This is a genomic window from Streptomyces sp. NPDC001351 (genome assembly GCF_042896045.1).
In the GTDB taxonomy this organism is placed as follows: domain Bacteria; phylum Actinomycetota; class Actinomycetes; order Streptomycetales; family Streptomycetaceae; genus Streptomyces.
The window spans coordinates 57672-285379 of sequence record NZ_JBIAWS010000005.1; the positions used below are offsets into that span (position 1 = coordinate 57672).

195 protein-coding genes, 3 pseudogenes and 1 riboswitch (2 of these 199 cut by a window edge) are annotated in these 227708 nt (G+C 72.0%); of the genes and pseudogenes, 103 read left to right on the plus strand and 95 right to left on the minus strand.

What is annotated here, in order from left to right:
• A protein-coding gene (locus tag ACFY1U_RS19150) for a FadR/GntR family transcriptional regulator (RefSeq protein WP_390695284.1) crosses the window boundary here: on the plus strand, positions 1 to 30 show its 3' portion. It extends 768 nt beyond the left edge of the window; only the last 30 of its 798 coding nucleotides appear in the window; its start codon lies off the left edge, out of view; its stop codon occupies positions 28 to 30.
• Between the two features lie 210 nt (positions 31 to 240).
• Here ACFY1U_RS19150 and ACFY1U_RS19155 read toward each other — a convergent pair whose 3' ends face one another.
• Both ACFY1U_RS19155 and ACFY1U_RS19160 read right to left on the minus strand, forming a co-directional pair.
• Positions 241 to 921, minus strand: a complete 681-nt coding sequence (locus tag ACFY1U_RS19155; RefSeq protein ID WP_390695285.1) for a response regulator — start codon at positions 919 to 921, stop codon at positions 241 to 243.
• Positions 918 to 2192, minus strand: a complete 1275-nt coding sequence (locus ACFY1U_RS19160) for a sensor histidine kinase (protein WP_390695286.1) — start codon at positions 2190 to 2192, stop codon at positions 918 to 920. The genes ACFY1U_RS19155 and ACFY1U_RS19160 overlap by 4 nt, the downstream gene beginning before the upstream one ends.
• A 132-nt stretch (positions 2193 to 2324) precedes the next feature.
• Here ACFY1U_RS19160 and ACFY1U_RS19165 point away from each other — a divergent pair, with 132 nt between their 5' ends.
• Positions 2325 to 2891, plus strand: a complete 567-nt coding sequence (locus ACFY1U_RS19165) for a class I SAM-dependent methyltransferase (RefSeq protein ID WP_390695287.1) — start codon at positions 2325 to 2327, stop codon at positions 2889 to 2891.
• Positions 2892 to 3077: 186 nt separating this feature from the next.
• Here the strand turns inward: ACFY1U_RS19165 and ACFY1U_RS19170 are convergent, their stop codons facing one another.
• From ACFY1U_RS19170 to xylB, 8 genes are all read right to left on the minus strand, one after another.
• Positions 3078 to 4601: an aldehyde dehydrogenase family protein gene (locus ACFY1U_RS19170; RefSeq protein ID WP_390695288.1), complete on the minus strand. Its 1524-nt coding sequence runs from the start codon at positions 4599 to 4601 to the stop codon at positions 3078 to 3080.
• A gap of 221 nt (positions 4602 to 4822) precedes the next feature.
• The gene (locus ACFY1U_RS19175; protein WP_390695289.1) at positions 4823 to 6154 is read right to left on the minus strand and encodes a GAF domain-containing protein; all 1332 of its coding nucleotides are present in this window, start codon (positions 6152 to 6154) and stop codon (positions 4823 to 4825) included.
• A gap of 109 nt (positions 6155 to 6263) precedes the next feature.
• Positions 6264 to 6863: an N-acetylmuramoyl-L-alanine amidase gene (locus tag ACFY1U_RS19180; RefSeq protein WP_390695290.1), complete on the minus strand. Its 600-nt coding sequence runs from the start codon at positions 6861 to 6863 to the stop codon at positions 6264 to 6266.
• Positions 6864 to 6894: 31 nt separating this feature from the next.
• Entirely contained in the window at positions 6895 to 7908 is a 1014-nt protein-coding gene (locus tag ACFY1U_RS19185) for an acetamidase/formamidase family protein (RefSeq protein ID WP_390695291.1), read from the minus strand.
• A complete protein-coding gene (locus ACFY1U_RS19190) occupies positions 7905 to 9395 on the minus strand; it encodes an APC family permease (RefSeq protein WP_390695292.1) in 1491 nt (496 codons plus the stop codon). Before ACFY1U_RS19190 ends, ACFY1U_RS19185 begins: the two co-directional genes overlap by 4 nt.
• 184 nt (positions 9396 to 9579) lie before the next feature.
• A complete protein-coding gene (locus ACFY1U_RS19195; RefSeq protein WP_390695293.1) occupies positions 9580 to 10122 on the minus strand; it encodes an FABP family protein in 543 nt (180 codons plus the stop codon).
• A gap of 124 nt (positions 10123 to 10246) precedes the next feature.
• Complete coding sequence (locus tag ACFY1U_RS19200) at positions 10247 to 11455, minus strand: ROK family protein (protein ID WP_390695294.1); 1209 nt, start codon at positions 11453 to 11455, stop codon at positions 10247 to 10249.
• A gap of 10 nt (positions 11456 to 11465) precedes the next feature.
• Positions 11466 to 12908: a xylulokinase gene (xylB, locus tag ACFY1U_RS19205; protein WP_390695295.1), complete on the minus strand. Its 1443-nt coding sequence runs from the start codon at positions 12906 to 12908 to the stop codon at positions 11466 to 11468.
• Positions 12909 to 13103: 195 nt separating this feature from the next.
• On the opposite strand from xylB, the gene xylA reads away from it, so the two are divergent.
• From xylA to ACFY1U_RS19225, 4 genes are all read left to right on the plus strand, one after another.
• Positions 13104 to 14270, plus strand: a complete 1167-nt coding sequence (gene xylA / locus ACFY1U_RS19210) for a xylose isomerase (protein ID WP_390695296.1) — start codon at positions 13104 to 13106, stop codon at positions 14268 to 14270.
• A 168-nt stretch (positions 14271 to 14438) separates the two neighbouring features.
• Entirely contained in the window at positions 14439 to 14852 is a 414-nt protein-coding gene (locus ACFY1U_RS19215; RefSeq protein ID WP_390695297.1) for a hypothetical protein, read from the plus strand.
• Between the two features lie 104 nt (positions 14853 to 14956).
• The gene (locus ACFY1U_RS19220) at positions 14957 to 15277 is read left to right on the plus strand and encodes a DUF6191 domain-containing protein (protein WP_390695298.1); all 321 of its coding nucleotides are present in this window, start codon (positions 14957 to 14959) and stop codon (positions 15275 to 15277) included.
• A 314-nt stretch (positions 15278 to 15591) separates the two neighbouring features.
• Positions 15592 to 17214: a serine/threonine-protein kinase gene (locus ACFY1U_RS19225; protein WP_390695299.1), complete on the plus strand. Its 1623-nt coding sequence runs from the start codon at positions 15592 to 15594 to the stop codon at positions 17212 to 17214.
• A gap of 1002 nt (positions 17215 to 18216) precedes the next feature.
• Here the strand turns inward: ACFY1U_RS19225 and ACFY1U_RS19230 are convergent.
• On the minus strand, positions 18217 to 19185 hold the full coding sequence (locus ACFY1U_RS19230; RefSeq protein WP_390695300.1) for a hypothetical protein: 969 nt from the start codon (positions 19183 to 19185) through the stop codon (positions 18217 to 18219).
• 170 nt (positions 19186 to 19355) lie between these two features.
• On the opposite strand from ACFY1U_RS19230, the gene ACFY1U_RS19235 reads away from it, so the two are divergent.
• The 5 genes from ACFY1U_RS19235 (at position 19356) to ACFY1U_RS19255 (ending at position 26866) form a co-directional block, all read left to right on the plus strand.
• Entirely contained in the window at positions 19356 to 21095 is a 1740-nt protein-coding gene (locus tag ACFY1U_RS19235) for an FHA domain-containing protein (protein WP_390695301.1), read from the plus strand.
• Positions 21092 to 22657 (plus strand): serine/threonine-protein kinase, encoded by a 1566-nt coding sequence (locus ACFY1U_RS19240; RefSeq protein WP_390695302.1) that lies wholly within the window; start codon positions 21092 to 21094, stop codon positions 22655 to 22657. Before ACFY1U_RS19235 ends, ACFY1U_RS19240 begins: the two co-directional genes overlap by 4 nt.
• 100 nt (positions 22658 to 22757) lie before the next feature.
• Positions 22758 to 24392 carry a hypothetical protein gene (locus ACFY1U_RS19245; RefSeq protein WP_390695303.1) on the plus strand — a complete coding sequence of 545 codons (1635 nt, stop codon included), beginning with the start codon at positions 22758 to 22760 and terminating at the stop codon, positions 24390 to 24392.
• A gap of 94 nt (positions 24393 to 24486) precedes the next feature.
• Positions 24487 to 25056: a PadR family transcriptional regulator gene (locus tag ACFY1U_RS19250; RefSeq protein ID WP_390695304.1), complete on the plus strand. Its 570-nt coding sequence runs from the start codon at positions 24487 to 24489 to the stop codon at positions 25054 to 25056.
• Positions 25057 to 25141: 85 nt separating this feature from the next.
• A complete protein-coding gene (locus ACFY1U_RS19255) occupies positions 25142 to 26866 on the plus strand; it encodes an acyl-CoA dehydrogenase family protein (protein WP_390695305.1) in 1725 nt (574 codons plus the stop codon).
• A gap of 246 nt (positions 26867 to 27112) precedes the next feature.
• On the opposite strand, the pseudogene ACFY1U_RS19260 reads toward ACFY1U_RS19255, so the two are convergent.
• Positions 27113 to 28385 (minus strand): annotated as a pseudogene (locus tag ACFY1U_RS19260) (SWF or SNF family helicase).
• 550 nt (positions 28386 to 28935) lie between these two features.
• On the opposite strand from ACFY1U_RS19260, the gene ACFY1U_RS19265 reads away from it, so the two are divergent.
• Together ACFY1U_RS19265 and ACFY1U_RS19270 are read left to right on the plus strand one after the other, a co-directional pair.
• Positions 28936 to 29991, plus strand: a complete 1056-nt coding sequence (locus ACFY1U_RS19265) for an acyl-CoA desaturase (RefSeq protein WP_390695306.1) — start codon at positions 28936 to 28938, stop codon at positions 29989 to 29991.
• A gap of 131 nt (positions 29992 to 30122) precedes the next feature.
• Entirely contained in the window at positions 30123 to 30305 is a 183-nt protein-coding gene (locus ACFY1U_RS19270) for a hypothetical protein (RefSeq protein ID WP_030931554.1), read from the plus strand.
• Positions 30306 to 30309: 4 nt separating this feature from the next.
• Here ACFY1U_RS19270 and ACFY1U_RS19275 read toward each other — a convergent pair whose 3' ends face one another.
• From ACFY1U_RS19275 to ACFY1U_RS19285, 3 genes are all read right to left on the minus strand, one after another.
• Positions 30310 to 31701 carry a tannase/feruloyl esterase family alpha/beta hydrolase gene (locus tag ACFY1U_RS19275; RefSeq protein WP_390695307.1) on the minus strand — a complete coding sequence of 464 codons (1392 nt, stop codon included), beginning with the start codon at positions 31699 to 31701 and terminating at the stop codon, positions 30310 to 30312.
• A gap of 422 nt (positions 31702 to 32123) precedes the next feature.
• Positions 32124 to 32978, minus strand: coding sequence for a hypothetical protein (locus ACFY1U_RS19280; RefSeq protein WP_390695308.1), 855 nt, complete (start codon positions 32976 to 32978; stop codon positions 32124 to 32126).
• Positions 32979 to 33114: 136 nt separating this feature from the next.
• Positions 33115 to 33411, minus strand: a complete 297-nt coding sequence (locus ACFY1U_RS19285; protein WP_390695309.1) for a hypothetical protein — start codon at positions 33409 to 33411, stop codon at positions 33115 to 33117.
• Positions 33412 to 33510: 99 nt separating this feature from the next.
• Here ACFY1U_RS19285 and ACFY1U_RS19290 point away from each other — a divergent pair, with 99 nt between their 5' ends.
• Positions 33511 to 34407 carry an oxygenase MpaB family protein gene (locus ACFY1U_RS19290; RefSeq protein ID WP_390695310.1) on the plus strand — a complete coding sequence of 299 codons (897 nt, stop codon included), beginning with the start codon at positions 33511 to 33513 and terminating at the stop codon, positions 34405 to 34407.
• On the opposite strand, the gene ACFY1U_RS19295 is transcribed toward ACFY1U_RS19290, so the two are convergent.
• Positions 34393 to 34917, minus strand: coding sequence for a PadR family transcriptional regulator (locus tag ACFY1U_RS19295; protein WP_390695856.1), 525 nt, complete (start codon positions 34915 to 34917; stop codon positions 34393 to 34395). The two genes, ACFY1U_RS19290 and ACFY1U_RS19295, sit on opposite strands and share 15 nt — an antisense overlap.
• Positions 34918 to 35041: 124 nt before the next feature.
• Here ACFY1U_RS19295 and ACFY1U_RS19300 point away from each other — a divergent pair, with 124 nt between their 5' ends.
• Positions 35042 to 35797, plus strand: a complete 756-nt coding sequence (locus ACFY1U_RS19300) for an alpha/beta fold hydrolase (protein WP_390695311.1) — start codon at positions 35042 to 35044, stop codon at positions 35795 to 35797.
• Between the two features lie 3 nt (positions 35798 to 35800).
• Here the strand turns inward: ACFY1U_RS19300 and ACFY1U_RS19305 are convergent, their stop codons facing one another.
• Complete coding sequence (locus ACFY1U_RS19305; protein WP_390695312.1) at positions 35801 to 36400, minus strand: class I SAM-dependent methyltransferase; 600 nt, start codon at positions 36398 to 36400, stop codon at positions 35801 to 35803.
• Positions 36401 to 36552: 152 nt separating this feature from the next.
• On the opposite strand from ACFY1U_RS19305, the gene ACFY1U_RS19310 reads away from it, so the two are divergent.
• From ACFY1U_RS19310 to ACFY1U_RS19330, 5 genes are all read left to right on the plus strand, one after another.
• Positions 36553 to 37329 carry an MHYT domain-containing protein gene (locus ACFY1U_RS19310; protein WP_390695313.1) on the plus strand — a complete coding sequence of 259 codons (777 nt, stop codon included), beginning with the start codon at positions 36553 to 36555 and terminating at the stop codon, positions 37327 to 37329.
• A gap of 44 nt (positions 37330 to 37373) precedes the next feature.
• On the plus strand, positions 37374 to 39893 hold the full coding sequence (locus ACFY1U_RS19315; protein WP_390695314.1) for a nitrate- and nitrite sensing domain-containing protein: 2520 nt from the start codon (positions 37374 to 37376) through the stop codon (positions 39891 to 39893).
• Positions 39890 to 40327 (plus strand): roadblock/LC7 domain-containing protein, encoded by a 438-nt coding sequence (locus ACFY1U_RS19320; RefSeq protein WP_390695315.1) that lies wholly within the window; start codon positions 39890 to 39892, stop codon positions 40325 to 40327. Before ACFY1U_RS19315 ends, ACFY1U_RS19320 begins: the two co-directional genes overlap by 4 nt.
• 22 nt (positions 40328 to 40349) lie before the next feature.
• Complete coding sequence (locus ACFY1U_RS19325) at positions 40350 to 40763, plus strand: DUF742 domain-containing protein (protein ID WP_351483353.1); 414 nt, start codon at positions 40350 to 40352, stop codon at positions 40761 to 40763.
• 63 nt (positions 40764 to 40826) lie between these two features.
• Positions 40827 to 41432, plus strand: a complete 606-nt coding sequence (locus ACFY1U_RS19330) for an ATP/GTP-binding protein (protein ID WP_115914234.1) — start codon at positions 40827 to 40829, stop codon at positions 41430 to 41432.
• Positions 41433 to 41456: 24 nt separating this feature from the next.
• On the opposite strand, the gene ACFY1U_RS19335 is transcribed toward ACFY1U_RS19330, so the two are convergent.
• Positions 41457 to 41885 carry a PPOX class F420-dependent oxidoreductase gene (locus ACFY1U_RS19335; protein WP_390695316.1) on the minus strand — a complete coding sequence of 143 codons (429 nt, stop codon included), beginning with the start codon at positions 41883 to 41885 and terminating at the stop codon, positions 41457 to 41459.
• Between the two features lie 94 nt (positions 41886 to 41979).
• On the opposite strand from ACFY1U_RS19335, the gene ACFY1U_RS19340 reads away from it, so the two are divergent.
• Together ACFY1U_RS19340 and ACFY1U_RS19345 are read left to right on the plus strand one after the other, a co-directional pair.
• Entirely contained in the window at positions 41980 to 42393 is a 414-nt protein-coding gene (locus ACFY1U_RS19340) for a roadblock/LC7 domain-containing protein (protein WP_390695317.1), read from the plus strand.
• A gap of 126 nt (positions 42394 to 42519) precedes the next feature.
• Positions 42520 to 43575 (plus strand): DUF6397 family protein, encoded by a 1056-nt coding sequence (locus ACFY1U_RS19345; RefSeq protein ID WP_390695318.1) that lies wholly within the window; start codon positions 42520 to 42522, stop codon positions 43573 to 43575.
• A gap of 1 nt (position 43576) precedes the next feature.
• Here ACFY1U_RS19345 and ACFY1U_RS19350 read toward each other — a convergent pair whose 3' ends face one another.
• Both ACFY1U_RS19350 and ACFY1U_RS19355 read right to left on the minus strand, forming a co-directional pair.
• Positions 43577 to 44443, minus strand: a complete 867-nt coding sequence (locus tag ACFY1U_RS19350; protein WP_390695319.1) for an acyl-CoA thioesterase — start codon at positions 44441 to 44443, stop codon at positions 43577 to 43579.
• A gap of 31 nt (positions 44444 to 44474) precedes the next feature.
• Positions 44475 to 46988, minus strand: coding sequence for a DUF3516 domain-containing protein (locus ACFY1U_RS19355; protein WP_390695320.1), 2514 nt, complete (start codon positions 46986 to 46988; stop codon positions 44475 to 44477).
• A gap of 145 nt (positions 46989 to 47133) precedes the next feature.
• Between ACFY1U_RS19355 and ACFY1U_RS19360 the strand changes: the two genes are divergently transcribed.
• Positions 47134 to 47928, plus strand: a complete 795-nt coding sequence (locus ACFY1U_RS19360; RefSeq protein ID WP_390695321.1) for a metal-dependent hydrolase — start codon at positions 47134 to 47136, stop codon at positions 47926 to 47928.
• 62 nt (positions 47929 to 47990) lie between these two features.
• On the opposite strand, the gene ACFY1U_RS19365 is transcribed toward ACFY1U_RS19360, so the two are convergent.
• The 5 genes from ACFY1U_RS19365 to ACFY1U_RS19385 form a co-directional block, all read right to left on the minus strand.
• Positions 47991 to 48470, minus strand: a complete 480-nt coding sequence (locus tag ACFY1U_RS19365) for a carboxymuconolactone decarboxylase family protein (RefSeq protein ID WP_390695322.1) — start codon at positions 48468 to 48470, stop codon at positions 47991 to 47993.
• Between the two features lie 114 nt (positions 48471 to 48584).
• Positions 48585 to 48839: a type B 50S ribosomal protein L31 gene (locus ACFY1U_RS19370; RefSeq protein WP_115914243.1), complete on the minus strand. Its 255-nt coding sequence runs from the start codon at positions 48837 to 48839 to the stop codon at positions 48585 to 48587.
• A 29-nt stretch (positions 48840 to 48868) separates the two neighbouring features.
• On the minus strand, positions 48869 to 49339 hold the full coding sequence (locus tag ACFY1U_RS19375; protein WP_390695323.1) for a DUF5709 domain-containing protein: 471 nt from the start codon (positions 49337 to 49339) through the stop codon (positions 48869 to 48871).
• A gap of 243 nt (positions 49340 to 49582) precedes the next feature.
• Positions 49583 to 50227 carry a hypothetical protein gene (locus tag ACFY1U_RS19380; RefSeq protein WP_390695324.1) on the minus strand — a complete coding sequence of 215 codons (645 nt, stop codon included), beginning with the start codon at positions 50225 to 50227 and terminating at the stop codon, positions 49583 to 49585.
• Entirely contained in the window at positions 50214 to 50813 is a 600-nt protein-coding gene (locus ACFY1U_RS19385) for an RNA polymerase sigma factor (protein WP_390695325.1), read from the minus strand. Before ACFY1U_RS19385 ends, ACFY1U_RS19380 begins: the two co-directional genes overlap by 14 nt.
• A 120-nt stretch (positions 50814 to 50933) precedes the next feature.
• On the opposite strand from ACFY1U_RS19385, the gene ACFY1U_RS19390 reads away from it, so the two are divergent.
• The gene (locus tag ACFY1U_RS19390) at positions 50934 to 51443 is read left to right on the plus strand and encodes a hypothetical protein (RefSeq protein WP_390695326.1); all 510 of its coding nucleotides are present in this window, start codon (positions 50934 to 50936) and stop codon (positions 51441 to 51443) included.
• Between the two features lie 47 nt (positions 51444 to 51490).
• Here ACFY1U_RS19390 and ACFY1U_RS19395 read toward each other — a convergent pair whose 3' ends face one another.
• Entirely contained in the window at positions 51491 to 53272 is a 1782-nt protein-coding gene (locus tag ACFY1U_RS19395) for an ABC transporter ATP-binding protein (protein WP_390695327.1), read from the minus strand.
• The gene (locus ACFY1U_RS19400; protein ID WP_390695328.1) at positions 53269 to 55074 is read right to left on the minus strand and encodes an ABC transporter transmembrane domain-containing protein; all 1806 of its coding nucleotides are present in this window, start codon (positions 55072 to 55074) and stop codon (positions 53269 to 53271) included. The genes ACFY1U_RS19395 and ACFY1U_RS19400 overlap by 4 nt, the downstream gene beginning before the upstream one ends.
• A gap of 132 nt (positions 55075 to 55206) precedes the next feature.
• Between ACFY1U_RS19400 and ACFY1U_RS19405 the strand changes: the two genes are divergently transcribed.
• The 3 genes from ACFY1U_RS19405 (at position 55207) to ACFY1U_RS19415 (ending at position 59103) form a co-directional block, all read left to right on the plus strand.
• On the plus strand, positions 55207 to 55953 hold the full coding sequence (locus tag ACFY1U_RS19405) for a L,D-transpeptidase family protein (protein WP_390695329.1): 747 nt from the start codon (positions 55207 to 55209) through the stop codon (positions 55951 to 55953).
• Positions 55954 to 56001: 48 nt separating this feature from the next.
• Positions 56002 to 57597 carry a peptide-N4-asparagine amidase gene (locus tag ACFY1U_RS19410; protein ID WP_390695330.1) on the plus strand — a complete coding sequence of 532 codons (1596 nt, stop codon included), beginning with the start codon at positions 56002 to 56004 and terminating at the stop codon, positions 57595 to 57597.
• Between the two features lie 168 nt (positions 57598 to 57765).
• Positions 57766 to 59103 carry a cation:dicarboxylate symporter family transporter gene (locus ACFY1U_RS19415; protein WP_390695331.1) on the plus strand — a complete coding sequence of 446 codons (1338 nt, stop codon included), beginning with the start codon at positions 57766 to 57768 and terminating at the stop codon, positions 59101 to 59103.
• Between the two features lie 135 nt (positions 59104 to 59238).
• On the opposite strand, the gene ACFY1U_RS19420 is transcribed toward ACFY1U_RS19415, so the two are convergent.
• Complete coding sequence (locus tag ACFY1U_RS19420) at positions 59239 to 59691, minus strand: MarR family winged helix-turn-helix transcriptional regulator (RefSeq protein WP_390695332.1); 453 nt, start codon at positions 59689 to 59691, stop codon at positions 59239 to 59241.
• A gap of 93 nt (positions 59692 to 59784) precedes the next feature.
• On the opposite strand from ACFY1U_RS19420, the gene ACFY1U_RS19425 reads away from it, so the two are divergent.
• Both ACFY1U_RS19425 and mltG read left to right on the plus strand, forming a co-directional pair.
• Positions 59785 to 61596, plus strand: coding sequence for an ABC transporter ATP-binding protein (locus ACFY1U_RS19425; protein ID WP_390695333.1), 1812 nt, complete (start codon positions 59785 to 59787; stop codon positions 61594 to 61596).
• Between the two features lie 43 nt (positions 61597 to 61639).
• A complete protein-coding gene (mltG, locus tag ACFY1U_RS19430; protein WP_390695334.1) occupies positions 61640 to 62575 on the plus strand; it encodes an endolytic transglycosylase MltG in 936 nt (311 codons plus the stop codon).
• Between the two features lie 16 nt (positions 62576 to 62591).
• Here mltG and ACFY1U_RS19435 read toward each other — a convergent pair whose 3' ends face one another.
• From ACFY1U_RS19435 to ACFY1U_RS19455, 5 genes are all read right to left on the minus strand, one after another.
• A complete protein-coding gene (locus ACFY1U_RS19435) occupies positions 62592 to 63677 on the minus strand; it encodes an NAD(P)-binding domain-containing protein (protein WP_390695335.1) in 1086 nt (361 codons plus the stop codon).
• 73 nt (positions 63678 to 63750) lie between these two features.
• Entirely contained in the window at positions 63751 to 64773 is a 1023-nt protein-coding gene (locus ACFY1U_RS19440; protein WP_390695336.1) for an ABC transporter substrate-binding protein, read from the minus strand.
• Positions 64774 to 64814: 41 nt separating this feature from the next.
• Complete coding sequence (locus ACFY1U_RS19445; RefSeq protein ID WP_390695337.1) at positions 64815 to 65555, minus strand: ABC transporter ATP-binding protein; 741 nt, start codon at positions 65553 to 65555, stop codon at positions 64815 to 64817.
• Positions 65528 to 66430 carry an ABC transporter permease gene (locus ACFY1U_RS19450; protein ID WP_390695338.1) on the minus strand — a complete coding sequence of 301 codons (903 nt, stop codon included), beginning with the start codon at positions 66428 to 66430 and terminating at the stop codon, positions 65528 to 65530. Before ACFY1U_RS19450 ends, ACFY1U_RS19445 begins: the two co-directional genes overlap by 28 nt.
• A 125-nt stretch (positions 66431 to 66555) precedes the next feature.
• The gene (locus ACFY1U_RS19455) at positions 66556 to 66702 is read right to left on the minus strand and encodes a putative leader peptide (protein ID WP_390695339.1); all 147 of its coding nucleotides are present in this window, start codon (positions 66700 to 66702) and stop codon (positions 66556 to 66558) included.
• A gap of 58 nt (positions 66703 to 66760) precedes the next feature.
• Between ACFY1U_RS19455 and ACFY1U_RS19460 the strand changes: the two genes are divergently transcribed.
• Positions 66761 to 67183: a secondary thiamine-phosphate synthase enzyme YjbQ gene (locus ACFY1U_RS19460; RefSeq protein WP_390695340.1), complete on the plus strand. Its 423-nt coding sequence runs from the start codon at positions 66761 to 66763 to the stop codon at positions 67181 to 67183.
• A 59-nt stretch (positions 67184 to 67242) separates the two neighbouring features.
• Here the strand turns inward: ACFY1U_RS19460 and ACFY1U_RS19465 are convergent, their stop codons facing one another.
• From ACFY1U_RS19465 to ACFY1U_RS19485, 5 genes are all read right to left on the minus strand, one after another.
• Positions 67243 to 67902, minus strand: coding sequence for a response regulator transcription factor (locus ACFY1U_RS19465; protein WP_390695341.1), 660 nt, complete (start codon positions 67900 to 67902; stop codon positions 67243 to 67245).
• Entirely contained in the window at positions 67899 to 69104 is a 1206-nt protein-coding gene (locus ACFY1U_RS19470; RefSeq protein ID WP_390695342.1) for a sensor histidine kinase, read from the minus strand. Before ACFY1U_RS19470 ends, ACFY1U_RS19465 begins: the two co-directional genes overlap by 4 nt.
• A 112-nt stretch (positions 69105 to 69216) precedes the next feature.
• A complete protein-coding gene (locus tag ACFY1U_RS19475) occupies positions 69217 to 70368 on the minus strand; it encodes an ABC transporter substrate-binding protein (protein WP_390695343.1) in 1152 nt (383 codons plus the stop codon).
• A 123-nt stretch (positions 70369 to 70491) separates the two neighbouring features.
• Entirely contained in the window at positions 70492 to 70824 is a 333-nt protein-coding gene (locus ACFY1U_RS19480) for an oligopeptide/dipeptide ABC transporter ATP-binding protein (RefSeq protein ID WP_390695344.1), read from the minus strand.
• Positions 70825 to 71115: 291 nt separating this feature from the next.
• Entirely contained in the window at positions 71116 to 71688 is a 573-nt protein-coding gene (locus ACFY1U_RS19485) for a helix-turn-helix domain-containing protein (RefSeq protein ID WP_390695345.1), read from the minus strand.
• A 145-nt stretch (positions 71689 to 71833) separates the two neighbouring features.
• Between ACFY1U_RS19485 and ACFY1U_RS19490 the strand changes: the two genes are divergently transcribed.
• From ACFY1U_RS19490 to ACFY1U_RS19525, 8 genes are all read left to right on the plus strand, one after another.
• Entirely contained in the window at positions 71834 to 72652 is an 819-nt protein-coding gene (locus ACFY1U_RS19490) for an ABC transporter permease (RefSeq protein ID WP_390695346.1), read from the plus strand.
• Positions 72649 to 73377 carry an ABC transporter ATP-binding protein gene (locus ACFY1U_RS19495; protein WP_390695347.1) on the plus strand — a complete coding sequence of 243 codons (729 nt, stop codon included), beginning with the start codon at positions 72649 to 72651 and terminating at the stop codon, positions 73375 to 73377. Before ACFY1U_RS19490 ends, ACFY1U_RS19495 begins: the two co-directional genes overlap by 4 nt.
• 23 nt (positions 73378 to 73400) lie before the next feature.
• A complete protein-coding gene (locus tag ACFY1U_RS19500) occupies positions 73401 to 74399 on the plus strand; it encodes an ABC transporter substrate-binding protein (protein ID WP_390695348.1) in 999 nt (332 codons plus the stop codon).
• Between the two features lie 28 nt (positions 74400 to 74427).
• Positions 74428 to 75573: an aryl-sulfate sulfotransferase gene (locus ACFY1U_RS19505; RefSeq protein ID WP_390695349.1), complete on the plus strand. Its 1146-nt coding sequence runs from the start codon at positions 74428 to 74430 to the stop codon at positions 75571 to 75573.
• Positions 75574 to 75595: 22 nt separating this feature from the next.
• Entirely contained in the window at positions 75596 to 75877 is a 282-nt protein-coding gene (locus ACFY1U_RS19510; RefSeq protein ID WP_390695350.1) for a hypothetical protein, read from the plus strand.
• Positions 75878 to 76063: 186 nt separating this feature from the next.
• Positions 76064 to 76642 (plus strand): TetR/AcrR family transcriptional regulator, encoded by a 579-nt coding sequence (locus ACFY1U_RS19515; RefSeq protein ID WP_390695351.1) that lies wholly within the window; start codon positions 76064 to 76066, stop codon positions 76640 to 76642.
• 111 nt (positions 76643 to 76753) lie between these two features.
• A complete protein-coding gene (locus tag ACFY1U_RS19520; RefSeq protein ID WP_390695352.1) occupies positions 76754 to 78034 on the plus strand; it encodes a hypothetical protein in 1281 nt (426 codons plus the stop codon).
• 37 nt (positions 78035 to 78071) lie between these two features.
• The gene (locus ACFY1U_RS19525; protein ID WP_390695353.1) at positions 78072 to 78953 is read left to right on the plus strand and encodes an alpha/beta fold hydrolase; all 882 of its coding nucleotides are present in this window, start codon (positions 78072 to 78074) and stop codon (positions 78951 to 78953) included.
• Between the two features lie 203 nt (positions 78954 to 79156).
• On the opposite strand, the gene ACFY1U_RS19530 is transcribed toward ACFY1U_RS19525, so the two are convergent.
• The 4 genes from ACFY1U_RS19530 to ACFY1U_RS19545 form a co-directional block, all read right to left on the minus strand.
• Positions 79157 to 80242: an FAD-binding oxidoreductase gene (locus ACFY1U_RS19530; RefSeq protein ID WP_390695354.1), complete on the minus strand. Its 1086-nt coding sequence runs from the start codon at positions 80240 to 80242 to the stop codon at positions 79157 to 79159.
• Positions 80239 to 81492: an SRPBCC family protein gene (locus ACFY1U_RS19535; RefSeq protein WP_390695355.1), complete on the minus strand. Its 1254-nt coding sequence runs from the start codon at positions 81490 to 81492 to the stop codon at positions 80239 to 80241. Before ACFY1U_RS19535 ends, ACFY1U_RS19530 begins: the two co-directional genes overlap by 4 nt.
• A gap of 19 nt (positions 81493 to 81511) precedes the next feature.
• Positions 81512 to 83581, minus strand: coding sequence for an FAD-dependent oxidoreductase (locus ACFY1U_RS19540; RefSeq protein WP_390695356.1), 2070 nt, complete (start codon positions 83579 to 83581; stop codon positions 81512 to 81514).
• Positions 83582 to 83746: 165 nt separating this feature from the next.
• Positions 83747 to 84529, minus strand: coding sequence for an IclR family transcriptional regulator (locus ACFY1U_RS19545; protein WP_390695357.1), 783 nt, complete (start codon positions 84527 to 84529; stop codon positions 83747 to 83749).
• Between the two features lie 187 nt (positions 84530 to 84716).
• On the opposite strand from ACFY1U_RS19545, the gene ACFY1U_RS19550 reads away from it, so the two are divergent.
• The 11 genes from ACFY1U_RS19550 to ACFY1U_RS19600 all read left to right on the plus strand — a co-directional run bounded on the left by ACFY1U_RS19550 (position 84717) and on the right by ACFY1U_RS19600 (position 100557).
• Positions 84717 to 86276, plus strand: coding sequence for an ABC transporter substrate-binding protein (locus ACFY1U_RS19550; protein WP_390695358.1), 1560 nt, complete (start codon positions 84717 to 84719; stop codon positions 86274 to 86276).
• A 2-nt stretch (positions 86277 to 86278) separates the two neighbouring features.
• On the plus strand, positions 86279 to 87232 hold the full coding sequence (locus ACFY1U_RS19555) for an ABC transporter permease (RefSeq protein ID WP_390695359.1): 954 nt from the start codon (positions 86279 to 86281) through the stop codon (positions 87230 to 87232).
• Positions 87232 to 88122, plus strand: a complete 891-nt coding sequence (locus tag ACFY1U_RS19560; RefSeq protein ID WP_390695360.1) for an ABC transporter permease — start codon at positions 87232 to 87234, stop codon at positions 88120 to 88122. Before ACFY1U_RS19555 ends, ACFY1U_RS19560 begins: the two co-directional genes overlap by 1 nt.
• Positions 88122 to 89855, plus strand: coding sequence for a dipeptide ABC transporter ATP-binding protein (locus ACFY1U_RS19565; RefSeq protein WP_390695361.1), 1734 nt, complete (start codon positions 88122 to 88124; stop codon positions 89853 to 89855). The genes ACFY1U_RS19560 and ACFY1U_RS19565 overlap by 1 nt, the downstream gene beginning before the upstream one ends.
• On the plus strand, positions 89852 to 91861 hold the full coding sequence (locus ACFY1U_RS19570) for a CocE/NonD family hydrolase (RefSeq protein WP_390695362.1): 2010 nt from the start codon (positions 89852 to 89854) through the stop codon (positions 91859 to 91861). Before ACFY1U_RS19565 ends, ACFY1U_RS19570 begins: the two co-directional genes overlap by 4 nt.
• Entirely contained in the window at positions 91858 to 92520 is a 663-nt protein-coding gene (locus ACFY1U_RS19575; protein ID WP_390695363.1) for a TetR/AcrR family transcriptional regulator, read from the plus strand. The genes ACFY1U_RS19570 and ACFY1U_RS19575 overlap by 4 nt, the downstream gene beginning before the upstream one ends.
• A gap of 111 nt (positions 92521 to 92631) precedes the next feature.
• Positions 92632 to 93567 (plus strand): cyclase family protein, encoded by a 936-nt coding sequence (locus tag ACFY1U_RS19580; RefSeq protein WP_390695364.1) that lies wholly within the window; start codon positions 92632 to 92634, stop codon positions 93565 to 93567.
• A gap of 130 nt (positions 93568 to 93697) precedes the next feature.
• Positions 93698 to 96553, plus strand: coding sequence for a SpoIIE family protein phosphatase (locus ACFY1U_RS19585; protein ID WP_390695365.1), 2856 nt, complete (start codon positions 93698 to 93700; stop codon positions 96551 to 96553).
• A gap of 136 nt (positions 96554 to 96689) precedes the next feature.
• Positions 96690 to 98237, plus strand: coding sequence for a sugar ABC transporter ATP-binding protein (locus ACFY1U_RS19590; protein WP_390695366.1), 1548 nt, complete (start codon positions 96690 to 96692; stop codon positions 98235 to 98237).
• The gene (locus ACFY1U_RS19595) at positions 98234 to 99340 is read left to right on the plus strand and encodes an ABC transporter permease (protein ID WP_390695367.1); all 1107 of its coding nucleotides are present in this window, start codon (positions 98234 to 98236) and stop codon (positions 99338 to 99340) included. Before ACFY1U_RS19590 ends, ACFY1U_RS19595 begins: the two co-directional genes overlap by 4 nt.
• 56 nt (positions 99341 to 99396) lie before the next feature.
• On the plus strand, positions 99397 to 100557 hold the full coding sequence (locus tag ACFY1U_RS19600) for a substrate-binding domain-containing protein (RefSeq protein ID WP_390695368.1): 1161 nt from the start codon (positions 99397 to 99399) through the stop codon (positions 100555 to 100557).
• Between the two features lie 18 nt (positions 100558 to 100575).
• Here ACFY1U_RS19600 and ACFY1U_RS19605 read toward each other — a convergent pair whose 3' ends face one another.
• Complete coding sequence (locus ACFY1U_RS19605; RefSeq protein ID WP_390695369.1) at positions 100576 to 103074, minus strand: SpoIIE family protein phosphatase; 2499 nt, start codon at positions 103072 to 103074, stop codon at positions 100576 to 100578.
• A gap of 161 nt (positions 103075 to 103235) precedes the next feature.
• Here ACFY1U_RS19605 and ACFY1U_RS19610 point away from each other — a divergent pair, with 161 nt between their 5' ends.
• Positions 103236 to 103676, plus strand: coding sequence for a winged helix-turn-helix domain-containing protein (locus ACFY1U_RS19610; protein ID WP_390695370.1), 441 nt, complete (start codon positions 103236 to 103238; stop codon positions 103674 to 103676).
• 201 nt (positions 103677 to 103877) lie between these two features.
• Here ACFY1U_RS19610 and ACFY1U_RS19615 read toward each other — a convergent pair whose 3' ends face one another.
• Entirely contained in the window at positions 103878 to 104369 is a 492-nt protein-coding gene (locus ACFY1U_RS19615; RefSeq protein WP_390695857.1) for a MarR family winged helix-turn-helix transcriptional regulator, read from the minus strand.
• Positions 104370 to 104487: 118 nt separating this feature from the next.
• Here ACFY1U_RS19615 and ACFY1U_RS19620 point away from each other — a divergent pair, with 118 nt between their 5' ends.
• A complete protein-coding gene (locus ACFY1U_RS19620) occupies positions 104488 to 105852 on the plus strand; it encodes a pyridoxal phosphate-dependent decarboxylase family protein (protein ID WP_390695371.1) in 1365 nt (454 codons plus the stop codon).
• A gap of 213 nt (positions 105853 to 106065) precedes the next feature.
• Complete coding sequence (locus tag ACFY1U_RS19625; RefSeq protein ID WP_390695372.1) at positions 106066 to 106542, plus strand: DUF6098 family protein; 477 nt, start codon at positions 106066 to 106068, stop codon at positions 106540 to 106542.
• A 436-nt stretch (positions 106543 to 106978) separates the two neighbouring features.
• On the opposite strand, the gene ACFY1U_RS19630 is transcribed toward ACFY1U_RS19625, so the two are convergent.
• On the minus strand, positions 106979 to 107182 hold the full coding sequence (locus ACFY1U_RS19630) for a hypothetical protein (RefSeq protein ID WP_390695373.1): 204 nt from the start codon (positions 107180 to 107182) through the stop codon (positions 106979 to 106981).
• A gap of 192 nt (positions 107183 to 107374) precedes the next feature.
• On the opposite strand from ACFY1U_RS19630, the gene ACFY1U_RS19635 reads away from it, so the two are divergent.
• Positions 107375 to 109168, plus strand: coding sequence for an endo alpha-1,4 polygalactosaminidase (locus ACFY1U_RS19635; protein WP_390695374.1), 1794 nt, complete (start codon positions 107375 to 107377; stop codon positions 109166 to 109168).
• A gap of 128 nt (positions 109169 to 109296) precedes the next feature.
• Entirely contained in the window at positions 109297 to 110559 is a 1263-nt protein-coding gene (locus ACFY1U_RS19640) for an MFS transporter (protein ID WP_390695375.1), read from the plus strand.
• A gap of 27 nt (positions 110560 to 110586) precedes the next feature.
• On the opposite strand, the gene ACFY1U_RS19645 is transcribed toward ACFY1U_RS19640, so the two are convergent.
• From ACFY1U_RS19645 to ACFY1U_RS19655, 3 genes are all read right to left on the minus strand, one after another.
• Complete coding sequence (locus ACFY1U_RS19645) at positions 110587 to 111810, minus strand: cytochrome P450 (protein ID WP_390695376.1); 1224 nt, start codon at positions 111808 to 111810, stop codon at positions 110587 to 110589.
• Positions 111811 to 111967: 157 nt separating this feature from the next.
• Entirely contained in the window at positions 111968 to 113158 is a 1191-nt protein-coding gene (locus tag ACFY1U_RS19650; RefSeq protein WP_390695377.1) for a cytochrome P450, read from the minus strand.
• A gap of 264 nt (positions 113159 to 113422) precedes the next feature.
• Entirely contained in the window at positions 113423 to 114142 is a 720-nt protein-coding gene (locus ACFY1U_RS19655; protein WP_390695378.1) for an IclR family transcriptional regulator, read from the minus strand.
• A 276-nt stretch (positions 114143 to 114418) separates the two neighbouring features.
• On the opposite strand from ACFY1U_RS19655, the gene ACFY1U_RS19660 reads away from it, so the two are divergent.
• The 11 genes from ACFY1U_RS19660 (at position 114419) to ACFY1U_RS19710 (ending at position 126236) form a co-directional block, all read left to right on the plus strand.
• Entirely contained in the window at positions 114419 to 117328 is a 2910-nt protein-coding gene (locus ACFY1U_RS19660; RefSeq protein WP_390695858.1) for a BTAD domain-containing putative transcriptional regulator, read from the plus strand.
• A 174-nt stretch (positions 117329 to 117502) separates the two neighbouring features.
• Positions 117503 to 119209: an FAD-dependent oxidoreductase gene (locus ACFY1U_RS19665; RefSeq protein ID WP_390695379.1), complete on the plus strand. Its 1707-nt coding sequence runs from the start codon at positions 117503 to 117505 to the stop codon at positions 119207 to 119209.
• 162 nt (positions 119210 to 119371) lie between these two features.
• On the plus strand, positions 119372 to 119905 hold the full coding sequence (locus tag ACFY1U_RS19670) for a hypothetical protein (protein ID WP_390695380.1): 534 nt from the start codon (positions 119372 to 119374) through the stop codon (positions 119903 to 119905).
• 266 nt (positions 119906 to 120171) lie between these two features.
• Positions 120172 to 120855: a class F sortase gene (locus tag ACFY1U_RS19675; RefSeq protein WP_390695381.1), complete on the plus strand. Its 684-nt coding sequence runs from the start codon at positions 120172 to 120174 to the stop codon at positions 120853 to 120855.
• Positions 120856 to 120980: 125 nt separating this feature from the next.
• On the plus strand, positions 120981 to 122123 hold the full coding sequence (locus ACFY1U_RS19680; protein WP_390695382.1) for a SchA/CurD-like domain-containing protein: 1143 nt from the start codon (positions 120981 to 120983) through the stop codon (positions 122121 to 122123).
• A 67-nt stretch (positions 122124 to 122190) separates the two neighbouring features.
• The gene (locus tag ACFY1U_RS19685; RefSeq protein ID WP_344398925.1) at positions 122191 to 122601 is read left to right on the plus strand and encodes a cupin domain-containing protein; all 411 of its coding nucleotides are present in this window, start codon (positions 122191 to 122193) and stop codon (positions 122599 to 122601) included.
• The gene (locus ACFY1U_RS19690) at positions 122598 to 123866 is read left to right on the plus strand and encodes a beta-ketoacyl-[acyl-carrier-protein] synthase family protein (RefSeq protein ID WP_390695383.1); all 1269 of its coding nucleotides are present in this window, start codon (positions 122598 to 122600) and stop codon (positions 123864 to 123866) included. The genes ACFY1U_RS19685 and ACFY1U_RS19690 overlap by 4 nt, the downstream gene beginning before the upstream one ends.
• On the plus strand, positions 123863 to 125116 hold the full coding sequence (locus ACFY1U_RS19695; RefSeq protein WP_390695384.1) for a beta-ketoacyl synthase N-terminal-like domain-containing protein: 1254 nt from the start codon (positions 123863 to 123865) through the stop codon (positions 125114 to 125116). Before ACFY1U_RS19690 ends, ACFY1U_RS19695 begins: the two co-directional genes overlap by 4 nt.
• A gap of 28 nt (positions 125117 to 125144) precedes the next feature.
• Complete coding sequence (locus ACFY1U_RS19700; protein WP_390695385.1) at positions 125145 to 125399, plus strand: acyl carrier protein; 255 nt, start codon at positions 125145 to 125147, stop codon at positions 125397 to 125399.
• Between the two features lies 1 nt (position 125400).
• Positions 125401 to 125880 carry an SRPBCC family protein gene (locus ACFY1U_RS19705; protein ID WP_390695386.1) on the plus strand — a complete coding sequence of 160 codons (480 nt, stop codon included), beginning with the start codon at positions 125401 to 125403 and terminating at the stop codon, positions 125878 to 125880.
• Positions 125881 to 125903: 23 nt separating this feature from the next.
• Positions 125904 to 126236, plus strand: a complete 333-nt coding sequence (locus tag ACFY1U_RS19710) for a TcmI family type II polyketide cyclase (RefSeq protein ID WP_390695387.1) — start codon at positions 125904 to 125906, stop codon at positions 126234 to 126236.
• A 73-nt stretch (positions 126237 to 126309) separates the two neighbouring features.
• Here the strand turns inward: ACFY1U_RS19710 and ACFY1U_RS19715 are convergent, their stop codons facing one another.
• Both ACFY1U_RS19715 and ACFY1U_RS19720 read right to left on the minus strand, forming a co-directional pair.
• A complete protein-coding gene (locus ACFY1U_RS19715; RefSeq protein ID WP_390695388.1) occupies positions 126310 to 127338 on the minus strand; it encodes a methyltransferase in 1029 nt (342 codons plus the stop codon).
• Between the two features lie 45 nt (positions 127339 to 127383).
• A complete protein-coding gene (locus tag ACFY1U_RS19720; protein ID WP_390695389.1) occupies positions 127384 to 128442 on the minus strand; it encodes a nitrous oxide reductase family maturation protein NosD in 1059 nt (352 codons plus the stop codon).
• Between the two features lie 602 nt (positions 128443 to 129044).
• Between ACFY1U_RS19720 and ACFY1U_RS19725 the strand changes: the two genes are divergently transcribed.
• Positions 129045 to 130220, plus strand: coding sequence for a cytochrome P450 (locus ACFY1U_RS19725; protein ID WP_390695390.1), 1176 nt, complete (start codon positions 129045 to 129047; stop codon positions 130218 to 130220).
• Between the two features lie 50 nt (positions 130221 to 130270).
• Here ACFY1U_RS19725 and ACFY1U_RS19730 read toward each other — a convergent pair whose 3' ends face one another.
• The 9 genes from ACFY1U_RS19730 to ACFY1U_RS19770 form a co-directional block, all read right to left on the minus strand.
• A complete protein-coding gene (locus ACFY1U_RS19730; protein WP_390695391.1) occupies positions 130271 to 131818 on the minus strand; it encodes a tryptophan 7-halogenase in 1548 nt (515 codons plus the stop codon).
• The gene (locus ACFY1U_RS19735) at positions 131788 to 139791 is read right to left on the minus strand and encodes an SDR family NAD(P)-dependent oxidoreductase (protein WP_390695392.1); all 8004 of its coding nucleotides are present in this window, start codon (positions 139789 to 139791) and stop codon (positions 131788 to 131790) included. The genes ACFY1U_RS19730 and ACFY1U_RS19735 overlap by 31 nt, the downstream gene beginning before the upstream one ends.
• 154 nt (positions 139792 to 139945) lie before the next feature.
• Positions 139946 to 140080, minus strand: a complete 135-nt coding sequence (locus tag ACFY1U_RS19740; RefSeq protein WP_266963465.1) for a hypothetical protein — start codon at positions 140078 to 140080, stop codon at positions 139946 to 139948.
• Positions 140081 to 140269: 189 nt separating this feature from the next.
• The gene (locus ACFY1U_RS19745) at positions 140270 to 140959 is read right to left on the minus strand and encodes a DUF4232 domain-containing protein (protein ID WP_390695393.1); all 690 of its coding nucleotides are present in this window, start codon (positions 140957 to 140959) and stop codon (positions 140270 to 140272) included.
• A 189-nt stretch (positions 140960 to 141148) separates the two neighbouring features.
• Positions 141149 to 142750, minus strand: coding sequence for an MFS transporter (locus ACFY1U_RS19750; protein ID WP_390695394.1), 1602 nt, complete (start codon positions 142748 to 142750; stop codon positions 141149 to 141151).
• A 156-nt stretch (positions 142751 to 142906) separates the two neighbouring features.
• Entirely contained in the window at positions 142907 to 143746 is an 840-nt protein-coding gene (locus tag ACFY1U_RS19755; protein WP_390695395.1) for a PaaX family transcriptional regulator C-terminal domain-containing protein, read from the minus strand.
• 144 nt (positions 143747 to 143890) lie between these two features.
• Positions 143891 to 145126 carry a VWA-like domain-containing protein gene (locus ACFY1U_RS19760; RefSeq protein ID WP_390695396.1) on the minus strand — a complete coding sequence of 412 codons (1236 nt, stop codon included), beginning with the start codon at positions 145124 to 145126 and terminating at the stop codon, positions 143891 to 143893.
• Entirely contained in the window at positions 145123 to 146397 is a 1275-nt protein-coding gene (locus tag ACFY1U_RS19765; RefSeq protein ID WP_390695397.1) for an AAA family ATPase, read from the minus strand. Before ACFY1U_RS19765 ends, ACFY1U_RS19760 begins: the two co-directional genes overlap by 4 nt.
• Before the next feature lie 58 nt (positions 146398 to 146455).
• A complete protein-coding gene (locus ACFY1U_RS19770; protein WP_390695398.1) occupies positions 146456 to 147874 on the minus strand; it encodes a hypothetical protein in 1419 nt (472 codons plus the stop codon).
• A gap of 315 nt (positions 147875 to 148189) precedes the next feature.
• Between ACFY1U_RS19770 and ACFY1U_RS19775 the strand changes: the two genes are divergently transcribed.
• The 3 genes from ACFY1U_RS19775 (at position 148190) to ACFY1U_RS19785 (ending at position 151552) form a co-directional block, all read left to right on the plus strand.
• The gene (locus ACFY1U_RS19775; RefSeq protein WP_390695399.1) at positions 148190 to 149395 is read left to right on the plus strand and encodes a cysteine desulfurase-like protein; all 1206 of its coding nucleotides are present in this window, start codon (positions 148190 to 148192) and stop codon (positions 149393 to 149395) included.
• Positions 149396 to 149448: 53 nt separating this feature from the next.
• Positions 149449 to 150423 carry a helix-turn-helix domain-containing protein gene (locus ACFY1U_RS19780; RefSeq protein WP_390695400.1) on the plus strand — a complete coding sequence of 325 codons (975 nt, stop codon included), beginning with the start codon at positions 149449 to 149451 and terminating at the stop codon, positions 150421 to 150423.
• Between the two features lie 220 nt (positions 150424 to 150643).
• On the plus strand, positions 150644 to 151552 hold the full coding sequence (locus ACFY1U_RS19785) for a TIGR01777 family oxidoreductase (RefSeq protein ID WP_390695401.1): 909 nt from the start codon (positions 150644 to 150646) through the stop codon (positions 151550 to 151552).
• An 8-nt stretch (positions 151553 to 151560) separates the two neighbouring features.
• On the opposite strand, the gene ACFY1U_RS19790 is transcribed toward ACFY1U_RS19785, so the two are convergent.
• From ACFY1U_RS19790 to ACFY1U_RS19810, 5 genes are all read right to left on the minus strand, one after another.
• The gene (locus ACFY1U_RS19790) at positions 151561 to 152358 is read right to left on the minus strand and encodes a transglutaminase domain-containing protein (RefSeq protein WP_390695402.1); all 798 of its coding nucleotides are present in this window, start codon (positions 152356 to 152358) and stop codon (positions 151561 to 151563) included.
• A 153-nt stretch (positions 152359 to 152511) separates the two neighbouring features.
• Entirely contained in the window at positions 152512 to 153534 is a 1023-nt protein-coding gene (locus ACFY1U_RS19795) for a TolB family protein (protein WP_390695403.1), read from the minus strand.
• Positions 153531 to 154814: an MFS transporter gene (locus tag ACFY1U_RS19800; protein ID WP_390695404.1), complete on the minus strand. Its 1284-nt coding sequence runs from the start codon at positions 154812 to 154814 to the stop codon at positions 153531 to 153533. Before ACFY1U_RS19800 ends, ACFY1U_RS19795 begins: the two co-directional genes overlap by 4 nt.
• Before the next feature lie 5 nt (positions 154815 to 154819).
• The gene (locus ACFY1U_RS19805) at positions 154820 to 155710 is read right to left on the minus strand and encodes an alkaline phosphatase family protein (protein WP_390695405.1); all 891 of its coding nucleotides are present in this window, start codon (positions 155708 to 155710) and stop codon (positions 154820 to 154822) included.
• Between the two features lie 225 nt (positions 155711 to 155935).
• On the minus strand, positions 155936 to 156805 hold the full coding sequence (locus ACFY1U_RS19810; RefSeq protein ID WP_390695406.1) for a LysR family transcriptional regulator: 870 nt from the start codon (positions 156803 to 156805) through the stop codon (positions 155936 to 155938).
• Between the two features lie 64 nt (positions 156806 to 156869).
• On the opposite strand from ACFY1U_RS19810, the gene ACFY1U_RS19815 reads away from it, so the two are divergent.
• Positions 156870 to 157466: a short chain dehydrogenase gene (locus ACFY1U_RS19815; RefSeq protein ID WP_390695407.1), complete on the plus strand. Its 597-nt coding sequence runs from the start codon at positions 156870 to 156872 to the stop codon at positions 157464 to 157466.
• 61 nt (positions 157467 to 157527) lie between these two features.
• Here ACFY1U_RS19815 and ACFY1U_RS19820 read toward each other — a convergent pair whose 3' ends face one another.
• Both ACFY1U_RS19820 and ACFY1U_RS19825 read right to left on the minus strand, forming a co-directional pair.
• Positions 157528 to 158418 carry an ornithine cyclodeaminase family protein gene (locus tag ACFY1U_RS19820; RefSeq protein ID WP_390695408.1) on the minus strand — a complete coding sequence of 297 codons (891 nt, stop codon included), beginning with the start codon at positions 158416 to 158418 and terminating at the stop codon, positions 157528 to 157530.
• 217 nt (positions 158419 to 158635) lie between these two features.
• The gene (locus ACFY1U_RS19825) at positions 158636 to 159550 is read right to left on the minus strand and encodes a LysR substrate-binding domain-containing protein (RefSeq protein ID WP_390695409.1); all 915 of its coding nucleotides are present in this window, start codon (positions 159548 to 159550) and stop codon (positions 158636 to 158638) included.
• A gap of 82 nt (positions 159551 to 159632) precedes the next feature.
• On the opposite strand from ACFY1U_RS19825, the gene ACFY1U_RS19830 reads away from it, so the two are divergent.
• Together ACFY1U_RS19830 and ACFY1U_RS19835 are read left to right on the plus strand one after the other, a co-directional pair.
• Positions 159633 to 160850, plus strand: coding sequence for an NAD(P)/FAD-dependent oxidoreductase (locus ACFY1U_RS19830; RefSeq protein ID WP_390695410.1), 1218 nt, complete (start codon positions 159633 to 159635; stop codon positions 160848 to 160850).
• Between the two features lie 85 nt (positions 160851 to 160935).
• On the plus strand, positions 160936 to 162465 hold the full coding sequence (locus ACFY1U_RS19835) for an aldehyde dehydrogenase family protein (protein WP_390695411.1): 1530 nt from the start codon (positions 160936 to 160938) through the stop codon (positions 162463 to 162465).
• A gap of 100 nt (positions 162466 to 162565) precedes the next feature.
• Here ACFY1U_RS19835 and ACFY1U_RS19840 read toward each other — a convergent pair whose 3' ends face one another.
• The gene (locus ACFY1U_RS19840) at positions 162566 to 163219 is read right to left on the minus strand and encodes a TetR/AcrR family transcriptional regulator (RefSeq protein ID WP_390695412.1); all 654 of its coding nucleotides are present in this window, start codon (positions 163217 to 163219) and stop codon (positions 162566 to 162568) included.
• A gap of 57 nt (positions 163220 to 163276) precedes the next feature.
• On the opposite strand from ACFY1U_RS19840, the gene ACFY1U_RS19845 reads away from it, so the two are divergent.
• The 3 genes from ACFY1U_RS19845 (at position 163277) to ACFY1U_RS19855 (ending at position 166582) form a co-directional block, all read left to right on the plus strand.
• Entirely contained in the window at positions 163277 to 163963 is a 687-nt protein-coding gene (locus ACFY1U_RS19845; RefSeq protein ID WP_390695413.1) for a class II aldolase/adducin family protein, read from the plus strand.
• Complete coding sequence (locus ACFY1U_RS19850) at positions 163960 to 164889, plus strand: carbohydrate kinase family protein (protein ID WP_390695414.1); 930 nt, start codon at positions 163960 to 163962, stop codon at positions 164887 to 164889. Before ACFY1U_RS19845 ends, ACFY1U_RS19850 begins: the two co-directional genes overlap by 4 nt.
• A 139-nt stretch (positions 164890 to 165028) precedes the next feature.
• On the plus strand, positions 165029 to 166582 hold the full coding sequence (locus ACFY1U_RS19855) for an MFS transporter (RefSeq protein ID WP_390695415.1): 1554 nt from the start codon (positions 165029 to 165031) through the stop codon (positions 166580 to 166582).
• 6 nt (positions 166583 to 166588) lie between these two features.
• Here the strand turns inward: ACFY1U_RS19855 and ACFY1U_RS19860 are convergent, their stop codons facing one another.
• Positions 166589 to 167020, minus strand: coding sequence for a VOC family protein (locus ACFY1U_RS19860; protein ID WP_390695416.1), 432 nt, complete (start codon positions 167018 to 167020; stop codon positions 166589 to 166591).
• A 130-nt stretch (positions 167021 to 167150) separates the two neighbouring features.
• Here ACFY1U_RS19860 and ACFY1U_RS19865 point away from each other — a divergent pair, with 130 nt between their 5' ends.
• Positions 167151 to 167786, plus strand: coding sequence for a DinB family protein (locus ACFY1U_RS19865; RefSeq protein ID WP_390695859.1), 636 nt, complete (start codon positions 167151 to 167153; stop codon positions 167784 to 167786).
• A 15-nt stretch (positions 167787 to 167801) separates the two neighbouring features.
• Here ACFY1U_RS19865 and ACFY1U_RS19870 read toward each other — a convergent pair whose 3' ends face one another.
• The 3 genes from ACFY1U_RS19870 to ACFY1U_RS19880 form a co-directional block, all read right to left on the minus strand.
• Entirely contained in the window at positions 167802 to 168584 is a 783-nt protein-coding gene (locus ACFY1U_RS19870; protein ID WP_390695417.1) for a LuxR C-terminal-related transcriptional regulator, read from the minus strand.
• Positions 168585 to 169092: 508 nt separating this feature from the next.
• Positions 169093 to 170541: an NlpC/P60 family protein gene (locus ACFY1U_RS19875; protein WP_390695418.1), complete on the minus strand. Its 1449-nt coding sequence runs from the start codon at positions 170539 to 170541 to the stop codon at positions 169093 to 169095.
• 8 nt (positions 170542 to 170549) lie between these two features.
• A riboswitch (cyclic di-AMP (ydaO/yuaA leader) is annotated at positions 170550 to 170723 on the minus strand.
• 191 nt (positions 170724 to 170914) lie between these two features.
• Positions 170915 to 171319 (minus strand): DUF5997 family protein, encoded by a 405-nt coding sequence (locus ACFY1U_RS19880; protein ID WP_390695419.1) that lies wholly within the window; start codon positions 171317 to 171319, stop codon positions 170915 to 170917.
• Positions 171320 to 171378: 59 nt separating this feature from the next.
• Between ACFY1U_RS19880 and ACFY1U_RS19885 the strand changes: the two genes are divergently transcribed.
• Together ACFY1U_RS19885 and ACFY1U_RS19890 are read left to right on the plus strand one after the other, a co-directional pair.
• The gene (locus ACFY1U_RS19885) at positions 171379 to 172164 is read left to right on the plus strand and encodes a LysR family substrate-binding domain-containing protein (protein WP_390695420.1); all 786 of its coding nucleotides are present in this window, start codon (positions 171379 to 171381) and stop codon (positions 172162 to 172164) included.
• Between the two features lie 175 nt (positions 172165 to 172339).
• Positions 172340 to 173098, plus strand: coding sequence for a hypothetical protein (locus ACFY1U_RS19890; protein ID WP_390695860.1), 759 nt, complete (start codon positions 172340 to 172342; stop codon positions 173096 to 173098).
• Between the two features lie 27 nt (positions 173099 to 173125).
• Here ACFY1U_RS19890 and ACFY1U_RS19895 read toward each other — a convergent pair whose 3' ends face one another.
• Positions 173126 to 173659 (minus strand): TerD family protein, encoded by a 534-nt coding sequence (locus ACFY1U_RS19895; protein ID WP_390695421.1) that lies wholly within the window; start codon positions 173657 to 173659, stop codon positions 173126 to 173128.
• Positions 173660 to 173823: 164 nt separating this feature from the next.
• On the opposite strand from ACFY1U_RS19895, the gene ACFY1U_RS19900 reads away from it, so the two are divergent.
• Positions 173824 to 174858 carry a permease gene (locus ACFY1U_RS19900; RefSeq protein WP_390695422.1) on the plus strand — a complete coding sequence of 345 codons (1035 nt, stop codon included), beginning with the start codon at positions 173824 to 173826 and terminating at the stop codon, positions 174856 to 174858.
• A complete protein-coding gene (locus tag ACFY1U_RS19905) occupies positions 174855 to 175583 on the plus strand; it encodes a TIGR03943 family putative permease subunit (protein ID WP_390695423.1) in 729 nt (242 codons plus the stop codon). The genes ACFY1U_RS19900 and ACFY1U_RS19905 overlap by 4 nt, the downstream gene beginning before the upstream one ends.
• Here the strand turns inward: ACFY1U_RS19905 and ACFY1U_RS19910 are convergent.
• On the minus strand, positions 175570 to 175935 hold the full coding sequence (locus ACFY1U_RS19910; RefSeq protein ID WP_390695424.1) for a hypothetical protein: 366 nt from the start codon (positions 175933 to 175935) through the stop codon (positions 175570 to 175572). The genes ACFY1U_RS19905 and ACFY1U_RS19910 overlap by 14 nt on opposite strands.
• A 127-nt stretch (positions 175936 to 176062) precedes the next feature.
• On the opposite strand from ACFY1U_RS19910, the gene ACFY1U_RS19915 reads away from it, so the two are divergent.
• Together ACFY1U_RS19915 and ACFY1U_RS19920 are read left to right on the plus strand one after the other, a co-directional pair.
• Positions 176063 to 178663: an ATP-binding protein gene (locus ACFY1U_RS19915; protein WP_390695425.1), complete on the plus strand. Its 2601-nt coding sequence runs from the start codon at positions 176063 to 176065 to the stop codon at positions 178661 to 178663.
• Between the two features lie 106 nt (positions 178664 to 178769).
• Positions 178770 to 180158, plus strand: coding sequence for an FAD-binding oxidoreductase (locus ACFY1U_RS19920; protein WP_390695426.1), 1389 nt, complete (start codon positions 178770 to 178772; stop codon positions 180156 to 180158).
• A 60-nt stretch (positions 180159 to 180218) separates the two neighbouring features.
• Here the strand turns inward: ACFY1U_RS19920 and ACFY1U_RS19925 are convergent, their stop codons facing one another.
• A complete protein-coding gene (locus ACFY1U_RS19925; protein ID WP_390695427.1) occupies positions 180219 to 183320 on the minus strand; it encodes a carboxyl transferase domain-containing protein in 3102 nt (1033 codons plus the stop codon).
• A gap of 92 nt (positions 183321 to 183412) precedes the next feature.
• On the opposite strand from ACFY1U_RS19925, the gene ACFY1U_RS19930 reads away from it, so the two are divergent.
• Entirely contained in the window at positions 183413 to 184045 is a 633-nt protein-coding gene (locus tag ACFY1U_RS19930) for a TetR/AcrR family transcriptional regulator (RefSeq protein ID WP_390695428.1), read from the plus strand.
• A 7-nt stretch (positions 184046 to 184052) separates the two neighbouring features.
• A complete protein-coding gene (locus ACFY1U_RS19935; protein WP_390695429.1) occupies positions 184053 to 185687 on the plus strand; it encodes an AMP-binding protein in 1635 nt (544 codons plus the stop codon).
• Here the strand turns inward: ACFY1U_RS19935 and ACFY1U_RS19940 are convergent.
• The gene (locus ACFY1U_RS19940) at positions 185635 to 186330 is read right to left on the minus strand and encodes an HAD family hydrolase (protein ID WP_390695430.1); all 696 of its coding nucleotides are present in this window, start codon (positions 186328 to 186330) and stop codon (positions 185635 to 185637) included. The genes ACFY1U_RS19935 and ACFY1U_RS19940 overlap by 53 nt on opposite strands.
• A gap of 31 nt (positions 186331 to 186361) precedes the next feature.
• Positions 186362 to 186838: an Lrp/AsnC family transcriptional regulator gene (locus ACFY1U_RS19945; protein ID WP_390695431.1), complete on the minus strand. Its 477-nt coding sequence runs from the start codon at positions 186836 to 186838 to the stop codon at positions 186362 to 186364.
• Between the two features lie 195 nt (positions 186839 to 187033).
• Here ACFY1U_RS19945 and ACFY1U_RS19950 point away from each other — a divergent pair, with 195 nt between their 5' ends.
• Both ACFY1U_RS19950 and ACFY1U_RS19955 read left to right on the plus strand, forming a co-directional pair.
• Positions 187034 to 188530 (plus strand): FUSC family protein, encoded by a 1497-nt coding sequence (locus ACFY1U_RS19950; protein ID WP_390695861.1) that lies wholly within the window; start codon positions 187034 to 187036, stop codon positions 188528 to 188530.
• A gap of 198 nt (positions 188531 to 188728) precedes the next feature.
• The gene (locus tag ACFY1U_RS19955) at positions 188729 to 189763 is read left to right on the plus strand and encodes a lactonase family protein (RefSeq protein WP_390695432.1); all 1035 of its coding nucleotides are present in this window, start codon (positions 188729 to 188731) and stop codon (positions 189761 to 189763) included.
• A 265-nt stretch (positions 189764 to 190028) separates the two neighbouring features.
• Here the strand turns inward: ACFY1U_RS19955 and ACFY1U_RS19960 are convergent, their stop codons facing one another.
• The 4 genes from ACFY1U_RS19960 to ACFY1U_RS19975 all read right to left on the minus strand — a co-directional run bounded on the left by ACFY1U_RS19960 (position 190029) and on the right by ACFY1U_RS19975 (position 193933).
• Complete coding sequence (locus ACFY1U_RS19960) at positions 190029 to 190952, minus strand: sirohydrochlorin chelatase (RefSeq protein WP_390695433.1); 924 nt, start codon at positions 190950 to 190952, stop codon at positions 190029 to 190031.
• A gap of 119 nt (positions 190953 to 191071) precedes the next feature.
• Complete coding sequence (locus tag ACFY1U_RS19965) at positions 191072 to 192100, minus strand: N-acetylglucosamine kinase (protein ID WP_390695434.1); 1029 nt, start codon at positions 192098 to 192100, stop codon at positions 191072 to 191074.
• A complete protein-coding gene (locus ACFY1U_RS19970; RefSeq protein ID WP_390695435.1) occupies positions 192097 to 192774 on the minus strand; it encodes a uracil-DNA glycosylase in 678 nt (225 codons plus the stop codon). The genes ACFY1U_RS19965 and ACFY1U_RS19970 overlap by 4 nt, the downstream gene beginning before the upstream one ends.
• A gap of 73 nt (positions 192775 to 192847) precedes the next feature.
• Positions 192848 to 193933: a WD40/YVTN/BNR-like repeat-containing protein gene (locus ACFY1U_RS19975; protein WP_390695436.1), complete on the minus strand. Its 1086-nt coding sequence runs from the start codon at positions 193931 to 193933 to the stop codon at positions 192848 to 192850.
• Between the two features lie 279 nt (positions 193934 to 194212).
• On the opposite strand from ACFY1U_RS19975, the gene ACFY1U_RS19980 reads away from it, so the two are divergent.
• The 3 genes from ACFY1U_RS19980 to ACFY1U_RS19990 all read left to right on the plus strand — a co-directional run bounded on the left by ACFY1U_RS19980 (position 194213) and on the right by ACFY1U_RS19990 (position 197234).
• Positions 194213 to 194797, plus strand: coding sequence for a hypothetical protein (locus ACFY1U_RS19980; RefSeq protein WP_390695437.1), 585 nt, complete (start codon positions 194213 to 194215; stop codon positions 194795 to 194797).
• A gap of 217 nt (positions 194798 to 195014) precedes the next feature.
• Entirely contained in the window at positions 195015 to 195842 is an 828-nt protein-coding gene (locus tag ACFY1U_RS19985; protein WP_390695438.1) for an MIP/aquaporin family protein, read from the plus strand.
• A 168-nt stretch (positions 195843 to 196010) separates the two neighbouring features.
• Positions 196011 to 197234, plus strand: a complete 1224-nt coding sequence (locus ACFY1U_RS19990; RefSeq protein ID WP_390695439.1) for an MFS transporter — start codon at positions 196011 to 196013, stop codon at positions 197232 to 197234.
• Positions 197235 to 197289: 55 nt separating this feature from the next.
• Here ACFY1U_RS19990 and ACFY1U_RS19995 read toward each other — a convergent pair whose 3' ends face one another.
• The 5 genes from ACFY1U_RS19995 to ACFY1U_RS20015 all read right to left on the minus strand — a co-directional run bounded on the left by ACFY1U_RS19995 (position 197290) and on the right by ACFY1U_RS20015 (position 203915).
• Positions 197290 to 199173 (minus strand): phospholipase C, encoded by a 1884-nt coding sequence (locus ACFY1U_RS19995; protein ID WP_390695440.1) that lies wholly within the window; start codon positions 199171 to 199173, stop codon positions 197290 to 197292.
• A gap of 205 nt (positions 199174 to 199378) precedes the next feature.
• On the minus strand, positions 199379 to 200602 hold the full coding sequence (gene efeB, locus ACFY1U_RS20000; RefSeq protein ID WP_390695441.1) for an iron uptake transporter deferrochelatase/peroxidase subunit: 1224 nt from the start codon (positions 200600 to 200602) through the stop codon (positions 199379 to 199381).
• Positions 200599 to 200793, minus strand: a complete 195-nt coding sequence (locus ACFY1U_RS20005) for a hypothetical protein (protein ID WP_390695442.1) — start codon at positions 200791 to 200793, stop codon at positions 200599 to 200601. Before ACFY1U_RS20005 ends, efeB begins: the two co-directional genes overlap by 4 nt.
• Positions 200790 to 202019: an EfeM/EfeO family lipoprotein gene (locus ACFY1U_RS20010; protein WP_390695443.1), complete on the minus strand. Its 1230-nt coding sequence runs from the start codon at positions 202017 to 202019 to the stop codon at positions 200790 to 200792. The genes ACFY1U_RS20005 and ACFY1U_RS20010 overlap by 4 nt, the downstream gene beginning before the upstream one ends.
• A gap of 213 nt (positions 202020 to 202232) precedes the next feature.
• A complete protein-coding gene (locus ACFY1U_RS20015) occupies positions 202233 to 203915 on the minus strand; it encodes an acyl-CoA dehydrogenase family protein (RefSeq protein ID WP_390695444.1) in 1683 nt (560 codons plus the stop codon).
• A 72-nt stretch (positions 203916 to 203987) separates the two neighbouring features.
• Here ACFY1U_RS20015 and ACFY1U_RS20020 point away from each other — a divergent pair, with 72 nt between their 5' ends.
• The 4 genes and pseudogenes from ACFY1U_RS20020 to ACFY1U_RS20035 all read left to right on the plus strand — a co-directional run bounded on the left by ACFY1U_RS20020 (position 203988) and on the right by ACFY1U_RS20035 (position 210251).
• Positions 203988 to 204731, plus strand: coding sequence for a PaaX family transcriptional regulator C-terminal domain-containing protein (locus ACFY1U_RS20020; RefSeq protein ID WP_390695445.1), 744 nt, complete (start codon positions 203988 to 203990; stop codon positions 204729 to 204731).
• Between the two features lie 120 nt (positions 204732 to 204851).
• Positions 204852 to 205208, plus strand: a pseudogene (locus tag ACFY1U_RS20025) (cellulose binding domain-containing protein); the annotation flags it as partial.
• 198 nt (positions 205209 to 205406) lie between these two features.
• A complete protein-coding gene (locus ACFY1U_RS20030; protein ID WP_390695446.1) occupies positions 205407 to 205919 on the plus strand; it encodes a hypothetical protein in 513 nt (170 codons plus the stop codon).
• A gap of 9 nt (positions 205920 to 205928) precedes the next feature.
• Positions 205929 to 210251 carry an HAD-IC family P-type ATPase gene (locus tag ACFY1U_RS20035; RefSeq protein ID WP_390695447.1) on the plus strand — a complete coding sequence of 1441 codons (4323 nt, stop codon included), beginning with the start codon at positions 205929 to 205931 and terminating at the stop codon, positions 210249 to 210251.
• A gap of 8 nt (positions 210252 to 210259) precedes the next feature.
• Here the strand turns inward: ACFY1U_RS20035 and ACFY1U_RS20040 are convergent, their stop codons facing one another.
• On the minus strand, positions 210260 to 211339 hold the full coding sequence (locus ACFY1U_RS20040) for an NADH:flavin oxidoreductase/NADH oxidase (RefSeq protein WP_390695448.1): 1080 nt from the start codon (positions 211337 to 211339) through the stop codon (positions 210260 to 210262).
• A 92-nt stretch (positions 211340 to 211431) separates the two neighbouring features.
• On the opposite strand from ACFY1U_RS20040, the gene ACFY1U_RS20045 reads away from it, so the two are divergent.
• Complete coding sequence (locus ACFY1U_RS20045) at positions 211432 to 211797, plus strand: ArsR/SmtB family transcription factor (RefSeq protein WP_390695449.1); 366 nt, start codon at positions 211432 to 211434, stop codon at positions 211795 to 211797.
• On the opposite strand, the gene ACFY1U_RS20050 is transcribed toward ACFY1U_RS20045, so the two are convergent.
• Positions 211720 to 213105: a nucleobase:cation symporter-2 family protein gene (locus ACFY1U_RS20050; RefSeq protein WP_390695450.1), complete on the minus strand. Its 1386-nt coding sequence runs from the start codon at positions 213103 to 213105 to the stop codon at positions 211720 to 211722. The genes ACFY1U_RS20045 and ACFY1U_RS20050 overlap by 78 nt on opposite strands.
• A gap of 132 nt (positions 213106 to 213237) precedes the next feature.
• Complete coding sequence (locus tag ACFY1U_RS20055; protein ID WP_390695451.1) at positions 213238 to 214593, minus strand: FAD-dependent oxidoreductase; 1356 nt, start codon at positions 214591 to 214593, stop codon at positions 213238 to 213240.
• Positions 214594 to 214783: 190 nt separating this feature from the next.
• Here ACFY1U_RS20055 and ACFY1U_RS20060 point away from each other — a divergent pair, with 190 nt between their 5' ends.
• Positions 214784 to 215251, plus strand: a complete 468-nt coding sequence (locus ACFY1U_RS20060) for a DUF6214 family protein (protein WP_390695452.1) — start codon at positions 214784 to 214786, stop codon at positions 215249 to 215251.
• On the opposite strand, the gene ACFY1U_RS20065 is transcribed toward ACFY1U_RS20060, so the two are convergent.
• A complete protein-coding gene (locus ACFY1U_RS20065) occupies positions 215228 to 215920 on the minus strand; it encodes a TetR/AcrR family transcriptional regulator (protein ID WP_390695453.1) in 693 nt (230 codons plus the stop codon). The two genes, ACFY1U_RS20060 and ACFY1U_RS20065, sit on opposite strands and share 24 nt — an antisense overlap.
• A 144-nt stretch (positions 215921 to 216064) precedes the next feature.
• On the opposite strand from ACFY1U_RS20065, the gene ACFY1U_RS20070 reads away from it, so the two are divergent.
• On the plus strand, positions 216065 to 216283 hold the full coding sequence (locus ACFY1U_RS20070; RefSeq protein WP_390695454.1) for a DUF2630 family protein: 219 nt from the start codon (positions 216065 to 216067) through the stop codon (positions 216281 to 216283).
• Between the two features lie 16 nt (positions 216284 to 216299).
• Here the strand turns inward: ACFY1U_RS20070 and ACFY1U_RS20075 are convergent, their stop codons facing one another.
• The 3 genes from ACFY1U_RS20075 to ACFY1U_RS20085 are packed head-to-tail and all read right to left on the minus strand — an operon-like array spanning position 216300 to position 218269.
• Positions 216300 to 216989 carry an HAD family hydrolase gene (locus ACFY1U_RS20075; protein ID WP_390695455.1) on the minus strand — a complete coding sequence of 230 codons (690 nt, stop codon included), beginning with the start codon at positions 216987 to 216989 and terminating at the stop codon, positions 216300 to 216302.
• Complete coding sequence (locus ACFY1U_RS20080) at positions 216986 to 217660, minus strand: phosphatase PAP2 family protein (protein WP_390695456.1); 675 nt, start codon at positions 217658 to 217660, stop codon at positions 216986 to 216988. The genes ACFY1U_RS20075 and ACFY1U_RS20080 overlap by 4 nt, the downstream gene beginning before the upstream one ends.
• Before the next feature lie 60 nt (positions 217661 to 217720).
• Complete coding sequence (locus tag ACFY1U_RS20085) at positions 217721 to 218269, minus strand: DUF5134 domain-containing protein (RefSeq protein WP_390695457.1); 549 nt, start codon at positions 218267 to 218269, stop codon at positions 217721 to 217723.
• A 165-nt stretch (positions 218270 to 218434) separates the two neighbouring features.
• On the opposite strand from ACFY1U_RS20085, the gene ACFY1U_RS20090 reads away from it, so the two are divergent.
• The 4 genes from ACFY1U_RS20090 (at position 218435) to ACFY1U_RS20105 (ending at position 223705) form a co-directional block, all read left to right on the plus strand.
• Entirely contained in the window at positions 218435 to 220060 is a 1626-nt protein-coding gene (locus ACFY1U_RS20090) for an FUSC family protein (RefSeq protein ID WP_390695458.1), read from the plus strand.
• 92 nt (positions 220061 to 220152) lie between these two features.
• Positions 220153 to 220695, plus strand: a complete 543-nt coding sequence (locus ACFY1U_RS20095) for a MarR family winged helix-turn-helix transcriptional regulator (protein ID WP_390695459.1) — start codon at positions 220153 to 220155, stop codon at positions 220693 to 220695.
• Positions 220696 to 220822: 127 nt separating this feature from the next.
• Positions 220823 to 223387 carry a cellulosome protein gene (locus ACFY1U_RS20100; protein WP_390695460.1) on the plus strand — a complete coding sequence of 855 codons (2565 nt, stop codon included), beginning with the start codon at positions 220823 to 220825 and terminating at the stop codon, positions 223385 to 223387.
• Positions 223388 to 223411: 24 nt separating this feature from the next.
• Positions 223412 to 223705 (plus strand): DUF1905 domain-containing protein, encoded by a 294-nt coding sequence (locus tag ACFY1U_RS20105; protein ID WP_390695862.1) that lies wholly within the window; start codon positions 223412 to 223414, stop codon positions 223703 to 223705.
• Here ACFY1U_RS20105 and ACFY1U_RS20110 read toward each other — a convergent pair.
• Positions 223704 to 224202, minus strand: a pseudogene (locus ACFY1U_RS20110) (VOC family protein); the annotation flags it as partial. The gene ACFY1U_RS20105 and the pseudogene ACFY1U_RS20110 sit on opposite strands and share 2 nt — an antisense overlap.
• A gap of 27 nt (positions 224203 to 224229) precedes the next feature.
• Between ACFY1U_RS20110 and ACFY1U_RS20115 the strand changes: the two are divergent.
• Complete coding sequence (locus ACFY1U_RS20115) at positions 224230 to 225144, plus strand: GNAT family N-acetyltransferase (protein ID WP_390695461.1); 915 nt, start codon at positions 224230 to 224232, stop codon at positions 225142 to 225144.
• A 393-nt stretch (positions 225145 to 225537) separates the two neighbouring features.
• On the opposite strand, the gene ACFY1U_RS20120 is transcribed toward ACFY1U_RS20115, so the two are convergent.
• Positions 225538 to 225930 carry a VOC family protein gene (locus ACFY1U_RS20120; RefSeq protein ID WP_390695462.1) on the minus strand — a complete coding sequence of 131 codons (393 nt, stop codon included), beginning with the start codon at positions 225928 to 225930 and terminating at the stop codon, positions 225538 to 225540.
• Positions 225931 to 226000: 70 nt separating this feature from the next.
• Between ACFY1U_RS20120 and ACFY1U_RS20125 the strand changes: the two genes are divergently transcribed.
• Positions 226001 to 226540: a GNAT family N-acetyltransferase gene (locus ACFY1U_RS20125; protein WP_390695463.1), complete on the plus strand. Its 540-nt coding sequence runs from the start codon at positions 226001 to 226003 to the stop codon at positions 226538 to 226540.
• A gap of 3 nt (positions 226541 to 226543) precedes the next feature.
• Here ACFY1U_RS20125 and ACFY1U_RS20130 read toward each other — a convergent pair whose 3' ends face one another.
• Positions 226544 to 227227, minus strand: coding sequence for a glycerophosphodiester phosphodiesterase (locus ACFY1U_RS20130; RefSeq protein WP_390695464.1), 684 nt, complete (start codon positions 227225 to 227227; stop codon positions 226544 to 226546).
• A gap of 393 nt (positions 227228 to 227620) precedes the next feature.
• Here ACFY1U_RS20130 and ACFY1U_RS20135 point away from each other — a divergent pair, with 393 nt between their 5' ends.
• Positions 227621 to 227708: the 5' end (the start) of a DUF6421 family protein gene (locus ACFY1U_RS20135; protein ID WP_390695465.1), read on the plus strand. It continues 1310 nt past the right edge of the window; 88 of the gene's 1398 nt are visible here — the first part of the coding sequence; the start codon lies at positions 227621 to 227623; the stop codon falls past the right edge of the window.

Genomic DNA, 227708 nt, shown 5'->3' on the forward strand with positions numbered 1-227708 from the left:
CGGGAGATCCAGCGGCGCCTGTTCGGGTAACCGGCCCGCAGCCGCTGCCCACCGACGCAACTGCCGCTGGTCGTCAGGCGCGGCAATCGGCTTCCGTCCCGTCTTCGGCGAGACCATCGTCCAGCTCTGGACCAACGGCAACGCCACGCCTCCGCTCCGGCTGACGCAACCCTGGCCGAGCAGTACGCCTACGAGGCCCAGGCCGCCGTGCGGGCAGTCCGGCGCTGGGTCCGTCGCTGTTCAGTCCCCGGCCCGTATCAGCCCGCTCTCGTAGGCGAAGATCACTGCGTGGATACGGTCGCGGAGGCCGAGTTTGGTCAGGATCCGGCCGAGGTGGGTCTTGACGGTCGTCTCCCCGACGAAGAGGCGGTCGGCGATCTCGCCGTTGGCGAGTCCCCGGGCGACCAGGGCGAGGACTTCCCGTTCCCGGTCGGTGAGCGCGGCCAGGAGTTCGCGCTGGGCGGACGCGGACGTGGGGGATTGCAGGACGAAGCGTTCGACCAGGCGCCGGGTGAGTGAGGGTGCCACCATGACCTCGCCCCGCAGCACCGCGCGGACGGTCACCAGGATCTCCTCGGCGGGGGCGTCCTTGACGAGGAAGCCGTTCGCGCCGGCGCGCAGGGCCGCGTAGGCGTACTCGTCGAGGTCGAAGGTGGTGACGACGAGGATCCGGGGACCGTGGGGCTGCGCGCAGAGGTGTTCGGTCGCGGCGAGCCCGTCCATCCCGGGCATGCGTACGTCCATCAGGACGAGGTCGGGCTCCAGGGCGCCCACACCCGCGATCGCCGCGTCGCCGTCGGCGGCCTCGCCCACCACGGTGAGATCGGGCTGGCTGTCGATGACCATGCGCAGTCCCATCCGGATCAGTTCTTGGTCGTCGCAGATCAGCACCCTGGACGACGGCGGGCTCTGGCCGGTCATGGGGTCGCCCTGGTGGGGGCGGGCTCGGTGGGGCGCAGGGAGGCGGTGACCCGGTAGCCCCCGTCGGGTGTGGGTCCGGCGTCGACGCTCCCGCCGTACAGGGCGGTGCGCTCGCGCATGCCGGTGAGTCCGTGACCGCAGGAGAGCGGTCGTGCGCGGTGATCCGGGACGGCTCCCGCTCCGGCCCCGGCCGAGTTCTCCACCCGGACGCGGACCAGCCGCCCGGGCCCCTCGGTGCCGGTGTGGACCCGCACGTGGATCGTGGCGTTCGACGGCGCGTGCTTGACGACGTTGGTGAGCGCCTCCTGCACGATGCGGTACGTCTGCATGGTGAGATCCGCCGGAAGGCCGCCTGGCTCTCCGCGAAGGTCAAGCCGGGCGCGTGTGCCGTTCGTGTTGAGGCGCCCGACCAGCCGCCGCAGGTCGGCCGAGAGGGACTCGCCGGCTCCACCGTTGCCGGGTCCGGGGCCGGGGTCGCCGGATGAAGCGTCGGCGTCAGGGGTGCGCAGCACCTCCAGCAGCCGGCGCAGTTCGTCCAGGGCCTCACGTCCGGTCGCGCTGATGACACTGAGGGTGCGGTCGACGACCGTGGGGTCGGTGTGCCGCATCAACCTGCCGCCTTCGGCGTTCAGCACCATCACGCTCACGCCGTGCGCGAGGACGTCGTGGATCTCGCGGGCGATGCGGGCCCGCTCCTCGGCGACGGCGACCCGGGCCAGAGCGAGGCGCTCCGACTCGGCGAGCGCGGCCCGCCGTTCGAACTCCTCGACATAGGCGCGCCGGGCACGGACGTATTCGCCGAACACCCAGGCCCCGGCCAGCAGGAGCCCCACGGCGAGCGGGGTGAGCCAGGCACCGCGGGCGCCCGGGCCCCCGTAGTCGCGCTGCCAGGCGGGAATCCACAGAACAACGCAGCCGGCGGCACAGATCACCATCGCCGCGGCGGCCCGGCGCAGGCCGCGTACCGTGAGGGTGGCCAGGACCGCGGCCAGGGCGACGGCGCCGCGTCCCGGTTCCTGCCCCCACACATGCCCGAGATACTGCGCCCAGAACGCGGCCGTCACCAGGGCCGCGACGAGCACCGGCCGACGGCGGCGCCACAGCAGGGGCAGTACCAGGGCGCCGTACACGACCGCCTGTACCCAGACCGGCCGCCAGCCCGGCTGCGGGCGGATCACCGGGGGCACGGCCACCAGCACGACCAGGAGCAGGTCCGTCAGCCACGGATGTCCGCGCCGCAGGCGGGGCAGGGTCTCGATCAGCCGATGCACCGCCTCACGCTACGGCCGGGGCCCGCTCCCCGGCATCGTCCTGGCGGGCGTCACGGGGTCCTCCCGCAGTCGTACGGACACCGGCCGGGGATACGACGTGCGGCCACCCAGGGCGTTTCCACCATGGCCGCCATGTCGATCTCCACCGAGTTCCTCAGACGACCCCTCATGACCGGTGCCGTGGCGGCCAGTTCACGACGACTGGCGTATGAGATGACCGAGGGCATCGGTCTGGAGCAGGCCCGAGTCGTGGCCGAGCTCGGCCCGGGGACCGGCGTGTTCACCGACGCGATCCTCGCCCGGCTCGCACCCGACGCACGGCTCGTCGCCGTCGAGCTCAACCCGGCGCTCGCCGCCCGGCTGTCAGCCACCCGGCGCGACAGTCGGCTGACCGTGGTGCAGGGTTCGGCGGCCGAACTGGCCGCCGCGGTGGGCGAACCGGTCGACGCGGTGGTCTCCGGGCTGCCGTGGACCGTCATGCCGCAGAGCCGGCGCGGCTGCATCCTGGACGCCGTGACCGAAGTCCTCGCGCCCGGTGGCCGGTTCACCACCTTCGCCTACCTGCACGCGGCCTGGTCCCCGCCCGCCCGTCAGTTCACCGGCGAACTGTCCCGCCGTTTCGACCGGTTGGAACGCTCGAAGACGGTGTGGGCGAACCTGCCGCCCGCTTTCGTGCACCGGGCCGCCCAGAGGCGATGACCGCGAGCAGACCCGCGAGAGCGAGGGCCACGACCGGAAAGAGCAGCGCGGGGGGGCATCGAGGTGAGGAACAAGGCCGGGCTGCTCGGACGTGGTCCGGGACAGCTTCAGGATCGCGGAGGGTGGTGGCGCCCGGGTTGGGTTGCCTGGAGCGCAACGACGCCTCCAGGCACCCGACTTCATGCTCTAGAAGAACCCAAGCTTCCGTGGGCTGTATGAAACCAGAACGTTCTTCGTCTGCTGGTAGTGCTCCAGCATCATCTTGTGCGTCTCGCGTCCGATCCCGGACTGCTTGTAGCCGCCGAACGCCGCGTGCGCCGGGTAGGCGTGGTAGCAGTTCGTCCACACGCGGCCCGCCTGGATCGCCCGGCCCGCCCGGTACGCGGTGTTGATGTCCCGTGTCCACACACCCGCACCGAGGCCGTACAGCGTGTCGTTGGCGATCTTGATGGCGTCGTCGAAGTCGTCGAAGGACGTCACGGAGACGACCGGGCCGAAGATCTCCTCCTGGAAGATCCGCATGCGGTTGTCGCCCTCGAAGATGGTGGGCTGGACGTAGTAGCCGCCCTTCAACTCGCCGTCGTGCTCGATGCGTTCACCGCCCGTGAGGACCCGGGCGCCTTCCTGGCGCCCGATGTCGAGGTAGGAGAGAATCTTCTCCAGCTGGTCGTTGGAGGCCTGGGCGCCGATCATGGTGTCGGTGTCCAGGGGGTGCCCGGGCTTGATCAGCTCGGTGCGGGCGACCGCCGCCTCGAGGAACTCGGCGTAGTTGCCGCGCTGGACGAGCGCCCGGGACGGGCAGGTGCACACCTCGCCCTGGTTGAGCGCGAACATGGTGAAGCCCTCGAGGGCCTTGTCCCGGAAGTCGTCGTTGTGCGCCCAGACGTCGTCGAAGAAGATGTTGGGCGACTTGCCGCCGAGCTCCAGGGTGACCGGCTTGATGTTCTCCGAGGCGTACTGCATGATCAGCCGCCCCGTGGTGGTCTCACCGGTGAACGCCACCTTCGCCACCCGCGGGCTGGACGCCAGCGGTTTGCCCGCCTCCACACCGAAGCCGTTGACGATGTTCACCACGCCCGGCGGCAACAGGTCCGCGATCAGGCTCATCCAGTAGTGGATGGAGGCCGGGGTCTGCTCGGCGGGCTTGATGACGACAGCGTTGCCCGCGGCGAGGGCCGGGGCGAGCTTCCACACCGCCATCAGGATCGGGAAGTTCCAGGGGATGATCTGCGCGACCACGCCGAGCGGCTCGTGGAAGTGGTACGCCACGGTGTCGTCGTCGACCTCGCCGAGCGAGCCCTCCTGCGCACGGATCGCGCCCGCGAAATAGCGGAAGTGGTCGATGGCGAGGGGGATGTCGGCGGCCAGCGTCTCACGCACCGGCTTGCCGTTCTCCCAGCTCTCGGCGACCGCCAGCTTCTCGAGGTTCGCCTCCATCCGGTCGGCGATCTTCAGCAGGACGGTGGAGCGCTCGGTCACCGAGGTGCGGCCCCAGCCGGGGGCGGCCGCGTGCGCCGCGTCCAGCGCCCGCTCCACGTCCTCCGCCGTGCCGCGCGCCACCTCCGTGAACGGCTGCCCGTTCACCGGCGACGGGTTCTCGAAGTACTGTCCGCGGGCCGGCGGCACGTACTCGCCCCCGATGAAGTGGTCGTAGCGCGCCTGGTAGGAGACGATCGCGCCCTCGGTGCCGGGCGCCGCGTAACGGGTCATGCTGCTCTGCCTCCCTCGAAGCGCTGCCCGCCGTTGGGCAGCTCCCGTCGGGAGGCTAGGGACGGCGACGTTGCAACTACGTTGCCGCGAGCGCCCGGGCCCCGCGCGGGGGCTACGCCGGTGCGGCGGCCGATGACCCCGGGCCAGGCGGCCGTTGTGGCCGGCGTGTCCTTCAGCGCGCTCAGCCGGGTTCGGTATGGCCGGCGGGGCGTGGCGGGTGATCAGCGCCGTGTGCCGGCAGTGCTGCGTCGCCGTGGTTCCCCGGCGGCCGGTGCCGTCAACTCGCCCTCCAGTGCTGCCAGTCGGGCTCGGACCGGCGGCGTCGGGCGGAGCACGGCGAGAGCCCGCCACACGTCGAGGTCGTCCTCGCCCCAGGGCGCGTGCGCCCAGTCGGCCAGCAGGTCGGGGTCGCGGCGGGCGATCAGCGCCGTACGCAGGGCGTCGGCGAGTCGGTGCCTGAGCCGCACCACCGCCGGGGCCCGGGAGCCGGGCAGCAGCGGACCCGCGTACGCCGTCGCGGCCGCCGTGACCGCTCCGGTCTCCAGCCGCCGCTCGACGACGGCCACGTCGCACTCGACGGGCACGGTCAGCCGGTACGGCCGCGACGCCAGCAGCCCCGGGCCCAGCACCCTGCGCAGCCGGGCCAGTTCGGCGCGCAGCGTCACCGGCGTCACCGACTCGTCCTCGTACAGCGCGCACAGCAGCTCGTCGCCGGTCAGCCCCTCCGGATGACGGGCCAGCAGGACGAGGATCTCGCTGTGCCGGCGGCTGAGCCTGATCCTGCGCCCGCCGGTGAGCAGGTGCGCCTCGTCCCGGCCCAGCGTTGTCAGCTCGGGCGTGTCGGCGGCGGGCCGCTCCGGGGTGAGCAGCGCCAGCTGGGACTCGGCGGCGCGTGCGACCGCCTGCACGAAGCCCAGGCTGTGCGGATGCGCGAGACCGTCACCGCCGGTGATGTCCACGGCGCCGAGCACTCGCCCGGTGCGCGGATCGTGCACCGGAGCCGCCGCGCACGTCCAGGGCTGCACCTGACGGATGAAGTGCTCGGCCGCGAAGACCTGCACCGGCCGGTCGACGGCGACCGCGGTCCCCGGCGCGTTGGTGCCCATGGCCGTCTCCGCCCAGCGGGCACCCGGCACGAAGTTCATCCGCCCCGCATTCCGCCGCGTGGCCGCATGACCCTCGACCCACAGCAGCCTGCCGTTGGCGTCGCACACCGCGAGCAGATGCTCCCCGTCGGCCGCGAACGTCCCCATCAGCTCACGGAACAGCGGCATCACCCGCGCCAGCGGATGCTCGGCCCGGTAGGCGCCGAGGTCTCCGTCCACCAGCTCCACGCTCGCCGTGCCGTCGGGCCCCACGCCGGCCCGGGCGGACCGCCGCCACGACTCTGCCACCACCGAACGCACCGGACGCGTCACCGTGCCCGCCTCGGTGAACGTCTCGTGCGCGCGACGCAGCATCCGCGCGTGCTCGGCAGGGTCGGCCCCCGGCTCCAGGGCCACCCACGGATCGGACAACTCGGCCTCCCCGAGAGGTGATGCGGCTGAGGACATCGTCACTCCCGGTGCGCGCCCCGACAACCGTTTCGACCAGGCCACCCGAATGACGGCCGCCCACCGGGCCAACGCTCCTCCCGCCGGGGCCGGCCGTCTCCCCACGCGGTCAGCCGGCGCCGACGAGCTTCATGTAGCGCCTCCAGTCCCAGTGGGGCCCGGGATCGGTGTGGTTCGTCCCCGGCACCTCGTAGTGCCCGATGATGTGGTCCCGGTCCTTGGGGATGCCGTACTTGGTGCAGATCGCCGCGGTGAGTCTGGCCGACTGTTCGTACAGGGCGTCGGTGAAGTACGCGGGCCGGTCCACCCAGCCCTCGTGTTCGATGCCGATGCTGCGCGTGTTGTAGTCCCAGTCGCCCGCGTGCCAGGCGATGTCGGCCTCCCGCACGCACTGCGCCACATGCCCGGCCGTCGAGCGCACCAGGTAGTGCGCGGTCACCTTCTTCTCCGGGTTCTGGAAGATGGCGAGCGTCTTGGCGTACGTCTCCTGCGTGACATGGATGATCACCATGTCGAGGGGATAGGACGCGGGACGGTCCGACGCCGTGTAGTTGGACCTGCTCGCCGGCTGCCACTCCGCGCCCGGGTAGTCGACGGCCTGGTCCTGCGCCCCGGCCGGCGCGTCGGGAAGTAACGCGTACGGGACGGCGGCCAGGGCGGCGCCCTTCAGGAACCACCTTCTGGATGTGCTCGGTCCTGCCCGTTCCATGACGCCGTGCCTTTCGATCAGTGGGGGGGGCTCAGCCCCGCAAAGTCGTCGCGACCTCGCGCAGCTGAGCGTGCACGCCGCGATGAGTCTCGCGCGCGGGCAGCCACTGTTTGCGGATCTTGGCCACACAGGTGTAATTGGTGTCGCACACATTGGCCAGCGGTGACTCGACCGCCTGGGTCGCGAACTGGTAGGCGTCCAGCTCACTGAAGCCGTAGTCGCGCACCAGCCACTGCACCAGGTCGAGCTGCGATATCCGGAAGGCGTCCTCCAGCGGGCGGGCCGATCCCGTCGAGATGATGTGCGTGTCCGACTCGATGCGCGGCCAGGGCGTGGCGAGCCCCTTGAGCAGTTCCACGATCACCACGGTGTTCATCGCGCACTCCACGGCGACCCCGCAGGTCTCGCCCTCGCCCTGCCGCGCGTGCCCGTCGCCGAGGCTGAGCAGCGCGCCCTCCACATTCACCCCGAGGTAGCAGGTCACACCGGCCCGCATCTCGGGCGTGTCCATGTTGCCGCCGTGCGCGTCGGGCACCAGGGCCGAACGGACCTCGAGGTTGGCGGGGGCCACGCCCACCGTGCCGTGCATCGGGTCCATGGGCAGCTCGGCCTCGATGTCACTGTCGTGCGCCCGGAACAGCGCCGTACGCCGGGCGCGGTCGAGCTGCCAGATCCACACCGTCTCCGGCAGCGGCGGCTGGAGCGTGGCCGTGGTGTGCGTGGAGGTGAGCGCACCGAACAGCGGGACTGTGGTCGACGCGGCCCAGTCGCGGGCCGGTTCGACGGACACGAAGTGCACGGCGACGGTGTCACCCGGCTGGGCACCCTCGACGTAGAACGGCCCGGTCTGCGGATTGAGGAAGGGGAACTCGCACACCTCGGACACCAGGTCCTTCTCGGAGCGCACCCGGCCGGCGAAGCAGTCCTCGGTGTAGAGGTCGAGGACAGTGCCGGGCGCGATGCGTGCCACGGGCGGTGCGCCGCCGAACGTCCAGGCGTACTCGCCCGGCTCGGGCCGGACGGTCAGGATGCGGGGGTCGCTCATGGGCGTGCTGCTCCGTTCTGCGCAGGATCGGTGGGGGAGGAGTCGTCGAGGTGGACGCGGGCGGTCTCGGATATCCGCTCGGGATGCCGCCGCATCAGCACCAGCAGCACCACGACGCCGGCAGCCATCCACACGGCGACGATCGGCCCGGCGTAGGACACCGGCGCGGTCAGCTCGGTGACGAAGTCGAAGGCGGGCAGGCCCGCCGCGGTCAGCAGCGCGGGCACGAACGCGACGATGCCGAGCAGCGGCAGCAGCAGATGCCGTACCGGTTTGAGCAACTCACGTCTGCGGCGCAGGAAATAGCCGGCGCAGGCGAGGTTGACGACGATGTAGACGCCGATCACGACCGTGACGATCACCGTGGCGAGCAGCAGGAAGGCCGTCACCGGGTCGTAGCCGAATCCGAGCCCCAGTACGGCACCGACCGCCACCACGCTCTGCACCGCGATTCCGACGACGGGGGAGCGGTATCTGGGGTGGAGCGCGGCGAGAAGGCGGGGCAGGACGCGGATGCGCGCCAGGGCGTAGGCGGTCCGGGTCGAGACGTTGGCGCACGCGTTGGCGTTGGCGATCGTCGAGTTCACCACGGCCAGGAACACCAGCACCCAGAACAAGCCGAACGACGCCCGTGCCACACCGTCCCAGGACGCGGCGCCGGAGGCCCCGAACCTCGCGAACCGGTCCGGCCCGAAGTACACCGTCATGGCGTAGGTCGTGACCACGTAGAACAGGCCGATCCCGAGCGCCGCGCCGAGCACCGCGCGGTGCATCGTGCGGCGCGGCTCGCGGGTCTCCTCGGCGAGCGGCGCCGCGGCCTCGAACCCCGCGAAGGCCAGCACCGTGTACACCGACCCGGCGAAGACCCCGCTGACCCCTTGATAGTCCTCGGCCGTGTGTGAAGTGCCGAACACGGAAAGGGTGTTGTGCGCTCCCGCCTTGCCGATCAGCCAGACGGCGAACACCAGGAAGACCAGCACCTCGAAGACGCCCAGGACGGTGCCGAAGCGGGCCGATGCACGCACCCCGAAGTACCCCGCGGCCGCGATGATCGCCGCACCCGCGAGCGCCCAGGGCCACCACAGATCCGCGGGATACGAGGACCACTCCTGGTGCAGCGTGCCCGCCGTGGTGAAGCCGAGCTGCAGAAGCAGCAGCGGCGGCACCAGCGCCTCCACGAAAACATAGCCCCAGCCCACGAGGAAGCCGACCGCCGGATGCAGGCCCCGCGCCGCATACGTCGACACCGAGCCCGCCGCCGGGAGCTCACGCGCCAGCTCGGCCACGCAGGACGCGGTGAACAGGCACGCCACCAGCGCGATCAGCACGGCCAGCGGCAGACTCCCGCCGGCGAAGGCCGCACCCGAAGGAATGGACGCGGCGACGGCTGCGGCCGGCGCCATGGCCGTGATGCTCTGGAACAGCACCTCGCGCAGCCCGATCGCGTCGCGCCTGAGACCTGCGTCCACCGCCACATCCCCCGACATGTGAATCCCCCTCAATCCACGCCGACTTGCCCGACGCCGCCCGACCCTGCGGGAGTGCCTCGCGTGAATCACGGTACGGCGCTTGCGAGTTGGGCAGAAGGGCGCAGCGTGCTTCGGTGGACGACGGCCCGAATGTGGAAAACCCGGCCACCCGTACGGGTGAGGCCGATCGGCTGGGAGCGTTCTACCGCGTACGCCGCAGGCTTGCCGAGAGATGGTGCTGCAACGGCCGGCCGACCGCCGCCAGGTCGAAGGCGAAGGTCAGGGCGCCGTCGTCGGCGAGGGTGTAGCGGCGGCGGGTGGCGGTGACGTCCTTCGCGGTGGGGGTGAGGGCCACGTTGTGGGTGGAGAGGTCGACCGTGCCCTCGCCCACCTGGCCGACGGCGATCTCCGCGATCCCCGTGGGCTGGGTGATCAGCGCCTCCACCCGTCGCTCGGGCTGAAGCCGCCACCAGCCGCTCTCCCGGGCCGCCGGACGCAGCGGCGCGCCGTCGGCATCGAGCAGCCAGGCCCGGGCCTCGTAGCGGAGGAAGGGGCGCCCGTCATGGCTGAAGACGACCTCCTGCCCGTACGCGAAGTCCCCGTCGAGCGTCGGGTAGCCGCCCTCGCCGCGGCCCCGCCATGTGCCCAGGAGACCGAGCACGGGCGCCAGCAGCGGGTGCGGTGCGGGCGGTGCGTCCGGCCGGGGGCTGTCGGGGTACGGGTGCTCAGCTGCGGGGTCGAACACGGTTTGCGCTCCTAGGGTCGGACCGTTGCCGGGGAAAGCCTAGGACGGGTGGCGGGTGCTGATGCGGAACCACTGCGCGGGTGCCGGGATCAGGCTCGTTCGGCCACCGCTTAGGGGTCCGCGATCACGCCCGTTCGGCGACCGCCGTGGGGTCGTCCAGCACCGCCCGCACCACCGAGTGAGCCGCCCCCAGAAGCGGCCCCTCCGGGCCCAGCCGCGACACGGACACCGGACAGGCCGGGCCCGCGGTGCGCCGGTCCAACTCGGCCTCCAGCGACGGCAGCAGCCAGGGCGCGAGCCCGGCCAGCGCCCCGCCCAGCACCACGCTCTCGGGGTCCAGCAGATTGACCGCTCCGGTCAGCGCGATGCCGAGCGCCCTGCCCGCTTCGCGCAGCGCACCCCGTACGTCCTCGTCGCCCTCGGCCGCCCGGCCCGCCAGCAGTCCGACACGGTCCTCGCCCGGCTCCAGGCCGGCCGCACGCAGCACCGCCTCCTCACCGGCGTACTGCTCCAGACAGCCGCGCCCGCCGCACGGGCACGCGGGCCCCTCCGGCTGCACCGGCACATGCCCCAACTCGCCCGCGAATCCGCGCGTTCCGCGCAGCAGCCCCCCGGCCACGACGACCGCCGCGCCGATGCCGATCTCCGCCGACACGTGCAGGAAGTCGTGCGGGGTGCGCTCGCCGAGCCAGAGTTCGGCGAGCGCACCGAAGTTGGCCTCGTTGTCGACGGTCAGCGGGATGTCCGTGGGCAGCAGCGCCCCGATGTCGGTGTCGTGCCAATCCAGATTCGGGGCTCGTACGACGGTGCGGGCGTCGCGCGCCACCAGGCCCGGCACGGCGACCGCGAGCCCCGCGGGCCACAGTCCCTCGCGCTCCGCCTCGGCGACCACCCGACGTACCAGCCCGGTGAGTTCCTCGGTGACCGGTTCGGGCAGGCGGCCGCGGTTCGCGCCGTGCAGCACGGCACGCGCGCGTACCTGTCCGCGCAGGTCGACCGCGCAGACCGCGAGGTGGTCCACACCGATCTCGGCGCCGATGCCGGCGGGTCCGCGCCCGCTGACGGTGAGCGCCGAGCCGGGACGTCCCACCCGTCCGGGCCGCTCGGGGCCCAGCTCCTCGAGCAGCCCGGTGCGTATGAGTTCGTCGACGAGGGTGGACACCGCGGCCCGGGTCAGTCCGATGCGCGAGGCCACGGCGGCACGGGAGAGCGGTCCCTCGGCGCTGACGGTGTGCATCACCCGGGCCAGATTCCGGCGGCGCATGCCCTGCTGGGTGTCGGGCAGCGCCCTCCCCGGTCCGGCCGGGTGGGCCTCGTGCAGCGGTGCGGTCATGCCCCCGTCCTCAGCTGTCGATGCTCCGCTCCAGCAGCGGGGCCGCGTCGGAGAGTACCCCGGCGATCCTCGCCAGCGTCGCCTCGTCCCGCTCCACGGCCTCCAGCACCGGGCCCGCGGCGGTGTTCCAGCGCCGGGCGACCGCGGCCGGATCCTCCCCGGTCAGCAGGCCCGCCGCCTGCGCCGCGGCGCCCAGCGCGACCAGCTCCTTGGCCTGGGGCACCTGGACCGGGCGGCCCGACAGGCGGCGTACGGTCTGCTGCCAGGCCGTGCCCCGGGCGCCGCCACCGATCAGCAGCAGCGGGACGGAGCGGTCCGCGTCCGCGTCGAGGACCAGGTCGAGCGCTCCGAGCAGGGAGTGCACGGCGCCGTCGTAGGCGGCCTGCAGGAGCTGGCCGCCGGTGGTGTCGTGCCGCAGCCCGTGCAGCAGGCCGGAGGCGCCGGGAAGGTTGGGGGTGCGCTCGCCGTCCAGATAGGGCAGGAGTGTGACGGCGGTGGTCGGCTCGACGGCCTCGCGGTCCAGGCCCAGCAGCGTCGCGACGCGGTCCACGGCGAGCGTGCAGTTCAGGGTGCAGGCCAGCGGCAGCCAGTCGCCGTGGGCGTCGGCGAAGCCCGCCACCGTGCCGGTCGGGTCGGCCGGGCGCCGCTTGGAGACCGCGTACACCGTGCCCGACGTGCCCAGGCTGAGCACCGGGGTGCCGGGACGCAGCCCGAGGCCCAGTGCCGCGGCGGCGTTGTCACCCGTCCCCGGAGCGACCAGGGTGCCCTTGGAGAACGGCAGGTCGTGACTGTCGCGCACGGTGCCGGCCACCTCGCCGGGCCGGACCACCCGGGGCAGCAGCGCCGGATCGAGCCCCACGTGCGCAAGGGTCTCCTCGTCGTAGGACTCCGTCCCCGAAGCCCACCAGCCGGTGCCGGAGACATCGCCGCGGTCGGTCGTGCCCTGCCCGGTCAGCCGCTCGGTGAGGTAGTCGTGGGGCAGGCGCACCGCCCTGGTGGCGCGGACCGCCTCGGGCTCGTTCTCGGCCAGCCAGGCCCACTTGGTGACCGTGAAGGACGGGCCGGGCACGCTTCCGGTGCGCTCCGCCCAGGCCTTCGGTCCGCCCAGCTCCTCGACCAGGCGGCGGGCCTGCGGTGCCGAGCGCACGTCGTTCCACAGCAGCGCCGGGCGCACCGGCTCGCCCCGCTCGTCCAGCGTGACCAGGCCGTGCTGCTGCCCGCCGATCGAGACCGCGGCGGCCTCGTGCGCCGCGTCGCCACACTGGTCGAGCGCCTGGCACAGGGCGTCCCACCACTGGCGCGGGTCGCTCTCGTGGCCGGCCCCGGAGGAGACCGTGTGCGGTGCCTGGCCGCTCGCTACGACCTGACCGGTGGCCGCGTCGACGACGAGCGCCTTGGTGGACTGGGTGGACGTGTCCACGCCGATGACGAGCGGACCCTCGGCTGCTGACATCGTGCTCTCCCTTTTTCCGCGGCTCTGCGGGCTCTGACCTGCTGGTTCGAGGGTTCCCGGGCCACAGCGACCCGGAACCTCACCCCTTCGGGGACATCTTGTCCCTTCCCAGGGATGCGTCCGCATACTAATTTGTAAACCGCCATGACGAAATAGTCGTAAGGCAACGGTCGCAAACGAGCAAGGAGCCGCGGCATGAGTTACCAGCCCACCCCCGAGGACAGGTTCACCTTCGGCCTGTGGACCGTCGGCTGGCAGGGAAGGGACCCGTTCGGCGACGCCACGCGGCGTGCCCTCGACCCGGTCGAGACGGTGCAGCGCCTGAGCGAGCTCGGCGCCTACGGGGTCACCTTCCACGACGACGATCTGATTCCCTTCGGGTCCTCCGACAGCGAGCGCGAGTCCCACATCAAGCGCTTCCGTCAGGCCCTCGACACGACCGGCATGACCGTGCCGATGGCCACCACCAACCTCTTCACCCACCCCGTCTTCAAGGACGGCGCGTTCACCGCGAACGACCGCGAGGTGCGCCGCTACGCCCTGCGCAAGACCATCCGCAACATCGACCTCGCCGTCGAGCTGGGCGCGAAGACCTACGTCGCCTGGGGCGGCCGCGAGGGCGCCGAGTCCGGCGCCGCCAAGGACGTACGCGTCGCCCTCGACCGCATGAAGGAGGCCTTCGACCTCCTCGGCGAGTACGTCACCTCCCAGGGCTACGACCTGAAGTTCGCCATCGAGCCCAAGCCGAACGAGCCCCGCGGCGACATCCTGCTGCCCACCGTCGGCCACGCCCTCGCGTTCATCGAGCGCCTTGAGCGCCCCGAGCTCTACGGCGTCAACCCCGAGGTCGGCCACGAGCAGATGGCCGGACTGAACTTCCCGCACGGCATCGCGCAGGCCCTGTGGGCGGGCAAGCTCTTCCACATCGACCTCAACGGGCAGTCCGGCATCAAGTACGACCAGGACCTGCGCTTCGGCGCCGGCGACCTGCGCGCCGCGTTCTGGCTGGTCGATCTCCTGGAGAGGGCCGGTTACGCGGGCCCGAAGCACTTCGACTTCAAGCCGCCGCGGACCGAGGACCTCGACGGCGTGTGGGCCTCGGCCGCCGGCTGCATGCGCAACTACCTGATCCTCAAGGAGCGCGCGGCCGCCTTCCGCGCCGACCCGGAGGTCCAGGAGGCCCTGCGCGCCTCGCGCCTGGACCAGCTCGCCCAGCCGACCGCCGCCGACGGCCTCGAGGCCCTGCTCGCCGACCGCAGCGCCTTCGAGGAGTTCGACGTCGAGGCGACCGCCGCGCGCGGGATGGCCTTCGAGCACCTCGACCAGCTGGCCATGGACCATCTGCTGGGGGCTCGTGGCTGAACGGCACGCGTGCGCGTGCGCGCACGGGCTTGATCCGTATGCGCACGCGCGCGTGCCGGAGCGATCCCCGCGCGGAATGCCCCGGAACCGTCCGGTCCATGGCATGGGGCCGTACCAACTTCCGTCCGGGGGTCGCCGCCTGCCCGATGTGCGGCGACTCTGGACGGTATGGCCACACCGCCGGTACCGCCTCAACCGCCCGGACCGCCGGGTGACACCCCGCCACCGGGCGGCGGGTTCGGACCGCCTCCGACCTACGGTGACTGGCAGCCGCCCCCTCCGCCACCCAGGCGGCGGCGCAATCCGCTCTTCGTCCTCCTGGTCGCTCTCGCGGCCGTCGCCGCAGTGGTCGTCGTCGTCCTGATGGCCTCCGGCCACGACGACTCGCCCGACAAGAAGGTGCCCGACGACACCAGCGCCAGCTCCGGCCGCACCTCGTCGCCGTCCCTGGGCATCCCGACGGAACTGCCGAGCAAGCTGCCCAGCAGGCTCCCTTCGAGGCTGCCCAGCGAACTGCCGAGCGGTGTCCCGAGCGACCTGAAATCGCTGATCCCCTCCCTGGGAGGCCTCGATCTGCCGTGACATGAGGTCGAGCATGGGGAGAAGACACCACGCGCCGCCAACGGCCTAGCGAAGGCGAGTTCAGGGAGGTTACTGTCCGCAGGCTCGACCCGGATACTGGGAACATGCAACTCGTCTTCTTCATGACCTTGCCCGGGCTGGTCATCGTGCTGACCCTGCTGGCCTTCGTCGACCAGCTGCTGATGCGCGCGGGGCGGGCCGGAGCGCTGCCGTGGCGGAACAGCGCCCGTCAGGGGCAGATATCGGCGACCGGATTCGAGCAACTGCACGCGAGCCTTTCCCCGGGCAAGCAGCACGAGCTGAAGGAGCGGCAGTCGTCGCTGGTCATGCCGGACAACGAGGATGACGGGGCCCCGCCGAACAGGACCACGGTGGACCTGACCGCGGGGACGGCGGTCATACGGATGCCGCGCTCCGGCCGGTAGGAGTGCCGATCGGCGACGCGTGGGAACTGGCCGGCCCGCGCTCCCGCACTGCCTGCCGCTTCGAACCCGTCGGGTCGCGCTCGAACTGCTGCCCGCAGCCGATCGGGACATGGACGGAACCTGCCGATCGAGCACGTCCACGACCGTCCGTCACCGCTTCAGGCAGTACCGGGAGGTGATGGCCTCGAGGCCCTGCCTGCCCGGGGCGCTCGCGCAGGGACATGTGGAGATCCTGCCATCTCCTGGGACTTGGCCGACCCTCGTGGGATAGTGCTGGTATCCAACTGGGATGCCGAGGCAGCACGGGGGTGCGGATGCCCGACCGATTCAAGCCACTCACCGACGAGGACCCGAAGACGGTCGGCGGCTACGAGTTACGAGCCCGCCTCGGAGCGGGTGGCATGGGGCGCGTATATCTCGCTTTCACTCCCGGCGGCCGGGCTCTCGCGGTCAAGGTCGTGCGGCCCGACTACGCCGAGGACGACGAGTTCCGCCGCCGGTTCCGCAAGGAGATCGACGCCGCGCAACGGGTGCAAGGTCTCTATACCGCCCCCGTCGTAGACGCGGACAGCGAGGCGCCCCTGCCCTGGCTGGCCACCGCCTATGTGCCGGGGCCCTCGCTGCACCAGGCCGTCATGGAACACGGACCGCTCCCATTGCTCACCGTGTTCCGGCTCCTCGGGGGCGTCGCCGAAGGACTCACCGCGATCCATGCGTGCGAGCTGATCCATCGCGATCTCAAACCGGCCAACATCCTGCTCGCGGACGACGGCCCCCGCGTCATCGACTTCGGCATCGCCCACGCCGCGGATGCCACCACTCTCACCAGCACTCATGTGCGCGTCGGCACACCCGCCTTCATGGCGCCCGAGCAGATCCGCGGCCCCTCCTCGAGCCCTGCCACGGATGTGTTCGCCCTGGGGAATCTTGCGGTGTTCGCCGCGACGGGACGTACCGCCTTCGGCGAGGGGAATCCGGAGGCCCTGTTCTATCGGATCATCAACGAGGATCCAGAGCTGGGCGGTTGCCCCACCGAACTCCGTGTCACCGTCGAGCCGTGTCTTGCCAAGGAGCCCGGGGAGCGGCCTCCCGTCGGCGAGATCATGGAATACGCGCGCCACCGGACCCGGGGCGAGACGATGCGCCTCGCCGGGTCCTGGCTGCCCGAACCCGTGGCGACGTCGCTGGCCGGATACCGCACGGCGAGGTACGGGAAGACCGCCACGACGAACAAGGTGGATTCCACCACCACGGCGAAGCCGGCAGGGGCTGCCACCGGGGCCAAGAAGGCCGCGTCCACCACCCAGGCGAAGAAGGCCGAGGCCACCACACAGCCCAAGGCCAGGCCCGCCGAGAACAACCCGAAACCCCCTGTGAATCAAGGGAGTTCGGGCGGCACGGTGATCGGCTGGCTGGCCGGGATCGCGGTGGTCGTGGTCCTCATCATCGGGCCGCAGAAGGTGCTCGACTGGGTCAAGTCTGACGGTAAGGCATCGGCTTCGCCGGGGTATTCGGCACCGACGTACGCGCAGCCGACGGATCTCGCGACCGACACGGACACAGCCACAGCCACAGCCACGGGCACCGACACGGGTGCGCTGCCCACCGAGGAGGAGACGACCGATCCGGGCTGTGACCGGGCCAACCAGGCGATCGCGAGCGACAACGAAACCTTCGACAAGGCGTCCGCGGCCTCATTGAGCTCCCTCGCGTCGAACCTCGACGCGGCTGCGGACGTCGCGGACGACCCCGAGGTGAACTCCGCGATCCGTGCCCTCGCCAATGACAGCCGGTCCATGAGCGACAGCGCGTCCGGGGCGCAGTCCGCGATCGACCGGAACGACGCTGCTCAGGGCCAGGTCTACACGGACGCTTTCAGTGCCGGAGTGAAGCAGTGGGAGAAGGACGCAGACACCTTCAAGTCCCTTTGCGCCTGACTGGGCGCCATCGGACCAGTCGACCTTGGCGGCCTGGAACGCCACGTCCGGTGTTGCGGCGCTTCGTCGGCGCCGTCGCGGTCGGCGTGGCCCTGGCCGCAATCTCGGGATGCGCCGTTTCCCCCGAGTGCGCCCCTTTACGTGGGCAGCGGCGACGTCAACAAGCAGGTGACGGTGGGCTCATGGACCACCGACCGCCCCCTCGCACCGGGCCTCGCCACCTGGACCCTCGACTCTCCGGCCGCCGGCTGGACCACCACCGAATCACCGAGACGGTGCCTGCGGGCCTCCGCGGAGCGGGGCGATCGCTTCCGCCGGGAGACCAGGAGGACTGGCGAGGACTGGCAGGGACCGGCTCGACTGTTCGCCATTTCGTCGGCGGGCCGATGGGTCGTTGGCCATATCTGATGGGTGGGGGCGTGGCGCGGTGAGGGTGCCCGGCTCCGTCAACCGCCCTGCTCGTTGCACTTGCGCCGTCCATGCCAAGGCTCTATAACGTCTCCTGCAGGTATCGGCGGGGATGGCCGGAAATGGCAGTTGCCGCCGACCAGGGGGGATCCTCGGCTCCGTCGCCATCGGCACCAGTGCCCACAGACCGACGGAGACCGAACCATGACCAACGACGCATATCGCGCTGCCCTGACCCGTCTGGCCGTCGACCCGGCGTTCCGTGCCGAACTCGACGGCGACACCGGTGAGGTGGCGCGAAGACTCGGCCTGTCGCCCGCCCAGGTCGCCGAACTCCGCTCCCTCCGCGTCGAGTCCGCCACCGACGGGGGGCCGGCCGCTCTCGACCCACGGCTGTCCAAGTCGTCCTTGTTCTTCGGAAGCGCGGCGCACGCGCTGGCGCATCACGACATCTCGGCTGACCACGCCGTCCCGGTCGACCACCAGGCCGCGGTGACGCACGAGGCCTCCACGACCCATGCCGTCCCGTCGGAGCAGGTCTCCGGCGACCACCATGACGGTGCCCCGGCCTCCACCGAGCAGGGCTACGACCTGTCAGGTCCCGCCGAGGGCCAGGAGGGCGCCGTCGGCCTGGGCGCGGCCGCCACCGGCACCCACAGCCTGCTCGGCGGCCCCCTGCTGGACCAGTCCCCGGCCGAAGCGGCCGGCGAGCTGGGCCAGATCGGCAGCTTCGGTGACTTCGGAGGGTTCGGCGAGCATGCCGGCGGCGGCGCCGAGGGGGGCTTCGGTGATTTCGGCGCCGGGGGCGACGGCGGGTTCGGCGAGGGTGGCCTCGGCGGCGACGGCTTCGGTGACGGCGGTGCCGGTTCCGGTGGGTTCGGCGATCTCGGGGGCCATGGCGGCTTCGGCGGTGCAGGCGGGGATGGCGGGGACGCCGGTCACTTCGGCCACGATGGCATCTACGACCGTGACGGCGGCGAAGGCGGCGAAGGCGGCGGGGGCGAGGGTGGCGGTGGCGAGGGCGGTGGCGGTGAGGGCGGTGGTGACCCGGAGAACAGCAACCGTCCCAGCGGTGGTGGTGGCCACGGCGGCGGCGAGGGTGGCGGTGGCGGTGAGGGCGGTGGCGACCCCGAAAACAGCAATCGCCCCGGCGGTGGTGGTGGCCACGGTGGTGGCGAGGGTGGCGGTGGCGGTGAAGGCGGCGGCGACCCCGAAAACAGCAACCGTCCCAGCGGTGGCGGTGGCCACGGCGGCGGCGAAGGTGGCGGTGGCGGTGAGGGCGGCGGCGACCCCGAAAACAGCAATCGCCCCAGTGGCGGTGGTGGCCACGGTGGTGGCGAGGGTGGCGGTGGCGGTGAAGGCGGCGGCGACCCCGAGAACACCAACCGTCCCAGCGGTGGCGGTGGCCACGGCGGCGGTGACGGTGGGGGCGACGGAAACGGCGCAGGCAGCCAGGAGAACGTCGGTCGGCGTCCCGGCGGTGCCGGCGAGCCCGGCGGCGGGAACCGCATCATCGTCCAGGGCGGCCTGCCCGCCTCGGGCGAGAGTGACAACAGTGCCCACATCATCGTCCAGGGCGGACTGCCCGCCTCCAGCCTCGGAAACGCCGCCACGCATCTGCCGGACTCCGGCCCCGCCGCGGAAGGCGACGCAGGCTTCAACGGCGGTACGTTCCTCAGCGGTTCCGGCGCAGGCTGAGCCGGCGCATGCTCTGCCGTGCCTGTCGCGTCCACGTGCGGCGCGACTTCCCGTACTGCCTGCACTGCGGCACCCCGCGCCGGGGTGCCGCACCGACCTCGTTCGCCGCACCGCAACTGCGCGGCCTCGACGACCCCACGCTGCTCGTCGCGCTGACCGGCCCGGTCACCACGCTGGGCCGGGGCGAGGACAACGACGTGGTCCTGTCCGACACCAGCGTCTCGCGCCGCCACGCCCGCATCGTCCGCACCGCTGAGGGATTCCGGATCGAGGACCTGGACTCCTTCAACGGCACCGCCGTCCGCGGCGTCGACCTGCACGGTGGCGCGGCTGGCCTCGCCGACGGCACCGAGTTGTCCGTGGGCGACGTACGCCTGGTGTTCGAGCAGCCTCGCGACACCCGGATCGGCTCGCGCACCATGGTCGTCGGCACCCAGCTGACCGATCTGCCCACCGCCGGACAGACCGGGCAGCAGGAGGCCCCCGAGGCGAACGGCCCGCTCACCGCGCGCCCCCGCCGCCGTTCCGGCTGGGCCCTCAAGCAGATCCCCACCGAACGCGGCGCGCCCCGCTGGGTGCTCAGCAGCACCCGCACCGGCCGCTATCTGGAACTGGACGAGCGCCAGGTCTTCCTGTGGCATGCCGTCGACGGCGAGAACACCGTACGGGACCTGCTGTTCGCCTACGCCGACCGCTACGGCGAACTCGCCCTGCCCCGTATCGAGTCCGCGCTGGCCGCGTTCGCGGACGCCGGGCTGCTGCGTGGCCTGCCCGGGCGGCCGGAGGAGGAACGGCCGAAGGGGTGGCGGCGGGCGGCGCGTGCCGTCTACCGGGCGCTGATGAAGCTGGAGGTGTCCGTCCCCGGCCTCGACCGGCTGGTGACCGGGCTCTACCGGGCTTTCGGCTGGCGGCTGTTCACCCGGACCGGGGTGCTGCTCGCCTGGCTGTCGATGGCCGGCGGCCTCGTCGCGTTCTTCGCCGCGCAGGGCCGGCACCAGCTGCTGGACTTCGGCGGGGCGGGTGTGTGGGGCCCGGTCCTGCTGGCCGCCGGATACGTGAGCGCGCTGCTCGTCCACGAGCTCACGCACGCGCTGGCCGTGAAGTCGTACGGCCGCAAGGTCAGGCGCGGCGGGTTCCTGCTGATGATGGGCATGCCGTTCGCGTTCGTGGACACCAGCGACATGTGGTTCGGGTCCCGTTGGTCGCGGGTCGTGGTGGCCCTGTCCGGGCCGCTGTCCACGGCGGTGCTGGCCGGCTGGTGTGCCACGGGCGCGGCCCTGCTGCCCGCGGGGCCCGCCTCGGCCGTCCTCTATCACCTGGCCTTCGGCCTGTACCTGAACACCCTCTACAACTTCAACCCGCTGATGCCGCTGGACGGTTACCAGGCGCTGACCGATGCCCTGCGGGTGCCCCGGCTGCGCGAGGAGGCGAGCGCGTACTTCCGCACGGGCCTGTGGCGGGACCTGCGCGAGGGCAACCGGCCAGGACCCCGTCAGGCCGGCCTGGCCGCCTACGGCCTCGCGGTCGTCGTGGGCACCTACGGCTTCCTCGGTCTTGCCCTGCTGGCCTGGCGCTCCCGCATCGGCGACCTGATCGGGGACCGGCTGCCCGAACCGTGGCCCACGGTGATCGAGGCGGCCGTGGTCGCCCTGGTCGCCCTCCCCGTGTGGTCCGCGCCCGCGCGCTGGCTGCTGCGCCGGGCAAAGCGCCGGCGGGAAGCGCAGGACGTACCGCAGGGGGCCGGGATCCCCGCACCGGTGGAGAGGACCGTATGACCGAGGACACGCACCCCGAGGGCGGCTGGGCCGTACCCGGCTACGCGGCCGTCCGGACGCTCGGCGAGGGAGCCGGCGGCCGGGTCGTCCTCGCCCGGCACACCGCGACCGGCGTGCCCGTCGCCGTCAAGTACCTGAGTGAACGCCTGCGCACGGACCGGGAGTTCCTGGCCCGCTTCCGCGCCGAGGCCCGGCTGCTCGGCGAGCTCCGGCACCCGTGCGTGGTGCGGCTGTACGAGTACGTCGAGGCCCGCGCCGGTGCCGCGATCGTGATGGAGGCGGTGGACGGCGTCAGCCTGCGCCACCTGCTGCGCCGGCACGGGGCGACCGGCCCCGAGGCCGCGCTCGTCCTGCTCAAGGGCTCTCTGCTGGGGCTGGGCGCGGCCCACACGGCCGGGGTCGTGCACCGCGACTACAAACCCGAGAACGTCCTGGTCCGCGGCGACGGCACCAGCGCGCTGGCCGACTTCGGCATCGCGGTGCGCAGCGGCCGGGAGGCCGACGTCGCGGGCACGCCCGCCTATATGGCGCCTGAGCAGTGGAACGGCGAGCCGGCCGGCCCTGCGGCCGACGTCTACGCCGCGTCCGTGGTGTTCTTCGAGTGCCTGACCGGCCGACGGCCGTTCCCCGGCGACGACATGTCCGCCCTTCGCCTGCAGCACCTGCGCGCACCGGCCCCGCTGGACGACGTACCCACGCCGGTGCGTGCGCTGCTGCGCGCGGGTCTGGCGAAGGACCCGGCGGACCGGCCCGGCGTCGAGAGGTTCCTCGCCGACCTGGAACGGTCCGCCGTGGAGGGCTACGGCGCCGGCTGGGAGGAGCGCGGCCGCCGCCGGCTGGCCGAACTCGCCGCGCTGCTCGCCCTGCTGTTCCCGTTCACCACGACCGCGACGCTTGAGGGCTCGGCCAGTGCGCTGACCCTGCTGGACCGGCTGAAGCGCGGGGGATGGAAGGTGGCCACCGGTGGGGTGGCCGCGCTGGCGGTCGTCGCGGGCGGAGCCACGTACGCGACGGGCCGCCCGCACGAGACGTCGACGACGGTGGCGAGTTCGACCCCCGCACCAGTCAATTCGCCCAAAACACCTGGCACTTCACCCACCCCGTCCACTTCTGCGAGCAGCGCCCCGCCCACGGTCGACACCTCGCCCACCACCACACCCTCGAACAGCCCCTCGCCCTCGCCCACGCCGTCCACGAAGACGACCGCACCGGCCGGGACGCCGACCGCCGAGTCCTCCGGCCCGGCCACCCCCGGCACGGTCACCGTCACCATCGGTTCCTGGCAGCGTGGACAGAAACCCGGCACGCTCATCGCGGCGGTGACGGTCGAGACGACGGGCACCGGTCCGCTGACCGTCACCGCGAACTACTACGTCGACACACCGGCCGACCCGTATGGTTCGCAGTCCCAGGCGCTGTCCGGGAGCACGCGGTACGACCTGACCTTCGAGGCCGATTTCTCCAACCACCCGTGCCGGGGGACCTGGATGGTCTCGCTCAGCAGCGACCCGGCACCGGCGAACGGTCCCCAGACGGCCTCCCTGGACGCACCACCGTGCTGACCACTCTCCCGAGAGATCCGAGAGATCCGACAGATCCCAGAGACCCGGGAGATCCCAGAGACCCGGGAACCGCTCCCCGCCGCGACGAGAACGGATCGACATGACGACAGCCACCACAGTGGCCGGACGGCCCCTGTCCGGCTGGTCACGGGACACGCGCCACGGCACCTGGTACGCCCTGCTGCCCGCCCGGTCCGGCGAGCGCACCCTCGGCGCGCTGCGCATCGACCGCGCCCTGCTGGCGCCCGAGGGCACGCGCGAGCGCCTGGTTGCCGTGGTGCTCGCCACGGCGAAGCTCAGGCTGCCCGGGTTGCTGGGCACGGTCGACCTCGTGGCCGAGGCCGGTGAGGTGTGGCTGCTCACGGCCCGGCCGCCGGCGCCCACCCTGGCCGACGTCCTGTCGTCGGCCGACGGTCCTCGCCCGGACGCGGGCAGCGCCGCCAGCGTCCTCAACGAGACCGCGCAGACCCTCCTCGCCCTGCGCGCGGCAGGCCTGCCCCACGGCCCGCTCGGCCCCGACACCGTGGTGATCGCCCCGGACGGTGTCGCCCTGCTGGCCGAGGCGGAGCTGGGCGCGGTGCTGGGCGACGCGGCCGCCGTACCGGTGTCGGGTGACGCGCCGCGCGCCCACCGCGGGGCAGCAGCCTGGGCCGCCCTGGCCCGCACCCTCGGCGCCGCCTGGACGCAGCCCAAAGTCCCCGCGGCGGACCTGTTCGCCCGCTGTGCCGACACCGCCGAGTCGCAGGGGCTGGCGGCGGCCCGGGACGCGCTGGTCGCCGGACGCGCGGCGCTCCCGGCGGACTTCCTGCGCCGCACGGCGCTCCGCGCGGCGGCGGCCGCGTCGACCCCGGAGTTCGCGCCGCCGAAGGCACCGGCACCCTCCGTCGCAGTGGCCCATGCTCACCCGGCTCGGCGGACGGACCCTCACCCGGCGCCGAACGCAACCGACTCCGACCCACGCCCCACCGCCGCCGATGTCCCCGCTCCCGCACACGACCGCTCGTCCCGCCCCGCAACCACCGTCGGCCAGCCCGCCACGGCCCACGCCCACACCGCCGCACTCCCGGACCCGCGAGCCTCCCTGGCCGCCCCCGGCCTTCACCCTTCAGCCGCCGACCAGACCACCACGGTCGGCCGCGCTCACCGTTCCCATGCCGCGGACACCCAGGCGACCGTCCTCGGCAAGCGCAACCGTGTCGTCCTCCCTCCGGCGGAGGCAGGGGAGGACTCCGACGGGATCCTGCTCCGGTTCGGGCCCGGGGTCCCGGTGGAGGAGCAGGACATCCTGCGCGCCCGATGGCGGACCGAGGCAGCTGTTGCCGTCTCCCGCCGCTCGCGGCGCGGGCGACGGGGCTGGATCGTCAGCACTGCCGTCGTCGCGATCGCCGCCGTACTGCTCTGGCTGCTGCTGCGCCCGGCCCCCGCTCCCGAGGTCGTCTCCGTCCGAGTCGACGCCCCCGCAGGGGCGTTGCACTGCGGTCAGACGGCCGACCTGATCGGTGTCGTCACCACCGACGGGCGCGGCGGCCCCGTCACCTACCGGTGGCTGCGCGCGGACGGTCAGGACTCGGGCGAACTGGTCCGCACCGCCGACCGCGGTGAGCGCCGGGTCAAGGTGCACCTGCGCTGGACGGTCCGCGGTTCTGGCCGTTTTCGGGGGACCGCCCGCCTGCGGATCGCGCACCAGCCGGCCCCGATGGAGGCGAGCGCGAGCTTCACATACGTCTGTCCTTGAGGCGTGTGTCCTTGGGCATGTTGCCGGCGTGAGCCGCATCGCATCGGAGCAGGTGAGGTTGCTATGCAACGAGTTGCATAGCAGGATCGACGGCATGGCGCTCGAACACGCGATCCTGGTGTCGCTTCTGGAGAAGCCAGGCTCCGGCTACGAGCTGGCCCGGCGCTTCGAGCGGTCCATCGGCTACTTCTGGACCGCGACCCACCAACAGATCTATCGCGTGCTCAAGCGCATGGAGAACGACGGCTGGGTCGACGTCCGGGACGTCCCGCAGCAGGGCCGGCCGGACAAGAAGGAGTACTCCGTCGCCGACCTCGGCCGGGCCGCGCTGTCCTCCTGGCTGCAGGATCCGATCGAACCGGAGAGCGTCCGCCACGACCTGGCCGTGAAGATCCGCGGTGCCGCCTTCGACGACCCGGCCGCCCTGATACGCGAGGTGGAGCGGCATCGTCAGGCGCACCGGGACCGGCTGACGCACTATCTCGCAGGAGAGACCCGCGACTTCACGCCCGAAGCAGGCTCGGCCGGTCCCGATGCGCCGCCCGACGCGGAGCGGGAGCTCCAGCACGTCGTGCTGCGCGGCGGCATCGCGTACGAGCGAATGATGATCGACTGGCTGGACGACGTGCTCGCGACGCTGGCCCGGTTCCGTCCCGGCCGCTGATCGCCGCCGTTTCTTCCGATCCCCGCTCCTCCAGCCGTCCCACCTCACGTTTCCCACCCGTCCACCAGCCGAAAGGCGTCATCCCATGGCCGACCAGCTGCTGTTCAACCCGCGCATCTACGACCCCGCGCACTTCGACCCCGAGACGCGCCGCCTGCTGCGTGCCACCGTCGACTGGTTCGAGGAGCGCGGGAAGAGGCGGCTGATCGAGGACTACCGGACGCGCGCCTGGCTCGGCGATTTCCTCGCCTTCGCAGCGAAGGAGAACCTCTTCGCAACCTTCCTGACGCCGTCGTCCGCCGCAGGTGAGGGGGAACCGGACAAGCGCTGGGACACCGGCCGGATCGCCGCGCTCAACGAGATCCTGGGCTTCTACGGCCTGGACTACTGGTACGCCTGGCAGGTCACGATCCTCGGCCTCGGCCCGGTCTGGCAGAGCGACAACGCCGCCGCCCGCGCCCGCGCCGCCGAACTCCTCACCCAGGGAGAGGTGTTCGCGTTCGGCCTGTCCGAGAAGGTCCACGGCGCCGACATCTACTCCACCGACATGCTGCTCGAGCCCGACGGCAACGGCGGCTTCCGCGCCACCGGCTCCAAGTACTACATCGGCAACGGCAACGCCGCCGGACTCGTCTCGGTCTTCGGCCGCCGTACCGACGTCGAGGGCCCCGACGGCTACGTGTTCTTCGCCGCCGACAGCCGTCACCCGGCCTATCACCTGGTCAAGAACGTCGTCGACTCGTCCAAGTTCGTCAGCGAGTTCCGCCTGGAGGACTACCCCGTAGCGGCCGAGGACGTCCTGCACACCGGCCGCGCCGCCTTCGACGCCGCGCTCAACACCGTCAACGTCGGCAAGTTCAACCTGTGCACCGCCTCCATCGGCATCTGCGAGCACGCGATGTACGAGGCCGTCACCCACGCCCACAACCGCATCCTCTACGGCCGCCCCGTCACCGCCTTCCCGCATGTGCGGCGCGAGCTGACCGACGCGTACGTCAGGCTCGTCGGCATGAAGCTGTTCAGCGACCGCGCCGTCGACTACTTCCGCTGCGCCGGCCCGGACGACCGCCGCTACCTCCTCTTCAACCCGATGACGAAGATGAAGGTGACCACGGAGGGCGAGAAGGTCATCGACCTGATGTGGGACGTCATCGCGGCCAAGGGCTTCGAGAAGGACAACTACTTCGCCCAGGCGGCCGTGGAGATCCGCGGTCTTCCGAAGCTGGAGGGCACCGTCCACGTCAACCTGGCGCTGATCCTGAAGTTCCTGCGCAGCCACCTCCTCGACCCGATCGACCACCCCGACGTACCCACCCGACTCGACGCGGCCGACGACGACTTCCTGTTCCGGCAGGGACCGGCCCGCGGCCTCGGCTCGGTGCGCTTCCACGACTGGCGGCCCGCCTTCGACACCTACGCACACCTGCCGAACGTGACCCGCTTTCGCGAACAGGCCGACGCACTCTGCGAGTTCGTCGCCACGGCCGCCCCCGACGCGGAGCAGAGCCGGGACCTCGACCTCCTCCTCGCGGTCGGTCAGCTCTTCGCCCTCGTCGTGCACGGACAGCTCGTCCTGGAGCAGGCCGCCCTGACCGGCCTCGACGAGGACGTCCTCGACGAACTCCTCGCCGTCCTCGTACGGGACTTCTCCGCGCACGCCGTCGAACTGCACGGCAAGGACTCGGCAACCGAACAGCAGCAGGAGTGGGCGCTCGGTTCGATCCGGCGGCCCGTCGTCGACGAGGCACGCACGGAGCGGGTCTGGCAGCGGGTCGAGGCGCTGTCCGGCGCATACGAGATGGCCCCGTAGACGCGCCCTGCGGATCGACACCGCCGGTCGGGCCGCAGGTCGCGAGGCTGAGCTGGTGCAGCCGTACGTTCCCCTCGCCGGCCCGCACGATGCCCTCCGTGTGCAGCTCGTTCGGTTGTACGGCAGCGGCGACCTGGCGTCGTAGGAGTACGGCGCCTCGTCGCGCCCGGCCTGGTTCGGCAGCCCGTGACGGCGTTCCCGGAGGCGGTGGTGATCGGTATCGCGTCCGGTGGGCTGCAGGGCCCGTCAGGCGGGCTCCTCCCCGAGGTCCGGCTCCGTCGAGGCGAGAGCAGTCGCCGGGTCCTGGCAAGCCGCTCCGACGGGCACCCAGCGGCCCCGCTCCTTGCGGTATGGCCACCAACGCCCGTCCCGCCCCAGGCGCAGCTGGGCCGGTGCGCCGACGACCGTCCACCGGTTGCCGCTCGCCCGCAGCGACGGTCGCTCGTCCTCGTCCCAGTCCGCCTCGAGGGCGGCACGCGCGCGTGCCAGAGCCTCGCCCGAGACGGTCCACTCCTCCTCCAGCACGGACAGCGCGGCCGCCCCTCCGAGGCGCCACGCGCGCGTGGCGCGCGCCAGCGCCTGCCGGTCGCGTCCCGACCCGTCGGCCAGCCGGTCCGCCACAGCAGTCTCATCGGCTCCTGCGGCGAGGCGGACCGCATCCTGCGCGAGCGTCAACTCCGGCTCCGGGGCGGGCTGTTCGGTCCCAGGGCGGAGAGCCCCGGCGAGCAGGCGATGCGCCTCGGCGGCAGTGCGCGCGGCCAGATACTCCAGGGCGGCAGGGTCCACGCCCGGCCCGGGCGGGGCCTCGGTGTCCAGGGACGGCGGCATGCCGGGTGCCGTGGGCAGCTGCGGCGGGATGGGCAGGGGCGGCAGGATGCCGCCGGTCCGGTACGCCTCGGCGGCGTCCACACCCTCCGGTTCGGCCGACTCCTGCGCGGGCGTGGGTGCGGCGCTGCGGGCCTGGAGGTCGTCCAGCAGGGCCCGTTCGCCCCGGCCGCGGATCAGCAGCAGCACGAGGGGATCCTGGTCCAGCAGCCGCGCCACCTGGTAGCACAGCGCCGCCGTGTGCCCGCAGTGGTCCCAGGCACCGCAGTCGCACTCCGGCTCCAGATCGCCCGTGCCCGGCAGCAGTTCGATGCCCGTGGCCGCCGCGTCCTCGACCAGATGCGGCGGCATCTCGCGGTCCAGCAGCGCCGCGACGTGTCCGGCCCGCTCGACCGTCATGTCCAGGAACCGGTCCCACTGTTCGCCGTCCAGCTCCTCCAGCAGGACGTCGGCCCGGTGAGGCGTGCCACCGCGGCTCTGCACCACGGCAGTGATACGTCCCGGGTGTACGGACACCGCGCCCACACCCCCCGCGCGCCAGTCTCCGGCCCGCCTTGAGCTGCTGGGAGTCCAGCGCTGTGCCTTCCAGGGCCTTGAGCCAGGCCTGGCCCCACCAGGTGTGCGCGAACCCCCGCCCGTGCGCGGGCGGCAGCGCGGCGAACGTGCGCTCCATGTCCTGGTCGTGCCGGTTCATCGGGTGCCCCCTCGCAGTTCCCCCCGGTGTGCGTGCGCATCGGCACGCGCGCGTGAGGACCGGAAGCGCCGCCCGCACCGGCAGCAGAACGGCCGGAACCCGCACCAGCTCGACGCCGTCGCCGCCGGGCAGGACGACAGCCACATCCTCGGCGGACGCGGCCGCGTGAGGCGGAGGGACGCCGCCGTCGGGCCGCCAGAAGGCGAGCCGGCCGGTGCGGGCCGGGTCACCGGGCACGAAAACGGCGCAGCAGCGGGCCAGTTCGGAGATCTCGGACGGTGGTGCCGCAGAGATCCTCTGCACAGCGAAGCCGCATTCCTCAAATTTGACTACTGAGGTCGAGGCCGCCGAGAGTACAGCATTCGGCGAGCTACCGGGACATGGCCGGGAAGTCACCCGACCGTCTCGCTCATGGGGTGTTGTCAGCCCCCCGACGCACCACCGGCTGACCCCCGCCCGTACCCGGGTGATGGCGTCATGGTCGCACGGGGTCGTCGCTTCGTACGTTTCCTCAGGTCAGCCCGTTGCCCGAGAGAGCCGGAGACCGGACATGCCCGAGCCCACCACCGCCGTCGCCGAACCCTTTCGGGGAACGCGCGACGCACCGCCCGCCGGAAGCGAGTTCGCACCCCTCCTGCGCACGGTCCGGGGCCAGGGACTCCTGGAACGGCGCCGCACCTGGTACGCGCTCACCATCGCCACCAACGCACTCGCCCTCGCCGGCATCGTCACGGGCATCGTCCTGACCGGCGATTCCTGGTGGTCACTGCTCCTGGCACCGCTGCTCGCCGTGTTCGGCGCCCGCACGGCCTTCATCGGCCACGACGCGGGCCACTCCCAGATAACCGCATGCAAGTCGACAGCCCGGGTCATCGGCCTGATCCACGGCAACCTGCTCCTGGGCATGGGCTACGCCTGGTGGAACGACAAGCACAACCGCCACCACGCCAACCCCAACCACATCGACAAGGACCCGGACGTCGTCGCCGACGTCCTCGTCTTCACCGGCGCACAGGCCGAGCAGCGCTCGGGCTTCCGCCGCTGGCTGACCCGCAACCAGGCCTGGCTCTTCTTCCCCCTCACCCTCCTCGAAGGCGTCGCCCTGAAGATCCATGGCTTCCAGGACCTGCGCCGGCAGGCACCCCGGGAGCGCGCCGTGGAGGGCCTGCTGCTGGTGACCCACGCCGCCGCCTACGCCGCCCTGCTGCTCACCTCGCTCTCCCCGGGCAAGGCCCTCGCGTTCGCCGCCCTCCACCAGGCACTGTTCGGCCTGCACCTGGGGCTGGCCTTCGCCCCCAACCACAAGGGCATGGAGATGCCCGACCCGAACGGCGAGCGCTTGGGCCATCTGCACCGGCAGGTGCTCACCTCGCGCAACATCCGCGGCGGCGTTCTGACCGACTGGTTCCTCGGCGGCCTCAACTACCAGATCGAGCACCACCTCTTCCCCAGCATGCCCCGCCCCCATCTTCGGCTCGCCCAGCCCCTGGTGCGCGCCCACTGCCGGGAGTTGGGTATCACCTATGCGGAGACCGGGCTCGTCGACTCCTACCGGCAGGCCCTGCGTCACCTGCATGCAGTGGGGGAGCCCCTCAGGGCGGAATGACGGACAGTGTTCTCAGGGACGACTCGGGGTCGCACCTCAGGGACGTCTCAGGGTCGTGGTTCGGAACCGCGGGAGGCGCGGGCCCGTTTTCAGGACAGAGAGCGGCACAGGCCGCGAAGGAGGCGACGTACATGTCGAACAACGCGAAGATCGCCATAGGAGGTGTGGCGCTCGGGCTCTTCCTGTGGATCTGGCTGCCCTTCTGGGCGGTGGTCCTGATCGTCCTTGGAATCCCGACCGCCGCATACCTCACGCTGGACCCCTCGCAGCGGCGCAGGCTGCGCCGCATCACCCGCAAGGAGCTCGGCCGCTGAAGCACTACCGCACGGGATCGGCCCGGTCGGCCAGCGCGCAGGAGTCGACCACATCGCCGTCCGCGGGCCGTGCGACGGTATGGTCCGCGGGCGGCCGCGTGCCCCCTTCCACCCAGGAGACCAGCGCGTCGAACGCCGAGCGATAGCAGGGCAGGATCGGCCGCAGCCGGTCCGGATACGTGTCGTACAACCCGTCGACGTGCGTGCCGCCCTGGATCGTGTAGTAGCGGTGCAGAGCCCCCCGTCCGCGCGCGGCCACCATGCGCGCGTACACGTCCGAGTCGGTGGCCTTGGGCAGCAGCGCGTCCAGGTCGCCGTGCAGCGTGATCAGCGGTCGGCCGATGCGCCCCGTGAGCGCCACGCGGGCCACGGCCCGATGGACGGACGCGGGCCGCGACGCATAGTCGTACACCGCGTCGGCGGGGCAGGGTGACAGGATCTGCTCCGCGGTGCCGCCGGCGGACGGGCCGGGGCAGCCGGGGTCGTACGACGGGTCGAACTCGGCGCGGTAGATCTTCTGCGTGACGCCCCAGTACGCCTTCTCGTGATACGGCCACAGGAACTCCGAGCCACGCGCGAAGCCCACCGCGTACAGGTCCTCGTCCCGCGCCGAGCCCAGCATCCGTGCCACCGCCGTCGGCAGCGAGGTGAGCAGACTCGGGCCCTCCGCGGTCCACAGCGCGCCCTCCCAGTCCACGCCGCCGTCGTACAGCTCGGGGTGGTTCTCCAACTGCCAGCGGGTGAGATAGCCCCCGTTGGAGATGCCGGTCATGTACGTGCGGCGCGGTGCGTGCCCGTACCGCTCGGCCACCGCCCGCTTGGCGGCCCGGGTGAGCTGAGTGGTCCGCGCGTTCCACTCGGCGACCGCGTCACCGGGCCGGGAACCGTCGCGGTAGAAGTCGGCACCGCTGTTGCCCTTGTCGGTCGCCGCGTACGCGTACCCCTGGGCGATCACCTGGTCGGAGATCGCCGTGTCCGTCGCGTACTGCCTGCGCGTGCCGGGAGCGCCGGTGACGACCAGGCCGCCGTTCCAGCGGTCGGGCAGCCGGATCACGAACTGCGCGTCGTGCCGCCAGCCATGGGTGGTGTTGAACTGCGAGGAGTCCGGGAAGTAGCCGTCGATCTGCACCCCCGGCACCCCGGACGGGGTGCGGGTCGCCTTGGCCGTCAGCCCCGCCTGATCAGCCATGTCGGTGTACGGCGTGCCGGCGAGCCCGGTCGTGGTCAGGTCGGGCAGACAGGTGCTCTGCTGGAAGGCGGCGCCCGGCACGCGCACCCGCTCCTGGCGAGCACAGTGATCCCCGCCCACTGCCCTGGCCTGGGCGGGAGCCGGCCAGGTGAGGGCCGCCGCCACCAGGGCGGCGGCAGCGAGCGGAACACCGCGGGACGGACGCATGACGGACCTCCGGGGCAGGACGGCAGGGGAACGACGCCCGAAGGGGAGCGGGCGCCGAGGGCTGCCCCATCGTGCGGTCCGGCCGCCACCGCATCCATGGGCCGGGACCACATGGAACGCGCCCACCACATGGCGGCTCAGAACAGGGGGCCGCGGATGAACTGCCAGGCGAGGGAGGGAGATCGACGTATTGCGGCCCGGGAAACGCTTCACCGCGAGCGCCGACGATCGGGCCCGTGTCGTAGCAGAGTCTGCCCCGCACTGCCGCCCGCCCGCCCGCCCCGGGACTCGTCCGCTCCCCCGAGGGCCCCGGTTGTTGCCCTGCCCCGCCTGGCACGCACGCCAAAGCGCCCGTCGGCACCTGGACACAGGCACCGCGCCCCGCCGCAACAGCGGGTGCGGGGCGCGGATTCCGTGCTGTCTCAGCTGGGCCGCACGGCCATCTTGTCGAGCGCTTCCAGCAGACCCGGCAGCTCCGGTCCGCGGCCGACCGGCAGCACCTCGCCGGGCTCCGCGTCGAGCAGCACGAACGCGATGTCGTCGGTCCGGGCGACCAGCGACCAGCCCGGACCGTCGGCACGCAGGGTCCGCGCGTCGCCCGAGGCGAAGGACGACCGGACCCGGCCGAGTGGCGGCGGAGTGTCCACGTACGCGCGCGCCTCGGCGAGCACCCGCCGGACCCCGCCATGCCTCGGTTGCCCGTCCACCTGCCCGCCCGCCGCGGCCGGAGCGTCCTCCTTCTCCGCGTCCTCGGAAGCCCTGTCCGCACTCGGGAAGGCGGCGTCGTCGATCTGTTCCCGCCACACCGCCCACTGCAGCGCGATCTCGTCGGCACCCAGGCGCCGCTGAGCCGGACCCCACGTACTGGTGTCCGGCGGCGCCAGCGGCGGGCCGTCCGCGACCTCGGGGTCGGGATCGTGCGGCGCGGGCACGCCGGGAGCCGCCACCGCGACCGCCAGGGGCCACCCCGGCAGCGCGGCCACGACCGAGCGCTCGTCCGGCGACAGGTCGTACTCCATCCCGCAGTCCCAGGACGCTATCGCGACGGCGACCAGAGACACGTCGTCGACCACGACCGTCCAGCGGGCGCCCTCACCGTCCTGGCCGAGCACCAGGCCGTATCCGTCGGCGAGCGGCGCGAGGCCGAGCGCCGCGCAGGCTTCCGGATAGTCGTCGCCCAGCACGCTCGGGAACTTCGCCGGCGTCAGAAGTACCGCCGTGAGCACATAGAGCGCATCGTCCGCGGCGGCGACGGCGTCCTCGTCCGTCCCGGCCATCCCAGCCTCCCCATCGATTCATCCGATCGCGCGCACCCTAGTGCGATCGGAAGCAGCTTGTCACGACTCACAAGCGCACCCGGAGCTGCAGTTTTCCGGCTGGACGGGGCGAATCGACCGCATCTGACGCGGCTCGTCAGGCCACCGGGAGCCCCAGCAGCGCGCGGGCCACCGTCCTCGGCGACTCGTCGCGCTCCCGCGCCAGCGCAATGACAGCACGGCACGCCAGCTCGTTGACCCCGAAGGACAGCGCCTCCGGGGACACCCAGCCCGCCGTCTCCTCGATCCGGTCCTGGTCGTCCTCCGCGCACGCCGAGACATACGCGGCCGCGGCTTCGAAAAGATTGTGTGTACGTTTGTCCCGGCCCTTGTCGATGTCCGCGCGAACGGCGTTGAGGAATCTCGCACAGGACTTGCGCACCCTGCCCAACATGCTGACCACCTTCCCCCTGCGTGGTTGCCCTGGCCGATCGTTCATCTCCTGCCATTCAACGTAGAGTTGGACCCCCGGCGGCAGAAGGGGGACGCTACGGTGAAGCGGTTCCAGCGGCTCGAACAGATCCGGCGGATGGACCCCCACAAGGACGCTTCCGAGATCTACCGGCTCTGCGCGGCCTTCGAGTTCCCGTGGGACTTCACCCGCTCCCTCGAATTGGCCCTGTACCGCACTTACGCCGTCCCCAGCATCGGGCGACTGCTCGCCGAGACGGAGGAACTCACCCGGCGGAGCCAGAAGCGCTACGACGACACCACCCTGCTCCTCGACGCCGTCGTGGAGCACGGTTTCGGCAGCCCGCAGGCCGACACGGCGATCCGCCGCATCAACCAGATGCACCGCAGCTATGACATCGCCAACGACGACATGCGCTACGTGCTGTGCACCTTCGTCGTGATGCCCAAGCGGTGGATCGATGCGTACGGATGGCGCCGGCTGTCGCGCCACGAGACCGTGGCCGCCGCCGTCCACTACCGCACCCTGGGCCGGCACATGGGCATCAGGGACATTCCCGAGTCCTACGAGGAGTTCGAGGCCTGCCTCGACGCCTACGAAGAGGCCCACTTCGACTGGGACGAGGACGCGCGCCGCGTCTCGGACGCCACCCTCGCGCTGATGGTCTCCTGGTACCCCCGCCCGCTCGCTCCCCTCCTGCGCATCTCGACCCTCGCCCTGCTCGACGACCACCTCCTGAGCGCCTTCCGCTACCCGCCCCCGAACGCTGCCACCCGTGCCCTGGTACGCGGCGCGGTGCGCGCGCGTGGACGCTTCGTGCGCCTCCTGCCGCCCCGGCGCGCCCCGCACTACGCGCGGCAGAACTGGGAGGTCAAGAGCTATCCGCGCGGCTACGAGCTGAACGAACTGGGCACCCATCCGGTTCCCGGCGTGCGGGGATGTCCCGTGCGGCGCGTGAACGGATCAGCCGTCGAGTGACCCGATCGTCTCCCGCAGCCAGGTGAGTTCGGCCCGGGACGTGGCGCGCGCGATGGTCAGCAGCCCGCGGCGGAAGGGGTCGTCCAGCTCCTCGGCACGCAGCGGCCGGTCACCCTCGTAGAAGAAGCTCGCCGGTTCCTCCAGGAAGGCCAGCCTGCGCCGGAGCACGGCCGCCTGCGCCGCCGGTTCGTCGAGGTGGCGCAGGAAGGCGAGCACGGTGAACCAGCGGTTCTCGTCGGTGATGTCGCGCCTGTCGGGCTGGGCGAGCCGCCGGCGGAACTCGCTTCTGCCCTCCTCGGTGAGCGTCAGGACATGACGCGGGGCGGCCACGGCGCCGGGTTCCGTGGTGCGTGCCAGCAGGCCCGCCTTCTCCAGGCGCTTGATCGCCGGGTACAGCGTGCTCTCGGCGACGGGTTTCACATGACCCGTCAGTGCAGTGATGCGTTTGCGCAGTTCGTAGCCGTGCAGTGGGGCGTCGTACAGGAATCCGAGGATGGACAGCTCCAGCATGCCCGCATTCTCGCTCACGGGCGCTGTACATCGCCAGCTGTATATATCGGCTTCGCTATACCTCGATGGCGAGGTATCTTTTCGGGTGAGTCGAGAGTGACCGTGGCGCATCGGGGAGGACGCAATGAAGCAGGCCGAGTTCGACGGCAAAGGAAGCTGCATCCGCTGGACGGAGACGCCGGGCGAGGAACCCGCGCGCGTGTATGTGCACGGCCTGGGCGCGATGTCGGCCGTGTACCACGCGCACATCGCGGCCCGGCCCGAGCTCGTCGGCCGGCGCAGCCTGTTCGTCGATCTGCCCGGCCACGGCATCAGCGACCGCCCGGAACACTTCGGTTACACCCTCCAGGAGCACGCCGACGCACTGGCCGCCGCCCTGGACGCGGCGGGCCTGACAGGGGTCGAGCTGGTGGCGCACAGCATGGGCGGTGCCGTCGCCATCGTGCTCGCCCATCGGCGCCCGGACCTGGTCTCCCGGCTGGTCCTCACGGAGGCCAACCTCGATGCCTTCCCGCCGCCCACCGCGGGCAGCAGCGGCATCGCCGCCCATGAGGAGGACGCGTTCGTCGACGGCGCCCACGCGCGCGTACTGGCGAACGTCGGCCCCCTCTGGGCGGCGACCATGCGGCTGGCCGACCCCCGCGCACTGCACCGCTCGGCCGTCGGCCTGCGGCGCGGCTCCGAGCCCGTCATGCGCAGCATCCTCGAACAGCTGCCGATCGAGCGCGTCTACCTGCAGGGCGAGCTCAGCGGTGAACTCGCGGGCAGGCAGACCCTGGAGGCGGCGGGGGTACGGGTGGTGACGGTGGCAGGCGCGGGCCACAACGTCATGTTCGACAACCCCGACGCCTTCGCAGCGGCCGTCGCGGGCCGGTGCTGAGACTCAGCCTTCCCGCACGGCGAGCGCCAGGAAACGGGCGTCCTCGTCGACGTAGGAGGTCATGCGCCAGCCCGAACCGGCCAGCAGCTGACGGAGGTTGGGTTCCGCGCGCAGGTCGTCCGGAGTGATCTCGCGGCCTTGGCGTGCCGCCAGGGCCGCCCGGCCGATGGGGTGGAACAGCGCCAGTGTGCCGCCGGGACGAACGACGCGGGCCAACTCCTCCAGATTCTCGGACGGTTGGGGCAGATGAGCGATCAGCCCGGCGGCGAACACGGCGTCGAGCGCCTCGGACCGCAGCGGCAGCGCGGCGACGTCGGCGAGCAGCAGGTGCCCCTCATGGCCCCTTCCGGCCCTTGCGGCGGCCTGGAGCATGGCGGGGGTGAGATCGGCCCCGACGACCACTCCCGAGGGCCCCACGGCGGCGCGCAGCGGCGTCAGGGCCCGCCCGGTGCCGCACCCCGCGTCGAGCACCCGGTCGCCCTCGTGCAGTCCGAGCTCGGCGACCGCGGCGGCGTAGGCGGGAGCGTCGTCGGGGAACCGGCTGTCCCAGTCGGCGGCGCGGGCGCCGAAGAATTCCTGGACATGTGTGTGGTCGTCGCTCATCTTCCGCATGATTCCTCACCGACACGGATGACGCCGCTGTGCACACGTTCGAGCAGGGCGCGATCGTTCAGATACCTCTCTGTGTCATATTCCAACAGCTTTCGAAATGCGCGCCCTTTGTGCGCCCCGGTCAGGACTAGCGTCCCGGGGCCATGGGACATCTGGACCACGCCACCTTCGGCTGGCTTACCCCCGTGCTGTCGTATGTGATGGCCTGTATAGGCGCCGCGCTGGGACTGCGGTGCACGGTCCGCGCGCTCGGCGCCAGCGGGCGCTCGCGCCGCAACTGGCTGATCACCGCGGCCTCCGCGATCGGCACCGGCATCTGGACCATGCACTTCGTGGCCATGCTCGGCTTCGGCGTCAGCGGCACCGACATCCGCTATGACGTGCCGCTCACCATCGTGAGCCTGCTCGTCGCCATGATCGTGGTCTGGGCCGGCGTCTTCGCCGTCGGCTACAGCCGTGACCGCACCCGCGCGCTCTTCCTCGGCGGACTCACCACCGGTCTCGGCGTCGCGAGCATGCACTATCTGGGCATGGCCGCGGTGCGGCTGCACGGCAAGGTCAGCTACGACCCGGCGCTCGTCGCGCTCTCCGTCCTGATCGCCGTGGTCGCGGCGACGGCGGCCCTGTGGGCGGGGCTCAACATCAAGTCGCCCATTGCCGTCACGGTCGCCTCCCTGATCATGGGCGCCGCGGTGACCAGCATGCACTACACCGCGATGTTCGCGGTACGCGTCCATGTCACACCTTCCGGCCAGGTCCTGCCCGGGGCCACGGCGATGCAGTTCATCTTCCCCCTCGCCGTCGGCCTCGGCTCCTACCTGTTCCTGACCTCGGCCTTCGTCGCGCTGTCGCCGACGACCGGGGAGCGCGAGGCATCCGCCTCGGCCCAGCGGCCGGTCGAGAGCGCCGCCGCCCACTAGCGACGGCCCGGCCCGCCCCCGTACCACTCCCGAGCGAGGAGGCCATGCGTACACCCCGTAGGACCCCCAGCCCCAGCCTCGAGGCGCCCCCGCCTCCCGTGCGCGGCCGTCGCGCCCACGCCGGCCCGCCCGCCGACGAGGTCCCGGACGAGCCCGCGGGCGCGGCGCCGGTCGATGCACCCGCGCCCCGGAGCCGCTGGCGGATACGGCCGCGCACCGTCCGCGCCAAGATCGTGTGCTTGCTGATGGTTCCGGTCGTGTCGCTGCTCGCCCTGTGGGCGTACGCCACCGTCAGCACCGCCCAGGACGTCGCCCGGCTACGGCAGTTGCAGCGCGTCGACGCCCAGATCCGCACCCCCGTCGCCACGGCCGTCGCCGCACTGCAGGCCGAGCGTTCGGCCGCCGTGAGCGCCGCTACCGCCCGCTCGGCCGGACGGAGCGACGACTACGAGAAGCTCTCGGACCGCACCGACCAGGCCGTGGCAGGGCTGCGGCTCGGGAGCCACAACACCGTCGCCGACAGCGAGGAACTGCCCGCCGGCGTGGCCCAGCGGCTCAAGGCCTTCGTCGCCGGCGTCGAACAACTGCGCTCCCTGCGCACCGCGGTGCTCGACCGCCGCGCGAACTGGTCCATGACGTACGGGCAGTACACCAAGACCATCAACAGCGCCTTCGCGGTGGGCGGCGCGCTCACCGGCATCCAGGACGCCGATCTGGGCTCCGACGCGCGCGTGCTGCTCGAATTCTCCCGTGCCGGCGAGGCGTTGGCCCAGGAGGACTCGGTGCTCTCGGGTGCCCGTCTGACCCGTGGACTCAGCGGCGAGCGGCTGCGGCTGTTCACCGGCGCCGTCGACACCCGCCGCACGCTCACCGAGGCCGCCGTCGCCGACCTGAGCGGCCCCGAGCGCACCGCCTGGCGCACCCTCGCCGAGGGCGATGACTACGCCGCCCTGGGCCGCACGGAGGACCGGATCCTCACCGCCGCCCCGGGCGGGCGTGCGATCGCCGCCGCACCCGAAGCCACCTGGAACACCGCGCACGCGCGCGTGCAGGACGGCATGCGGACCATCGAACAGGACGCCGGGAGCAGCGTCGCGCACCGCGCCGACCCGTTCACCCGCGGCCTGCTCACGCCCGCGGGTGCCGCGGTGCTCCTCGGCCTTGCCGCGGTGGCCGCCTCGCTCGTCATCTCGGTCCGCATCGGACGCGGCCTCGTCGTCGAACTGGTCAGCCTGCGCAACAGCGCCCTGGAGATCGCCCGCCGCAACCTCCCCGAGGCCATGCGGAAGCTGCGTGCCGGCGAGGAGATCGACATCCAGGCCGAGGCCCCGCCGGGACCGCCCGCCGAGGACGAGACCGGCCAGGTCGCCGAGGCCCTCGGCACGGTCCACCGCGCCGCCCTGCGCGCCGCCGTCGAGCGCGCCGAACTCGCCAGCGGCATCTCCGGGGTCTTCGTCAACCTCGCCCGCCGCAGCCAGGTCCTCGTCCACCGCCAACTGAGCCTCCTCGACAGCATGGAGCGCCGCTCCGACGACCCGAACGAGCTCAGCGACCTCTTCCGCCTCGACCACCTCACCACCCGCATGCGGCGCCACGCCGAGAGCCTGATCATCCTCTCCGGAGCGGCGCCCGGCCGGGCCTGGCGGATGCCGGTCTCGCTGACCAACGTGGTGCGCGCGGCCGTGTCCGAAGTCGAGGACTACGCGCGCGTGGAGGTGCGCCAGCTCCCCGAAGCGGCCGTCGTCGGCTCGGCCGTCGCCGACCTCACCCACCTTCTGGCCGAGGTCGTCGAGAACGCGGCCCAGTTCTCGCCACCCCACACGCGCGTGCGCATCACCGGCGAACCCGTCGGCAATGGCTACGTGATCGAGGTCGAGGACCGAGGCCTGGGCATGGGCGTGGAGACCCTCACCGAGGCCAACCGCCGCATCGAACAGTCCGAGGCCCTGGACCTCTTCGACAGTGACCGGCTCGGCCTCTTCGTGGTCAGCAGGCTCGCGGCCCGCCACGGCATCAAGGTGCACCTGCGCACCTCCCCCTACGGTGGTACCACCGCGGTCGTCCTGCTGCCCACCGCCCTGCTGCACGGCGGCGCGGCGGAACGTTCCCCCGGCAAGGCAGCGGACCCTCAGCGGCCGACGGAACGCGAGTACGCGCGCGTGGCCGGAGGCGCCCCGCTCCAGGACTCCGTCCCGGCGACGACCGAGCGGCCCGCCCTGGTGGCCCACGCACCGGCCGCGGTGGACACGACGCCCGACACCCCACCCCCCGGAGTCACCACCTTGCGCCTGCACCGTCCCCCGGAGGACACCGAAGACTCCGACGACCTGCCCCGCCGCGTACGCCAGGCAAGTCTCGCCCCCCAACTGCGCGAACAGCGCCCCGAGGAGCCCGTCCACCCGCCGGCCTCCGCCCGGGACGACCGGCGCACCCCCGAGATCGTGCGGGACCGCATGGCCGCCTACCGCGACGGCTGGAAACGCGGCGGCGGCAGGCAACCCGGCCGCGGTGTGGGACCGGACCCCACACCGCGCAGCGACAGCAGCGAAGGAGACCGCGCATGATCCAGGACCCGAGCACCGGGGCCGACCGGCGATCCGGTGAACTCGACTGGCTGCTGGACGACTTGGTGCTGCGTGTGCGCGAGGTACGGCACGCCGTGGTGCTCTCCAACGACGGACTCGCCGTGGGCGCCTCGTCCGACCTGCGCCGCGAGGACGCGGAACACCTCGCCGCCGTGGCCTCCGGCTTCCACAGCCTGGCCAAGGGCGCGGGACGGCACTTCGGCGCCGGGGGCGTGCGCCAGACCATGGTGGAGATGGACGACGGCTTCCTGTTCGTGGCCGCCGCGGGCGACGGCTCCTGCCTCGCCGTACTCACCGCCGTCACCGCCGACATCGGCCTGGTCGCCTACGAGATGGCACGACTGGTCAAACGGGTCGGCGAGCACCTGTACACGCCGACCCGTGTCGCCGCGCGGCCGCCGGCCGCCCGATGAGACACGAGGGTGGCGCGCGCACATGAACGCGGACAGCACCGGCACCCCGCCCGAGCCGGGCAGCCAGTGGTACGACGGCGAGGCCGGCCCCCTCGTCCGCCCGTACGCCATGACGGGCGGACGCACCAGGCCCGGCCCCACCGGGGTCCGCTTCGACCTGATCGCCCTGGTCACCCTGGACACGGGCGCACCCGGCGTCGACGACGACATCGGGCTCGGTCCGGAACACCGGGCCCTGATCGACCTGTGCCGCACCGAGACCCAGTCGGTCGCCGAACTCGCCGCGGGCGCCGACCTGCCCGTGGGTGTGGTCCGGGTGCTCCTGGGCGACCTGCTGGAACTCGGCTGCGTCACCGTCAGCCGTCCCGTACCGCCCGCGCAGCTTCCTGACGAACGGATTCTGCGCGAGGTGATCGAAGGGCTACGGGCGCTGTAGATGAAAGTTCACCACCACCTGGTCCCGTACGGGGCAACCCGGTACTCCCGAGAGAAGTGATCGATGGTCTCCGAGCACTCCGACGCGCAGGACGGCGAGACGGCCGCACTGGCGTTGAAGATCCTGGTCGCCGGCGGATTCGGCGTGGGCAAGACCACCCTGGTGGGCGCGGTCAGCGAGATCAGGCCGCTGCGCACCGAGGAACTCCTCAGCGAGGCAGGACAGTTGGTGGACGACACCGACGGTGTGGACCAGAAGGTCACCACGACCGTCGCCATGGACTTCGGACGCATCACCATCAGGTCCGGCCTCTCCCTGTACCTCTTCGGCACACCGGGCCAGGACCGTTTCTGGTTCCTGTGGGACGAACTGTCGCAAGGAGCCCTGGGCGCAGTGGTCCTCGCCGACACCCGGCGCCTCGAGGACTGCTTCCCGGCGGTGGACTACTTCGAGCACCGGCACATCCCGTTCGTGGTCGCCGTCAACTGCTTCACGGGCGCCCGCACCTACGGCGCCCAGGACGTCTCACGCGCCCTCGACCTCGACCGGGGAACACCGGTCGTGCTGTGCGACGCCCGTGACCGCGACTCGGGGAAGGAAGTGCTGATCCGGCTCGTCGAGTACGCCGGGCGGATGCACACCGCCCGGCTGCTCGACTCGGTCGGCTGACGGACACCCTGGCGGGGGCCGCGCTCAGCTCGCGACGGCCTTCTCCGCCAGCACCTTGTCGATCGTGACACGGACGAGGAGTTCCCCCGGCACCCCGTTGCGGGCCCCGAACTCCTCGGCACGCTCCTCACCCATGTAGCGCGCGCCGATGCGGGCGGCCCACTGTCTGAGCGCGTCGAGGTCCTCCGAAATCCGGGCACGGCCCTGCAGGACGACGAAGTCGAAGGGCGGCCGGTCGTCGTCCACGCACAGCGCGACCCGGCCGTCACGCACGACATTGCGCCCCTTCACGCTCGTGCTCGCGGTGTTGAACACCACGTCGTCTCCGTCGAGTACGAACCAGATCGGGGTCACATGCGGACTGCCGTCGGCCCGGACGGTCGCCAGCTTTCCGGTGCGGGTGCCGTGCGAGACGAAGTCCCGCCATTCCTTGTCAGTCATCTTCTGCGCCATGCCCCTATCCTCCTTGCCCGCGCCGCGGTCGTGGTGAAGGCTGGCCTGGAGATCCTCCGGCCAGGGGGGAGTCATCACGCGGGGAGACCGGATCATGGTGCAGAACCAGGGACTTGGCTGGCTGTTGGACGACCTGACCGAGCGCGTCGAACATGTGCGGCACGCACTGGTCCTGTCCAACGACGGCCTGGTGACGGGAGCGAGTACGGGACTGCGGCGCGAGGACGCCGAGCATCTCGCCGCCGTCTCGTCCGGACTGCACAGCCTGGCCAAGGGCTCGGGACGCCACTTCGGCGCGGGCCGAGTGCGCCAGACGATGGTCGAGTTCGACGACGCGGTGCTGTTCGTGACCGCCGCCGGCACCAGCAGCTGTCTGTGCGTGCTCAGCGGTGCGGAGGCCGACATCGGCCAGATCGCCTACGAGATGACCCTGCTCGTCAACCGGGTCGGCGAACACCTCGGCGTGGAGACCAGGCAGCCCGAGCGAACCCCAACCACAGAGACCTGACCTGCACATTTGCCCTCTCCCGTGGAGTTATCCACAGGCTCGCCACGAGATCCGCCGAAGCGGCTACGGTTTTTTCCGAGGCCGCGCGAACGGCGCGAGCCACAGACTCCACGGGGGAGACCGGCCATGTCAGGCAACACCGTCGCACAACCGCACAGCACGTCCTGCACGCCGAGCCGCGCGGCACGCGAACTGGGCCTGAGGCGGGGCGAGTTCGACCTCGCCGTGGACCTCGGGTGCATCCGCACGGTGCCCGACGAAGGGGGCGGGGGCCGACGGGTCACCCGCACCGAGATCGACCGACTGCACGCCGAGGAAGGATTCCCCGAGGCCCTGAAACAGCGGGTCGAAACCGTGGGCACGAAGGAAGGAGCGGAGCTTCTCCAGGTGACGCCCGGCAAGTTCACGCGGCTGGCCCGGCTCGGGGTGGTCACGCCCGTGAAGTTCTACCTGAACCGGTACCGGGCCGTGGTCTGGCTCTATCTGGCCGAGGAGCTACGGCAGTTCGCGGCCGACGAGAACAACGCGCCGCTGCTGCAGGGCCGAACGCCCTCCGGAGCGCGGGAGCAGCTCATGGAGGGGCTGGATCTGAGGCCCCGCAACTGGCGCTCGCGACACCTCGGATTCCTGCTGCGGCGGGCCGACAACCATCCCTGGGCCTGCGCCGCGGCCGTGGCCTCCCTCCTCGACGCCGTCCAGATTGCGGAAATCGTCCAGGACCCCTACGAGCGGGTCCATTTGAACCGGTTCCGGCCCCGGCCGCAGGCGCACGGCGCGCCGGGCTCGCCCGCCGCGCACCTGGCCGAGAGCCTCACCATGGCGGAGGACCCGGACGAGATCGACTGGCTGCGGGCGGATCTCGCACAGGCAGTCAGCCATGCGCGCGTACTCCAGCCCGCGCCGCGCCCGACTACCCGGCCGAGGCCGGCGGAAGCACGGGACCAGAAACGACCCACACCGTCGACGGCTGCGGAACACGACCCGCCCGTGCCGTGGACGGCTGCGGAACACGACCCGCTCGCGCCCTCCGCGGCAGTGGCACAGGACTCGCCCGTGCCCTCGACGGCCGCGGCGCCCGCCCGGGCCATGCCCTGCACGGCCGTGGACAAAGCCCCGCCCGTCCCCGAGGATTCGGGACGCCCACACGGTCTGCTGGGCTGGCTGCGCCGCAGAACTCCGTGAGCTAGAGCGCCCGGAACAGACCTTCCTGGACCACCGACACCAGCAGCCGGCCCTCGACGTCATAGATCCGCCCGCGTGCCAGGCCCCGGCCGCCCGTCGCGATCGGTGACTCCTGGTCGTAGAGGAACCACTCGTCCGCGCGGAACGGCCGGTGGAACCACATGGCGTGATCCAGCGAGGCGATGTCGAAGCTCCGCGGGCCCCACAGGGGTTCGACCGGAATGCGGACGGCGTCCAGGAGGGTCATGTCGCTGGCGTAGGTCAGCGCGCAGGTGTGCACGACCGGGTCGTCGCCCAGCGGCCCGACCGCGCGCATCCACACCGCGCTGCGCGGCTCGGCGTCCTTGGCCTCCGCCACGGTCCAGCGCAGCCGGTCCACATAGCGGATGTCGAACGGCTGACGGCGCGCCATCCGCTCGTAGTGCTCGGGCAGCGCACCGAGATGCTCCCGGATCTCCTCGGTGACCGTCGGCAGGGACTCCGGGTCCGGGACCTTGCGGGCCGGCGGCAGCTGGTGCTCGAAGGACCCTTCCTCAGGCTTGTGAAAGGAGGCGGTGAGATTGAAGATCGTGCGGCCCTGCTGCACGGCGGTGACCCGGCGGGTGGTGAACGACCGGCCGTCCCGCACCCGTTCGACCTGGTACACGATCGGCACACCCGGCCGGCCCGGGCGCAGGAAGTACGCGTGCAGCGAGTGCACCGGACGCTCGCCGTCCGTGGTGCGGGCGGCGGCGACCAGCGCCTGGCCCGCCACCTGGCCGCCGAAGACCCGCTGCAGGGACTCCTGCGGACTCAGGCCGCGGAAGATGTTGACCTCGATCTGCTCCAGGTCGAGCAGGTCGACCAGTCTCTCGGCCGGGTTCGTCATGCGTGGGATTCTCCTTGGCTCACGACGTGGCTCACAGCTGGCCGACATCCGTGACGCGGACGATCGCACGGCCCTCGCTGTCGGAGGCCGCGAGGTCGACCTCCGCACTGATGCCCCAGTCATGATCGCCGTTCGGGTCGGCGAAGATCTGGCGAACGCGCCACAGACCGTGCTCCGGCTCCTCCTCGATGAGCAGCAGCTTGGGGCCGCGGGCGTCCGGGCCGGTGCCCAGGTCGTCGTACTCGTCCCAGTACTTGTCCATCGCCTCGCCCCATGCGTCGGCGTCCCAGCCGGAGTCGGCGTCCATCTCGCCCAGTTCCTCGACCTGGTCGAGAGCGGCGAGTTCGACGCGGCGGAACATGGCGTTGCGGACCAGGACCCGGAAGGCGCGGGCGTTGGAGGTGACGGGCTTGACCTCGTCGGCCTTCTCCTGGGCCTCCTCGGCGGTCATCTCCTCCGGGTTGGCGAGCTGTTCCCACTCGTCCAGCAGACTGGAGTCGACCTGGCGGACCATCTCGCCGAGCCACTCGATGAGGTCCTGCAGGTCCTCGGACTTGAGATCGTCGGGGATGTTGTGGTCGAGGGCCTTGTAGGCGCTGGCGAGGTAGCGCAGCACGATGCCCTCGGTGCGGGCGAGCTCGTAGAAGGACACCAACTCCGTGAAGGACATGGCCCGTTCGTACATGTCCCGGATGACCGACTTCGGCGACAGCGGATGGTCGCCCACCCAGGGGTGGCTCTTGCGGTAGGTGTTGTAGGCGTGGAAGAGCAGCTCCTCCAGGGGCTTGGGGTAGCTGATGTCCTGGAGGCGCTCCATGCGCTCCTCGTACTCGACGCCGTCCGCCTTCATAGCGGCCACGGCCTCGCCCCTGGCCTTGTTCTGCTGGGCGACGAGGATCTGCCGTGGATCGTCCAGCGTCGACTCGACGACGGACACCATGTCCAGGGCGTAGGACGGCGACTCGGGTTCGAGGAGTTCGAACGCGGCGAGCGCGAACGTGGACAGCGGCTGGTTGAGCGCGAAGTCCTGCTGCAGGTCCACGGTGAGGCGGACGATGCGGCCGGTGGCGTCCGGCTCGTCGAGCTTTTCGACGATGCCGCCGTCCAGCAGCGAGCGGTAGATGGCGATCGCACGGCGGATGTGCCGCAGCTGCTGCTTGCGCGGCTCGTGGTTGTCCTCCAGCAGATGCCGCATCGCCTCGAAGGCGTTGCCCGGACGGGCGATCACCGACAGCAGCATCGTGTGCGTCACCCGGAAGCGGGAGGTCAGCGGCTCCGGATCGGAGGCGATGAGCTTCTCGAAGGTGTTCTCCGTCCAGCCGACGAAGCCCTCAGGAGCCTTCTTGCGGACGACCTTGCGGCGCTTCTTCGGGTCGTCGCCCGCCTTGGCGAGCGCCTTCTCGTTCTCCACGACATGCTCGGGGGCCTGGGCGACGACAAAGCCCGCCGTGTCGAAACCGGCCCGCCCGGCACGGCCGGCGATCTGGTGGAACTCACGAGCCCGCAGCGTGCGCACGCGGTTGCCGTCGTACTTGGTGAGCGCCGTGAACAGCACCGTGCGGATGGGCACGTTGACGCCCACGCCGAGCGTGTCCGTACCGCAGATCACCTTCAGCAGACCGGCCTGTGCGAGCTTCTCCACCAGGCGCCGGTACTTGGGCAGCATGCCGGCGTGGTGGACACCGATTCCGTGCCGCACGTACCGGGAGAGGTTGCGGCCGAACTTGGTGGTGAAGCGGAAGTTGCCGATCAGCTCGGCGATCTGGTCCTTCTCCTCCCGCGTGGACATGTTGATGCTCATCAGGGCCTGCGCCCGCTCCACGGCCTGCGCCTGTGTGAAGTGCACGATGTAGACCGGGGCCTGCCGGGTCTCCAGCAGCTCGGTCAGCGTCTCCGTGAGCGGGGTGAGCCGGTATTCGTAGGACAGCGGGACCGGACGGGTCGCCGAGCGGACCACCGACGTGGGGCGGCCGGTGCGCCGGGTGAGGTCCTTCTCGAACATCGAGACGTCGCCGAGCGTGGCCGACATCAGGACGAACTGCGCCTGCGGCAGCTCCAGGATCGGGATCTGCCAGGCCCAGCCGCGGTCCCCCTCCGCATAGAAGTGGAACTCGTCCATGACGACCTGGCCGACGTCAGCGTCCTTGCCGTCACGCAGCGCGATCGAGGCGAGGACCTCAGCCGTGCAGCAGATGACGGGTGCGTCCGAGTTGACGGACGCGTCGCCGGTGAGCATACCGACGTTCTCGGTGCCGAAGATCTTGCACAGTTCGAAGAACTTCTCCGAGACGAGCGCCTTGATCGGAGCAGTGTAGAACGTGACCTCGTCCCGGGCCAGGGCGGCGAAGTGCGCACCCGCGGCGATCATGCTCTTGCCGGAGCCGGTGGGCGTCGAAACGATCACGTTCGCACCGGAGACCACCTCGATCAGCGCCTCCTCCTGGTGGGGATAGAGGGTGAGACCTCGCTCCTGGGCCCACGACTCGAAGGCTTCGTAGAGGGCGTCGGGGTCGGCGGTCGGCGGCAGCTGATCGATGAGGGTCACGCACCCATCTTGCCTGGCGTCCTCCCCCATAGGGGAATCGGTTGCCGGCTGGAAGATCACGACCAGTACGCTGTGTCGCCGACGGAGCGTCAGCGCACCCGGTCAACTGGACAGCGGCACAAGAGGAATGGGGCGGGGAACGGCCATGATGGGACCAGCACACTCACTGTCGGGCGCCGCCGCCTGGCTCGGCGTCGGTGCGGCGGCCGCGGCGGCCGGGCACCCGATGCCCTGGCCGGTCATCCTGGTCGGCGCTCTGATCTGCGCCGGAGCCGCTCTGGCCCCGGACCTGGACCACAAGGCGGCCACCATCTCCAGGGCTTTCGGCCCCCTCTCGCACGGGCTGTGCGAGATCGTCGACAAGCTCTCCTACGCCGTCTACAAGGCGACGAGGAAGCAGGGCGACCCGCGCCGCTCCGGCGGCCACCGCACCCTCACCCACACCTGGCTGTGGGCTGTCCTGATCGGTGCGGGTACGTCGGTCGCCGCCATCACCGGTGGCCGCTGGGCGGTGCTCGCCATCCTCTTCGTCCATATCGTGCTGGCCATCGAGGGCCTGTTGTGGCGGGCGACCCGGGGTTCCAGCGCCGACGTCCTGGTGTGGCTGCTGGCCGCGACCAGCGCCTGGATTCTCGCCGGCATCCTGGACAAGCCGGGCAACGGCTCGGACTGGCTGTTCACCCAGCCCGGCCAGCAGTACCTGTGGCTGGGGCTGCCGATCGTGCTGGGCGCGATAGTCCACGACATCGGGGACGCGCTGACGGTGTCCGGCTGCCCGATCCTGTGGCCGATACCGGTGGGTCGCAAGCGCTGGTACCCCATCGGCCCGCCGAAGGTCATGCGCTTCCGGGCCGGCAGCTGGGTCGAGCTCAAGGTGCTGATGCCGGTGTTCATGCTGCTGGGCGGGGTGGGCTGCGCGGCCGCGCTGAACTTCATCTGAGGAAACCGGCCCGCAGGAGTGGGGCGCGCCCGCCGTGGCCCCACTTCCCCAAGCGCTGGGAGTCAGTCCCTCCACTGCTGCGCGGGGGAGACACCCGGCAGCGGCCTGCCGATCACGGCGAGCGGGATGAAGAAGCAGACTTGGCCGATCGCGATGGTGAGGGTGGTGAGCGCCGTCTCGTCATAGTGCTTGGCCGCCTCGGCATACAGGTCGTCGGAGACCCGCTCACCGTGCGGATTCGGCGTGAGAACCGCCTCCACCAGCGCCAGCGCAACCCGCTCGGCGTCGGTGAAACAGGGAGCGTCCGTCCAGGTCGCCACACCCGTGATCCGCTCCTCGGACTCGCCGGCCCTGCGCAGGTTGCCGCTGTGCATCACGGTCAGATAGGTGTTGCCGACCAGCTGGCCGGCGCGCAGCTGCACCAGGCTGATGGTGCTCTGCGGAACCGAGCCGTTGCCGGTGGCCTTGAACAGCGCCCCGGCGACCGGACCGAACTCGGGGACGAGCTTGACCGGATTGGACAGACGCGGCTGCGTGGTCATGACGTTTCCTTCCGGAATCTTCGGGATGCTTCCGTCGCACTGACGGATCCCGAAGGGCGGATGTGACCGCCCGGCGTCATGGATGTCCGCGTGGACTGAATGTCCGCGCAGACTTCAGGCGTCCTTCCCGCCGCCGTAGCGCCGCTCGAACTGGGCGATGCGCCCCTCCGTGTCCACGGTCCGTGCCTTGCCGGTGTAGAACGGGTGGCTCTCGGAGGAGATCTCCACATCCACCACCGGATACGTCTCGCCGTCGTCCCACTCGATGGTCTGGTCGCTGGTCGCGGTGGACCGGGTGAGGAATGCGTAGCCCGCGGCGCGGTCGCGGAAGACGACCTGGTGGTAGTCGGGGTGCTTGTCCTGCTGCATACGGTGCTCCTTGGCTGGTCGGCGGCTGGTCAGCCGGACTGGGCGTCCTCGTCGACGATGTGCATGGCCGCCTCCTCGGCGGAGGCCGCCGCGCCGTCGATGCCGACGTCCCGCGCGACCAGGGCGCTCTCCTCGTCCTCGTGCGCGCCCTCGTCCGGTGCCACGAGACGGCCGGAGCGGACGGCGCCGACCTCGTTGTCCAGGAGTTCGCCGTCGGTGCCCTCGCAGTCGCCGATGCCGTCGGTGTCGGGCATCACGAGGTCCGGCAGTTCCTCGGCGAGCCGCTGGTCCAGGGTCTCCCCGTGCTGCCGCTCCGCCGCCGTCACATCGGGGCGCTCCACCGCCCATGGTCGGTCCGGAGGGGACCAGCCCCGGTCGAGGGGGTCGTCGACGCCGTCGTCGACCAGGGTGTCCTCCACGTCGAGCAGCCCGGAGTCCTCCTGGATCTCGGATCCGTCGGGCTGGTAGACGTCGTCTCCCCATCCGTCGGCGCTGTTCACGGGTACCTCCAGGTGGTGGGGACGGGCCCGTTGCTCACCGCGCGGGGCGTCGGCGCGCCATGACGCGGAGCACAGGCTGCGCCCGGGAGGAACCATCGGTCCCAGGGCGCTCCCCGAGCCGGTGCCGTTATCCAGCCTTCCACCCCTTTTCGGGACTGCGCAACGGCACGGCAGCAGGAGGTACGCGGCGCAGGGGGAAGCGGCCCCGTGGGCATCTCCCTGTGCCGTGGGGCGGGGCCGATGTCAGCCGCGCAGCACGGCCGACGACCAGACGTGGCCGTCGTCCGTCACCAGATCGACGCGGTCGATGGCGCGAGCCGATCCGTAGGCGATCCAGGTGGCCCGGCCGGAGGGCGGCATCCACCACTGGCCGGCGTCGCGGGTGGAGCCGTCCTTGAGGAGGAGCCGGCAGGTGTAGTGGGTGCCGGGCCGGCCGGCCGTGATCTGCATGACCATGACGTGCTCGCTCCCGGCCCGGCTTGGTTCGACCGTGCCCACCCGCGCCCCCGAGCCGGTGAGCAGCAGCCCCCCGTGGTCGCTCGCGGTCACCTGGGCCGGGGCCGACTCGTGGTGCAGGAGCGCGGTGCCGGCCGTGCCCAGGCACAGACCTGCCGCGGCGGCCGCGGCGAGCAGCAGTGGGGTGCGGCGGCGCCGGCGGGCGGGGGAGGGGCGGCGCAGTGCCAGGCGGTCGAGGACCCGGGCGTCGAAGCCGGGCGGGGCCGCGACCGCGGGAGCCGCGGGCAGCACCGCGTCGACGGCCGCAGACAGGTCGTCGTAGGTGGTGCGGCAGGTGGCGCAGACGGTGAGATGGCGCAGCAGCTGCGCCGGTGCGCCGGGGAGGGTGCCGAGGGCCAGGGCGGTCAGTTCGTCCTCGTCAGGGTGCTCCATCGCGGCTTCCCTCCTTCAGCACGTCGCGCAGCCTGCGCAGGCCGGTGCGGATGCGGGTCTTGGCCGTGCCCAGGGGGATGTGCTCGTGCCGGCCCACCTCGGCGGCGGTGCAGCCGCCGAGCACGGCGAGCGCGACCGCCCGGGCCTGCTCGACCGGCAGGGCCCGCAGTCGGTCGAGGGCACGCTCGCTCTCCAGGGCGATCAGGGCCAGCCGTTCCGTGTCGGCGGAGTCGTTCTCGGCCCGCAGGGTCACATCCAGGAGCCGTTCCAGGGTCTCGGCCAGGACAGGGGTGGAGCGCCGTGCCCGCACGGCGTCGATCGCGGCGTTGCGGGTGATGGTCAGCAGCCAGGTGAGCGCCGAGCCCCGCCGGGGGTCGTAGTTGCCCGCGGCCCGCCAGGCCCGTACGAACACCTCCTGGCTCACGTCCTCGGCGAGGACCCGGTCACGGGTCACCGACAGCGCCAGCCCGTGGACCGCGTCCTGGAAGCGGCGCACGAAGGCGACCGCCGCCTGCTCGTCGCCCAGCGCGAATCCGGCGACGAGCGCGGCGTCGTCGACCCGGTCGGCACGCGGGAACAGCTCCACGTTCAAATGTACGCACGCAAGCGCCGAAAGGATTGACCGCAATCCATCCCAATCCGCCCGCATCGCTCACCCGTACAACCTCTGTCAGAAGGGACGGAGAGACACAAGGGACGGAGAGACATGAGGCGAAGCAGGATCACCGTGGCGGGGATCGCACTCGCGGGTCTGGCGCTCGCCGGCTGCGGCGGCGGGGGCACCGGCGTCCACAGCGCCCGCCCGACAGCGGCCACCAAGGACACCTCGGCCATCAAGGCGAGCCACTCACCGGTCGGCGACATCCTCGTCGACGGCAGCGGGCGCACGCTGTACCTGTTCACCGAGGACGGCAAGAACACGAACTCGATGAACTGTGACGCCACCTGCATGAAGCTGTGGCCGCACATGGAGGGCAAGCCGCACGCGGGCGCGGGAGTCGAAGCGACCCTCATCGGCCGTACGAAGGGGTCGGGGAAGCCCCAGGTCACCTACGCCGGGCACCCGTTGTACTACTACGCCAAGGACCGGAAGGCCGGCGATCTCAAGGGTCAGGGCATCGACAAGATCTGGTACGTCCTGAACGCCAAGGGCACCGCTGTGAAGAAGGCGGTCCCGGCGTCGAACGGCAGCGGTGGTGGTGGATATGGGTACTGACCCGGTCGGGGCCGCCGCGCGGCAGCCACCGACCGGGCCGGGAACGCTCACCCGTGCCAGGACCGCCACAGCGCCGCGTACGCCCCCTGCGCCGCGACCAGCTCGTCGTGGCTGCCGAGCTCGCTGATGCGGCCGTTCTCGACGACGGCGATCATGTCCGCGTCGTGTGCGGTGTGCAGCCGGTGGGCGATGGCGACCACCGTGCGGCCGTCGAGAACGCGGGCGAGGGAGCGTTCGAGGTGGCGTGCCGCACGGGGGTCGAGGAGGGAGGTCGCCTCGTCCAGGACCAGCGTGTGTGGGTCCGCCAGCACCAGCCGGGCCAGCGCGATCTGCTGGGCCTGGGCCGGGGTGAGAGCCAGTCCGCCCGAGCCGACCTCCGTGTCCAGACCGTCGTCCAGCGCACGCGCCCACCCCTCGGCGTCGACCGCGCCCAGGGCCGCCCACAGCTCGGCGTCCCCTGCGCTCGTCCGGGCCAGCAGGAGGTTGTCGCGCAGGGAGCCCACGAAGACGTGGTGCTCCTGGTTGACGAGGGCCACATGGGAGCGGACGCGTTCGGCCGGCATCCGGGACAGCTCGGCGCCGCCGAGGGTGATGCGACCCTCCCGCGGTGCGTAGATGCCGGCGAGGAGCCTGCCCAGCGTGGACTTGCCCGCCCCCGAGGGGCCGACCAGCGCCAGCCGGGTGCCGGGCGCCACCTGGAGGGACACCTTGCGCAGCACGTCCACGCCCTCGCGGTAGCCGAAGTGCACCCGGTCCGCGTGCACGTCGCGCCCGTCCGGCGCCAGTGAGTCCTCACCGGCGTCGGGCTCGATGTCCCGCACACCGACCAGCCGGGCCAGCGACACCTGGGCCACCTGCAGCTCGTCGTACCAGCGCAGGATCAGGTTCACCGGGTCGACGAGCATCTGCGCGATCAGCGCGCCCGTCGTCAGCTGGCCCACCCCGATCCAGCCCTGCAGGACGAACACGCCGCCGATCATCAGCACCGAGGCGAGCACGGTCACATGGGTGAGGTTGATGACGGGGAAGAGCACGGACCGTAGCCAGAGCGTGTAGCTCTCCCAAGCGGTCCATTCCTTCACACGGCGCTCGGACAGTTCGATCCGGCGCTCGCCGAGGCGGTGGGCCTCCACGGTGCGCCCGGCGTCGACCGTCTCCGCGAGAGCGGCGGCAACGGCGGCGTACCCGGCGGCCTCCGAGCGGTAGCCGGACGGCGCCCGCTTGAAGTACCAGCGGCAGCCGGCCACCAGCAGCGGCACGGCGACCAGCACGGTGGGTGCCAGCGGCGGCTCCGTCACGACGAGACCGCCGAGCAGCAGCACCGCCCACACCACGCCGATCGCCAGCTGCGGCACCGCCTCGCGCATCGCGTTGGCGAGCCGGTCGATGTCCGTCGTGATCCGGGACAGCAGGTCACCCGTGCCGGCCCGTTCCAGGACGCCCGGCGGCAGCCCGACCGACCGTACGAGGAAGTCCTCGCGCAGATCGGCCAGCATCCGCTCGCCGAGCATCGCCCCGCGCAGCCGTACCTGTCGCACGAAGACGGCCTGGACGAGCAGCGCGAGCACGAACAGCGAGACGGTGAGCGGCAGATGAAGCTCCCGTGCGCCGTCCGACACCCGCTGGACCAGGTCGCCCAGCAGCCATGGGCCCGCCATCGAGGCCAGCACGGCCGCGGTGTTGACGGTGATCAGGACCAGGAAGGCACGGCGGTGCCGGCGGAACAGCTCGGCCACATAGGAGCGTACGGTCGCGGGGGCGCCGACGGGCAGGGTGTGCGCCGTCGTCGGGGCCGCCGGGTCGTACGCCGGTGGCGCCACGCCGATCATGCTGTCTCCTCGATCTCTTCCAGTTCCTTCAGGACGTCGTCGTCTTCGAGTACGCCGCTCAGGGCGGCCTCCTCCTCGGTCTCCCGGGTCACCACGGCCCGGTAGCGGGGCTCGGTGTGCACCAGTTCGCGGTGCACGCCGACCGCGGCGACCTCGCCCTCGTGGACCAGCACGACCCGGTCGGCGTGGTCCAGGAGCAGCGGCGAGGAGGTGAACACCACCGTCGTGCGCCCCTCCCGAAGCGTGCGCACCCCCTCCGCGATCCGTGCCTCGGTGTGCGAGTCGACGGCCGAGGTCGGCTCGTCCAGGACGAGCACCTCCGGGTCCGTGATCAGCGATCGGGCCAGCGCGAGCCGCTGTCGCTGCCCGCCGGACAGCGACCGTCCGCGTTCGGTGATCCGCGTGTCCATCGGGTCCGCGGCGTCCAACGACCCCTGGGCGAGCGCCTCCAGGACGTCACCGCACTGCGCGGCCGCCAGCGCCTCCCGCGCGCCGACGTGGCCCGAAGCGGGCACGTCGAGCAGCTCGCGCAGCGAACCGGACAGCAGCACCGGGTCCTTGTCCTGGACGAGGACCGCCTCACGCGCGGTGTCCAGCGGCAGCTCGTCGAGGGGTACGCCGCCCAGCAGGACGGAGGTGCCCTGCTCTGCAGGGTGTCCGCCCAGCCGTTCGGCGAGCAGGCCCGCCGCGTCGGGGTCGCCGCACACCACGGCGGTCAGCCGGCCCGCGGGGGCGAGCAGACCGGTCGCGGGGTCGTACAGGTCCCCGGAGGGGATGTCGGCCGTGCGTGAGCCCTCGGTGTCCGTCGCCCGTTCCAGCGACAGCACCCGCGCCGCCCGTTTGGCGGAGGGCCGCGAGAAGGAGTAGGCCATGGCGATTTCTTCGAAGTGGCGCAGTGGATACGTCAGGACCATCACCGAGCTGTAGACGGTGACCAGCTCGCCGACGGTGATGCGGCCCTGGCCGGCCAGGCGCACGCCGTACCAGACGACCGCGACCATCAGCAGGCCCGGCAGCAGCACCTGGATCGCGGAGATCAGGGACCACATGCGGGCGCTGCGCACGGCCGCGTGACGGACCTCCTGGGAGGCGCGGCGGTAGCGGTCGAGGAACAGCTCCTCGCCGCCGATGCCGCGCAGCACGCGCAGTCCGGCGACGGTGTCCGAGGCCAGTTCGGTGGCCCGTCCCGCCTTCTCGCGCTGGAAGTCGGCCCGTCGGGTCGCCCGTGGCAGCAGCGGCAGCACCGCCATGGCCAGCAGGGGCAGACCCGCGGCGACGACCACGCCGAGTGCCGGCTGGTAGACGAGCAGGGCGACGCAGACCAGCACGACGGTGAGGGCCGCCGCGGTGAACCGGGAGACGGCCTCAACGAACCAGCCGATCTTCTCGACGTCACCGGTGGAGACGGCCACCACCTCGCCGGCCGCGACGCGCCGCGTCAGCGCCGAGCCCAGCACCGCGGCCTTGCGGGCGAGCAGCTGCTGGACGCGGGCGGCGGCCGTGATCCAGTTGGTGACCGCGGCCCGGTGCAGGAATGTGTCACCGAGTGCGGTGCCGAGGCCCGCCAGGGCCAACAGGGCGCCCGCGAGGGCCAGTCGGGTGCCCGAGCGTTCGACGACGGCCTGGATGGCGATGCCGACGCAGAACGGCAGCGCGGAGACCGACGCGAAGTGCAGCAGGCCCCAGGCCAGCGACTTGACCTGGCCGCCCAGTTGATTGCGGCCCAGCCACCACAGGAATCGGGGACCGGAGCGTGCGTCCGGCACACCCGGGTCGGGATACGGAAGGTCTTGAATCTGCATGACGACTGACGTCCCAGTGGCTCGTGTCAGGGGTGGGGGGAGCCGCGAACGGCGGCAGCAAACCGTGAAAGGTTCGCGTCGCAGCGTGGTCGGAGGCAAACGGTTTTCCGTGGTGCCGTACAAAATGGGCCGATGCGAAAGATCGGTGCACCGCGTGCGGCGGCCGCGGCGGCGGCCCTGGGAACCCTTTTGACGGCCTTGACCGCGTGCGGCGGCGCGCAGGGCAGCAGTGCCGCACCGACAGGGGCCGCGGGCAACACGGCCGACACGCGCGCGCGTGCCGCCGAGGCCACCCGCATCCCCGGCATCGGCGACCGCCTGAGACAGCGGATCCCCGCGAACTCCCGACAGGTCGTGGCGGTCTACGGAGCGGGCAGGGACTCGGCGGACTCCACTGTCGTGCTCTACACGAAAAGCGGATCGGCCTGGGAGCGGACCCGCAGCTGGCCGGCGCACAACGGCAAGAAGGGCTGGACCGCCGACCATCACGAGGGCGACCGGCGCAGCCCCGTCGGCGTGTTCACCCTCACCGACGCGGGCGGCGTCCTGCCCGACCCCGGCGCCCGGCTCCCCTACACGCGCGACGCGTCCTTCGCGGCCCCGCGCCGGTGGGCCGCCTCGCACTGGCACGACTTCGACTACGTCATCGCCATCGACTACAACCGCGTCAAGGGCACCGCGCCCAACGACCCGACCCGCCCCGAGGGCGATGCGAAGGGCGGCAGCATCTGGCTGCACATGGACCACGGCAGCGGTACGTCGGCCTGTGTCAGCCTGTCCAAGGCGGCGATGGAGTACCTGCTGCGCACGCTCGACCCGGACCGGCATCCCGTGGTGGTGATGGGGGACGGGGCGGACCTGAAGGCCTGGCACTTCTGACGGAGGCCTCATTGCCACAGGGTGCCAACTCCCCGTAGAACACGGGCCATGAAGAGACGGATCGTCATGTCCATGCTCGCCGGAGCGACCCTGCTGGCGAGCACCCTCCTCGGGGCGGGGCCGGCCGGCGCCGCCGACACTCCCGCCGAGTTCGGCACCGACTGGCACGACCCGGTGACAGCGGCTCCGCCCGTCGACGGACCGGCCGGCAAGTCCTGCCAAGTCACGCTCGCCGAGGCGCAGTTCAAGGACTTCACCCCCTACAGAGGAACGTACACACCACCCAAGGGCTGTGGCGACCGCTGGAGCAAGGTGGTGCTGCGCCTCGACGGCAAGGTCAAGGGGCGGCAGTTCGACCGGCTCGGCTATCTGCACGTCGGCGGGGTCGAGATCCTGCGCACCTCCACCCCCGAGCCCTCGCCCGACGGCATCGCGTGGTCCGTCGAGAAGGACGTCACGCGCTACAGCGACACCTTCCGCAGCAGCCAGGACGTCGAGATGCTCATCGGGAACGTCGTCGACGACACCTACACCGGCGTCCTCGACGTCAAGGTCACCCTCACCTTCTACCCGGGCAAACCGGCCGCGGCGCCCGCCGACAAGGTCCTCACTCTCGGCGACGGCAACACCCTCACCACCCCGCGCAACAGCGAACGCATCCTCGCCGAGGTGTACGCCACCGGATCGGGCGGCGGCTGCGAGGAGTTCTGGTACCTGGCCGTGCCCGGCAAGGCGCCGTATTCCTGCCAGGCCGACGGCGGGCCCTACCGCGAGGTGCAGATCAAGGTCGACGGCCAACTGGCCGGAATCGCCGCACCGTTCCCGCACGTGTGGACCGGGGGCTGGTCCAACCCCTTCCTCTGGTACGTCGTTCCGGCACCGCGCGCCTTCGACGTCAAGCCGATCGAATACGACCTGACACCCTTCGCGGGGCTGCTCAACGACGGCCGCCCGCACAAGGTCGACGTCTCGGTCGTGGGCGTGCCCGAGGGGCAGAGCGGCTGGAGCGCGCCGGTCGACGTGCTGGTGTGGCAGGACGCCGGGCGGGCGCACGTGCCCGGGAAGCTCACCGTGGACCGCGCGGGCAACCTCGCGAACTCCTCGACGTACACGGCTGGTTCACCGGAGCGGGTGGACACCGAGGCCGGTCACCGGCTGACCGTCTCCGGATATGTCGACACCTCGCACGGGCGCGTGACCACCACGGTCAGCCGCACGCTCGCCAACACCTCCACCCACCGGTGGACCGACGGCGAGAACACGGACGGCCTCGACGCGAAGTGGACCGACGACGAGTCGGTCACCGTCGACGGGCGCGGACCGGCCCGTATGACGCTCACCCACCGCACGTACACGATGAACGGCTCGACCACGATCGGCGACGACGCCCGGTTGCGCACCGTGCTGACGCTCGGCGACCGTGCCGCCGTCGTCGAGTCGCGCGGCGGCAGGCTGACGGGCTGGTCGCGGCTGGACGACACGGTCAGCGGCGATGCCACCTACACGACGGGCGTCCCGCGCGATCAGCGGCACGCGGTCGGCACGACGAGTGAGCGCTACCGGCTGTACGGCTCGGCGGGCTGCTACGACCGCTCCCTGACGACCGTTCAGGGGGTGCTCACGGAGGAACGGGACGGCTGCTGAGGCCAGTTGTGTGCGATGCGTCACACGGGAGGTGATTTACATGCCCGCAACACGGAGGTTGCGGGCGGGATCATCCGGGGCGTGAAAGTGATCGTCACGGAAGCCGCTTTCCGTATCGCAGAAGTCTCCCCGGCTTCTGTGAGGTTGACGTCCCCACTAGGAGTGCCCGTGCCGCCGTCCGTCCCGTCCCCGCGACGCGTCGCACGCATACTGCGTACCTCTCTGTTCGCGCAGGTCCTCTGCGCGCTCGTCCTCGGAATCGTCGTCGGGAAGCTGTGGCCCGGCTTCGCCGCGGATCTCCAGCCGCTCGGCGACGGTTTCACCCGGCTCATCAAGACGATCATCTCGCCGCTGGTGTTCTGCGTGGTCGTCGTCGGCATCGCCAAGGCCGGCGACCTCAAGGCCTTCGGCCGGATCGGGCTCAAGGCCCTGATCTGGTTCGAGGTCGCCAGCACCGCGGCGCTGATCATCGGCCTGGTCGCCGCCAACGTCGTCCAGCCCGGTTCGGGCATGCATGTCGACCCCTCCACGCTGAGCACCAAAGCGGTCGACGCGAAGACGGGCGGCGGCGCGCTGCCCTCGACGACCGAGTTCATCGTCAACGCGCTGCCCACCAGTTTCATCGGCGCCTTCGCCGAGAACTCCCTGCTGCAGGTGCTCATCCTGGCCTGTCTGGTGGGCGCCGCGCTGCTCCACCTCGGTCACACCAAGGTGCCCCAGGTGCTGCCCGCCATCGAGCAGGCCCAGGAGATCATCTTCGCGATCGTCGGCTTCGTGATGCGACTGGCCCCGATCGCGGTGTTCGGCGCGATGGCCGTCCTGATCGGCCAGTACGGGCTCGGAGTGATCGAGACCTACGCCAAGCTGATCATCCTGTGCTACGTCGCCGCGGCGCTGTTCATCGCCCTGCTCGCCGTCGCCCTGCGCATGGTCACCGGGCTGAGCCTGTGGAAGTTCCTGCGCTACATCCGCGAGGAGATGCTCCTCGCGCTCGGTACCGCGTCGACCGAGTCCGTCATGCCGCGTGTGATGCAGAAGCTGCGCAGGGCCGGTGCCCGCGACGACGCGGTGGGCCTGGTACTGCCGACCGGGTACTCCTTCAACCTCGACGGCGCCTCGCTCTACCTCTCCATCGGCACGCTGTTCATCGCCCAGGCCGTCGGCGTCGACCTCAGCCTGGGCCAGCAGATCACCGTCGTCCTGGTGCTGATGCTGACCAGCAAGGGCATGGCGGGCATCCCCGGCTCCGCCTTCCTCGCCCTGTCCGCGACCGCCTCCTCGCTGGGGGCCATTCCGGCCGGAGCGGTGGCGCTGCTGCTGGGCGTGGACCGGATCATGGACTCGATGCGGGTGGTGACGAACCTGCTCGGCAACTGCGTCGCCGTGTTCGCCGTCTCCCGCTGGGAGGGGGCGCTGGACGTGGAGCAGGCGAAGCGGGTCCTGGACGGCGGGGCCGTGGCCGAAGCGGAGGAGGCGCCGGAGGCGGCGGTACCGGTCGCCCAGTAGCTCGGGGCTTGTTGTTTCGTTGGCGGCTGCGGGTGAGTGGAGGGTTGCTAGCGCAGTTCCCCGCGCCCCAAGGGGCGCGGGGAACTGCGCTAGCAGCCACGAACCACTCGCAGCCGCCAACGCGCCGTTATGCCCCTACCCGCAGCGTCGCTCCGGCCCCCCGTCCACCAGAGTGTCCAGCAGACCGCCCAGCGCCTCACGCTGATCGTCGCTCAGCGGCGCGAGAATCTCCGCGGCGGCGGACCTGCGCGCTCCCCGCAATTCGCTCAGCGCCTTACGGCCGTCATCCGTGAGCTCGATCCGGATCACCCGGCGGTTGGTCGGATCCGGCACCCGCCGCACCTTGCCGCTCGCCTCCAGCCCGTCGACCAGGGTGGTCACCGCCCGGGGTACCACCTCGAGGCGCTCGGCCAGGTCGGCCATGCGCGGTGGTGAGCTCCAGTGCGCCAGTGTGCGCAGCAGCCGGGACTGGGCCGGGGTGACGCCCAGGCCGCACTGCTCGATGTGCCGCTTCTGGATGCGGTGCACACGGCGGGTGAACCGCAGCAGCTGCTCGGCGAGCAGGCTGTCGGAATCGGGGGTGGCCATACGGGAACAATATCAGGACCTCATTCATTGTGAGCATAGGTAACAATGAGCTAGGCTCCGCCCGTCTTCGTCACCTCACTCCCTAGGAGTCCATTGCACCCCGATCGAGAACCCCGCTGGACACCGCCGGCCGATGCCAAGGAGCAACCCCGGCAGGTGCGCCGCATCCTGAAGCTCTTCCGCCCCTACCGCGCCCGGCTCGCCGTGGTCGGCCTGCTGGTCGGCGCCGCCTCGCTGGTGTCCGTCGCCACGCCCTTCCTGCTGAAGGCGACCCTCGACGTCGCGATCCCCCAGGGCCGCACCGGCCTGCTCAGCCTGCTCGCGCTCGGCATGATCCTCAGCGCCGTCCTCAACAGCGTCTTCGGCGTGCTGCAGACGCTGATCTCCACGACGGTCGGCCAGCGCGTCATGCACGACCTGCGTACCGCCGTCTACGGCCGGCTGCAGCGGATGTCGCTCGCGTTCTTCACGCGCACCCGTACCGGCGAGGTCCAGTCCCGCATAGCCAACGACATCGGCGGCATGCAGGCCACCGTCACCTCCACCGCCACCTCCCTGGTCTCCAACCTGACCAGCGTGGTCGCCACGATCGTCGCGATGATCGCCCTCGACTGGCGCCTGACCGTCGTCTCGCTGCTGCTGCTCCCGGTCTTCGTGTGGATCAGCCGCCGCGTCGGCAGGGAACGCAAGAAGATCACCACCGAGCGCCAGAAGCAGATGGCCGCCATGGCCGCCACGGTCACCGAGTCGCTCTCCGTCAGCGGCATCCTGCTGGGCCGCACCATGGGCCGCTCCGACTCGCTGACGAAGTCCTTCGCCGAGGAGTCCGAGGAACTGGTCGACCTCGAGGTCAGGTCGAACATGTCCGGCCGCTGGCGGATGGCCGTCATCACGATCGTCATGGCCGCCATGCCGGCCGTCATCTACTGGACCGCGGGCATCGCCCTCCAGACGGGCGGCCCCGGCATCTCCATCGGCACCATCGTCGCCTTCGTCTCGCTCCAGCAGGGCCTGTTCCGCCCGGCGGTCAGCCTGCTGTCGACCGGCGTGCAGATCCAGAGCTCGCTCGCGCTCTTCCAGCGCATCTTCGAATACCTCGACCTGCCGATCGACATCACCGAGCGGGAGAACCCGGTCCACCTCGACCGGATCAAGGGCGAGGTCCGCTTCGAGGACGTCTCGTTCCGATACGACAGCAACGACAACCAGAGGGGCCCCACCCTCGACGGCATCGACGTCACCGTCCCCGCCGGCAGCAGCCTCGCCGTCGTCGGCCCCACCGGTGCGGGCAAGTCGACGCTCGGCTATCTCGTCCCGCGGCTCTACGACGTCACCGGCGGCCGCGTCACCCTCGACGGCGTCGACGTCCGCGACCTCGACTTCGACACCCTCGCACGCGCGGTCGGCGTCGTTTCCCAAGAGACGTATCTCTTCCACGCCTCGGTCGCCGAGAACCTGCGCTTCGCCAAGCCGGACGCCACCGACGAGGAACTGCACGCGGCGGCCAGGGCGGCCCAGATCCACGACCACATCGCGGCGCTGCCCGACGGGTACGACACCGTCGTCGGCGAACGCGGCCACCGCTTCTCCGGCGGCGAGAAGCAGCGCCTGGCGATAGCCCGCACCATCCTGCGCGACCCGCCCGTACTGATCCTCGACGAGGCGACCAGCGCCCTGGACAACCGCACCGAGGCGGCCGTCCAGGAGGCCATCGACGCCCTGTCGGCCAACCGCACCACGCTCACCATCGCGCACCGCCTGTCCACCGTCCGGGGCGCCGACCAGATCGTGGTCCTCGACTCCGGCCGCGTCGCCGAACGGGGCACACACGAAGAACTGCTGGATCGGGACGGGCGGTACGCGGCGCTCGTACGCCGGGATGCCCAACTGGAACCGACAGGCTGAAGATCTGTCGGGTTTATGGTGATATGCGGGTTACCGTGCCCGCATGCATCAGAACATTCCGCCACGGGGCACGATTCGACTGACGCGCCGGGGCCGACTCGTCCTCATCCTCCTCGCGACCGGAGCCGTGACGGCCGGCGCCGCCGTGGTGGTGCCGCTGCTGACCGCGCGGCACGGCGTCGAGGAGGCCAAGCCCGCCTCCCTCGTGATCCCGGAGGGCTGGCGTGCGAGCCAGGTCTACGCCGCCGTCGACAAGGCCCTCGCCCTGCCCGCCGGCAGCACCGAGAAGGCACTCCCGAAGGCCCGCCTGAAGCTGCCGACGGACGCGGCGGGCAACCCGGAGGGCTACCTCTTCCCCGCGACCTATCCCGTCACGAAGAAGACGACGCCCGAGTCGCTGCTGTCGTTCATGGTCAACACCGCCAACAAGAAGTTCAACGGCGCCCCGGTCGCGGCCGGCGCACAGCACAACGCGATGAACGTCTACCAGGCGGTCACCGTCGCCAGCATCGTGCAGGCCGAGGCCGCCTCGAAGGCCGACATGGGCAAGGTGGCGCGGGTCGTCTTCAACCGGCTCGAGCGCGGGATGCCGCTGCAGATGGACTCCACCCTCAACTACGCCCTCAAGCGCGCCACCCTGAAGACGAGCGCCGACGACACGAAGCTCGCCAGCCCCTACAACTCCTACCAGCGCATGGGCCTGCCGCCGACCCCGATCAACAACCCTGGCGAGGAGGCGATGCGCGCCGCGATCAACCCGCCCGCGGGCGACTGGCTGTACTTCGTCACGGTCAAGCCGGGCGACACCCGCTTCACCGCGGACTTCGCCGAGCACCAGCGCAATGTGGCGGAGTTCAACGCCCGGCAGAACGGCACCGCTCCACAGGCGACGCAGAGCAGCCCTGCCCCGCAGACCGTCCAGAGCAGCTCCGCTCCGCAGACCGTGCAGAACAGCCCCGCTCCGCCGGCCACGAAGTAGCCCGCGGAACCGGCCGTCAGGCGGCGACGGGCTCGGTCGGCTGCCCGGCCAGCAGTCGCCGGATGTCCCGTACGGCGGCCCGGCCAGCCCGGTTGGCGCCGATGGTGCTGGCCGAGGGTCCGTAGCCGACGAGATGGACCCGCGGATCGGTGACCGAACGCGTGCCCTCGACGCGGATCCCGCCGCCCGGCTCGCGCAGCCGCAGCGGTCGCAGATGGTCGATGGCCGCCCGGAACCCGGTGGCCCACAGGATGACGTCGGCCTGCACCCGCTGTCCGTCGTTCCACTCCACCCCGTCCGGGGTGATCCGGTCGAACATGGGCCGACGGTCGAGAACCCCGTCCGCGATGCCCTGCCGGACCGCGTCGTTCAGCGGCAGTCCGGTGACCGAGACGACACTCTTCGGCGGCAGTCCCTGCCGCACCCGCTCCTCGACGAGCGCGACGGCCGCCCGCCCCACGTCCTCGGTGAAGGGGCCCTCACGGAAGACCGGCGGCCGCCTGGTCACCCAGGTGGTGGCAGCCGCGTACGGGGCGATCTCCAGCAGATGCTGCGTACCCGAGGCACCCCCGCCCACCACGACCACCCGCTGCCCGGCGAACGCCTCGGGCCCGGGGTACTGCGCCGTGTGCAACTGCCGCCCCCGGAAGCTCTCCTGACCGGGATAGCGCGGCCAGAACGGACGGTCCCAGGTACCGGTCGCGTTGATCAGCGCCCGCGCCGACCAGTCGCCGTCCGAGGTCTCGACGAGCAACCGCCCGCCCGCGCCCTCCCGTACCGCATGCACATCGACGGGACGCCGGACCCGCAGATCGAAGGTGCGCTCGTACGAGGCGAAGTACTCGGCGATCACCTCGGACGAGGCCCGCGCCGGATCGGCGCCGGTCAGCTCCATGCCCGGCAGCGCATGCATGCCGTGCACCTTGCCGTAGGTCAGCGACGGCCACCGGAACTGCCAGGCGCCGCCCGGCCCGGGGGAGTGGTCGAGCACCACGAAGTCACGCCCCGGCTCGAAACCGGTGCGCCGCAGGTGGTAGGCGCTGGACAGACCCGCCTGCCCAGCGCCCACGACGACTACCTCGACCTCGCGCGTGTTGTTCACGTTTCCACTAACCGCATGGGTGCCGTGGATCTTCCCGCGGTGGGGCCGTGATGTGCCGACCGGGGTGAAATGCTCAGCCCTCGGACGCCCGGGCGGGCGTGGTGGAGGCCGGCAGCTTGCCGTTGTAGCGGGTGTCCACGAAGGCGCCGAAGTCGACCTTCTTCGGGATGAGCTTCAGGCCGGTGAAGGCGTCCGCGATCTGCTGCTCGGAGGCGATGAGCGGCTTGTCGACGGCGACCGAGATCCGGGTGGCGTTGGTGCGGCGCACGGAGGCCAGCGCCACCTCGTAGGGCAGACCGGTGTCCTTCGCCCAGACCTTCGCCCACTCCTCCTGGTGGCCGTAGACCCACGTCGTGGCCCGCCGCAGCCGCTCCAGATAGTCCTTGATGGCGGCGGCCTTCTTCGGGTCCTGCAGCGCGCTCGGCGCCGCCACCTGGAAGGTCAGGCCGTTCGTGACGCCCTCGCCGGTGGTGAGGACCCGGCCCTGCTTGCCCTGCAGGATCTGCGAGGTGTACGGGTCCCAGACCGCCCACGCGTCCACCTTGCCGGAGGTGAACGCGGCCAGCGCGTCGGCCGGCTGCAGATACTTGACCTTGACGTCGCTCAGGCTCAGCCCGGCCGCCTTGAGGGAGGCGACCAGCTGGTAGTTGGCGGACGAACCCTGCGCCACGGCGACCGACTTGCCCTTGAGGTCCTGGGGCTTCGACAGCTTCGAGTCGTTCGGTACGAGGATGGCGTCGCCCTTGGAGGTGCCGTGGAAGGCGGCCACGACCGTGATCTTCGAACCCGCGCCGGCGGCGAACACCGGCGGGGTGTTTCCGACGCCGCCGATGTCGACGGCCTTGGCGTTGACGGCCTCCAGCAGCGGCGGTCCGGAGGTGAAGGTGGACCACTTGATCTTGTAGTCGAGGTTCTTGAGCTCCCCTGCGGCCCGCAGGATGGCTTCGGAACCGCCCTTCTGGTCACCGACGTTGAGGGTGAGCGAGCCCTTGCCGTCGGTGCCGGTCGCCGTGCTCGCGGACGAGTTCCCGCCGCAGGCGGTGAGCAGGAGAGCGAAGGGCAGGAGCAGCGCGGCAGGGACGAGACGTCGTCGCATGGGTGGATCCGTTCTGTGCAACTGAGGTGGGGGAGGGGAGTTCAGGCGGCTTCGGCGGCGGTGTCGACGCCGAGCCGTTCCAGCAGCCCGGCGCGCAGCTCGGCGAACCGGGGGTCCGTGATGTCGCGCGGCCGGTCGAGATCGATCTCCTGCTCGTGCGCGATGACACCGTCGTCCATCACCAGGACGCGGTCGGCCAGCAGGACGGCCTCCTCGACGTCGTGCGTGACCAGCAGCACCGCGCAGCCCCGGCGCTGCCACAACTCGCCCACCAGGCGCTGCGCCTTGATGCGGGTGAGCGCGTCGAGGGCGCCGAACGGCTCGTCGAGCAGCAGCAGATCGGGCTCGCGGACCAAGGCCCGTGCGAGGGAGGCGCGCTGGGCCTCGCCGCCGGAGAGGGTCTTCGGCCAGGCGTCGGAGCGGTGGCCGAGGCCGACCTCGTCCAGGGCCTGTTCGGCGACGGCGCGTGGGGGCTTTCCAGGCAGGCCGAGCAGCACATTGCGCCACACCTTCTTCCATGGCATCAGCCGTGGCGCCTGGAAGGCGACGGCCTTGCGGCGCGGCACCAGGACGGTGCCCTCGATGTCGCGGTCGAGGCCCGCCAGGATGCGCAGCAGGGTGGACTTGCCGCAGCCGCTGCGACCGAGTAGGGCGACGAACTCGCCCGGCCGCACGTCGAGTTGAAGGTTGTCGATGACGGCACGGCCGTCGAAGGAGCGGGTCAGCCCCTCGACTCGTACCGCAGTCCGCGGGGTCACCGGCCGGTGAACGTCGGTCGCCATTGCAGCAGCAGCCTCTCGAGGGAACGGACGATGAAGTCGGCCAGCAGGCCGAGGAAGGCGTAGACGATCAGGCAGACCACGATCACGTCGGTGCGCAGGAAGTCCCGCGCCTGCACCATCAGGAAGCCGATGCCGGCGTCGGCGTTGACCTGCTCGGCGAAGACCAGCGCCAGCCACGCGATGCCGAGGGAGTAGCGCAGCCCGGTCAGCGCGCCGGGCAGCGCCCCCGGCAGCACGACGTGCCGCACGAGCCCCCAGCGGGAGAGGCCCAGGGACTCCCCGGCCTCGATCAACTGGGCGTCCACACCGCGGATTCCGGCGTACACATTGAGGTAGAGCGGGAAGGTCACACCGAGCGTGATGATGGCGACCTTCGGGGCCTCACCGATGCCGAACCAGATGATGAACAGCGGGATCAGACCCACGAACGGCACGGTTCGCAGCATCTGCACCGGCGCGTCCACGAGATCCTCGCCGATCCTGAACAGGCCCGAGACCAGCGCGAGTCCGGTTCCGATGACGGTGCCGAGGAGCAGCCCGAACGCCACGCGCTGCAGCGAGGTGCCCATGGCGGAGGCCAGCGAACCGTCGCCGATCAGATCCCCGGCGACCTGGGCGATCCGGCCGGGCGAGGCGAGGACGTCCGACGCCAACACGCCGGTGGCGCTGAGGAGTTGCCACAGGGCGAGCAACAGGAGGGGGCCTGCGGTGCGGCGCAGCCAGCGCGGGATGCGGGCGCGGCGAGAGGAGACGGGGACGATGGGGGTGAGCTCGAGGGATGCCGAGTCGCCGGAGTCGACATCGGCCCTTCTCGATGGGGATATAGAGGAAATATCAGGTTCCGAGGAGCCGGGCGGGGCATGGCTGATGCTCATGGGTGCTCCATGGGGAGGTGAGCGTCCGGTGAGGGGGGTGCGTGCCTCAGCGCCGCCGCGTCACGCGGAGCGTGCGGGTAGGGCGGAGTGCAGGCAAGGGGGGAGTGGGAAAAAGTGGGAAGGCGTCAGCAGCCGCGGCGACACGCGGCGGAGGCCACCCGCAGCAGGTCGATGTGACCGCGCGTGGTGAGCATGGCTGAACGCAACATGGGGCGAAAGTAGCCAGGTCGTCCGTGCACGGTCAATGGCGTCTCGCGGACTGGACCACCCATACCAACCAGCGAACCGCCGTTGACCTGTGAAACCCGGCGTATGGGTCAGGATGGGGGCATGTCAGATGCCTTCACCACCCGAGTCCTGAACGTAGCCACCGGCTCCACGGAGCAGGTCGTCGACCTGACCCGCGACTGCGAGGCCTTCCTGCGGGAGGCGGCCGCCGGCCGAGACGGCCTCCTCAACGTCTTCGTCCCCCACGCAACTGCCGGAATCGCGATCCTCGAAACGGGTTCCGGCAGCGACGACGACCTCCTCGCCACCCTCCACACTCTCCTCCCCGCCGACGACCGCTGGCAGCACCGCCACGGCAGCCCCGGCCACGGCCGCGACCACGTCCTCCCGGCACTCGTACCGCCGCACGCGACGCTGCCTGTGGTGGGCGGACGGCTGGAGTTGGGGACTTGGCAGTCGGTATGCCTGGTCGATACCAACAAAGACAATGTCAACCGTCAGATTCGACTGAGCTTCCTGGGCTGAGCAAGATCGCCCTGGCTCCAAAGCCGATACAGCGGACTCACCCTCTATCCGGCGGCGCGTCAGACCAGCTCGATCAGCCCGAGCCGGACGGCCTCGCTGACCGCGGCCGCTCGGTTCTCGGCGCCGAGCTTGCGGTAGATGCGGACGAGGTGGGTCTTCACCGTCGCCTCGGCCAGGAAGAGCGCACCGGCGATCGCCCGGTTGCTGTGCCCCTGCGCGAGGAGCCGTACGACCTCGATCTCCCGCTCGCTGAGCGGCGGTTCGGCCGCGCGCCCCAGGACACTGGCGGCGGCCTCCGGGGCCAGCGCCAGACCCCCGGTCGCCGCGGCCCGCACCGCGCGGAACAGTTCCTCGGGTGGGCCCGCCTTGAGGACGTACCCGCGCGCCCCCGCCTCCACGGCCCGCAGTACGTCGGCCTGGCTGCCGTAGCTGGTGAGCACGACGACCCGTACGCGCGCGTCGACGTCGAGGATCCGACGGGTCGCCTCGATGCCGTCGATACTGCCGCCCGCCGCGCCCGGCTCCGTAAGGCGCAGGTCCATGAGCACGACGTCGGGACCGAGCCGCTGGACCAGCCGTACCGCTGCGAGCCCGTCCCCGCTCTCGCCGACCACGTCGAAACCGGGCTCGCCCTCCAACAGGGCGCGCAGACCGGCTCGTACGACGGTGTGGTCGTCGACGATCAGGATCCGCAGCGGGGGCTCGACGGCCTCGCTCATCGGGCGCCCACCGGGATCCGGTCCACCGCGTGCGCCGGGTCCCGCAGCGACGCACGCACGCGCGTGCCCCGTCCCGGCGTGCTGTCCACGGCGAGCGAACCACCCAACGCGACCAGCCGCTCCCGCGCCCCGCCGAGCCCGAAGCCCCTGCTGTCCCCGGCGGACCGCACGGCGTCCGGGTCGAAGCCGGTCCCGTCGTCGCGCACTTCGACGGCCGCCGTCCCCTCCTCGCCGTACACCAGGGTCACCTGCACCTGGTCGGCGCTCGCGTGTTCGCACGCGTTGGCGAGCAGCCCCTGGGTGACCCGCAGCAGGGCGACCGCGTGCTCGGTCGGCAGCGGGCAGGCGTCGTGCTCGGTACGGAAGGAGATCCGGGGCGTGCCGGCCGTGGTGTCCGTGCGGGCGCACAGGTCGCGCAGCGCCGACTCCAGACCATCCTCGGCGAGCACCGGCGGGGTGAGGTCCTGGATGATGCCGCGGGTCTGCGCGAGATGGTCGCCGAGCGCTTCGGTGACCACCCGCACCTGCCTGCGGGCCGCCTCCGGACGGCGCTCCCAGTCACGCTCGGCGGCTTGGAGCAACATCCGGCTGCCGGCGATCTCCTGCGCGAGCGTGTCGTGCAGGTCCCGGGCGATCCGCGCCCGCTCCGCCAGCCGCCCGGCCTCACGCTGCTGCCGCGCCAGCGCCCCGCGGGTGCCGGCCAGCTCCTGGGTGAGCCGCTGCTGGTGGCGGTACAGCAGCGCGGTGGCCCAGACGGCGGTGACCGGCGGTGCCAGCACGTCGGGGTCGACGGCGCCGTACGCCCGCACCAGGACGGCCAGCAGCAGGGCCGTGATCACGCCGAGGGCCACGGCCCGCTCCGCGCGCGTGGGCATCCGCATCGCCAGGACCGCGAAGGGCACCGCCAGCCACGCGTACCCGGAGGCGAGCGGACCCCACAGGGCCCAGGCCACCGAAGCCCACAGCAGCAGAAGGACACCGAGCAGCAGGGTCCGGGCCCGGCCGAGCCGGTCCCACCGGCTCAGCCCGACCGCGTACAGCAGGGCCATGGCCGCCGTGGCCGGCGCGACCCGCCAGCACAGCTCGTTGTTCAACTGGACGAGCCGGACGAGGGTGCCGCCGGCCGCGACCAGGAACACCAGGTGCGGCAGGTGCCGCGCGGACACGGCGGACCGGCGGACGGCGAGAGCGGTGACGGGCACGGCTGCGGCTCCCTGGGGCGGGCCGGGCGGCGGTGACAACAGGGCACGGAGTGTATGCCGTGACCTGTGTGATCGCTGTAAACGCCCAGGCGAAGCCGTGCTCGCGCTGATGTCAGGCCCCCGGGTGCAGTCCGAGCCAGCCGGGCGAGGGAGCGCCCTGGACCTCACCGAAGTACAGGGAGAACGTCTGCTTCATCCGCTCGACCGTCGCCCGGTCCTCCATGAACCTCGGGAACTCGTCGACGTGGGCGTTCGGGAACTCCCACACCGGCTTCAGGTTGGCGTTCGGGGTGACGTCGGTGCGCACAGACCAGCCGTTGAAGCTGGCCTTCTGGCGCTCCTCGGACAGCTGCCAGTTCATGTAGAGCTTGGCGGCCGCCGGGTGGGCCGCCTTCTTGAGGATCGCGGCACGCTGGCCCCACGCCATGAACGGGTGGTCGCCCTCGGGCACGACCCACTTGACCGTCGACGACGAGGACAGCAGGCTGCCCGAGCCGCCGACCCCGATGGTCTTCGTCCCGCCGTTGACCGCGGCACCGGGGGTGTTCGTGCCACGCGCGAACTGCGGCTGCTGCGCCGCGAACTTCGCCACCCAGTCCCAGCCGTACCGCTGCTGGTAGAGGGTGTACAGGAAGAGGACCGCGTCGTCGTCGTTCGGGTACGAGGACGCGATCGCGCCCTTCCAGCGCGGATCGAGCAGGTCCAGCGGGGTCTTCGGCGCGTTGGCCCCGGCGCCTTGGACGTCGTACATGAAGCTGAAAGCGATGACCATGAGCGCGCTCCAGGTGCCGTCCTGGTCCTTGAAGCCCTGGTGGACCTTGGAGAACCCGGCCGGCTTGTAGCGCAGCAGCTTGCCCTCACGCTTCCAGCGGGTGAAGTCCTGGAGCGTCTGGAGCTGGACGACATCGGGGACCAGGGTGCCGGTGGCGAGCTGGTTGTCGACGCGGACGTCGTGGTACTTGCTGTAGTCCACGACGGCCGTCAGCTCGACCTTCGGGAAGCGCGCGGCCCACGCGGCACGCACCCCGGCCGCCTGGCTGTCCACGTCCCCGCCCTGGTAGAGGACGAGCTTGCCGCCCTCGGCGATCGCCGCCTCGTACAGCTCGTCGAGAGAACGGGTCTCCTCGCGGACACCGGTGAGCGACGAGCCGACGGCCGGGGCGGCGCTCGCAGTGCTCTGCGCGGCGGCGACGGCGGCGGCACCGCCGAGCGCGACACCGGCACCGGTCGTGAGCAGCCGACGCCTGCTGAAGTTGCTGGGCATGGTGGGGGCCTCCTGATTCCGCCGCCACCTTCCGTACGCGGCGGCGCGGCCAGTCTGCCGACCGGCCGTGCCGTTCCGCGTCGTCCATAGGATGCCCTTGGATTCAACCCTTCGGTTGAACGCTCAGCCCGCGAGGGGGAAATGACAGGCCGCGAGCCTCCCGAGGGCCGTCGCGGTGAGCCTGGGCCGTTGCGTCGAGCAGATCTCCTGCGCGTAGCGGCAGCGGGTCCGGTAGGGGCGCCCCGACGGCTTGTCCACCGGGTGGGGCACCTCCCCGGTCGGCACGATGCCCTCCCGGGACGAGGTCTGCGTCCCGTCGTCGATGTCCGGCACCGCCGACAGCAGCGCCTGTGCGTACGGATGGGCCGATGCCGTGAACAGCGCCTCGGTATCGGCGAGTTCGACGATCTCCCCGAGGTGCATGACCGCGATCCGGTAGGAGACGTGCCGCACCACGTGTCAGCCCCGAGAGCCCCAGCCTCATGACGGACGTCATAGACCCTCCGCGGGTGGCTCAGAGCTGAGGGGTTCAAAGTCCCAGCCGCACAACCCACCTCGACCGCACAGGCCGCCACCGCGCCGTCCTCACAGCCGCCAGGAGCCGCCGGACATCAAGGACAAGCTCCACCCGCTCGTCGAGCACGGTGGATGAGCAGGCCGCCCTCGGGCGCCCTGTCGACCTGAACGGAATGCGCAGACCCTTCCCGCCCGCGGCGGTGTGTGCTGTGGCCGGCGCGGACCGACGTGTCAGCCCGCCAGCGTCACGACCAGCAGCGTGCGGGCGGGTGAGTCGCCGATGAGGCGGCAGCGATGGGGGATGTCGCCGCGGTGGTGGGCGCTGTGGCCGGCTGTGAGGCGGATCGGTTCCTGTCCGCGTAGTTCGAGGTCGACCTCGCCTTCGAGTACGTAGACGAAGTCCTCCCCGGTGTGCTCGAACCACGGGCGCTCGCCCTGCCCCGGGTCGAAGTGCTGCTCGTACGCCTCCATGATGTCGCTGCGGCCGCCGGGGATGAGGACGCGGGCGACCTGTCCGGCACTCTCGCTGACCCGGATGACCTGGGGGTCGTCGTCGTGGGCCACGGTGTCGGTGGTGCTGGAGGGGCGCAGGAAGATGCCCGGCGGGAGGCCGAGGGCCTCGGCGATGCGGTAGATCGAGGTCAGGCTCGGGGTGGTCAGGCCGCGCTCCAGCTGGCTGAGGAACGGCTGGGACAGGCCCGAGCGGGCCGCGAGTTCGGCCATGGAGACGCCCAGGCGCTTGCGGTGTCCGCGGATCACGGAGCCGACGGCGAGGGCTTCGGGGGTGGGGTCGGGGCGTCGCACGGGAGCGACGGTAGCGCAGTCGAACATCGACCGTCGGCGGCGCCCGGTGGACGTTTCATACCGCCGACATGCTGCTGCAATAGACCACGCGAATTATTGACGTCGTCAATATCGAGTGGATCGGGTGAGTGAAAGGGGCCTCGTCATGGCTCGCGCCGTGCTGCCGGCCGGACGCCGGGAAGCGGTACCCCCCGGGCGTACCGTCAGCCGCCGGAAGGTGGCGTCCGCGGGAGCGCCGCTCGTCTCCGCGGGATTGGTCCTCCTCCTGTGGTGGGCTGCCGCACGCGCCGGGGTCCTCGGCGACGGGCTGGTCCCCACGCCCTGGCAGACGCTGAAGGCCGCGCACACCATGGGGGCCGACGGCACCATGGTCGCCGACCTGCGGGCCAGCCTGGCGCGGGCCGGGCAGGGCTTCGCCTACGGGGCCTCGGCCGGGATCGCGGTCGGGTTCCTGACCGGGCACCGGCCGGGCGTCGCGGCCCTGGTCTCTCCGGTGATGTCGTTCCTGCGGCCGATCCCGGCGATCGCGCTCGTCCCGCTGGTCACCGCCTGGTTCGGCATCGGCGAACGGGCCAAGCACCTCGTCATCGCGTACGCCGTCTTTCTCGCCGTGTGGCTGTACGTCCATGACGGCGTCGCCCGCATCCCGGCGGACTATCTGCGCGCCGCCCGCACCCTCGGTGTTCCGGCGTGGCGCCGGCTGACGGAGGTGCTGCTGCCGGCCGCCGCCCCGTCGGTCGTGGCCGCTCTGCGCTACGGCGCCGGACTCGCCCTCCTCGCCCTGGTCGCCGCCGAGTTGGGCGGGGCGCAGAGCGGGATCGCCTACCGGCTCCAGGTGGACGGACAGTTCCTGCGCACCGACCACATGTTCGCCGGGCTCGTCGAACTCGGTCTGCTGGGTCTGGCCGCCGACGCCCTCATCGCCCTCGCCGGGCGCCGTCTCGTCCACTGGAGCACGTCATGATCCGTCTGGAGGGCGTGGAGGTCCGCTACGGCGACGCCCTCGCCGTCGCAGCCACGGACCTGGAGTTCTCCGAGGGCTCCTTCACCTCACTGCTCGGGCCGACCGGCTGCGGGAAGTCCACGCTGCTGAACGTCGTCGCCGGTTTCGTGCCGCCGTCGGGCGGGCGCGTCCTGATGGACGATGCGCCGGTCACCGGTCCGGGTCCAGAGCGGGGCGTGGTCTTCCAGCACTACGCGCTGCTGCCCTGGTTCACCGCGCGCGGCAACGTCGAGTTCGCCCTCAAGCGGTTCGGCCTGCCGCGCGCCGAGCGCCGGGACCGCGCGCTCGCCGCCCTGGACGACGTCGGCCTCGCAGACGCGGCCGAGAAGCACCCTGCGCAGCTGTCCGGCGGTATGCGGCAACGGGTCGCGCTGGCCCGTGCGCTGGCCGCCGAGCCCCAGGTCCTGCTGATGGACGAGCCGTTCGGCGCGCTCGACGCCATCACCCGCCGCCGGATGCAGCAGCTGCTCGCCGAGCTGTGGCAACGCACCGGCACCACCGTCGTCTTCGTCACCCACGACGTCGACGAGGCGCTCGCTCTGTCCCAGCGGATCGTCGTCATGGCCGCCGGGCCCGGCCGCGTGATCGCCGACCACCCTCTGGGCGGCACCTCCCGCCCCGATCTCCTTCCCCGCATCGTCGCCCAGCTCGACGCCGCTGTCGGCCTCGGCACCGGCTCCGAATGACCCACCCCCGCCCAGGAGTTACCGTGCACCTTCGCCTGCCCAGATTCCTCACCGCCGTGGCCGTGACACCGGCGCTGCTCCTCACTGCCTGCGCAGGAGCGACGGACACCAAGTCGGCCACCACCCAGGTCACCATCGCCGGCAGCGACTACCTCGGCGGAGCCCCCGTGTACACCGCCACCCAGGACAAAAGGTGGGCATCGAACAGCCTCACCCCGCATCTCCAGTCGTTCGCCACCGGCCGCGACGCCCTCAACGCCGTCCTCGGCGGGCAGGCCCAGTACGGCGTGGTCGGCGACCTGCCCGCCGTCTCCGCGATCCTCGCCGGACGTGACGTCAAGGTCCTGGCCGCCCTGTCCTCCTTCACCGACTGGCGGCTGCTGACCACCAAGTCCGCGGGCATCACATCATTCGCCGGCCTGAAGGGCAGGAGAGTGGGCCTGCCGGAGGGCACGAACGTCCAGTACGCGCTGGCCGGCATGCTCGCCGAGGCCGGCCTCAAGCCCGCCGACGTCACCCTGGTCAACCTCGCCCCCAACCAGGTCACCGCGTCCCTCGCGCGCGGCGACATCGACGCCGGCCTCACCTTCCCCACCTTCTACGACGCCACGCAGACGGCCCTCGGCGCACAGTACCGCGAACTCCGCTACGACGGCTACCGGTTCCGCACCCTCCTCATCGCCGGCCCCGGCGCGAAGCCCTCCGCCACCACCGCCGTCCTGCGCACGCTCGTCTCCGCAACGACCGCCCTCACCAAGGACCCCTCCACCGCCCGCAAGGAAGTCATCGCCCAGGCCGCGGGAGCCGTCCAACCCGCCTTCGTCAACGGCCACTTTGCCGCCTACGACTACGACGTCACCCTCGACAAACCCCTGCTGGCCCTCCTCCTCGACGAGGGTGCCTGGGCCAAGTCCGCGCAGAAACTCGCGGGTACCTCGGACCGGGCCACCTTCCTGAGCCATATCGACCGCGCCCCACTCACCACGGCCGCCGCCACCGCCGTATCCATGCCCACGAAGTAACCGAAGAACCGAGAACAGGACAGCGCCCATGACGTCGAACGTCGACCAGAACACCCTGCGCCGCCGCGGGACCGGCCTGCGCGCCCACGACCCCGCACGCTCCTACGGCGGCCACACCCTCTACACGCCCATCGCCGGCGACGGGGAGGTGTATCTCGTCGACATCCACGGCGAGACCGTCCACGCATGGCACCTGGCCCATCCACCCGGCCGCCACGCCCAGCTCCTGCCCGACGGCACGCTCTTCTACCAGGGCAAGGACACCTCCGCCGACCCCCTGTTCCCGATCTGGGAGGTCTACCACGGCGGCATCCTCCAACTCGTCGCCCCCGACGGCACGGTGCTGCGCGAGGCCCGCCATCCCTTCCACCACCACGACGCGAGCGTGCTGCGCAACGGCAACCTGATCCTCCTGGCCGTCGAGCCGGTCCCGGACCACCTCGCCGCACGGATACCGGGAGGAGTACCGGGCTCGGAGGCAGCCGGCGGGCGCATCTGGGGAGACGTGGTCTACGAGATGACCTGGGACCGCGAAATCCTTTGGCGCTGGGCCTCCTTCGAGCACCTGCCACTCGAAGGCACGCCTCTGAACCCGCACTTCGCCCGCGAGCACTGGCCGATGGCCAACACGGTCAACGAACTCGCCGACGGCAGCGTCATGGTGGGCTTCCGCAGCGCCTCCACCACCGTGATCGTCGACCGCGCGACGGGCGACATCACCTGGACCCTGGGCCCCGACGTCCTGGCCCAGCAGCACTACCCGCACGAACTGTCCTCGGGCACGATCCTCGTCTTCGACAACGGCTCCTACCGGGACACCACGTCCGTCCCCTACAGCCGCGTCATCGAGGTCGACCGGCACAGCCGGCGCATCCTCTGGGCGTACGAGGACAACCCGCCCCAGAACTTCTACAGCCCCTACATGTCCAGCGCCCAACGCCTGCCGAACGGCAACACCTTCGTCGCCGAGGGCTCCTTCGGCCGCCTCTTCGAGATCACGCCCGAGGGCGACGTGGTATGGGAGTACATCGTCCCCCACTTCGGGACGTTCGGCACGGGTGTCGGCCTGGAGTCCTCACGCGGCGCCCAGAACGCCGTCTTCCGCGCCTACCGCTACGGGCCCGAGCGGCTCCCCTGGCTGGGCGAAGTCAACTGCGGTTCGACAGCGCCCTGAAGGGGCGCGGGGCTCTGTCGCCATGCCGCTCCGCCGCGATGGGGTCTCGGACCTGGTCGGCGCTCTCGATGTCACCGAACTCGGCGGCCTCACCGTCGCCAGGGTCAGTTTCGGTACGGAGATCACGATGCAGTGGCGCGAGACGGGCGCCTACCAGGTGACCCTGCCGCTGTCCGGCTCCTACCGCGCATGGCAGGGCCGGCGGCCCACCGCGCAGGTCACGCCCGATCTCGGGTTCGCCCGCGCCCGGCAGCCGACACCTCCCTCGCCCACTGGACCTACGACGCCAACGTCGGCGGCGTGACGATCGACAAGCTGGCCCTTTCACCGGGCGCGTCGGGGAACCCAGAGACATCCACGACCGCGACCCGGACACCGCCGAGGACGCCGACGACGAGTAGCCGTGAGGCGGGCCTGCAGGTCAGCGAAGGGGCAGGCGGCCACAGGCCCTTTTCTTGAGCGAGCGATCCAGATAGGTTACGGTGGGGTCATGGCAAGGACCCGGGAGTTCGACACGGAAGCGGCGGTGAGCCGCGCGATGGAGCTGTTCTGGACGCGCGGCTACGAGGCCACCTCGGTGCGCGACCTGACCGGGCACCTGGGGATCGGGCAGGGGTCCTTGTATGCCGCGTTCGGCGACAAGGACGGCCTGTACCGGGCGGCGCTGGAGCACTACCGCACCACCCTCGCGGCGGCCGCCCTGCGCAGTCTGGAGGAGGGGGCGGACGCCCGGTCGGCGATCCGCGCGATGCTGGTCGAGCGGGTCCGGATCGCTGTGGAGGACAACGGCCGGGGTTGCCTGGTGGTCAATGCCGCCTGCGAGCGCCTGCCGGAGGATGCGGCGACCCGGCGCACCGTGCGCGACATGCAGGACGCCAGCCGGGACGCGCTCGCCGAAGTGCTGCGGGTCGCGGCGGAGCGGGGCGAGATCGCGAAGCGGCACGACCCGTACACCCTCGCCGCTTTCCTCGTCACCTTCCTCAACGGACTGCTGGTCTCCACGAAGATCACGCCGGACGTCCGCGCCCTCGAACCCCTTGTGGAGGTCGCGCTGGCTGCCCTCGACTGACTTTTTCATGCCCGGAATCTGTATCAAGCGATCCAGAAAAATCGCCGGTGCCCGCTCGGACACGGGATCCGGCGACCCCGCCCCGCTTCAATCGAAGACTTCGGAGGACCCATGCCCCGCGCATCCATCCCGGGTACGCCCGCTCTCGGCGGAAGCCGCTGGAACACCTTCCCCGCGGCCGGCACCACCCTGACCGCCCGCGAGTTCTTCACCGCCACCGAGCCGCTGCTCCAGGGCATCATCGACGACAACGCCCTCACCAGCGCCGACAGCGAGGTGCTGGAGGGCCAGATCCGCGCGGCACTCGCCCTCGGCACCCGGGAGAGCTCCCTCCCGCTGTCCCTCGGCCCGGACAGTGCCTCGGCGGCGCGCGAACTGGGCGCGCAGGCCGAGACGATCGGCCAGGAGCTTGCCTCCTGGTCGACCGAGGCGCTGGAGAGGCTGCTCACCGATCCGGTACCGCTGCCCGCCGGCCCGCTGGTCGTCCGCAGCCACTGCTACGGCCACCTGCTCACCCCTCCCGCAGCCGATCTGCTCCTCGGACGGCGCGGTGGACCGGTCACGATGCAGCTCTACAACGAGTGGCTCCACCAGATGGTCCTGCTGCGCGACGCCCTGCTGCCCTTCACCAACTGGCAGGGCGTCCCGCTCCTGATCACCCCGACCGGACTGCGGCACACCGAACCGGCCCGCGACGCGTTCCTCACCGAACTCCTGGTGCGGCAGATCCGGCACACCAGCATCGTGGCCTTCGCCCGCAAGGTCGTCACCGGCACCTCCGGCCCGGCCGGCTACGGCTTCGAGGGGCGTGGCGGCACCGCCCTGCCCGCCGTCGTCGACCAGCCGCCCCTGACCGCACCTCGGCACCTGCTGACCTGGCGCCCCGACCCGGCCGTCGGTGAAGCCGCCACGTATGTCCCCGAAGTACAGGACTACTACGCCGCACCCCGCACCCTCGTCGAGGACCTGCCGCCCGCCACCACCGCATCCGGCCCGCTCTCCGCCCGTACCGTCACCGCGCCGGTCGCCGAAGGGACCCGCACCGCCCGCATCGAGGTCACCCACGACGGCACCACCGCCCACGTCGACCTCGGCCAAGCCCTGCGCGGCCACCGCTTCACCCAGCGTGAGGACCCCGCCGCAGGCGACGCATCCGGCACCGCCGACGCCTGGTCCGCGCTGCGCGCGCCGGGACTGGTGTGGACGCAGAGCGGCGAGGTCACGCTGGACGCCACCGGTCAGGACGACCTCGTCGTACTGGCCCTGCTCGGCAGGCTCTACCCGGAGAACGTCACCCTGCGCCCCGTCGGCCGTTCCGCTGCCCGGACAACCGCGGACGGCACCGGACCGAGCCGCCTGGTGACCCTTGTCGACCCCGCGCAAGCCCACTGACACCCGCATCGCGACGGACACCAAGAAGGGTGAAAACATGATGTTCGACCATGACGGAACGCCCGTCCGCACGGGCCGAGCCGCCGTGAACGGAACGAGTCTGCACTACCGCACAGCCGGGTCCGGCCCCGCGGTGGTGCTCCTGCACGGCGTACCCAAGACCAGCTACCACTGGCGCCACCTCGTTCCCAAGCTGACGCCGCGCTACACCGTCGTCGTGCCGGACCTTCGCGGGCTCGGCGACTCCGCCCGCCCGTCGGACGGCTACGACTCGGCGACCATGAGCGACGACATCGCCGAGCTGATGACCCACCTCGGACACCGGACATACGCCGTGGCGGGCGAGGACTGGGGAGCGGTGATCGGCTACCAGCTCGCCGCCCGCCACCGCGACCACGTCACCGCTCTCGTGTTCGCCGAGGCCCTGTTCCCCGGGTTCGGCTTCGAGGACCACACGGCCCTCACCCCCGAGAACGTCTCCAGCGGCATGCACCTGTGGCACCTGGGCTTCTACTTCCAGCCCGACATACCCGAGATGCTGATCACCGGACACGAACGCGAGCTGATCACCTACATGATCAAGTACGAGCGCAGCCGGCCCGACAGCGCCACCCCCGACGCGGTCGACGAATACGTGCGCTGCTACTCCATGCCCGGCGGAATCCGCGCGATGCTCTCCATCTACCGGGCCATGCTCGTCGACGCCGAACAGAACCGGCGGACCGCACAGAAGAAACTGGACATCCCGGTCCTGGCCCTCGGCGGATCCGCGTTCATCGGCGACCGCAACGAGTCCCAGATGCGACTCATGGCCCACGACGTCACCGGGCATGTCTTCGACGCCGGCCACGACCTCGCAGAGGAAGTACCCGACGAGATGGCCGACGTCCTCCTGCCGTTCCTGGCCACGCACCAGTAACCGCACCCGGTCGCCGAGGGCGGCGATCTGATGCGGCCCGGCACGGCGAGGGCCTCGTGCCTGAAACGATCTCAGCAACATGGTCGCCGAGCTGCGCGAGCGCGGGATCGGCTTCACCTCACTGCACGAGAACCGCACCCGGTCGCCGAGGGCGGCGAGTGGGGCGGCCACGGCACCGAGATGCACCGATCCGGCATCTCCCCTCAGGCGTCGACGACGAGGTTCTCCTGAGGCGTGGCGCAGCAGAGCAGGATCTTGTTCTGGGCGATCTCGCGCGGCCGGATGCCTCCGTTGTGCCGCATGTCGACCGACCCGGCCAGCAGGGTGGTCTTGCAGGTGCCGCACATTCCCTGGGCGCAGGAGGCGGGCAGGCTCAGGCCGGCCCGGGAGGCGGCTTGGAGCAGGGATGTGCCCGCATCGCAGGTGAGTGTGCGTCGGCTGCGGGTGAACTCGACGGTGAAGACGCGCCCTTCGGTGGCTTCCCCGGTGTCGGTCACGGACGCGGGGGACGGTGGCGCTTCGAAGGTGAAGCTCTCCTCGTGGCAGCGGTCCCTCGCCACCCCGGCCGTCGAGAGCATGTCGCGTACCGCGGCCATGTAACCGGCGGGGCCGCAGGTGAAGATCTCCCGCTGACGGAAGTCGGGAGCGATCTGCCGCAGCATCTCGAAGGTCAGCCGGCCGCGGTGGCCGCCCCAGGGCTCGGCCGGACCGTCCGCCGCGCAGACGTGCACCACCCGGATGCCGGGCGCGGTGGCGGCGATGAGGTCGAGTTCGCGGCGGAAGAGGATGTCGGCGGGGGTGCGGGCACTGTGGACGAACACCACGTCGGCCGGTTGCGCGAGGTCGTACAGCGTCCTCGTCATGGCCATCGCCGGGGTCGCACCGCTGCCGCCGGACAGGAAGAGGTACTTCGGCGCGGGGTGCCGGACGAAGGAGAAGTCCCCGAGGGGGCCCCGCGCCCGCACTGTGTGTCCGGGGCGCAGACGGTCGTGCAGCCAGTTGGAGACCAGCCCGCCCGGGACCCTCTTCACGGTGATCGCGACCGAGTGGGGACGGGTCGGTGGCGAGGAGATCGTGTAGCACCGCTCGACGGGCCGGCCGTCGATGTCGACGCCGAGGGTGAGGAACTGTCCGGGGTCGTGCTGGAAGAGGCGGGGCTCGGGAGTTTGGAAGACGAAGGTCTTCACGTCCGGGGTCAGGGAGTGGATCTGCCGGCAGACGAGGAGTCCGTCGGTGTCCTCGTCGTCCCAGGGTCGGGTTCCGGCCCAGGCCGGGAGCGTGTCGGTCATGGTGCCAGGTGCGCCTTCAGCCGGGCCACGTACCAGTTGACGAACGCCTCGACCTGGTACTCGGTCGGGCCGTAGGGGCCGGGCAGATAGGCGGGACTGGCGATGCCCTGCTGGGCGCGCGCGACCAGGAGCGCGTCCTGGTCGTTGGTGGCCGTCCACACCCGGGTCAGGCTGTCGAGGTCGTAGTCGACCCCCTCGACCGCGTCCGGGTGCACCAGCCAGGTGGTGCGGACCAGGGTGCGGTCCGGTGCCAGCGGGATCACGGAGAAGGTGATCGCGTGGTCGGAGAGGAAGTGGAACCAGGCGTTGGGCTGCATGTGGAGGGAGAGACGGCCCAGGCGGGGTGTGGGGAAGTCGTTCAGGAGCCGCTTGCAGGCGGCCGTGCCGTCCTCGGTGAAGGACTCGCCCGCGCCGTCCAGCGGTTCGCGCTGGATGCGGAAGCCGGTGGTGCGGGTGTCCAGTTCCTCGATCGCCTCGTACGGCAGGCCCAGCGACTCGTACGTCTTGCGGGACTCGGCGTCGGCCTGCAGATAGCGGTCGTACGCAGGGCGCAGCACCGGCGGTACGTCCTGTTCGGCGTAGCCGTAGACGGGGAAGAGGGAGCACTGGAGCTCCGGGTGGCCGCCGCAGTGGTAGCACTCCCGGTTGTTCTCCATGGTGAGCTTCCAGTTGCCGTTCTCCACCAGGTCGATCTGCGTGGCCACCTTCGCCCGGCGCAGGTCGTGCGGCGCGATGTACGGCTCGATGCGGGCGGCCACCTCGTCGAAGTCGGCGGGTGGTTGCCCGGCGAGGCAGATGAACACCAGGCCGGTGACCGTGCGGGCGTGGACGGTCCGCAGTCCGAAGCAGGCGGGGTCGAAGTCGGCCGGCTGCGACTCCGCGTGCAGCAGGCGGCCGTCCACGCCGTAGGTCCAACGGTGGTAGCCGCAGACGATGTTGCCCACGGAGCCGCGCTCGTCATTGAGTATGCGGGCGCCGCGGTGGCGGCAGACGTTGTGGAAGGCACGTATCTCTTCGTCGTCGTCGCGAAGCAGGATCACCGAGTACGGACCGAGGGCGACGGTCACGTAGTCGCCGGGTTCGGGGAGTTCGGCCTCGGTGGCGACGAACAGCCAACTCCGGGCGAAGACCGCTTCGATGTCGAGGTCGAAGACTTCCCGGCCGGTGTAGAAGGGGGCTTCGAGACTCCGGCCGGCGGCGCGGCGGGCCACGAGAGCCGACACGTCCGGGGCGGGGGCGAGTGTGCTCATGGGTGTCTCCAACAAGGGTTCAGGCCGGCAGGCACAGCCGCAGGGCGTCGTACACGGCGGCATGGATGTTGCGGCCGGCGACCGCGTCGCCGATGCGGAACAGCTGGTAGCGGCCGGTGTCGTTGCGGATCACCGTCTGCTCCTGGTGGGCGAGCAGGGCGCGGTGGTCCACCTCGCCGAAGTTGCTGGATCCGGGCAGCAGTTCGCGGTACAGCTCGTCGATGGGCAGGGTTCCGTGCTCCACGATCACCTGGTCGACGGTCAGTTCGGTGTCGGCGTCGGTGTAGTCGCTGTGGAGGGTCGCGATCAGGCGGCGGCCGTCCGGGGCGCGGCGCACGGCCCGCAGGCGGCGGGCGAGGGTGATGGCAACGTCGTGTTCCGCGAAGGCCCTCAGGTAGGCGGGGGAGTTCATGCTGCCGACGTCGGGGGCGAGGGTGCGTTCCGGGGTGACGTAGTGCAGGCGGGCGCCGGACGGGGCGAGCACCTCCACGGCGTCCAGCGCGGGGTAGCCGCCATGGTCGTCGTAGACCAGGACCTCGCCCCGTGGGCGCAGTGAGCCGGTCAGCACGTCCCAGGTGTCGGCGACCAGGTCCTCGCCCGTGTCCAGGAAGGTGCGGTTGGGCATGCCGCCGGTGGCGATGATCACCAGGTCGGGGTGTTCGGCGCGTACGTCGTCCGCCTCGGCGTAGCGGCCGAAGCGGAGGTCGACGCCGTGGTGCTTGCACTCGGCCACCCGCCAGTCGACGATGCCGAGCAGATCACGGCGGCGCGGGTTGGAGGCGGCGAGCCGGATCTGGCCACCGGGGAGGTCGGCGGCCTCGAACAGCACCACGTCATGGCCGCGTTCGCCCAGGACCCGGGCGGCTTCCAGACCGGCCGGACCGGCACCGACGACAACTGCCCTTCTGCGGCGCCCGGTTGTCACCGGCACCGTGTGGGGCAGCGTCAGCTCCCGGCCGGTCGCCGGGTTGTGGACGCACTTGGTGTCGCCCGAGTCGTAGATCGCGTCCAGGCAGTAACTCGCCCCGACGCAGGGCCGGATGCGGTCCTCGCGGCCGTCGGCGACCTTGGCGACCAGATGGGGGTCGGCGATCTGGGCGCGGGTCATACCGACCAGGTCGAGCAGTCCCTCGCGCAGGGCGTGCCGCGCGGTGGCCACATCGGCGATCCGGGCCGCGTGCATCACCGGCACCCGCAGCCGGCGCCGGACCTCGCCGGTGAACTCCAGGAAGGGGCCCAGCGGAGTGCCGATCGGCGGGATCGCGCGCACCAGGGAGGCGTCGCTCTCGATGGAGCCGCGGATGGTGCTGACGAAGTCGATGCCGTCGTCGGTGAAACGCTCCGCCGCCACCAGGGCGTCGTCGAAGGTCAGCCCACCGGGGCGGGCCTCGTCGAGCATCAGCCGGATCCCGACCACGAAGTCCGGACCGACCGCCTCCCGCACCGCCCGGATCACCCGGCGCGGGAACGCCATACGGTGCTCCAGGCTGCCGCCGAACGCGTCGTCGCGGCGGTTGGTCGTGGGGGAGAGGAAGCTGTCCAGGAAGTGGCCGTAGGCCTCGAGTTCGATGCCGTCGAGGCCTGCCTCCCGGCAGCGCAGCGCGGCGGACACGTAGTCGGCCGTCACGCGGTCGAGGTCCCACGGCTCGGCGGCTTTGGGGAACGCGCGGTGCGCGGGCTCGCGCAGGGGCGAGGCGGACAGCACCGGCAGCCAGTCTCCGGCGTAATTGCTGGTACGGCGGCCGAGATGGGTGACCTGACACATCACCGCCGCCCCGGCCTCGTGCACCTCGTCGGCGAGGCGGCGCAGCCACGGCACGATGTCGTCCCGGTACAGCAGCAGGTTGCCGAAGGCGGGCGGGCTGTCCGGCGAGACCACGGCGGAACCGCCGATCATGGTCAGGCCGACCCCGCCGCGCGCTTTCTCGACGTGGTAGGCGCGGTAGCGGTCCTTGGGCAGACCGTCCTCGCCGAAGGCCGGTTCGTGGGAGGTGCTGACCACCCTGTTGCGCAGGGTGAGGTGTTTGAGCCGGAAGGGCTGGAGCAGAGGGTCGAGGCTCTGGGAATTCTGAGAACTCTGGGAAGGCACAACCACTCCTCGGGAAGTGGGAGGCCGGTCGCTGCGGCGGGGCGTCGATGGCCGTACAGCGAGCGCGGATGTCTCGCATTGCGAAACTGACTCGCGATGCGAGACAAATGGTGGAGGCGCCTGCCCGTGGCCGTCAAGGGGCTGCCGGGATGCGGTCCGCCGGGGTCAGGGCTGCGGGCGGTGCCCCTGGCGCAGGGAGATCTGCTCGCCCGCCTGTCTGACCTGCTCCGCGAGGGCGGGCACGGTGTCGTCGCCGAGGCGGAACGTGGGGCCGGAGACGGTGACGGCGGCGACGACCCGGCCGTCCAGGGAGCGGATCGGTGCGGCGACGGCGGCCAGCCCGATCTCGTGCTCCTGCGAGGTGGTGGCGTATCCGCGTTCGCGGACCGTACGCAGCTCGGCCTTCAGGCGCGCCGGGTCGGTGATCGTGTGCGGGGTGTACCGGTCGAGCCCGCGCTCCAGCACCTCGTCGGCCTGCTGCTCGGGCATGTGTGCGAGGAAGAGCTTTCCGGCCGCGGTGGCGTGCAGCGGGCTGCGCTTGCCGACCCAGTCCACGCTGGAGATGGTCGCGCCGCCCATCTCCTGGTCGATGGTGATCACTTCGAGCCCGTCGTGGATCGCGAGGTTCACCGTCTCGCCCACCTTGGCCGCCAGTTCGCGGCAGACAGGGCGGCTGAGCAGGGAGAGGTCGCTCTGCCGTCCGGCGCCGGCGGCCAGTTCGACCATGCCGAAACCGAGGCGGTAGCGCCCCCGCTCGGCGTCCTGCTCGACCAGTCCGCGGGACTCCAGCGTGGCGAGCAGCCGGAAGACCGTCGCCTTGTGCAGGCCCAGCGCCTCGGCGACCTCGGTGACGCCGGACGGGCCGCCCCGGGACAGCGACTGCAGGATCGACACCGCACGGTCCACGGACTGCACTGAGGTGTCGCGGGGCCTTCCGGTGCTGGTCATGGCGGAAAGGATAGTCAGCGCGCGTGGCCCGTCCCGGCCTCCGTCGTCGCCCTTGCCGTGGTTACGGGTCCGTTTCCGCGGTTAATTCTCCGCGCCCGAGGGTTGGCCGGAAAGCACCGGCTGGCTATCGTTCACGCACTCCACTCAATCGTTCCGCTGAACGAATAACGAGAAGGACGGTCGGCCCATGCCCGACACCCACCACGCGGGACGGCGGTCGTTCCTGGCCGCCGGCGCCGCCTGTCTCGGTGCGTCCTGGCTGTCCGGGTGCTCCGGCGCGGTGCTGCCCGCCGCGGCCCCGAAGGGCACCCCGGACCGCGGCGGCACCCTCCGGATCGCCCGGCCGCCCGCGTCCGACGCCGAGACCCTCGACCCGGCGAGTTCCCTGTCCGCGTACGAATACCTCGGCGCCCTCTACAACCGCCTCGTCCGCGTCGGTGCGGACGGCCGACTGGCCCCCGACCTGGCCGAGTCCTGGGAGACCGACGCCAAGGCCCGCACCTGGACCTTCCGGCTGCGCAAGGGCGTCACCTTCCACGACGGCCGCGCGTTCACCTCGGCCGACGCCGCTTACACCCTGCGCCACATCATCGACAAGGCGACCGCCTCCCCGCAGGCCGCCGTGCTCGCCCCGCTCGTCGACCCCAAGACGCTACGGACCCCCGACGCCCACACCCTCGTCGTCCCGCTGAAGTCCCCGAACGCCGAGTTCCCCAGCCTCCTCACGCACTACAACTGCTACGTCGTCCCCGACGGCAGCGCGAAGTCCATCGGCCGCACCGGCATCGGCACCGGCCCCTTCAAACTGGAGTCGTTCGCGCCCGCGGGCCCCGGGCGCGTCATCGCCCACTCCGGCCACTGGGCCGGACGGCCCGTCCTCGACGCGATCTCCTTCTACTCCGTGGCCGACATGTCCGCCCGCGCCAACGCCCTGCTCGCGGGCCAGGTCGACCTGCTGTCGCAGACCAACCTCGACTTCGCGACGGCCCGCGTGGTCGCCGCCTCCGACCGCGCGACCGTCGCCCGGGTGAAGAACGCCCAGTGGTACGTGCTGCCGATGCTCACCACCGACAAGCCCTTCACGGACGTACGCGTACGGCAGGCGATGAAGCTCGCCTACGACCCCGAGCACGTGGTGAAGGTGGCCCTCCAGGGCGCCGGCAGCGCGGGCTGGGACAACCCCGTCCCGCCGGACGACCCCCTGCACATCCCCGCGCACCCGACGCACGACCCGGAGAAGGCGAAGCACCTGCTGAAGCAGGCGGGCCAGGAGGGGCTGGCCGTCGACCTCTACACCTCCGCCTACGACCCGTTGCTCACTCCCATGGCCCTCGCCTACCAGGAGTCCGCCAAGCGGGCCGGCATCCGCATCCGGGTCAGGACGGCCGCCGCGGACTCGTACTACACACAGATCTGGATGAAGAAGCCGCTGATGGCGACCTACTGGTACACGGGCAGGCCCGTCGACCAGCTCTTCACGCAGATCTTCCGCAGCGGCTCCTCCTACAACGAGACCGCCTGGTCCGACAAGGAATTCGACGCGGTCCTCGACCGCGCCCGCGCCGAGACCGACGACGCGTTGCGCCGCGAACTCTACGGCGAGGCACAGACGTTGGTGATCGAGAAGGGCGGGGCGATGACCCCGATGTTCGCCGACCGGCTCGTCGGGATCTCCCGCAAGGTGCGCGGATACGCCGAGCACGGCTTCGAGTTCGACTACATCGGCATCGGCCTGAAGGGGGCCTGAGCATGCTCGTGTTCGTCGCCCGCCGACTGGCAGCCGCCCTCGGCACGCTGCTGCTCTCCTCCGTACTGGTCTTCCTCGCCCTGCAGGCCCTGCCCGGCGACGTCGCCACGCAGATCCTCGGCAAGGACGCCACGCCGGACGCGGTGGCCGCCCTCCGCAAGCAGCTGGGGCTCGACCGGCCCGCCTGGGAACGCTACTTCGACTGGATCAAGGGGGCCGTGCACGGTGACTTCGGCACCTCGCTGGTCTCCCAGAAGCCCGTGGGGAGCGAAGTCGCCCAGTACCTCGGCAACTCCGCGCTCATCGCCGTCGTCACCATCCTGTTCGCGGTGACCGGCTCCCTCGTCCTCGGCGTCCTGGCCGGCCTGTACCGCGACCGCTGGGCCGACCACCTGATCTCGACCGCCGGCCTGGTCGGCATGAGCGTCCCCGAGTTCGTGGTCGCCACCGTGCTGGTGCTGTGCTTCTCGGTCGCGCTGCCCTGGTTCCCCGCCGTCGTCCTGTACGGCCCCGACGCGAGCGTCGGCCAACTCCTGCCCGCCGTCTGGCTTCCCGCCCTCGCCCTCGCCATCGTCATGGCGGCCTACATCGTCCGCATGGCCCGCACATCGGTGATCGACGTGATGGCGAGCGAGTACGTCACCACGGCCCGGCTCAAGGGACTGTCCACCTGGCGGGTCGTCACCCGGCACGCCCTCCCGAGCGCCCTGCTGCCCACCCTGCACGTGATCGCCCTGAACGTGGCCTGGCTGGTGGGCGGTGTCGCCGTCGTCGAGAACGTCTTCAACTACCCCGGCATCGGCAAGCTGATGCTCACCTCCGTGCAGAACCGCGACCTGCCCGTCGTCCAGGCCGTCGCGCTGATCAGCGCCGTCGTCTACGTCGTCTGCAACCTCGCCGCCGACCTCGGCGCCATGGCCCTCAACCCCAAGCTCCGTACGCGCGGGAGGACTTGATGACCACCCTCGACACACCACCGGTGACCCTGGCGGCAGCGCCGGGACGCGCATCCCGCGCCTGGCGCACCCTGCGCTCCTCCCGCACGGCCCTCGCCGGTCTCGCCGTCGTCGGCATCCACACCCTGATCGCCCTGATCGCTCCGCTGCTCACCTCGTACGACCCCATCGCCAACGACCCCTCCCACGCGCTCCTCGGACCGAGCTGGTCGCACTGGGCCGGCACCGACCAGTACGGCCGGGACGTCCTCACCCGGGTGCTGTACGGCGGCCGGTACGCGCTCGGCGTGTCCGTCGTCGCCACCCTCATCGCCCTCGCCCTGGGCACCGCGATCGGCTGTGCGGCGGCGCTGCGCGGCGGCTGGTTCGACGACGTCCTGGGCCGCGTCCTCGACGCGGTGCTCTCGGTGCCGGCCGTCCTCGCGCTGCTCGTCGTCGTGACCGCGCTCGGCACCGGCCCCGCGGTCATCGTGATCGCCGTCGCCGTGGTGTTCGTGCCCCAGGTCGTACGGGTGGTGCGCGGCGCGGCGCTCGCCGTCGTACCCAACGACTACGTGACCGCTGCCCGCGCCCGCGGCGAGCGCACCTGGTCGATCCTGTGGCGGGAGGTTCTGCCCAACATCGTCGACGTGGTGTGCGTGGAGTTCGCCATGCGGGCCTCCTGGGTCGTGCTGCTGATCTCCTCGCTGTCCTTCCTCGGCTTCGGCGCCGACCCGCCGACCCCCGACTGGGGGCTCATGGTCGCGGAGAACCGCACCGCCATCACCGTCGTCCCGATGGCGAGCCTCGCACCGATCATCGCCCTGGCCACGCTCGTGGTCGGGCTCAACCTCGCGGCCGACGGCCTGTCCAAGGCCTGGGGCGTCGACCGGATCAGGGAGGGTTCCTGATGACCTCTGCCGCTGTGGTGTCCGTCAACTCCCTCTGCGTGTCCTACCGTTCGGGCGGTCGTGACGTGCCCGTCGTGCAGGACGTGTCCTTCGAGGTCGCCGAGGGCCGCACGCTCGCCCTCGTCGGCGAGTCCGGCAGCGGCAAGTCGACCGTCGCGGCCACCCTGCTCGGCCACCTGCGGCACGGCTCGCGCCTGGACGGCGGGACCGTGCGGGTCGACGGCCTCGACGTATTCGCCCTGCCTCCAAGGGGGTTGCGGCGCCTGCGTGGTGGAACCGTGGCGATGGTCGCGCAGAACGCCGGGCACGCGCTCACCCCGTCCATGCGCGTGGGACGGCAGATCGCGGAGGCGGGCGGTGCCGTGTCCGTCCTCGATCTGCTGGAGCAGGTACGGCTGCCACGCCCCGCCGACCTCGCCCGCCGCTACCCGCACGAACTCTCCGGCGGCCAGCAGCAACGCGTCGCCATCGCCATGGCCCTCGCGGCCCGCCCCAAGGTCCTCGTCCTCGACGAGCCCACGACCGGTCTGGACGTCGTCACCCAGCGCGGCATCCTCGACCTCGTCACCGCCCTGCGCGACGAACTCGGCCTGGCCGCCGTGCTGGTGAGCCACGACCTCGGGGTCGTCGCCCGGATGGCCGATGAGGTGAGCGTGCTGCGTGCGGGCCGGGTCGTGGAGGCGGCGCCCACGCGAACCCTCTTCCTGGGAGCCCAACACTCCTACACCAAGCGGCTGTTGGCGAGCGTGCCGCGCCTGACCGACGACGGGCTCGCCCTCGTGGGTGACGACGGTGAGCGCGAGGTCCGCGCCAGAGCCGTGGTGGCGGCGGACGCTCCGGTGGCGGTCTCGGCCGCGGATGTCACCGTCGACTACGGGTCGGCGCGTGCCGTCCACGGCGTCTCCTTCGACGTCCGCCGCGGCGAGATCGTCGCCCTGGTGGGGGAGTCCGGCAGCGGGAAGTCCACCCTCGCCTGGTCCCTCGCCGGTCTGCGCGCTCCCTCCGGCGGGACGATGACCCACGGTTCCGGTGATCTGGCCAAGCCCGCACGCCGACGACCGACAGCCCTACGGCGGCTGGTGCAGCTGGTGTTCCAGAACGCCGACACCTCCCTCAACCCGCGCCGCACGGTCGGCGACGCGATCCGCCGCCCCCTGCGCTTCTTCGGTACCGCCCCCGACCGGCAGACGGCCGCCGCACGCGCCCTCGACCTCGTGCGGGACGTACGCCTCGACCCGTCGCTCGCCGCCCGGCTGCCCGCCCAGCTCTCCGGCGGCCAACGTCAACGGATCGGTATCGCACGGGCGTTGGCGGGCGAGCCGGACGTGCTGATCGCCGACGAGATCACCACCGCCCTGGACGTCTCCGTGCAGGCCGAGGTGCTGCGGCTGCTCGACGACCTGCGCCGGGAGAGGCAGTTGGCCTGTCTGTTCATCAGCCACGACCTGGCCGTCGTACGGGGGATCGCCGACCGCGTGCTCGTGCTGCGCCAGGGCGTGGTGGTGGAGGAGGGCCCCACCGAGGCCGTCTTCGCCGACCCGGCCCACCCCTACACCCGCGAACTGATGGCGGCCGCGCTCGAACCCGATCCCGACGCCGAGCCGTTCGTGGCCAAGGTGCCCGACTGGATCGACGCCGCCGAACCCGGCGACCTGTGGGCCGACCACGGCGACGGCCACCGGGCTCGCCGCTGGCACCCGGCCGACGCCCCTCTCCCCGAAGGAGTTTCGTGAAGTACCGAGAGCGGTTCGAGCGGCAGGTCGTGCGCGAGGACGTCTGGATCCCCACCCGCGACGGCAGGGTCCGCCTGCACGCCCGTATCTGGCGCCCCGCCGACGCCGAGGCCGACCCGGTGCCCGCGCTGCTCGAATACCTCCCGTACCGCAAGAGCGACTGGACCGCCCCGCGCGACGCCCAGCGCCACCCCTGGTACGCGGGCCACGGCTACGCCTCCGTCCGCGTGGACATCCGTGGCCACGGCGACAGTGAGGGCGTACCGGGCGACGAGTACGACGCCCAGGAGCTGGCGGACGGCGTCGACGTCGTCAACTGGCTGGCCGCGCAGCCCTGGTGCACCGGCAAGGTCGGCATGTTCGGCATCTCCTGGGGCGGCTTCAACTCCCTCCAGATCGCCGCCCTGGCCCCCGAACCCCTCAAGGCGATCGTCACCGTCTGCTCCACGGACGACCGCTACGACAACGACGTGCACTACACCGGCGGCGCCGTCCTCGGCATCGACATGCTGGCCTGGGCCGGCACCATGCTCGCCTTCGCCGCCCGCCCGCCCGACCCGGCGAACGTCGGCGCCGACCGCTGGCTGCCGATGTGGCGCGAACGCCTCGACGCCCTCGAACCGTTCCTGCACACCTGGCTGGCCCACCAGCAGCGCGACGACTACTGGCGGCACGGCAGCGTCTGCGAGGACTACGGCGCGATCGGCGCGGCCGTCCTCGCGGTGGGCGGCTGGAACGACCCGTACCGCGACACGGTGCTGCGGCTGGTGGAACACCTTCCCGCCGACCGGGTACGGGGGGTGATCGGCCCCTGGTCCCACCAGTACCCGGACCGCGGGCTTCCGCCCGGCCCGGCGATCGGCTTCCTCCAGGAAACCCTGCGCTGGTGGGACCACTGGCTGAAGGGCGCGGACACCGGGGTCATGCGGGAGCCGCTCCTGCGCGCCTGGGTCAACGATCCGGTCCCGCCCGCCACTTCGTACGACGTCATGCCGGGCCGTTGGGTCGGCGACACGAACTGGCCCTCGCCACGCGTGACGTGGCAGGAGCGCCCGCTGGCTGCGGAGGGCGCACCGGACCTCGTCGTCCGCTCTCCGCAGCACACCGGCATCGACGCCGGCCGTTTCTTCCCCTTCGGCAACGCGAGCGACCTGCCGCCGGACCAGCGGGAGGAGGACGGCCGTTCGGTGTGCCTCGACTCGGCGCCCCTGACCGAACGCGTCGAGATCCTCGGCCGCCCTCGGGTCCGGCTCCGCCTGGACAGCGCCACTCCGCGCGCCCATGTGATCGCCCGCCTCTGCGACGTGGCCCCCGACGGCTCGTCCACCCTCGTCACCCGGGGCGTGCTCAACCTGCTCGCCCGGCACGGACGGGACAAGGCCGTCGCATGGACGCCGGGGAGCTTCGAGGACGTCGAGTTCGAGCTGAGCGCCGTCGGGTACGCCTTCCCGCCCGGCCACCGCATCCGGGTCGCCGTGTCCGACACGTACTGGCCCTGGGTATGGCCGCACGGCGAGCGCGGGAAGCTGACCCTGCTGCCCGCGCACAGCGCCCTCCTGCTGCCGGTGCGGACGGCCGGCGAAGAGCCGCCGATCCGCTTCGAGGAACCCGAACAGGCGATACCGCTTCCGGTGACGTACGACGTCCCGAGCGAGCCGGGTCCCGAACGGCTGGTCAGCCACGACGTGGCGGCGGGGGAGTGGACCCTGGAGGTCGACCCGCGCTACGGCGGCTCCCGCACCTACCCCGACGGCCTGCGATACGAGGAGAGCGCCCGGGAGACGTACCGTATCCGCGGCGACGACCCGCTGTCGGCCTCGGCCGTCTCGGCGTGGACGATCCGGCTCAGCCGCGGCGAGGAATGGGACGCCGAGGTCGTCGCACGGACGGAACTGCGGGCCACGGCGTCGGAGTTCGTCATGGACAGTCACCTTGAGGCACGGGCGAACGGAGAGACAGTGGCCAAGCGCGCATGGCACCGCACCACCCCGAGGACGTCGGGATGAAGGGGGAGGATGTCGGGACGAAGGCCGAGAAGAGCCCGCGCCGCGCCGTGGCCGCAGCAGACCGCACCCGGCAGCCCACCGAGGTGCGCCGCCGACTCATCGTCGAGGCGGCTGTTCCGCTGATCGCGGAGCGCGGGTACGCCTCGGTCGGAGTCCGGGAGGTCGCCGCCGCGGCCGGGGTGTCGGTCGGCACGGTCACCTACCACTTCGGCAGCGTCCAGGAGATCCTCTCCGAGGCGATGGTGCTGCAGATCGAGCGGTACTACACCGCCCTCAGCGAGGCCGCCGACCGGGCGACCAGCGGCGGGGAGGGACTGCGGCTCCTCGTCGACGCGCTGTTCACCGAGGACACCGACCGCCACTGGCGGATGTGGTTCGAGTACTGGAACGTCGGCGAGCACCATCCCGATCCGGCGTTCTCCCGCGGCCAGGACCGACGCTACGAGAGTTGGTACCAACAGATCCGGACACTGGCCGAACGAGGCCTCGCCGACGGTGAGTTCACCTGCGAAGACCTGGACGGCTTCACGGCCCGCTTCGCCGCCCTCGCCGACGGCCTGGCCCTGCAACGGCTGCGGCAGGCTCCGCCGCTGACCACACAGGACGCGCGCCGCCATCTGAACCACTTGATCGACACGGAACTGCGCCGACGGAACTGAGCCCGAACCTGGCATCGCGCCGGATCGAGAGTACGGTGGGTGATCCCGCGGCTGTCGGCTCGTGCCTCGGGTGAGGGGGCTCCTGACCGCCCAGTGATCAAGGAGGGCCGGATGAGTCCACGTTCCGGCGACGGGCCCGCCGTCTCCCGTCAGGAGTTCGACGCACTCTTCGATGCGGTCCGCACATGGGGTCGCTGGTCCCCGGCCGACCGCGGCGCCTTCAACCGGGTCACCCCGGACCACGTGCTGCGGGCCGCGGCGCGGGTGCGGACGGGCACGGTCGTCCCGCTGGGGTTGCCCTGGAACACCCGGCCGGGCCCCGACAACCAAAAGCCCGCGCTGCACCACATGACCGATCTCGGTGACGTGGAGGCGCCGGAACCCTCCACCCACAAAGACTTCATCGCCGCCGACTACCACGGCAAGGGCATCACCCATCTCGACGCGCTGTGCCACATCGCCTATCGGGGGCAGCTCTACGACGGCCGCACGGCACACGAGGTCGTCGATGCCGCGGGCGCCCGCTTCGGCGCGGTGTCGACGCTCGGATCCCTCGTCACGAGGGGAGTGCTCCTCGACCTGCCCGCCGTCCTCGGGATCCGCTGGTTGGAGCCGGGGCGAGCGGTGCACGCGAGGGACATCGTCGGTGCGGAGAAGGCGCTCGATGTGACGATCGGCGATGGCGACGCGGTACTGCTGCGCTCCGGACACGTTCGGCGCCGCGAGGAACTCGGCGCCTGGGACCCCGACACGGCCAGCGCGGGCTTTCATGTGGACGCCCTTCCGTTGCTGGCCGAGCGTGGCATCGCGCTGCTGGGCGGAGACGGCGACAGTGACGTACGGCCCTCACCCGTGGACGGCGTGCACTCGCCGGTCCACGCCCTGGCTGTGGCCGCGATGGGGATGCCCCTGCTGGACAACCTCGACCTGGAAGCGCTGTCCGCCGCGACCGCGACGGCGGGGCGCTACGACTTCATGCTCGTCGTGGCGCCACTGAACATCCCGGGCGGGACGGGCTCGCCCGTCAACCCGGTCGCGGTCCTGTGACGCCGATCCGGTCCGGTCACCGAGTGTGAGGGGCCTTGTGAACGGTGACTCGCGCCTCCAATACCCGTATCCTCTTACATATCGGGCATTTCGGAAGGGTTGACTGTCGACAGCGCGAGTGAGGCGGAGCGTGGTTCGGGCGGGCGAAGATCCGATATCGGCGGGGCGTGCGCCAGGCTGCACGGGGCCCGCCAGTTTCCGTGAGCGATTCCTGCAGGGTGAGCCGGTCGAGACGGGCGTGCGCACGTCGATCCTGAATTCCTGGCGGCGCTGCCGGACCCTGGGGCTGTCGCCGGACCAGGCCGACCTTCCCTTCCGGGAGGACTTCGAACCGGACGGACGGATCGTCCGCGCGGCCGTTCCGGTGCTCGACCGGCTGCAGGCCACGTTCGCCGGCAGCGCGATGAACATCTCCGTCGCCGATGCGAGCGGGACGGTGCTCCTGCGCCGTTTCGGAGAAGCGTCGCTGGCCAGAGTTCTCCCGGCCTTCCAGATCGTCCCCGGGTTCGTGTTCGCCGAGAAGGTCGCAGGTACCAACGGCATCGGTCTCGCCCTGGCCGAGCGCCAACCCATCCGGGTCTACGGCGCCGAGCACTTCGCCGAGCGCTCCCAGGGCAGTGCCTGCCGCGCGGTTCCCGTCCGCGACCCGCTCAGCGGCCGCATCGAGGGCGTCCTGTGCTTCGGCTATCCGCGCAGCGCCGAGGACCCGGCGCTGGACACCGTGATACGCAAGGCGGCCGAGGCCATCGAGCGGCGGCTGCTGGGGCAGAGTTCCTCGCGTGAGCGCGCTCTGCTGCGGGCGTACCTGGACAGCGGAGCCGAGACCGCCGCAGGTTTTCGGCACCGCGTAGGGGTGCGGGAACTGGCCGTGGAGATGAGCCCCCGCGACCGGGCGATCCTCATGGAGAAGGCCGCCGAGCTGATCGCCTGCGCGCAGCGGGCCTGTGTCGACGTACCCCTGCCCGACGGCCGTCGGGTCACGCTCGTGAGTCGGCCGATGACCAGTGCCTGCGGAGTGGAGGGCTTCGCCATCGAGGCCGTTGTCCCCGGTCCCTCACCGTGCGAGCCCCTCGCCTTGCCGCATCAGGTCCACAAGCCGCTGGGCCTGTCCGCAGAGCTTGCCGCCGCCACCTCCCTCACGTTCTCCGGGGCCGTTCCCGACGTGGGGCCCGGGCGGCTCCACGTCATCGGTACGGAGCACGGCCCTGTCGCCGTGGGCGTCGAGCGCGTCACGGTCGGCGACGGCACGACGCACGAGCACTCCGACTCCCCGCCCCCGGCGAGAGGGCTCATGATGGTGGGGGAGCCGCACGTGGGGACCTACGCCCTGGCCGCGCGCCGCCGTCTGGAACTGTTGTCCGAGGCCGGCGTCCGCATAGGCACCACCCTGGATGTGCGCACTACCGCCAGGGAGCTCGCCGAGTCGGCGGTGCCGCAACTGGCCGACTTCGTCACCATCGACCTGCCGGAAGCCGTGCTGCGCGGCGAGGAGCCCGCCGATCCCCGCAGTGACCTACGCCGTACGGTGGTCCACGGCATCCATGACGACTGTCCCTTCCAGCCGGCCGGCAAGCAGGTCGAGTACGGTCCGACGATGCCGCAGTCGCGGTGTCTGACGAGCGGCCAGGCGGTGCTGGAACCGGACCTGAAGGCTGCCGCGGGCTGGTTCGTACAGGACCCTGACCACTCCGTACAGCTGCTGAGCCACGTCCACTCCCTCATCGCGGTGCCCCTGGTCGCCCGCGGCGTGGTGCTGGGCGTGGCCGGCTTCTACCGCGCGCAGGGCTTGCCACCGTTCGGGGACGACGACCGGTCGCTGGCCCAGGAACTGGCCGCCCGTGCCGCACTGTCGATCGACAACGCCCGGCGCTACACGCGCGAACGCGCCACGGTCCTGGCCCTGCAGCGCAGCCTGCTCCCGCACGGTGTGCCGGATCAGGACGCCGTCGAGGTCGCCCATCGCTACCTGCCCGCCGAATCCGACGTGGGAGGGGACTGGTACGACGTCATACCCCTGTCCGGCAGCCGCATCGGGCTCTTCGTCGGCGACGTCGTCGGCCATGGCATGCTCTCCGCCGCCACCATGGGGCGGCTGCGCACGGCCGCCCGCAGTTTCGCCGAACTCGACTTCCCCCCGGACGAGGTCCTCACCCACCTCGACAAACTTGTGGGACGCCTGGACCGGGAGGACCCCGGCGCCGTGGACGCAGGCATCATCGGCGCGACCTGTCTCTACGCCATCTACGACCCGACCACACAGCAGTGCACCATGGCCCGCGCCGGCCATCCCCCGCCCGCGCTGGTCCGCCCCGACGGCACCGCGTGGTTCCCCGACCTGCCCGCCGGACCGCCGCTCGGCCTCGGCGGTCTGCCGTTCGAAGCTGCCGAGCTCGACCTCCCTGAGAACAGCCAGCTGGTCCTCTACACCGACGGGCTCATCGAGGACCGTCACCGCGACGTCGACGAGGTCCTCGATCAGCTGCGCGCCACGCTGGCCCAAGCGAACGGCACGCCCGACGAGACCTGCGAGGCGGTACTCGACACGGTGGCCCCCGCCCACCCCTGCGACGACATCGCCCTCCTCGTCGCCCGCACCCACGCCCTGGACCCCCAGCGGATCGCCACCTGGAACCTGCCCGCGGATCCGGCCCTGGTCAGCGAGGTGCGCGCCTCCGCCACCCGGCGACTGGCCGACTGGGGACTGGACGGGGCCGCGTTCGCCGTCGAACTGGTGCTCAGCGAGCTGGTCACGAACGCCATCCGCCACGGCGCAGGGCCCATCCGGGTACGGCTGCTCCACGACCGCACCCTGATCTGCGAGGTCTCCGACACCAGCAACACCGCCCCGCACCTGCGCCGAGCGGCCAGCACCGACGAGGGCGGCCGCGGCCTGTTCCTCGTCGCGCAGCTGACGCAGAGCTGGGGCACGCGCTACACCCAGCAGGGCAAGGTCATCTGGGCCGAATGCGGGCTTGAGGGGGCCTGAGGCGCCGGCCCCGGCGATTCGCTGCTCCGTCGGGGCGACAGAGAGCGGCACATGTCCCAAAATATGTGACATGTGCCGCTAATGTCGCTGATGCGCATACGGGAAGAACACGACAGGTCCAACCCCGGAGAGGTCCGTGCACGAGGCCCACGACACCTCTGCGCATGCGGTGCCGCCCTTCGGGGCGGAACCTCTGGTCCGTGTCCGCGGGCTTGCCAAGCGATTCGGGGGAACCGTCGCGCTCGCCGGGGTCGACCTCGATGTCCACGCCGGCAGCGTCCTCGCCCTTCTTGGTCCCAACGGAGCCGGGAAGTCCACGCTCATCAAGGTGCTCGCCGGCGTCCACCACGCCGACTCGGGGCAGGTCACCGTGGCCGGGCACCCGCTCGGGAGTCACGCCGCTTCCCGGCACATGTCCTTCATCCATCAGGACCTCGGCCTGGTGGAGTGGATGACGGTGGCCGAGAACATCGCTCTGAGCACCGGGTATCCGCGCCGCGCCGGACTGATCTCCTGGCGGCTCACCCGAGAACACTGCACCGAGGCCCTGCGGGTCGTCGCCGGACATCTCGACCCCGACACGCCGATCTCCTGCCTCGCCCCGGCCGAGCGTTCGCTCGTCGCCGTCGCACGGGCCCTGGCGGCACGGGCGAGGCTCATCGTCCTCGACGAACCGACCGCCCGCCTGCCCGCCGCGGACTGCACCCGGCTGTTCCGGGTGCTGCACACCCTGCGCGACCGGGGGCACGGCATCCTCTACGTCAGCCATCGCCTGGACGAGGTGTACGAGGTCGCCGACACCTTCGCCGTGCTGCGCGACGGACGCCTGGTCAGCCATGGCTCGCCGGCCAGCCACACTCCTGCCCGCCTGGTGCGCGCCATCACCGGCGAGGGGCCGACCGATCACCGCCCCGCCACCACTCCGGCCGGCGGCCCGGCCGTCCTGACCCTGGACGGGGTGCGCACCCCCGACGCGGGACCGGTCAGTCTGGAGCTCCGGCAGGGGGAAGTCCTCGGCCTGGTCGGCCTCACGGGCGCCGGACACATGGACCTCGCCCGAGCCCTCGCGGGCGCCCGGCCCCTCCTCGGCGGACGAGCCCTTCTCGGCGGTCGCCCGTACCATCCCCGTACGGTCGCGGACGCCGTCGGACGGGGTGTCGCCCTCGTCCCCGGTGACAGACAGCGGGAGGGTTGCCTCGCCGAGCTGACCGTACGGGAGAACCTCCTGGCCAACCCCCGGGCGGGAGGCATGTCGGCGCTGAGCTGGATCAGCCCCCGCCGCGAACGCGCCGAGGCCGGCACCTTGATCGAACGGTTCTCGGTGCGTCCCGACGACAGCGAGGCCGCCATCGCCACCCTGTCCGGGGGAAACCAGCAGAAGGTCATGATCGGCCGGTGGTTGCGGCCGGCCCTGCGCCTGCTGATCCTCGAGGAACCGACGGCGAGCGTGGACATCGGTGCCAAAGCCGCGATCCACCGCCTGCTCGACGAGGCGCTCGCCGCCGGCCTCGCGGTCCTCCTCATCTCCAGCGACTTCGAGGAGGTCGCGGGCGTGTGCCGGCGCGCCCTGGTCTTCGTCCGCGGATCCGTGACGACCGAGCTGACCGGCCCGGCCCTCACGGTCACCGAGCTCACGCGGGCGGCTTCGGCCCTGCCCTCCTCCGGAACCGCGGCGAATCCGTGACCGGCTCCCCCTCTCCGGCTGCGCCCCCGCCACGGCCCCCTCGCCCGGGACCACCGAGGCGACTCGCCCGACTGCACGGCCGTAGCGGGCAGCTCATCGGCGCCTACGGCCTCCTGACCCTCACCGCCCTGCTCTTCCTGATCTTCTCCCTCACCCTGCCGCGTACCTTTCCCACCCGGGACACCGTCGACTCGATCCTGTCCAACCAGTCGATCCCGGCCGTCCTGGCACTCGCCGCGATGGTCCCCATCGTGACCGGCGCGTTCGACCTCTCCATCGGATACGGTCTCGGCCTGGCGCACGTCATGGTGATGCAGCTCGTCGTGGGCGACGGGTGGCCCTGGCCGCTCGCCTGCCTCACGGTGATCGCCGGAGGGGGTGTCGTGGGCGTCCTCAACGGTGTCGTCGTCGAATTCGGACGGATCGATTCGTTCATCGCCACGCTCGGAACCGGCAGCATGATGTACGCGGTGACCGGATGGGTCACCGGCGGCGGCCGGATCGTCCCCGGCCCGCAAGGCCTCCCGGCCGCCTTCACCGGCATCTACGACTCGACGATCGTCGGCCTGCCGGTTCCCGCCTTTTACGTGCTCGCCCTCACGGTCGCCCTCTGGGTGGTTCTGGAGCGGCTGCCACTCGGCAGATACCTGTACGTCATCGGGTCGAACCCGCGCGCCGCCGACCTGGTCGGCATCCCGACCCGCAAGTACACCGTCTACGCCTTCGCCGCGTCGGGACTGATCGTCGGCTTCGACGGAGTGCTGCTCGCGGCCCAGCAGCAGATCGGCAATCCCAGCGTCGGCCTCGACTACCTGCTGCCCGCGTTCGCCGGGGCCATCCTCGGCTCCACCGCCATCAAACCGGGGCGCCCCAACGCCCTGGGCACCCTCGTCGCCGTCGCCGTCCTCGCCGTCGGCCTCACCGGCATCGCCCAGATGGGCGGCGATTTCTGGACGGTCCCGTTGTTCTACGGCGGCACCCTGCTCGTCGCCGTCGGACTGGCCGGCTACTCCGCTCGTCGCCGACTGCGCACCGGTGCGGTCGTCGCCCGCGATTCGCCCGCCGTGACAGAGGGCGACGGCACGCCGGGCAGCCCTCCATGACCCACGCCGCGGGCACCGCCGAAGTGCCCGGGCGGCGTTCTCCGCAAGGAGCTTCCGTGCACCGCAACCGCAACACCCCCGCCGTCCGCAGGGCGCGGTCCACTGCCGCCGCCCTGATGGTCGCGGTCTTCGTGCTGGCCGGCTGTGAACGCGGCCCGTCGAGCGGCCCGGCGCACTCGACCTCGGGTCCGAGCGGCTGCCCCGCGGCCCAGACCAGGGCCCAGGCCGCCGTCGGCCGGGCGGAGCGGACCGACATCCCCTGGAACGGGCCGACCAGCGGTCCCGCCGCGGTGGCCGGCAAGACCCTCGTCTACGTCGCCCAGACCATGACCAATCCCGGAGTCGCGGGCGCCGCGGACGGAGTGCGGAAAGCCGCGCGCGTCATCGGCTGGCATGTCCGGGTGATCGATGGTGGCGGAACCCCCGCCGGCATCCAGGCGGCGATGAGCGAGGCCGTGGACGTCAGACCCTCGGGGATCGTCATCGGGGGCTTCGACCCGGGCTCGACCTCGCAGCAGGTGGCGCGTGCCAACGCGGCAGGCATCCCGCTCATCGGCTGGCACGCGGTCGCTTCCCCCGGCCCCAGCCGGCGCCCCAGGCTCTTCACCAACGTCACCACCAGAGTCGAGGACGTGGCCAGAGCCAGTGCGCAGTGGGTCATCTCGAGCTCCGACGGCACAGCCGGGGCCGTGGTCTTCACCGATGCCTCGGTCCCCTTCGCCAAGTACAAGTCCGATCTGATCAGGAAGGAGCTGGCCACCTGCGCGGGGGTAAAGCTGCTGGCGTACGAGAACATCCCGATCCCGGATGCCGGCAGCCGCATGCCCCGGGAGATCTCCTCGCTGCTTTCCCGCTTCCAGGAGAGATGGACCCACTCCGTCGCCATCAACGACCTGTACTTCGCCGATGCCGGCCCGGCGTTCCGCGCGGCCGGCAAGAAAGGTTCCGGCCCGCCCTTCAACATCGGCGCCGGCGACGGCGACCCCTCCGCCTTCCAGCGCATCAACGGCGAGCAGTACCAGACAGCCACCGTCCCAGAGCCGCTGTCCCTGCAGGGCTGGCAGATCGTCGACGAGTTCAATCGCGCCTTCTCAGGCCGGCCGGCCAGCGGGTATGTGCCCCCCGTCCACATCAGTACGGCCGACAACAGCCACGGCGCGACGACCTGGGATCCGGCGGGCTACCGGGAGGCGTACCGGAAGATCTGGGGCACGTGACCGTGGCGGCAGGACCGGTCAACGTGGCGGGGCGTACTTGGTGAGCAGGAGCGCGATGTCATCCGCCCTGTCGGGGGAAGCGTGGCAGGCATCCCGCAGCAGCCCGTCGGCCAGATCGTCCAGGCCACCCCCGCCGAGCCGGGCCAGCGACCCCCGCAGGCGCTCGACGTCGGAGCCGATGTCCGAGTCGCGCCGTTCGATCAACCCGTCCGTATAGAGGGCCAGGACCGACCCGGGAGCGAGACGCAGCTCCGACTCCGGAAAGCGTGCCGTCGCGTCGATGCCGAGCAGTGGGCCGCCGGGCACATCCAGGACCTTGGTGCGCCCGTCGGGCAGGCGCAGCAGGGGCGGGAGATGGCCCGCGCGGACGATGCGCACGATCCCCGAGCGGGGATGGAACCGGGCGTAGCAGCAACTGGCGAGGAGCACCGGGTCGAGGTCCATGTGGAGGCGGTTGGTGCCGGCGGCGACGTCGCTCGGTCGGTGGCCGGCGGCGACGAATGCCCGCATGGCGCTGCGCAGTTGGCCCATGGCGGCCGCGGCGGGGACGTTGTGCCCCTCGACGTCCCCGACGATCAGTGCCACTTCGTCGCCGGTGGGGATGACGTCGTACCAGTCGCCGCCGATGTCCATCCCCCTGGTGCCCGGAAGATAACGCCCGGTGACGTGCAGCCCCGGCACAGTGGGCAGCCGGTGCGGCAGCAGCGCGTCCTGCAGGCCGCGGGCGAGGGCGAACTCGGCGTCGTAGAGTCTGGCGCGTTCCAGCGCCTGGCCGATCAGGCCGCCCAGCGCGGTGAGGACTCCGCGCTCCTCGTCGGGGAACCGGTGGATGTCGTCGAAGCCGAGAATGCAGGCGCCGACCGGGTGGTTCGAGGCGATCAGCGGCAGGAACGCCCAGGAGTTGGTGTGACCCACCATGAGCCCGGGGTAGCTCTCGCGGAGCTGCTCCCGGGATTCGATGAACAGCGGGACCCCGGAGGTCAGCGCGTCCGTCACGGGCAGCCGGGCGTGCAGCGGGGTACCTTCGAACCGGGCGAGAAAGCGTTTCGAGTAGCCGCGCTGAGCGAGCAGGTGCAGGCGCTGTTCCTCCACCACGGCGATCGCCAGCTCCTGTCCGCCGAAGGTCGGCAGCAGCTGTTCGGCGACGGCATCGAACACCTCGTCCGCGGTGGCCGCCTCGGTGAGGGCGCTGCCCAGTGCGAGCACCCGGTAGAGGGAACCCACGCGGGGGGCCGTGGGCGCGGGCGCCGAGGAGAAGGGCGGTCCCTCCTCGGTGACCGGTGCACCGGGTCCGGTGCCGGCCGGTACGGGCTGCCGCACTCGTGAGGCCCACCCCGTCATGCCCTGAGCGCCCGGGTGGAGGGAGAAGACCAGCCACTCGTCCGGGGGGCGGCGGACCAGGAAGGAGACCGGTTGCTGGGAGACGACGGCGGCCCGGTAGCGGTCCTCGTACACGGGATCGGCCAGCCAAGGCAGGATGTCCCAGGGGCGCCGGCCGATCAGTTCGTCCTGGCGGACCCGCAGCAGATCCTCCAGGCTGTGGTTGGCGTAGGCGAGGCGCCCGTCGGGAGAGAGCGCGAAGAAACCGTCCGCGAGCCGCTCGATCGCCGCCACGGCGGCCATGCCGCTCCCGGAGTCCAGCACCGCGCCGACCAGATGGCAGGAGGCCTCCGAGTCGTCGCGGCTCTCCGGTACCCGGCCCCACAGCTCGACGACGCGGTGTCCACCACGCCCGTCCAGGATGCGTAGGCGGTAGGCCAGTAGGTGTCCCTCCTCGGCCGCGGCCCGGGCGGCGGACCCGAAACCGGGCAGATCCGCCGGCTCGATGCAGGCCGCCAGTGTGGCCGCCCGACCGTCGAACACGCGGGGCGCAATCCCGAAGATCGCGCACAGCTCGTCGTCGGCAGTGAGGGCTCCGGTGTCGAGGTTCCAGTCGAACAGGCCCACCCGGATCGCCGGAGCGGACGGCAGCGGGACCAGTATCGGAGCCGTCCGCTCGTCGTACTCACCGAGCGTGCCGCGGGCCCGCAGCCCGGCGAGGGCGGTGCCCAGCCGGTCGGCGGCGGAGCGCAACCGCCCGCGCTGCGCCCGCGACAGTCCGGTCCCGTCCGGCCTGGGCGTCCACACCACGGCGATGGCGCCGAAGGTCCGCCCGCCCGCCCGTACGGGGACCGATGCAGAGCCGAACGGGTAGGGCAGGGCGATCGAGAGCTGGGGGAAGCGCCGCATCGTCTCCTCCGCGCCGGCCAGGTGGACCATGCGCCCGGAGCGGCACGCCTCCGCCACCGGCATACGGCTGTTGACCGGGATCCGACGCCACCCGCTGAGCAGGGAGGGCGGTGTCCCGCAGGACGCGGCCACGACGAGCGAGCGATGGTCGCCGGAGAGCAGGAACACACTTCCGGTATGTGCTCCGGTGACCTCCACGGCCTGGACCACGGCCCTCACCATCGCGTCGTCGCGCTCGCGCGCTTCCCCGACACCCGCGGCGCCGAGCGGGTACGAGTTCGATGCCATGCGGTTGACCGACACGCTGCCCTCGATCATCCATGGAGTACTTTTCCCAGTTTATGGTCATTCGCGCCTCTCTGTGGATGGATGTCGGGCCGGTACGGGCGAGCCGGTTCTGCCCCCACAGGCCAGATGGAGCGGGGGAACGTTCGCCAGGGTGTCCGCTCATGAGCGAGAGCGAGTCGGCCGCCCCAGCGGAAGCTCCTCTCGCGAACTCTGTTGCCCGCCCCGGACGGGTCCCGATCACCGATGCGCGCGTCCTGGGAGCCTTCGCACACCCCCTGCGCCTGTGCCTGCTCCACCACCTCATGCGTACGGGGCCGGACACCGCGAGCCGCTGTGCGGAGGCGGTCGACGACTCGGACTCCAACTGCAGCTACCGCCTTCGCCTCCTCCACCGGTACGGACTCGTGGAGCGTGTCGAGGCGGAGGACGGCGCCGACGCCCGGGACCGGGGCGTGGCGATCGTCGGGGCCGAGCTGAGCGGACTCACCCGTCGGGTGCGGTACTTCCTCGCGGCTTCGGCTTGCTCGAAGAGCCGTGGCAGCGGGCGGCGGTGTTCGACTCCTCCGCACACACCCGCTCGCCGGACGAACTCGTCCACCTGACCTCGGTGATCGACCTCTTGGTACGCCCGTACATCATTGCCAACCGCCGGGACGTGCCGCCCGACGCGGCCGAGATCAGCTTCGGCGTCCAGGCGTTCCGCCGGCCCAAGGAGCAGCGTCGACCCCATCGGGTGAGGACGAGGGGCAAGCCGTTGCGACGCTCAGACGCCGGCCGCCCGGAGCCCGCCCCGACGGGTGGTCTCAACGCGTGTCGTCGCGAAGGGCCTTGTCGATCTCGCCCAGTGCAGCGGTCAGCTGGGTGTAGTCGTCGGCCGTCAGCGGCTTGACGAAATACTGCTCCACCACCTGCGCGTGGACCGCCGCCGCCCGCAGGAACGCCGTACGACCTTCGGGGGTCGGTTCCACCAGGGCCACCCGCCGGTCCTCGGCGGACGGTACGCGGCGGACCAGGCCGGCGTCCTCCATGCGGTCGATCAGACGGGTGGTGCCGCTGCTGGTGAGAGTGAGATCGTCGGCCAGCTGCCGCTGGGAGATCTCCTCGCCGGGGCGGCGGCAGAGACGTATCAACACCTCCAGCATGGTGTGGCTGATCCCGCACTCCCGCCGCAGCGCACTGTCGATGCGCTGTTCCAGGCGCGTGGCAGATTTGATCAGCAGACCGAAGTCCCGCACGAGCCGGCTGTTGGCGGCGCGGGCGGCGACTTCGTCGCCGGGCTGCGGTGTCGGGTTCATCACCGCCCGATTTTACTGTCTCCTCACCTACTGCTGTCTCAATCGCTGACTAGTCAATTGCTGACTGCTCAGCTAAATTCGGGGGTGGGCTCACACCGCGAGCGAGAGGGAGATTTATATGGACCTGCAGTACTGGCTCGGCCGAGCCACCCACGCGATACAGTCCTGGGCCGACACCTTCGGTCCCCACCAGCCCCACGCGTCTCTGCAGGTGGACGACGACCGCTTCGCCTCGGTCTTCGCGGGGTTCACCGAGAGGCTGACGGACAACTACCCCTTCTTCCACCCCCGCTACGCGGGCCAGATGCTCAAGCCCCCGCACCCCGCAGCGGTGGTCGGCTACCTCACCGCCATGCTGATCAACCCCAACAACCACGCCCTGGACGGCGGCCCCGCCACCGCCGCGATGGAACGCGAGGTCGTCGCGCAGCTCGCCGCGATGTTCGGCTACGACACCCACCTCGGCCACCTCACCACCAGTGGCACGATCGCCAACCTCGAAGCCCTCTTCGTCGCCCGCGAACTGCACCCCGGCCGCGGCATCGCCCACAGCGCCGACGCCCACTACACCCATGGCCGCATGTGTCACGTCCTGGGCATGACGAGCCATCCCGTGCGCACCGACAGCCAGGGGCGGATGGACCTCGAAGCGCTGCAGGACGTCCTGCGCACCGGGCAGGTGGGCACCGTCGTCCTCACCACCGGCAGCACCGGACTGGGTGCCGTCGACCCCGTCCACGAGATCCTGCCTCTCGCCGAGCGGTACGGCGTCCGCGTCCACGTCGACGCCGCGTACGGCGGCTTCTTCACGCTCCTGGCCGGAGCCGACGGGATCGAGGGGCTGCCGCCGGAGCCCTGGCGGGCCGTCGCACGGGCCGACTCGGTCGTCGTCGACCCCCACAAACACGGCCTGCAGCCCTACGGCTGCGGAGCCGTCCTCTTCCGCGACCCCGAGGTGGGCCGCTTCTACCTTCACGACTCGCCGTACACCTACTTCACCTCCGCCGAGCTGCACCTCGGCGAGATCAGCCTGGAATGCTCCCGCGCCGGCGCCTCCGCGGCGGCCCTCTGGCTCACCTTCCAGCTCCTGCCGCCCACCCCCGAAGGCCTCGGCCAGGTCCTGGCGGCCGGCCGCCGAGCAGCTCTGAAGTGGGCGGATCTGATAGAGACCTCAGACCTTCTGGAGCTCTACCAGCAGCCCCAGTTGGACATCGTCACCTACTTCCCCGCCGTCGATCCCGCGACCCTCGGCGGCATCGACGCGGCCTCCGCACGCATCCTGGCGGACGGCATGACGGCGCCCGATCCCGTGTACGTCAGCACCCTCAAAGCCGACCGAGAGGCGTTCACCGCCCGCCATCCCAAGATCACAGCAGACGCCGACGGCGCCCGTATCCTCCGCAGCGTCCTGATGAAGCCGGAGTCCGAACACCACGTCGAGGACCTGCACCACCGGCTCGAGCAGCTGGCCCGGACCTGCTGAGCGCATCCGCTCGCACCCGCACGATCACGGGCACGGCACCGCCGCCGCGGGGCCGACACGGAAGACGGCATCCGGCTGGTCATCCATGCCCGCGCCGACCCGGCGAACGCGACGGCCACCGCGCTGACGGCGGCAGCATGACCCGTGTGACCTGGCGTTCCAGAGTGGCCGGACAATACGGGTGAATCAGTCGAGACGGGGCACTTGGTCGGCATGGCACATCCCGCGCCGGCAACCGGATCCCTTGGAATACCCACGTTCTCGTCCCTGCACGAGCTGGCCGGACTGGTCGCTGCCCGGCGGGGACTGTACGTCCGCTGGTCAGTGGGGCCCGAGGAGGACCTGGCCGCCTCGTCCAGCACGGACGACCTCACCGGCGTCTCACTGCCCGGACTGTCCGCGAACCCGCTCGACATCGAGGACTGGTGGGGCGATCGGCCCACGCACATCTGGGTCGCCCGAAGGCTGTACGACTACTCCCACCTGCCGCGGGTCAGGGACGGCCGAATTCGCCCCTGGGCGCTGGCGGCCAAGGAGACCGGCCGCGGGCCCGACAACGAGCCGCTGGTGACCGATGTGCAGCCGCTGGGATGGATCAGCCCGCAAGTGATCACCGAGGCCGACACGATCGTCACACGGCAGCAGGGCTCCTGGGGCCCGCTGAACCGGGACAGCGCCGTCGAGGGCTGACGGGATCGATCCGGCGAGGACTCGTCACCGGCCTCACCGACGAGTACCCGGAGGCCGTCCATCCCTGCCCCCCCGGGCAGGCGCCCCTGTCCAGCGGGACTGCGGAGAGCCCGGTGACACCTTGGGCACGGCCTCTGGCGGCCCCCGCCCGATAGTGCGACGGTGCCGGCCAGTGCGGCGGCCTGCACGGTGAGGGGCGGCTGGGCGGGCCGGGATGTGGTCGGTCCGTCCGTCGGCGGGCCTCTCGGGTGCCGACGAAGCTGCTACGCGCGCACGCCCAGGCATCCACGAGGCCGTGGGTCAGGACCGGAATTCGGGTGCGCGGGCGCGAGTTGATGCCGGCGGCGAGGATGACGGGCAGCGGGCCGTCCAGAGCGGGATCCGAGAGCAGGCCAGCTGGCGGCGCTGCGGTCGGCGTGCCAGTCGAGACAGGCCGTCACCCCATGCAGCGTGCCGTGCCCGCGGGATGGCCGGAGGTGACGCCGAGCACCATCGACGGGTCTTTGGCCGGTACGGGGCCATCCGTGCCATCGGGCAGCTGATCGCGCCGCTGGTCCAGAACGGGCCGACGGCCGAGGACCGCCTGCAGGCCGAGCCGCGCGGCAACTCCGCGGCCTGGCCGGTGTCTTGCGCCACCCATGTCTCCTGCAGGCACACAATGGCCGGCCGTGGTCCGTCCGGCGTCTCCGCGAGCCGTGGCGCGTGCTCCCGCCGCTGCTCCCTCCCTTGCACCGACGTTGCACACCGGCCTCACACGTCTCAGTACTAGTCTGATCTTCGAATGCACTTGAACAGCTTTTCGAAGCACGGCACATGGGAAAGGTGACCCGCGATGTCGCTGAGCCCCGGCGATCCGGAGTCCATAGGCGGCTATGCGCTGCTCGACCGGCTCGGTAGTGGCGGCATGGGGATCGTCTATCTGGGGCGCTCGGACTCGGGACGTCAGGTCGCGGTCAAGGTCGTGCACGCGCCGTATGCGCAGGACGAGGAGTTCCGGACGCGCTTCAGGCAGGAGGTCGCCGCGGCCCGCCGGGTGAGCGGCGCGTTCACCGCGCCGGTGGTGGACGCCGATCCGGACGCCGAACGGCCGTGGATGGCGACGCTCTACATCCCTGGCCGCACGCTGTCGGACACCGTGGCCAAGGACGGCCCGCTGCGCGGACGGGCGTTGCGTGTGCTCGCGCTGGGTCTCGTCGAGGCGTTGCGGGACATCCACCGGGTGGGCATGGTGCACCGCGATCTGAAGCCCAGCAACGTCCTGATGGCCGAGGACGGACCCCGCGTCATCGACTTCGGCATCTCGTACGCCGTCGACAACGAGGCCCTCACCATGACCGGCCGGCTGATCGGTACCCCGCCCTTCATGTCTCCGGAGCAGTTCGCCGCGCCGCGTGAGGTCACCGCGGCCTCGGACGTCTTCTCGCTGGGCTCGGTGCTGGTGTACGCGGCCACCGGAAACCGCCCGTTCGACGGCAGCAGCCCGTACTTGACGGGCTATCAGGTGATGTACGAGGCCCCGGACCTCAACGGCGTCGCCGAACCCCTCCGGGGCATCGCCGAGCGTTGCCTGGACAAGAACCCGGCCGCCCGGCCAGGCCTCGACGAACTCCACCGTATGCTCCGGGAGTTGCCGGACTCCGACGTACCGCCGGTCGTGCCGGCCGCACCGGGAGTGCCCGACTCCGCGGAAGCCGACCGCCGGGCCTCCCGCACCCACCCCTTCGCTCCGGGCCCGCCCGCAGGCGAGGGGAGGACGGAAGGGGTCGGAACCCGGACCGGTCACGGACGCCGGCGGCGTGTGCTCATCGGCATCGCCGCCGCCCTGGCGGTCACCGGAGTGAGCATCGCGGCGGTGAGATTCGGGTCGCACCACGACGACGCCTCCCCGTCTGCGGGTTCAAAGGAGTCTGCCGCCACGGTGACCCTGCCGCCGAAGCATGTGCGGTGGGACTACCAGATCGGCGGCGCGTACCCCCTGGCGGCCGGTGCTCGGGTTGTGAGCCGCGACCACGACAGCGAGCCCGCGCCGGGCGTCTACAACATCTGCAACATCGACGCTTTCCAGGCACAGAAGGGCGAGGAGCGGGACTGGAACTCCGGCCTGCTGCTGCGTGACGCCAAGGCCGACATCGTCTACGACAAGGACGGCGGCGAGGCGGTTCTGGACATCCGCACGGCGGCCAAGCGGCAGCGCATCGCGGCCAAGCTGAACGGCTGGATCGACGAGTGCGCGGCCAAGGGGTACAAGGCCGTGGAGCCCGACAACTACGACGTCTTCACGCGCTTCCCGGAGTACCTCAAGGCCGGCGAGGCCGAGGCGTTGATGAAGCTGCTGTCCGCCCACGCCCACGCCAAGGGCCTGGCCGTCGCCCAGAAGAACACCGCGGAGCTCCTGTCCGACCGTGCGTCCGTGGACCTGGACTTCGCCGTGGCCGAGGAGTGCGCCGAGTGGAACGAATGCGGAGAGTTCGCAGAGGCATACGGCGACAACGTGCTCGTGGTCGAGTACACGGCGAAGGGCATGGCGAAAGCGTGCACCAACTGGGGCAGCACCCTGAGCATCGTCCGCCGTGACGAGTCGGTTGTGCCCAAGGGCGCGAGCGGCTACGTGCACCAGACCTGCTGACGCCCGGTCGTCGCAGGTGAACTGCCTTGCGTTTTTGTGGAATTGTGGTTTGCACTTTGCCTGTGCTTGCGTTGCCCGCTGGGCCGCCCCGACCTAGCCTCACCTGCGAAGCCGTGGGAAGGGCAGGCATGCTGAAGACCGTCCGCGAGCAGGCATCGGGTCTCACGAAAGACCAGCGCAATGCTTTTGTCGCCGCCTACCTGGGCTGGGCGATGGACGCCTTCGACTACTTCCTGGTGGTCCTCGTCTACAGCGAGATCGCCGACGACTTCCATGTCTCCCTCACCGACATGGCCTTCCTCACCACCGCCACCCTGGTGATGCGCCCGGTGGGTGCCCTGCTCTTCGGCATGTGGGCGGACCGCAAGGGCCGACGGCTCCCGCTGATGGTCGACGTCTGCTTCTACTCGGTCGTCGGGTTCGCCTGCGCCTTCGCGCCCAACTACGCCGTGCTGCTGGTGCTGCGTCTGCTCTACGGCATCGGTATGGGCGGCGAGTGGGGTCTGGGCGCGGCGCTGGCCATGGAGAAGATCCCGGCCGAGCGGCGCGGTTTCTGGTCGGGGCTGCTGCAGAGCGGCTACTCGCTGGGATATCTGCTCGCCGCGGTGGCGTTCTTCGGCATCGAACCGGCCTTCGGCTGGCGGGGGTTGTTCGCCTTCAGCCTGGTCCCCGCCCTCGTCGCGCTGTGGGTGCGGACCCGGGTGGAGGAGAGCGAGGTGTGGGAGAAGAGCGTGGCGCTCAACCGCACCCCTGCCTACCAGGTGTTCAAGAACCCGGCGGTGCTCAAGCGCTTCGTCTATCTGGTCGCGCTGATGACCGCCTTCAACTGGATGTCGCACGGCACCCAGGACGTCTACCCGACCTTCGTCAAGAAGGGCCTGGGCCTGTCCCCGGACACCGCGATCTCCATCGCCGTGGTCTACAACATCGGCGCCATCATCGGAGGCATGGTGCTCGGCGCCTACTCCGAGAGGCTGGGCCGCCGTCGCACCATCATGGTCGCGGCCGCCGCGGGCCTGGCCGTGGTGCCCTTCTTCGTGCTGTCCACCGCCGTGGGCTGGCTGATGCTCTCCTCCTTCCTGATGCAGGTGTGCGTGCAGGGTGCCTGGGGTGTCATCCCCGCGCATCTGACCGAGATGAGCCCGGATGCCATCCGGGGCTTCTACCCGGGTGTCACCTACCAGTTGGGGAACCTGATCGCCGCCCTCAACCTGCCGATCCAGGAGGCCATCGCGAAGCGGCACGGCTATCCCGCGGCGATGTCGTGGACCGTGGTGCCCGCCCTGGCGGTGGTGATCGTCCTGAGCGCCGTCGGCAAGGAGGCCAAGGGCATTCGGTTCGGCAGCACCGGTACGCATGCCCCGAGCACGGCAACGGCCGACACCGCCTAGCGGAACACCGATCGACGCGCCCACGGCCTAGCGCAGGGCCAGCCGACCGCGGAAGTTCTCCGGCACCGGCGCGAACCGCAGCGCCATGGTGATGTCCTCCGGCCGTTCCACAACCAGCCGGTAGCGGGTGCACAGCAGGTGACACAGGGCCATCAGCTGGACCGTGCCGAGATTCGCGCCGATGCATTTCTTCGGCGCCCAGCCGAACGGCACATAACAGGTGCGGTCCGCCGGGCCGTGTGGCGCGCCCGGCAGGAAACGGTCCGGATCGAAGACGTCGGGCTGTTTCCAGATCCGCTCGTTACGGTGGATCAAGTGCGGGCTCAGCAGATACCACTGCCCCGGCTCCAGGCGGGTGGCCCCCAGGTCGAAAGCGAATTTGGAGCGCCGCACCAGCAGCAGCGGCGGGCTCCACATCCGCAGCACCTCCTTCACGAACCGGTGGGTCACCGGGGCCACCTGGGTGGGCGCCGTGCGGAACTCCGCCGGATCCACGGCGCACAGCTCCTCCGAGAGCCGTTGCTGCCACTCGGGATGCCGGACGAACTCGTAGAGCAGGCTCGCGGCGGCGGTGCCGGGCGGGCCTCCGATGGCGGTCAGGACGGCGGTGACGACGTCCAGCGCGCGGTCCATTCCGAGCTCCGGCAGCAGATCCACAAAGGGGTCGGCGAGGTCCGGCTCGCGCCGGCGCCGGCCGTCGGCGCGCTGCCGCAGAACCCGGCGGACCACCAGCCCGGACCGTAACTGTACGGCGATGAACCGCAGATGGTGCCAGGTGCTGCCGGGTTCGGGCGAGACCAGCCGCAGCAGCTTCATCTCCAGGTCCCGGCGCACCAGGTCCGCCTCGCCGGAGGTCAGGCCGGTCAGCGCGACGGGCAGCAGCGACCGCAGTGTCACATCCTGCGTGAGCATGGACAGGTCGACGTCCTGTCCGACCCGGGCGTCCATGATCCGCTCCATGCGCTCGATCAGCCGGCCGTGGTGCTCGGCCGTCGCGAGCGTGTGCAGCTGGGTCAGCCACGCGGAACGGATGCGGCTCCACCGCATCTCGGGGCTGTGACGCCGGCGCACCATGTCGACGAGGCGGTCGTGCATCACGAACCGGTGCCAGTTCGTGGCGCTGACATGGCGCGCCGCCTCCGGCTCGAACACGCCGAGCCGCTGGTCGTCCACCCAGAAGATCCCGTCCTCCTGGGCGCTGCGCATCCGCATGAAACGCAGGAAGTCCTCGGGGTGTTGCGGGGTGGTCATCGTGCACATTCCCCTCGTGGGGCGCGGGGAGCCGGCCCAGTGGCGTCTCCCCGCGCGGGGCCGGTCAGATGTGGTGGTACAGGTACCAGAAGTAGTCGTACTCGCGTCGGATGTTGAGGACCGACTTCGCCTTGAGGTATAGCGCGCGCATGCTGGTTCACCTCCTTTCCGGGCAGCCGTCGGGAAGGCTCAGCGTCGCGGTGAACCGCGGCGGAGCCAGCGCCGGACCCACCTGGGGCCCGTCGCCGTCATGGGGGGCGACCGACACGCGCCAGTCACGGGAGAGCAGACCGACGAGGTCCTCCAGCAGCCGCACGGTCACGGTCGCGCCCGCGCAGGTGTGCGGTCCGTGTCCGAACGGCAGATAGGCGGCGTCGGGCACCCCCGTGGCCCAGCGCTGCGGGAGGAACTCGTCGGGCCGCTCCCAGTGCCCGGGATGCCGGTGCACCAGATAGCTGCACACCACGAGCCGGTCCCGGGGCGTCACCCGCGTCCCGCCCAGCTCCTGCACCCGGCTCGGGGTGCGGGCGAACAGCCACGCCACCGGCCACAGCCGCAGCGCCTCGCGCACGGTCCAGCTCGGGTCGGCCGCGGCGCGGTCGGGGTGCGTGCCCAGCAGCTGGACGCACCAGCCCAGCGCGAAGCCGATCGATCCGACCGTGGCGAACAGGAAGGACAGATAGACCTCGACGAGATCGTCCGGGTCCGCCGTCGGGCCGCCCCCGTCGACGACGACGTCGACGAGGTCGCGCGGCCCGGCGCCTCCACCGTCCTGCCGCAGCCGCGCCTGGCGGGTGCACATCTCCGTGTGCAGGGCCCGCAGCGCACGGCGGCGGAAGAGCAGACGGGAGGCGGCCGAGTGGCGCCGTCGCGCGCCCGCCAGCACCGCGCGGGCGACGATCGCCTCCACGGTCCGGTGCAGGTGGGCCGGCGCCTCCCGGTGCAGCAGTACCTCCCGCAGATGCCGCAGCACCAGCAGGTTCCCGGCATCCGGCCACTCGCTGTGCGGCGCGAGCCGCTCCGCGACCAGCCGGGGCAACTCCCCGCGGTGAGCGTCGAGATGACGCCGCATCAGCTCACGGGCCGCACGGCCGATGGCGATCTGTGCGGAGCGCGGTCCGAAGACGCCGTGCCGGTTGTGGAAGAAGTCGGACGTCTCCACGACGGCGCCGTGCCGGTTGCCGAGCACCGCCCGGACCGCCTCGGGCTCGGCCAGGCACACCGCGCCCATGGCCGAACGCCACACGTCGTGCACCCCGTCGAACTCCGCCGCCAGCAGGGCCAACCGGTCGCCGCTGTGGTGGCGCGGGCCTTCGCCGTTCACGGGACGTGCCGGTGACGACTCCATGGGGTCCTCCATAGGTGGTGGTGCGGCGTGCGGGCCTGCGGCCGACGCACACAGCCTGGTGAGCGGGCACCGCGCTGTCGCCTGCTGTGCCGCTGAGCGGAACGGCGGGCGACTCGTGGACCTGGGCTGCGCCACGGGGAGGCCCATGCCACCTGCGCCGGGGCGTCCGGCACGCCTGTTGGACCGCCGGCGTGGCGGCGCGTGCCAGTACTCCGGCGCTTTGTGATCGCAGGCACTGGACGACCGGGGCTGGTTCACGAGCTCTCAGCGACGGCGTCCGAGGCCCGCCGTGATGGCTGCCGCCGCGCGGCGGGCCGGGTCGGTGAGGCGTTCCAGGTGGTGATCCGGGTCGGTCAGGACGCTCAGGGCCGCCACCGGGACGCCGTCCGCCGCGTACACCGGTACGGCCGTGCAGCACACCCCCTCCAGCACCTCCTCCCGGTCGTAGGCGGCGCCGTACTCCCGGATCCGACCGGCCTCGTCCGGCCAGGCCCGGGGCAGCGGACCGAGCGGCAGGCCGGGCTCGGCCCAGGCGGTCAGCACCTTGCCGGCCGCGGTGTACCAGGGCCAGGTCTGCCGGTCGTCGGGCACCGGCGGCGGGACGTCCGCCGTGGTCGACCAGTCCAGGACCAGCGTCTGCCCCTGGTGCAGCACGGCGAGACCGACCGTCATGCCGGTGACGGCCGCCAGCCGCCGCAGCGGCCGCTCGGCGGCCGACCGCAGGCCCGGGTGGGGCTGCCAGCGGTGGCCCAGTCGGAACATGCCAGGGCCGATGCGGTAGTGGCCCGCACTGCGTTCGACGGCCCCCAGCTCCACGAGCTGGTCGAGCAGCCGGTAGGCGGTCGTCTTGGGCAGACCGCACACCGAGGCCAGCACGGTCACGCCGGCCCCCTCCTCCTGGCGCAGAGCGTTCAGCAGGGCGAAGGCGCCCTCCAGGACACCGCGTCCGGCCGTCGCGGACAGCGCCCTGTCCGCACCGGGCAAGGGCGCGCTGCTCAGTGGTCCGATCCGGGCAGGCGCCGAGGCGGACGCAGTCGCCGTATTCGATCGATGCACGTGTCAACCCCCGTGTTCACGTGTGAGCCCCGTTCAGTGACTGTGCGGGTCGCGGGCGCGCATGCCCCGTGCTGCCGGACCGGCGCGGGCGCCGCTCACGTCAGGGTGGGGGGCGCGGGTGGGCCGAGATTTTGCCGAAAGCTTGTCGCCCTGTTCGCCGGGGTGAGGGGACCGTGGATGAGATGTGAACGGGGGGTGGGTGCAATGCTGCGGCTGTGTCTGTCGGGACCGGTGGAAGTGCTGGTGCGGGAAGCGCCGGTGGATCTGGGTCCGCCTCAACGCCGGGCGGTGCTGGCCGCGTTGGCCGTGGACGCCGGCCGACCGGTACCGCTCGACATGCTCATCGACCGGATCTGGGGCGCCGATCCGCCGGAAGGTGCCCGTCGCTCCCTGTACGCGCACATCGCCCGCATCCGGCGGCTGGACGAGCACCTGGAGGACGTCGACGAGGGACGATTACCGGTGCTGCGCCGCTCCGGCGGCTACCAACTCGACCTCGACCCGGACCGGATCGACCTGCACCGCTTCCATCGCCTCGCCGCACTGGGGCGCGACGACACACAGCCCGACCGGACGCGAGCCGCGCTGCTGCGCGAAGCCCTCGAACTGTGGCGCGGCGAGCCCCTCGCCGGTCTCCCGGGAACCTGGCCCGCCCGGATGCGCGAGACCTGGCGCAGGCAGCGCGTGGATGCCGCCCTGCGGCTGGCGGACCTCGAGATCCGCGGCGGCGACCCGGCAGCCGTCGTGGACAGGCTGACCGACCTGCTGGACGAGTACCCGCTGACCGAACCCCTGGCGGAAGCCCTGATGCGGGCCCTGCACGCGGCCGGCGACAGCGGCGAGGCGCTGCGCTGCTACGCACAGACCAGGCGGCGCCTGGTGGAGGAGCTCGGCACGGAACCCGGGCGCCGGCTGTGGGAGCTGCATCAGGAGATCCTTCGGCAGCAACCCGTAGGTCACCTGCACGAGCACGAGGCGGTGCCCGCCCTTCCGGCCGCGGCGGCGACCCGGCCGCCTCCCGCCGCCCCCGGCAACGGTCACCGGCCGGCCCCTGCGGGCATCAGCCTCCCGTACACCGCACCGGCCCAACTCCCCATGGCCGTAGCAGGTTTCATCGGGCGCACCGACGAACTCGCCCGTCTGGACGCGCTGCTGGCGGACGCCGCACGACGCCCGGCGGCGGTGGTCGTATCGGCCTTGTCGGGCATGGGCGGAGTGGGCAAGACCGCGCTGGCCTTGCACTGGGCACGGCAGGTGCGTCCGGCGTTTCCCGACGGACAGCTGTATGTGAACCTGCGCGGCTTCGACCCCGGCGGCGCGCCCCTGGCCCCGGACCGGGCCGTACGCGGATTCCTCGACGCGCTGGGGGTGCCCGCCACCCGTGTCCCGGAGTCACTCGACGCGCAGGTGGGCCTGTACCGCAGCCTGCTGTCCGGCCGGCGCGTCCTGGTGGTGCTCGACAACGCCCGTGACGCCGATCAGGTGCGCCCGCTGCTGCCCGGCGCGCCGGGCTGTCTGGCCCTGGTCAGCAGCCGCAGCGCGCTGACCGGACTGGCCGCCGCGGAGGGAACGCACCTGCTCGCCCTCGACCTGCTCACCGCCGAGGAGTGCCGCGAACTGCTCGCCGCCCGCCTGGGTGCCGCACGGGTGGCGGCCGAGGCCGCCGCGGTCGACGAGATCGTCGTGCGCTGTGCCGGGCTGCCCCTCGCGCTCGCGGTCGTCGCCGCCCGGGCCGCCACCCGCCCCGCGCTGCCGCTGGCCGGCTTCGCCGAGGAACTGCGCACCGCCGAACGCATCCTGGACCCGCTGGACACCGGCGATCCGGCCACCGAGGTACGGACGGTCTTCCACTGGTCGTACCGCACACTCGGCCCACGGGCCGCACGCCTGTTCCGGTTCCTGGGCCTGCATCCCGGCCCCGACGCCGACCTGACGGCCCTCGCCGCCCTCGCCGGCACAGGGGTGGGCCAGGTGCGGGCACCGGTGGCGGAACTGACCGCGGCCCATCTGCTGATCGAGCACGCGCCGCGGCGTTACACCTGCCACGACCTGCTGCGGGCCTACGCCGTCGAGCTGGTCGCCGAGCACGACGACGAACCCGCCGTACAGGCCGCGACCCGCCGCTGTCTTGACCACTACCTGCACACCGCGTACGCGGCTGACGCCCTGCTCACCCGGCGACGCCACCCGATGACCCTCGCCCCGGCCGAACCCGGCGCCCAGCCCCGCCAATTGGCCGATTCCGACGAGGCGTTGGCATGGCTGACCGCCGAACAGGCGGTCCTGCTCTCCGCCGTGGAGCGCCCGCGGCCCGGCTTCGACGCCTACACCTGGCAGTTCGCCGCAACCCTGACCACGTTCCTGGAACGCCAGGGCAACTGGCAGGCCCTCACCGGCGTCCACACCGCCGCCCTCGACGCGGCGGTGCACCACCAGGACCTGGCCGGACAGGCGGCCGGCCACCGCGGCCTGGGACTGGCCCGCTTCCAGCTGCGCGATCCGCAAGGCGCCCGCCACCACTTCACCCGCGCCCTCGACCTCTTCCGGCAGCTGGGCAACCACGCCGGTCAGGCCCGAACCTGCCAGAACCTGGCCAAGATGGCCTGGGCGCACGGCGCGCCCCGCGAGGCACTGCAGCACGCGCGCCGCGCGCTGGAACACTTCCTGCTCGCCCACGACCGCGGCGGCCAGGCGGTCGCCCTCAACGACATCGGCTGGTACCTCGCCGAACTCGGCGAGCTGCGCCAGGCGCTGGACCACTGCCGCCGGGCACTGCCCCTGGTCCAGGCGACGGGCGACCTCAGCGGCCAGGCCCACACCTGGGACAGCCTCGGTTACATCCACCGGCACCTGGGCCGCCACGCCACCGCCGTGGAGTGCTACGACCGGGCCCTCGCCCTCTTCCGCAAGACCGGTGACCGCCGCAGCGAGGCCATCGGCCTCACCTACCTCGGCGACACCCACGAGGAGGCGGGCGCCCCCGGCCCCGCTCTCGATGCCCGGCGGCGCGCCCTGGACCTGTTCGACGAACTGGGCCTGCCCGAGGCCGACACCCTGCGCAGCACACTCCGGATGCAGGCAACGGACCCGACGGCACCGCTGGGAGCCCTCTAGCGCTCACGACGGCAGTTCGCCCGTTCGGGCCATCGGTCATCGGCCCGGTCCGGCGTGTCGTGCTTGCCCGATCGCCGCTCGTCCTACTCACCCGCCGCCTGCCCCGTCCTTTGGCCTGCCCACCGGGTGACAGGCGGGTGAAGCCTGAGGTGCCGTCCGCTTCCCGGGGCATGCATGAGGATCCCCGGCCGGACGGCGGGGCTCCATGCGCGGGAGGCGAGAGTGACGAACGAACGAGCCGATCGGGCCGGCCGGGACACCCAGAGGGTCCCGGTGCTCATCGTCGGGGGCTCTCTGGTCGGCCTGTCGACCTCGTTGTTCCTCGGACGGCTGGGCGTGCGCCACCTGCTGGTGGAGCGTCACACCGGCACCTCCATCCACCCGCGCGGCCGCGGCAACAACATCCGCACGATGGAACTGTTCCGGGTTGCGGGAATCGAGCCGGCGATCCATGAGGCCGCCGCCACCCTGGCCGACAACCACGGCATCCTGCAGACCCCCACGCTGGTCGGCGACGCGGGGGAGTGGCTGTTCCGGGAGATCGACCCCGGCGGCGGACTGGCCCGCTTCAGCCCCGGCGCCTGGTGTCTGTGCAGCCAGAACGACCTGGAGCCGGTCCTCCTCGAACAGGCCGCGGCGCTCGGCGGCGACCTGCGCTTCGCCACCGAGCTGCTGTCGTTCGAGAGCGACCCCACCGGTGTCACCGCGGTGCTCAAGAGCCGGGAGACGGGTGAGCACAGCACCGTCCGCGCGGACTACCTCGTCGCCGCCGACGGCCCCCGCAGCCCCGTCCGCGAGCAGCTCGGCATCGGCCACAGCGGCCCCGGCGACCTGTTCCACAACGTCAGCATCACCTTCCGCTCCCGCCGCCTCGCGGACGTCGTCGGCGACCGTCGCTTCATCGTCTGCTACCTCACCGACCCGGAGGCCGACGGCGCCCTGCTCCCGGTGGACAACCGCGAGAACTGGGTCTTCCACGCCCCCTGGCACCCCGAACACGGCGAAACGCTGGAGGAGTTCACCGACCAGCGGTGCGTCGAGCACATCCGCCGCGCGGTCGGCGTACCGGACCTCGACGTGCAGATCACCGGCCGGGCACCCTGGCACGCCGCCCAGCGCGTCGCCCGCAGCTACCGCTCCGGACGGGTCTTCCTCGCCGGAGACTCGGCCCACGAGATGTCGCCCACCGGGGCCTTCGGCTCCAACACCGGAATCCAGGACGCGCACAACCTCGCGTGGAAGCTGGCCGCGGTGCTCGGCGGCTGGGCCGGGGAGGGCCTGCTGGACTCCTACGACGCCGAGCGCCGCCCGGTCGCGGAGGCGACCAGCGCCCGAGCCGCCGACCGGTCGGCCGAGCACAGTCACCCCGGGTTCACCCCGCCGCCCGACGCCGGCGGCGGCCCCCGGCGCGGCATCCTCAACGTCGCCCTCGGCTACCGCTACCGGCAGGGCGCCGTCGTCGGCACCGACCCGGCGGGCGCGGTCGTTCCGGAGGACCTCGAGCTGACCGGCGAGCCCGGCAGCAGGGCGCCCCACCTGTGGGTGCGACACGGAGCCGAACGGATCTCCACGCTCGACCTCTACGAACGGTCCCTGGTCCTGCTCAGCGACGCCGGCGACCCGAGCGGATGGCACCGGGCCGCCGGCCGCCTCGCCGAGCAGCTGTCGGTGCCGATCCGGTCGTACCGCGTGGGCAGCGGACCCGGGGCCGAACTGGTACCGGACGGGGATGCCCAGTGGACGGAGCGGCATGGCATCACGGCCGGGGGCGCCGTGCTCGTGCGGCCCGACGGGTTCGTGGCCTGGCGGTCGCCCGGCCCGGAGCCGGATGCCGAATCGGTGCTGCGGCAGGTCCTGAGGACCGTGCTGTCACTGACCTGATCACGCGCGGCGGAACCCCTGTCTCAACCCTTGGGCCTGTCACCCAGGTGATCGTCCCGACTGGTGGTGAGGTGACGCCTGACTGACGGTGGTTCACGTCGGGGTCCGGTCAAGTCAGCTGATGACGTACCAGCTGCCGGGCCTTGGCGGAAGGACGTTCCTATGCGTTCTGCTCGCATTTTTCTGGCCACAGCGGCGGCTTCCGCCGTCCTCGCCATCGGTGCGCCCGGCGCGTTCGCAAACGGTGGCGACGGGAATCACGACGGTACTTCGCACGGCAAGGAGCACGGGAAGGAACACGGCAAGGAGCACGGCAACGAGCACGGGAAGGAGCACGGCAAGCAGCCCAAGCACGAGGAACCGCGCGGCGGAGTGCACACCGGCGGTGGCGCGCTGACCGCGGTGAACGACGACGGAGACTGGGGCGGCTCGCGGGCCTCGAAGACGGACCCGGACACCTACCGGGACGACTCGTGGGGCAGCGACCACGGAGGCCGTGACGAGGACGGTGGCGGCCGCGGCAATGACTCCTGGGGCGGCGGCGGCAACCACGAGAAGCCCCACGGCGGCATGCACACCGGCGGCGGGGCGCTCGCGGCGCCGACCGCGACCGCGGGCGGGCTGGCCGTGCTGGGAGTCGTCGCCACCGGGCTGTATGCGGTGCGCCGCAAGAAGCCGGCCGTGGGCGCGGCCTGACCCGTGCCCGATGCGATAGCGCAGCCGCGGCCGTCACCCGAGCCCCGTGCGGCGGCCGCGGCATAGCGCACCGCCGGGGGCCGCGCTGGAAGGGCCGCGCGGGCCGTCGACTGTCTCCGGCGCCGTCGTGGCTGCTCCTTCCCCCCATCGCGGCGGAGCCGCACATGGATGCGGCCCCGCGCCCCTTCAGGGCGCTGCAGCACCGCAGCGGACTGCGCCCGATCTGCTCAGCGCCCTGCCGCCGTGCCTGAATGAGGTGCTCTCCCATGGCAGTTCCCCCACCCTCTCCCTCCTCCGACGACCAGCCCGCGCCCACCGAACCGGGAGTGCCCCGCTCGGGCCTGATGATGATCTGCGCCGCCGCCTGCCTGGTGCTCGCAGCAAGCATGATCAGCGGCCAGGACAACTCCGCCGATGCCTCCCACTCACAGTCCGCCGCGTCCGTCCGGCACTCCCCGACGGGGACGATGTCCCCAGGGCAGCCGGTGGGCAAGCACCTGCCCCGGTCGCGGCCCGTGCGCCTGCGCATCCCGAAGATCTGGGTGGACGCCCCCTTCACGGGCCTGTCCCTCGGCCCCAACGGACAGCTGCAGCCTCCCCCCGGCGACAACACCAACCTCGTCGGCTGGCACACCAAGGGAGCCTCACCAGGAGAGGCGGGGACCGCGATCATCGCCGGGCACGTCGACACCAAGACGTCCGCGGCCGTCTTCGCCAACCTCGGCCAGCTGACCAAGGGCGATGTCTTCTACGTCCAGCGCGCCGACGGGCGCACGGCGACCTTCCGGGTCGACAGCGTGGAGACCTTCGAGAAGGACGACTTCCCCAGCGACCGCGTGTACGACGACACCCCCCAGGCCCAGGTGCGGCTCATCACCTGCGCGGGCAACTACGACCGGTCGGTCATGGACTACACGGACAACCTGGTGGTCTTCGCCCACCTCGTCTGAGCGTCACCCGCGTAGGCCATACGAGTCGCGCGCTTCGGGCTACGGGCACACGATCGAGGAACGCCGACGCCGCCCGGCCCCGCGGCCGGCGTCCGCTTCCGCCCCCCGAAGGAGTTGTGCGCAGGATGACGACCACGTCCGAACGTGTTTCCGATCCGTCGGCCCGACAGGTGTCGCCCCGGGTCTCCCAGTCCGTGTTCGACGGCTCAAGACTCCGGGTCGTCCTGCTGGTGGACGTCTACGACGGAGCCCAGCAGCAGTTCCTGGAGGCGTACGAGCTCCTGTGCAACCAGGTCGCCTCCGTCCCCGGACATGTGAGCGACCAGCTGTGCCAGTCCATCGAGAACCCCTCCCAATGGCTCATCACCAGCGAGTGGGAGAGCGCCCCGCCGTTTCTCGCCTGGGTCAACAGCGAGGAGCACGTGCGGATGGTGGAGCCGCTGCACAGCTGTGTCCGCGACACCAGGTCGCTGCGCTTCCACATCGTCCGCGAGACCGGCAGCCCGGCACCCGGCGGCGAGCACGGCAAGCGCCGGCTCCAGGCGGCACCCAGGATCGGCGACGGCCTGATCCGGCATGCCCTCACCTTCACCGTCACACCGGGCAGCGAGGAGAAGGTCGCGAAGATCCTCGCCGACTACGCCTCGCCCGAGCCGAAGGTCGACGACTCCACCCGGCTGTGCCGCACCTCTCTGTTCATGCACGGCAACCGGGTGGTACGGGCCATCGAGGTGCGCGGTGACCTGCTCGCGGCACTGCGCCATGTCGCCCGGCAACCCGAGGTGCGCGCCGTCGAGGAGGCCATCAACCCGTACCTGGAGCAGGACCGGGACCTCGACGACCCCGAATCCGCCCGCGTCTTCTTCACCCGGGCCGCACTGCCCGCCGTCCACCACGTGACGCTGGAGCAGCAGGACCCGCGGGAGGAGCGGCACGCCCTGTCCTATCCGGTCCGGCCCGGCTGTGGCATGCGCCTGGCCGAGGCACTGGCCCGGCGGGACGAGGTCGCCGCGGACGACCCGCGCAGCCCGATCCTGCGCAGCACGATCTTCCAGCGCGACGACGTCGTCGTACGGCTGATCGACGTACGCGGCGGGCTGGCGGCCGCCGACCCCGCCCTTGTCCTCGGCCTGCAGAACCCCGCGCAACTGGCCGAGCTGACGACCTTCCCCGTCGACGCGTCCGCGCCACGGCACGGCGAACTCGGGCGCTTCATCGGGCTCGCCCGCATGGACCTCGTCACCGACCGCCGCTCGCCCGAGGCCTGAGCTGCCCCCAGCCGGCCGTGGCGGCCACCGCCCCCACGTCGATGCAGGACCTGATCGGAGGAACGCCGTGATCACATCCCGTCCCAGAATCGTGGATCTCAGCGAGGTCGAGCCCAACCGTCGGCGCGGCGGCGACCTGCGTGCCATGCTCACCCCCGCCACGGTCGGCTCCACCAGCGGATTCATGGGCGTCGCCATCGTGCAGCCCGGCGAGCGCATCGGGGAGCACTACCACCCGTACTCCGAGGAGTTCGTGTACGTCGTGTGCGGGGACCTGGAGGTGGACCTCGACGGCGTCCCCCAGCCGCTGCGGCCCGAACAGGGCCTCATGATCCCCATGCACATGCGGCACCGCTTCCGCAACGTCGGCAACGTCGAGGCCCGCATCGTCTTCCACCTCGGCCCGCTGGCCCCGAGCCCGCCGCTCGGCCACGTCGACACCGAGGAGAGCGACGCCGCCGCAGAGGTCCCGTCATGACACGCCGGGTGGCGGTCACCGGCATAGGCGTCGTCGCACCCGGCGGCATCGGCATACCGGCGTTCTGGGATCTCCTGGCCGCCGGGCGCACGGCGACGCGGGGCATCACCTTCTTCGACCCGGCCGGTCTGCGCTCCCGGATAGCCGCCGAGTGCGACTTCGACCCGGCGGCGCACGGCCTTGACGCGGAGCAGACCGCACGGTGCGACCGCTACATACAGTTCGCCCTGGCCGCCGCGGCGGAGGCGATACGCGACGCCGGCCTCGAGCCCGAGCGGGAGAACCCCTGGCGGGTCGGGGTCTCGCTGGGCACGGCGGTCGGCGGCACCACCCGGCTGGAGCACGACTATGTGCTGGTCAGCCGGCAGGGGCAGCGCTGGGACGTGGACCCGCGGGAGGCCGGCCCGTATCTGCACCGGGCGTTCGCGCCCAGCACCCTCGCCTCCACGGTGGCCGAGCGGTTCGGGGCGCGCGGCCCGGTGCAGACCGTCTCCACGGGCTGCACCTCGGGGCTCGACGCCGTCGGATACGCCTTCCACACCGTCGAGGAGGGCCGCGCCGACGTGTGCATCGCCGGCGCCTCGGACTCGCCGATCTCCCCGATCACCATGGCCTGCTTCGACGCGATCAAGGCCACGTCCGCGAACAACGACGACCCCGCGCACGCCTCGCGCCCCTTCGACGCCGACCGCGACGGGTTCGTCATGGGCGAGGGCGGTGCGGTGCTCGTCCTGGAGGAACTCGGCCACGCCCGGGCCCGCGGCGCGCACGTGTACTGCGAACTCGCCGGCTACGCCACCTTCGGCAACGCCTACCACATGACCGGACTGACCCGTGAGGGCGTGGAGATGGCGAAGGCCATCGAGGCCGCCCTCGACCACGCCCGGCTGGACGGCACGGCGATCGACTACGTCAACGCGCACGGCTCGGGCACCCAGCAGAACGACCGCCACGAGACCGCCGCGGTGAAACGGGCCCTGGGCCCGCACGCCTACGACACCCCGATGAGCTCCATCAAGTCCATGGTGGGCCACTCCCTCGGCGCGATCGGCGCCATCGAACTCGTCGCCTGCGTACTGGCGCTGGCCCACCAGGTCGTCCCGCCGACCGCCAACTACGAGACCCCCGACCCCGAGTGCGACCTGGACTACGTTCCGCGCGTCGCACGCGAGCGGAAACTGGACAGTGTGCTCTCGGTGGGCAGCGGGTTCGGCGGCTTCCAGTCCGCGGTGGTCCTGACCCGGCCGAGGGAGAAGACACGATGAGCGAACCGCATCCACGGCGGGCGGCCATCACCGGGATCGGCGTGGTCGCACCCAACGGATCGAGCACGGAGACCTTCTGGAAGTCCGTCAAGGAGGGCATCAGCGTTCTCGACCGGGTGACCCGCGAGGGCTGCACCCACCTGCCGCTGCGGGTGGCGGGCGAGGTCCGCGACTTCGACCCGTCCGCCGTCGTGGAGGAACGCTTCCTCGTCCAGACCGACCGGTTCACGCACTTCGCGATGGCCGCGGCCGACCTCGCGCTGGACGACGCCCGGCTCGGCCGGCCCGCGACCGACGGCTCCCCGTTCTCCGTGGGTGTGGTCACCGCGGCCGGTTCCGGCGGCGGTGAGTTCGGGCAGCGGGAGCTGCAGCAACTGTGGGGAAAGGGCAGCCGGTTCGTCGGCCCCTACCAGTCCATCGCCTGGTTCTACGCCGCCAGCACCGGCCAGATCTCCATCCGCCACGGGTTCAAGGGTCCCTGCTCGGTCGTCGCCAGCGACGAGGCCGGCGGCCTGGACGCCCTCGCGCACGCGGCGCGGGCGGTGCGGCGCGGCACCGACGTGATCGTGACCGGCTCGACCGAGGCGCCGCTCGCCCCGTACTCCGTCGTCTGCCAGCTCGGCTACCCGGAGCTCAGCACCGAGGCCGACCCGGTCCGCGCCTACCGCCCGTTCACCTCCGCGGCCTGCGGGTTCGTCCCCGCCGAGGGCGGCGCCATGTTCGTCGTGGAGGACGAAGGGGCGGCCCTGGCGCGGGGTGCGGGCGTGCAGGCGGTGCTCGCCGGACACGCGGCCACCTTCACCGGCGCCTCCCGCTGGGAGGAGTCCCGCGAAGGGCTCGCCCATGCCGTCCGGGGCGCCCTGGCCGAAGCCGGCTGCGCTCCCGAGGAGATCGACGTGGTCTTCGCCGACGCCCTGGGCGTGCCGGAGGCGGACCGCGCCGAGGCCCTCGCGATCGCCGACGCGCTCGGTGCGCACGGCACCCGTGTGCCCGTCACCGCACCGAAGACCGGCATCGGCCGCGGCTATGGCGCGGCGGCGGTCCTCGACGTAGCGGCGGCGGTGCTCGCCATGGAGCACGGGCTGATCCCGCCCACCCCCAACGTCTACGACATCTGCCACGAACTCGACCTCGTGACCGGCCGGGCGCGCGCCGCCCAGCCGCGCACGGCGCTGGTGCTGAGCCGGGGCCTCATGGGGTCGAACTCGGCGCTGGTGCTGCGGCACGGCGCCACCGGCGCCTCGTCCTGAGGTGCCGCAAGCAGTAGAGGAGAACCGCATGTCCGACCGAATAACCGTCGAAGAGCTGGCCGAACTCATGAAGACGTCCGCCGGTGTCACCGTCACCCCCGAGGAACTCGGGCTGCACAACCCCGGCTTCGACACCCTGGGCGTCGACTCGCTCGGCCTGCTGGGCATCGTGGGCGAACTGGAGAACCGCTACGGCACACCGATGCCCGCCGACGCCGAACGCTCCAAGACCCCCCGGCAGTTCCTCGACCTCGTCAACAGTGCCCTCATGACAGGAGCGTGAGATGACCGGACACACTCAGAACGAGATCACCATCGCGGCGCCGCTGGACCTGGTCTGGGAGATGACCAACGACCTGGAGAACTGGCCGCAGCTGTTCACCGAGTACGCCTCCGTCGAAGTCCTGTCCCGGGAGGGGCTCAAGACCACCTTCCGGCTGACCATGCACCCCGACGAGAACGGCACCGTGTGGAGCTGGGTCTCCGAACGAGAACCGGACCGCGACACCCGCACCGTCAGGGCCCGCCGGGTCGAGACGGGGCCCTTCGACCACATGAACATTCACTGGCGGTACGAGGAGGTGCCGGGTGGCACCCGCATGGTGTGGACGCAGGACTTCGCGATGAAACCGGAAGCACCGGTCGACGACGCCTGGATGACCGACAACATCAACCGGAACTCCAAGGTCCAGATGGGGTTGATCCGGGACCGCATCGAGAAGGTCGCCGCCGAGCGCGGCGCCACTCCGGGTCTGACCGACTGAACCGGACGGAGAACCAGCCCCCCATGCACCAAGCACTGATCGTCGCCCGCATGGCCCCGGGGTCGGCCCCGGACATCGCCAAGGTGTTCGCGGAGTCCGACCGCGGAGAGCTGCCGCACCTCGTCGGTGTGCTCCGGCGCAGCCTCTTCCAGTTCGGCGACGTGTACATGCACCTCATCGAGTCCGAGCGGGATCCCGGCCCCGCCATCGCCAAGGTGACCGAACACCCCGAGTTCCGGGCCGTCAGCGAGCGGCTGTCCGCGTACGTCAGCGCGTACGACCCCCAGACCTGGCGCTCCCCGAAGGACGCCATGGCGCAGCGCTTCTACCTCTGGGAGCGCGGCACGGCCGGCTGACCCCGCCGTGGCGCACCGGTCGCCGGGCTCGCGACGCTGCGGGCCCGGCGACCGGTGGTCCTCGGGGGGCCGTTCAGCCCGGGACGTGACAGTCGAACGCGTGCAGATAGGGGTTGACCGGGCGGATGTCGTCGATGACCAGCCCCGCCTCGGTCAGCCGGCCGACCATGCTGTCGGTGGTGTGCTTGGCCCCGCCGACGTTGAGGAGCAGCAGCAGGTCCATCGCGGTGCTGAACCGCATCGAGGGGGAGTCGTCGACGAGGTTCTCGATGACCACGACCCGGACCCCCGGGCCGCCCGCCGCACGGACGTTGCGCAGCGTACGGGCGGTGCTGTCGTCGTCCCACTCCAGGATGTTCTTGATGACGTAGACGTCCGCCGCGACCGGCACGGACACCCGCACGTCGCCGGGCACCACGCAGGCGCGCTCCGCGAGGTCGCCGCCCGGCCGCAGCCTCGGCAGCGCGTTCTCCACCACCCGCGGAAGGTCGAGCAGACTGCCGTGCAGTGAGGGGTACTTGTCCAGCAGGCTCACCAGCACATGCCCCTGGCCGCCACCGAGGTCGGCGACCGACGAACTCCCCGACAGATCGAGGAAGTCGGCGACGTCCCGCGCCGACTGCACGCTGGAGGTCGTCATGGCCCGGTTGAAGACGTCGGCGGACTCCGGGGCGTCCTCGTTGAGGTAGGGGAAGAACTCCTTGCCGTACAGGTCCTCGACGACATTGCGCCCGGTGCGCACCGCCTCGTCGAGCCTCGGCCAGGCGTCCCAGGTCCACGGTTCGGTGCACCACAGCGCGATGGCGCGCAGACTGTTCGGATCGTCCTCACGCAGCAGCCGGGAGACATCGGTGTGGGCGAAGGTCCCGTCCGGCAGCTCGGCGAAGACGTCGTAGCAGGAAAGGGTGCGCAGCAGCCGTCGCAGCGGCCGGGCCTCGGCCTTCACCGCGGCCGCCAGGTCCTCCGCGGTCATGGGGCGGTCACCGAGGGCGTCGGGGACTCCCAGCCGGGCGGCCGCCCGGAGGGCGGCGGCACATGCCGCCGCGAACGCGAGCTCCCTCAGCCGCATGGACGGCGGTGGGGCTGTCTGTGCGGTCGTCATGTGCCGCTTCCTTCCTTCCGGGCGCGGACGGGCCGTGACCTGCGGTCAGCACATTCCCGCGGGCTGGGAGGCCCGGCAGGAATTGTGTTCGAAGGCGTTGCCCGTGCCGTGGTCGGCGTTGATGAGGTCCGCCGGGGAGTTGCCCTCGACCACGTTGTCGCTGACCCGGTTGCGGTCGTTGGTGACGGCCACAAAGCTCTTGAACAGGACGATGCCGCCCGACATCGACGAGTTGCCGACGTTGTCCCTGACCACGTTCCGCGTCACCAGGGTGTCCTCGGCGCCGGTCAGGACGATGCCGGAGCCCTGCAGGGCATCCAGCCGCGCAGTCTTCGGGCACGACTTGTTGTTGCGTACGAGGAGGTTGTCGCGCACGGTCAGCGCGCCGGCCTTCGGCTTGTTCTCGTCGCCGACGACGAACACCGCCACGCAGTTGGCGGTCGCGCGGTTGCGAGCGACGGTGAGGTTGCGCAGGCGCCGGACCGTCAGGCCGATCCGGTTGCCCTCCAGCCGGTTGTGGTCGATCAGTGTTCCCCCGGTGTCCGTGGCGCCGGCCTCCTCATTGATCGTGTTGGCGAGGAAGACACCCGCGTCGCCGTTGTTCAGGGCGCTGTTGTCCTGGATCAGCGAGCGGACCGAGCGCTCCTGGGCGATGCCCCACACGCCGTTGCGCGCCGTGGTCACATTCCGCACGGTCAGCCGGTCGGTCGCCATGGCGAACACCCCGGTCCTGGCAAAGCCCGTGACGGTCAGCGAGGCGATGGTGACGCCCTTGACGTCACGGTCCTTCGTGCCCAGGACACAGATGCCGTTGCCGCCCTCGGCACAGCTGTTGGCGGCCTTCTTCCCGCTCGGCTCGATCACTGTGGCCCGCCCCATGCCGCGCAGGGTCAGACCGGGCGTGGTCACCTTGACGCTCTCGTGGAACGTGCCGGGGGCCACGAGAACGGTGTCTCCGGGCCGGGAGGCGTCCACCGCCTTCTGGATCGACTGGCCCGGCATGACCACATGGAACGCATGACGGGCGGCCGGCGGAGCCGCACCCAGCCCGGTCCCGACCACCACGGCGGTACACATCATGTACGCAATGCGGTATTTCTTCATATCGAGAACGTTATGACCCTATAGGCGGTTTACCTGCTGAATAGGCCATTCGGCGGCGTGTCCTGTGTGCGTCCTGTGCCTGGCGCGGGCCAGGGGCGGAGCGGTATCCGCCGAACAGGGCGATAACCGGACGTACTTCGTACGGCGCCTTCGGAGTGTCCTCGAGGTGGTCGCAGCGGCACCGGGGTGCGGGCAGGCCATGACACGGGCGCTGGTGTACCGGCCCGATGTCGTCGTCATCGACTGTGACGGCGGTGCCGTCGAGGACGGGGCGCTCGGTACCTCGCAGGAGCTGAGCGAGCGGCTTCCGGAGTGCCGGATCCTGCTGGCGGCCGGCAGGGCGACGCCCGAGTGTCTCCGTCAGGCGCCGGCCCAGCCCGTCGCGGGACTCATCGGCAGGAACAGCCCCAGCAACTTTCTGACGGAGGGCGTACGCGAGGTGGCGGCGGGCGGACGGTTCATCGACCCGGAGCCGGCGCTGTCGGCGCTCTCCTCGGCGAGGAGCCCGCTGACCCCCAGTGACGTGGATAATCACGACCGCAGGAGTATTCGAACCTCCCGAAAGGGCGCGTGTTCCCCGCCATGCGCAACGGTCCCGCACGATGAGCGTCACCGACTCCTTCCCGCTCGGTGCCGCCACCACGCTCGACGAACTCGCCCGGGACCCGCATGCCCGCCTGGCACGGCTGCGGGCACACGAGCCCGTGTCGTGGCTGCCGGAGCTGGGCGGCTGGCTGGTCACCCGCCGCGACCTCGCGCTGCACGTGATGCGGGACGCCGCGACCTTCACCGTCGACGACCCCCGGTTCTCCACCGCGCAGGTCGTCGGGCCGAGCATGCTGTCGCTGGACGGGGAGCAGCACACCCGCCACCGCGAGCCGTTCAACGCCCCTTTCCGCCCACGGCAGGTACGCGACGGCTTCGCCTCGTTCATCGAGCAGGAGACCGGCCGGCTCATCACCGCGCTGGAGCCTGCGGGTGCCACCGAACTGAGACGCGCGTTCGCCGGACCGCTCGCGGTCGCCGTCGTGACCGAGGCACTCGGACTGGCCGGTGCCGGCACGGACACGGTGCTCTCCTGGTACGACTCCATCGTGCGCTCCGTCTCGGACATCACCGCCGGACACGAGGCGGGACCCGACGGAGCGGCCGCGTACGCGGAGCTTCGGACCGCGGTGGAGAACACCGTTGCCGACGGGGGCAGTTCCTCGCTGCTGGTCTTGGCCGCCGGGCGGCTGGCGCTGCCCGAGGTGGCGTCCAATGCCGCGGTCCTGATGTTCGGGGGCATCGAGACCACCGAGGCGATGGTCACCAATGCGCTGCTGCACCTGCTGAGCCATCCCGACCAACTGGCCCTCGTGCTCGGTGACTTCGCGCTGCTGGACGGTGCGATCGAGGAGTCGCTGCGCCTGGAACCCGGCGCGGCCGTCGTGGACCGGTACGCGGTATGTGACACAGCACTGGGCTCCGCCACCATCCGCCGGGGCGATCTGGTCACGGTCTCCCTGGCCGGCGCCAACCGCGACCCCGCCGTCTTCCCCGACCCCGACCGTTTCGACGTCCGCCGCGAGAACGCGCGCCTCCAACTGGCCTTCGCCCACGGCCCGCACCACTGCATCGCCGCCCACCTGGCCCGGCTGGAGACCCGCATCGCCCTCCAGCGCCTGCTCGAACGCCTCCCCGCCCTCCGCCTCGACCCGGACCGCCCCACAGCCCCCCACGGCCTGGTCTTCCGCAAGCCGCCGGCCCTGCATGTGCAGTGGGACAGCCCTGGCTGAGCGGCAGTTGGTGGACCGCCACCCGACGGTCCGGGGGACGGTGGCGAGCCTCAGGGCCGTGGCCGAGCAGGATCCACCCATGTGAGCCCGTCCTCCGAAGCCACCAGCCCGTCCGGCCGCACCGGCGTCTCCTCCTCCAACGGCCCGCCGAACACGCCTCGTTCCTGCAGAACCGCACCCTCCTGGAACACCTCACGGATGGCGGCGGACTCGAAGAGGGGGTTGCGCAGGCCGTCGGAGTCCGGCAGCCGGCCCACCGCCGTGCCGAGCTCCGAGGAGGCCGCCGTCAGCCGGGCCTCCGCCTGCCCGAGCCCGCCGAAGGTCGCGTCGCCGGAGGCCAGACCGCCCACCAGTTCCACGAACGCCTCCAGTTCCGTCGCGCCCACGTTGGTGACCTTGCGGGCCTTCCAGAAGTACGAACGCTCGTCCTGGTGCATGTCGTAGAAGGAGACCAGGAACTCGTAGAACAGGCGGTACTCGTGCCGGTAGCGGGCCTCGAACTCGTCGAACAGGCGGCCCTCGTCCAGCGTCCCGGCCAGTCCGCCGTTGATGGAGCGGGCCGCGAGCAGGGCCCCGTACGTGGCGAGGTGCACGCCGGAGGAGAGCACCGGGTCGACGAAGCATGCCGCGTCCCCGGCCAGCACCATGCCGGGCCGCCACAGCCGGGTCTTCCAGTACGACCAGTCCCTGCGGACGCGGACCTGGTCGTAGGGCGCCTCGGTGGCCTGTGGAACCCCCTGCAGGAGCTCGCGGACCTCGGGGCAGGAGTCGATGAGCCGACGCCAGGCCGCCGCCGGGTCCCGCTGTATCCCGGCGGCGTTCTCCCGGCTCACCACCGCCCCCACGCTCGTGAGCTCGTCGCGGAGGGGGATGTACCAGATCCAGCCCTCGTCGAAGGCGGCGCAGAAGATGTTGCCGTCGTTGGGCTTCGCAAGCCGCCTGCCGCCGGCGAAGTAGCCGAACACCGCGATGTTGCGGAAGAAGTCGGAGTACGTCCGGCTGCCGCCGACCTCGGTGTGGATCCGGCTGCCGTTGCCGGAGGCGTCCACGACATAGCGGGCCCGGGCCTCGCGGAGCTCGCCCTCCGGTCCGCTCCAGCTGACGCCCCGCACCCGCTCCTCGTCCGCGAGCACGCCCTTGACGCGGCAGTTCTCCCGTACGTCGACGCCGACCCGGCGGGCGCCCGCCAGCAGGATCGCATCGAACCGGGACCGCTCCACCTGGTAGGCGAACGAGGTCGGGTCGGCCAGCCGGGGTGACAGTGCGAAGGAGAACTGCCACGGATCCCGGTTGCGGCCCCACCGGAACGTCCCGCCGCGCTTCACCTTGAAGCCCGCCCGCGCGACCTCGTCCTCGACGCCCAGGATGCGGCACACACCGTGCACGGTGGACGGCAGCAGCGACTCGCCGATCTGGTAGCGGGGGAACGTCTGCTGTTCCAGGAGAAGGACGCGATGACCGCGCAGGGCGACGGCGGTGGCGGCGGTGGACCCGGCCGGACCACCGCCCACGACGATCACGTCGAACTCCTCAACCGCCCCGTGCTCACTGGCATGTCGTGCAACGGTCACTGTGCTTCTCCCAGGGAGTCGAGCCATGCGCGGAGGGCCGCCACGGTGGTCGGGGCGTGTTCCTGCATGAACGAGAAGTGGTCGCCCGGGACGTCGACCTCGGTGTGCGGCAGCGGCCAGGACGTCCGCCAGCCGTCCGGGCCCGCGCTCGCCGCCATCTCGGGCGTGGGCCGGGTTGCCCGCACCAGCAGGGTCGGGGTGTCGACCGGTTCCGGATCCCAGCCCAGGAACATCCGGGTGTACGCCCCCAGCGCGGCAACGCCCGCGTCCTCGTCCCCGGTGAACTCGGTGCCGCCGAGACGCGGCGCGATGACCGCGGGCAGCGCCAGCAGCCAGTCCTTGTCGCTGTTGCCGTCGCCCACGAGGTACGTGTCCAGCAGCACCTGCGCCAGGGGAGGGGCCCCCAGCGCTTCGAGCCGCCGGGTCACGGCGTGCGCCACGGCGCCCCCGGTGCTGACGCCGGCGACCACGAAGGGCCTGCCGCCCACGTGTCGCAGCACCGACTCGGCGTGAGTGAGGGCCAGCGTCTCCCGGTCGGCCGGAACCGCGCCGCCCGCACCGATGCCCGGGTGCGGGAACTCGAGGACGTCCCACTCCCCCTGAAAACAGCCGTGGAAGCGAGCGAACTCCCCGCCCGGCGCGCCGAACGTCGGGTGGGTGCCGGTGAAGAACACGAGCACCGGCCCGCCGTCCCCGGCACCGGTGGCGCGCCGCACCGGCGGGATCGCGTGCTGCCGACTCCCGGTCGCGTCGAACGTCGGAACCGCCCAGGACGCCGTGACCAGCATCTGCATCGCGGCGACCACCTGACCGGCCTCGCAGACCCGCCGGTAGAGCGAGGACAGTGTCTGCGCGGGCCGCGGACCCGCCGTGTCAGCTGCCGTCGCAGGCAGCTCGTCCTCCAGCAGGCCGAGGATGTGCCGGGCCAGCCCCTGAGCCGTCGGATGCTCGAACACCACGGCGGCCGAAAGGCGCAGCCGCAGCGCCATGCTCAGCCGGTTGCGGACCTGCACCGCCATCAGCGAGTCGAAGCCCAGCTCGGCGAAGGACCTGCCGGCCGGGAGTGCGTCGGCGTCCGGGTATCCGAGCACCGCCGCGACGTCGGCCCTCATCAACTCCGTGAGCCTGGCCTCCCGTTGCGCCGCGGGCAGCTCGCCCAGCACCTGGCGCCACGCTCCCGGCTCCCACGGCTGCTCAGGACCCGGCCGGGCCTTCTCGACAGCAGGCGTACGGGGGCGCACCAGCCCGTGCAGAAGCGGCGGAAGCGGCCCTGGGGAGGAACGGAGCCCCGCCCGGTCCAGCACAACGGGCGCCAGTACGGACCCGCCGTCCCGGAGCGCCGCGTCGAACAGGGCCAGACCCTGCGCCGTGGACAACGGCCGGAGCATGTCACCTTCCCGCCGCTGTGCCCCGGCCATGCCCCCTGCCGTCTCCCAGGGCCCCCAGGCCAAGGACACGGCCGGCAGCCCCAGTCGGGAGCGGTGGCCGGCCAGGGCGTCCAGGAAGGAGTTCGCCGCCGCGTAGTTGCCCTGGCCCGCGCGGCCCAGCAGACCGGACACCGAGGAGAACAGGACGAACGCCGACAGGTCCAGGTCCCGCGTCAGCTCGTGCAGATGCCAGGCCGCATCCGCCTTCGGCCGCAGCACCGCTGCCATCCGCTCGGGGGTCAGCGCGGTCAGGACCCCGTCGTCCAGCACTCCGGCGGCATGCACCACGGCGGTCAGAGCGGGCGCACAGCTGTCGATCACCTCGGCGAGGGCGGCACGGTCGGCCGCGTCGCAGGCCGCGATCCGCACCTCGGCGCCCAACTCCTCCAGCGCGGCGCGCAGTTCCCTCACGCCCGGCGCCCGCGCACCCCGGCGCCCGGTGAGCAACAGGTGTCGTACGCCGTACGAGGTGACGAGATGGCGGGCGAGCTCCGCACCCAGAGCGCCGGTACCGCCGGTGATCAGGACGGTGCCGGTCCAGCGAGGGGCGTCCGCGGATGCGGTGCCGGTGGCATGAACCAGTCGCGGCACGCTCAACCGGCCCGAGCGGACGCACAGTTGGGGTTGGCCCGTGGCCACGGCCGCCGGCAGGAGCCGTAGCGACTCGGGCCGCCCGTCCACGTCGACGAGCGTGATGCGCCCCGGTACCTCGGACTGGGCCGTGCGTACCAGCCCCCACACCGCGGCACCGGCCAGGTCCGGATCCGGTGCGGTTGCGTCGCGTGTCAGCACCACCAGACGCGAGCCCGCCGTGCGCGGGTCGTCCTGCCAGTCCTGCAGCGTGCGCAGGACCCTGGCCGTCAGCGCGTGCACGGCGGGCGGCGGCTCCGGCTCCTCCGTCGGGCCGACCGCCGTGACGACGAGAGTGTCCGGTTCGTGCGCGGAGGTGGCCATGACGTCCGGGAGCAACGCGTACAGGTCCAGTTCGTCGGGACCCAGGAGCGCCCAGCGTGCGGTGATGTCCCGTTCGCCGTCGGACGGTTCTACGGGCGTCCAGTCGGGGCGCCACAAGGCCCGCCGCGTCACGTCGAGTGCGGTCGTCGGGACGGGGAGTTCGCGGGTGACGAGGGAGTCCACGCGTGCCACAGGGCGGCCCGCCGGGTCGGTGAGCGTCACCGAGAGCGCGTCGGCTCCGTTCGGCACCACCCGTACGCGTACCCCCGACGCCCCCACCGCGTACAGCCGCACGCCGGTCCACGCGAAGGGGACCCGCACCGCCTCAGCCCCGGTCGCGGATCCCGTCAGCAGCGGTGCGTGCAGTGCCGCGTCCAGCAACGCCGGGTGAATGCCGAAGCGGTCGGCGGCCGTCAACTCCCCTTCGGGCAGCCGCACTTCCGCGAAGACAAGGTCTCCGCGCCGCCATGCCGACCGTACGCCCCGAAAGGCCGGCCCGTACGCGAGGCCGCCCTCGGCGAGACCGTCGTAGGCGTCCGTGAGGTCGACCTCGACGGCGCCTTCCGGGGGCCATGCCGTGAGCTCCGGGTCCGACGGTGGTGTCTCCCCCCGGGCCGGGCCGAGCAGACCGGTGGCGTGCCGGGTCCAGACGGGCTCGTCGTCCATGTCGGGGCGGGCGTAGACGTCGAACGGCCGTCGGCCGGACTCGTCCGGCCCTCCTACGACGAGTTGGACGCGTACCCCGGTGTCCGGAGCGAGGGTGAGCGGCGCCACGACGACCAGTTCGTCGAGGCCGCCGCAGCCGGCCTCGTGGCCCGCCTGGACGGCCAGTTCCACGAACGCCGTCGCGGGGACGAGGACCGCCCCGGCGATCACATGGTCGGTGAGCCAGGGGTGCGTGGTCGGGGAAAGCCGTCCGGAGAACACCGTGCGGTCGGTGTCCGGGACGGTGAACGCCGGGCCCAGCAGAGGGTGTCCGTGGGTGTCCGCCACGGGGGCCGAGGTGTGCGGCGCGTCCAGCCAGTAGCGGCGGCGCTGGAAGGCGTACGTCGGCAGGTCCACCCGCCGGGCCCCGCTGTCCGCGAACACCGCGGGCCAGTCGACCCGCGCCCCGTGCACATGGAGGCGGGCCACCGCGCTCAGGAGGGTCTGCGGCTCGTGTTCGCCGCCGCGGGTGGCGGTGACGCACACCGGACCGTCGCCGTCCGGGCCGGTCAGACATTCCTCGGCCGCCGCCGTGAGCGCGGGCCCGGGGCCGATCTCCAGGAACGCCGAGACGCCGTTGTCCCCGAGCCAGTGCAGGGCGTCGGCGAACCGCACCGGCCGGCGGGCGTGCCGTACCCAGTACTCCGCGGAACACAGCTCCGCGGCCTCGGCCGGACGGCCCGTCACCGCCGACACCACGGGTATCCGTGGCGGCCGGAAGGCCAGTCCCTCGGCGACTCGGCGGAAGTCGTCGAGCATCGGCTCCACCAGCGGCGAGTGGAAGGCGTGGGCGACCCGCAGACGTACCGTCCTGCGGCCGCGCGCCTCGAACCCGGCCGCGACGGCGAGCACCGTCTCCCGTACGCCGGAGATCACCACCGAGCGCGGCCCGTTGAGGGAGGCGATCGCCACCCGGTCGCCGGCGTTCTCGAGCGCGGCGAGGACCTCTTCCTCCGTCGCGTGCAGGGACATCATCGCGCCGCCGGCGGGCAGGGCCTGCATCAACCGGCCGCGGGCCGCGACCAGTTCGGCCGCGTCGGGCAGGTCCAGTACTCCGGCGACATGGGCCGCCGCCAGTTCCCCCACGGAGTGCCCGGTCAGGAAGTCGGCCCGTACGCCCCAGGACTCCAGCAGCCGGAACAGCGCCACCTCGAAGGCGAACAGACCGGCCTGCGTGAAGTCCGTACGGTCGAGCAGGGGGGCCTCGGGCGAACCCCGCTCCGCCGACAGCACCTGGCCCAGCGGCCGTTCGAGACGGTCGTCCAGCTCCCGGCAGAGTTCGCCGAAAGCGGCGGCGAAGACGGGGAAGGCGGCGCTCAACTCCGCGCCCATCCGGACGCGTTGGGCTCCCTGCCCGGTGAACAGGAAGGCCGTACGCAGGACGGGGTCGGCGGCGGCCCGCATCGAGCCGCGGCCGTCGCCGCCCTCGGCGAGTGCCTCCAGGGCTGTCAGCATGCGCACTCGGTCGTCGGCCGCCACCATCGCCCGATGGGCGAGCGCCGATCTGGAATCGGCCAGGGAGAAGCCGACGTCGGCCGCGGAGAGGTCGGGGCGGGCCGTCAGGTGGTCGGCGAGTCGGCGGGCCTGAGCCCGCAGGGCCGTCTCGTCGGCGCCGGAGAGCAACCAAGGCACCGGCGGTTCGGCAGCGCCCTGAAGGGGCGCGGGGCCGCATTGTCCCGTGGAGCGGACCGGCTGCGGAGGCTCCTCCAGGATCACGTGGGCGTTCGTGCCGCCGATGCCGAAGGCCGACACCCCGGCCCGGCGCGGCCCGGCGTCCGTCGCCGGCCACGGGCGGGCCTCCGTCAGCAGCCGCACCCGTCCGGCGGACCAGTCGACGTGCGGTGTGGGGGTCTGCGCGTGCAGGGTCCGGGGGAGTTCCTGGTGATGCAGGGCCTGCACCATCTTGATGACTCCGGCGACGCCTGCGGCCGCCTGGGTGTGACCGAGGTTCGACTTGACCGAGCCGAGCCACAGCGGCGGCCGCTCCTCGGGCCGCCCCTGACCGTAGGTGGCCAGCAGCGCCCGCGCCTCAAGCGGGTCGCCGAGGGTGGTTCCGGTGCCGTGCGCCTCCACCGCGTCCACGTCCTGCGGGTGTAGCCCGGCGTCGGCCAACGCCCGTGTGATCAGCTGCTGTTGGGCCTGGCCGTTGGGGGCCGTCAGCCCGTTGGAGGCGCCGTCGGAGTTGACCGCGGAGCCGCGCAGCACGGCCAGCACAGGGTGGCCGTGGCGCCGTGCGTCGGACAGGCGCTCCAGCAGCACCAGGCCCGCGCCCTCGGCCCAGGCGGTGCCGTCCGCCGCGGCCGAGAACGACTTGCAGCGGCCGTCGGGCGCCAGACCGCGCTGGCGGCTGAACGCCGTGAACGGCTTGGGCGTTGCCATCACCGTGACCCCGCCCGCCAGCGCAAGGGAACACTCCCCGGAGCGCAGCGCCTTCGCCGCCCAGTGCAGCGCCACCAGCGAGGAGGAGCAGGCGGTGTCGACGGTGATCGAGGGCCCGCGCAGGCCGTAGACGTACGAGATGCGGCCCGAGGCCACGCTGCCGGCCGAGCCCAGGCCCAGATGGGCCTCCAGTTCATGGGTGGTGAAGCGGGCGGAGTAGTCGCCGTGCATCACACCCACGAACACTCCGGTGTCGCTCTCGCGGACCGTCGCCGGGTCGATGCCCGCCCGCTCCCAGACCTCCCATGAGGTCTCCAGCAGCAGCCGCTGCTGCGGATCCATGGCCAGCGCCTCGCGCGGCGAGATCCCGAACAGGTCGGCGTCGAACTCCGCGGCCCGGTGCAGGAATCCGCCCCGGTGTGTGTACGAGGTCCCGATCCGGTCCCGGTCGGGATGGTGGAGGGCGGCCAGGTCCCAGCCCCGGTCGGTCGGGAAGTCCGAGGTCGCGTCTTTGCCCTCCGACACCAGGCGCCACAGGTCCTCGGGCGATTCGACATCGCCGGGCAGGCGGCAGCCCATGGCGACGATCACCACCGGATCGTCTGTGCCCGCGTCCGCGGCGCTGGGCTGGTGCGTCGCGGTCGCCGGGAGGAAGAGGGTGTCGTGCAGGTGCCGGGCCAGCGCGGCCGGTGTGGGGTGGTCGAAGACCAGCGTCGAGGGCAGCCGCAGCCCGGTCGCCTCGCCGAGCCGGTCGACGAGCGTGACGGCGCCCACGGAGGTCAGCCCGAGGCCGGTGAACGGGCCGTCGGCGTCGAGCCGTTCGTACGGCCCGCCGTCGCGGACCGCGGCCGTCTCCGCGAGCACCGCCTCGCGTAGCACGCGCTCCCGCCCTTCCGGCGGCAGGGACAGCAGCCGCTGCCGCAGCGCTCCCGCGGCGGCCGTGGGGGAGGACGGAGCCGGCCGGGCCGCTCCCGTGACGACCGTGTGGCGGGCGATCTTGCCGGACGCCGTGCGCGGTACCGCCGCGATCTCACGGATCTCGACGGGCAGTTTGTACGCGGCCAGCCGCGTACGGCACGCCTCCAGAACCCGCCGAGGGTCGAACCCTTCCGGTCCCGGGACGACGTGGGCCACCGGGACCTCGCCGAGAACGTCGTGCGGGACGCCCACCACGACCGCGTCCCGCACCCCGGGGCAGCGCAGCAGGGCCTGTTCGATCTCCGTGGGGTGGATGTTCTCCCCACCGCGGATGATCAGCTCGCTGACCCGGCCGGTGAGGCTGAGATGACCGTGCGCGACGCGCCGTCCGAGGTCCCCGGTGCGGTACCAGCCGTCCCGCAGCGCGGCCTCGGTCTCCTCGGGCCGGTTGTGGTAGCCGGCCATGAGGCTCGGGCCGCGCACCCAGAGCTCGCCCTCGTCGCCGTCCTCGACATCGTTGCCTGAGGCGGGATCGACGACCCGCACCTCCATGCCCGGCACCGGCGGGCCGCAGGAACCGTCGACCCGCGGCCCGTCCCGACGGTTCACCGCGATCATGCCGCAGGTCTCCGTGCTGCCGTAGGCGTCGAGGAGCGGAGCCCCCAGCAGGTCCTCCACCGCCCGGCGCAGGGCCGGTGAGCTCGGGGCGCCCGCCACGATGGAGGTCCGCAGTCCCGGCGGGGCCGGGGAGGGTTCCTCCCGGGCGGACGCCAGCAACTGGTGGTAGGTGGCGGGCACCCCGGCCAGGACGGTGTACGGGCCGCCCAGGTCTTCGCGCGGTGTGCGCAGCTCCCGCAACAGGCCGCCGGGCGGAAGGAGTTCGGTGGTGACCCTGGCGCTCGCGCCGACCGCGGTGACACCCAGGACGGCAAGGGAGTGCCCGAAGCTGTGGAACAGCGGCAGCGGCCACAGCAGCCGGTCCGCGGAGCAGAGCCCGAACAGCGGGGCGTAACAGGCCGCCGCCGACCACAGGGCGGCGCGCTGCGTGGACAGCACGCCCTTGGGGCGGTGCGTGGTGCCGGACGTGTAGAGCATCCAGGCGGGCTCGTCCAGGCCGAGATCGTCCCGGGGCGGCCCGGCGGGAGAGGCGTCCGAGGCGATGGCGTCGAAGAGGACCGTGCCGTCAGGGGCGTCCTCGGGAAGCGGTCCCGGGCCGGTCAGCAGGACGCGCGGGCGGCGCTGTCCGGCGCCCGGGCGGTGCAGCCGGGCCAGGTGCGCGGGGTCGGTGACGAGAACCGAGGCGCCGCTGTCCGCCAGGAAATGGGCGAGTTCCGCGTCGGAGGACCGGGGATTGACCGGTACGCCGACCGCCCCCGCCCTGACGGCGGCCAGCACACTCTCCACCGTCTCGACACAGTTGCCCAGGCAGATCGCGACCCGCTCGCCCCGCCGAAGTCCGGTCCGGGCGAGGTACGCGGCAAGCCGTCCGGTGCGCTCCTCCAACTCCGCGTAGGTGACGGCGCGTATGTCGTCGGCGAACGCCACACGTGACGGTGCCTCCCACGCGTGCGCCTTCAGCAGCTCCGGCAGCGGCCGGATCAGCCCGTCGTGCGTCATGTTCCTGCCCCTCCGGCGCGTGCTCGGCACGGCAGCCGTCAATCCCCTTGCAGGTCAATGGTGTTGAGCCTACGGGGCGGACGGCCGGGTGATCGAACATTCCGGCGGGGTGGCGCAAAGCAGGAGCCCCTTCCTCACCGGCGGGGCTCCTGTCTCACTGCGGGCCGAAGTCCGACGGATCCCAGTCGTGGCTGCTCGACGCCTGCGGTGCCTGGTCCTGCATCTGCTCCGCGGCCACACGGGCCTCGGCCACGACGTCACCGCGCTCACGCAGCAGGCTCTCGTACACCGGTAGGTGATCGTTTCCGCTCGGGTTGGGTATCACAGTCTGGTCCTTCTCCGTGGTGAGCTGGTCGTGCGGGCCGGCCGGTCACGGATGCCGTGACCGACCAGCCAATAAATCAGGACAGGCGGACCGAATTGAGGAGAAGGAGAACGCCTTCGGTGTCCATGGTGAAAATGTCCTGTGGGCTCAGGGCTACGCGGCCGCCACGGCAGTGGCCGTCACCGTGTTGTCGCACTCCGCGAAGACACCGTCGTCCAGGGCGACCTGATGTGCTCCGGAGCCCGGCAGACCGACCACCAGCGTCGGGTAGGCGACCGGCTTCGCGCCGGACTTGCAGTAGCCGTCCGCCTCGCCCTGGACCTGGACGAAGGTCAGCTTCACCCAGGCCTTGGCGCCCGGTGCCAGCTTGACCGGAGTGGCGGAGCCGGACGGCGTCACCTTCAGCGGGGCGTTGTGCTCGGGGGAACCGTTGCCCGCGCCGGCCACGGTGGGGTGGCCCTGCACGATGCACGGCTTGGCGGAGACATTGGTGAACTCGACCACGGCCGCTCCGGTTCCGGTGCCCGCCGGGCGGTCGGCGGCCTGGTGCGCCGTCACCTTCAGGGCGGTTGCCGCGCACGTCCTCACGGCCGTACCCGTGGAACCGGATCCGGATATGGGGGACGCCTTCGCGGTCGGAGCCTTCGACGTGGGCGCGTGGGAGGGTTCCTGGGTCGTCGTGCCCGGGGTGGTGGTGGAAGCGGACGGCGCGCTGCTCGGCGCCTTCGACGACGTTTCGGCCGCCGCCTTGGAGCCGTCGGCCTGGCACGCGGTCACCGACAGGGCGGCCAGAAGGGCGGCGATCGCCGGCGCGGCCTTGCGGATGCCGTTCACGTACTGCATGGAGTCCCCCGAGTTCGGATGGTGCGGGGCCGGTCCTTCGCCGGCGCCCGACCAAGGAGACATGACTGCCTCACCGGGGGTTTCGCCTGTGGGTCAGCTGTGACACGTGTGGATCTTCTGTGACAGTGCGGTGACGAGACGACACCGGCCAGGTGGGCCGGCGCCGTCTCGCTCGGGGATCTCGGGTGGTCAGGCGGCCGCGGGCTCCTCCTCCGCGATGCCGACCGTCGCGTCCTTGTCGCCCTTTCCGCGCAGCGCGATCACGCTGAGGAGGCAGCAGGCCAGGGCCGAGAGGCCGCAGATCACATAGCCGATGGCGTAACCGTTGCCGAGGGCCTCCAGAGCGAAGGGGACCGCGCCTCCCGGCGGGGAGGACGGCGGTACGGAGTTGGAGGCGAGCGGTCCGCCCTCCGCTGCCACCTGCCCGGCCGCCGCCTTGACCTCGGCGGACAGATGGGAGGCGGCCAGCTTCGAGGTGAACTCGTCCGCCGCACGACTCAGCGCGATCGCGCCGATGACCGCCGGACCGAGGGTGAAGCCGAAGTCGCGCAGCAGGCTGGTCGATGCGCTGGCCATGCCCGCGTAGTGGACCTCCACCGTGTTGACGGCCGTCGCCGTGATCGAGGAGACGGTCAGCGCGAAGCCGATGCCGACCAGGCCGATGGGGAGGATGAGCGAGGTCAGGGCCCGGTCGTGGACCGAGAGAGTGGCGGCGATGAAGTCTCCCGTGGCCATCAGCCCGAGACCGGCGCCGAGCACCCAGCGCGGGCTGACCTTCTCAAGGAGCCGGGAGATCAGCGGCATCAGCAGCAGCGTCCAGGCGTTGAGCAGGATGAAGGCGAACGAGCCGCGCAGCGGGCTCTGGTGCTGGATCGGGCCGAGCCGGATGCTGGTCGCGTAGGCGGTGCCGAGGTAGCTGAACATGCCGACCACCGCGACGAACGACGCCACCGCGAACGCCCGGTTCTTGAACAGGTCGAGCCTGAGCAGCGGGGAGGCGGCCCGGCTTTCGGCCACGACGAACAGGCCGACGAACACCGCGGCGACCACGTACGCGATCACCACCGGCGTCGCGGTCCAGCCGTCCGCCGGGCCCTGGATCACCGCGTAGAGCAGGGCGAACATGCCGATGCCGATGGTGATCTGGCCCGCCAGGTCGAGTGAACGGCCTTCCGGGGCACTGGAGTTGTGCGCCAGCAGCTGGCTGAGCACGGTGCTGATCAGGGCGAGGCCGGTGACGACGATGAACGCCCAGCGCCAGGAGCCGTAGTTGCCGGTGATACCGCCCAGGACGGGGGCGACGAAACCGCCGCTGGACAGGGCGGCCGCCCAGATCGTGATGGTGCGGGCGCGGTCCTTGGCCGAGTGGGTGCCGGCGGCGATCATCGCGAGCGACGTCGGGAACAGCGCCGCCGCGCCCAGGCCGGCGATGGCCTGGCCCACCCAGAGCATGTGGATGCCGGTGCTGGCCGCGGCCAGCGCCTCGCCGGCCACCAGGAGCGCTCCGCCGCCGACCAGCAGGCGCTTGCGGCCGAAGAGGTCGCCGAGGACGCCGAAGGTCAGCTCCAGTACGGAGACGGGCAGCAGGAACGCGTCCGAGATCCAGGTCAGCTGCGAACCGACGGGGTGCAGGTCCTCCTGGAAGAGCCCGTTCAGCGTGGCCGGCATGGCCAGGGCGATCTGCGCAAGACAGACCGCGAAGCAGCCGGCGATCAGGGTGCCGACGGGCAGGCCGCCGGATGGTTGCGAGGTGGCGGTGGCGCCGGTTTGGGTGCGTGTTTCGGTGGACACGAGTGCTCCCCTTTGAGCGGCTGGGCGGCTTCGAGCGATGTGGGGACGCCGAGAACGCGATGAATGTAGGGCAGTTTTTCGACGGCGGTCAATAGATTGCCCAGTAACGATGGGCGTGGCTGTGCCCGGCAGGTGCCACCGGATGTCCGGGCGGTATTACGGGACGGCCACCTGGATCACGTCCAGGGCGCTCGCGGCCGCCTGACGGGCCGGCTCCGCGCAGTGGCGCGCCAGCTCGTGGAACCGCGCCTCCGCGCGGGCCGCCGGCCAGTCCTCGGGCAGGTGCTCGGCCGGCAGATGGGGATCCTGGCGGACCTGGTCCAGCCAGTCGGTGTGCAGCAGCAGCTGCCGTACGAGGGCGTCCGCCGGCTCGTCGGCGTCCGTGCTCCAGCGGGCCAGGAAGGCCTCGTATCCCTTGGCGACGGACTCCACGTCGAACGCCGTGTGCAGGATGGTCCGGGCGTCGGTCGGGGCGAAGGCCGCGGCGCCCTGGAAGACCCGCAGATACGCATCGAGGTCCAGCCCGGCGACGATCTCCGGCACGTTCACCGTGCCGGGCGCCACCCACAGGCCGTTCTGCAGCGGGCCGAAACCGCTCCACAGCAGCCGGGACCGCAGATCGTGCCGCTCGCGGCGCCACGCTTCCGGGAGGGAGAAGCCGACCAGGGTCCAGGTGCCGTCCCAGGTGCGGTTGACCGCACCGGTGCGCCAGACCCGGTCGTGGCCGTCCCGCAGCACGCGGGTGGCGCGGGGCGTCGGGCCGAAGTACGTCTTGCGGCCGCGCCGGTGCCGTTCCAGCAGGCCGCGCTTGACCATGCGGGTCAGCGTCGACCGTACGGCGTCCTCGGTGATCCCGGCCTGTCCGAACACGTCGATCAGACTGCTCGCCGCCAGGGCGACGTCCCGGCCAAGGGCGTGAATGCCGAAGAAGCTCAGCATCAGCGACTGCGGCCGGGGTGCGCTGCCCGTCTGGTCCGGCGGATCGAAGCTGGTCACCGGGCAAGGGTAGATCCGGTCCTTCCCGGCCGGGTCCCGATCGACGTGGTGGTGATCGTGCCTCCCGTCCCGTAGGCGTTGTGCAGCAGGAAAGAGATCTTCATGGTGGGCTGGACCCCGTAGCGCTCGATGGGACGCGGTCGCCTACCCGATGTCGACCACCCGGGCCCAGGTGGGCGGCGCGTCCGGCACGTAGTCGGGATCCTCCTCGTCCCAGCTCGTGCCCTGCCGGGGGAACAGACCCACCACCGTCCGGCACGCCGGCCGCGCGTCCGGCCAGGGCGTCTGACCGTCGGTCAGCACCACCACGACGTCGGGGCGCGGCCGCGTACGCAGCGCCTTGGCGAAGCCCGTGCGCAGATCCGTGCCGCCGCCGCCCATCAGCGGGATGCCCTCGGCCCGGCACAGCGGGTGCGCGATCCGGGCGGCCGCGTCGCACGGCACCACGGTCACCAGGTCGCGGCGACCGCCCACGGCACGGGAGATCGCGGCGACCTCCAGGAGCGCGCTGCCCAGCTCGGCGTCACTGACCGACCCGGACGTGTCGATGATCACCGAGACCCGGGGCGGTCTGCGTCGCAGGCTCGGCAGTACGACTCCGGGCAGTGACGCCGAGCGCCGCGCGGGACGGCCGTAGCTGTAGTCCTCGCCCGCGCCCGCCCCGGAGGCCGCCGAACGGACCGCCGCGCCCAGCAACTCCCGCCAGGGCTGCGGTGGATGGAACGCCTTCTCCGCCCATCGCCGCCACCCCTCCGGGGCACTGCCCGGACGGCCCTTGAGCCCCTCCGCCACCCGGAACCGCACGGCGTCCTGTTCCTGCGCGCTCAGGCCGTGCGCGCCGTCCGGGCCCAGCTCCCACTCCCGTGCCAGCCCGTCGGCGCCGCTGCCGCAGTCCAGCCAGGCCATGCTCTGCGTCCGTGCGCCGAGCGTGAACTGGCGCAGGTAGTCCTCCATCAGCTGCCCCTCGGACAGCCCCAGGGCCGACGGCCGCACCGCACCCCGGGGCCGGACCAGCCCGTCGCCGTAGATGTCGTCGTTGATCTCGCAGTCCGCGGCGATGTTCATCCGCAGCCGTTCGCCGGGCCCGGTCAGCCCGCGCTCCCGGGCGACCCGGTCACTGCGCCCATGGTGGTCGCGCAGCAGATGCGACACCTCGTGCACCCATACCGCCGCCAGGTCCTCCACCGGCATCCGGTCCGCGAACCCCGGTGAGACATAGCACCGCCAGTGCCGGTCGACGCCCATCGTCGGCACGTGCCGCGACTCCACGGTGTGCAGGGCGAACAGCGCGGTTGCCAGGTAGGGGCGGGCCCGTGCGGCCTGCAGCCGGGCCGCGAAGAGCTTGTCGAGGTCCAGTGCCCCGGGTGCGTCGGGGCTCATCGCCCGGCCTTCGCGGTGACGGCGGCGCGGGCCGCCGCCCGGTCCGCCCGGCGGGACACCGACACCGCTCCGGCGAGCTTCTCGATCGACGCCGGTACGTCCCAGTCCTCGCGGCGCAGCGCGGCGAGCGTGGTCGCGGGCACGACCACCAGGTCCGGCGCTCCGGTCTCCAGCGCGCGGACCAGCAGTGCCCAGGCCGCGTCCCAGCGGGACTTCTCGGGTCGGCCGCGGACCGCCGCCACCACACCGTCGAGCACGGCCTGGCGCAGATCACCCCGCTCGGGCAGCTCCGCGTTCGCAGGGTCGGCCAGGAGCACCTCGGGGTCCGGCAGGTCCAACCGGTCCAGACTGGCAAGCAGTTCAAGGCCCGGACCGTCGCCCACCGTGCCCCGGACCAGCAGGGAGAGCACGTCCCGTGAGGAGTCGGCCGCCGTTGCGAAGGCGATCAGGCGCAGCGTCATCTCCCAGCTCCGGGGCGACGGCCAGGCTCCGCCCCGCCGCATTTCGTTGCCGGGAAGCTGGTGCACGAGTTTGGGCCGTGCGGTGAGCAGTGCGCACACCGCACGGCGGGCGAAGTCCACCGCCTCCGACAGCTTCTGAGAGGAGAGCCGCGGCAGCGTGGCCCGCGGCCAGGTCCCGCCGAGGCCGCGCACGACGACCTCGTGGTCGTGGGTCCACTGAAGGTGCACAAAACGGTTGGCCAGCGGTGGGCTCAGCTCCCAGCCGTCGGCCGCCGAGGACCGAGGATTGGCCGCGGCCACGATCCGCACCCCGGGCGGCAGTTGGAGAGCCCCGATCCGACGCTCCAGCACCAGGCGCAGCAGCGCGGCCTGCACCGCGGGCGGCGCGGTGGACAGCTCGTCCAGGAACAGCAGCCCCCGCCCGGCCCGCACCAGGCGCACCGCCCAGTCCGGCGGGGCCATCGGAACCCCCTGCTCCGCGGGATCGTCCCCGACGACGGGCAGCCCGGAGAAGTCGGACGGCTCGTGCACACTGGCGATCACCGTGGTCAGCGGCAGCTCCAGGGCCTCGGCGAGCTGGGTCAGGGCCGCGGTCTTGCCGATCCCCGGCTCACCCCACAGCAGCACGGGCAGATCGGCGGCCACGGCCAGCGTCAGGGCTTCGAGCTGCAGGTCGGGACGGGGTTCGGTGGTGGTGTTACGTAGCAGGGCCAACAGTTCGTCGGCGACGTCGAGTGGGGAGAGGGAGTCCGTGCCGGAGGGAGTGACGGTGGCAGCGAACGGCGTGTGTGCAGGCGTGTGTGCAGGCATGTGTGTGGTCACCTTTTCGTCGGGGTGAGCCGAGTGAGTCGGGTGTACGAGGGTGAGGTCAGCGGAGATTCGCGTGGCGCGGGTGCGAGCGGTGGCGGCGAGTGCGGCGCAGGTCCCCGGGGCGATGACGGGCGGGCCCGCGAGCGGCTCCGGTCAGCCCCTCCCTGAACAGGCCGTAGGTGATCCGCCGCTCCGCGGCCGCCGCCAGCTCGTCCCGCAGCGGTCCGTCGCGCAGCACCGCATCGGGACCGAGCAGCCCCTCCACGACGGCCAGCGCTCCGGCGATGTCGCCGTGATCCAGGCGTTCGCGGACACCCGCGAGGCAGTCCGGACGACGGTGCGCCTCGTCGATCGCCTGTAGACAGGGCAGCGGAGTCCCGGTCAGCGCGACCAGCAGCTCCTCCCGCCGGATCTCTGCAGGGGCATGGTCCAGCGGGGCCAGCACTCCGTCCACCAGACCGATCCGGTGCCTGGCTCCACGGCACTCCACGAGACGCGGCTGCCCTGCCGGTTCCGGAGCAGGGGGCGGGCCGGCCGGTGCATGGTCGGGTACGAGGGCGGTGGCGACCAGCGGGTGCAGTCGCTCGGGCGTGATCGCACCGGTGCGCAGGAGTTCCAGGTCGGGCGGGACCCAGGTCGCCGCATCGGGCAGCACCGGCAGCGCGGAGCCTTCGCCGTACCCGGCCGCCTCGGCGAGTCGCACCGAGAACGGCCCGGCCTCATCGCTGTCCGCGGTCAGGTCCAGGACCAGCCGATGTCTGCCCCCGAGCCGCACGAGCACGCGACCGCCGGACCCGCGCCGCCCTTCGGCGCCGAGCAGAAGCTCCGCCTCGGCCCTCCACCGGTCGACGGCACAGCGCCGACCGTCCGGGACCGACCCGGGCAACTCGCCTTGCACCGCAGGGCCGTTGTCGCCGCTCGGCCGATCGACCCCGGACCGTGTCCGCAGCTCGTCGGCTCTGCTCGCGTCCCACAGATGCCGGTGCAGGTCGAGACGGAAGCGCCGGCTGGGAAGGGGGTGCGGATGACGCCGGGCGGCGACCTCGGTGTGGGATCCGTCCCACAGCGCGAGGCTGATGCGCTGCCCGGCATCCGCCCAGGCCGGCGGGGTCCGCACCACCAGATGCACCGGACCTGGCCGGTCCCGCCCGGCAGCGTCGTACCGGGCCAGCGCGATGGTCAGTCCCGGGCGCAGCAACCCGTCGGGAGCGATCCTCGGCATGTGCCAGCGCAGCAGATCGGGAGCCAACCGGCGCAGATCGGCCCGGACTTGGGCCGCGAGCTCCCGGCCATGGCTGCGTGCCACGGAACGCAGGTTGAGATCGACATCGAGGCCTGCGGCGGCACACGCCCCCGCCCAGTCGCCGACCAGGCGGCGGGCGGTCGCAGTCTCGATCATGGAGGGCGGCACGGCGAACTCGCGCACGCGCTGCCAGAAGGAAAGGCGGGAATCCCCGTTCGTGGTCAGGGTGAGCATCAGCACTCACCTGGCGCGGACGGGACCCCCAATCTGTCAACAGAATGAGTCGTCATCGCGAGGGATCGTAGCCTTCTCCCGGCTCGCGAGGCCAGGAATTTTCGCCCGGCGAGTTCAGGACGACGCGGCGTTAACGGCGGTCCGTTCCGTCTCTCGGAACTTTCCGAGGGGCGGGCTGCCGGCCCCCGCCGTACGGACGCCGGCCCTGGGTCCGTCCCGCGTCCTGCGCGCAGGTGGCGGACACGGGCTGTTGCCACGCCCACCCGCGATCGCGGAGGATCTTTGCCCCGGCCCGGTATTTCGACAGGAGCTCTCGTGACGTACGACATCACCGCCATCCGCTCCCAGTTTCCCGCCCTGGCGGCAGGAACGGCGCACTTCGACGGCCCGGGCGGCACCCAGACCCCGCAGCCCGTCATCCGGGCCATCGCCGACGCCCTGTCCAACCCCCTGTCGAACCGGGGCCAGGTGGCGCCGGGGGAGCGCAACGCCGACGCCATCGTCGTCGGGGCCCGCCGGGCCATGGCCGACCTGCTCGGGGCGGATCCGTCGGGGATCGTCTTCGGCCGCAGCGCCACCCAGCTCACCTACGAGTTCTCCCGCACCCTCGCCAAGACCTGGCAGCCCGGCGACGAGGTGGTCGTCACCCGCCTCGACCACGACGCCAACATCCGCCCCTGGGTCCAGGCCGCCGCGGCGGCCGGCGCCACCGTACGCTGGGCCGACTTCGACCCCGCCACCGGGGAGTTGACCCTCGACGACATCCGCGCCGTCCTCACCGGACGCACCCGGCTGGTCGCCGTCACCGCCGCCTCCAACCTGATCGGCACACGTCCCGCGGTCGCCGAGATCTCCCGCCTGGCGCACGAGGCGGGGGCGCTCAGCTATGTCGACGGCGTCCACTACGCCGCCCACACGCTGGTCGACCTGGAGGCGCTCGGCGCGGACTTCTTCGTCTGCTCCCCGTACAAGTTCCTGGGACCGCACCACGGAGTGCTCGCCGCCCGGCCGGAGTTGCTGGAGACCCTGCGCCCGGACAAGCTCCTGCCCTCCACCGACACGGTCCCCGAACGCTTCGAACTGGGCACGCTGCCCTATGAGTTCCTCGCCGGCACCACCGCCGCGGTCGACTTCCTCACCCGCCTCGACCCGAGCGCCACGGGAACCCGCCGACAGCGCCTGACCGCCGCGTTCTCGGCGCTCGAAGCCCACGAACACAGCCTGCGCACACAGATCGACAAGGGACTGTCCTCCCTCGACGGCATCACGGTCCACTCCAGGGCGGCCGACCGCACCCCCACCCTGCTGCTGACGTTCGAGGGCCGCTCCACCACGGACGCCTACCACTTCCTCGCCGAGCGCGGCGTCCACGCTCCGTCGGGATCCTTCTACGCCATCGAGGCCTCCCGCCGCCTCGGCCTCGGTGACACCGGTGGCCTCCGCATGGGCCTGGCGCCCTACAACAGCACGGAGGACGTCGACCGGCTGCTGGGCGGGCTGTCCGAGTTCCTCAGCCACTGAACAGCGGCCGGACGCCCGAAAGTGCCGCCCGGGCCGTGTGGTTGACTACGGCCGTGTTGCACGAGTCGGTCCTGCGGACCGTGGACCTGCCGGCGGGCGACCGGTTCGACGCCTGGACCGAGCGCATGGGCCGCACCCACGCGCCCATGCATCTGGCCAGCGACCGCGCGGCGGACTACCGCGGAGAGCAGCGCCTGATCTGCCTGGGCGATGTGACGGTGTGGCCGGCCACCTTCGACCACCTGGTCTTCCGAAGGACACCCAAGCTCGTACGGCAGTCCGACCCGGAGGTCTACCACCTCTCCATCCTGCGGCGGGGAGAGGGAGCGGCCAGCTGGGGCAGGCAGGAAGTCGCCTACCGGATCGACGACATCCACACCAACAGCTCCTCACGGTCGTACGACATATCCACCGGCCCGGACCCGGTCACCCTCATCGGCATCGAGATACCCAGGACCCTGGTGGCGCTGCCCGCGCACCGGGCGGACCAGGTGATCGGGCGCCGGATGTCGGGCAGAGAGGGAGTCGGCGCGCTGCTCGCGCAGTTCCTCGTGCAACTGGTCTCCGACACCGCGCCCTACCAGCCACTGGACGCGCCCCGACTGGGCACCGTCGTCGCCGATCTGGTGACCACCGTCTTCGCCCACGCCCTGGACGCCGACCGCCAGTTGCCGCCCGAGACCCGCGCCCGGACGCTGACCCTGCGCATCAAGTCGTTCATCCGACGGAACCTCGGCGACCCCGACCTGACCCCCGCCCGGATCGCCGAGGCGCACCACATCTCCCGCAGCTACCTGTACAGCCTCCTCCGGGCCGAGGGCACGACCGTCGCTTCCTACATCCGCGATCAACGGCTGAAGAACGTCTGCAGGGACCTCGCCGACCCGGCTCTGCGCACGCTGCCCATCCATGCCGTCGCCGCCCGCTGGGGCTTCCCCCGCGCCGCCGAGTTCACGCGCGCCTTCCGCTCGGCCCACGGTGTTCCGCCGAGCGAGTTCCGCGCACGGAGCGAACTCCCCGCCGAGTAGAGGCCGTGGACTCTCCGCCAAGCAAGTGTGGACCGTCCGCCAATGACAGCTCCGCTGCCTTGCGCGCATGCTGGTGATCAGCGCGAGGGAGAAGCGCGAACCGGGGCGGGGCCAGGACTGCCGGGGAGTCCTGGCCCCGCCGTTGCGTCCGACCAGGTGTATGTTTGAAGAGTCAAACGTATCGTCTGGTCGTTCGCTCCCGGATCGAGGCCGGTTTCTCATGCACGTCGTCATCAGTGGTTCCTCAGGGCTGATCGGCGGTGCGCTTGCCGCGTCGCTGCTGGCCGACGGTCACCGCGTCACCCGGTTGGTCCGGCGCGAGCCGCGGACCCGGGCCGACGGAAGCGTCGAGGCGCAGTGGGACCCGCGGGCGGACGCTGCCGCAGTCGACCCGGCGGTACTCGACGGCGCGGACGCGGTGGTCGGGCTGGCCGGGGCCGGGGTCGGCGACCGCCGGTGGACCGCCGCGTACAAGGAGGAGATCCGCGAGAGCCGGGTGCGCGGCACCGGCGCCCTCGCCGAGGCGATCCGTGGCTGCGAGAAGCCGCCGCCGGTGTTCGTGTCGGGGTCCGCCGTCGGCTACTACGGCGAGACCGGGCAGACCGTGGTGGACGAGTCCGGTGGGCCGGGTCAGGACTTCCTGGCCGGTGTGTGCCGGCAGTGGGAATCCGCCGCCGACGGCGCCCGGGCGTCCGGGACACGGGTCGTCACCACCCGTTTCGGGATCGTCGTGTCGGGCGCGGGCGGGGCGATGGGCCGTCTGCTGCCCCTGGCCCGGGCGGGACTCGGCGGGCGGCTGGGCAGCGGCCGCCAGTACTGGAGCTACATCTCCCTGCCCGACACGGTCCGCGCCGTGCGCCACCTCATCGGCACCGAATCGGTCAGCGGGCCGGTCAACATGACCACCCCGCACCCCGCGACCAACCGGGACATCACCGCCGCCATCGGCAGGACCCTGCACCACCCCACGGTGCTGCCCGTGCCCGGCTTCGCCCTGCGGCTCGCGCTCGGGGAGTTCGCCGACGGCATCCTGATGAGCCAGCGCGTCGTGCCGGGCCGCCTCCTCGACTCGGGCTTCGTTTTCGAGCACCCGACCTTCGAGGCCGCCCTGGGGTCAGCGGTCCACTGACGGTGCTCTCAGGCGCCCGCCGCGCGACGGCGGCCCAGGACGGGCTCGGCCAGCACTCTCGCCGTCCGGCAGAGGGTCTGGCCGTGCCGGGCGAAGAGTTCGTCACGCGAGTCGAAGTGCCCCAGGTCCGCCAGGACGTAGGCCGAGAGGTCGCAGGCGGCACCGTCGGCTGGGCAGAGCGTCACCCCGTCCCAGTCGATCGCCGTCCTGGACAGCGCCTCGAACAGCGTCTCCGTACCGGCGTTGGTGAAGCCGCCCTGGCCGTCGCTCAACTCGTCAAGAGTGCCGAAGAGCTCCGAGACCGTCAGCCAGGAAGCGGCGGCATGGCCGGTCGGCGACACTGCGTCGAGGCGGAATTCCGGCCATGCCAGGAGAACCTGGTCCGGGACGATCCGGTGCAGCCGCGGGAAGCGCGGATACCAGAAAGCCCCGTCGACCAGCAGACCGCGCACCCGCGTGGCCACCCCGGACGACCGCGCCACCGCCTCCAGCACGGCCAGCCGCTGGCTGCACGAACCGCGGCCGCGGCGCAGCACCTCGGACACGGGCCGCTCGTCCTGCACCGAGTACACCGGTCGCACGGCCGCGGCAATGACCCGGTGGGCCCGGCGCAGGTGCGCTGTCCGGCGGTCGGGCGCCGCGGCCTTCCCCGCGTCCGCTGCCGTGTCGATCTGCCGGAGCAGGGAAGTGACCTCCGGATGCCGCCAGTTGAGGATCCGCGTCGGGGCCGTGCTCCCCGCCGCTGTTCCCCCGGCCGTCGCGCCGGCGCGGGAACGGCCTCGTGGCGTGAGAAGCGAGCTCGTCATGACCGTGGTCCTCTCTCCGGGCCCCGATGGACACACGTATCATCACCGAATAATTGAACATGTTCAACTGTGGGTGGGGGGCGCCGAAAATGCTTGGTCGTGCCTCTCGCAGGCCTCCCACCTCTCCGCTCGTGGACGGCCTGTGAGGACCCGTCAGCCCAGGTATGCGGGAGCCACGGCCGAGGTCATCAGCCGGCGGCCCGTGCCGGTGCCGTCGGCCGGGACGGTCCACAGGTCGGAGCCGTAGTCGCCGGGCAGGGCGTAGACGAGGGTGGAGTCGTCGGACCACAGAGCCTGGTCGTCGATGTTGCGCTGTTCGGCGGTCGCGGTCTCCTTCATGGTGCGCAGATTGAGGACGTACAGCCGCCAAGGGGCGTCGGGGGAGGCCCCCTTGACGCGCTTCTTGTAGGCGACGCGGGTCCCGTCGGGGGAGAGGGACGGGCATTCGACGTTGCGGTGCAGGGTGGTCAGGGTGCGTGCCGCGACGTCTCCTCGTACGAGGTAGGTGGTGCCGCCGGTCGCCAGCGTGGCGTAGAAGCGGTCGTCGTCGGCGAAGGTGACGCCCCAGATGTTGGTGTCGGCGGCGCGGTAGGTCCGGCCGTCCTTGATGATGCGGAAGGTCTCCAGGTTGTCGTCGATCCTCCAGGTGCGGGTGTCGACGATGGCCGTGCGGGTGGAGAAGTTCGTACCGGCGTAGGAGTCTCCGCTGACGAACACCGTCCAGGCCACCAGGTGGCCGGAGGGTGAGACGCGGGCCCGGGTGGGGATGCCCGCGGCCGGGAAGCGGTGCCGCTCGCGCAGGTGGGCGTCGAGGACGACCGCCCGGTAGGTGTCCCTGAGCGTGCCATGCACGGCCTGCAGGCAGATGCCGGTTCCGGCGGCCGCGTGGAAGCGCAGGCACTTGACGCCCGAGGCGGTGCGCGGCCCCTGCGGATCACCGGCGGGCACGGTGGCGATCTCGTCGCGGTGCGGGCCCCAGGCCAGGTTGCGCACCAGCAGCCTGCGCCCGGCCGTCGGCCGGAGCGAGACGGTGCCGCTGCGCACGGTCGGGCCGTTCGCCTGCTGCTCGTCGCGCATGCCCGAGCGGTGGGCGGCGTACAGCACCGCCCCGGTGCCGACGCCGCCGAGCAGCAGGACGGCGGCCAGCAGGATCAGCAGACGGGTGGTTCGGGTCATGCGGACACCTCGGCGGGGGACACGTCGGCGGCGGGGCGGAGCACGAACGAGGCCACTACGGCGCTGACGGCGAGCGCGGCGGCGGTGACGGCGAGCGCGGTGCGGCCGCCCCACAGGCTCCAGGCCGCGCCGAAGGCGAGGGAGCAGGCGAAGCGGGCCAGTGCCTGGCCGGTGCCCACCAGGGCCTGCCCGGCGCCCTGGTGCTGTGCCGGCACGGCCGAGGCGGTGGCGGCCGCGAGGACTCCGTCGGTGGCCGCGTAGAAGGTGCCGTGCAGAACGAGGACGGCGACCACGGCGGGAATGCCGTGCCAGGGGGAGAGCACCAGGCCGTAGCCGAGCAGCAGGACGCCATGGCCTGCCAGGAACAGCCGGCGGCGGTCGAGGCGGTCGGCGAGTGCGCCGAGCGGGACGGCGAGCAGCAGGAAGACGGCGGCGGTGCCCAGCGGCAGCAGCGGGAACAGGTCGGCCGACAGATCCCCCTCGCGCTGCAGCAGCAGATACAGGAAGGAGTCGCTGACGGTGGTGAGCCCCAGCAGGGCCGCGCAAAGAGTCAGCCGGCGCAACTCCGGGCGGCGCAGCAGCCCCAGAGAATCGCGCAGGGCGGGCCGGGCCGGCTCGGCCAGCGCGGTGGCACCGGCGGGCGCGATGCGTCGGGGCACGAACAGCACCAGCACCAGCACCCCCAGCACCGCGATGCAGCCGCTGACGGTGAAGACCGCGTCGTAGCCGTCGACGGTGGCCCGCAGCACGGCGAAGGCGACCAGCGGGCCGAGCAGTGCGCCGGTGGTGTCCATGGCGCGGTGCACCCCGAAGGCCCGTCCCCGGTGCGCGGGTTCGGTGGCCAGCGAGATCATCGCGTCCCGTGGCGCGGTGCGCAGCCCCTTGCCGGTGCGGTCGGCCGCGAGCACGGCGCTGATCACGGGAAGCGTGTGGGCGAGCAGCAGCAGCGGCTTGCACAGCGCCGACAGACCGTAGCCGAGGCCCGCCACGACCTTGTGCCGGCGGCCGCCGCGGTCCGCGAGATGACCGCCGGCCAGCCGGACCAGCGCCCCCACACCGTTGTTGATGCCGTCGAGGAGACCGAAGCCGAGCGGGGACAGGCCGAGTCCGGCGACCACGTAGAGCGGCAGCACGGCGGTGACCATCTCCGAGGAGACGTCGGTGATGAGGCTGACCGCACCCAGGGCCAGCACGGTGCCGGGGACAGCGGCCGGCCGCCGCCCCGGACGGGTGTCCGGGGCGGCGGCGGCCTTGGTGCTGCGGGAGTCCGCGAGATACACGGGCGTCAGTTCCAGATGCCGGTGATGTCGGACGCCGAGGCGGCGTTGCCCGCGTGGGCGCTCAGACCGGCCAGGTCCTCCACCGTGCGCAGCACGTTGTAGTGGTTGTACGTGGTCGAGTCGGAGCTGCCGGGGGCGACGTGCTGCCCGTAGAAGAGGGTCGGGATGCGGTTGCCGGAGAGCTTGTTGTCCTCGTCGAAGGTGACGGCGAGGATGCTGTTGTGCGTCTGGGCCCAAGTGGCGTACGCGCCCAGGTTGTTCTTGATCCAGGTGTCGCCCGTGGAGACCGAGCAGTCGTGCATGTCGCTGCACAGGTTCGGCACGACGAAGGACACCTTCGGCAGGGTCGAGTAGTCGGTCGGGAACTGCGCGAAGGTCATCGCGGTGTTCGTCGGCACGTTGGAGAAGCCGAACCACGGGTTGTGCTTCTGCGCGTAGTTGCCGCTGCTGCACGTCGTCGAACCCTGGCTGGGCAGCGACTCGTTGTAGCTCTTCCAGGTCTTGCCCGCGGCGATCAGCTCGGAGGCGAGGTTCGGCGCGGAGATGGACCCGACGCTCACACAACTGTCGTCGGTGCGGCCCTGGTTGGAGCCCGAGAAGAGCATGTAGTAGTTCGGCTCACTGGGGTGGGTGAGGCCGTAGGACTGGGTGAGGTTGGCGCCACCCGCCTTGAGGGTGTTGTTGATGTAGGGGGCGCTGGAGCTTCCGATCACCTGCGAGTAGGCGTGGTTCTCCATCACCACGACCACCACGTGGTCGGGGGCGGGGAGAGCGGCTGCCTGAGCTGCTGAGGTCGTTGCGGCCCACACACCGACCGACGTGGCGGTGAGGGCGACGGCCCCGGCGAGCGCGGTGAGCGGGCGTCTGGTGCGCTTGGAAGCCTTTACGGCGGTCATGACTGTCCTCCGGACAGAAGTGACGGGCACGTGCGGGGGGAGGCGGCGCCGCAACCATAGGAGCCTCAGGCCGGTACTGCGTGAAGCCCAGACGAACTGCGGACCCCGATGGGCAAACATCGCACGACATGCTGGTCATGTACAGGTCATGCGCGGTGGGGCTCGTGGTCGCCGCGACATGCCACCCGGGTACCCCGGTCACCGCGAAGCGGACCGCCGTGCAGGTCAGGCCGGCAGATGCGCGGACGTCATGGACTGCAGATGGCCGAGAAAGGCGAGGGTGGCCGGGTGCGTGGGCGTGCGCGGCCAGGCCATGCGGACCGTCACGGGCGGTACGTCCGCCAGGGGCAGATAGCGGACCCCGGGGTGCGGATGGCTCTGCTGGGTGGCCTCCGCGGTGACGCCGACCGCCTCCCCGGTGGCGATCACGGTGAGCCATTCGTCGACGTTGGCCACCTCGAACGTGCGCGGCCGCCGCCCCTCGGGCCACAGCTCGGCCGTGGTCGCGGCGGTGGCGCACAGCACCACCGGCCGGTCGGCGAGGTCCGTCAGTCGCAGTGACGGACGCGCGGCCAGCGGGTCGCTGTCGGGTACGGCGGCCATGCGCCGCTCCCGGTACAGCGACCGGACCTCCAGCCCGGCGCCGGGCGCGGGCGCGGTGCGCACCAGCGCCGCGTCGATCTCCCCGCGGCGCAGTGCCACCTCCGGATCGTCGCGCCGGTACACCTGAACCGGGGTCCCGGGATGTGTCTCCCGCCAGGTGCGCAGCAGCGGCACGGTCAGATCGCCGAGCGCCGCCCAGGCGAAACCGATCCGCAGCGGCCGCACCCCGGCCGCGGCCTCCGTCAGCGCGTCGTCCAGCTGACGGAGGATCAAATGAGCCCTCTCATAAAGCCGTTGACCGGCATCCGTGAGCGAAAGGGTGCGGGTGGTACGTTCCACCAGCCGCACGCCGACCCGGCTCTCCAGCTGCTCCAGGGTGCGCGAGAGCGCGGGCTGGCTGATGTGGAGCACGGCCGCCGCGCCGGTGATGGTGCCCTCGTCGCCGATCGCGGTGAGCGCCCGCAGATGCCGTAGCTCCACATTCATAACCATGAAGCATAAGTGCTCCCCAGAAGGTATTTCCCTCCCGCCCGGGGCCGGGCCTAGCGTCGCAGCCATGAAGATTCTGCTCATCGGCGCCACCGGCACGCTCGGCGCGGCCCTCCACAAGACCCTCGGCACCCGCGGCCACGAAGTCCTCACCGTGGGACGCGGCGGTGGCGACCTGCGCCACGACATCACCGACCCCGCGCAGGTCGCCGAACTCTACGACCGGGCCGGCCGGGTGGACGCCGTGGTCAGCGCCGCCGGACACGTGCCGTACAAGCCGGTCACCGAGCTGACCCCCGAGGACTATCTGGCAGCCTTCCACGGCAAGGTGCTCAGCCAGATCGACCTGGTGCGCCAGGGCATCCCGCGGATCGCCGAGCGCGGCTCCTTCACCCTCATCACCGGTGTGCTGGCCCGCGAGCCCATCCCCACGGGCAGCGCGGCCTCCATGGCCAATGGCGCGCTGGAGGCGTTCGTCCGGGCCGCCGCCATCGAGATCGCCCCGCAGCGCATCAACGCGATCAGCCCGACGGTCTTCACCGAGAGCCTCGCCAAGTACGGCGACTTCTTCCCGGGCATGCCACCGGTCGATCTCGCCGACGTCACGCAGGCGTACGTCCGGTCGGTCGAGGGCGCGCAGACCGGCCAGGTGTACGCCCTGTAAAGATCCGAGCCCTCTTTGGGGCGGGCGCCCCGGAGAGGGCTCGGTCACCGGACCGTCGCCGTCATGCCTGCCCCGCCTCGAAGTGGGCCGCGGCGACCACCAGGTCCTGCCAGGCCATGCCCACGCTCTTGAACAACCGCGGCTGCCCGGTGGGGAGTTGGGCCCTGCCCCGCACGAGATCGGCGAGGCCGACCAGTGCGCCGGGATCGAGTGTCCCCGCCTGCACGGCCAGCACGATGTCGCCCGCCTCACGCAGCGCCGCCGAAACCGCCTCCACCACCACCGTCGAACGCCCGACAGCCGTCTCGTCGACCTCCCGGGCGTCCGGTTCGTGCGATCCGACGGCCACCACGGTCGTGTGCGGCGGCAGCAGCGAGCCGTCGAACAACGGCGTGCGCGCCGTGGTGCAGCAGGCCACGACGTCCGCGTCCGCCACATCGTCCGCACTGCCGACTCGCGCCTCGATGTCATCGGCGAAGGCGCGGGTGCGCTCGGCGTCGCGGCCGACGACCACGACGTCCCGGATCGGCCGGACACACCGCAGGGCCTCGGCATGCGACCGTGCCTGAGGCCCCGTCCCGAACAGCACCAGTCGGCTCGCGTCCGGCTCGGCGAGCGCGTCGGCGGCGACGGCGGACACCGCCGCGGTGCGTACGTTGGTGAGCGCGATCCCGTCCAGCAGCGCCAGCGGGGTGAGGGTCTCGCCGTCCAGCAGCAGGTAGTTGCCCTGGATCCGCGGCAGTTTCCGCGCCGGGTTGTCCGGTGCGACCGTCACCACCTTGACTCCGGCGTAGGAACCCCAGTGGGCGGGCATGAGCAGGAGCTGCCCCCGCGGCACCGGCACGGCCGCACGCGGCGGACCGGCCTCCGGGTCGAGTCCGCCGAGAAGGCTCGCACGCAGCGCGCCGATGGCCGCCTCCATGGGCGGCGCACCCTCCAGAACCGTGATCACAGCTGGAAACCCTCCTTGCTCACCAGTCATCTTCCGACCGGTCTCTCCCCACGATGTGGTCCGGACGGCGCAGCCACAAGGGCCGAAGATCGTCCGACGGACGGCCGCGGCGCACCGCAGTGCCGCCCAGCGCTCGGCGCCGGAACGGCCTGCCCGGCGGGTGGAAGCAGCCCTTGAGGTGGGGTCTCCGACAGCGCAGGACAAGCGAGCGCCTGCGCTACGCCGTCGCACCGCGCCGCGTACCGGCCACCGCCCGCAGCACGTCGACCAGTGCGGCCACCGTCGGCCGGTGCTCGGCGGCGGAGCGGAACACCACGACGATGTGCCGCTCGACCCTCTCGCGCAGCCGCACCACGTCGAAGCGGGAGGCGCGCAGCCTCAGCATCAGCTCCGTCACGGTGCTGATCCCGATGCCCGCCTCGACCAGCGCCAGCGTGGCCGCGGTGTCGGTCACCTCGTGCTGGACGTCGGGTTCGATACCGGCCCGCCGGCAGACGGTGCGCACGGCGCGGCCGTAGTAGCTGTCGGGGGAGGGCAGGATCCACCCCAGGTTCTGCGTGTCGGCCAGGGCGATCTCCTCGCGGCCCTCCAGCCACCCGGTGGGCACCGCGAGGGAGAACCGCTCCCGGTCCAGCCGCATCACCCGTAGCGCGGTATCGCGCGGGATGGGCACATCCGGGTAGTCCAGACCGAGCGCCAGGTCCACCGCACCGGAGGCGACGGCGTCGTACACCTCGTCCACGTCCATGTCGCGGCTGTGCACGGCGAGCCCGGGATGCGCCTCGCGCACCCGCTGCAGCGCCGGCGGCAGGATCTCGGCGGCGGCCGTGGCGAACAGCCCCACCACCAGCACCCCACAGACTTCGCCCCGGCTGCGCTCCAGCGCCTCGACCGCCTCGGCCTCCGTGGACAGGATCCGTTCGGCATGCCGGGCCAGCGTCATCCCGGCGTCGGTCAGCTCCACCCGCCGCCCCACCCGCCGCAGCAGCTCCATGCCGGTGGCCTTCTCCAGTGCGGCGATCTGCTGCGAGACCCCGCCGGGCGTGTACCCCAGCGCGCGGGCCACCGCGGTGATGGTTCCGCGCCTGGTCAGCTCCACGAGCGAACGCAGCTGGGAGCTCGTCCAGTCCATATAGGAACACTAATAGATCGGGCGCAGTAACTGTTCATGGACGTCAAAGGTCGCCCTGCGTCACGATGACGGGCACAAAGCCATGCCCCCTCGGCCCGGCGCGACCTCCGGAAGGGACGGCCCCTTGTCCTCCTCGTCCGCCTTCCGCTCCGTTCCGCCGACCGCGGACGTCGTGATCATCGGCGGAGGCGTGATGGGCGCCAGTGCCGCGTTCCACCTCGCCGAAGCGGGGGTGACCGACATCGTCGTCGTCGAGCGCGGCGACCTGGCGTGCGGCAGCTCGGGCAAACCGATCGGCGGCGTACGCGCCCAGTTCTCCGACCCGCTCAACATCGAGCTGGGCAGCCGGAGCCTGCGCGCCTACGAGGACTTCCCGCACCGTCCCGGCGCCGACATCCGCCTGGACACCGTCGGCTACCTCTTCCTGCTCACCACCGACCGCCAGGCCGCGGACTTCGAGGCCGGCGTCAGGACCCAGAACGCCCTCGGCGTCCCCACCCGCATGATCACCCCGGACGAGGCCCGCCGCCTCTGCCCCTACGTCAGCACCGACGGACTCCTGGCCGCCACCTACTCGCCCGCCGACGGCCACGCCCGCCCCGTACTGGTCGTCAAGGGATACGCCGGCGCCGCCGCCCGGGCCGGCGCCACCTTCGCCACCCACACCACCGTGACCGGCATCGACACCGCAGGCGACCGCGTCACCGCCGTCCACACCGACCACGGCAGCATCCGCTGCGACACCGTGATCTGTACGGCGGGCGCCTGGTCACGCCTGATCGGCGACATGGTCGGCATCGACCTCCCGGTCCGGCCGGTGCGCCGCCAACTCGCCTTCACCGAACCGCTCCTGCCTCCGGCGCCCCGCATCCCCTTCACCATCGACTTCGCCTCGTCGGCCTACTTCCACAACAGCGACGACGGCCTGCTGTTCGGCCTCGCCGACCCCCGCCAGCCCGACGGCTTCGACACCACCTGGTCCCCGGAGTGGCTCGAACTGTTCCGGGACGCCGTACGGCAACGGGCCCCCGGGCTCGCCGACATGAGGACCGTCGGCGGCTGGGCCGGCCTCTACGAGGTCACCCCCGACCACAACGCCCTCATCGGCCGCTCCGGCGAACTCGTCAACTTCCTCTACGCCACCGGGTTTTCGGGCCATGGCTTCCTCCAGGCCCCAGCCGTCGGCGAGATCCTGCGCGACCTCCACCTCGACCGCGCACCCTTCGTCGACGTCTCCCCGCTCAGCGCCGACCGCTTCCGTTCGGGGACCGCAACCCGCCCCGAAGCCCACGTGGTGTGAACCTGCGGACCCCGCCCGGGAGCCGCAACCCGACGGCCGCTCGGCCGGCCGCCCTTTCCCACTCACCGAACCCGGAGGAAGCACCATGACGAGCACCTCTCTGCCCAGCACGGACGACCTGCGCGCCCGCGCCCGTACGAGCCTGGAGCGCATCGGCGTCACCGTCCCCGAAGGGGCCGGCTTCCCGGCACGTACGCCGATCACCGGCGAGGACCTCTTCGGCCTCACGGCGGCCACCGCCGCCGACACCGAGGAGGCCGTCACGGCCACCCGCGAGGCCTTCCTCACCTGGCGCACCACCCCGGCCCCGCGCCGGGGCGAACTGGTTCGACGGCTGGGCGAGTTGCTGCGTGACCACAAGAGCGATCTGGCGGACCTCATCACCATCGAAGCGGGCAAGATCCGTTCGGAGGCGCTCGGCGAGGTCCAGGAGATGATCGACATCTGCGACTTCGCCGTCGGCCTCTCCCGCCAGCTCTACGGCCGCACCATCGCCTCCGAGCGCCCCGGCCACCGTCTGGCCGAGACCTGGCATCCGCTGGGCGTCGTCGGCGTGATCTCCGCCTTCAACTTCCCGGCCGCCGTGTGGTCCTGGAACACCGCCGTGGCCCTGGCCTGCGGCGACACAGTGATCTGGAAGCCGTCCGAGCTCACCCCGCTGATCTCCCTCGCCTGCGACCGGCTGCTGGCCCAGGCCGCGGAGGACACCGGCGCGCCCGCGGACGTACACCGCCTCCTGCTCGGCGACCGCACTGTCGGTGAGCAGCTCGTGGACGATCCGCGCGTTGCCCTCATCAGCGCCACCGGCTCCACCCGCATGGGCCGCGAGGTCGGCCCCCGCGTCGCGGCCCGCTTCGGCCGCAGCCTGCTGGAGCTCGGCGGCAACAACGCCGCGATCGTCGCGCCCTCGGCCGACCTCGACCTCGCCGTGCAGGGCATCGTCTTCGCCGCGGCCGGCACCGCGGGCCAGCGCTGCACGACCCTGCGCCGCCTCATCGTGCACCGCGACATCGCCGACACGCTCCTCGCACGGCTCACAGCCGCGTACGCCAGGCTCCCCATCGGCGACCCCTTCGACGGGAACACCCTCGTCGGACCGCTCATCTCCGCCAAGGCCCTCGACGGGATGCAGGACGCCCTCACCCGGGCCCAGGCCCAGGGCGGCAAGGTCCTGGTCGGCGGTGAGCGCCGCCTGGCCGGAGCAGCGCCCGGGGCCGCCTACGTCGAACCGGTCATCGTCCGCGTGGACGAACAGACCGACGTCGTAAGGGAGGAGACCTTCGCGCCGATCCTCTACGTCCTGACCTACGACACGCTGGAGGAGGCCGTCTCCCTGCACAACGACGTCCCGCAGGGCCTGTCCTCCAGCATCTTCACCCGCGACCAGCAGGAAGCAGAGCTCTTCCTCTCCGCCGAGGGCTCCGACTGCGGCATCGCCAACGTCAACATCGGCACCTCCGGCGCCGAGATCGGCGGCGCGTTCGGCGGGGAGAAGGAGACGGGCGGCGGCCGCGAGTCCGGCTCCGACGCCTGGCGCGCGTACATGCGCCCGGCCACCAACACCATCAACTATTCCGGCCGACTCGCCCTGGCCCAGAACGTCAGCTTCCTCTAGGGGGGCACCCGCGGAAATCGGGCGCGAGCGCGACCGTGACCTGGCGGCGCCGGTCCTGAGTGGAGTGGGACCAGGGCTGGTACGCCGCCCGCGGGCACGGTCAGCGGCGGCGTGGACGGCGTGCGGTGACGTCCGCGAGAAAGCCACGCAGCATGACTTTGGCCTCGTCGAGGAGTTCCCCGTCCCCCTCGGCGTCCCGCCGGAACGCCTCCTGCGCCAGCGCGTCGGCCGCGAGGACCGCGGCGTGGCAGGCGCGGGCGAGGGTCTCGTGGTCGTGGGTCATGTCGAGCGCGAGCAGGACGCGGCGGATTCCGTCGGCCATACGCCGCTTGTGCGCGCGGTCCGCGGCGCGGGTCCGCTCGGTCAGACCGCTGCCGAACCACAGGGCCCGGAAGCCGTGTTCGGTGCGGTAGATCCCGGCGAACGCGTCGATCAGCACCCCCACCGGGTCCGCCCAGCGCTCCGCCGCCGCGGCCTGCACGAGGCCGCCCATCGCGGCCTCCAGTTTCGCGAAGTATCCGGCCGCCAGGGCGTCGATGATCGCGTCGCGGTCGGGCAGGTACTGATACAGCGAGCCCACCGACACCTTGGCCTCCGCGGCGACCCTGGTGGTGGTCAGCGCCTCGACCCCCTCACCGATCAGGATGCGCTCGGCGGCCTCCAGGACCCTCGCCAAGCGCGCCTTGCTGCGCGCCTGTTGGGGGGTACGGCGCAGGGGGGCGGCCCCGCCGGCCTCCGCGGTCGGCTCACCCACGAACAACCTCCGAACCTGAACGTGACTTTGTTTCATGTTTAGGTTACGGTCCCGCACATGACCGACTCAAGCGCGGCGCTCGGGCGGGAGCGGGCCGCCGTGGCGGACGCCTGCCGCCGGCTGGGGGCCGAGGGCCTGCTCATCGGCACGGCCGGGAACGTGAGCGTACGGGTGGAGGAGTTGGTCGCGATCACCGCGACCGGGGCGGTGCTCGCCGAACTCACCGCGGACCAGGTGACGGTGGTCGACCTGGACGGGCAGATCGTGGCCGGAACCCTGGAGCCGACCTCGGAGCTGGATCTGCACCTCGGCGTCTACCGGCGCTACGGCACCGGCGCGGTCGTCCACACCCACGCCCCGATGGCCACCGCACTCTCCCTCGTCCTCGACGAACTGCCTTGTATCCATTACCAGTTGCTCGGTCTCGGCGGCACCGTCCGCGTCGCGCCGTACGCCACCTTCGGCACCCCGGAACTCGCCGGGTCGGTGCTCGCCGCGCTGGAGGGCCGCAGCGCCGCCCTGATGGCCAACCACGGCGCACTCACCCACGCCCCGACCCTCGACAAGGCCGTCGAGCACGCCCTGCTGCTGGAGTGGGCCTGCGGTGTCTACCGGCACGCGGCCGCGCTCGGACCACCCCGCGTCCTCGACGAACAGCAGCAACTCGCGGTCATCGAGGCCGCCATCGCCCGCAACTACGGCACCACCCACCCCGTACCAGCCGCGCAGGAGGAAGAGCGATGAAGGTCGTCACGATGGGCGTGCACGTGCTGGACGTACTGGTGCGGCCGGTGGAGGAGATACCCGAGGGGCAGGGCGCGACCCTCGTCGACGACATCCGGATGACCGCCGCCGGGACGGCCGGCGGCACCGCCCTCACGCTCGCCAAGCTCGGCGCCTCGGTGCGCACCGCCGGTGCGATCGGCAGCGACCCGACCGGCGACCTGCTCGTCCAACTCCTCGACAGGGCAGGCATCGACACCGCGCTGCTCGTCCGCCGTGTCGACACCTCGACCTCCGCGAGTGTCCTGCCCATCCGCCCCAACGGCGACCGCCCGTCGCTCCATCTGCTCGGCGCCAACATCACCTACGGCCTCGACGACGTGCCCTGGGACGCCGTGGCCGAGGCGACCCACCTCCACCTGGGCGGCCCCGAACTCATCGGCGCCGACGTCGCCGCGCGCATCCTGGCGCACGCCAGGGAACACGACGTGGTCACCTCCGTGGACCTCCTCGCCCCCGGCGAGCTCGGCACCTTCGACCAGATCGAAGCGCTGCTCCCGCACGTCGACTACCTGCTCCCCAACGACGACCAGGTCCTCGGCTTCAGCGAGGAGCAGGACCTCGTGACCGGCGCGAAGAAGCTCCTCGCCGCCGGGGCGGGCCTCGTCGCGGTCACTCGCGGCGGCGACGGAGCGCTGCTGGTGACCGCGGAGGGCACGGAAACCGTCCCCGCCTTCGAGGTCGACGTCGTCGACAGCACCGGCTGCGGCGACGCGTTCTCGGCCGGGTTCATGCGGGGCATCAGTCTCGGCCGCACCCCGCGCGAGGCCGCCGTGCTGGGCAGCGCCGCCGCCGCGCTGGTGGCGCAGGGGCTGGGCAGCGACCACGGGGAGTTCGACCTGCCGGAGGCCGACGAGTTCGCCATGACCCACAAGACCCGCTCCTGAACCGCTCGACACGCTCCAAACCGGTGTGAACCGTCACCGAGTCAATCAAGTGGTGACGGTCGCAACAGGGGCGTACGGTCGAACGGTAGACGCCGCAGTGGACGGCACCGTTCACCGACGCCGCCGAGTGCGACACACCATGAGCAGCAGCCCGCAGCCGACCTCCGCATCACAGGCCGCCACCCGCGCACCGGGCGGCGGCGGAAACGGCATGGCGCTGCTGGTCATCGCCTCCTGCCAGCTGATGGTGGTCCTGGACATCACCATCGTGAACATCGCGCTGCCGCACATCCAGAGCGCCCTGAACTTCTCCACCACCAGCCTCTCCTGGGTGGTCAACGCCTACACCCTCACCTTCGGCGGCCTGCTGCTGCTCGGCGGCCGCACCGGCGACATCCTCGGCAGGCGGCGCATGTTCGTCTTCGGGGTGCTGCTGTTCGCGCTCGCCTCCCTGCTGGGCGGGCTCGCCCAGAACTCCGGTGAACTCCTCGCCGCACGCGCCCTCCAGGGCGTCGGCGGGGCCATCGCCTCCCCGACCGCACTCTCCCTGGTCAGCACGACCTTCCGCGAAGGCCCGGAACGCAACCGGGCCTTCGGCGTGTTCGCCGCGGTCTCCTCGGGCGGCGGCGCCATCGGGCTGCTCGCCGGCGGCGTGATCGTCGAGTGGCTGAACTGGCGCTGGGTGCTGTTCGTCAACGTCCCGATCGGCCTGCTGATCGCCCTCGCCGCACCCCGCTGGATCAAGGAGTCCGAACGGCATCCGGGCCACTTCGACATCGCCGGCGCGCTGACCTCCACCGTGGGCATGGTGCTGCTGGTCTACGGGTTCATCAGAGCCGCCCAGGACGGCTGGCGCGACGCCCTCACGCTGGCCTCGTTCGCCGCGGCGGTCGTGGTCCTCGCGGTGTTCATCCTGGTCGAGCGCGGCTCCCGGCAGCCCATCACCCCGCTGCACATGTTCGCCGACCGCAACCGCGCGGGCACCTACGGCATCATGCTGAGCCTGGCCGCCGCGATCTTCGGCATGTTCTTCTTCCTCACGCTCTTCGTGCAGGACGTCCTGGGCTTCAGCCCGCTGCAGGCCGGGCTCGCCTTCCTGCCGGTCAGCGCGGTCATCGCGGTCGGCGCGGCGCTCGCCTCGCGGTTCCTGCCGAAGTTCGGACCCAAACCCTTCATGGTGGTGGGCGCCGTTCTCGCCGCGGCGGGTCTGGCCTGGCTGACCCTGACCGACGTCCACTCCACCTACGCGGGCAGCATCCTCGGACCCGTCTGCGTCTTCGGCCTGGGCATGGGCATGGAGTTCGTCTCGCTGACCCTCATGGCGCTGTCCAACGTCCCCGTCCGGGAGACCGGCGCTGCCTCCGGACTCCTCAACGCCACGCAGCAGGTGGGCGGTTCACTCGGCCTGTCCATCCTGGTCACCATGTTCGGCACGGCCAGCACCAACGAGGCCCACCAGCAGATCCCGCGCTTCCTGGCCCAGGCCACCCCGGCCGAACGCCTGCGCTTCAAGCACACCGGGCAGCTTCCGAGTCCCTGGTCCGACCACGTGCTCACATCCGGGATCTCGGCGGCCTTCATCATGGCAGCGATCTTCGCCGTCCTCGCCGCCCTGATCGCCCTGGTCGTCATCCAGGTCCGCCCCTCCGACCTGGAGCGGCTCAAGGGCGGGATCGGACCCGCGCCGGGCTGAGGCTCCTCAGCCGGCCGACACCGTCTGCCCGCCCCACTCCTCCGGCGCGATGTCCGCGAGGGTCTCCGAGAACGTCCACTGATGACCCGCGAGGTCCTCGGCCGTGTACTGGCGTTCCCCGTACTCGAAGTCGGTCGGTTCCATGACGATGCGTGCGCCGTGGGTCCGGGCCTGTTCGCAGTGGGCGCGGACGTCGTCGACGCGCACCGTCACCGAGTGCGTGACCTCGCCGGGGCGCGGGGGACGGCGGTCCTTGCGGGTGTCCCCGACGATCACGGCGCCGTCGCCGAAGCCGAGCTGCGCGCGGTGGTCCTCGCCGATCCGCACCCGTTCCACGAACCCGAAGGCCGCACCGAGCCAGGCGACCGCCGCGCGTACATCGGGGTAGATCAGGACGGGGATGACGGTCGAGGAGGGGATGGAGCGGTTCGGCTTCATGGCCGACTCCCTGTCATCGGGAACCTGTCGCCGCACTACCTGCCCCCGGAAAAGGAGAGGCGGGGTGTGCGCCGGTCGTGCCAGGCTAGCCGGTCGGTTCATGCCCGCGCCGTACGTCCACGAGTCCGCCATGGGAGTGCCGGTGACCGTAGCTCGTCTGGCTCCGTTGCTGGAGCAGTTCGACTTCGCCTGCGGGCGTCTGGCCGCCCGGCTGACCGGGCCGGTGATGGACAGCGGCGACGGTGCGGACACCGAGGTCGGGCCCATGACCGACGAGGAGTACCTCTGGGAGCCGGTGGCGGACTGCTGGTCGGTGCGGCGACGGGTGGACGGTCCCGGGCCGCGCGCCACCCTGCTGGCCGGCGCGGCGGACGGGGACTGGGGACGTGACGCGGCCTCCTACCCGCACCCCTGGCCGCCCCCCTTCACCACCATCGCGTGGCGGCTGAGCCACCTCAGCGAGATGCTGACCCTCCGTGCCGATCACACGGCGGGCAACCACAGCCTCACCCGGGACGACTACCTCGTCAGCGGGGACGTGGCAGCGGCCGTCGCCGCCTTCGACGCCGGAGTCACGGCCTGGCGCGGGGCGCTGGTGAGCAGCGGCGACGCGGCGCTCGACAAGGTCGGCCACTGCAGCTATCCGCACGGCAGCGACCCGGAAGAGCCTTTCGCCGGCATCGTGTGGTGGGTCAACCAGGAAGTCCTGCACCACGGGGCCGAGATCGCCCTGCTGCGCGACCTGTACCGGGCGCGACGGCCCTGACCGCGCCGCCGCGGGTCACGGCGTGGCAATCAGCCCCAGCTGCTGCGCCCGCAGGACCGTACTGATGCGGTCGCGGGTGCCGAGTTTGCGGTAGATCTTCTCGACGTGCTTGTGGACCGTACGGTCCGAGATACCGAGCCGCCGGCCTATCGCGGCCGCGGTCAGGGCGTCCGTGAGCAGGAGCAGGACGGCCATCTCCCGGGGAGTGAGCGGGCAGTCCGCGGCCGTTTCGCCCGCGGAGTCCGGGGCGGCCGTCCGCTTCCAGCGCTCCAGGAGCTGCCGTTGCTGCTCCACCGCCGCCAGCAGGGGCTGCAGCTGCCGGGCCACCCGGACGTGGTCGTCGGTGAAGTCCGTACCGGAGCGGTAGATCATGCATCCGGTGATCGGCGTCGTCGTCAGGGGCAGCGGCACGGCCAGCACATGGTCCGCGTCCATGATGTCGCCGATCAGCCGCGCGGTCGGGCTCACCGGCCATGCGGCCCCGGCCGCCCTGCGCGCCGTCAGCGGAGTCCGGTCCGGGCCGCCCGCGTAGTGGTCCGCGAACGGAAAACCCGCCCGCAGCAGGCCCAGGTCCTCCTCCCCGAGCCCGTCGAACTCGACGGCGACCTCGGACGGCATGCCGACCGTGCCTCCGGTCTCGTTCCAGTCGTCCAGCTTGTAGATCAGGGTCTCGCCGCCGCACAGACCGGGCAGGGCGGACGCGAGCAGCGGCCACAGCCGCTCCGGCTCACGCTCGTTGAGGGCGGCGACGGCCACCGACAGCATGCGTTCGTGGGCCCCGCCCGGCACCTGTGCCACGTTCTTCTCCGCTCGTCCGCCGCGTACGCAGTTGTACCCATACCGGCGATGCCGTCCACTGCCCCAGACTGCATGCGAGCACCCTTGAGCGACAACGACGTTCTCGCATGTACTCCAGCACACCGGCGCCACGGAAGCCGCAGCGGGGGAGTCCCGGCGCTCGGGGAGGACGCCGGGAACCCCACGCCGTGCCGGGGCCGCCGGCACGGGGGACCGGCGGCCCCGCAGGGCTCACTCCGGCACGGGCGGGTTCGTACGCATCGCATCCGAGAGCGACTTGACGCGTTCGGGTCGCGGGAACCGGCGCTCCCGGAACCGGAGCCACAGGTGGCCGTTGCGCATGCGATCCCGCGGCGGCGAGGGCGGCGGCCAGGCAGCGACGCCCGTGCATGCGTCACCGGATGTCGCGGGGTTCCTGTGGCGAACAAGAAGGAGGCCGCCGACTTCCGTCGGCGGCCTCGTGGTTCAGCGAGCTGTTGGTGTCACGCCGCTGCCGGCGTTCCTCGTCTCATGCGGGGCGTACGGCGATCCGGACCGCGGCTTCCCCTGCGTAGTGGACCGAGTCCTCGCGGATGACCGCGCCCGGGCCCGGTGCGTGAATCATCAAGCCGTTGCCGGTGTAGAGGCCGACGTGGCTGAAGTTGTCGTTGAAGAAGATCAGGTCTCCGGGGCGGCTCTCGGCCAGGGGAACCACCGTGCCGGCGCCCGCCTGCTCGTACGTGGTGCGCGGCAGGGTGACCCCGGCGGCCCGCCAGGCGGCCTGGGTGAGCCCGGCGTTGTCGTACGACTCCGGCCCGACCGCACCCCACAGACAGGGCCTGCCGATCTGTGCACGGGCGAAGTCGATCGCCCGGTCGGCCTTGGTGACGGTGGGCGTACCGGCGGCGGGCACGCCCGTGTCGAGGACGGACGGCTGCACGGTCCAACCCCCGGCCTGGGGTATCCCGGTGTCCAGTACGGACGGCTGGGTGCGCCACTCCTCCGTCGCGGGTACGCCGGTGTCCAGCACGGACGGCTGCATGCGCCACCCCTCGACCGCGGGTATGCCGGTGTCGAGCACGGACGGCTGCATGCGCCACCCCTCGACCGCGGGTACGCCCGTGTCGAGAACCGACGGCTGCATGAGCTGATCCCCGGCCGCGGGCAGCCCCGGTTCGAGCACCGTCGGCTGCTGCAGCCGCCAGGCCTCATCGGCTGCCGGGCTGGTCTGTTGCACCTGGTCCTGCCAGGGGAGCTGGGCAGGCGCGGCCTCAACGGCCGGGCGCGGTGCGGAGGTCTGCCGGGCGGTGTACCGGTACAGCAGTTCGCTGGCCGCCGCGATCTTGCGCTGGTTCTGCTCCTTGGACCTGCGCAGGGAGGACTGCTTGGACTCGGGGGCCGCCGCGGGCAGCGCGGGGGCGGCCTCCTGGCGGGGCTGCGGGACGGCGGGGAGCGTGGCCGTGGGGCCTGCGGTCAGCTCGGCCACCGGCCTGCGGGGCTCCGCGGAGGGCAGCTCGGCCACGGGCCGGGCGGTCGCCTCCAGCTCAAGGGCGGTGCTGCGGCTGTCCGCCGCGCGCCGGGGCTCGGCCTGGCGGGCCGGCCTACGGTCGGCCGGGAGCACCGCGGGAACCGTCGGACCCAGCGAGGCGCGCGCTCCGTCGAACCACCGCCGGGACACCGAGTCGAGTGCCGGATCCGAGCGGCCACGCTCGCGGGGCGGGGCGGCGGGCGGCCGCGCTCCCAGCAGCTGGGCCCGGGTGAAGTTGTAGTTGCCGGTGTCGGACTCGGCCTGGTCGTAGAGGCTGCTCACCCGCTGCCGGACGGCTTCGCGGCTGGGCCCCTCCTCGCCGGTCGTCGGCGCGGCGTCGGCGGTCTGCGAGAACAGGGCCACCGAGGTGAGGGCGGCGGTCGCGAGAGCGGAGTTGCGCATACCGGGAAGGCCGAAGCCTCCGGTGCGCGATGGTCGATCCGGCGCCATGGGAGCCGTACTCCTTCCGTACTCCGCCTACCGAGTTAGCTGTCGGGTTCGGGCGGTCGGTTCCGGAAGGCATGCCCTACGGCCCCTGCCCTGGCGGGCAGTCGGCCGATTCACCCCGTCGTTCGGTTGGGTCCCCGGTTCCGGCTGCCACAGGGGCGCACCGGATTCGGCGGAGGCCGCGCGTCCCGGCGGGGTTCGCCGGAGGAACTCGTGCGGCCTGAAACCACGCTAGCCAACTTGTGCGGCTCGTGTGAAGGTTGAAGGCCGGAATGTCCGATACGCTTTTGTGACCTTCGTCGTGACGTTCCGTCAGATACGTGCTTTGTGCACGCAGTGGATCCGGACGGCAACCGTCCGTCGCGAACGGGCCGCGTCAGGACCGCGGGCCCTCGCTGCGAGCCTCGCGCTCGGCGTTGCGCTTCTTGATGCGCGCCGCCTCCTTGCGGACCTCGGCCTGGGTGGCGCGCTCCTTCTGCAGCCACTCGGGCTCTTCCTGCTTCAGGGCCTCGATCTGCTCGGTGGTGAGCGGCTCGGTGATCCCGCCGCGGGCGAGACCCGCGATGGAGACGCCCAGCTTCGCCGCGACCACGGGACGGGGGTGCGGGCCGTTCGCCCGCAGCTCGCGCAGCCACTCGGGCGGCTCGGCCTGGAGCCGATCGAGCTCGGCTCGTGAGACGACACCCTCCTGGAACTCGGCGGGGGTGGCCTCGAGGTACACACCCAGCTTCTTCGCCGCGGTAGCGGGCTTCATCGTCTGGGTGCTCTGGTGCGACTTCATGCCGTCCAGGGTATCGAGCATGTTCGAGACCTCCGACCACGGCCGGGTAGCCTGGACTGGTGACAGGCTCGGAAGAATCCCAGGCGTTCCGGCTTGCGTACGTCCCGGGAGTGACCCCCGCCAAGTGGGTGCGGATCTGGAACGAGCGCCTGCCCGACATCCCGCTGAACCTCCTCGCCGTTCCGGCCGCCGAGGCATCCGACGTGTTGCGTGCCGGTGGGGCCGACGCGGGACTCGTACGGCTGCCGGTCGACCGTACGTTCTTCAGCGCCATCCCGCTCTACGCCGAGACGACGGTCGTCGTCGTCCCCAAGGACCACGTGATCACGGCGGCGGACGAGGTGACCGTCGAGGTCCTCGCGGACGAGGTGCTCTTCCACCCCCTCGACGACGTCTTCGACTGGGACCGGCCGCCGGGCGAGCCCGCCTTCGAGCGCCCCGCCACCACCGAGGACGCCGTGGAACTCGTCGCGGCGGGCGTCGGCCTCCTGGTCGTCCCCCAGTCGCTGGCCCGTCTGTACCACCGCAAGGACCTCACGTACCGGCCGCTGGCGGACGGCCCCGAGTCGAGCGTCGCCCTGGCCTGGCCCGAGGAGGCGACCACGGACCTGGTCGAGGACTTCATCGGAATCGTCCGCGGCCGCACGGTCAACAGCTCCCGCGGCCGCAGGGCGGCGGCACCGGAAACGAAGGGCAAGGCGGGCGACACGACCGGCGCCCGACGCAAGCCCACGGCGGCCAAGGCGAACGGAAAGACGACGGGGAAGTCGGCGGGACGCAACCCGAGGGCCGGATCCGACGTCTCCAAGGGCGCCAAGCGAAGGAAGCCCCGCCGCCGGGCATAGCCTCCCTAGGGGCGGCCTCGCCCCGTACCGACCATCGGTGGGGCGATGGACGGGAGGCGGGGGAGTCTTGCTACGCAAGGGGGTGCGGTGCGCGGGCGGCGCCGCGGATCGGCTGCGTGCCCACGGGCTGTGGGGAGATCCGGCCGACCGTGAGTACAGGCGGCCGCGCGGCGCGCTGTGGCGGGTGGTGGCGTTCGTCGTGCGCACGCTGCGGGGCGAGTGGCAGGGCATCGTCGTCGACCCGGTGCGGCAACTCAGACGTCGTGGGCTGCCCGCACTGTTCCTGGCGTTCCTCGCGGCCTTGGGCGTCATCTTCTTCCATGCGCTGGCACAGTGGCCGACCGGTGCGGTGGTGGTGCGGCTGCTCGGCGGCGTCAAGGGCGACCTGCCGTTGTGGCTGGCCCTGCTGCGGACGCCGGTGTCGCTGTATGTCCCGGCTCTGGATCTGCCCGTGTGGGGCGGGATCACGAGCCTGTTCCTCGCGTTCGCCCTCGCCGAGCTGAGCCTCGGCCGGGCCAGAACGCTCGTCATCTCGTATGCGACCACCCTCGCCGGCACCCTCGTGGTGCGCGTGATGCTCGCGCTCGGCCCTGGCTGGGGCGGGCTGGGGCTGCCGCCCGGGATCGGTCAGGTGCTGGACACCGGACCCTCTGCCGCCGTCGTGGGCCTTTTCACCTATCTCTCCGTCGTGCGGCGCGCTCCCATCGTGTTCGCCCTCACCGGCGGGTCGATGGTGTGGGAGTCGATCGCCGTGCCCAATCTGGCCGGCCGCGAGCATCTGATAGCGGTCGGCACCGCGATCGTCCTGGCGCTGTTCCACGAACACGGCCGCAAGCGGGCGTCCGCCCGGCCCCTTCTTCCGGTACGCCGGGCTCAGTCGCCGGGGGCGAGGACCGAGCGCCCGTGCCCGGACGATCACGTCGCGGTCGGGTGAGGGCGGTCGGCGCGCGTCCGGCGCCCGTCACGGCTGCGGGGTACCGCCCATCTCCGCCGCGAAGACCGTCGGGTCGCTGTCGAAACCGCGGACCAGTCTGTGGAACTCCCAGGCGCCGGAGGCGTCCCGGGTGAACTCGGCGACCGTCGCCGCGGTGGCGTCGGCGACCTGCCCGAAGTCGTCCTTGAGCAGTTCCGTGTACCCGTCGACGACCAGCACGCCCGTGTTCGCTATGTCGCCGAAGCACTTGGGGCCGCTGCTCTGATGGATCGCCACACCCACGACCACCCGCGCGAAGGAGGGCGCCAGGCGGTCGAGCTCCAGGACCATCACCTCGACGAAGCCGAGGCCCAGGCCGGTCTCGCTGTGCCGGCTCATGTTGATGGTGCCGTCCGGCGAGCGGCTCTCGGTGTGCACGACGTACACCGGCCGTCCCTGCGGGGCGTCCGTCGAGTAGGTGGTCGCCATGATGTCCAGATGGTGGGGCGGCCGGTTCCAGGGGCTGGGATCCCACTTGAGCCGCACTTCGATCTTTCCCTGTATCTTGCCGTCGCCGCTCACCCGGACGCCGCCCCTCTCGCATCAGGCCACCGCGGGACAGTCCCCCCGCAAGGTCAAGTATGTTCCCGGTCCCGTTCATTCATCCGCCCGCGGCGGCGTGTGCGCACCGTGAGGGGAGTGATCCTGGCTTATCTTCGCCACGAAATCCGACATCCGGAGTAAATATGAATAAAACGGATGAGCTGGTTGGTGTGGCGGAAGAAGTGGCGCTCGTCGCGCCGGCCGGCCATCAGGGGCGCCGCGTCACCGGACGGCCCCTGCCCCTCGTCGTCGTCACCGCCGTGGGCTCGGTGGCGGTCCTCTCGCTCACCGGCGTCGGATGGCTGAACCAGCCCGCCGTCGCGGCCTGGCGCACGGTCTGTCTGGCCATCACCGTCCAGGCGCTGCCCTTCCTGCTGCTGGGCACGGTCCTGTCGGGGGCGATCAACGCGTTCGTACCGGCCGACCTGTTCACCCGGATCCTGCCTCGCAGTCCCGCGCTCGCCGTCCCGGTGGCCGGCGTCGCGGGGGTCGTGCTGCCGGGCTGCGAGTGCGCCTCGGTGCCGGTCGCGAACAGCCTGATCCGGCGTGGTGTCACCCCGTCCGCGGCCTTCGCCTTCCTCCTCTCCGCCCCCGCGATCAACCCGATCGTGCTCACCGCCACGGCCGTCGCCTTCCCTGGAAACCCCGCCATGGTCGCCGCCCGGCTGCTGGCCTCCCTCGTCACCGCGGCCGCGATGGGCTGGCTGTGGCTCTGGCTGGGACGCGAGGAGTGGCTGCGTCCGTCCGTCCGCCACACCGGCCACCGGTCGGGACACAGTCGCGCACGGGAGTTCCGCCTCGGCTTCCAGCACGACTTCCTGCACGCCGGCGGCTTCCTGGTGCTGGGCGCCATGGCCGCGGCCACCTTCAACGTGGCCGTGCCGCGCTCGGTCCTCGACACCTTTTCCGGCTCGCCCTGGCTGTCGGTGCTCTTCCTGGCCGCGCTCGCCGTCCTGCTCGCCGTCTGCTCGGAGGCCGACGCGTTCGTCGCCGCCTCGCTCACCGGCTTCTCGCCCACCGCGCGACTGGTGTTCATGGTGGTCGGGCCGATGGTCGACCTGAAGCTGATCGCCCTTCAGGCGGGCACCTTCGGCCGGTCCTTCGCCCTGCGCTTCTCGACCGCGACGACGCTGGTGGCCGTCGCCGCCGGAGTCCTGATCGGAGGCGCACTGCTGTGAAGCGCCACGCCCAAGTCCTCCTGCTGGTCCTGACCGGTCTGGGCCTGCTGCACGCCGCCCTGTTCAGCGACCTCTGCCTGCGCTACGTCAAGGAAGGCCTGCGCCCCCTGCTGATCGCCTCCGGGGCGCTGCTCCTGCTGCTGGGCCTGGCAGCAGCGGCCCTGGACCGCGCGGCCCCCGAAGCCGACGCGCACGCACACGGCCACGACCACTCCACCGCGCCCCGCATCGCCTGGCTGCTGTTCCTGCCCGCGCTCAGCCTGCTCCTCTACGCCCCGCCCGCCCTCGGCGCGTACACCGCCTCGCACGCGAGCAACAAGGCCGTGCCGAAGGCCCAGCGGTTCGATCCACTGCCCGCGACCGTCCCGCTGCCGATGACCCTCACCGACTTCACCGCCCGGGTCCAGCAGGACCGGGAGCAGGCTCTCAGAGGCCGCAGCATCCAGATGACCGGGTTCGTCACCCCGGCGGGGCAGGGCGGCGGCTGGTATCTCACCCGGATCATCTTCACCTGCTGCGCGGCGGACTCCCAGTCGGTCAAGGTCCGCATGTACGGGGCCACCGCACTGCCGGCCAACACCTGGGTGGCCGTCACCGGAACCTGGCACCCCAAGGGCACACTCGGCACGAAGTCCGCGACGGCGGCCCTCGACGTCCACCGCACCGAGCGCATCTCCCCGCCCGTCAACGCCTACACGGACGACCTTCCGCTCACGCCTCCGTGAGGGCGGATCCCGATCCCCGAAGAGGGCCGACGGCGGCGGCAGCGATCCTGAACCGCTCGTCGAGCGTCCACCAGACCTCGGCCAACAGGTCCGGCCGCTCATGGCGTCGACTGTGACCTCGGTGAAGGGAGCGGCGACCGAGACCTGTTCGCCGCCGGATGCCGGGCGGGCCGCCCCGAAGACGGTGGTGCGCCCGCCGTCGCGGCTGATCGGCGTCCCGGGCGCGCAGATACGCACTGGTCAGGGCGCCGACCGCTACGGTCGCTCCGGCGGGTGAGACGTGCTTGAAGGAGGCGGCCGCCGGCCGGCCGAGGGAGCGGCTCGCCTCCCGCACCAGGCGGTCGACGCTCACCCCGAACCACGGACCGCTCCCCGGTGGTCGTCCACCCTCGCCAGTCGCGGCCGGATCAGACTCCACCGGCGACATCCGACCGGCAGGACCCGTCATCCCGCACCGCTCCGGTGGCAGAATCGGCGGCGTGGACCGGGGGATCCTCGAGCGCGAGCCCGAGCTGGCACAGCTGGCCACGGCCGCACGGGAGGCGGCCGACGGGGCCGGTTCGGTGGTGCTCGTCTTCGGCGAGGCCGGAATCGGCAAGTCGAGCCTGGTGAGAGCCATGCCCGACCGGCTGCCCGGGCAGGCCCGCGTGCTCGTCGGACAGTGCGACGACCTCGCCACCCGGCGCCCCCTCGGGCCGTTCCGTGACCTCGTCGGCAGCGTCGGAGCCGAACTCGCCCGCGCCGTCACCGAGGGCGGCGACCGCCACCGCGTCTACGAGGCCCTGCACGGCGAGCTGGCCGTGACCCCGCACCCTGCGGTACTCGTCGTCGAGGACGTGCACTGGGCCGACGAGGCATCCCTGGACGCCCTGCGTTTCCTCGTCCGGCGCATGGAGCGGCTGCCCGCCCTGCTCGTCCTCACCTACCGCGACGACGAACTGAGCCGCGGACACCCCCTGCGCCACCTCCTCGGCCAGGTCTCGCGCGCGCCACGCGTGCACCGCCTGCCCCTGGCCAGGCTGTCACTCGCCGCCGTCCGCACGCTCAGCGCGGCCGGTCGTCTCGACCCCGCTCAGGTCTACGAAGTCACGTCCGGGAACCCCTTCTTCGTCGCCGAGGTCCTCGCGTCCGGCGGCACCGGGGGAGTGCCCCCGACCGTCGTCGACGCCGTGCTCGCCCGGCTGCGCGGACTGGAACCCGCCACCGTCGACGCGTTGGAGCAGCTCGCCGTCGTCCCCTCGGCGGTCGAACGCCCGCTCGTCGATGCGCTGCTGGGCGGTGGGGTGGCCGTCCTCGCGGCGGCCGAGCAGCGCGGGCTGCTGGCCGTGACGCCGGAACGCGTGGCGTTCCGCCACGAGTTGATCCGGCGGGCGGTCGCCGACTCCGTGCCCACCGCCCGGCGCATCGACCTCAACCGTGGCGTCCTCGCGGCCCTCGTGGCCCGGCCCGGCACGGACGCCGCCCGCATCGTCCACCACGCGGCCCAGGCCGGCGACCAGGACGCCATCGCCCGCTACGGGCCCGACGCCGCCCGCGACGCCGCCTGCGCCGGTGCCCACCGCGAGGCCGCCGCCCAGCTGCGCCTCGTCCTGCGGCAGCGGCACCGCTACCCTCCGCCCGACCTCGCCGACCTGCTCGAACGCTACGCCGTGGAGAGCTACACCATCGCCGACTCGGCCGCCGCCGTCACCGCCCAGCGCGAGGCGGTCGCCCTGCGCCGCTTGCTCGGTGACACCCTCGCCCTCGGCGCCGACCTGCGCTGGCTCTCCCGTATCCACTGGTGGGCCGGGGACGCCGACGAGGCGCAGGAGGCCGCCCGCGAGGCCGTCGCCGTCCTGGAACACGCGGGCGACGACCGGCTGCTGGCCCTTGCGGTCAGCAACATCGCCCAGCTGCGGATGCTGTCCGACCGCTATCCCGAGGCCGTCGAACACGCCGAACGGGCCATCGTGCTCGCGCAGAAGACCCAGGACGCGGCGATCCTCTCGCACGCCCTCAACAACATGGGCACGGCCCGCTGGCGCGGCGGCGACCCCGGCGGGCGCCACCAGGTGGAGGAGAGTCTCGAGGTCGCCCTGGACGCCGGTGAGGTCGAACACGCCTGCCGCGCCTACGCCAACCTCATCTGGACCCTCCTCGACCACCTGCAGTTCGCGGAGGCCGACCGTTTCCTGCTCCCGGCCATGGACCTGGCCGACCGCGCCGAACATCTCGGCTTCCTCACCTACCTCCACGTCGAGCTCGCCATACGCCGGCTCGCCGCAGCCGACTGGGACGAGGCCGAGCGGCACGCCGAGTTCGGCATCCACGACTTCCTGCCCGCACGCTGCCCTGCGCTGACCGTCCTGGCCCGGGTGCGCACCCGCTGCGGCCGGCCCGGCGCCGACGAACTCCTCGCCGAGGCCCGGGAGATCGCCGTACGCACGCGGGAACTCCAGCGCACCGGGCCCGTCGCCGCCGCGCTCGCGGAGGCCGCCTGGCTGCGCGGCGACCACGCCGCCGTCGTCGAGGCCGTCGCCCCCGTGCACGCCCAGGCCCGCCACCTGGCCGGTGTCCCCTACCGCGCCGAACTCGGCTACTGGCTCACCAAGGCCGGACACCCGGTCCCGGCGGACGACTCGGGACATCCGTACGCGCTGCAGGCCCGCGGGCAGTGGCGGCGGGCCGCGGCCCTGTGGCACACGGCGGGCTGCCCCTACGAATACGCAGCCGCCCTCGCCGAGAGCCCGGAGCCCGACGACAAGCTCACCGCCCTCGCCCGGCTCGACGCGCTGGGCGCCGAACCGCTGGCCCGGCTGGTCCGCGCGGAACTGCGCGGGCTCGGCGTGCGCCGCATCCCGCGCGGCCCGCTCGCCGCCACCCGCGGCAACCCCGCCGGCCTCACCGAACGCCAGCTGCAGGTCATACGGCTGCTCGCCGAGGGCCTGACCAACTCCGAGATCGCCGCCCGGCTCGTCGTCTCCGTCCGCACCGTCGACAACCACGTCCGCGCGGTCCTCGACAAACTGGGCGCACCCACCCGTCGGCACGCCGCCGCCCGCGCCGCGGAGCTCGGACTGCTCACCGAGGGCGAAACGTAGGTACCCCACGGGCCCGAGCTAGGTGACACCCACGGATGCCCGGGCGGACGCAACCCGAGTAGAACGTGCAGATCGACCCGACTCCGAAAAAACGGGGGATATCCGCATGTCCAGTACACCCGTCCAGGCGGCACGCAGGGAACTGGCCGACTTCACCGGCGAGCTGATCGGCCCCGAGGACTCCGGCTACGAACAGGCCCGCACCGTCTACAACGCGATGATCGACCGGCGCCCGGCACTCATCGCACGCTGCGCCGACGCGGACGCCGTGGCCCGCGTGATCGGCTTCGCCCGCGCCCACGACCTGCCCCTGGCCGTCCGCGGCGGCGGCCACCACGGAGCCGGCCTCGGCACCGTCGACGGCGGTGTGGTGGCCGACCTGTCACCCCTGAAGGACATCCACGTCGACCCCGTGGCCCGCTCCGTGCGCGTCGGCGGCGGCTGCGTCTGGGGCGAGGTGGACCGCGCCACCCACCCGCACGGCCTCGCCACCCCCAGCGGCATCGTCTCCACCACCGGCGTCGGCGGGCTCACCCTCGGTGGCGGACTCGGCCACCTGACCCGCAAGTGCGGACTGACCATCGACAACGTCCTCGCCGCCGACATCGTCCTGGCCGACGGACGGCAGGTGCGTGCGAGCGCCGACGAGAACACCGACCTGTTCTGGGCGATCCGCGGAGGCGGCGGCAACTTCGGCGTCGTCACCTCCTTCCTGTTCCGGCTGCACGAGGTCGGCACCGTCGTCGGCGGCCCGACCTTCTGGCCCGTCGAGATCAGCCCCGAAGTCCTCAGCGCCTACCGGGACTTCCTGCCGAACGCGCCACGCGAGCTCAATGCCTTCTTCCTCTACGGCATGGTCCCGCCGGCCCCGCCGTTCCCCGAGGACATCCAGCTGCGCAAGACGGCCGGCGTGGTCTGGTGCTACGCGGGCGACGACACCGAGGCCGCCGCACGCGAGATGGCTCCGCTGCTCGACGCCCTGCCGACACCGATGCTGCACGCCGTCGGACCGATGGCCCACCCCGACCTGCAGTCCATGTTCGACGGGCTCTACCCGCCCGGCCACCAGTGGTACTGGCGCGCCGACTTCGTCAACGAGATCCCCGACGAGGCCGTCGAACTGCACGCCAAGTTCGGCACCGAGGTGCCGACGGCCCAGTCGACCATGCACCTGTACCCGATCGACGGCGCGGCCCATGACGTCGGCCCCGACGACACCCCCTGGGCCTACCGAGGCGCCCAGTGGTCCACCGTCTACGCCGGAGTCGACCCCGACCCGGCCAACGCGGACCTCGTCAGGCGCTGGACCGTCGACTACTTCGAGGCCCTGCACCCGTACTCGGCGGGCGGCGCCTACGTGAACATGATGATGGACGAGGGCCAGGACCGCGTCCGGGCCAGCTACCGCGGCAACTACGACCGCCTGGCCCGCGTCAAGGCCGACCGCGACCCGGACAACGTCTTCCGCCTCAACCAGAACATCCGGCCCAGCTGAACCAGGCCTCGCTGAACGGGCGGTGCCCCGGGCGGGGGCCAGGGCACGCCAGGCCTCGGATCACCAGGTGTCGACGAACGGGCGGTGTCCTGCCTCCGGTACGGGGCACCGCTCCAGCGCCGCAAGAATCCAGGCCCGCGACCCGGCCGGGTCGATCACCGCGTCGATCTCCAGCGCGGCCGCCGCGTTGACCGCCTTCCCGCGTTCGTACAACGCGGCGACCCGTTCCTCGAAGACCTGCGCACGCTCGGCCGGGTCCGTGATCGCCGCCAGCTCCCTGCGGTAGCCGAGCCGCACGGCACCCTCGAGCCCCATGCCGCCGAACTCGCCGCTCGGCCAGGCCGCCGTGGCCAGCGGGGCCCGCGTCGAGCCGCCCATCATGGCCATCGCCCCGAGCCCGTACGCCTTGCGCAGCACCAGACTCACCAGCGGCACCCGCAGATTGGCGCCCGTCACGAACAGCCGCGCGAAGTGCCGTACGGTGGCGGTCCGTTCGGCGTCCGGGCCGACCATGAATCCCGGGGTGTCGCACAGCGAGACCACCGGCAGCCCGAACGCGTCGCACAACTGCAGGAACCGCGCCGCCTTGTCGGCCGCGTCCCGGTCGATCGCCCCGCCGAGATGCGCCGGGTTGCTGGCCAGGAGGCCCAGCGGCCGCCCCTCGATCCGTACGAGACAGGTCAGCACGCCCACGCCGAACTCCGGCCGCAGCTCCAGCACCGAGTCCGTGTCCGCGAGCCCGGTGACCGCCGCCCGCACGTCGTAGGCCCGCCGCCGGTTCTCCGGCACCACCTGCCTGAGCCGCCGCTGGTCCGCTGCCTCCCAACTGCCCTGCTCTCCTTGGAAGTACGACAGATACCGCCGCGCGACCCGCACGGCCTCCGCCTCGTCGGCGACCGCGATGTCCACCACCCCGCCCGGCACCTGCACCGACAGCGGGCCCACCTCCTCCGGCCGGAACACACCGAGCCCGCCGCCCTCGATCATCGCGGGCCCGCCCATCCCGATCGTCGCGTCGGGGGTGGCGATCACGACGTCGCAGCAGCCCAGCAGCGCCGCGTTGCCGGCGAAACACCGCCCCGAGACGATGCCGACCAGCGGAACCAGCCCGCTGAGCCGCCCCATCCGCTGGAAGGTCGTCACGTCGAGGCCCGCCACGGCCGTGGTGTCGGTGTCGCCGGGCCGCCCGCCGCCGCCCTCCGCGAACAGCACCACGGGCAGCCGCCGCTGCTCGGCGAGCTCCAGCATCCGGTCCGTCTTGCGGTGGTTCTGCAGTCCCTGGGTGCCGGCGAGAACCGTGTAGTCGTACGACATCGCCACGCACGGCCGGCCGTTGATCTGCCCGGTGCCGGTGACCATGCCGTCGGCCGGCGTCGACCGGAGCAGGTCGTCCAGCGAGCGGCGGGCGCGCTGGGCGGCGATCGCGAGGGCGCCGAACTCGGTGAAGGTGCCGGTGTCGCAGAGATCCTCGATGTTCTCGCGGGCGGTGCGCCTGCCGAGGGCATGCCGCCCCGCGACCGCCTCCGGCCGGTTCTCGTCGAGCCCGAAGGCGTGCCGCCGTACGACCTCGGCGAGGTCCGCGCGCACGGCATCCGGATCGGCCGGCTCCACCGCGGGCGCCTCGCCCTGCGCACCGGTGAGGTCGTCCAGGGTGGCCAACGGGGAGCCCTCGCCGACCGTTTCGCCCACGCGCGCGTGCAGCAGCCGTACCACTGCGGAAGCGGGAGCCCGCACCACGTGCTCCATCTTCATCGCCTCCAGCACCAGCAACTGCTGTCCGGCCCGCACCGGTTCGCCGGGGGAGACGTCGACGGAGACGACGGTGCCGCTGAGCGGCGCGACCACCGCGCCGTCCCCGGCCGCCTCCTCGGGAACGACGTGGGCCTGCGCAAGCTCCGCCACCACGCCCGTGTGCGCCCAGAAACGCGGCCGGGACAGCACCTCCCGCAGCAGCGGAATCCCCGTCCGCACCCCCTCCACCGCGAACTCGTCCAACGCCCGCCGCGCCCGGGCACACGCCGCCTCCGCATCGCCCGCCGGTACGTGCGCGACCACCTTGGCGAGCAACGGGTCATACCGGACGCCGACTTCGGCCCCGGTGCGGATCGCCGTGTCGATCCGCACGCCGGGCCCCGACGGCAGGTCGAACCTCGTGATCCGCCCCGCCCCCTCGGCAGCGACCCGCGCCTGCACGGCGAACCCGCGCGGCGCAGCCGGCGGCCCCGAGAGCCCGAGCTCGTCCAGCGTGGCCCCGGCCGCCAGGCGCAGCTGCACCGCGACCAGGTCCACCCCCGTCACCTCCTCGGTGACCGTGTGCTCCACCTGAAGCCGCGGATTGGCCTCGATGAACCAGAACTCCTCACCGCGCAGCATGAACTCGAAGGTGACCAGGCTCGAACAGCGGGCGGCGCGGGCCATCCGCAGCGCGGCGTCGAGGATCCGCTCCCTGGTGTCCTCGGAGAGTTCGGGGGCGGGCGCGATCTCGATCACCTTCTGGTGGCGGCGCTGTGCACTGCAGTCCCGGTCCCACAGATGCGTGACGGCGCCCGACGTGTCCCCCACGACCTGGACCTCGATGTGCCGGGCGCCCTCCAGCAGCCGTTCCGCATACAACTCGCCCCGCCCGAAGCCCTGTTGAGCCTCCGAGGCACATCGCTCCCAGGCCTCCTCCAGCTCCTCGGCCCGCCGCACGACCCGCATGCCGCGTCCGCCGCCCCCGCCCAGCGCCTTGATCATCACGGGCCCGGCGGTCAGCAGCTCCCGCGCCCCGTCCGGACCGTCGGCCCCGGCGAGCACGGGAACCCCCGCCTCGACGGCGAACTCACGCGCCCGCGCCTTGTCCCCGAAGACCGCCAGGACCTCGGGCGTGGGCCCGACGAAGGTGACCCCGGCCGCGGCGCAGCGGCGTGCGAAGTCCGCGTCCTCGCTCAGGAAGCCGTACCCGGGGTGCAGGAAGTCGCAGCCGGTGCCGCGCGCGGCGGCGAGCAGGGCGCCGCCGTCGAGATAGTCGCCCAACGGGACGGCCTCGTCGGCCGGTCGAGCGTGCGCGTCGTCGCCCTCGGTGTACACCGCGACCGAGCGCAGCCCGGCCTCCGAGGCGGCCCGCAGGACGCGCACGGCGATCTCCCCGCGGTTGGCGACGAGCACGGCGGCAGTACCCATGGGAGCCCTCCAGGACCCGGACCTCAGCGGTCCTCATCGACCGGCCCCGCCATGCTCATTGACATTGACGTCAACGTCAATACGCTCCCGGTGTGGCACGCACACACAAGGCCTGGGCGGTCCGCACCGCCCGCGACCGCACCGAGGCACCGGCCCGCGCCCGGCTCCTGGACGCCGCCGAGGCCGTCTTCGCGCGGCTCGGCCTCGGCCCCGCCACCGTCGCCGACATCACCACGGAAGCGGAGGTCTCCCGGGCGGGCTTCTACGTGTACTTCGCCTCCAAGGAGGAGATCTTCCGCGTCCTCGCGGTCCGGGTTCGGGACGCGTTCCTCGCCGCACAGGAGGTCCCGGGCGTCGACACGGACGACCCGCACGCCGTCGCGGAGGCGTCCATCGGCGCCTTCATCGCCGCCTACGCCCGGCACCAGCCGCTGCTGGGCCTGCTGGAGCAGCAGGCCCGCACCGACCCCGGCATGGCGCAGCTGTGGGACGAGATCCGCGAACGGCCCGTCCACCGCCACGCCCGGTACATCCGCCGCCTCACCGACCGCGGCCTGGCCGCCCCGGCCGCCGAACCCCTGGCGCTGTCCCGCGCGGTGGGCGGCATGTGCGTCGAGTTCGCCCGCCGCGTCGCCGCGCACCCCGACACCTACGAGGACGCCGTACGCGACGTCACCGCCATGTATCTGCACCTGCTCCAAGCCGCCCGGACACGTCAGGAGTAGCCGCACGATGACGCCAACGCCACGCACCGACGCATACCTCGCCGACCTGCGCTCCCGCTGGGCGAAATCGCGGCGGGGCAGACAGCCCGACACCACGGCTCACCGCGCCGGCGAGCGGACGGTGCCGGGGTACGTACGCCACTGGGCGCGCGAGACACCCGACCGGCCGGCGTTCGTCGCCCACGGGCAGGCGCTCACCTACCGCGAACTCGACGACGCCACCGACCGCCTGGCGGGATGGCTGGCGAGCCGGGGGGTACGCCCCGGTGACCGTGTGGCCGTCCAGTTGCCCAACAGCGTGTTCTTCGCGGTCGCGTTCCTCGCGATCCTGCGGCTCGGAGCGGTCCATGTGCCCGTCAACCCCATGTTCAAGGCCGCCGAGACACGGCACGAGATCGACGACTCCGGTGCCGAACTGGTGCTGTCCTTCGAGCCGTTGCGGGACGTGCTCGCCGAGGCCCTCGACGGCACGGACGTCCGCGCGGTACTGCTGGAGGACGAGTGGCCGGCCATCATGCAGCACCCGCCCCTGGCAGCGCCGGCCGAGGACCTCGACGTGCTCGCCGCCCTCAACTACACGGGCGGCACGACCGGACTGCCCAAGGGCGTGGAGCACACCCAGCGCCACATGGTCTACACGGCCACCGCCATCCAGAACGGCATGCGCGGCGGCGAGGACGGCATCGTCTCCCTGTGCTATCTGCCCGTCTTCTGGATCGCGGGCGAGAACCTCGGCATCCTCGCCCCGCTGGTCTCCGGTGGCACCAGCGTGCTGCTCACCCGCTGGGACCCGGCCGCCGTGCTCGACGCGATCGAGACGTACCGGGTGACCACCCTGGCCGGAACCGTCGAGAACTACCTCGAACTGCTCGACCACCCGGACTTCCCGCACCGCGACCTGAGCAGCCTCACCGCGCCGCTCGCCATCTCCTTCATCCGCAAACTCACCCCCGAAGTGCGCGCACGCTGGCGGCACGCCACCGGCGGCATCCTGCGCGAGGCCTCGTACGGCATGACCGAGACCCACACCAGCGACACCAACACCCTCGGCTTCCAGGACGGCGACCACGACCTGCTCGGCGACCCCGTGTTCTGCGGACTGCCCGTACCCGGCACCGAGTTCATGGTCGTCGACTTCACCACCGGCGAGCCCCTGCCCCTGGGTGAACCCGGCGAGATCGTCGTGCGCGGCCCCTCGGTCCTCACCCGCTACTGGCGCGCACCCGAGGCCACCGCCCGCGCGCTGCGCGACGGCTGGCTGCACACCGGGGACATCGGCAGCCTCGACGAGGACGGCTGTCTGCGCTACCTCGGCCGCAACAAGGACATGATCAAGGTCAAGGGGATGAGCGTGTTCCCGACCGAGGTCGAGACCCTGCTCGGACGCCATCCCGAAGTGCTCGCGGCGGCCGTCGTCGCCGTCGAGGACGAGCGCAGCGGTCAACTGCCGTACGCCTTCGTGCGGACCGCGCCCGGTTCGGCGCTGACCGCGGACGAGCTGCGCGCATGGGCGAAGGGGGCGATGGCCACGTACAAGGTGCCGCTGGTCGAGATCGTGTCCGAACTGCCGTTGACCCCGACCGGGAAGATCAGGAAGACGGAGCTGAGCGCACGAGCCAGTCGTACGCGCCTCGCGCCGTGAACTCCCCCTGACCGCCGCGCAGCAGCAGGTCCGCGGTGGCGAACTCCGGCGCGTCGGCCTGTGCGGCGACGTACGGGATCGCGATGCAGCGCATACCGGCGGCGTGTGCCGCTGCGGCGCCGGGGGCTGCGTCCTCCAGGACCACACAGTCGGCCGGGGCCGCCCCGAGGCGGCGGGCGGCCTCCAGGAAGACGTCGGGGGCGGGCTTGCCGCGGGGCACCTCGTCGGCCGAGACCACGGTGCGCAGATACGCGTCCAGGCCGGTACCGGCGAGGATCGCCTCGATCGCCTCCGGCGACGACCCCGAGGCCACGGCCATCGGTACGCCCTCGGTCGCGAGGAGCTCCACGAACTTCCGCATCTCCGGGTACGTGTGCGTGGCGGCCCGGGCCAGCTTCAGAAAGCGGCGGTCGGTGTCGGCGAGGAGCTCGTCCACGGGGACCTCCAGGCCGTACTCCTGCTTCCACAGCGCGGCAGTTTCCCGGGTGCTGACGCCGATGTACCCCTCGTGCTCGGCCCACGTGAAGTCCGGGACGCCGTGCTCGGCGAGAGTCTGCCGGCCCGCCTCGTAGTAGTTCGGCTCGCTGTCCACGAGTGTTCCGTCGAGATCGAAGATGACCGAAGTGGCGCCGAGCTTGCTCATGGCTCCAGCATGGCAGCGCACCAGGGCAAGGTCATGAGCGGGCCGCGCGGCCGATCGACTCGACCAGCGGCAGCAGCCGCTGCGGGACGCGCTCGCGCAGCGCCACCTCGGTGCGGGTGCGGACGACGCCGGGCAGGCTGATCAGCGTCTGGATCACGTCCTCCAGATGGGCGTTGTCGCGCGCCACGACCCGGGTGAGCAGATCGCCGCCGCCCGTGATCGAGAAGGCCTCGACGATCTCCGGCACGGAGGCCAGCGCCTCACCCACGTCGTCCAGATGCCCCTGGGTGACCTCGATGTGCACGAACGCGAGCACCGGGTGGCCGAGCGCGGCGGGGGAGAGCGTCGGACCCGTGCCGGTGATCACGCCGTCCCGCTCCAGCCGGTCGAGTCGGGCCTGCAGGGTGCCGCGGGCGACGCCCAGGATCCGGGCGTACTCGCGCACGCTCGTGCGCGGCTGCTCCATCAGCAGCCGCAGGATGCGGGTGTCGAGCTCGTCGACGGCCATGGTGCCCGGCCTCCTCGTCGATGGTCCGTTGGCTCGCTCATGGCCGTCGACGGACCGATATGTCTGTGCCAATGGCCCAGCATATTGGAGACCACTTGAGCCAGGCGACGGCTTGATGCTGCAATGTTCGCGTCGATGGCGCTGCGGACCCCGTGGCGCCTTTTTCATGCCGGTGATTGTCGAGGGGTGGAAGCAGTGCTGAAGAGGGTGTTCGTGGCACCGGATCCGGGGCGGACGCGCCTGCGCTTCGCCGCGCGGGCCGTCCTCGGCATCGGGCTCGCGGTCGTCGTCTGCTCCCTGGCCGGGCTCTCCCTCGTCGGTGCCGTCACCGGCGGGCTGGCCGCGCTGCTCGCCCTGTTCACGGTCACGGACGCCACCGTCCGTGGGCAGGCCGTCACCACCGCGCTGCTGCCCGCCGTCGGGCTCCCGGTGCTCGCGGCCGCGGCCGAGCTGCACGACCACCCCGTGGCCCGCGACCTCACCTTCCTCGCCGTCATCGGCGCGGGCGTGTACGCGCGCCGCTTCGGGCCGCGCGGGCACAGCCTCGGCGTCTTCGCGTTCATGACCTTCTTCGTGGCGCAGTTCCTGCACGCCACCGCGGACCGCCTGCCCGGGCTGTACGCCGCCGTCCTGCTGTCCGTGCTCAGTGCGTCCGCGGTCCGATTCGGCCTGTGGTGCTACGAGGCCAAGCTGCCCCCGGCGCCTGTGCCTGCGCCGCCCGCCGGCACCGGCCTGGCCTGTGTCACCACGCGCCAGGCGGTCCAGGCCACCGCGGGCGCGGGCTTCGCGCTCGTCGTGGGCCAGCTGGTGTCCGGGCAGCGCTGGTACTGGGCCGTCGGCGCCACGTGGTGGATCTTCGTCAACACCGCCTCGCGCGGCGAGACCCTGGTCCGCGGCTTCCGCCGGGTCCTCGGCACGGTGATCGGCATCGGCCTCGGCCCGCTGATCGCCGCCCCCCTGCACGGAGCCGCCCTCCCGACGGCCGCGCTCCTCGCCGTCTGCGTCTTCGGCATCTTCTACACGGCCGCCGTGTCGTACACCTGGATGATGCTCTGGGTCACGCTCCTCGCCGAACTCCTCTACGGCCTCCTGGGCGTGCTGAACCCGGGCCTGCTCGCGCTGCGCCTCGCGGAGACCGGCGTCGGCGCGCTCGGCGCGGTACTCGCCGTTCTCTTCGTCCTGCCCATCACCACGCACTCCATCACCGACGCCTGGATCCAGCGCGCCCTGCGCTGCGTCCACGCCTGCACGGCAGAGTCAGCCGCCCGCCTCGCGGGCTCCACGGCCGCCGACCCGGCGCGGCGGATCGCGGAACTGGAGCAACTCCTCGGCCGCGTACGGCTGTCCGTCGCACCCCTCGTACACCCGCTCAACCCGATGCTCGGCCGCAAGTCGCGCGCCCGCCGGGTGCTGGCCCTGCTCGACGACTGCGCCCGCGAGACCCGCGGCCTGGTCGCCGTCGCCGCCGACCCGGAGGCCTCCCACGACGCCCGGCTGGCCGCCGCCTGCTGGCGCGTGGAGGCGGCGGTCGAGGCGCTCACGAACGGCGACCGCGACCACGTCACAGCCGCCGCCCTCGAGTCACCGGCGACGGAACCCGCCCTGGCCCACCTGCACGGCCTGGAACGGGCCCTGGCGGAGCTGGCCACACCGCTGCGGACGCCGTCGGGGTCGCCGCTGGTCGGGGCGTGAAGCGGCCGCGTCTTCTGCCGGAGGCACGGGGTTGCCCGCCCCGCCCCGCCTGCGTCCACCACCCAGAGGTCCTCGCCGGGCCCGCGGCGAGACGGGCGCCTCGGTTGCGGCCCGGTCACATGCCCCACGTATGGTCTAGACCGCTGGTGATCGACTGCTAACGTCGCCCCGACGGCACAGAACCGAGAGGGGACAGCGGTGACAGACGGCGGCGGGCGGCGACGGCGGGCCTTCATCGGGTCGTTCACGGCGGCGGGAGGCCCGGGGATCGTGACCGCGGCCGTGGCCCCGGACAGCGGTGCGCTGACCGCACTGAGCAGCGTGGACGGAGTGCCCGACCCCTCCTATCTGGCGCCGGCACCCGACGGGCGGACCCTCTACGCGGTCAGCGAGACCGCGGAGGGCGCGGTGGCCGCGTACCGGGTGACGGGGGACCGGCCGGAGAAGGCCGGGGCACCGGTCCCGGTCGGCGGCAACACCCCCACGCACGTCAGTGTGTTCGCCGGGCACGTGCTGACCGCCAACTACGGCTCCGGCAGCGTCAGCGCCCTACCCGTCCGCTCCGACGGCACTTTCGCCGGCGCCGCCTCCGATGTCCTCCAGCACAAGGGCTCGGGCCCGCACACCCTGCGCCAGCAGGGACCGCACGCCCACCAGGTGCAGCCCGACCCGAGCGGGCGGTGGGCCGTCAGCGTCGACCTCGGCACGGACTCGGTCCGGGTCTGCACGCTGGCCGGCGGCCGCCTCGAACTCCACCGGGAGATCGCCCTGCGGCCCGGCTCCGGCCCGCGCCATCTGGCCTTCCACCCGGACGGCACCCGCGCGTACGTCGTCAACGAACTGACGCCGACGGTCACCGTCTGCCACTGGGACGCCGTGGCCGGCTCCCTGGGACCGCTGACCGAGCAACAGGTGCTCCCCGCCGCCCCGACCGGCGACGCCTACCCGTCCGGCATCGTCGCCTCCCCCGACGGCCGCTTCGTGTGGACCGCCACCCGCGGCGAGGACGTCCTGTCCACGTTCGCCGTCGAGGGCGACGAGCTGCGCCTGATCGGCACGGTCCCCTGCGGAGGCCACTGGCCCCGCGCGATCGCCGAGTCGGAGGGATTCCTCTACGTCGCCAACGAACGCTCCGGCGACGTCTCCTGGTTCGCCCTCGACCCAGCCGTGGGCCTGCCGCGCTACGAGGGCTCCCTGACGGTCCCGGCAGCGTCCTGCGTGGTCTTCGCCTGAACGCAGAGGCAAGCGTCCTCACTGAGCGGGCGGGGCGCGCCCTGAAGGGGCGCGGGGCTGTATCGATATGCGGCTCCGCCGCGATGGGGGAGAAGCCGAGAGTGGGGGAGCGACCAGCCACGACGGTCCCGCGGATGACCGACGGCATGTCGTCCCGCGGCGGTGACGCGCACCGGCCACAGGCGGACGCCGAAGGGCCCGCTCCAGTGCATGGAGCGGGCCCTTCGGCGTCCGTACATGGTGAGCAGCGGAGCTGCTTCCTGCCTCAGCGAACCGGCGTGCCCTGCGGCTGCGGCGGAGCGATGCCCAGGGCTGTCGTGTACTTGGCCAGCGCGAGCTTGCCGATCGCCGGATACGGGCCGAGCGCCTCGGCGGCGGAACATCCCGCCTCCTTGGCCGCCTCCTCGACCAATTCCGGGTCGATCTCCGGCCCTATCAGGTACGGCGCGAGCGCCAGCTGCTGCGAGCCCGAGCCGCGCAGCTGCTCGGCGACGGCCGCGATCGAGCCGTCCTGGTCAAGAGCCGCCGCCATCACCGGCACGGCGAGACGCGCGGCCAGCAGCATGCCGGTGATCCCGGCCGCCTGAACGGCCTCGTCACCGCCCACCGAGGCCAGGATGATGCCGTCCGCCGCGGTCGCCACCGTGAACAGGCGGGCGCGGTCGGCACGGGCCAGACCGGCCTCCGACAGACGCACGTGCAGCGCCTCGGCGAGCAGCGGGTGCGGGCCCAGCACGTCGGTGAGGTCGGCCGCGACGCGGCTGTCCATCACGGCCTGGCGGATACGGCGCAGCAGCGCGCCGTCGGGGCCGGCCAGCAGCGGGACGACCACGGCGACGGGGCCGTCCGGCTCCTTGACGTCCAGGCCCGCGGCGCGGGCGTGCTCGAAGCGGGCGGAGCGCTCCTCGGAGGCGTGCGTCAGCACGGCCTGCAGCGTGGGGAACTCCGCCTCGTCCCCGTCCAGGTACCCGATCCGCGCATCGAGGCCGGGCAGCTCGGAGCGGGCGATGCTCACGACCTCCTCGGCGAGGCTGCGCGTGGAGGCACCGGGAGTGCCCGGCACCGCGAGGACGAGCGCGGGCGCGCCCTCAGGAGCCGCCAGCGGCTCGGGTCGGCGGTGCCGCCCGGGCTGGCGAGGTCGCGGCATTCGTACTGGCAGGCCGGACGCGGGCCCAGTGGGGGAGCTCATGGCGACGCATGTTACTGGCTTCCTGGGCTCCCCTGTTCGGGGAGGGTGCAGGTGAGCGGTTTCTGTCCCATTTTGTCTGATGAGTTACATACGGATCAGCGGCTTGTGGTGTACGGGGATCAGCCGTCGTCGCCGGTCATCACGCTCAGCATCGCCTCATCACCCGGGAGAGTGAGCGTTCCGGCCGCGAGATCGTCGGCGATGCGCACCGAGCCCGCCAGTGGGTCGCCGGCGGCAGGCACCAGCGGCGCGTGCGGCAGCAGCTGCGACAGCTCTTCGGCCAGAGGGCCCAGCAGGGGGTCGCCCATCTTGAACAGGCCGCCTGTGACGGCCACTTGAGCGTCTCCCGCGGGCGGACAGACGGCTACCGCCGACTCCGCCATGTGCCGGGCCGCCGCGCCCAGAATGTCCGCGGCAACCGGGTCGCCCTCGGCGCAGGCGGCCACCTGGGGCGCGAAGGAGGCGAGCACGGCGGGTCGGTCGGGGCGAGGGTAGAGCCTGCCCGGCAGTCCCGGCATCGGACCGAACATCTCCTCGGCGCGGGCCAGCAACCGGGTCGAACCGCCGGGTCTTCCGTCGAACGCGCGCAGGGCGGCCTCCAGCCCCGCCCGCCCGATCCAGGCGCCGCTGCCGCAGTCGCCCAGCAGATGCCCCCAGCCGTCCGCACGGCGCCAGCATGTCAGGTCGGTACCGAGGGCGATCAGGCCCGTCCCGGCCGCGACCACGGCACCGGGGCGCGGCCCGAGGGCGCCGACATAGGCGGTGACGGCGTCGGCGGCGAGGGCGACGGAGCGGACGCCGAACTCCCGCCCCAGCGCACCGGGGAGTTCGGCGCGCAGGGCATCGCCGAGGGAGGCGAGCCCGGCGGCACCCACGACGGCCGTACTCAGCGCGGAGACACCGGTCTCCGCGGTCAACTCCCGTACCATCGGCACCAGTTGAGCCATGAGATGCCCCGGCTCGATCCCCCGGGCTCCGGTGCGCACCGGCTCCCGGGACTCCCGCTGGGCCGGCGGACCGCCGTCCGTGCGCTTGACGACGACCCGCAGGCCCGAGCCCCCCGAGTCGACCGCGAGGATTCCGGTCGTGCCGGCCCGCGCCCCAAGTCCCGCAGCATCCGTACCCGATCCGTCCCCCGCGCCGCTCACGGCAGGCGCCAGTCCACCGGCTGTCCGCCCTGTCTGATCAGGAGTTCGTTGGCGCGGCTGAAGGGACGCGAGCCGAAGAAGCCGCGGTCGGCCGACATCGGGGACGGGTGGGCGGACTCCACCGACGGGAGACTGCCGAGCAGCGGGCGCAGATTGCGGGCGTCCCGGCCCCACAGAATGGACACCAGAGGCTTGCCGCGCCCGGCGAGGGCTCGAATGGCCTGCTCGGTGACCTCCTCCCAGCCCTTGCCGCGGTGCGCGCCCGGCTTGCGCGGGGCGGTGGTGAGCGCCCTGTTGAGCAGCAGCACGCCCTGCTGCGTCCACGGCGTCAGATCACCGTTGGACGGCTGGGGCAGGCCCAGGTCGGTGTTCAGCTCCCGGTAGATGTTGACGAGGCTGCCCGGCAGCGGACGCACCTCGGGCGCCACGGAGAAGGACAGCCCCACGGCGTGCCCCGGCGTGGGGTACGGGTCCTGGCCGACGATCAGGACCCGTACCTCGTCGAAGGGTTGCTGGAAGGCCCGCAGAACATTCGCTCCGGCCGGAAGATAGGTGCGCCCCGCGGAGATCTCCGCGCGCAGGAAGTCCCCCATCTCGGCGATCCGTCCGGCCACCGGTTCCAGGGCCTTCGCCCAGCCCGCTTCGACGATTTCATGCAAGGGTCGTGGTGCCACGGGCGTCACCCTACTGCCGTACGGGCAGCGGAGATCAACCGGTGGCCAAGGCCGTGCGCTCCCCCCGCAGCGCTCATCCGATCACCGCGGCCCGCACGCACAGCACATCCGGCAGATGCGAGGCCAACTGCCGCCAGCTGTCACCGTCGTCGGCCGACGCGTACACCTCGCCGTTGCGGTTGCCGAAGTACACCCCCGCGGGGTCCGCGCTGTCGGTGCACAGGGCGTCGCGCAGCACCGTGCCGTAGTGGTCCTCCTGCGGCAGGCCCGCCGACAGCGGCTCCCAGCTCTTGCCCGCGTCTGCCGTGCGGAAGACCCGGCAGCGGTGGCCGGCGGGCACCCGGTCCGCGTCCGCGTTGATCGGGAAGACATACGCCGTGTCGCCGCGGCGCGGGTGGGCGGCCGCGGCGAAGCCGAAGGTGGAGGGCAGCCCCCCGCCGATGTCGCTCCAGTGCCCGCCCGCGTCGTCGCTGCGGTACACACCCCAGTGGTTCTGCAGATACAGCCGGTCCGGGTTGGCCGCGTCCCGCGCGACCTTGTGGACGCACTGCCCGAACTCCGGGTTCGGATCCGGCAGGAACACCGCGGAGACACCGGAGTTGGACGGTGCCCAACTCGCCCCGCCGTCCGTGGTCCTGAACACCCCGGCCGTCGAGACGGCGACCGTCACCGCCTGCGGGTCGCGCTTGTCGGTGAGCACGGTGTGCAGCCCCTCTCCGCCGCCCCCCGGCACCCACTTCGAGCGGGTGGGATGCTCCCACAGGGGGCGCACCAGCTCGAAGGTCTCCCCGCGGTCCTCCGAGCGGTACAGCGCGGCCGGCTCCGTGCCCGCGTACACCACGTCCGGTTCCGCGGCCGCCGGGTGCAGCTGCCACACCCGCTCCAGCGAGGCCCCGGTGTCCTTCGGGAACTTGACGGCCGGGCGGGCCGGCTCCGTCCAGGTGCGGCCCAGGTCGTCGGAGTGGAAGACGGACGGGCCCCAGTGGGCGCTGTCGCCGCCGGCCAGCAGGCGCGGACGGTCGCCGCGGGTGTCGACCGCGACCGAATACACGGCCTGCGCGTTGAAGTAGGGAGTCTCGTCGAACTCCCAGGTGCCACCTCGCCGACGCCCGATGAACAGGCCTTTGCGCGTGCCCACGGCGAGCAGTACCTCGGTCATGCCGGATCACCTCCGCTGTGTCCGGGACGGCTCTGTCCCAGACACCGGCCAGTTTGCACCCCGCCACTGACAGTCACCTCTGGATCGGCATCGTCGCAGGTCAAAGCGGTGTCGGCGAGTCGGGCGGCGATATCCGGCCCCGTTTGTGAAGACGCCTGCGCGGGCGAGGTGACGCGTGCGACCGTCGAGTCGGCGGAGTCGACCTGAGCATCCGGCTGCCTTTGCCCGTATGGGAGGGAGGTTCCGGATGATCGTGCGCTCATGAGGAGGATGCCTTCGATGGCGTTCCGTGGTCCGAAGGTGTGGCTGTGGCGCTGGCGGCGCAATCCGCTCAGGCGTCGCGCCGACGCGGTGGAGGCGTGGGTCGTTCTCGGTACCTGGCTGGTCACCGTCCTGGTCGGCGTGCTCGCGGGTCTGACGGCCACCAGGTCCGTCGAGGACGGACTGGCCCGCGAGCGGGTCGAGTGGCGGCAGGTCGCGGCGCGGCTGACCGAGAAGGCGCCCGGTACCGCCTCCGACCACCCCGCCACGTTCAGCGGCGACCGGGTGTGGGGAAACGTGCGCTGGACGGCCCCGGACGGCACCACGCACACCGGGCAGGTCCGGGTGGCCCCCGGCAGCAGAGCCGGCACGGCGGTCACCGTCTGGACCGACCCGCAGGGCCACCTCGTCTCCAGGCCCGCCACCGCCGCCCAGGCCCAGCTGCGGTCCTCGCTGATCGGCGCCCTGGTGGGCATGAGCGCAGCGGCGGTGCCCTTCGTCGGCGGCCGCGTCCTGTGCGGCCGCCTGGAGCGCCGCCGTATGTCGCAGTGGGACACGGAGTGGGCCCGCTTCGGGCCGCTGTGGGGGCGCAAGACCAGCTGACGCGAAAGCCTGCCGCCAGGGCCGCTGGAGGGCGTCGCGCTGCGGGCTCCGGGCCCCTGTGCCATCGTCGTAGGTGACGCCCCGGAGGCGGCGCACACAGGCGTTGCCTCAGGGCGAAGTGGTGGCGGTTACTCCAGTTGATGCTGGGCCCCTGGACGCCTCGCGCCGGACAACTACCCTCGCGGACACAACCATTTCTGGCGGAAGGCGGTGCCTCATGGCGGAGCAGACTTCCAGAAGGGGACTGGTCGGCGAACTGTCGGCGGAGTTCCTGGGCACCATGATCCTGATCCTCTTCGGCTGCGGTGTGGTCGCCCAGGTCGTGGCCGCGGGGATCGGCGATCACGACAGCATCGCCTGGGCCTGGGGCCTCGGCGTCACCATGGGCGTCTACGTCGCCGCCCGGCTCAGCGGCGCCCACATCAACCCCGCCGTCACCCTGGCCCTGGCCTGCTTCAAGGGCTTCGAGTGGAAGAAGGTCGGGCCGTACGTCCTGGCGCAGACCGCGGGGGCTTTCGTCGCCGCGCTGCTGGTGCGCTGGAACTACACCGAGGTCCTCGCCAAGACCGACCCCGGCCACACCATCAAGACACAGGGCGTCTTCTCCACCCTCCCGGGCAACGGCGTCCTGCCGGTGAGCGAACTCGGCGCCCTGCGCGACCAGGTGATCGGCACCGCCATCCTGGTCCTGGTCATCTTCGCCGTCACCGACCTGCTCAACACCCCGCCCGGCGCCAACATGGCCCCGCTCATCATCGGTCTGCTGGTGGTGGCGATCGGCATGGCCTGGGGCACCGACGCCGGCTACGCCATCAACCCGGCCCGCGACTTCGGGCCGCGGCTCGCCAGCTTCATCACCGGATACGGGACGGCCTGGCGGGACCAGTACGGCAACATCTACTTCTGGGTGCCGATCGTCGGGCCCCTGGTCGGCGGCGTGATCGGTGCCGCCATCTACAAGCTGTTCATCTCGCCGTATCTGACCGGCGAGGAGGTGCAGGAGCCGGGCCGGGTCCCGACACCGGAGGGCGAACAGACGGACTAGCGGGGGCGGCCCCCATCGAGCCGGGCGGGCGGCGGCCTTCACCAGCAGGGTCCGTCACCCACCCGGCCGCTCTCGGCCCGACAAGTGCGGTTACCGTCGTACGCAGCGGTGTGCGCCCGTTCGCGCAGGGCGACGAAGTCCCGCACGCCGGGCGAGGAGCGCCACGGCATGGCCGGGTGGGGCAGCAGCACCAAGCCGACGGCCGAGGCCGCCGGGCCGGGGATGCGGCCGTGGCGGTTCGTCGTCACGTTCGGCACGGTCAGCCTGCTGGCCGACTTCGTCTACGAGGGCGCCCGTTCGGTCACCGGCCCGCTGCTCGCCTCGCTCGGTGCGTCCGCCCTGGTCGTCGGTGTGGTCACCGGCGTGGGCGAGGCCGCCGCGCTGGTGCTGCGGCTGGCCTCCGGACCGCTGACCGACCGCACTCGCCGCTTCTGGGCATGGACGATCGCCGGATACACGCTCACGGTGGTCTCCGTGCCTGTGCTCGGTCTGGCCGGGGTGCTGTGGGTGGCGAGCGCGCTGGTGATCGCCGAACGCGTGGGCAAGGCGGTGCGCTCACCGGCCAAGGACACGCTCCTGTCGCACGCCACCGCCGCCACCGGGCGTGGCCGCGGCTTCGCCGTCCATGAGGCGATGGACCAGATCGGAGCGCTCATCGGCCCGCTGGTCGTGGCCGGGGTGCTGGCCGCGACCGGCGACGACTACGCGCCCGCGCTGGGCGTCCTGGCCGCCCCCGGCGTCGCCGTACTGGCCCTGCTGGTGTGGCTGCGCCACCGGGTGCCGGATCCGGCCGCCTACGAACCCGAGCCGGAACCCGCGGCCGCCGTGGCACAGGCGGGCAGGGCGCCGCTGCCGCGCGCCTTCTGGGTGTATGCCGCCTTCACCGCCGCGACGCTGGCCGGGTTCGCGACCTTCGGCGTGCTCTCCTACCACCTGGTCCAGCGGCATCTGCTGCCCACCGCCGCCGTGCCGGTGCTGTACGCCGCCGCCATGGGCGTCGACGCGCTCGCCGCGCTGGCCACCGGCTGGGCCTACGACCGGTACGGCGCCCGCACCCTGGCCGTACTGCCGGTCCTCGCCGCCGGTGTGCCCCTGCTCGCCTTCACCGACACCGTCGCCCTGACCGTGGCCGGCACGCTGCTGTGGGGCGCCGCCATGGGCGTACAGGAGTCGACCCTGCGGGCCACCGTCGCCGACCTCGTACCGCCCGGGCGCCGCGCCACCGCGTACGGACTGTTCGCCGCCGTCATGGGCGCGGCCACGCTGGTCGGCGGCATTCTCGCGGGAGCGCTCTACGCACGCTCGATCCCGGCGCTGATCATCGTCACCGTGGCCGTCCAGGCCCTGGCGCTCGTCCTGCTCGCCGTCACCCGCCCGGGGCGTACGTCCTGAAACGCGCGGACGGTCCGCGGGCCAGTGCCCAGCGGACCGTCCGGTGCAGACCCTCCTAGCGGGCGGCGAGCCCGATGCGCCGCTTGCGGCGGTGCAGGGCGAACGCGGTGCCGGTGGCACCCGCGGTGAGCAGACCCGCGGCCAGGGCTATCGGCAGCGCCGGGGAGGCCGAGCCGGTGTCGGCGACGTTCTGCGCCTTGAGGTCCTGGACGTAGGGCGGGTAGGCGCCCTGCGCGGAGACGGCGGTGACCGTTCCGCTGTGGTGCGGGATGCCCTTCACGGACTTGACCGAGCCGTCCGAGTTCAGCAGCACCTGCTTGTTGTTGGGGTGCTTGAAGTCGAACAGGCCGCTCAGGGTGCCGGAGCGCCGGTCGAAGGAGGCGTCACCGATGCGGCCGGTGTGCCAGTTGTTCTCGATGAACCGGGTGATCGACGCCTGCTCGGTGGCGTTGTGGTCGATCGAATTGACCCTGCTGTACGGGGAGATGACCAGCAGCGGCTGACGGGTGCCGGGGCCGCAGCGGTCCGCGTAGCCGCCGGCCGCGGCCGGGCCGGACTGGCAGGCCGGGCTGTCCAGGGCCTTGCCGTTGGAGCCGACCGTGGAGTCCTTGGAGCCGTTGAGCACCTTGGCGGCCACGTGGTCGTACCAGCCGTCGGAGTCGTCGTAGGCGACCACGACCGCGGTGGACTTCCACTGCGGCGACTGCTGCAGCGCGTTGATCTCCTTGACCAGGAAGTGCTGCTCGTCGATCGGGTCCGAGTAGCCGGCGTGACCGTCCTGGTACTCGGCCGCCTTCAGGAAGCTGACCGCGGGCAGACGGCCGGCCTGGAGGGCGGCGTCGAAGTCCGTCAGGTCGTAGTTGTGGTTGGCCCGGCCGGCGTGTCCGATCTCGGCGACGCTCTTGGGGGCCAGGTGGTGCGGGTTGGACGTCGACTTGTAGTACTCGAACGGCGAGTGGTGCGGGCTGTAGTCCACGGATGCCGCGCCGCCGACGTTGGCGTGGGTGGTGCCGCCGCACTTGGCGTAGTCGCCCTGCTTGCCGTCCCAGGCGGTGCTGGGCCGGAAGCCGCCCTGGAACCAACCCCAGCTCACGCCCTTGGAGTTGAGCAGGTCACCGATGTTCCTGCCCTGCATCACCGCCAGGGCGTTGGTCGAGGTGTGGTCCTTGTCCGAGCAGTCGTCGAAGGCGGGGTCCGGGTCGTTGACCAGCGTGCCGACACCCTTGGCGTCGGGGGAGAGGACCGTGTACGGGTCCGGCTTCGAGGTCTGCTTCGGGTTCTCCGTGCCGGAGGCCGGGTCGACGGAGATCACGCCGTGCGTCTGGCCGGAGATCAGGTTGAGCGCGCCGGGTGTGGAGGGCCCGTAGACCGAGCTGAACGACTTGTCGTTCAGCGCATAGTGCTGGGCGTAGTTCCACAGCGCCGTGACGGTGTTGCCGTCGTAGTAGTCCATCACCAGGCCGGGCTCGCCGAAGAGCCCGCTGCACTTGTTGACCTCGGTGTTCTCGACGTACTTGTCGGCCTTGCCGCCGTCGGCCGCGTACTGCTCGGGGCCGTAGGAATGGTTCTGGTCGCAGGTCATGGCCTGCGAACTGGCCAGCCGCTTGGGCTTGTAGAGGTTCGGGTTGTTCTTCAGCAGCCCGGCGTTGAGAAGGTTGTCGGCCTTCGGGGTGTGCGCCGCCGCCTTGAACTTGGTGCCGTCGGTGTTGGCGGCCTGCGGATAGGTGGCGAAGTAGTGGTCGAACGAGATGTTCTCGTCGTAGATCACCACCAGGTGCTTGATCGGTGTGGCGGTGTGCGCGCCGGAGTGGGCCTGAGCGGCGGAGGCCGCCGAGGCGGGGACGGCACCGCCCGCACTCGCCAGGGCCGCCGCACCGAGCAGGGCGGCTACGCGCGTCAACTGCCGCCGCGCCCTTGGAGTTCTACCTGTGCCGATCATGCTGTCTCGCCTTCCGGGAGCACCGAATTCCACTGCGTTCCACCGATTCCACTGCCACGTAATCCGTGGCCATGACATGTACGGCTGGATCCTGGGCAATGGTGGCGGCGGGACGGGAGAGTGGCAATGACGCCTCAGCGAATGTTCGGTCAGGAAAACCTTATTGTCTTTTGACGTGCTCTTGACCGGCATGGCAGGGGCGGGATCAGGCCAGCAGCGCGCGCCCCAGCCAGTCGGAGCCGTCCCGGACACCGGGCAGGGCGAAGAAGTAGCCGCCGCCGAACGGGGTGATGTAGTCGACCAGCGGCTCGCCGGCCAGCCGCTTCTGCACCGTCTCGAACTGGCGGGCGAGGTCCTGCTGGTAGCAGCAGAACAGCAGGCCCATGTCGAGGTTGCCGTTGCTGTCCGTACCGCGGTCGTAGTTGTAGCCGCGGCGCAGGATGCGCTGGTCGTCGGTGGCGGCGGTGCGCGGATTGGCCCGCCGGATGTGGCTGTCCAGGGGGATCACATCGCCCTGGGGGTCCTGAGAGTAGTGGGGGGTGTCGGTCTCATGACGTCCGTCCAGGGGCGCGCCGGTGTCCCGGGCGCGGCCGAACATCCGCTCCTGCTCGGTGATCGAGACCCGGTCCCAGAACTCCACCAGCATCCGGATCAGCCGTACGACCTGATAGCTCCCGCCCACCGCCCAGTCGGGCTCGCCGGCGCCGCTGCCCACCCACACCAGGCGGTCCATCGTCCGGGCGTCGCGCCGGTCGGGGTTGGCGATGCCGTCCTTGAACCCCAGGTGGTTGCGGGGCGTGCCCGAAGGGCGGGGCGGGCTGATGAAGCCGTCCATGCGCCAGCGCACCTGCATGCCACCGCGGGTGTGCCGGGTGAGGTCGCGCAGGGCGTGCAGCACGGTGTCCTGGTTGGCGGCGCACAGTTGCACGTTCAGATCGCCGTGGCACCAGGCGGCATCGAGGTCGTCGTCGGGGAACGACGGCATCGTGGTGAGCCGGTGGGGCCTGCGGGAGCCCAGGCCGTAACGGTCGTCGAAGAGCGAGGCGCCGACGCCCACGGTGACGGTCAGGGCGTCCGCGGGGACGTCCGGGCCGAGGGTGCCGGAGTCGGCGGGCGGCCCGGTGATGCCCAGCTCCTCCGGGCTGCCACCGGTTGTGAGGAACCGCGCCCTGCTGGTCAACGTGCGCAACAGATCCGCCAGTTCGCCCCGGTTCTCCGCGGTCGCGTCGAAGGCCACGAACGCCGTCGCCCGCTGCGCCGGAGTGACGATGCCCGCCTGGTGCCGCCCGTGAAAGGCCACCCGCCCACCCTGGCGGCCCGGCGCGACGGCGGACGCGCCCTGACGGTCGGCGGCCACAAGCCCGGCCCCGGCCGTGGCGGCTGCGGCGGCCAGGAGTCCGCGGCGTGCGATGTCGGGCGGCGGGGTCACGCGGTGCTCCGTATGTCGGTGGGGGTGGCCACGGCGGGGCGTTGCCCGGCCGGCACGCCCAGGTGGGTGTCGATGGTCTTGTGGCGGGTGCTGAGCTGCGCGGGAGTGGAGACGGCTCGGCGCTCGGGGACCATGGGTCCGGTCCCGGCTGCCAGGAGGCCGTGGCTGGTGATGTCCGGCGGCGGGTTCACGCGGTCCTCCGTACGTCCGTGAGGGTGGCCACGGCGGCGAGGCGCTCGGTCAGTTCGCCCAGGTCCGCGTCGAGCTTCTCCCGCTGGGCGCGGGGGAGTCGGTCCAGCGGTGTCCAGCGGCCGTCGTGCTCGGCGGCGTCGAGCGTGCGCCGGGCTCGGGTCATCCAGGAGTCGAGGCCGGGCAGGCCCTTGTCGCGGGTCGTCAGCAGCGGCCGCAGACAGCCGAGCAGCACGCGGGTGCCGTCGAGGTTGGCGCGGGCAGTGGCCAGATTGGTGCCGCTGCCGTAGTCGGTACGGCCCGTCAGCTCGAACTGGACCGTGTTCTCCAGGATCTCGTGCGCACGCAGACCGACGTCGGCCGGATCCATCCGCTGGTCGGGCCAGCCGTCCCGCAAGGCGTGCACGGCCTTGGCGAGCCGGCCCGCCGGCCCGCGCAGGCTGCTCGCCGACTCGCCGTGCCACAGCCCGTACTCCACCCGGTGGAACCCCGTGAAGCCCGCGTCGCGCACCCCGCCCGCCAGTCCCGCCGTGGTCCCGTTGATCGCCGAGTCCGCGTCACCGAAGGTCCCGTAAGCGGCGCCCATCCGCTCGTACACGAGATGAGCGGGAAGCCAGGCGGCGCGGGCGGCCGAGAGGTCCCCGCGGTCGATCGCGTCGCGCAGCACGTCCGTCTTGTCCGCCAGCTCGACCGTGCGGGCCCCGATCCACTTCTGGTAGGCGAGCGTGGGCGGGATGAGCTGCTGCTGGGTCACGGGGAGGGCGGCCGGACCGCTCCGCACGTCCCCGCCGGTGATGTGCACGGTGGGGCCCGTGACGGCGTCGGCGTCCTCGGGCAGGCACTTGAAGGCGTACGAGCCCTTGCCGAGCGTCACCCGTATCGGGCGCTCGGTCCCCGGGGCCAGCCCCTCGACCTCGCCGTAGACCGCTCCTGTCTTCGCATCGGTGAGATAGACCTCGGCCGCCGAGCCGGAGGTGTTGTGCAGATCGAAGACCTGACGGCCGGGTTCGGGACGGGTCCAGCCGCGGCCGCAGGCGGCGGAGGTGACCTCGACGGCGGTGTGCCGCAGCCCGTCGGCCGTCTTCGCCTGCTGCCGCCCACCGCCGGAACCACCGGCAGCGAGCACCCCGGCTGTCAGCGCAGCCGCTGCCGCCAGGGCACCCCCGGCGAGCAGCGCGGTGCGCCGCCTGGCCCGGGGAGCGGGTGGGCCGGACGCGGTGTCGGGCATGCCGGCCCTCCTGAAAGTCGTACGAACGAGTCGGCGCCGAATGATCCTAAGCAGGCCGCAGGACCGCGACAGACCTCCTGACCGGTTCCTGACCGGAGGAAGAGCCAGAATTCGGCCAGGGTTCACCTGCCCGTCCGGCAGCGTCGCGGCGTCTCACCTGCGAAGAACCCGGGGCCACGGCACCTCCGTCGCACCACCGCATCCCGCGTCGGCTCAACTCCCGCCCGGCAGCGCACGCTCCAGCACGGCGTTCAGATCGGCGGCGTCCGGCAGTGTGCCGAAGGCGTGCCCCCAGTCGCCGCCCAGCCGGCTCGCGCAGAAGGCGTCGGCGACGGCGGGCGGGGCGTGCCGGACCAGGAGGGAGGCCTGCAGGGTCAGGGCCATCAACTCCACCAGACGGCGGGCACCGGACTCGGACCCCGTGGCCAGCAGACCCTCGAGCCGGACCACGGCCGCATCCAGCCGGCCGTCCGCACCCCGCGCCAGGGCGAGCTCGTCGAAGAGGGCCTGCGCGGTGCCGGGCTCACGCTTCAGGGCCCGCAGGACATCAAGGGCGTTGACGTTCCCGGAGCCCTCCCAGATCGACAGCAGCGGAGCCTCGCGGTAGTGGCGGGGCATGCCCGACTCCTCCACATAGCCGTTGCCGCCGAGGCACTCAAGGGCCTCCGCGGTGAAGGCCGGACCCCGCTTGGTCACCCAGTACTTGCCGACGGCGGTCGCGATCCGCCGGAACGCCGCCTCACCCGCGTCCCCGCGCACCGCCCGGTCCGCGGCGCCCGCAAGCCGCAGGGTAAGTGTCGTCGCGGCCTCCGACTCCAGCGCGAGGTCCGCCAGTACGTTGCGCATCAGCGGCTGGTCGACAAGGCGGGCCCCGAACGCGCTGCGGTGGCGCACATGGTGCCCCGCCTCGACGAGCGTCTTGCGCATCAGGGTGGCCGACATCATCACGCAGTCGAGCCGGGTGCAGTTGACCATCTCGATGATCGTCTTGACGCCGCGGCCCTCCGGCCCGACCAGCCAGCCCACCGTCCCGTCGAACTCCGGTTCCGAGGAGGCGTTGGACCGGTTGCCCAGCTTGTCCTTGAGCCGCTGGATGCGGAAGGTGTTGCGGCTCCCGTCGGGCAGGATCCGCGGCACCAGGAAGCAGGACAGGCCACCTTTGTCCCTGAGAGGGGATGCCTGCGCCAGCACCAGGAAGACGTCGCACATCGGCGCCGACGTGAACCACTTGTGCCCGCGCAGCTGGTACACGCCCGGCTCGGCGGTCGGCCACGCGGTGGTCGTGTTCGTGCGGACGTCGGAGCCGCCCTGCTTCTCGGTCATCCCCATACCGGCGAGCAGCCCGCGCTTCTCGGTCGGCACCCGCAGCCCCGGCTCGTACTCCCGGCTGGTCAGCAGGGGTTCGTAGATCTTCGCGAGCTCGGGCTGGGCCCGCAGGGCGGGTACGGCCGCGTATGTCATGGAGGTGGGGCAGCCGTGTCCGGCGTCGGTGTGTCCCCACACCAGCCCGCCCGCGGTACGGGCGACATGGGCGCCGGGCCGGTCCTCCGCCCACGGTGCGGCGGCCAGTCCCTCGGCGACCGCGGCCCGCATCAGATGGTGCCAGCTGGGGTGGAAGTCGACCTCGTCGACGCGGTTGCCGTAGCGGTCGTGCGTGCGCAGCACCGGCTCGTGGACGTTGGCCTGCTCGGCCCATTCCTGCGCCTCGGCACTGCCGGCCCGCAGCCCGAGCCGCCGGACGTCCTCCTCGGCCCATCCGGCGCCCTCCCGTCGCAGCCCCTCCAGCAGGGCCGTGTCCTCGGAGGCGTCGTACGGCGTCAGGGCGGGCGGCTGGTTGGTGACGTCGTGTGTGGCGTACTGCCGGCGGGGCTGCGCGGGCGCTGGTGTCGAGACCATGCAGCCATGTTGCATCCTTTCTGCGGTCGTAGCAATACTGCAACAACAAGCGCGCACGTAAAGTACCTGCTCATGCGGATGAACATGCCGGCGCAGTCCGGTGAGGTCGACCTGCCGCCGCTGTCCGCGCGGTCGGTGGTGCTGAGCCTGCTGCTGGGCACGCATCCGCCGGAGCTTCCGGTGAAGGAGCTCGTCCGTGCGGTGGAGCCCTTCGGTGTCGGCGGCTCCACGCTGCGTGCCGCGCTCAGCCGGATGGTGGCCGCCGGTGACCTGCGGCGCACCGACGCCGTCTACCGGCTCAGTGACCGCCTGCTGGCCCGCCAGCGCCGCCAGGACGAGGCGGTGGAGGCCCGCACGCGCGCATGGGACGGCCACTGGGAGATGGTGGTGATCACGGCGACGGGCCGCGGCCCCGCCGAACGCGCCGACCTGCGCATCCGGTTGACCGCGCTGCGCCTGGCCGAACTCCGCGAGGGCGTCTGGCTGCGCCCCGCCAACCTCAGCCGCCCCCTCCCGGACGACCTGGAGCAGGTGGCCCAGTTTTACACCGCCCGCCCCGACCGGCCCGCACGCGAACTGGCCGCCCGGCTGTGGCCGTTGGACGCCTGGGCCGAAACCGCCCGGTCCCTGCTCACGCATGTCGCCGGGGCGCACCGCCAGGCCGACCGCTTCACCGCCTTCGCCGCGGTCGTCCGCCACCTGCTCGCCGACCCCGTGCTGCCGCCCGAGCTCCTTCCCGAGGACTGGCCGGGCGTGACGCTGCGTGCCGCGTACGCGGCGTACCAGGGGGAGATCACCCGGTCGATCGGGCACTGAATCGATCGGAAACCGACACCGTGGCGGCCGTACGAAGCGCCGTGCGGGGGCGCTTCGTACGGCCGGTCTCACCGTGGGGGACCTGCCGTTCGGCTGCTTCGCCACCACCGACGGATCCGAAGCCTCCAGGGCGTCGGCCACAACCTCTACGGCCACGGCATGGCTCCCGCCCACCGGCCTTCTTCGGCCTCGACAGCTCCGGGCCCGCACCTCAACCCCAGCCCGGCGCCTGCGGCACGACGACGATCAACGGCTGGCAGCTCGGCTTCACCCTGGCCCGCCGGCCAGACCCTCACCGACGGCTGGGGCGCCACCTACGCACCGGCGGCCGGCGCGGTGACGGCCACGGACGCCTCGTACGGCGGCACACTCGCTCCTGGCGCGGGCGTCACCATCGGCTGTCAGGTGAGTCGCGCGGGCGACAGCGCGGCCCCGGCTGCCTTCACGCTCAACGGGACGGCCTGCGCGAGCAGTTGACATCCGGAACCGACGGCGGCCGAGGGGCGCTCGTCGCCGACCGCCGTGATCTTCGGGTCCGCGGTGGATCAGAAGTGATCAGCCTCTCCTCACGGCCTCCAGGAATGTCATCTCGGCACCCCGAGGGCGGGTGACGTCGCATTTCGAGGGAACCCGGTGCGCACCCGAACGGCGACGTCATACGAGGTGAAGAGAGCTATGGACACGCAGCAAGCGTCGACGACTCTGCTCGAGCCGCTGCGGACCGCGGCCTCGGGACTGCGGAGGGTGCCCGGCGCCGGGGTCGTGAGCAGGGCCACCGAAGGAGCGCTGGACAAGATCGGAGCCGTCTCACCACAGGGACGCCGGATGGCCGTCTACACCGGAGCCGGGCTGCTCGGTGTCGCCGGTGTCGTCGAGTGGCCGGTCGCCCTGACCGGAGCGGCCGTGGCCTGGCTGACCCAGCCGAAGCCGGAGGACAAGCCGAGCACGTCCGCCGGGAGCGGGAGGACCGCGTCCGGCACACGCGGCAGGACGACCGCGACACAGGCCAAGAAGTCCACGGCTTCGGCCAAGAAGTCCACGGCCTCGGCCAAGAAGTCCACGGGCCGGAGCACGAAGTCCAGCGGTCCGGCCAGTAAGTCCACCGGTCGGAAGACGACGTCCGCCGGTCGCGGCAAGTCCACCGCGCGCACCGGCTCGACGGCCCGCCGCAGCAGCGCAACCGGCTGAGGGTGAGAGATGGTTCTGGAACTGCTCACGCGCCCGGCGAGCGCCGCCGCCGGGATCGTGTCGGCCGGCCCCCGGCTGCTCGCCTCAGGCGCCGCCCCCGCCGTGGGTGTCGCCGCCGGAGCGCTCGCGGGCACGGCACGGGCCGGGGTACGGGGCGCGGACGCCGCGGTGCGTGTCGCACGGGTCGCCCGCAACGCCGTACCGCTCACCCCGCACCCCTGGCGGGCCGGATCCCGGGCGCACCTCGCGCTGCGGCCCGCCGAGCCGGAGCGGGTACGGCGGTCGGGCGGCACGGAGCAGGCGGCACGCCGGGTCGCCAAGGCCCTGGCCGAGCGGCCGGACGTGGCCCTCGCCTACTGGGACGGCGGACTGCGAAGGCTCGTGGTGACCGCGACCGAGGATGCCTTCACCGACCGGGTCGTGGAGAAGGCGACGGAACTCGCGGCCCGGCACGGTCTGGCGCAGACCGACGAGGTGGTCGACGACGTGCCGCACCCGGCCGATCCCGCCGGGGTGCGGGCCGCGGCGACGGCGCTCGCGGTCGACGGGGCGGGCATCGCGGCCGCGCTGATCGGCTACGGCCTGCGGCTGCCGGCCTCGCCACGTGCGGTGACCGCGCTGGTCACCATGGTCCGGGAGAACCCGCGCTTCCGCGGCTGGCTGCGGGCCCGGATCGGCCGGTCCCGCATGGACCTGACGCTGGCCGCCGCGAACGCGGTGGCCCATGGCGCGGGCCGGACCCCGACGCCCCTGGTCCTCGACGGCGCGTTGCGTGCTCTCCAGCTCGCCGAGACCGTGGCCCGCGCGGCTGCGTTCGACGCGGTCCACGACCAGGTCTGCGTACCGGAGCGGGAGAGCATCGCCTCGGGGGAGCGCTGCCCGCGCCCGCCGCTGCGCACCTCACCGGCCCAGGAGTACGCCGGGAAGGCGGAGACCGGCAGCGTGCTCGGCGCCGCCGCGATGCTGCTGGTCAAGCACGACGGCAGGGAGGCGGCTGAGGCGGTGCTCGCGGGCTCTCCCAAGGCCGCGCGCTACGGGCCCGCCGCCTTCCACGCCGTCCTCAGCGGCGCGCTGTCCCGTGCGGGCGTGCTGGTACGGGACACGGAACGGCTGCGGCAGCTGGAGATGGCCGACACGGTCGTCCTGCATCCGAGCGCGCTGCGGGTCCCGGGCGAGGGCGCCGACGCGTGGGCCGAGGCCGTGCTGGACGTGGCACGACGTGCCCGGCTGCGGGTGGTGATGGTGGACGACCCGGCTCTGGCCGACTTCACGAGCCTCGTCGACCAGGTGGTGAGCGCCGAGCGGCCGCTCGCCGAGGTGGTGCACGCGCTGCACGACGAGGGCGCCGTCGTCGTCACGGTCGCCCGGCCGACGGCGTCCGACGACGACGTCCTGACCGGACTGCTCGCCGGAGACGTGGCGCTCGCCGTCAGCGACGGCGACAGTGCCGTCCTGTGGGACGCGGACGTCCTGGCCCTGCACGGCCTCGTCGACGTGTGGCGGCTGCTCACCGCGGTGCCGGCCGCACGCGCGGTGGGCCGCAGGTCGCAGACGCTCGCACGGTCCGGTGCCACGCTGTCCGGGCTCCTCGTGACCATCGGCGAATCCCGCCGCGGACGCCCCACCCCATGGCCCGGCCTGCGGCACACACCGGTCGACGCGAGTGCGGCCTGGGCCCTGCTGAGCGGAGCGCGGGCGGCCCGGGGTGTGGCAGCGGCCCGCGCCCCGCACCCCCGGCCGCGCGTGGCCTGGCACGAACTGCAGCCCGGCGAGGTGCGCGACCGGCTGGAGCACGAGACGGAACCGGAGCCGGCCTTCGCCGAGCAGCTCACGGACCGGGCCCGCACGGCGGTCCGCACACTGGGCAGGCAGCCCGTGCTGGCGCCGGTCCGCGGGTCCCTGGAGCTCTTCCGGGCCGTGCGCCGCGAACTCGACGACCCGCTGACTCCGGTGCTGGCGGTCGGCTCGGCCGCCGAGGCGATCCTCGGCTCCGTCGTGGACGCCCTGCTGGTGGTCGGCGCGCTCGATCTGAACGCCCTCGTCGGCGGCGTCCAGCGGCTGCGGGCCGAGCGGGCCCTGTCCAAGCTGCTGGCCGAACAGAAACCGAAGGCACGGGTCACGGAGGAGGAGACGTCGGCCGAACCGCACCTCGTGGATGCCGCCAAGCTCACCCCCGGTGATGTGATCGAGCTGCGGGCCGACGACGTCGTACCCGCCGATGCCCGCCTCCTGTGGGCGGACGGCCTGGAGGTGGACGAGTCCGCGCTCACGGGAGAGTCACTGCCGACCGACAAGGGCACCGACCCGACACCGCACGCCGCCGTGCCGGACCGGCACTGCATGGTCTTCGAGGGCACCACCCTGGTGGCCGGACAGGCCCGGGCCGTCGTGGTGGACACCGGCGACCGGACCGAGGCCGCCCGGGCCGTCCACCTCGCCGCCCGCACGCCGCCGGCCGGCGGGATGCAGGCCAGACTGCGGGAACTCACCGGCAAGGAACTGCCGTTGACGCTGGCGGGCGGGGCCGCGGTGACCGCGCTTTCGCTGCTGCGCGGGGCACCCGTCCGCCGTGCGGTGAGCGGCGGCGTGGCGGTGGCGGTGGCCGCCGTTCCCGAAGGGCTGCCGCTGGTGGCGACCGTGGCGCAGATGGCGGCCGCCCGCCGGCTGAGCAGCCGCGGCGTCCTCGTCCGCACCCCGCGCACCCTGGAGGCGCTGGGCCGGATGGACACCATCTGTTTCGACAAGACGGGCACCCTCACCGAGAACCGGCTGCGCCTGGTGCGGGTGAGCGACGCGGGAGGCACCGCCCATGCGCCGGACGACGAGGCGGCCGACACCACGCTGCGGACCGCGGCCCGCGCGTGCCCCCGGCTGAACGGCGGCACGGAACGGCCCGTGCACGCCACCGACGAGGCCGTCCTGGACGCGGCACCCCGGGACGCGCAGTGGACCCAGACCGCGGCGCTGCCCTTCGAGGCCGGCCGCGGATATGCCGCCGCGGTCGGCCAGGCGGAGGACGGCGGCCCTCAACTCGTCGTCAAGGGTGCCCCGGAGACCGTGCTCCCGGCCTGCCCCGGCCTGTCCCCGGAAGCGTCGGACGCGGCGCAGGCCCTGGCCCGCGACGGACTGCGCGTACTGGCGGTGGCGCGGCGCCCCCTGGGCGGCGCGGACGAGGCGTCGGAGATCCTCGAACAGCCCCTGGAAGAACTGGAGTTCACCGGGCTGCTGGCGCTCGCCGACGTGCCGCGCGACACTTCCACCGCGCTGGTCCAGGGCTTGCGGGCGGCAGGCGTACGACCCATCGTGCTGACCGGCGACCATCCGCAGACCGCCCGGGCCATCGCTGCCGACCTGGGCTGGCCGGAGGACACCGGTGTGGTCACGGGCGACGAACTGGCGTCCGCGGACCGGGAGGCGCGTGCCCGGATGCTGCGCGACATGGGCGTCGTGGCCCGGGTCGCGCCCGAGCAGAAGCTCCAGGTCGTCGAGGCGCTGCGGGACGCGGGCCGGGTGGTCGGGATGGTCGGCGACGGGGCCAACGACGCCGCGGCCATTCGCGCCGCCGACATCGGCGTGGGCATCAGCGCCCGAGGCTCGGCGGCCGCCCGCAACGCGGCCGACCTCGTCCTCACCGTCGACGACCTCTCGGTCCTGATCGAGGCGGTCGCCGAGGGGCGGGCCCTGTGGCACAGCGTCGCCGACGCCACCACCATCCTCATCGGAGGCAACGCGGGCGAGGTGGGCTTCGGCATCCTGGGCACGCTCCTTGCGGGCGCGGCACCCCTGTCCACCCGTCAGATGCTGCTGGTGAACCTGCTCACGGACCTGTTCCCGGCGATGGCGGTGTCGGTGACGCCGCAGGCGGCGGGGGAGCAGCACCCCGACACGCCGGACGGCGCGAACGGCGCCGAAGGGAGCGAGCCGCTGGGCACCTCACTCCTCGGCGCCCCTCTGATGCGCAAGATCCGCCATCGCGCCCTCACCACCACCCTGGGCGCGACCACGGCCTGGCAGTTCGGCCGTTTCACACCGGGCACGGCTCGCCGCTCCGCCACGATGGCGCTGTGCGCCCTCGTCGGCACCCAGCTCGCCCAGACACTGGCCGACCGCAGGGGCAGCCCGCTGGTGGCCGCCACCGCCCTCGGCTCGGCGGCCGCCCTGTTCGTCGTGGTGGAGACCCCGGGCGTCAGCCGGCTCTTCGGCTGCACCCCGCTCGGCCCGCTCGCCTTGACCGGCGTCGCCGCGGCGATCGCGGTCGCGGTGGCCGGCCAGCGGGCGGTGCCGCACGTGGAGCGTGCCGTGCTCCGCCATGTGCCGACCGGGAGGCGGTGAGGGGGCGCTCAGACCGATCGGTGGTACTGGTCGGGCACGTGCACATCCCCGCCGAGCTGCCGCGCGGCGTGTCGCGCCCACGACGGGCTGCGCAGGAGTTCCCGCCCGAGCAGCACCGCGTCCGCCTCCCCGTTGGCCAGGATCTTCTCGGCCTGCTCGGCATCGGTGATGAGCCCGACCGCGGCGACCGGCATCGTCGTCTCGGCCTTCACCCGGGCGGCGAAGGGAACCTGGTAGCCGGGGCTGGCGGGAATGCGGACGCCCGAGGCGTTGCCGCCGGTGGACACGTCGACGAGGTCGATGCCGTGGGCCCGCAGGTCGGCGGCGAAGCGGACGGTGTCGTCGGCCGTCCAGCCCCCCTCCTCCAGCCACTCGGTGGCCGAGATGCGGAAGAACAGCGGCTTGTCGTCCGGCCACACCTCCCGCACGGCGTCCACGACTTCGAGGGCGAAGCGGGTGCGGTTCTCGTACGAGCCCCCGTAGGCGTCCGTGCGGTGGTTGGAGTGCGGGGAGAGGAACTCGTTGATCAGGTAGCCGTGCGCGCCGTGGATCTCGGCGACCTCGAAACCGGCGGCCAGCGCCCGGCGGGCGGCGTCCGCGAACCGGCCCACGATCTCCTGGATCTGATCGGTGGTCAGCTCGGTCGGCACGGGGTGCTTGTCGTCGAAGGCGACCGCGCTCGGCGCGAGCGCCTGCCACCCGTGTGCGTCCGCACCGACCGGCGCGCCGCCCTTCCAGGGCCGGTCGGTCGAGGCCTTGCGGCCGGCGTGTGCAAGCTGGATTCCCGGCACCGTGCCCTGCGAGACGAGGAAGCGCGTGATGCGGCGGAAGGCCTCGACCTGGGTGTCGTTCCAGATGCCGAGGTCGTACGGCGAGATGCGGCCCTCGGGGGAGACGCCGGTCGCCTCGACGATGATCAGCCCGGTGCCGCCGGCCGCGCGGGCCGCGTAGTGCGCGAAGTGCCAGTCGTTCGGCGCGCCGGTCTCCGGGCCCTCGGGGGCGGCCGAGTACTGGCACATCGGGGGCATCCAGACCCGGTTCGGGATGGTCACACCGCGCAGGGTGAAGGGCTGGAAAAGGGCGCTCATGGGGAGCTGCTCCGTTCTCGCGGGACCGAAGGACGGCTCGTACGATAGGCATCGTAGTACGGGAGATGTCAAACTACGATACCTCTCGTACAATGGGCGGCGTGAGTACCATCGCCCCTGCCGCCGCCGGCCGTGATCTGCCGCACCCCGCGCGTACCGAGATCAGGCTGGAGGCCGTGCTGCACGCGCTCTCGGACCCGATGCGGTTGCAGATCGTGCGTGAGCTCGCCGCCGAGCGCGACGAGCTCACGTGTTCGCACTTCGACCTGCCGGTCACCAAGTCCACGTCCACACACCACTTCCGGGTGCTGCGCGAGGCGGGGGTGGTCCGGCAGTGCTACCGGGGCACGGCCAAGATGAACGGTCTGCGCCGGGAGGATCTAGACGATCTCTTCCCGGGGCTGCTCGACAGTCTGCTCGCCGCCGCCGCCCGGCAGGCCGTCCGCCTCGGTGGCTGAAGCCGCCTTCGAGGGAAGGTGGTTGAAGAGCAGGTTCAGCAGGATCGCCGTCAGACAGCCCGCGCTGATGCCGCTGTTCATCACCGTCTGGAACCAGTCCGGGAACTTCGCGTAGACCGTCGGCACGCCGACCGGCAGCATGCCCACGGCCACCGACACCGCCACGACCGTGAGGTTGTGGTTGTCCTTGAAGTCCACCTGGGCGAGGGTCCTGAGGCCGCTCGCGGCCACCGTCCCGAACATCACCAGACCCGCCCCGCCCAGCACCGGCGCGGGTATCGCCGCGACCACGGCGCCCAGCTTGGGCAGCAGGCCGAGCAGCACGAGGATGCCGCCCGCGGTGGCCACCACCCAGCGGCTGCGCACCCGGGTCATCCCGACGAGGCCCACGTTCTGTGCGTACGCCGTGTACGGGAAGGTGTTGAACACGCCGCCGAGCACGGTCGACAGACCGTCGGCGCGCAGTCCGTCCGCCAGCGAGCGCGCCTCCACCTTCCGCCCGGTCATCTCCCCGACCGCGATCAGGTCACCGGTCGTCTCGGTCATCGTCACCAGCGCCACCACCAGCATGGAGACGATCGCCGAGGCGTGGAAACTGGGCGCCCCGAAGTGGAACGGCGTGCTGACGCCCAGCCAGTGGGCGTCGCCGACCCCGCTGAAGTCCGTGAACCCGAAGGGGATCGCCACCGCCAGGCCCACCGCGATGCCGATCAGCACCGCGATGCGGCTCAGGAACGCCGGCGCGAACCTTTGCACACCCAGCACCACCAGCAGCACGAAGAGGGCGAGGCCCAGGTTCTTCGGCTCCCCGAAGTCCTTCGCGCCGACCCCGCCCGCGGCCCAGTTGCCCGCGACCGGCAGCAGCGACACCCCGATGATCAGGATGACGGTTCCGGTCACCAGCGGCGGGAAGAAGCGCAGCAGCCTGCCGAAGACCGGAGCCAGCAGCACGATCGCAAGCCCTGCGACGATCACCGAGCCGTAGATCGCGGGCAGCCCGCCGCCCGTCGTCCCGATGAGCACCATCGGCGACACGGCCGCGAACGTACAGCCCTGCATGATCGGCAGCCGCACCCCGAACCGCCAGAACCCCACGCACTGGATGAGCGTCGCGATGCCGCACACCAGCAGATCCGCCGTGATCAGATACGCCAGGTCCGAGGGCGACAGCTTCATCGCGCCGCCGACGATCAGCGGCACCGCCACCGCGCCCGCGTACATCGCGAGCACATGCTGCAGTCCGAAGGCGGCCAACTGCCGTACGGGCGGGACCTCGTCGACGGGATGGACGGGGGTGGTCGTGGCCATGGGCACTCCAGGGCAGCGGCGAGGGGGAGCGGGACATCCGAACAGCACGAGACCGTAGGGGGCTTGAACAGTTTGTTGATTTCCGTGTTGTTGCCGATGTGTGTCCTGCCCGCCGGGCGTCGTCCGACTCTGCTATGACGCCTGCTGCGAGCCCGCCGCCCGTGCCGCCGCCAGCAGTGACTCCCAGTCCGCCAGCTTGACGACACCGCGCCCGAGGGAGGCCCCGAGCGTCGCCTCGGCCCGCTCGATGGCCTGCCAGCCCGCCCAGGACACCGGTTCGATCCCCTCCGTGCGCAGCGCCGCAACCGGGTCGTCCGGAACCTCCTTGCGTACGAGCACGGGGGCGTCCTCGAGCAGCGACAGCACCGTCTCCTTGGCGCACGGACGGTTGGTGCCGATGACGCCCGTCGGGCCGCGCTTGATCCAGCCGGCCACGTACTCGCCCGGCGCTACCACGCCCGCGCGCAGGACACGCCCGGCCAGATGCGGCACGGTGCCGCTCGCCGCGTCGAAGGGCAGCCCCTCCAGCGGCACCCCGCGATAGCCCACGGAACGCAGCACCAACTGCGCCTCGATGTCCTCGTGGCGTCCCGTGCCCGTCACTCCGCCCCGTCCGTCGGGCTCGGTCCGCTCGAAGCGCACCGCGCCCACCCGCCCGTCGTCGGCGAGCAGTTCGACCGGTCGCAGGAAGAAGCGCAGCCGGATGCGGCGCGGGGCGTCCTGGCGCGGCGCCTCGGCCCAGCCGCGCAGCACGTCCACGTTGCGGCGCTGGACCGCGGGCAGCGCGGTGGCATCCACGTAACCCGGATCCAGCTCCAACTCCGCGGGATCCACGAGGAGTCCGGTGCCCGGGAGGCCGCCCAGCTCGCGCAGTTCCTTGGTGGTGAAGCGGGCCTGGGAGGGGCCGCGGCGGCCCACCATGTGGATGTCGCCCACCCGGCTCGCGGCCAGTGAGCTGAGCGCCGCCTGCGGCATGTCGGTCGGGCTCAGCTCCGCCGGACCCCGGGCCAGGATCCGCGTGACGTCCACCGCGACGTTCCCCACGCCGATGACCACGGCCGACCGGACGCCGCGCAGGAAACCGTCGTCGGTGGAGTCCGGATGGGCGCTGTACCAGGACACGAACTGCGTCGCCGACCAGCTGCCCGGCAGGTCCTCTCCCGGAATCCCCAGATGGCGGTCGGTCGCGGCACCCACGCAGTACACGACCGCGTGGTACAGCTCGCGCAGCCGGGCGGCCGGCAGCCCGCCGGGGCCGATCCGGACGCCGCCGAGGAACCGCACCCGCTCGTGCTCCAGCACCGTACGCAGGTTGTTCTGCAAGGACTTGATCTTCTCGTGGTCCGGTGCGACGCCGTAGCGCACCAGGCCGTAGGGGCACGGCAGCCGGTCCAGGACGTCGACGAGCACCCCGGAGTCCAGCTGGACGAGGTTCTGGGCGGTGTAGACCCCGCTCGGCCCGGAACCGACGACGGCGACACGCAACACGGCGGAGCTCCTTACGAGAGGAGATCGCTGACGGATCCAGCATCGCACCGCCGGTGCTCCGCTGACAGGGTGCAGGCGCGGTACCGACGTGCGTGTCCACCCTTGCCGAATGTGATCAAGTGGTTACGTTCCGCGTGTGCTAGACGCATCCTTTCTTAATCTTTCTGATCGTTGTCCGACGGACGGCACGGTGTCCGTATGGCCCGCGTGGGAAGTGCGGGAGGACGAGCGCGCCACCTCGTGGTTCACCGTCCGGCTGGCGTTCACCGACGGTGCCAGGATCGACGCGCTCGCCGTGGTCTGCGAGGGCTGTGCCTCACTGGAGGAGGTCCGCTCCCAGCCGGCCCTGTCCCTGCACGACCTCGCGGAACTCGCCGAGTGGATCGAGGAGCCGCTCTTCGAGGCATGCGGGCCCGGAGCGGATCCGGCCGCCGGGGGCGAGGGACCCGCGGCGCCCCGGCGGGCCCGCCCCACGTGGCCCCCGGGCGTCGAGGGCCGCTGGCTCGTCGCCCAGGAGTACCGCGCGGCGCAGGAAGGGGGCTTCGACCCCGTCCTCGCGGTGATGTGCGCGACCGGCCACAGCCGCCGCAAGTCGCTCAGGCTGATCTCGCAGGCACGCGACTCGGGCTTTCTGTCACCCCGTCACGCGCGGCGCTGACGGGGGCCCGGGCTCCTCACCGGTCGCGAAAAACCTCGAAAGGTCCGTCTCGCACGTCGCGCCTGAGGCCGCCTCGTCGTCCGGCGGCACGCCCATGTCCCAGTCGAGCCGGTAGCGCTCGAACAGCTCGGCCCGCACGGTCGTGATCGGCATCGGCACGTTCGGCAGCACCATCGCGTAGACGGCACCCATCAGCAGGGAACGCAGCAGCGGGTAGTCCAGGTCGACCTCCTGCGCCCCGTTCCGGGCGACGACGTCCCGCAGCACCTCGGCGAGGCGCTGCTGCTCCGGGCACTGCACGAAGCCCTCCGCCTGCAGCAGTCCCGCCATGTGCTGGCGCATCAGCACGGGCCGGTCCCGGGCCAGCCGCAGAATCGCGTCGATGGCCCGCGCCATCCGCTCCCGGCCGTCCTCGGTGCGCGGCTCGCGCTCCACCGCCTCCTCCAGCGTGCGATGCATCAACCGGTGCACCGCGGACTGCACGAGCTGGCGTTTTCCCGGAAAGTAGTACGACACGAGGCCGCGCGCCGAGCCCGCTCTGTCGGCGATGTCGCCGAGGGTCGTCGCCTCGTAGCCGTGCTCGCCGACGAGTTCGACGGCGGCCTGCAGGAGCCGCTCCCGGGAACGTCTCCGCAACTCTTCATTGACCGAGGCGCTGCGCGGGGACATGCTGTAACTCCTGCGTTGACTGGCTGCCAGCCAACTATACTCAGAACGTCCTGATCGGAGCTCCATAGGGGCTGGTCAGGGCTGCCGTCTGCTTCGGGCGACGCGGGGGATCGTCCGAGGCGGGCGGCCACATCGCCCCTGAAGGTGTCCTCAGGCTACTTTCCGCGCCGGCGGATCCCCTGCGGGCCGGAATCGGGACACCCTGGGGGTGCCCCCGCAGGCGGAGGCTCGGCGTGCTGGAACGCGAAACTCGACCAGTGCTCGGACCTGTTGCGGCAGCGGCGCGCCGAGGCCGAGTTCGGGGAGAACCCGGACGACGCGCAGGTTCGGCCGTCCTCGCAGGTGGAGGGCGCTCAGGGCTGAGCGGGCGGCCCGGCGGTCAGTCCGCCAGTTCCAGCACCGGACGCAGCCCGTCCGGCCGCTCGGCCGCCGGCAGGTGGTCCACCAGGTGCACCCGGCACCCCAGGGCCGCCGCCCCGCCGTCCGCCCGCCGGTCGTCGCCGACCATCAGCGTCTGCCGCGGATCGACCCCGAGCGCCTCGCAGGCCACCGCGAACAGCCGCGGGTCGGGCTTCTGGATGCCGTGCTCGTACGACAGGACGTACACGTCCACGTACCGGTCGAGCCCGTGCTCGCGGAAGACCGGGCGCAGATCCCAGCCGATGTTGCTGACCACCCCGACGCCGACCCCGCGCTCGCGCAGCGCGTGCAGCACCTCGGCGGCGTCGGGGTACGGGGTCCACGCGGCCGGCGTCTTGTGCCGGTCGTACAGCGCGTCGTGCAATCCCGGGTCGGGAAGCGCCACTTGGCGGGAGAGCCCGGTGTAGGCGGTCCGGTGCAGTTCGGCGCTCTGGTCCCGGATCCGCCACACCTGGGCCAGTTCCTCGGGCAGTTGCGCCGGATTCGCCCCGCCGGGCAGCGCTCCCGCCGCCTCCAGTGCCTTCGCCGCCTGCAGCAACTCCGGTTCCGGCAGCGTGATGTCGGCGTCGTCCAGCACGGCACGCAGCCAGGACGCGGTGGACTCGATACGGAAGAGAGTGCCGGAGAAGTCGAACAGGACAGCCGTCATGAGTGGATCTTACGTTGATGGACCACCACGGCCAGCGCCACCAGCATCGCCCCCAGCAGCCAGCCGCCCACCACGTCGGAGGGCCAGTGCACGCCCAGCCATACGCGGGTGAGGCCCACCCCGAGCACGGAGACCACCCCCACGGCCGGCGCCGTACGCCACAGGGCGCGGCGGGGGCCGTAGCGGTGCAGGAGCCACAGCAGGAGGCCGCAGACGACCGTGGCGGTCATCGCGTGCCCCGAGGGGAAGGCCGCGTACTTCGCCGAGTCGACGGGGTCGGACCAGACCGGGCGCGGGCGGTCGACCGCGGCCTTGAGGGTCTGCTGCAGCAGGCTGCCCAGCGCGCAGGTGGCCGCCAGCCACAGCGCCGTCCACCATGCCGAGCGCCGCCACGCCAGCCACACCACGGCGACCGCGCACACCAGACGCATCGTCCAGGGGTCCCAGACCCAGTCCGTCAGGACGCGGAAGGCCTGGGTGAGGCCGGATTCGTCGACGGCCCAGCGGTGGGTGGTGCGGGCGATGTCGCCGTCGACGCTGATCAACGGGTGCCATCTGACGGCGACCAGGGTGAGCAGCAGCGCGGAGCACAGCGTCAGGGCTGCCGCGGCGCGGGTGGTGGCGCCGTGGGACGGCGGACGGGGCGGGGAGTCGACGGGCGGGGAATGCATGCAGCGATCCTCGCCGACCGGCGGGGTGCGAGGCCAATGCCCGGGCCCGGGCAGCCCGCGTCAGAGCGTGATCAGCATCGCCACCATCGCGATCCCCATCGACAGCCGGCACGCCCGCGCCAGCTCCGGACGATCACCCCAGCCCACCGGCCCGCCAGTGGCCGTGGCCACGCCCGGCATCAGCCGGACACCGGACAACAGCACGAATCCCGCGAAGTAGAGCAGCAGCAGCCCCGTCACCAACGGGACTCCGCCCGAACCCCCGTGCCCGGCATGGTGTCCCGGGGTGGCCGCCATCACGACCGCCATGTAGACCATGGCCGAGGCGCCCACCAGGTGGTGCAGATGGTGCGCGTTCGTGCGCGCCGCCCACAGGGCGCGCAGCGCGGCGGCGCCGAAGACGGCCGCATAGCCGGGCCAGGCCCACGCCGGCGGGCTGAACACCGCCGCCGGTACGGCCATGGCGGCCATGCCGAAACCCATCAGCGCCTCGCCGCCCGCGGCCCGGCGCTGCTCCTCGACCGTGCTGCGCATCCGCAGCAGACAGTAGGCCCCGGTCGCCGCACACAGCGCGACCAGCAGCCAGCCGGGCGAAGCCGGTCCGTGCACGCGCACCTCCCCGCTCGACGGTGTCGACAGTCGGTGGTTGCCCGCGGCACGCGGCGCGCACGCAAGCGCAAGGATGTACACGGGGAGCATTCGCGGGAGCACAAGGGGTGAGCGAGTAACGCGACAAATCATTCACGAGTAAAACACCTGCTAAACTCATGCCCCATGAGCCGTGCGATCCCCACCCCCGCCACCCCACGCGTCCGCCGTCTCCCGCTGGCGGGTGTGCTGCGGGTGGGCCGCCCCGCGGACATCTGGTTCAAGCCCGCGCTGAGCGTCGTCGTCTCGGTAGCCGCGCCCAATCTGGCGCTGCTCGCCCTCGGCCGGCTCGACCTGGCGATGTACACGATGGCCGGATCGCTGTGCGCGCTCTACGCCCACAACCGTCCCTACGCCGCGCGGGCCCGCGCCCTGGCCTGGGTGGTCCTCGGCATGGTCGGCGGTCTCGCCGTCTCCCTGGTCGCCGCTTCGCTCACCCACAGTGCCGTCGTGCTGGTCACGATCGGCGCGCTGCTGGCCGCCCTGCAGAAGGCGCTGTGCGACGCGACCCGCATCGGCCCGCCCGGCAACGTCGTCCTGACCTTCATCACCTCCGCGTCCCTCTTCGCCCCGCAGGCCCTCGGCCAGGTCCCCGCCCATCTCGCGCTTGCGCTCGCCACGGGCGGCTGGGCCTGGCTGGTCGGCATGGCGCCCGGGCTGCTGCGCCCGCACGGACCGGAGCGCCGGGCCACCGCGGCCGCCCTGAGGGCCGCGGCCGCATACGCCGTCACCCATGGCACCGGAGACGGTCACGCCCGGGCCCGTGCCACGGCGGCCGCCGCCGTCCAGGCCGCCTGGCAGCCACTCCTGGCCACCCGTGACACCGGCACGCGGCACGCTCTCGAACGCCTCGTCGTCCGCGCCGAAGTCGCCCTCGCCGCCCCCGCCGACACCGACCCCGAGCAGCTGCGCACCTGGGCCCGCGAGCTGACCGGGACCGGACCCGTCCCGGCGGTCCACGACCCGGCGGCCACCGCCGAACTCCTCGGCGTGGACGCCGAACTGGCCGCTCCGCCCCGCCCGTTGCGGCAGCGACTCGCTCCGCTCGCCCCGCTCGCCGTACGCACCGCCCTGGGCTGCGCCCTCGCCGGCTACGCGGCCCTCGCCCTCGGGATCGGCCGCCCCTACTGGGCCCTGGTCACCGCCGCCTCCCTCTACCAGGCCAACCTCGCGCTCACCTGGAGCCGGGGCGTCCAGCGTGTCGTCGGCAACCTCGTCGGCGTGCTGCTCTTCGCCGCCGTCGTCCCGCTCGCCCACCTCGGCCCGGCAGCCCTCGTGCTGTGCTGCCTCGCCTTCAACTTCGGCGCCGAGGCCCTGATGGGCCGCAACTACTGGCTCGGCAGCGTCTGTGTGACCCCGATGGCCCTGCTCATCACCGAGTTCACCCGATTCCAGGAGCCGGGACAGCTGATCACCGAACGGGTCGTGGACACCCTCGTGGGCGCCCTGGTCGGCTTCCTCGCCGCCGTCGCCGTCACCAACCGCCGCGCAGGCGACCGCGTCGAAGAGGCGCTGGCCGCCGCCGAGCGCGCCCGCGAGCACGCCGCCCGCCTGCTGGCCGAGCCCGCCCCCGCACCCGCCGCCCTGGAGGCCGCCCGCCGCTCCCTCACCGCCTCCCTGGCCGACCTTCGCGCGACCTTTGACGCCGCGTCCGGCGAGTGGTGGCAGCGCGCCCTGCCCCAGGAGCGGGTCGTGCACGCCGAGCAGGCCGGACACCGTACGCTCGCCGCGACGGCAAGAGTCTGTGGCTGAATCCCGGGCGGCGGGCGCCCGGCCGGGGTTCAGCCACAGCCTCTGAGACACCAGGGACTGCACCGGAGCGCGAGAGCGGAGGGCGTACGGCCATGACGGCAGCGAACGGACGGCAGGCGGGGACCATGAGGGGCGAGGACACCGTCTCCGCGGTCGTCCGGCAGTGGCAGGCCGTCCACCCCGAGCTCGACACCGGCCCCATGGAGATCATCGGCCGTATCAACCGCTGCGCCGCCCTCCTCCAGCAGGCCGAGGACGCCCCACTGCGCCGGGCCGGACTCAGCCGCCCCGAGTTCGACCTGCTCGGCGCGCTGCGCCGCACCGGCCACGAACTGACCCCCGGCGAACTCGCCCGTGAGACCTTCTCCTCGGGCGCCGCCGTCACCAAACGCCTCAAGCAGCTCACCGAGCGCGGCCTGGTCGAGCGCCGCGGCGACACCCGCGACCGGCGCGTCGCCCACCTCCGCCTCACGGACGCCGGCCGCGATCTCGTCGACGGCATCCTCCCCGAGCAACTGGCCTACGAGACCTCCGTACTGGCCGTCCTGGATCCGCAGGGGCAGGGCGAACTGGCCCGGCTGCTGGGCGAGTTGCTCGGCCGGCTCGAGGGCCGCCTCGGCGCGCTGCGCGTCTGAACGGCCGCCTCCGGAACTTATCGAGGCCGTGTGCCCGTTGACGTGATCGACACCGACTCCCTACGTTCGACCAGGCCGGTTCGGATCACCGACTGGTGTACGACATGCCGAACGAAAGGGCGATGCCGTGGCAGCCGAAACGCTCACTGTCGACCTGGGCACGGAGACCGGCCCCTTCCACGGCGGCGCGAGCGGCACGCTCTACGGCCTGTACGGCGACGGCGTGCCCAGCCGCGCCGTCGTCGAGGGCATGTACCTCCGCACGGTCACCACCAAGGCGCAGGACGGCATCCAGCACCCCGGCGCCGACGCCCTGGAGATCCTGCCGTCCTTCGTCGCGGCGGGCGGCAAGGACGTCTACGTCTATCTGACCGACATCCACCGCGGCTTCCCCTACGAGTGGCCGGGCGCCACCGGCGAGGAACGGCTCAGGGCCTACCTGGCGAACATCCGCCGTCAGGTCGCGCAGGTGCAGACGCTGGGCGCCCTCAAGTCCCATGTCGTGTACGTGCCGTTCAACGAGCCCGAGGGCAACATGTTCGGCACGGGGGAGTGGAGCTACGACCAGGTCTCCTGGCACACCGAGCCGGGACCCTACTTCGCGGCCTGGCAGCAGGCGTACCACCTCATCAAGGGCCTGGACCCCGAGGCACGCATCGCCGGCCCGAACACCTGCATCCTCTACCCGGAGGTGCGCGGCTTCCTGGAGTTCGCGCGCGAGCACGGCGTGCTCCCCGACGTGATCACCTGGCACGAGCTGTCCTCGCCGGACGAGGTCCGCAGGAACGTCGCCAAGTACCGAGCAATGGAACGGGAGTTGGGCATCGGCCCGCTGCCCGTCAACCTCAACGAGTACGCGCACAACTACCATCTGTCCGTCCCCGGGCAGATGATCCAGTGGATCGCAGCGATCGAGGAGTCCAAGGTCGACGCCGACATGGCGTACTGGAACATCGCAGGCAACCTCAACGACTCGGCGGTCGAGGCGGGCAAGGGCAACGGCCAGTGGTGGCTGTTCAACGCCTACGGGCAGCTGTCCGGCAACACCGTACGGGTCACCGCACCGCACCCCGACGCCCAGTACACGCTGCAGGGCGTCGCCACCCTCGACCGGCTCAAACGCCAGGCCCGCGTGCTGTTCGGCGGCGCGAGCGGCGCCGCGGACCTCGTCCTCGAGGGCGTCGACGCGGGCGTGTTCGGCACGACCGTCCACGTACGCCTCCAGGAGATCGCCTGGAGCGGCCAGGTCGGAGCGAGCGCCCAGCCCCTGCGGCTGCTCGATGCCGAACTGCCCGTCACGGACGGGCGGGTGACGCTGACGCTCACCGACCTCGACGAGATGTCCGCCTACCAGCTGATCGTGGCCCCCGGCGGCCACGGCGCCGCGCTGCTGCCGCCCGCGGCGGGCCGACGGCTGACCTACGAGGCCGAGGACGCCACGTACAAGGGCGGTGGCTACGTCAAGCACGGCCCCGAGGGGTCCCCTTCCGACGTCGACAAGTTCGCGACCTCCGGCGGCTACCACATCGGCGGCCTGCGCACCGGCTCCGACGGCGTGCTCGCCTTCGACGTCGAGGCCCCGCGGGACGGGACGTACGAGCTGCGGGTCTTTGCCAATTCCCACAACCTGGCCGACCTGGTGCGCGAGCACGGCCCCACCAACGTCTTCCTGCGCGTCGACGGCAAGGACGCCCGCGAACTGCGGCTGCCGCTGGGCTACAAGTGGGCGGTGTGGGGTCACACCGACACCGAGGTCGAGCTGACCGCCGGCCCGCACCGGATCACCCTCGCCGCGCAGGACCCCGACCTCGGCACGACGAAGGGGGACGCGGTCGTCGACAAGCTGGACCTCGCCCTGCGCGACGACCAGGAGGACCTGTACGAGGCCGAGTTCGCCGCCCTCGACGCGGGGGCACGGGTGAGCTACGCCAACCTGGGCGCCTCCGGCCCTGGCGCCGCCGTCCTTCCCCGAGGCGGCCGTGTCACCTTCTGGGTGCACGCCGCCGACGACGGCGAGGCGTTGGTCACCGTCGACCTGCTGGGTCCCGGCGAGGGCCTGCTCACGGTCAACGGCGAGGAGCTCGGACGCGTGCAGCGAGGCGCCGTCCCGCTCTTCCTGGCCGGCGGCGTCAACAAGGTCACGGTCACCGGGACTTCGGACCGCCTGGTCGTGGACCGGTTGCGCGTCGGCCCCTCCCGCGGGCTGCTGCCCACGGGCGTGTTCGCCGCCGAGGAAGGCATCCTGACCGGCACCGCAAGGGTGACGGGCCATTCGTACGCCACCGGCGGCAAGGCGGTGGACGGCATCGGTGCCGGCCCCGGCAACGCGCTCACCCTGACAGTGACGGCCGAGCGCGCCGGACGTCACGCGCTGAGCATCCGCTACTCCAACGGCGAGCAGGCGCCCGCCACCCACTACAACCCCGACCCGGTCTGCCGCCACGCGGACATCTCCGTCAACGGCGCCGCCCCGCAGCGCGTCCTGTTCCCCACCACCTTCCACTTCAACAACTTCTGGAACCTCTCCGTCCCCGTCACCCTCGACCAGGGCACCAACACGCTCACCTTCACCGCCGACGAGCTCCCCGACTTCGACGGCCACACCAAGAACGCATACGGTCAGCGCTCGGCGTACGCCCCGGTCATCGACCAGGTGACCGTGACACCACTCGTCCGAGGGGCCCTATCGTGACGGGCACGAGGAAGGGGCCTGATGCTGGAGTTCACCTTCGCCGGCCGGGTGATCGAGTGGCGCGGCCCGGCGCCCTACTACTACCTGCCCGTGCCCGACGAGGAGTCCGCGGACATCCGTGAGGTCGCGGCGATGGCCAGCTACGGCTGGGGCGTGATCCCCGTGGCCGCGCGGATCGGCGCGGTCGACTTCGAGACCTCGCTGTTCCCCAAGGACGGCGGCTATCTGCTGCCGCTGAAGGCCGCCGTCCGCAGGCCCCGGCAGATCACCGTCGGCGACGAGATCACCGTGGGGATGACCGTCCGGCTCCCGCACTGATCAGTGCTCGTCGCCCGCCCGGCACCGAGGTGGGCTTCATGAGGACGGTGCCGCCCGCCTCCGTCGCCGCGGCCGCGGAGGTGTCCACGTCGGCCACCGCGAAGTAGGGCAGCCAGTGCGGCGGCACCTCGGGCGGGAACTTCTCGTCCGCGCGCACCATGCCACCGAAGTCCGCGCCGCCGATGCCCCAGTGCGGGTAGTGCTCCGAAGCGCTGTCGCTCCAGCCGAACACAACGGCCCAGGTCGAACACGTCCATCGGCCCCAGCACCATCGTCCCGCCGACCGCGGTCACCTCCGCGGCGGCGACAACCGCGTCCGCCACCGCGAACGACACGTTCCACGCGACGGGCCGCGACTCCTGGTACCTGGGCGAACGATGACCCCTCCAGCACGCCAAACCCGGCCCCGCCCTCCGGCCATCCGGCCGAACCCCTCGCGCCCGCCGCCACCCCCGACGTACCCTCACCCGTGTACCGCACCGCATGGCGGCCTCCAGCCCACGTTTCCGTCCCGGAGGTCCCGCATGCCCGCGCTCATGGTGCGCCCCTTCCGCCGCGACGACCGCGACCAGCTCACCGAACTGATCAACGCACACGTCGCCGCCGTCGTCCCCGGCGTCTCCGTCTCGGTCAACACCGTCCTCAGCGACCTGGAACGACAGCCCGGCGAATTCATCACCGATCCCTGGGTCGCCGAGCGCGTCACCCTCGTCGCCGAGCAGCGCCGCCATGTCGTGGCCGCCGCCCACCTGCTGCGCTACCGCTCCGGCGGCGAGGTCGGCGACCACTACCGGGACGCCGGTGAGCTCGACTGGTTCGTGTGCCGCCCGCCGGCCTCCTTCTGGCCCGACGCCGAGGAAGCCGCGGACCAGCTGATGGCTGCGTGCCTGGCCCAGTTCGCCCGCTGGAACGTACGCGTCCGCTACGCCGACGGCGCCGTCCCGGCCCCCGTCGTCTACGGCCTGCCCCGCAACTGGCCGCACATCCGCGCCGTCTACGAACGCTCCGGCTTCCGCCACGTCGGAGACACTGAGGTCGTCCTGATCGCGCGGGTGGCCGACCTGCCGGCCGTCGAGCCCCGTCCGGGCATGAGGTTCGAACGGTCGCTGGGGGAGTGCGGCACCCGTTTCACGGCCTACGCCGGCACACGCGCCGCGGGCTTCATCGAGGTCGACACCGCCCTGTCCCGCCCCGAACGGCACGCCCGCGCGGCAGGCCTCGCCGACATCGGCAACCTGCACGTCGATCCGGCCTCGTACGGCGAGGGCCTGGAGCGACAACTGCTCGCCAAGGCCGCCGACTGGCTGCGCCTGTGCGGCACGGACCGTCTCTTCGCCTACGAGCCGGCCGAGGACACGGCAGCCGTCGACCTCCTGCTCGCTTCGGGCTTCCGGGAGCTGACCCGTACCGACCGGCGCTGGGAACACAGCCCGCGTTGAACTCGTCGGGCGGGAGACGACCGAACTTGAGTCGTCGCGGAGGCCGCAGGCGAGGGCGCGGTGCCGACGCGGGCGCTGATGTGCGGCCCGACGTGGCCGTGATCGGCGTCCACTCCGAGGAGGGCGAGGAACTCGCCGCGCCTGGCGGGCTGAAGCGGCGGCTGCCCGCGTGCCGAGTGCCGCTGATGACGGCCTCGACGACACCGGCGTCGCTGCGTCGGATTCCCCTCCGGGAAGTCGCCGAACGGCTGTCCTTCGGGCTGGGCCACCGAACCAATGCCGCCCTGGAGGCGCGCAGGACGCCAGCGGCCCCCTTCCGTCCCCCGATCCGTGAACCCGTCCTTCCCTGTGGACCGGGAGAAACGGCGGAAACGGCAGGCTCGTTCCGGGCCGTCAGATCCCTGGCCGGTAGCGGATCGGATGGTCCGCCGGCACCTCGACCAGGACGATCCGGGTCCCGTCCGGATCCGCGATCCACATCTCGATCAGCCCCCACGGCTCCTTCACCGGCGCCCGCACGATCTCGACGCCCTTGGCCCGTAGCTCCTCGTGGGCCGCGGCCACGTCCTCGACCTGCAGCCACAACTGCACGGCGGGGGAGAGCGGGGTCTCGGAGCGGCCGGAGACCTCCAGGAAGCCGCCGCCCAGGAAGTAGACGGTGCCGCGCTGCGGCCCCGTGCCGAACTCACGGTAGACGGCGAGGCCCAACTGCTCGCCGTAGAACGTGCGGGAGCGCTCGGGGTCGCTCGGGTGGAGAAGGGTCCGGCTGCTGAGAACGTGCACCATGCATCCGGAGCCTAGTGGCAGGGTTACCCTCGTCCCTGCCAGCGCAGAGCCAGAAACCGGAGTCACGCCCATGGAGACCACCGCCGCCGGACTGACCTTCCGCGACGCGACCGACGCCGACGTCGACGTGCTGGTCGCGCTGATCGAGTCGGCGTACCGCGGGGACTCCAGCCGGGCCGGGTGGACCACCGAGGCGGACATCCTGCAAGGGCAGCGGACCGACACGGAGGGCGTGCTCGCCGTCATCAAGTCGCCCGACAGCCGTCTGCTGACGGTGGAGCGGGACGGTGCCGTCGTCGCCTGCTGCCAGCTCGAACACCGCGGGGATCACGCCTACTTCGGGATGTTCGCGGTCAGTCCGCAACTGCAGGGCGCGGGCCTCGGCAAGGTGATCATCGCGGAGGCGGAGCGCAGGGCGCGCGAGAGCTGGGGTGTGCGCGAGATGCACATGACCGTGATCTCCGTGCGAGGCGACCTCATCGCCTGGTACGAGCGCCGCGGCTACCGCCGTACGGGAAAGATGACCCCGTTCCCGTACGGCGACGAGCGCTTCGGCATTCCGCAGCGCGCCGACCTGCAGTTCGAGCTGCTGGTCAAGGAGCTGGACTGAGCCTCAGGCCGTGAAGCGGCCGGTGCGCTTGATCTCCGGGTAGTCGGTGGTCGCGCCGTCCAGCTGCAGCGCCCGGACGAGCCGCAGATGGTCCTGCGTGTTCACCACCCAGCCGATGATCCGCAGGTCCGCCTTGCGCGCCTGCTCCACGACCTCCAGGGTGAGGCGGCGGATGTTGAGGCAGACGGTCGCGGCACCGGCCTCCACGGCGCGCTCCACGATGTCGGTGCCGTAGCGACTGCCGATCAGCGCGGTCCGCACGCCCGGCACCAGGCGGGTGACCTCGGTGATGGCCTCGTCGTGGAACGAGGACACCTCGACCCGGGAGACCAGGTCCCGTTTGAGCATGACCTCGGCCAGTGCGCGTGCCGCCGCGATGTCCTTGATCTCGGCCTGCAGCGGTGCCCGCACGGCTTCGAGGACCTCCTCGAAGACCGGGACGCGCTCGCCGCGGCCCGCGTCCAGGGCGCGCAGCTCGGAGAGGGTCTTCTCGGCGATCGGGCCGGTGCCGTCGGTCGTGCGGTCCACGTCGGTGTCGTGCATGACGACGAGGGCGCCGTCCTTGCTCAGATGCAGATCGAGTTCGATCATGTCGAGCCCGGCGTGCTGGGCGGCGACGAAGGAACGGAGGGTGTTCTCGGGCTCGGTACCCATGACTCCGCGATGACCGATGGTAAGGAAGTTCAAGGTTCAACTCGCTTCCGTCGACGGCGGCTCGGCTCCGCGCGCGGACCGGAGCGGACGGCCGCGCGGGCAGAGCCGCAGCCTAACGGCCCGGCCCCGCGATGAACCCGCGCGTACACGGGGGATCGGCGCGCCGCCGGGGGCAGGACTGGTCTGTACCCCTCGGGGATCACCCTGGCGTGGGCGAGTCCTTCCGGGATTGACCGGTGGCCGGTTTCGACGCTCCGTCGACGGGTAGCCGCGCGATACCCAAATGTCCGCCGGACGGGTTTCCGGCAGGAAAAAGTTCGGTGACCATGGAGAGGTGCAGGATAATCTCCCGAGACTCCTCTTGCTGAGAGGAAGTTCGTATGTATACGGTCTCCATACGCGAGCTTCTCCCGTGGAGGATGGGACATGACGGAAATTCTTGTGCAGGCGGCTTCGGAGGAGCAGGTTCCTCCCGTGACCAGGGTGGTGGAGCACCCGGCCTGGGCCGTGCTCA

Excerpts from the sequence above, each read along its gene's own strand:
- ACFY1U_RS19255 (WP_390695305.1), top strand. The coding sequence starts at position 25,142 with ATGGCCGACCAGCTGCTGTTCAACCCGCGCATCTACGACCCCGCGCAC.
- ACFY1U_RS19830 (WP_390695410.1), top strand. The coding sequence starts at position 159,633 with ATGCCCCCTCGGCCCGGCGCGACCTCCGGAAGGGACGGCCCCTTGTCC.
- ACFY1U_RS19690 (WP_390695383.1), top strand. The coding sequence starts at position 122,598 with ATGACACGCCGGGTGGCGGTCACCGGCATAGGCGTCGTCGCACCCGGC.
- ACFY1U_RS19880 (WP_390695419.1), bottom strand. The coding sequence starts at position 171,319 with ATGAAGTCGCACCAGAGCACCCAGACGATGAAGCCCGCTACCGCGGCG.
- ACFY1U_RS19410 (WP_390695330.1), top strand. The coding sequence starts at position 56,002 with ATGAAGAGACGGATCGTCATGTCCATGCTCGCCGGAGCGACCCTGCTG.
- ACFY1U_RS19605 (WP_390695369.1), bottom strand. The coding sequence starts at position 103,074 with ATGGCATCGAACTCGTACCCGCTCGGCGCCGCGGGTGTCGGGGAAGCG.
- ACFY1U_RS19715 (WP_390695388.1), bottom strand. The coding sequence starts at position 127,338 with ATGACGACCGCACAGACAGCCCCACCGCCGTCCATGCGGCTGAGGGAG.
- ACFY1U_RS19650 (WP_390695377.1), bottom strand. The coding sequence starts at position 113,158 with ATGGAGTCGTCACCGGCACGTCCCGTGAACGGCGAAGGCCCGCGCCAC.
- ACFY1U_RS19155 (WP_390695285.1), bottom strand. The coding sequence starts at position 921 with ATGACCGGCCAGAGCCCGCCGTCGTCCAGGGTGCTGATCTGCGACGAC.
- ACFY1U_RS19805 (WP_390695405.1), bottom strand. The coding sequence starts at position 155,710 with ATGACCGCCGTAAAGGCTTCCAAGCGCACCAGACGCCCGCTCACCGCG.
- ACFY1U_RS19390 (WP_390695326.1), top strand. The coding sequence starts at position 50,934 with ATGAGGCGAAGCAGGATCACCGTGGCGGGGATCGCACTCGCGGGTCTG.
- ACFY1U_RS19615 (WP_390695857.1), bottom strand. The coding sequence starts at position 104,369 with ATGAACCCGACACCGCAGCCCGGCGACGAAGTCGCCGCCCGCGCCGCC.
- ACFY1U_RS19845 (WP_390695413.1), top strand. The coding sequence starts at position 163,277 with ATGACCGACTCAAGCGCGGCGCTCGGGCGGGAGCGGGCCGCCGTGGCG.
- ACFY1U_RS19530 (WP_390695354.1), bottom strand. The coding sequence starts at position 80,242 with ATGACCGACACGCTCCCGGCCTGGGCCGGAACCCGACCCTGGGACGAC.
- ACFY1U_RS19455 (WP_390695339.1), bottom strand. The coding sequence starts at position 66,702 with ATGGGTGGTCCAGTCCGCGAGACGCCATTGACCGTGCACGGACGACCT.
- ACFY1U_RS19280 (WP_390695308.1), bottom strand. The coding sequence starts at position 32,978 with ATGGCCGGGACGGACGAGGACGCCGTCGCCGCCGCGGACGATGCGCTC.
- ACFY1U_RS19445 (WP_390695337.1), bottom strand. The coding sequence starts at position 65,555 with ATGGCGACCGACGTTCACCGGCCGGTGACCCCGCGGACTGCGGTACGA.
- ACFY1U_RS19200 (WP_390695294.1), bottom strand. The coding sequence starts at position 11,455 with ATGACCGCACCGCTGCACGAGGCCCACCCGGCCGGACCGGGGAGGGCG.
- ACFY1U_RS19705 (WP_390695386.1), top strand. The coding sequence starts at position 125,401 with ATGACCGGACACACTCAGAACGAGATCACCATCGCGGCGCCGCTGGAC.
- ACFY1U_RS19400 (WP_390695328.1), bottom strand. The coding sequence starts at position 55,074 with ATGCAGATTCAAGACCTTCCGTATCCCGACCCGGGTGTGCCGGACGCA.
- ACFY1U_RS19945 (WP_390695431.1), bottom strand. The coding sequence starts at position 186,838 with ATGGCCGTCGACGAGCTCGACACCCGCATCCTGCGGCTGCTGATGGAG.
- ACFY1U_RS20125 (WP_390695463.1), top strand. The coding sequence starts at position 226,001 with ATGGAGACCACCGCCGCCGGACTGACCTTCCGCGACGCGACCGACGCC.
- ACFY1U_RS19995 (WP_390695440.1), bottom strand. The coding sequence starts at position 199,173 with ATGATCGGCACAGGTAGAACTCCAAGGGCGCGGCGGCAGTTGACGCGC.
- ACFY1U_RS19700 (WP_390695385.1), top strand. The coding sequence starts at position 125,145 with ATGTCCGACCGAATAACCGTCGAAGAGCTGGCCGAACTCATGAAGACG.
- ACFY1U_RS19760 (WP_390695396.1), bottom strand. The coding sequence starts at position 145,126 with ATGAGCCCCGACGCACCCGGGGCACTGGACCTCGACAAGCTCTTCGCG.
- ACFY1U_RS20115 (WP_390695461.1), top strand. The coding sequence starts at position 224,230 with ATGCCCGCGCTCATGGTGCGCCCCTTCCGCCGCGACGACCGCGACCAG.
- ACFY1U_RS20045 (WP_390695449.1), top strand. The coding sequence starts at position 211,432 with ATGGGCGGCGTGAGTACCATCGCCCCTGCCGCCGCCGGCCGTGATCTG.
- ACFY1U_RS19490 (WP_390695346.1), top strand. The coding sequence starts at position 71,834 with ATGGCTCGCGCCGTGCTGCCGGCCGGACGCCGGGAAGCGGTACCCCCC.
- ACFY1U_RS19555 (WP_390695359.1), top strand. The coding sequence starts at position 86,279 with ATGCTCGTGTTCGTCGCCCGCCGACTGGCAGCCGCCCTCGGCACGCTG.
- ACFY1U_RS19240 (WP_390695302.1), top strand. The coding sequence starts at position 21,092 with ATGACCGAGGACACGCACCCCGAGGGCGGCTGGGCCGTACCCGGCTAC.
- ACFY1U_RS19935 (WP_390695429.1), top strand. The coding sequence starts at position 184,053 with ATGACGCCAACGCCACGCACCGACGCATACCTCGCCGACCTGCGCTCC.
- ACFY1U_RS19625 (WP_390695372.1), top strand. The coding sequence starts at position 106,066 with ATGGCACATCCCGCGCCGGCAACCGGATCCCTTGGAATACCCACGTTC.
- ACFY1U_RS19875 (WP_390695418.1), bottom strand. The coding sequence starts at position 170,541 with ATGGCGCCGGATCGACCATCGCGCACCGGAGGCTTCGGCCTTCCCGGT.
- ACFY1U_RS20075 (WP_390695455.1), bottom strand. The coding sequence starts at position 216,989 with ATGACGGCTGTCCTGTTCGACTTCTCCGGCACTCTCTTCCGTATCGAG.
- ACFY1U_RS19450 (WP_390695338.1), bottom strand. The coding sequence starts at position 66,430 with ATGAGCATCAGCCATGCCCCGCCCGGCTCCTCGGAACCTGATATTTCC.
- ACFY1U_RS19510 (WP_390695350.1), top strand. The coding sequence starts at position 75,596 with ATGCCGCTCCGCCGCGATGGGGTCTCGGACCTGGTCGGCGCTCTCGAT.
- ACFY1U_RS19330 (WP_115914234.1), top strand. The coding sequence starts at position 40,827 with ATGGTCTCCGAGCACTCCGACGCGCAGGACGGCGAGACGGCCGCACTG.
- ACFY1U_RS19345 (WP_390695318.1), top strand. The coding sequence starts at position 42,520 with ATGTCAGGCAACACCGTCGCACAACCGCACAGCACGTCCTGCACGCCG.
- ACFY1U_RS19645 (WP_390695376.1), bottom strand. The coding sequence starts at position 111,810 with ATGACCACCCCGCAACACCCCGAGGACTTCCTGCGTTTCATGCGGATG.
- ACFY1U_RS19985 (WP_390695438.1), top strand. The coding sequence starts at position 195,015 with ATGGCGGAGCAGACTTCCAGAAGGGGACTGGTCGGCGAACTGTCGGCG.
- ACFY1U_RS19275 (WP_390695307.1), bottom strand. The coding sequence starts at position 31,701 with ATGCGTCCGTCCCGCGGTGTTCCGCTCGCTGCCGCCGCCCTGGTGGCG.
- ACFY1U_RS19710 (WP_390695387.1), top strand. The coding sequence starts at position 125,904 with ATGCACCAAGCACTGATCGTCGCCCGCATGGCCCCGGGGTCGGCCCCG.
- ACFY1U_RS19295 (WP_390695856.1), bottom strand. The coding sequence starts at position 34,917 with ATGCTGGAGCTGTCCATCCTCGGATTCCTGTACGACGCCCCACTGCAC.
- ACFY1U_RS19360 (WP_390695321.1), top strand. The coding sequence starts at position 47,134 with ATGATGGGACCAGCACACTCACTGTCGGGCGCCGCCGCCTGGCTCGGC.
- ACFY1U_RS19730 (WP_390695391.1), bottom strand. The coding sequence starts at position 131,818 with ATGGCTCGACTCCCTGGGAGAAGCACAGTGACCGTTGCACGACATGCC.
- ACFY1U_RS19185 (WP_390695291.1), bottom strand. The coding sequence starts at position 7,908 with ATGAGCGACCCCCGCATCCTGACCGTCCGGCCCGAGCCGGGCGAGTAC.
- ACFY1U_RS19825 (WP_390695409.1), bottom strand. The coding sequence starts at position 159,550 with ATGGACTGGACGAGCTCCCAGCTGCGTTCGCTCGTGGAGCTGACCAGG.
- ACFY1U_RS19270 (WP_030931554.1), top strand. The coding sequence starts at position 30,123 with ATGTCGAACAACGCGAAGATCGCCATAGGAGGTGTGGCGCTCGGGCTC.
- ACFY1U_RS19810 (WP_390695406.1), bottom strand. The coding sequence starts at position 156,805 with ATGGTTATGAATGTGGAGCTACGGCATCTGCGGGCGCTCACCGCGATC.
- ACFY1U_RS19960 (WP_390695433.1), bottom strand. The coding sequence starts at position 190,952 with ATGAGCTCCCCCACTGGGCCCGCGTCCGGCCTGCCAGTACGAATGCCG.
- ACFY1U_RS19720 (WP_390695389.1), bottom strand. The coding sequence starts at position 128,442 with ATGAAGAAATACCGCATTGCGTACATGATGTGTACCGCCGTGGTGGTC.
- ACFY1U_RS19575 (WP_390695363.1), top strand. The coding sequence starts at position 91,858 with ATGAAGGGGGAGGATGTCGGGACGAAGGCCGAGAAGAGCCCGCGCCGC.
- ACFY1U_RS19370 (WP_115914243.1), bottom strand. The coding sequence starts at position 48,839 with ATGCAGCAGGACAAGCACCCCGACTACCACCAGGTCGTCTTCCGCGAC.
- ACFY1U_RS19815 (WP_390695407.1), top strand. The coding sequence starts at position 156,870 with ATGAAGATTCTGCTCATCGGCGCCACCGGCACGCTCGGCGCGGCCCTC.
- ACFY1U_RS19980 (WP_390695437.1), top strand. The coding sequence starts at position 194,213 with ATGGCGTTCCGTGGTCCGAAGGTGTGGCTGTGGCGCTGGCGGCGCAAT.
- ACFY1U_RS19640 (WP_390695375.1), top strand. The coding sequence starts at position 109,297 with ATGCTGAAGACCGTCCGCGAGCAGGCATCGGGTCTCACGAAAGACCAG.
- ACFY1U_RS19190 (WP_390695292.1), bottom strand. The coding sequence starts at position 9,395 with ATGTCGGGGGATGTGGCGGTGGACGCAGGTCTCAGGCGCGACGCGATC.
- ACFY1U_RS19860 (WP_390695416.1), bottom strand. The coding sequence starts at position 167,020 with ATGAAGCCGAACCGCTCCATCCCCTCCTCGACCGTCATCCCCGTCCTG.
- ACFY1U_RS19465 (WP_390695341.1), bottom strand. The coding sequence starts at position 67,902 with ATGAGCGAGGCCGTCGAGCCCCCGCTGCGGATCCTGATCGTCGACGAC.
- ACFY1U_RS19350 (WP_390695319.1), bottom strand. The coding sequence starts at position 44,443 with ATGACGAACCCGGCCGAGAGACTGGTCGACCTGCTCGACCTGGAGCAG.
- ACFY1U_RS19285 (WP_390695309.1), bottom strand. The coding sequence starts at position 33,411 with ATGTTGGGCAGGGTGCGCAAGTCCTGTGCGAGATTCCTCAACGCCGTT.
- ACFY1U_RS19535 (WP_390695355.1), bottom strand. The coding sequence starts at position 81,492 with ATGAGCACACTCGCCCCCGCCCCGGACGTGTCGGCTCTCGTGGCCCGC.
- ACFY1U_RS19990 (WP_390695439.1), top strand. The coding sequence starts at position 196,011 with ATGGCCGGGTGGGGCAGCAGCACCAAGCCGACGGCCGAGGCCGCCGGG.
- ACFY1U_RS20050 (WP_390695450.1), bottom strand. The coding sequence starts at position 213,105 with ATGGCCACGACCACCCCCGTCCATCCCGTCGACGAGGTCCCGCCCGTA.
- ACFY1U_RS20020 (WP_390695445.1), top strand. The coding sequence starts at position 203,988 with ATGCGGATGAACATGCCGGCGCAGTCCGGTGAGGTCGACCTGCCGCCG.
- ACFY1U_RS19180 (WP_390695290.1), bottom strand. The coding sequence starts at position 6,863 with ATGGAACGGGCAGGACCGAGCACATCCAGAAGGTGGTTCCTGAAGGGC.
- ACFY1U_RS19675 (WP_390695381.1), top strand. The coding sequence starts at position 120,172 with ATGGCAGTTCCCCCACCCTCTCCCTCCTCCGACGACCAGCCCGCGCCC.
- ACFY1U_RS19250 (WP_390695304.1), top strand. The coding sequence starts at position 24,487 with ATGGCGCTCGAACACGCGATCCTGGTGTCGCTTCTGGAGAAGCCAGGC.
- ACFY1U_RS19365 (WP_390695322.1), bottom strand. The coding sequence starts at position 48,470 with ATGACCACGCAGCCGCGTCTGTCCAATCCGGTCAAGCTCGTCCCCGAG.
- ACFY1U_RS19165 (WP_390695287.1), top strand. The coding sequence starts at position 2,325 with ATGTCGATCTCCACCGAGTTCCTCAGACGACCCCTCATGACCGGTGCC.
- ACFY1U_RS19695 (WP_390695384.1), top strand. The coding sequence starts at position 123,863 with ATGAGCGAACCGCATCCACGGCGGGCGGCCATCACCGGGATCGGCGTG.
- ACFY1U_RS19215 (WP_390695297.1), top strand. The coding sequence starts at position 14,439 with ATGGCCACACCGCCGGTACCGCCTCAACCGCCCGGACCGCCGGGTGAC.
- ACFY1U_RS19975 (WP_390695436.1), bottom strand. The coding sequence starts at position 193,933 with ATGACCGAGGTACTGCTCGCCGTGGGCACGCGCAAAGGCCTGTTCATC.
- ACFY1U_RS19745 (WP_390695393.1), bottom strand. The coding sequence starts at position 140,959 with ATGCAGTACGTGAACGGCATCCGCAAGGCCGCGCCGGCGATCGCCGCC.
- ACFY1U_RS19460 (WP_390695340.1), top strand. The coding sequence starts at position 66,761 with ATGTCAGATGCCTTCACCACCCGAGTCCTGAACGTAGCCACCGGCTCC.
- xylB (WP_390695295.1), bottom strand. The coding sequence starts at position 12,908 with ATGTCAGCAGCCGAGGGTCCGCTCGTCATCGGCGTGGACACGTCCACC.
- ACFY1U_RS19340 (WP_390695317.1), top strand. The coding sequence starts at position 41,980 with ATGGTGCAGAACCAGGGACTTGGCTGGCTGTTGGACGACCTGACCGAG.
- ACFY1U_RS20095 (WP_390695459.1), top strand. The coding sequence starts at position 220,153 with ATGACGGCAGCGAACGGACGGCAGGCGGGGACCATGAGGGGCGAGGAC.
- xylA (WP_390695296.1), top strand. The coding sequence starts at position 13,104 with ATGAGTTACCAGCCCACCCCCGAGGACAGGTTCACCTTCGGCCTGTGG.
- ACFY1U_RS19670 (WP_390695380.1), top strand. The coding sequence starts at position 119,372 with ATGCGTTCTGCTCGCATTTTTCTGGCCACAGCGGCGGCTTCCGCCGTC.
- ACFY1U_RS19630 (WP_390695373.1), bottom strand. The coding sequence starts at position 107,182 with ATGGGTGGCGCAAGACACCGGCCAGGCCGCGGAGTTGCCGCGCGGCTC.
- ACFY1U_RS19520 (WP_390695352.1), top strand. The coding sequence starts at position 76,754 with ATGCCCCGCGCATCCATCCCGGGTACGCCCGCTCTCGGCGGAAGCCGC.
- ACFY1U_RS19395 (WP_390695327.1), bottom strand. The coding sequence starts at position 53,272 with ATGATCGGCGTGGCGCCACCGGCGTACGACCCGGCGGCCCCGACGACG.
- ACFY1U_RS19245 (WP_390695303.1), top strand. The coding sequence starts at position 22,758 with ATGACGACAGCCACCACAGTGGCCGGACGGCCCCTGTCCGGCTGGTCA.
- ACFY1U_RS19925 (WP_390695427.1), bottom strand. The coding sequence starts at position 183,320 with ATGGGTACTGCCGCCGTGCTCGTCGCCAACCGCGGGGAGATCGCCGTG.
- ACFY1U_RS19660 (WP_390695858.1), top strand. The coding sequence starts at position 114,419 with ATGCTGCGGCTGTGTCTGTCGGGACCGGTGGAAGTGCTGGTGCGGGAA.
- ACFY1U_RS19300 (WP_390695311.1), top strand. The coding sequence starts at position 35,042 with ATGAAGCAGGCCGAGTTCGACGGCAAAGGAAGCTGCATCCGCTGGACG.
- ACFY1U_RS20080 (WP_390695456.1), bottom strand. The coding sequence starts at position 217,660 with ATGCATTCCCCGCCCGTCGACTCCCCGCCCCGTCCGCCGTCCCACGGC.
- ACFY1U_RS19265 (WP_390695306.1), top strand. The coding sequence starts at position 28,936 with ATGCCCGAGCCCACCACCGCCGTCGCCGAACCCTTTCGGGGAACGCGC.
- ACFY1U_RS19835 (WP_390695411.1), top strand. The coding sequence starts at position 160,936 with ATGACGAGCACCTCTCTGCCCAGCACGGACGACCTGCGCGCCCGCGCC.
- ACFY1U_RS19475 (WP_390695343.1), bottom strand. The coding sequence starts at position 70,368 with ATGCCCAGCAACTTCAGCAGGCGTCGGCTGCTCACGACCGGTGCCGGT.
- ACFY1U_RS20120 (WP_390695462.1), bottom strand. The coding sequence starts at position 225,930 with ATGGTGCACGTTCTCAGCAGCCGGACCCTTCTCCACCCGAGCGACCCC.
- ACFY1U_RS19380 (WP_390695324.1), bottom strand. The coding sequence starts at position 50,227 with ATGGAGCACCCTGACGAGGACGAACTGACCGCCCTGGCCCTCGGCACC.
- ACFY1U_RS20010 (WP_390695443.1), bottom strand. The coding sequence starts at position 202,019 with ATGCCCGACACCGCGTCCGGCCCACCCGCTCCCCGGGCCAGGCGGCGC.
- ACFY1U_RS19785 (WP_390695401.1), top strand. The coding sequence starts at position 150,644 with ATGCACGTCGTCATCAGTGGTTCCTCAGGGCTGATCGGCGGTGCGCTT.
- ACFY1U_RS19545 (WP_390695357.1), bottom strand. The coding sequence starts at position 84,529 with ATGACCAGCACCGGAAGGCCCCGCGACACCTCAGTGCAGTCCGTGGAC.
- ACFY1U_RS20035 (WP_390695447.1), top strand. The coding sequence starts at position 205,929 with ATGGTTCTGGAACTGCTCACGCGCCCGGCGAGCGCCGCCGCCGGGATC.
- ACFY1U_RS19325 (WP_351483353.1), top strand. The coding sequence starts at position 40,350 with ATGAACGCGGACAGCACCGGCACCCCGCCCGAGCCGGGCAGCCAGTGG.
- ACFY1U_RS19565 (WP_390695361.1), top strand. The coding sequence starts at position 88,122 with ATGACCTCTGCCGCTGTGGTGTCCGTCAACTCCCTCTGCGTGTCCTAC.
- ACFY1U_RS19515 (WP_390695351.1), top strand. The coding sequence starts at position 76,064 with ATGGCAAGGACCCGGGAGTTCGACACGGAAGCGGCGGTGAGCCGCGCG.
- ACFY1U_RS20015 (WP_390695444.1), bottom strand. The coding sequence starts at position 203,915 with ATGGTCTCGACACCAGCGCCCGCGCAGCCCCGCCGGCAGTACGCCACA.
- ACFY1U_RS19225 (WP_390695299.1), top strand. The coding sequence starts at position 15,592 with ATGCCCGACCGATTCAAGCCACTCACCGACGAGGACCCGAAGACGGTC.
- ACFY1U_RS19735 (WP_390695392.1), bottom strand. The coding sequence starts at position 139,791 with ATGACGCACGACGGGCTGATCCGGCCGCTGCCGGAGCTGCTGAAGGCG.
- ACFY1U_RS19315 (WP_390695314.1), top strand. The coding sequence starts at position 37,374 with ATGCGTACACCCCGTAGGACCCCCAGCCCCAGCCTCGAGGCGCCCCCG.
- ACFY1U_RS19765 (WP_390695397.1), bottom strand. The coding sequence starts at position 146,397 with ATGCCTGCACACACGCCTGCACACACGCCGTTCGCTGCCACCGTCACT.
- ACFY1U_RS19220 (WP_390695298.1), top strand. The coding sequence starts at position 14,957 with ATGCAACTCGTCTTCTTCATGACCTTGCCCGGGCTGGTCATCGTGCTG.
- ACFY1U_RS20090 (WP_390695458.1), top strand. The coding sequence starts at position 218,435 with ATGAGCCGTGCGATCCCCACCCCCGCCACCCCACGCGTCCGCCGTCTC.
- ACFY1U_RS19790 (WP_390695402.1), bottom strand. The coding sequence starts at position 152,358 with ATGACGAGCTCGCTTCTCACGCCACGAGGCCGTTCCCGCGCCGGCGCG.
- ACFY1U_RS19440 (WP_390695336.1), bottom strand. The coding sequence starts at position 64,773 with ATGCGACGACGTCTCGTCCCTGCCGCGCTGCTCCTGCCCTTCGCTCTC.
- ACFY1U_RS20040 (WP_390695448.1), bottom strand. The coding sequence starts at position 211,339 with ATGAGCGCCCTTTTCCAGCCCTTCACCCTGCGCGGTGTGACCATCCCG.
- ACFY1U_RS19505 (WP_390695349.1), top strand. The coding sequence starts at position 74,428 with ATGACGTCGAACGTCGACCAGAACACCCTGCGCCGCCGCGGGACCGGC.
- ACFY1U_RS19305 (WP_390695312.1), bottom strand. The coding sequence starts at position 36,400 with ATGAGCGACGACCACACACATGTCCAGGAATTCTTCGGCGCCCGCGCC.
- mltG (WP_390695334.1), top strand. The coding sequence starts at position 61,640 with ATGCATCAGAACATTCCGCCACGGGGCACGATTCGACTGACGCGCCGG.
- ACFY1U_RS20065 (WP_390695453.1), bottom strand. The coding sequence starts at position 215,920 with ATGTCCCCGCGCAGCGCCTCGGTCAATGAAGAGTTGCGGAGACGTTCC.
- ACFY1U_RS19795 (WP_390695403.1), bottom strand. The coding sequence starts at position 153,534 with ATGACCCGAACCACCCGTCTGCTGATCCTGCTGGCCGCCGTCCTGCTG.
- ACFY1U_RS19175 (WP_390695289.1), bottom strand. The coding sequence starts at position 6,154 with ATGTCCTCAGCCGCATCACCTCTCGGGGAGGCCGAGTTGTCCGATCCG.
- ACFY1U_RS19420 (WP_390695332.1), bottom strand. The coding sequence starts at position 59,691 with ATGGCCACCCCCGATTCCGACAGCCTGCTCGCCGAGCAGCTGCTGCGG.
- ACFY1U_RS19865 (WP_390695859.1), top strand. The coding sequence starts at position 167,151 with ATGGGAGTGCCGGTGACCGTAGCTCGTCTGGCTCCGTTGCTGGAGCAG.
- ACFY1U_RS19855 (WP_390695415.1), top strand. The coding sequence starts at position 165,029 with ATGAGCAGCAGCCCGCAGCCGACCTCCGCATCACAGGCCGCCACCCGC.
- ACFY1U_RS19310 (WP_390695313.1), top strand. The coding sequence starts at position 36,553 with ATGGGACATCTGGACCACGCCACCTTCGGCTGGCTTACCCCCGTGCTG.
- ACFY1U_RS19320 (WP_390695315.1), top strand. The coding sequence starts at position 39,890 with ATGATCCAGGACCCGAGCACCGGGGCCGACCGGCGATCCGGTGAACTC.
- ACFY1U_RS19665 (WP_390695379.1), top strand. The coding sequence starts at position 117,503 with ATGAGGATCCCCGGCCGGACGGCGGGGCTCCATGCGCGGGAGGCGAGA.
- ACFY1U_RS19900 (WP_390695422.1), top strand. The coding sequence starts at position 173,824 with ATGAATAAAACGGATGAGCTGGTTGGTGTGGCGGAAGAAGTGGCGCTC.
- ACFY1U_RS19170 (WP_390695288.1), bottom strand. The coding sequence starts at position 4,601 with ATGACCCGTTACGCGGCGCCCGGCACCGAGGGCGCGATCGTCTCCTAC.
- ACFY1U_RS19770 (WP_390695398.1), bottom strand. The coding sequence starts at position 147,874 with ATGCTCACCCTGACCACGAACGGGGATTCCCGCCTTTCCTTCTGGCAG.
- ACFY1U_RS19725 (WP_390695390.1), top strand. The coding sequence starts at position 129,045 with ATGAGCGTCACCGACTCCTTCCCGCTCGGTGCCGCCACCACGCTCGAC.
- ACFY1U_RS19620 (WP_390695371.1), top strand. The coding sequence starts at position 104,488 with ATGGACCTGCAGTACTGGCTCGGCCGAGCCACCCACGCGATACAGTCC.
- ACFY1U_RS19495 (WP_390695347.1), top strand. The coding sequence starts at position 72,649 with ATGATCCGTCTGGAGGGCGTGGAGGTCCGCTACGGCGACGCCCTCGCC.
- ACFY1U_RS20030 (WP_390695446.1), top strand. The coding sequence starts at position 205,407 with ATGGACACGCAGCAAGCGTCGACGACTCTGCTCGAGCCGCTGCGGACC.
- ACFY1U_RS19940 (WP_390695430.1), bottom strand. The coding sequence starts at position 186,330 with ATGAGCAAGCTCGGCGCCACTTCGGTCATCTTCGATCTCGACGGAACA.
- ACFY1U_RS19560 (WP_390695360.1), top strand. The coding sequence starts at position 87,232 with ATGACCACCCTCGACACACCACCGGTGACCCTGGCGGCAGCGCCGGGA.
- ACFY1U_RS19850 (WP_390695414.1), top strand. The coding sequence starts at position 163,960 with ATGAAGGTCGTCACGATGGGCGTGCACGTGCTGGACGTACTGGTGCGG.
- ACFY1U_RS19525 (WP_390695353.1), top strand. The coding sequence starts at position 78,072 with ATGATGTTCGACCATGACGGAACGCCCGTCCGCACGGGCCGAGCCGCC.
- ACFY1U_RS19550 (WP_390695358.1), top strand. The coding sequence starts at position 84,717 with ATGCCCGACACCCACCACGCGGGACGGCGGTCGTTCCTGGCCGCCGGC.
- ACFY1U_RS19920 (WP_390695426.1), top strand. The coding sequence starts at position 178,770 with ATGTCCAGTACACCCGTCCAGGCGGCACGCAGGGAACTGGCCGACTTC.
- ACFY1U_RS19635 (WP_390695374.1), top strand. The coding sequence starts at position 107,375 with ATGTCGCTGAGCCCCGGCGATCCGGAGTCCATAGGCGGCTATGCGCTG.
- ACFY1U_RS19580 (WP_390695364.1), top strand. The coding sequence starts at position 92,632 with ATGAGTCCACGTTCCGGCGACGGGCCCGCCGTCTCCCGTCAGGAGTTC.
- ACFY1U_RS19680 (WP_390695382.1), top strand. The coding sequence starts at position 120,981 with ATGACGACCACGTCCGAACGTGTTTCCGATCCGTCGGCCCGACAGGTG.
- ACFY1U_RS19335 (WP_390695316.1), bottom strand. The coding sequence starts at position 41,885 with ATGGCGCAGAAGATGACTGACAAGGAATGGCGGGACTTCGTCTCGCAC.
- ACFY1U_RS19405 (WP_390695329.1), top strand. The coding sequence starts at position 55,207 with ATGCGAAAGATCGGTGCACCGCGTGCGGCGGCCGCGGCGGCGGCCCTG.
- ACFY1U_RS19610 (WP_390695370.1), top strand. The coding sequence starts at position 103,236 with ATGAGCGAGAGCGAGTCGGCCGCCCCAGCGGAAGCTCCTCTCGCGAAC.